Genomic DNA, 227,842 nt, shown 5'->3' with positions numbered 1-227,842 from the left:
TGGCGCACATAGCGATCGACGGTACCTTGCCGCGCGGACTGCCAATTGGTGGTCGCTTCTCCATAGAGCTTGAAATTGAATGCTTTGGCGAATTCCTTGTAGCGCGAATCGGCAAGTGTGTTCGCGAAGGCATCATTGGAATCGACGCCCTCCGTCAGCACTTTGCGCATGAAGGCTTTGGCGTAGCTCATGTCACCTAGGCCCCACGCCTGCATCGCGTAGGTGAAGAGCCGGTCATCGGCCAGGAAGTCGTCGATCGACTTCACGTTCCCGATGTTGGCGAGGTAGTACTCGGTCTCGCGCGCGACCTGCGGCTGAGCGGCGGTGCTCGTCAGCGAGCGCTCAATGTTGTTACTGACGAGGCGGTAGTTGGCTAGTGTGGTGAGCACGGTAGAGCATCCTGATCAGTTGCTGGCGAGCAGCTTGCATCAATTGGCTTTCCTGAAGCTGGTGCCGGGGCCTCAGGGCATCGCCCGGGGCAGCCAGCTTCACGCAAGGAAGCGATGGTCAACTCGTAAGAGGATAAAATCACCTCGGATTCCGTAACGTGACCATTGTCATTGGCCTCATCGTTACCCTGGGCTGCATGCTCGGCGGCTTCGTCGCGATGGGGGGGCACGTCGGCGTCATATGGCAGCCGTGGGAGTTCATGATCATCGGCGGCGCAGCGCTCGGCACGTTCATCGTCGCTAACCCCTTAAAAACGATAAAGGATACTGGCGCGGGCCTTAAGGAGGCCTTTACAAGCGACGCGCCCGGTAGGCAGCAATACCTGGAAGTTCTGGGGATCCTCTATTTCGTGATGCGCGAGCTTCGCAGCAAACCCCGCAACGAGGTCGAGGAGCACATCGACAGCCCCGAACAGTCTCCGCTGTTCCAGAGGTTTCCCAGCATCGCCGCCAATCGCGATCTCACGACGTTCATCTGTGACTATTGTCGTCTCATCATCATTGGGAATGCGCGGACCCATGAGATCGAAGCGCTGATGGATGAGGAGATCCATACCGCCCGCAACGACAAGATGAAGCCCTATCATGCGCTCGTCAGCGTCGGGGAGGGGCTCCCTGCCCTGGGAATCGTGGCGGCGGTTCTTGGTGTCGTGAAGGCGATGGGTGCGCTCGACGAGTCTCCCGAGGTCCTCGGCCACCTCATCGGCGCAGCGCTGGTCGGGACCTTCGCCGGGATCTTCCTTTCCTATGCCGTCGTCTCGCCGCTCGCCAACAAGATAAAGGTACTTCGCGAGAAGCAGCTGCGCTCGTATGTCATCGTCAAGCAGACGCTGCTGGCCTTCATGAACGGGGCGATGCCCCAAGTGGCACTAGAACACGGGCGCAAGACGATTTCAGTCTATGAGCGTCCTTCAATCGACGACGTGGAACAAATTGCCCTGAGCTCCAGCGTCCCCAGCGGGGAGCCGGCTGCGGCGGAGGCGGCCTGACGCATGGCACACACAGCCGGTGCGCGCAGAAGCCTGGAAGGTCCCTTTGCCGGCCCTCAGGACCTGGTCGATCGCCTCCCCATGTTGCGCACGGTCCTGCAGAAGACGGCGAGCAATTGGGTGGAGCAGGTCCGCAATATATCCGCTACCGCTCCCGACTTGGTGCTAGTGGAGGTCGAGAGCCGGGCGCCCGACAGCTTGATGGCGGTCACGGCAAACCAGGGCGTTGCATGCGTTCTGGAAGCACCAAAATGGAATGCCCGGCTGATTGTCGGCGCGGATTTCGAATTCGTTTTCACAGCCGTTGAAATGTTGCTTGGCGGGGATGGGTCGGAGCCGGCGCCGATGGAGGATCGGCCGCTCACCAGAACCGAGCTGGGACTCGCGCAACTCGTCTTTGAGCACTTCGCGACCGCGCTGGAGCACGCGTTTGCGCCCGTGGCACCCACGAATTTTCTCGTCGGAGCTGCGGCTCCACGAGTGGGCTTCGACGTCTTGGGGCGCATGACGGTGCCGGTTGTCGTCGCGAAGTTCCATCTGTTCGCTCTAGGGCTCGGGGGCGGCATCACGCTGATGATGTCGCAATCGGTGCTGAGCCCCATGCGCAACGAACTATCGCGCACTGCCGGTCCCGAGGCCGTCAGGCCCGATCCGGCTTGGAGCCAGAAGATTCAAAGCGAGGTTTCCCGCGCGAACGTCGAGCTTGTGGCAGTGCTCGACGAGCAAGAGCTTTCGCTTGCCGACGTGGCGCAATTTGCCGTTGGTCGAGTGCTACGGCTGAGCGCGACCCCGGACGGTGTGTTGCGCGTTGAATGCAACGGCGAGCGGCTCATCAATTGCGAGATCGGCAAGTCGAATGGAGTTTACGCGCTGCGCGTTCGTGATTTCATCGATCAAGAGCGAGAGTTCATGGAGGATATCCTTGCCAGCTAGCTGCGGCTAGGCGGGCTACGGGCACCTGATCGTCAAGGAAATGACATGTCGAATTTCGACCCATTGAATCTGCAGTCCGAGGGAGCCACGGGCGAGCTGCCGGCCGGGAGCCCGCAATTTGGGCGCGTACCCAACGCCACTGGGCCTTCCGGGACCGAAGGCCTCAGTCTCGATACAATCATGCGGATTCCCGTTACCGTGAAGATTGTCCTGGGCTCTGCATCGATGCCTGTCGCGGCTCTCTTGAAGCTCGGCCGCGGGGCACTCATTCCGCTCGACCGGAAGCTCGGTGAGCCAGTCGACGTGATCGTAAACGGTCGTGTTGTCGCGCGCGGCGAGGTGGTCGTGATGGACGACGACCCCTCACGACTTGGCATCTCACTGACCGAGGTGGTGGGTCCATCCGGGACCGAGAATCTCCCCTGACGACGAAGCACCATGGCCGCCCCCTCTCAATCCCGAGCCAGCTCCAAGCGCAATGTGCTCACCGGCCCGGAAAAGGTCGGGATCTTGCTGCTCGCGCTCGGCAAGACGAAGGCGGCGCAGCTGCTGAGGCGCCTTGATCCCGATGAGCTGCGTCTCCTCACTCGTTCCAGTTCCCGGCTGCGCCCGATTAGCGCCGACCAGGTCGAGGCGTTGATTGAGGAGTTCGCCGAGAGTTTTAGCGGCGGTATCAACTTCGCCGGAACGGCTGAAGAGGTGAAGGGCCTTCTGGCGGACGTGATGACCCCGGATGAGATCGCCCAATATATGCGGGATCAACCATCCGAAGGGCAGCCGGTATGGGACAAGCTGGTGCCGCTTAGAGACAATGTTCTGCAGCCTCTTGTCTTGAAGGAGCATCCGCAGACGATCGCAGTCATCCTGTCGCGGATCGACTCGAATGCCGGCGCCCGGCTGCTGCGTACCCTCGAGCCTGAGTTCCGCCATTCCCTTCTGCGCCGCATGCTTGGCCTCAAGGGGGTTGCGGACAGCGCAGTGGCAGCCATCGAAAAGGGGCTTCACGACGATCTGCTCGCCACGATGCTATCGGCGCCCAACCCCGAAACGCGCAAGACCATCGCCGGCATCCTGAACAAGCTCGACGGATCGCAAGCAAATGAGATCCTGAAGAACATCGCCGCGACCAGACCGGAGGATGCCAATGAACTCAAGAGCATGCTCTTCTCGTTTGCGGACATCGCCAATCTGAAGCCTCGGGCGCGAGCTCTCATCCTCGAGAAGGTGCCGACGGAGCAAGTGGTGCTGGCCCTAAACGGTGCCGAGCCCGGCCTGCAAGAAGCTGTTCTGTCCACGCTCACCGCCAGAGTTCGGCGCATGGTCGAGGCGGAGCTCGAGGCCGCGCCCCCGGGGCGTACGCGCGATATCGAGGAAGCCCGGCGGGGAATTGTCGCCACGGTTCTCAGTCTGATGGCTCGCGGCGAGATCACGCTCGAGGACCGCAACTCAGAAAACGATCAATTCGATTGATAGGCTGCAATGTCGAACGGCGGCGACAACGACAAAGAAGGCAAGACAGAGGAAGCGACCGAGAAGAAGATTCGGGACGCGATCGAGAAGGGCAGTGTGCCGTTCTCCAAGGAGTTGCCCACCTTTGCCTCCCTTGCAGGGCTGATCCTCATAACGGCGTTCTTCATCGTCGGAGGCGCTATAGGGCTAGCGTCGTCTCTCAAGGGCTTCATCGACGATCCGGGCCGATGGCCGTTGGAAGACACTGCCGATGCAGTGCAGCTCTTTGGGGCGGTCAATTTTGACGCGGCGCGACTTCTCGCGCCCGTTGTCATCGTGCTCGCCATCGCGGGTCTGGCGAGCTCGCTGCTTCAGAATTCTCCGCGGATCGTCTTCGATCGCATCAAGCCGCAGTTGTCGCGCCTGTCCCTCAGCGCGGGGTGGCGAAGAATCTTCGGCATCCAAGGATGGGTCGAGTTTCTAAAGGGCGCATTCAAGCTGTCGGCGCTCGCCGTCCTCGCATATCTGCTCGTGCGCGCGGCCCGGTTCGACGTATTCAACTCCATGTTCATGGCGCCGCATGCTCTGCCCGAGCTCATGCAGACGATGGCGATCCGGCTATTCCTCGCTGTCGTTGCTGCAATCGTTCTGCTGGTTGTGGCCGACCTCGTGTGGTCGCGGTTCTTCTGGCGGCGCGAGCTGAGGATGACGCGACAGGAGGTCAAGGACGAGCAAAAGCAGTCCGATGGCGACCCAATCATCAAAGCGCGCTTGCGCTCTCTGGCGCGCGACCGCGCCCGCAAACGCATGATGGCGCGTGTCCCGCAGGCCACGGTCGTCATTGCCAATCCGACCCACTATGCAATCGCGCTGCGATACGTCCGAACGGAGAATCGTGCGCCACTCGTGGTCGCCAAAGGGCTTGACCTCATTGCCCTGAAAATCCGCGCGGTGGCCGAGAAGCACGGCATTCCAGTGGTGGAAGACAAGCTTCTCGCAAGGTCGCTCTACGATAAGGTCGAGGTGGATCAGCTCATTCCGCCGGAATTCTACAGGGCTGTGGCAAACGTGATCCTGTACATCATGTCGCGCGGAAGGCCATCGCAGGGGAATACTCCGCACCGATGATGCAACAAGCGAGCAAGTTTACATACGAGCGCGAGAAAGCGCTTGCCCATGGGATTCGCGAGTTGGCGTCGGATCTGCGCCTGGTTGAGCCTGCCGACTATGTCGATTTCGTCCGCACGGAGCGTTTTGCCAACATCGCCAATCTCGTCGCCTCCTCCGCCGAACTATTCTTCAAGCCGGGCACGATCGTCTTCGGGCATTCCGGCGACGTCGATCTGAGATGGGATCAGCCGCCAACCATCGCGCTCGACATGGAGTTCCGGCATATGCGCGTGAACCTCTATTTCCGCCTCGTCCTCGAGGCGCAACGGGCAGGCGTCGAGATCACCTACATCGCGTTCGATGGGGCATCCGAGGAGCCGGACGAGAATACACGGCGCCTCGTCGAAGCCATCGCTGACGCGCGCCTAATGCCTATCCCGGAGGTCGAGGATTTGGACCGCTGCCTCGTTGGACAGCCAGCGACAAGCCTCGGACAAGCTTAAGGCTCTACTAAGCTACGCAGACATCAAGCGCAGCTATCGGCATGAGCCCCATCTCTCTTTTCAGTATCGCCTCTCAACGGAGCCACTGGCTGTCGCTCCGTCAGGAGACGATTACCGGCAATATCGCCCACGCCAATACGCCGGGCTATGCCGCGCGCGATGTGCAGCCGTTCGAGGCCGTCCTCCAATCGTCACAACTTTCGATGGCAACCAGTGCCCCTGCGCATGTTGCGCACTCGACCGGGCCGCTGGAAGGCGCGGCGGAGGCCGAGGAGGACAGCTGGCAGACGTATGGCTCGGGAAACTCGGTCAGCATCGAGAAAGAGCTGGTCAAGGCCGGAGAGGTCAACAGTGCCTTTGCGTTGAATAACAGCGTGGTCAAAGCGTTTCATCGCATGCTGCTAACCAGCACAAAGGGCTAATCGTGATCGATCCGCTCAAGGTCTCACAGAGCATCGCTGCGGCCGGTCTCGATGTCCAGTCGCACCGAATGCGCGTTATCGCCGAGAACATGGCGAACGCGCAGTCGACGGCCAGTACGCCCGGTGGCGATCCATACACCCGGAAGACGGTCGTCTTCTCCAACGATTTCGACGAGGCACTCGGCGCCAACCTCGTGGGTGTCGAGCAAATCGGCAACGACCCCAGTCCCTATCGCGTGGAGCGCAATCCCAGTCATCCGGCCGCCGACCAGAGCGGAAACGTGAAGTATCCCAACGTGAACATCCTCGTCGAGATGGCCGACATGCGTGAAGCCAATCGCTCGTACGAGGCCAACCTGCAGATGATGAAGCAGTCGCGGGCGATGGTCATGATGACGGTCGATATGCTGAGGAGCAGTTGATGTTGGAGCAACTCCTCCCTGCAGTGTCCGGCATAGGTCGGAGCACTCCGGTACAGGGCGATGCCACGATCAGGTCGCGCGCGGCGGTGACTGAGCCGAGCGACGACTTCAGCAACATGCTGGCGCGCATGGCAGCCGATACCGTCGATACGCTAAAGGCTGCCGAGGCGACGTCAGTCGCCGGGATCACGGATAAGGCGTCGGTCCAACAGGTCGTGGAATCGGTAATGGCCGCGGAGCAATCGCTGCAAACGGCGCTGGCCGTCCGCGACAAGGTTGTCTCGGCGTATCTGGAAATCAGCCGCATGGCAATCTGAGGAGCTGGGAATGAGAGCGCTCGCCATTGCAGCAACGGGCATGAACGCGCAGCAGTTGAATGTTGAGGTGATCGCCAACAACATCGCGAATATCAACACGACTGCGTTCAAGCGCGCGCGCGCAGAATTCACCGACCTGCTCTATCAAGCAGAGCGGCCTGCCGGTGTACCGAACCGCGGCAACCAAGAGCCCATCCCCGAGGGCGCACAGGTCGGCCTCGGGGTCCGCAACGCGGCAATTCGTAATCTGCACATCCAGGGCGCGCTGACCAGCACTGGGAACAAGCTCGATCTCGCGATCAATGGCCGTGGGTGGTTCCAAATCGAGGGAGCTAACGGGGAGACGTTCTACACGCGCGCCGGCAGCTTCAACAAGAATGCGAATGGCCAGGTCGTTACAATCGACGGCAATCTCTTGCAGCCGGCGATTACCATTCCGGCGGACACGACTGAAATCGTCATCAATGAGACCGGAGAGGTCTTTGCGCGCACGGGCACGCAGACCGATCTGCAGTCGCTCGGCCAGATCACGTTGGCCAATTTCGCCAACGATGCGGGTCTCCAGCCGATGGGCGGCAATCTCTACCAACAAACTCCAGCATCGGGCTCGCCGGTGACTGGCGTGCCCGGTGATCCGAGTTTCGGCACTGTGGAACAAGGCTACCTTGAGCTCTCGAACGTCGACCCTGTGAAGGAGATCACCGAGCTGATCACGGCTCAGCGGTCGTACGAGATGAACTCCAAGGTCATCCAGGCCGTGGATGAGATGTACAGCACGATATCGAGAGGCTAGCCATGAGCCATCTTCGGTCTAGATCTCGATCGATGCGCCAAATCGCCGCCGGTGTCCTTTGTCTCGCTGGCGTGCTTTCCGCCCATGCCGGCCAACTGCAGCTGCCTGTTCCGCGCGTCACGATCTACCCCGGACAGGTGATCGTGAAAGGGATGCTTGCCGAGCGCGCCTTCCGGTCGGGCAGTGTCGATGAGGCCTCGGCGACGTCCTCAAGCGATGCGCTGATCGGTAAGGTGGCTCGGCAAACGCTCCTGCCGGGGCGCCCTATCAACCAAGGCGCAATCAGAGAGCCGCACGCCGTCACCCAGGGGCAGGCAGCGCTCATCATTTTTCAGAGTGGCGCATTGACCATTACCGGCAGCGCTATTGCCCTCCAGTCAGGAGGGACGGGTGACGTCGTGTCCGTACGCAATGTCGACAGCGGCCGAATCATAAAGGGGACGATCGGAGCCGACGGGGCCGTGCACGTGGGTGGTCCATGAAGCGCACCCTGAGCCTCATTTGGATCCTTTGCGCCAGCATGATCCTGGCCCCTAGCGCGTCGCGTTGCGCTGACGTTGGCCGATTGGGTGGGGACATGGGCCCATCCAATTTTCCAGCGTTTGGCGCTCCGACCAGGATCAAGAACATCGTCTCTATCCAAGGTGTCCGCGCCAATCAGCTGGTCGGCTATGGCTTGGTGATAGGCCTCAACGGAACCGGCGACAGTCTACGCAACTCGCCCTTCACCGAGCAGTCGCTACAGGCGATGCTCGACCGTATGGGCGTGAACATTCGCAAACAAAACACACGCACGCGCAACTCTGCGGCCGTCATCGTCACCGCCGAACTCCCTCCCTTCGTCCAGACAGGCGCGACCATAGACGTGACTGTCTCCTCGCTGGGCGATGCGACGTCGCTTCTGGGAGGGACCTTGATCATGACCCCTCTCTACGGGGCGGACAACCTCATCTATGGAGTGGCACAGGGGCCGGTTACCGTTTCCGGCTATCAGATCACTGGAGCTGCCCAAACGGTGACGCAGAATGTGCCCACGTCAGGTCGCATTCCCAACGGCGCGCTCATCGAGCGCGAGGCTCCCGGCCAATTTGTGGACGTTGAGTTTGTTGGCCTCGAGCTGCGCAATCCCGATTTCTCGACGGCAGTGCGCGTCGCAGACGCAATCAACTCCTATGGTCTGGATCGATTTGGGGTGCAGTTAGCGCGCGCGGCCGATCTGCGCTCCGTGGCCGTGAAACGTCCCCCATCGATGTCGCCGGCGCGACTGATGGCCGAGATCGGCGAGCTCATCGTTGAACCCGACGTGCCCGCTCGCGTCGTCGTCGACGAGCGAACGGGAACGATTGTGATCGGGCGCGACGTACAGATTTCCACGGTTGCCGTCACGCACGGGAATCTGACGGTAACCGTTACGGAAACGCCGCAGGTCTCGCAACCGCTGCCCTTCTCGGAAGGTCAGACGGTAGTGACGCCGGAAACCGACATATCAACGTACGAGCAAGGTGGAGCCCTCCGAATTGTTCGAGGCACGAGTCTGCAGGTATTGGTTCGCGGGCTGAACATGATGGGGCTGAAGCCGCAGGGGATCATTGCTGTCCTGCAAACGATCAAGACATCGGGTGCGCTTCAGGCTGATCTCGTGGTGCAATAATGGACCACGCTGGTTTGAGATCAATCGTGCGCGCGGCGGGGATCTTTATCCTTGGCATGCTCCCGCCCGCCGCGTGCGTTGCGGCGGACCAAAGTTGGGCTCCGGTAGTGGCCAGAGCCAGCAAGGCGGAGAGCCTTCCATCCAGAACACCGCCGCCGCCGATTCCTCACCCAAAGTCGGCAGCTATAAAGAAGATGTTGAGCGATGTGGGGGTGCCCATTCCGCCTGCCCCAGCGTCCTCTGAACCAAGCACTGTAGCCAGTGCGGGAGCAGAGATCACAACTGGTTCCATCGATCCCATCAAATCGACACGGATGTTGTCGCCGGAAGACTCTGCACGCTTGTTTGCCGAAGAGGGGGATCCGCCGGCCGACGAGCTGACGACTGGTGCCGTCGACAATCAAGGTTCCGATTTGGCGCGTGGGTATTGCGTCAACATCGCCAGTGCCGCGGCGGACGCGCGCACAGCCATGCAAATGGCAAAGCTTGCCCAGGTGGAGAAGGAGATCGGCAAGCGCATTGCCTCGTTGGAGGCGAAGAGTGCCGAGTACAAGGCATGGGTCGAGCGGCGCGACGAGTTCCTGAAGCGCGCCACGAGCGCGCTGGTGAAGATCTACACGCAGATGGAGCCCGAAGCGGCGGGTCTGCAGTTGGTTGCCATGGACGAGGAAACTGCGGCCGCTCTGCTGATGAAGCTCGAGCCACAAAACGCCAGCGCAATCTTGAACGAGATGCCTCCGGACAAGGCGGCAAGGCTCACGGCCACCGTTGCCGGGGCCGCACGAGTACCGAAAACCAAGGGGGCTCCCGCGGGCGCCGCTGCTGCCGCGCGGCCTGGCGGGGACGCACCCGCGCGCGCCAACCCCGACGAGGGCAGATCATGATCGCAAGGATCGCAATTTGCCCTTTGCTTGCAGCTCTCGTAAGCGCATGCGCGGTCGATGTTCGCGATTTCAATCGTGAGCCGCACCTGACGCCGGTGGGCAGCGGTCTCGTGCCCAAGAGGGTCGCGATGGTCAGCGAGCCGGCACCGGAGCCGGTCTACCGCGGCAACAACTCGATTTGGCAGGATTCCCGCGCCGACCTCTTTTCCGACCTGCGGGCGCGAAAGATCGGCGATACCGTAACGGTCAAGATCTACATGAAGGACAAGGCCTCGATCGCCAACGATTCAGAGCGCAAGCGCGACGCATCGAACTCGCTGGACCTCGGATTCACCTATGGGGCCGTTTCAAGCGATATCACGATTGCCAACGGGGGCGAACTGGGCGCAACCGCAGACTCCAAGACCAAGACCAAGAGTGAGGGCGGCATCGAACGCTCCGAGGAGATTGAGCTCCTCGTTGCCGCCGTCGTGTCAGACGTCCTGCCGAACGGCAACCTCGTCATCAGCGGCTCGCAGGAGGTACGGGTCAATTTCGAGATGCGCGTATTGAACGTCGCCGGCATCGTGCGACCGGTCGATATCTCCGCCGATAACAGCATTGCCTACGAGAAGATCGCCGAGGCCCGTATCGCCTATGGTGGCCGCGGTCGCCTGATGGAAGTCCAGCAGCCACCGTGGGGGCAGCAGCTGGTCGACAACGTGCTCCCCTGGTGATCGGTCGAGCCGCATGACGACAGTCGCCGAAGACGGAAAGCTTGCTGACGGGGAACAGGAGCCGCGCCGGCAGCTTTCCACGCTCTATTTTGTCCTCATCGTAGCCGCGCTGACGCTGGCTGCGGGGGGCATGGGCTTTCTATCCGGCCTGCGAATTCTCTCCAGCGCCCAGGAGACCGTTCGTAGCGAGGGGGGTGAGCCCCTAGGGCTGCTCGGCGGTCTCCAGCGCATGGAGGGCGCGAATCTGAAAGCGCTGGCTCCTATCGTGACGAACCTCGCGGAGAGCCCGCCTGTCTGGATCCGTCTCGAGGCGTCTCTCGTCTTCCACGAGAGCCCGGACGATGCGGACGCACTCGCTGCCCGCATCTCGGAGGATATCGTCGGGTTCCTGCGCACGATCTCGGTCAAGCAGATAGAGGGAGCTACCGGCTTCCAGCACTTGTCCGAGGACTTGAACGAGCGCGTGCGCGTGCGCAGCAGCGGCCGTGTGCGGGAGCTGGTCATTCAAGGATTGATCATTGAATGAAAAGAGGTCTCCTCATCCTCTGCCTCCTGCTGTTCAGCTCCGTGCAGGTCGCCGCTCAACAGTTGCCAAGCCTAGATTCGCTTGTGCCGCCCGGCGATGCAACCGCGGCCGGCCGCATCGTGCAGCTCGTCCTCTTGATCACCGTGCTGTCGGTCGCGCCGGGAATTCTCATCATGGTGACGTGCTTCACACGTTTCGTGATCGCGCTGTCCTTCTTGAGGGCCGGAATTGGCCTGCAGACGACGCCGGCAAACTTGATCCTGATCAGCTTGGCGCTGTTCATGACCCTTTATGTCATGGCGCCGACGTTCGACCGCGCCTGGCAGGGCGGCGTAGCGCCTCTGATTGAGAATAAGATCACGGAGGCGGAGGCCTATGACCGCATCACGGCCCCCTTTCGCTCTTTCATGCTCGCCAACGTGCGCGACAAGGATCTGAAGCTCTTCAACGATCTCGCGCACGAATACCTGTGGCCGAAGCAGAACAAGACCGGGGCGCCCCCCGCGCCTGCTCCAAGTGCGGCTCCTCCGAGTGCAGGGGAGAGCGATCTCGAATTGCGCATCCTCATCCCTGCATTCATGATCTCCGAGCTCAGGCGCGGATTCGAGATCGGCTTTCTCATGGTTCTGCCGTTCCTGGTCATCGACTTGATCGTTGCGACTTTGACGATGTCGATGGGCATGATGATGCTGCCGCCGACGGTCATCTCATTGCCTTTCAAGATTCTGTTCTTCGTTCTGATAGACGGCTGGAACCTCCTAGTGGGCGGGCTCATCCGCTCGTTTGCGTAAGATATCGATTGCCGCGTTGGTGGCGTAGAGCATGACAGGTTGGGCCCCGGAGACTTCGGGGCTCAAGGGCATGATGCCGTGCTGTCATACGGGCTGCGATCCGGATGTCCCCGCAAAGACGTCAATCATAGGCACAGGCACACAATGGCCAGCATCAACACCAACATCGCCGCAATGACGGCATTGCGGTCGCTCACGTCTACCAACATGGCACTCGAGCAAACGCAGGACCGCATCTCGACGGGCCTGCGCGTCGCGACGGCCGCCGACAACGCCGCTTACTGGTCGATCGCGACCACGATGAAGTCCGACAACTCTGCCCTCTCCACAGTGCAGGACGCGCTCGGCCTCGGCGCCGCCACCGTCGACGTCGCCTACACCGCCCTCGACGAGGCCAAGAACATCGTCACCAAGCTCAAGGACAAGCTCGTCGCGGCGGCGCAGCCCGGCCTCGACCGCGCCAAGATCCAGACGGAAATCGACGAGCTGCAGGCGCAGCTCACCGGCATCGCCAGCGCGGCGAGCCTGCAGGGCCAGAACTGGCTCTCCGTCGACTCGAGCGCGGCCGGCTTCAACGCCACCAAGAGCATCATCTCCTCGATCAGCCGGGCCGGGGGCACCATCTCGGTACAGACGATCGCGATCGACACCAACTCGATGATCCTGTTCGATGCGAACGCTGCGGCCAGCGGCATCCTCGATTCTACGCGTAACGCCACGACGGGCGTGGTGGATGCGGCCGGTACCTTCACCATCGCGACCCTCGACATCTCGGCCTTGACCGACAGCACGGCCGATCTCGCCACCCTCGACGGCTACATCAAGGGCGCTGACCGAGCGATCAGCGAAATGGCCGCCGGCGCAACGGCGCTCGGCGCCGCCAAGGCGCGCATCGAGATCCAGCAGTCGTTCGTCTCCAGCCTGATGGACGCCATCGAGGGCGGCATCAGCCAGCTGATCGACGCGGACATGAACGAGGAATCGACCCGCCTGCAGGCACTGCAGGTGAAGCAGCAACTCGGCATCCAGGCGCTCAGCATCGCCAATGCCTCGAGCCAGAGCATCCTGCGCCTGTTCCAGCAATAATCAGCGAGATTTGAACCGACGAGCTTTGGAAGCCAAGCTCACTCCGAGCTTGGCTTTTCCTATGGCAATTTTTCGCGCGGATTCGAACGGCGACGGGCGGCGCGAGACGGTCATTAATCAGATCTTAAGCACAATTCTTTAAAAGGCGGCGCATGACAGGTTGGGCCCGGCTGCGTTGGGCTCAAGGGCATGATGCCGCGCTGTCATACCGGCTGCGACCCGGCATGTCCCCGCAAAATCGCTGAATCTCAGGGACAAACATACATGGCCAGTATCAACACCAACGTCGCCGCAATGACGGCATTGCGATCGCTCACGTCAACCAACATGGCCCTCACGCAAACCCAGGACCGCATCTCGACGGGCTTGCGCGTCGGGACGGCCGCCGACAACGCCGCCTACTGGTCGATCGCCACCACGATGCGGTCGGACAACTCCGCGCTCTCCACGGTGCAGGACGCGCTCGGCCTCGGCGCCGCCACCGTCGACGTCGCCTACACCGCCCTCGACGAGGCCAAGAACATCGTCACCAAGATCAAGGACAAGCTCGTCGCCGCGGCGCAGCCCGGCCTCGACCGCGCCAAGATCCAGACGGAAATCACCGAGCTGCAGGCGCAGCTCACCGGCATCGCCAGCGCTGCCACCCTGCAGGGCCAGAACTGGCTGTCCGTCGACTCGAGCGCGGCCGGCTTCAACGCCACCAAGAGCATCGTTTCGTCGATTGCGCGTGCCAGCGGTACCATCACCGTGCAGACGATCTCCGTCAACACCACCTCGATGATCCTGTTCGATGCGAACGCCGCGGCGGATGGCATCCTCGATTCTACTCGTAACGCCACGACGGGCGTGGTGGATGCGGCCGGTACCTTCACCATCTCGACCCTCAACATCTCGGCCTTGACCGACAGCACGGCCGACCTCGCCATCCTCGACGGCTACACCAAGGGTGCCGACCGGGCCATCACCGAGATGACCGCCGGTGCGACGGCGCTCGGTGCCGCCAAGGCGCGCATCGAGATCCAGCAATCGTTCGTCGGCGCCCTTCAGGACGCCATCGAGGGCGGCATCAGCCAGCTCGTCGACGCGGACATGAACGAGGAATCGACCCGCTTGCAGGCGCTGCAGGTGAAGCAGCAACTCGGCATCCAGGCGCTCAGCATCGCCAACGGCTCGAGCCAGAGCATCCTGCGGCTGTTCCAGTAAGGCGACAAAGGCCAAGCTCTCTTCCGAGGGCTTGGCCTTCCTCAAACCGGCGCATCGCTTTGGACGGGCGAGGTCCGCGGCCAGCTCTTTTTTTTAAGGTAGTTTTCCTCGCGCCTGCTCGTCGACCGCGATCGTTAGCAGTGTTGCAACCATTATTCTCTAAGCCTTAAGGCATGACAGGTTGAGCCCGCATCGCATTGGGCACAAAGGCATGATGCCGAGCTGTCATGCCGGCGACCCGGTATGTCCCCGACTTGTAAAACAGTAACCCAAGGGACAAACCTTCATGGCCAGTATCAATACCAACGTCGCCGCAATGACGGCATTGCGGTCGCTCACGGCAACCAACCAGGCTCTCACGCAAACCCAGGACCGCATCTCGACGGGCCTGCGCGTCGCCACGGCCGCCGACAACGCCGCCTACTGGTCGATCGCGACCACGATGCGCTCGGACTCATCGGCACTCTCCACGGTGCAGGATGCGCTCGGCCTCGGCGCCGCCACCGTCGACGTCGCCTACACCGCCCTCGACGAGGCCAAGAACATCGTCACCAAGATCAAGGACAAGCTCGTCGCCGCGGCGCAGCCGGGCCTCGACCGCGCCAAGATCCAGACGGAAATCACCGAGCTGCAGGCGCAGCTCACCGGCATGGCCAGCGCTGCCACGCTGCAGGGCCAGAACTGGCTCTCCGTCGATTCGAGCGCGGCCGGTTTCAATGCCACCAAGAGCATTGTCTCCTCGATTAGCCGTGCCGGCGGCACGATTTCGGTGCAGACGATCTCCGTCAATACCAACTCGATGATTCTGTTCGATGCGAACGCAGCGGCATCCGGTATCCTCGATGCCACGCGTAACGCAACGACGGGCGTGGTGGATGCGGCCGGTACATTCGCCATCTCGACGCTCAACATCTCGGCGTTGACCGACAGCACGGCCGATCTCGCCATCCTCGACGGCTACATCAAGGGCGCCGACCGGGCGATCACCGAGATGACCGCCGGCGCAACGGCGCTCGGCGCCGCCAAGGCGCGCATCGAGATCCAGCAGTCGTTCGTCTCCAGCCTGATGGATGCGATCGAAGGCGGCATCAGCCAGCTGGTCGACGCGGACATGAACGAGGAATCGACCCGCCTACAGGCGCTGCAGGTGAAGCAGCAACTCGGCATCCAGGCGCTCAGCATCGCCAACAGCTCGAGCCAGAGCATCCTGCGGCTGTTCCAGTAAGGCAACAAACGTCGAGAAATTGGAAAGGCCGAGCTCTCTCCGAGGGCTCGGCCTTTCGTATGGCAATTCTCACGCAAGGTTCCACCCGAAAGATCGCGCCGACAATCCATAAACCGGATTCGCATCCCCGAGGAGGCGCATGGTCTGGGGCGATCAGCTCAAGCAATTGTGGGGCAACTTGCTTGCCCTGGGTCCGCGGCGGCTCGCCGTGCTGGGCCTGGTTGGGCTCACGGTCTTCGTTGCCGTCGGCCTCGGCAGCTACTATGTGAGCCGGCCCGAGTACGAAACCTTGTACGCAGGCCTCGAGGCGCAGGATGTGGCCCGGGTCGGTGCGGCGCTGCAGGAAGCGGGCATTTCCTTCGACGTCAATCCGGAAGGAACAGCCGTCCTGGTCCATCCCGGACAGGCCTCGCGGGCCCGGATGATGCTGGCGGAAAAGGGCCTCCCGAGCAGCGCCGGCGCAGGATACGAGCTCTTCGACAAGATGGGCGCCATCGGTCTTACCTCCTTCATGCAGGAGATTACCCGGGTGCGGGCCCTAGAAGGAGAGATCGCCCGCACCATTCAAGGCATGAAGGGTGTTCGAGCCGCACGCGTCCATATCGTCATGGCGGACGCTGGCTCCTTCCGCCGCAGCACGCAGCAGCCGTCGGCGTCGGTGGTGATCCGAACCGACTCCTCGGCAGACTTCTCGTCTGCGCAGGCGATCCGGCATCTTGTTGCAGCCGCCATCCCGGGAATGACAATAGACAAGGTCCGCGTGCTCAGCACGGACGGTACCGTGCTTGCCGCCGGCGACGGGACCTTCAACGCGGCGCCGACCAAGATGCTGGAGCTCGAGAAAACCGTTGCGAGCGAGCTGAAGCAAAACGTGAGCGAGACACTGGCTCCCTATATCGGCATCGACAACTTCGAGCTCAGTGTTGCCGCCCGGCTCAACATCGATAAGCGTCAGATCAACGAGACCGCCTTCGATCCGGACTCGCGGTTCGAGCGTTCGCGGCGCACGGTCAAGGAGCGGACGAACTCGAAGGATGCAGGAAACGCTCAACCCGTCGGGGTGGACCAGAATCTTCCGGCTGAGCAGCCGCAAAGCGCGGGTGCAGCCAACGGATCGTCGCGGTCCAGCGAGCGCAAGGAGGAGCTGAAGAACTTCGAAGCAAACTCCAAGACGATCTCGACTGTGAGCGACGGCTACAGGGTCGAGGCGCTGACTGTCGCCGTTGTCATCAACCGCGGGCGTTTGCAGGCCTTGCTGGGCGATAAGGCATCCCCAGAGGCGATGGATGCAAAGCTGAAGGAGGTTGAGAGCCTGGTCGCGTCGGCGACGGGCGCCGATCAGAAGCGCGGAGACCGGATCACGGTGGCAGCGGTCGATTTTCTGCCCGCCAGCGATCTATTGCAGCCCGTGCCCTCGCCCGGGACCGGCGAATATCTGCTCGGCCAGCTGGGCGCTTTTGCGAAGGCGCTGGCCGTCATCGGCGCGGCTATCATACTCGCGTGGTTTGGTTTGCGGCCCGCCACTCGCATGTTGCTCGAGTTCCAGCCTTCACAGGTGGCCAGAGCCGCAGACGAGTTGCCTTTTGAGCCGCAAATTGCGCCGGCATTTGCCATGGACTCGCAGCTTGCGCCCGAGCCTGTTCCAGACCTCATCGGAGATCTGACCAGCAAGATCAATCGCACACCGCAGAAACGACTTGAGCAGATGGTGGACTACGACGAGGACCAGGCGGTCGCAATTCTGAGGCAATGGCTGCGTGGAGGGTCGTAGCCGTGAGCGTAGTTCCGGCTGCTCCCTACCTCGTTGATTTCAGCGCCAAGGATATCGCGTCGGAGGTTGGCGAGGAATCCCCGCGTCCGTCTTCTACAGTTGGCGGCGACAGCGACTGGGCGGAGCGGGTTGAGGAGGCGCACGCGCGAGGGATTGAAGAGGGCAGGAAAGCAGCCGAAGCCGAGACGATTGCTCGGCTCGAGGAACAGAAGGCCGCATTGGAGCAGAGTCTCGCCACAGCTCGAATGTCCTGGTGCGAGGAGCAAGGTCCGCGGATCGCGGAACAGATCGGGATGGCTGTCCGCGACCTGGAGGATCGCATCGCTGAATCTGTCGAACGTGTCCTCAGGCCCTTTTTGGCCGAAGCGGCTCGCGATGAGGCAATCCGCCAGCTGCGCGCGATAGTAGAGGAGCTCATCGCCACCAATCCCGGCATCACCTTGGAGATCTCGGCTCCTGAAGATCTGCTCAGTACTGTGCGCGCAAGTCTCTCAGCATCTGTCGTTACCGTGTCGTACGTCGTCAATGAGGCCTGCGACGTTCAGCTCAAAGCCGGTGCATCTATTATTGAGACTCGCATCGCGGCATGGCTGAAGTACAGCGAAGGGCAAGTCGCATGACGGGGCCCCAGAGCGAAGGCGAAGAGGATACACGGCAGCACGAGCTCGTCATCATCCGCCGGCGAAATGACGGAGAGGAGGCTCCGCACAAGGGTGGCGTGTGGAAGATCGCGCACGCCGACTTCATGACGGCGCTCATGGCCTTCTTTCTGGTCATGTGGTTGATAACTGCGACCGATGACAAGACGATCACGGGGGTCGCAAACTACTTCAATCCAATGCGATTGACCGATTCGACCGCGCGACCGAAGGGCCTCTTCACCATGGAGCCCGGGGGTGAGCACGAGGACAGCGAGCACGGATTGCCAGAAACCGACAAGCCGCGCGGATCGTCCGCCGGCAAGGTGTCGGAAAGGAAGGCCGAGGCAGCTTTGTTCAACGATCCCTACGAGGCGCTCGACAGGATTGCGGAGCAGGCCGGCAAAACAGCTCCAGAGCTGGCAGTGACGGAGAGAGGAAATACACCGGCGCATAAGACGGGGGAGGCGTTTCGCGATCCCTTCGATCCGGATACTCGCTACGAGCTCTCGCGCCAGGGCAGGGCCGGCGGACAGACCGGCGAGAAGGAGGACGCAAGCGCCCCGGGACGCAAGAGCGAGGGCGACAGCGGTCCTTCCTCCTCGCAACCGGCGACCGGCCATGACGACAGCATGGGCGCAATTACTGAATTACGGCGACAGATTGAAGAGACGGTTAGGCGATCCGGTTTCTCTGCCATACCGGGCATCGACGTTCGATCGACGGACGATGGCCCACTGATCAGCATCACCGACCAGCCAAATTTCGAGATGTTCGGCATCGCGTCCGCGCGCCCGGAGCCGGGCCTCGTGGTCCTGATGGAAAAGATTGGCAAGATCATTGCCGGCCGTCCCGAGCAAATCGTCATTCGCGGCCACACGGATGGTAGGCCGTTCAGGTCTGATGACTACGACAATTGGCGGCTTTCGACCGCCAGGGCGCACATGGCCTACTACATGCTCGTGCGCAGCGGCCTCTCCGAGGCGCGCGTCGATCGCATCGAGGGGCATGCGGATCACGACCTGAAGATTGTCGATCGTCCGCTCGCAGCGGAGAACCGGCGCATCGAAGTCCTGCTGCTAAAGGGCAAGCCCTGATGCGGATCGCGCTCTGCTTCGTTCTGGTGCTCTGGGCCATGGCTCCTGTTGGCGCGCCGGCTGCCGCTGGATCGGAGAAGAAGCCCTTCGAACTCGTGCGCGAGCTGCAAATATTCCAGGACCAAGCGGTTCTAAAAACCAAGAACGCTCGGGCTGAGCAAACGGAGCGGATTGCGAAGGTTGCCGCGCAACTCACCAAGTTCGACGCAAGCGTATGGGCAGATCCGCGGAATGCGCGCGCAGCCGTGATCTACGTCCTGAGTGGAGGCGACCCTCGCGTGTTGCGCAAACTGACCGGATCGGGCGTTGCGCTTGGTATTGATGACCGGCTGGTGAAAGGAGCGTTGGCATATGGTGAGCGCCGCGACGCTGAAGCGATAGAGCTCCTCGACGGAATAGACATTGACTCGCTCGACCGCAGCGTCGGCGGGCACGTCGCTCTAGTGCGTGCCCTGCTTGTAGCGAAGAACGATCCGCGCAAGGCATTTGCCCTACTCGACCGGGCACGCATCGTGGCGCCCGGCACAATCATCGAGGAAGCGGCGCTGCGGCGTCAGGCAATTTTGGCTGCAAGGATGGGCGAGTTCGATGCTTTCGAGGCACTCTCCTCTCAGTATTTCAGGCGGTTTTCAAACTCGATATTCGTAAGGAGCTTCGAGCGCCAATTCGCTCGCGAGGTAGCAGCAGGTGGCTATACCGCCGACCCAAAGCGCATTGCAGAGCTCGAGCGTCTGCTTCGCGGGCTGCCCGATGTCGAGCGCGGAGAGACTTGCCTTGCAGTCGCGGAGGAAGGCATCGCCGTCGCCAACGTGGAGGTCGTACGCCTCGCGGGTCGAGTAGCGGCCATTGATGCAAAATCACGGCGTCTTGACGCGATGCGGCTGATGCTGTTCGAGGCGGCGGCTTTGATTGTCACGTCCGACTACGAGCAGGGCCGCACGTCGCTTCGATTGATTGACAAATCGAAGCTCGGTGCGCGCGAGGAGGCACTCCTTTATGCGGCGCTTGCCGTCGCCGACGCGATCTCGCGGCCGCCGCTGCTCCCGCAGGGAACCAATGAGGCGAGCCCGAACGAGACGGTAGCCGGCGAGTCAGCCGATTCCGCGATTTCAAGCGTGGTCAGCGATGCAGAACGTGCGATCGCGCGCGTCGATGGGCTCTTAAGCGAGGCCGCGAGATGACGACACCCGGAACCATTGCAGCGCCTCCGACCGCCCCCTCGAAAGCCGGGGTCGGACCTCTGCACGACACAGGCGCAAAGAGCGACGCCGGTACCGTCACCGGTGAGGCGGAAGAGGGGTTCGGCGAGCTTCTGTCCAAGCTGCAGACGAACGGCTCTGGCGAATCCGCCTTGGCCAAGGGCAGCGCCAGGGCTGGCGAGCGGTCCAACATGCAGCGGCACGACATCGAGGTGCAGCTTGCTCCAGAGGAGGGCGCCGATCCGCAGGTTGGCTCGTTGGGCGATTTCCTTTCCGGCACCGATCTGCAGCCCGATAGCGATCCGCACCAGCAAGAGATGTCCGACGCGCCTCGAATTCAGGGACCGGGGGCTGACGCCACTACCGCTACAGCCAATGGCGTCGCCGCCCTCGTTGCGCTCAATCACGGACAACCGTCTGTAGGACGCGGGTCGGACGCCCCCATGCGGTCGCCGACTGCACGAGAGGCAGCAGATTCTGAGGCCGCGTCCGAGACAAAGGTTGCGCCGAAGCCCACCGGGACTGAGGCGCGGCCGGCGCTCCCGGTTGACGGCACGGCAAAGGGTCAAGTGGACAACACGGATGCAGCTCATCCTGCAACCGGCACTGACCCGGCCCTCGCGCGCCTCGGTGCCCAGGGAACTCCCATCGACAAGAACAAGTCGGAGCGGGTGGACAGGAACCAGAGACCTGCACCGGCGGCAGACCCCTCCGTGGTGCGCGTCGCCGATGGTGCGACCGCACTAGCGCGACGGCTTGAGATCCCGGCGGCAACGCAACGGCCGAAGGCAGACGTTCTGCGGCAGGAAACACATTTCGCGCCAGTCTCGCCGACATCGGAAGGTCGCCATGCCGGCATCCCCGCGCAAGACAGCAGCAAACCGGGCACGGGGCCGGAGGCGCTCGGCGGAGAGCCTGTTGGGGCGACTTCCCTGGATGCGGCGCTGCCTTCCGCTAACGGCTCGCCCCCTGTCGCTGCGCCGCCCGCACAACAGATTGCCGATCGCATCGCCACCGAGGCCGCTTCGGCTCCTGAGCTCGCAGATCGCATCGACACGACACGCGAGCAGCCGGGCATGAAGCCGGCACTCAAGATCCTGCACATTCAGCTGCAGCCCGCCGATCTCGGCACCGTCACGGTCCGCATGGAGCTGAAGGATGCGGAGTTGAAGCTGCACGTCGAAGCTGAGCGGACGGAAACGGCGGAGCTGATCCGCAGCGACCAGGACACACTCTCCAAGCTCCTGCGGTCCGCCGGATACAACGTCGATACCGCCTCCATTCGCGTGGCGGAGGGCGACCGGACAGCCGCGGCCCAGCAGCCTGGACAGTCCGGCACGCAGGCAAACCTGCAGTCTTCACCGCAATCGCAGTCCGGCGCGTCGGAACGTCAGGAGCATGCGCCGCGCGGGAGTACGGGCCCCGATGGCGATACCGGGCCACAAGCAAGCCGGAACGACACTCATGAGACGACTACGAATCGCGCTGGCCTCGGCCTTTATGTTTAGCGGGCAGACGGCGGTGCTCTCAGCGGAAAGCAACGTTTGCGAGCGCGAGCTCGTACGGGCATCCGCTATGCACAACGTCCCGCTGGGCATGCTGTACGCTGTCGGACTTTCCGAGTCGGGCCGCGGCGGGTCGCTGCAACCCTATGCACTCAATATCGACGGCCGCCCCGCATACGAGGCCGACAAACCGGCGGCGCTGCGTGCGTTCCGCCAGGCGAAACTCAGCGGGGCAAAGCGCATCGACGTCGGGTGCATGCAGATCAACCATCACTATCACGGCGAGAGTTTCGATTCGCTCGACGACATGTTCGATCCTGCCAAGAACGTGGCCTATGCGGCCCACTTTCTGAGCGAGCTCAAGGAGCGGGAGGGCACCTGGACCAAGGCTATCGCCCGATACCACGCCGGCCCGAATAACATCCCGGCGCAGCAGGCGTATGTATGTCGCGTCATCGGCAACATGGTCGGAGCAGGCTTTGGTGAATGGACGAGTGACTCCCGCGCCTATTGCGGTCGATAGAGTGCTTGTGGCGGTGTCCGACACGCGCGCACATCGAAACGGAAGATGGTTTTGAACGATGGCTGTGAAGACAGGATTGCTCGGCCCCTACCGCCTCACCTTCGACGGCATCAACAGTGCGGTCGCGCGACGCTCGGCAGGTGTCTTCGCGTTGGGCCGCAACGATCCGAACGGCAACTTTCAGGTGAAGCATGTCGGTCGCTCCGATACCGACATACGCAGCAGGTTGTGCGAATGCATCGGTTCGGACACCCTGTTCAAGTTCAGCTTCTATGCGTCCGCGCAGTCAGCCTTTGAAAAGGAGTGCGAGCTCTTCCACGATTTCAACCCGCCCGGCAACCGGATACATCCGGGCCGCACCAAGGGGACCAAGTGGGATTGCCCGCGCTGCCGCATCTTCCAAACTATAGGCTGAGCAGTTTGAGCATGTCGTCGAGTGCGGCCTGGTAACCGTGGTGCCAGTAAGCCTGCTCCGGCGTGCCCGAATCGAGGTGCTTCTGCTCGGAATCGGTGTGCTCGGCCTGTCGCGTAAGCCATTCGCGAATGCGATCTCTGCGCTCCACGAGGATTGCTAGGTTCTTCTCGGCCGACATCTGTTGATCCAACCCGACTGATCGCACTCTGCGTGCCCTTGCCCGTTGGATCGATCCTATTGCGAAGGTATTGGCGTCCTCTCAAAGCGATTGCTCGAATTTGTTCAATTCCCTGACGTCCTGACCTACGTCATCACGATGAAGATGGCCGTTGTGACAGCCGGCGCTTCATTTCCCGATCGATGAGCATGTTGGCGATCATCATGCGCTGGGTGGCATTCCTGCGCTCGTCCGAGCCGGCGCGGTCGGGGTGGTTGGCGAGAGCAAATTGACGGCGCAGACGGTTGAGATCATCCACGCTCATCTGCGCGGTGATGCAAAGCTCCTTGGCGACGGACTGCGGGTCGGCGAGCCTGTCGACCCCTGGCGTCCCGCGCTCGCCTTGGTGCTCCAGATAGGATGCGAGAGAAGCAAAGAGCGCTTCGGTCCGGCGCTCGAACTCGCGCTCGGCGAGTTGGTGCAAACGAGAGGCGGCAGTTCGCAAACCCCTTGGGCCCCCAGCTGGCGGAGCGTCGAAGTTAAAGCCGGCGGACCGGCAGGCAGTCTCCAGCACCTCAGAGAACTCTGCAGCTGGCTCAGTTCTACCACTCAGAAGAACTCGCATTCGTCACACCCAGAGGATGTCGGTCTTGGCATGGTAGGCCGCTTCAGTCGCTCGCAGAGGGACGCAATAAGGACGACGTCGCAGGCCGCGGTCGTATCGAGCGCCCATTCGTCAGGGATTGCCGTGGCGAGGGTCGAGAGAAATTCGGAAATCCCGACGAGGTTCTGCGTCACGTGGTCGATGCCTTGCACGACCCCAAAGCAGTGCGCATCCCGCAGCGAATCTCTGACGCCCGGCAGCTCTACGATCGCGTGCAGGCGCTCGACGGCCGCCGCCAAGTGGTGAAGCTCCTCGCCGACAGCATTGAGCAATCCCGGGAGCGGGGTATGGTCGGCTTCGGCCTTCGTGATCGCTTGTTTGGTCATATGCATCAACACCCCGTCGCGCTCGTCCGGACCTTTCAGAACAGCTCAAGGTCACCGTCATGCACTGGCATTGCCGGTGCGCGCGGAGCGGCGGCTATTCCGGTCTCGCCTACCGAAATCTGGCGTGCGCGTCCGCTCACTGGCCAATACTCGACGCGACGACCGGCTTTTCCGCCGAGGCTGGCACCGACGATGGCGATCCCTTCGTTCTTCAGGAAGTGGTCGGCAAAGTTGGCGTTCATCTTGCCAACGTCAGAGCTCTTGAAGATCGTTCTTGCCCCGCCGAACAGCTTGGCCTCGAGCCGCGCCCTTTGAGCGCCTCTGCTCATCAGGCCGTTGACGAGCAGCTCCATGAGATAGACGCCATACCGTTCAGCATCGCGTGACTGCGCCCTATCGCCATCGCCCGGCAGGAGGAAGTGATTCATTCCCCCGATGCGCGCGACGGGATCGCGCAAGCAGGCGGCAACGCAGGAGCCCAATACCGTCGTCAGGACGAGATTGGGATCGTCCGAGACGTGGAATTGGCCTTCCATTACGTGCTTCCGGGTCAGCGTACGGTTCGTCATTTTAGTCGGCCAACAACAGCCTCGAGGGCCGACTTCAGCGCTGGGACCGTAAACGGCTTCGTCAGGTAGTTATTGAGGCCGAATTGAATGGCTTTCTGCAGAAGCTCTTTGTCGCCCTTGCCCGTCAGCATGATGAAGGGCGTCTTCTGCGTCGGGGCGTGCTTGCGGATGGCCTGCAATAGGCCGAGACCATCGAGCTTCGGCATGTTGAAGTCCGAGATCACCAGGTGCGTCGGCGTCGACATCACGTGTTTGAGCCCCTGCTCGCCGTCGGACGCGAACGAGATGTTCTTGATCCCGATCTCCTGGAGACCATCGCGTACCAGCATGCGGCTGGTTGTCGTGTCGTCGACGATGAGGACCTTCAGCTGGTCTGCGAGTGACATTCGTTCTCCCTTCCTGGGCGGCCACGGAGATTGGTCATTACAAGAACCGCGTTTGCGATTCGATCGAGAGGGAGCTGCCGCTCCACCGCACCAATTTCGAAGGCGGCTCTCGGCATGCCGTATATGAGGCTCGTCGCCTCATCCTGGCCGATGGTGCGGGCGCCGGCTTGGCGCATGGCCAACAGGCCTTGGGCCCCATCGCGGCCCATGCCAGTGAGAATGACGCCGATCGCGTTCGCCTTGGCGACCTGTGCGACAGAGGTGAAAAGCGCGTCGACCGAGGGGGAATGCCCACTCACAGGGGGGCCCGCTCGCAGGCGGCAGCGCAGCCCATGGTTCTCCTCGACCTCCAGGTGCTTTGTGCCGCCGGGAGCGATGTAGACGCAGCCCGTCTCGAGTGGGGCCCCGTCGTAGGCCTCTTTGACCTTTGGCGCGTTGAGGCGGTCGAGCCGCGCGGCGAGACTTGCGGTGAAGTCAGGCGGCATGTGCTGGACGATAGCGGTGGGAGGGCAGTTCTCCGGGAGTTGCGATATTAGTGCAGAGAGGGCTTCGACGCCGCCTGTCGAAGAGCCAATCGCCAGCATCCGACCATCGGGCTCGTAAGTGGCGACGAAGGGTCGGCGCTGGTCACGAGACTTGGCATCAGCATTGAGCACGCTGCGCGGGCGCACACGGGCGCCGGCCGCCGCCTTGACTATTCTCGGCAGCTCGGCAAACGGCTGTAAGTCACCCGGTGCCGGCTTAGCGATGCAATCGACGGCGCCGATCTGCATGGCCTCGATCGCCGTTTCCGTACCCGCGCCGGTCAGATTCGACACCATGATGACGGGTGTCGGCCGCAGCCGCACGATCTTCTTCAGGAAGTCGAGGCCGTTCATGCCCGGCATCTCGACGTCGAGCGTGATCACGTCTGGATTGTGCGTCTTGATGGCGTCGCGGGCCGTGAGCGGATTGCTCGCCGTCCCGACCACCTCGATCTCCGGATCCCGGCGCAGCGCGAGCGAAATGAGGCCGCGCATGGTGGCGGAATCATCGACCACTAGGACACGAATGGGGATCATGCCGCGGGCTCCTCCCGCAAGCGGTAGGTCGTGATCGCCTCATTCACGTACAAAGGGGTGGCTGCGCCGAACAACCGCTCCGAATGGCCGATGTAGAGGCGCCCCGCCGGCACAAGCAACGGCGCGAATCGACGCCAGACTTCGACCTGAGTCTCCTCCTTGAAGTAGATGAGCGCGTTGCGACAGAAGATAGCATGGAAGGGTCCGCGCATGGGCCAGTGGCCGATGAGGTTGAGCTTACGGAAGACAACGAGCTTGCGCAGCTCCTCTCCGGCTCGCCAGGCCTTTCCACGCTCGCCGTCAACTTGCAGGCTGAACCACCGTTGGCGCATCTCCGGAGGTACGGGCGCCATGGCGGCTTCGCCGTAAACACCCGTCTGTCCCTTGTGCAGGACGTCGGGATCGATATCGGTTGCCAGCACCTTGACATTGAGCGATGCGGCGTCCGGCATGGCAGAAAGAATCGCGAGTGCTATCGAGTACGGCTCCTCGCCGCTCGAGCAGGCGGCTGACCAGATCCGCACTGCCCCGCCCGCGCGTGCCGTCGCAACGAGCGGCGCAACAACGTGCGTCTTCACGTGTTCGAAGTGGTGCGGCTCGCGAAAGAAGCGAGTGACGTTCGTTGTGAGGGCGGCCACCATCTGTTGGCGCTCGCCGTCTCCATCCTCCTTGGATAAGAGCGCACAATAGCTGTGGAAGCTCTCCAAGCGCAGTGCCCGAAGACGTTTGGTGAGGCGCGAGTAGACAAGACTGGCCTTCGCCTCACCGAGATCGATTCCGGCGTCGGAATAGGCGATCTCCGCGATCTTATCGAAGTCTTCCTTGGTAAGCGGGAACTCGCCGTCGATGAGATGCTGCGTCCGCTTGCCAGCGTTCGCTAGGGCTGGCTTCATTGAGGGTCTCCCCGGTCTTGCTCAGGGAGCACGTTGTCGACGGAAAGGAGGCTGATCATGCGTCCTTCCATCGCGAGCAGACCACACACAAAGCGCTTCGCCATGTCGGAAGCGACATCGGGGGGAGGCAGAATCTCCGCATCGCTGACGGTCAGAATATCGGAAACGGCATCGACCAGCAGGCCGACAACCTGGCTGCCGACCTGAACGACGATGATGACGTGGCGCCCCATCGCCTCGGCGGGCGGAAATCCAAGGCGTACTGCCAGATCCATGATCGGCAGCACGGCGCCGCGCAGATTTATCACGCCGCGTACGAATGACTGTGAGTGCGGGAGCACCGTTGCGGGTGTCCAGCCGCGTATCTCACGCACCGACATGACGTCGATGCAGAATTCTTGCTCGCCTACCGCGAATGCGATGAGCTCGCGGGGGGTGCTGGATTTCTGCTCAACGAGCGGAGCTAGTTGGGTCATCGGAATTATCCTGCCAGTGCAAGTGCTGATTCGAGGCTTGTGCTTCCGTTACGCGAACCCGCCACCACAGCGTCGACGTCCAAGATCAGGGCGACCCGGCCGTCGCCCAAGATGGTCGCGGCGGCAATGCCCGGGACCCGCCCGTAGTTGGCTTCCAGACTCTTGATGACGACTTGCCGCTGGCCTTGGATGGCATCGACAAGCAGCGCGCTCTGTGCGCCTCCGTCCGATTCGACGAGGAGAGCGACGCCGGCGCCGGGGTCGGCGGATTGGCTGCGATAGCCAAGCTCGCGTCCAACGTCGACTAGCGGGATGAAATTGTTGCGGAGTGCGATCAGCCGTGCCTCGCCGCCGAAGCCACGCACGTCGCTGGGTTTCGGCTTAAGCGTTTCGATAATCGACGTCAGAGGCACGACGAGCGTTTGGTCGGCCACGGTCACGACCATTCCGTAGAGAACGGCGAGCGTCAGGGGCAGGCTCAAGGTGAAGGTCGATCCCTCGCCGGGCCTCGAGGTGATTGCGACGCGGCCCCCGAGTGCTTGGATCGACCGCTTGACGACATCCATGCCGACCCCGCGACCGGAAATGTCGGAGACGGTGGAAGCGGTGGAGAAGCCCGGTAGGAAGATCAGGTTGTCGACCTCCTCGTCCGTGAGTTGAGCATTGGGTGGTACGAGGCCCTTTTCCTCGGCGATTGCGCGGACGCGCGGACGGTTGATGCCGGCGCCGTCGTCGGCAATGTCGATGACGATTCGGCCCGAGCGATGCGTGGCCGAAAGCCTGACCAGGCCCTCCTCGCGCTTGCCGGCAGCCAAACGAGCCTCGGGCTTTTCCAGCCCGTGATCGATCGCGTTGCGGATCATATGCGTCAGCGGATCAGCGAGCCGCTCAATCACCGTCTTGTCGACTTCGGTGCCTTCGCCCTCGGTGACGAGCCGCACCTTCTTCGAGGTTGCCGCAGCGACTTCGCGCACGAGGCGCGGCATACGCTGGAAGACCGATTTGACCGGCTGGGCGCGGATCGCCATGACGCCTTCCTGGATGTCGCGCGTCAGCTGCTCGAACTCGTCGAGTCCGGTAGCAACCTCCGACGAGCGCGCCAGGCCCGCCTCCATCAAGCGCTGCGACAGCATCGCCTGATTGATGACGAGTTCGCCGACGAGGTTCATCAGGCGATCGACCCGATCGAGGTCGACACGGATCGTCTGCTGCGCTGCTTCGGAGGCCGCAGGTTTCTCGCCTTTCGCCGGTTCAGCCTTTGGGGCGGCAGGTTGAGAGATGCTCGACGGGATGACCGCCTCCACCTCCTCATGACCAGAGGGGGTATCGGCGACGACAGTCTCCGATTGAGCAAGCTCCTCGACGGGCTCCTCCCGCACGCTCCGCAGTAACGCTGCGATTACGTCATCGCTCGGGCCGTCGACCGGGGCCGACTTGGCAACAATGGAGATGTCACAGGCGCCTTCGACGAACTCGAACACGCCGCGCACATCGTCCTCGCCGTGCGTCGTCTTGAGCTCGATGGTCCACGCGAGATACGCCCCTTCGGGGTCGAGCTCGGCCAACGGAGGAACCGATGCTATGTCGCATGCGACGGTGATCTCGCCGAGCCGCTCGAGCTCTCGCATCAGAACTGCGGGCTCGTTTGCGTTGGCGTAGAGGCTCGCGTGCGGCTTGAAGGTGATCGTGTATTCCGTGACGAGCTCTTCCGGGGCGGGCGGGGTGTCGTCGAAGATGGGCAGCGCCACCACGACCGGCTTGAAGTCGAGATCATCGACGCTGCCTTCAGGCTCGCCGACGTCAACCGCAGCCGGCGCGCCACTCAGTGCAGCGAGCTCGTCGCTGACGCTGCGAATGCGTGTCTCGTCTTTGTCTCCGCCGTCGCGCGCCACGCGCACAAGATCGGCGAGCACGTCGGCCGCTCGCAGAAGCGTCTCGACAATCGGTGCGGCAGTAGCAAGCCGCCCTTTGCGGACCTCGTCGAGCACTGTCTCGAAGATATGCGCGAAGTGCACGAGGTCATCGAGCGCGAACGCCCCCGCACCACCCTTTACCGAGTGCACCGCTCTGAACACGGCGTTGACGATCTCCGAGTCGGAGCCTCCGCTCTCGATCTCGAGCAGGCCAGATTCCAGCTCGGCGAGCTGCTCCTCGCACTCCTGGAAGAAGATCTGACGCAGCGCGTCCATATCGCTTGAGGCCATTGGGTCCCCTCGCAAGTCAGCCTGCGACCCTGCGGATTGCGTCGACCAGCTTCACAGGATGGAAGGGCTTGACGATCCATCCGGTGGCACCCGCGCTGCGCGCGCGGCTCTTTTTCTCTGTGTCGCTTTCCGTGGTCAGCACCAAGATCGGAACCGCCCTGTGAGTCGCATCACGGCGGACATGCTCGATGAACCCGAAGCCGTCGAGTCTGGGCATATTGATATCGGTTATGATGACGTCGGCCTGCTGGCCCTTTAGAACTTCGAGCCCTTTGAGACCATCTTCCGCCTGCAGCACGTGAAAGCCGGCGTCCTGGAGAGCCAGGAGCAGCATCTCACGCATGGTGCGGGAGTCGTCGACGGTGAGAATCGTCTTTCTCATCACATGGGCTCCGGTCAGGCTATTTCTCGATCCAGGTGAATTCCCAAGAGCCGACTGCCCTCCAGGAACTCCTCAGTTGGTTTCTCCAGGCGAAGGCATACGCCATCGGCCTTCCAAGTTGCCGCAGCCGCAACGAGGACTTGCAGACACTGCGCGCCGACGCGACGAACGCTGCTGGCATCCACGCTGAGCTCGGCGCCGCGGCGTGCGAGGAAGGTCTGAGCGAGGGGGGCTGCAGCTCTCAGATCGAGCACTTCCGGGAGCTGCAACTGGTTCCTCGCGGCCTTCTTCGCTCCGCCCTTAGAACTCTTCCCAGCCCTGCTCATTGGCGATTGCCTCCAGCTTCCGCACTGCTGCCGGTGTCCCGCGCGTCGAAACCGTTTTCAGGGCAGGACGTGTCTTGCCATTCGTGGGAGCTGGCCGCGAATCGCGGTGGGGTGGCTCGGCAGCCGGCTCCTGACCCGTCTCGAAGCGGCTAACCAGCTCGAGCAGCTTCTCGATCTCGCGGGCGAGGCCGTGACTTGCGGCGGTGGTCTCCTCCACGATCGCCGCGTTCTGCTGGGTGACCTGATCCATCTGGCTGACGCCGGTGTTGATCTCCTGCAAGCCGACCGACTGCTCCTTGGCACCCGCTGCAATTTCGGAGACGACCGTGTTGATCTCCGTCACCTCGGTCATGATGCGCTCGAGCGCCTTGCCCATCTGGCCCACGAGATCGACGCCCTGCTCGACCTGCTTGGTCGAGGCAGAGATCAGTCCCTTGATCTCCTTGGCCGCCTCGGCCGAGCGCTGTGCGAGCGCTCGTACCTCCGAGGCGACGACCGCAAATCCGCGCCCGGCCTCGCCCGCGCGTGCAGCCTCGACGCCGGCATTCAGGGCAAGGAGGTTGGTCTGGAAGGCGATCTCGTCGATGACGCCGATGATGTGGCTAATCTGTTGCGAGGAGCGTTCGATGTCGCCCATGGCGGCGATGGCATGGCGCACGACTTCATCGCTCTTTTCCGCATCGGACTTGGCGGAGGTGACGACTTCGCGGGCGTGGCCGGCACCGTCGGCAGTCTTCTTCACGGTAGCGGTGATCTCGTCGAGCGCTGCCGCGGTCTGCTCGAGACTCGCCGCTTGCTGCGCCGTGCGCCGCGACTGATCGTCCGCCGCCGTGGAGATCTCGCTGGTGGCATGGCGGATGGCCTGCGTGCTGGAGGCGATCGTCAATATCGCTTCCTGCAGGCTGGCCGCCGTCGTGTTGAAGTCGTGACGGATCTTCTCGTAATCCTCGGTGAAGGGCGTGTTCAGCCGGTATGTGAGGTCACCTTTCGACAGGCGCTCGAGCGCGGCCGAGAACTCCCGCATGAAGGTGTTGTGCGCCTCGACGTAGAACTGGCTCTCGGCCTCCTGCTTGCGGCGTTGCTCCTCCGCAGCTATGCGGGCGGCTTCCGCCTCCTGCTCCAGACGCTGCTTTTCGATCGCCGCCTGCTTGAAGGTCTCGACGGCCTGCGCCATTAGGCCGATCTCGTCGGTGCGCTTGATCGCCGGAACCTCAATGTCGTTGTTGCCGGCAGCGAGCTCGTTGACTGCGATGGTGATCTGGCCGAGGGGACGCGCGATGAGGCGCGACAGCCACCAGCCCGAGAGGAGCGCCATGCCGATGGCAAACAGGCTGCCGAGGAGCTGAGTTGCGTGCGAATAGTAGAGAGCGTCGTCGAGCTCGCTTCTGGTCTTTCCGAGCCACGCATCAGCCTTCTCCTGCGCGGCCTCAGACGCCGCACGGAAATCCTCGAATTCTTTCGCGGCATGCGTTGCCGTGCCCGTCTGAGCGTCGACACCGGCAGCCTGCCGACGCCAGGCGGCGGCAGTTGTCCCCATGGCGTCGAGGCTGGCGGTAATGCCCGCCTGCTGAGGGTTGGCTTCTATGACGCGGTGCGCGGCCGTCATCTCGTCGGTGAAGCGCTGCGCGGCAGCCTGCGCGGCGGTGGCGCCAGACGCCCCGTCGCTACGCGCCTGTTGTTCGTCATAGACCGCCGACGTCGCGCGCACGAGGTGCTTGGAAAGGCTCGTCGCGGAGGCCACGTCGAGGTTGGCCCGATCGATCGACAGCAGGGTGAAGAAGAACGCGGTTCCCGTGACAGCAAATACGACGAGAACACATGCAAGGCCCAACGCAAGCTTGCGCGAGACCTTCAAATTGGCGAGCGCCATGTTTCGGCATGCCCCTTGTTCGCGGTTTAGCGGACAGACATACCGGGCTCGCACCGGCATGGCAGAGCAGCATCATGCTCTTGGCTGCGCGCGTCGCGCGCCATCCAATCTGCCATGAGTGGGACTATACGGAGTGCAATACTAACAATGAATTAGTGCAATGAATTAGTGCGCTTTGTTTGCGAAGCAGTTCAACGTCCCGCAGGTGCCGCGATCGCGAGCTTCCACTTGCGGATGTGTCGTGGACTGGAATTGCGCGAAGACGCTGCTATCGCGCGAGTGAGCCGGTGCGCGCTGGCGAAGCGGCCGCTCACTGAATAGAGCGTACGACAAGTAAGGGGCGTCGTGTGCAGACTTCTCGTCGGAGAGCAGCCAGTTCCAACTCAGTAGTCGGCCGTGCAGCGCGATAGGCTAAACACGTCTTCTGTCACCGATTGTGCGCGCAGTCGTTGAACAGTTTCCACATCTGCGGGGTGCCATCGTCCATCGCCCTCTTGAGTAGATAGTCGCAGTCGTTGGGCAAGGAGGAGCCGGAGTTGTTAGGGGGCGTTTGGAGGAGGTCGTTGTAGTCCATGTTGATCCAGGGAAGAGCACCGCGAGCATATGGGTTCGTCCGGCCGGGCACGGGCCCATAGCCGCCACCGCCAGGGCCGTATCCTCCGCCAGGAGGGCCGTAGCCACCACCGCCAGGTCCGAAGCCACCCTCGTGACCGCCGCCGGGGCCGTAGCCGCCACCGCCAGGTCCGAAGCCTCCCCCGTGACCGCCACCGGGTCCGAAGCCACCACCACCGGGGGCGCCACCGAAGCCGCCGCCACCGCCGAAGCCCCGGGCGTCCGCCGCGGGCATCAATGCCGCCAAGCCGACCAGAACGCTCAAGCTCGCGGCCAGCGCCGGCTGCAACTTCCTCATGGCCCGTCCTCCACGGTCAGATGTCGGCCAACGCGCCGACCCTGCACTACCTTGGCCTAGAGCCATGAAAACTCGATAAACTGGGCCGTTCAGCCTCGAGCGGGAATCGCTACTATGCCTTAAGGCCAGGGGAGTTCTCCCGCGTGAGCACCTGCGGCGTCTTCGACGCAAACTGGCTGCGACGAGGCGAACTCCATAGATCGCCGACTTCGTTTGCCGCCGCGGTAGACGCAGCCCATTTCGTCGCGAGAAGTCTCCGCGAACGCTTAATGCATGGCCTCGAAACCGGGCGCTCACTTGCCCGTGCAGCGCCGCGACGGTAACCCGCCGCCCTTGGTCCTCGCTCGCGGGGGCACCCAAGCCGAAGCGTTACTCTCAATGCCTAACAAAACGTCACGTCAGGGGTCGGCGTGCAGATTGAGCCTCGCTGCGTAGTTGAGCGAAGTCAAACTTGTGCGCTTGTGAAAGGTGCATCGTGCGCTGGCCGTTTACCAGCCTGCAGCCCGTTCACGGTCATGCTCAACTCAATTATCCGCCAACCAATGCAGTGGAAAGTGCCGATGCAAGGCTGGCTGCCAGACGGCGCATCCGGAGCGCGGCCCACTATCAGAACCTTGTTTGCCCTCGCCGTCGTGGCGATGGTGCTCGCTGGCGGCTACGTCGCCTGGCGCCAGCTCTCGCCGCCCAGCCTGCCTGCAGGCTTTGCCAAGGCCAACGGCCGCATCGAAGCTGAACGCGTCGACGTGGCGACGAAGCTCGCCGGACGGCTCAAGCAGGTACTCGTCAAGGAGGGCGACAGCGTCACCGCCGGACAGACGCTGGCCCTCATGGACACGGCCGAGCTCGAGGCGCGGATGAATGACGCCAAAGCCGCTGCGCGCCAGGCAGAGCGTCAGCTCGACCAGGCCATCGCCTTGCTGGCGCAGCGCAACAGCGAGCTGACGCTCGCCACTCAGGATCTCGAGCGGGCCGAGAAGCTCGTCGTCAAGGGATATACATCGCGCGAGGTGGTGGAAAAGCGCACCTCGGCGAAGATCACCGCGGAAGCGGCGGTCAACAGCGCGCAAGCGCAAATCGATTTGGCCAAGGCGACCATCGAATCGGCCGCCGCCAAGGTTGCGCGCATTCAGACCTACCTCGACGACAGCGTGCTCACCGCGCCGCGTTCGGGCCGCGTGCAATACCGGCTGGCGCTGCCGGGCGAGGTGCTGCCCGCCGGCGGCAAGGTCCTCACCCTGCTCGATGTGACTGATGTCTACATGACCGTGTTCCTGCCGACGAGCGAGGCCGGCCGCCTGCCGATCGGCGCCGAGGCGCGCATCATTTTTGACGCCGCGCCGCAGTACGTCGTGCCGGCGACGGTGTCGTTCGTTGCCACGGAGGCGCAATTCACACCCAAGTACGTGGAAACGCAAAGCGAGCGAGAGAAGCTGATGTTCCGCGTCAAGGTGCAGCTGCCACCCGACGTGCTCGAGAAGTACGTGGCCTGGGTGAAGACGGGCGTGCCGGGCGTCGCCTATATCCGGCTTTCGCCGAAGGCGGAATGGCCCGACAATCTCGCTGTGACGCTGCCGTGAGCGCCGCGGGTCCTTTCTGATGCGAGCTGACTTGAACGCCGCCGCCGAGCTTCGCTCGGTCACCCATCGCTACGGACGTGCAATTGCGCTTGACGACGTCTCCGTGATCATTCCCGCCGGCCGCATGGTCGGTCTCATTGGTCCCGACGGCGTCGGCAAATCGACCATGCAGGCGCTGATCGCCGGCGTGCGCCAGATACAGTCGGGCCGGGTCATTGCGCTTGGCGGCGACATGGGAAACGCCCGTCATCGCAGCGACGTTTGCGCCCGCATCGCCTATATGCCGCAGGGTCTCGGCCGCAACCTCTATCCGACGCTGTCGGTCTACGAGAATGTCGACTTCTTCGGGCGCCTCTTCGCGCAGGAGGAGGAGGAGCGGCGCTGGCGCATCAACGAGCTGTTGCGCTCCACCGAGCTCGAGGCCTTCGCCGACCGCGCCGCCGGCAAGCTTTCGGGCGGCATGAAGCAGAAGCTGGCGCTGTGCTGCGCGCTGATCCACGATCCCGACCTCTTGGTGCTCGACGAGCCGACGACGGGTGTCGATCCCTTGTCGCGCAAGCGGTTCTGGGAGCTGATCGAGCGCATCCGCGAGCGTCGCGACGGCATGAGTGTCCTCACCGCCACGGCGTATATGGAGGAGGCGGAGCAGTTCCAGTCGCTCATCGCCATGGATGACGGGCGCGTCGTCGCCACCGGTTCGGCCGCCGAGCTCAAGAACATGACGGGCTGCGACACGCTGGAGGCAGCCTTTATCGAGCTGCTCCCGGAGCCGAAGCGCCTCGGCCACAAGAAGCTCACCTTCGTTCCGCGCGTGCGCCGCGACGGGGCGCCGGCCATCGAGGCCCAGGACCTCACCAAGCGCTTCGGCAGCTTCACCGCCGTCGACCGCGTCAGCATCCGCATCGAGCAGGGGGAGATCTTCGGCTTCCTCGGCTCCAACGGCTGCGGCAAGACGACGACCATGAAAATGCTCACCGGCCTGTTGCAGCCGAGCGCGGGCAGCGCGCGGCTGTTTGGGCGGCCGGTCGACGCGCGCGACCTCGAGACGCGCAAGCGCGTCGGCTACATGTCGCAATCGTTCTCGCTCTACAACGAATTGACGGTGCTGCAGAACCTGGACCTGCACGCCCGTCTCTTCCGGGTGCCGGCCGACAGAGTGGGCGCCCGCGTCGAGGAGATGCTGCAGCGCTTCGGGCTCGCGGCCGTTGCCGACAGCATGCCGCAGGCCCTCTCGCTCGGCATGCGTCAGCGGCTGCAGCTCGCCGTCGCCGTCATCCACAGCCCGGAGATGCTCATCCTCGACGAGCCCACCTCCGGCGTCGATCCGGTGGCGCGCGACAATTTCTGGGAGCTGCTCGTCGAGCTGTCGCGCAAGGACGGCGTGACGATCTTCATCTCCACGCATTTCGTGAACGAGGCCGAGCGCTGCGACCGCGTCTCGCTCATGCACGCGGGCCGCATCCTGGCCATCGGCGAGCCGGACGAGCTGCGGCGGGCCCGCGGCGCCGCGACGCTTTCCGACGCCTTCATCGACTATCTGGAGGCGGCCGATGGCAAGGAGAGCTCCATCGCGATCGCTGGTGCCGGCGACTTCGCCGCGCCAGACGCGCAGAAGGTCGGCAGCTATCGCCGCTGGTTGAGCCCGGCGCGAATTTGGGCGTTTGCACGCCGCGAGGCGTTGGAACTCGTGCGCGACCCGATACGCATCGCCTTCGCGCTGTTGGGGCCCGTCGTGCTGCTGCTCGCCATGGCCTACGGCATTTCCTTCGACCTGGAGAACGTGCGCTACGCGGTTCTCGACCGCGACCAATCGCAAGAAAGCGCCATCCTGGGCGAAAGCTTCTCCTCCTCGCGCTATTTCGAGGAGCGGGCGCCGCTGCGCAGCGAGGGGGACGTCGATGTGCGGTTGCGATCGGGCGACATCAAGGTTGCGATCGGGGTGCCGCCCGAGTTCGGACGCGACCTGCTGCGCGAGCGCACGCCGGAGGTCGGCGTGTGGCTCGACGGGTCGGATACGTTCAGGGCGGAGACGGCCCGCGGCTACGTGCAGGGCGTGATCAACACCTACCTGCAGGACCTGTCGCGCCGCGAGACGGGCGCCGTGCCCGAGCTCAGCCCGGCCGAGATCGAGACGCGCTTTCGCTACAATCAGGCCTTCCTCAGCATCTACGCCATCTCGCCCGGCGTGCTGATGATGCTCATCATCATGTTCTGCACCATGCTGACGGCGCTTGGCATCGTGCGCGAGAAAGAGCTCGGCTCAATCACCAACCTCTACGCGGCTCCGGTGAGCAAGCTCGAGTTCCTGCTCGGCAAGCAGATGCCCTATATCGGCATCGGGCTCGTCAGCTTCGTCATGCTGGTGCTCATCATCGTCTCGGCGTTCCGCGTGCCGATGACCGGTAGCTTCCTCGCCCTGGCGTCAGGGGCATTGCTGTTTGCCGGCGCGGCAACGGCATTCGGGCTCGTCATATCAACGTTCGTGCGCTCGCAGATCGCCGCCATCTTCGGCTCGGCGATCATCGTGTCGATCCCTACCGTCAACTTCTCCGGCATGATGTATCCCGTGTCGACGCTCGAGGGCGGCGCGCGCGTGATCGGAGAGCTCTTTCCGGCGCTCTATTTCCAGCGCATCAGCACCGGCGTGTTCAACAAGGGGCTAGGGCTTGCCGAGCTTTACAAGAACCACTTGGTCCTGGCGCTGTTCTTCATCGTCTTCCTTGCGGCGGCGACGCTGCTGTTGCGCAAGCAGGAGGCCTAAGCGTGCGCTCGCTCGAGCACATCTACCGCCTCGGCGTGAAGGAGCTCTACAGCCTCCGGCACGACCCCGTGCTGGTGTTTCTCATCCTCTATACCTTCACCTTCGCCATCTACACCGTGGCAACCGGGGTCAAGACCGAGGTGCGCAACGCTTCCATCGCCTTCGTCGACGAGGACGGCACGGAGCTGTCGCGCCGCCTGCGTGATGCGTTCTTGCCGCCCTACTTCAAACCGGCAGCGCTGCTGGGGTCCGTCAACGACGTCGACCGGGCCATGGATGCCGGGCACTACACGTTCGTCGTGGTGATCCCCGTGCGCTTCCAGGCGGATGTCGTCGCCGGCCGCCATCCGACGCTGCAGCTCGACGTCGATGCCACGGCGATGACGCTAGCCGGCAACGGCACGACCTACATCACCAGCATTCTGCAGAACGAGATCGCCAATTTCGCTTCCCGCAGCGAAGGTGGCGCGGCATTGCCGGTGCGCATCTCCGTGCGCTCCAAGTTCAACCCCAACCTGGAATCCTCCTGGTTCATGGCCGTGATGCAGATCGTCAGCAACATTACCATGCTGCCGCTCATCCTTTCCGGCGCGGCGGTCATTCGCGAGCGCGAGCATGGGACGATCGAGCATCTGCTCGTCATGCCGGTCACGCCCGCCGAGATCATGCTGGCCAAGATCTGGGCCAATGGCCTCGTCATCGTCGTAGCCGCCATTCTCTCGCTCGTCGCCGTGGTGCAGGGCCTGCTCGCCGTCACCATTCAAGGGTCGATCCCACTGTTCGTGCTCGGCGCGGCGCTGTTCCTGTTCGCCATGTGCTCGCTCGGCATTGCGTTGGCGACGCTGGCGCGGTCGATGCCGCAGTTCGGGCTGCTCGCAATTCCGTTCTTCCTAGTCATGAACATGCTCTCCGGCGGCGTCACCCCGCAGGAAGGCATGCCGACGTTTCTGCGCATGGTGATGCAGCTGGCGCCGTCGACGCACTTCACCAGCTTTTCGCAAGCCGTGCTCTACCGCGGCGCCGGCCTCGATGTCGTGTGGCCGCAGCTCGCCGCTATGGCGGGGATCGGCGTCGTGTTGTTTGTGCTGGCGGGCTGGCGCTTCCGCGGCACCATGGCCGCGGCGCAAGGCTGAACTCGCGTCAGGCGAGCGGCGTCACGTCGACGCCGACGTAGACCGAATGCTCGCTGCCGCCCAGGAGGATGCCGCTGATCGGGCTGACGTCGTCGTAGTCGCGGCCATAGGCGATGGTGATGTGCTCATCGCGCGTCGGTTGGTTACGCGGGCCGGTGCCGATCGATAGAATCGCGCCATCGAAATGTCCGGAGGGAATTCAACGACCTGTAGGTTGTTGCACACATATTCTCGGTTCTTGGATTGTGGCGACGTAGGCGAATCATGTTGCCTCTGCTCAGCGGGAGGCAAACAAATGCGAATGATATTTATTCCTTTAGTGATTTCCCTTCTCTGCGGATGCGCAGAACAAAAGTATGCGGTGCTTCGGCTTGACGGCCAATCGATCGCGGAAAGCCCGAGGCTGCAGCAGGCATACGAAACAGACGTAGCAATCTGCAACGGGGAGACGCAGAAAGCTAACCTCTCTAAAACGCGGACTTATGCGGGAGGCCTAGCAGCTATCGCCGAAGATATAGAACATAAGCGGGCCGCAGAGGATGTGATGACGGGGTGCATGGCCCAGAAGGGTTACGTGCGAGTACCAGAGGAACAGGCTGACGCGAAGAAGAAGCAGATACAGGCTGTCGCTCAGATGAAGGGTGACGTAGCCACAGCATCCATAACTAAAGCCGATTAGCCGAGAAATCGGCTCCGTTGAGACCACAAGGCCACAACTAAGCAACGCTTTTTGAAACACCCATTGCCCACGATGCCCCCTAAACATGTTCCGGAGCACATGAGGCGCTGCGAATCGCTTAGTATTGAGCGACAGCGCAATGGAGGCAGCCGTGAAGATCGCACCGAAGATCGTGATGGCCTCGTTCATCGCTTTTCTTGGGTATGGATCCGCGAAGGCGGCAAGTATTGGCGGCTGGGAAGTGAGGCCAGCTTACGACGATGGCAAACTCTCTTCCTGCGCAATGTGGGGGGAATTCAATGGCGGGATGACGCTAGGGGTTCTCGTCAAGTCCGACTATTCCTGGGCTTTTGCCTTTGGTCATAAGGCGTGGCAGCTGACGAAGGATCAAGCATTCGTCGCGACGGTTAGCGTTGATAACCTCAATATCGGGGACGGTCGGGCCCATGCCTATTCAGAGACCGGCGGTGTTCTCAAGCTTGTGCCAGGAGCCTATGAGATACTGCAGCGTGGGCACGCCATCCGAATTTCAGCGCTCGGAATGGCATCGACACTGAGCCTTAAGGGGTCGCAGCGAGCGCTCCAAGCCGTGCTCGATTGCGTCCGCAAAAATTCGTCGCAAGCAACGCGTCAGACCACTTCTTCCGACGATGGTTCTGGCATACCCGTGCCTGGAGTCGAAGCTGTCACCATGCTGAGCAATCTGCTTTCAACCCTTGGATATGCCGGGTACACGATCGATCAGCCGAAGGATGACATCATCCATTGGACTTTCTCAGATGGCTCGCGGGGTCACTTTTTCGCATTCCGCAACTTCGCAGGTAGTACCGACCAAGCTGTAGCCGCGTTCATTTCGCAAACGGCAGAAGGTTGCGCCGGAGATTTCGCTTCTGCGAAGCACGCCACCCCAACCACCGACGGAACCGAAATTCGATCTCTTATAACCTCTTGTCGCGACCAAAGAGGCACTCGCACGTTGCGAACGAGTATCGTCAAACGCGGTGATACAATACTGACATTCAGCTTTCCTGCAGACGCTGATACCCCTGGGGAAAGCACTTTCGATAAGGATCTTGCTCAGAAGGCAGTCATCACATTGCCGCGCTGATGACGAGCTAAGGGCGCTAGCGGCGGCAGGTCGGAAACTTCGGCTTTGATCGCGAAGAGCATGCTTGTCCTCATCGGGCTTAACTGACCTTTCAGTCCACAGGCGTCACGTCGACGCCGACGTAGACCGAATGCTCGTTGCCGCCGAGCAGGATGCCGCTGATCGGGCTGACGTCGTCGTAGTCGCGGCCATAGGCGATGGTGATGTGCTCGTCCTTCGGCATCAGCCCGTTGGTCGGATCGAAATCGACCCACCCAAACTCGGGCGACCACACCGAGATCCAGGCGTGCGAGGCGTCGGCGCCGGTGAGGCGCGCAACGCCGGGCGCCGGGCTCGTCATGATGTAGCCGCTGACGTAACGCGCCGGCAGGCGCATAGCGCGCGCGCAGGCAAGCGCTAGGTGTGAAAAATCCTGACAGACTCCGCGCCTCTGCTGCAGCACCTGCGTCACCGGCGTCGATACGTCCGTCGCCGTCGGGTCGAAGGTGAAATCGTTATGGATGCGCTCGACCAGATCCCAGGCCGCCGCGAGCACCGGCCGTCCGGGCGTGAACGATTGCCGCGCGTAGGCTGCGATGTCCGGCGTCGCGCGCGTGTTCTTGGAGGCGCAGGCGTAGCGCACGACCTCGAGCTCGAGGCCGCGGCGCGGATCGGAGATCGTCCTGGCAAGGGCTTCCCACGGGCGTGTGGCCGAGCGATCGATGTTGCCCGGCGCGGTAACGCCAATCGTCGAGCGCGCATGCACGACGAGCTCGTTGTGGTCCTGCTCGATGTCGAACATCACGACGCGATTGCCGTAATAGTCCTCGCGTTCGGCGCGGATGGTCGGTGCCGGCTCGATGAGCAGCGTGTGGCCCTTGATCTGCTGGCGCTCGACGGCGCGCGGGGACATGTGGACGATGTGCTGGCTTTGCGCCACCGGCGTTGAGTAGCGATAGATCGTGCGATGGCTGACATCGTAGATCATGGCTTCGGCTCTAGTGCCCCCATTCCGAAGTTCGCCGAAGTTCGCTGCTGGGGGAGGGAGCGAATTTCGGAATGATAAGGGGCACTACAACCATGGCCTTGCTAGTGTGATTCAGATCGATAAATTCGCTCGGTACCTTGCCGCTGTCGATGGCGAATTTCTCGATCATCACACTAGCTGCGGGTGTGGACGCGGTGCGGCTGCTCCTCGAGCAGATTGAAGTAGTGCCGCTCGATGGCGGTGGTGAGCTGCGGTAGCAGGCGCAGCTGGTTGCGCACCGCCTCCTGCAGCTCCGCGCGCGAAGGGTCCTTGGCGAAGGCCTCGACGTCGGCAAGCCGGATGGATGTCAGCATGGACAGGATCAGCCGCCGCTCGTCGGTGAGGCTGGCGCCCTGCTTGGACTGCGGCATGCCGGCAAGATGGTGCGAGATGCTGGCGAGCTGATAGGCGAGGCTGCGCGGGTTGGTCTCGTCGAGCAGCAGCAGGTCGAGTACCAGCGCCAGCATCGGATCAAGCCGGTAGCGCGAGCGATAGGTGATGAAGCTGTCGGCGACCTCGAGCAGGAAGAACAGGCGGCCGGTCTCCTCCTCGGGGTCGAGCGGTTGTCCGAACAGCCACAGGATCGCCTCGCTCATGTTGCCGGCGCGCTCGACGCGGCGCCCCATGTCGAGAAACGACCAGCCCTGGTTGCGGGTCATGTTCTCGTGCATCAGGCCGTTGAAGGCGGCAAGCCAGCCGAGCCCATCCTCGATGAGATCGAGCAGCACTTCGGGCGAGGCCGTGAGCAGGGCGCGGCGCCACTCGGCGCCGGGGCGGAATTGGCTCAACACCCGCCAGGCTTCCAGCGACAGGCGATCGCGCGTCAGGTTGGCGACCCGATAGAGCTTGTCGAGTGTGCCATCGAGCGTGCGGCGGCCGTCCTTGGCGGCGATCAGCAAGTGCACCATGCGCTCGACCGCAGCGGCATCGTCGCCATCGCGCGGTGGGAGGCTGTGCATCCCATCGCGGGCGGCCAGCGCCTCGAGGCAGGCGCGTGCGGCACCCTGCACCTGCGAGGGAGCATTGTCGCCGCGCAGGGGCTGCAAGGCGCTGCGCAAGACGCGCATGATCCAGTCGGCGCGCTCCCCGTAACGTCCGAGCCAGAACAGGTCATCAGCGACGCGGCTTTGAATGACGCGCTGTGAGCGCTGCACGCGCGCGGTATCGATCGTCGGCTGCCACAGGCTGCGATGCGGGGGTACCTCGCCATCGGCGATGATCCACACGTCGCGCGTGCGGGCCTCGGGCGCGCTGAGCGCCACGGCGAGGTTGGGAACGATGGCCATGGCGAGCCCGCCGGGCATCACCGTGAAGCCATCGGAGGTTGCGGCGGCGAAGAGGCGGACGGCAAACGGCTGTGGGACGAGGCCTTGCGGCGTGAAGGCCGGCGTCGTCCCAAAGCCGATGCGCTCCTCGGCGACCAGCACGTCGCCGTGCAGCTCGATCTCCTCCTTCAGCGCGCGCCGCTGCGCCTCGGTGAGGCTGGAACCGAGCTGCCCGTACTGCGCGCCGCCGGGACGACCGGTACCCTCCTGCGCCGGGTGGATGACCATGCGTTCGAGGTTGTCGATGACGTGCCGGCGGTTTTCCTCCTCGCCCAGCCAGCGGCGAGGCGCATCGGCGATCAGCAGCTCCTCCCCGAACAGCCGACGGCAGATGGCCGGCAGGTAGGCGCCGAGGCCGCGATTCTGCGCCACCGCAGAGCCGAGGGCGTTGCGCACCAGCTCCGGAGCTTTGCGGCAGGCCTGCACGAGACCGGGCGGGCCGCCGTAGCGGGCTGCATCGAGCTCCAGCGGATCGGATTGGCGGCCGTCGACGCAGCGGACGATGAGATCGATGCGCTTCAGGCCCTCGAGCGTCTTGAGAAACATGCGGTCGCCTGCCGTGCGCAGGTCGCCGCCCTCGACCAAGAGATAGCCGAGGTAGCGGGCGAGGTAAGCGTGGCTGAAGTAGTCGTCGTGGTGCGGCCCGGGGGTGAGCAGGGCGATGCGCGGATCGCGGCGCCCGGTGAGCATCGTCAGGCCGCCTTGCAGGCGTTGGAAGAACGGCGCCAGGCGCAGGCTGTTGCAGGCTTCGAACAGATCGCCGGCGATGTGCGTGTGCACGACGCGATTAGCGAGCGCATAGCCGACGCCAGCCGGCGTCTCGGTGTGGTTGTCGATGACCCGCCAGTTGCCATCGGCCTCGCGCGCTAGGTCGAGTGCATAGAACTGCAGGTAGCCCGCCGCGGGATTGATGCCGTGGCAGGGTGTTAGGAAGGCCAGGTCGGAGAAGATGAGCGCCGGAGGGATCAGACCCTCGCGCAGCAGCCGCTGCTCGCCGTAGGCGTCGGCGAGGATGGCGTTCAGGAGCCGCGCACGCTGGATGATGGCCTTCTCGAGTGCCTGCCATTCGGTGCTCGAGAAAATCAGCGGGACGAGGTCGACCTCCCAGCGTTTGCCGGGGGAAGCCGGGTCGGCAAAGATGTCGTGCGCGATACCCATCTCGCGCACACGCCGGTTGAGGCGCTCGGAGCGCTGGGCTTGCTCGGCGACGGGGAGTGCCGCGAGCGCGGCGAGAAAAGTCTGCCAATGCGGGCGCACTTCGCCGCTGGCATCGATGAGCTCGTCGTGGGCGCCGCCGCACGCGCGCGCATAATCGGCGAGGAGTGTCTGGTCGAGCGGTGTAGGAAGCCGCGCTTCGAGAGTCATGCTTCAAGGTTCATGCGGCTATGCCCCGCGGAATACACCCTGTGGTCCGCTCGGCTGCAGAGGTCGCGGCGAGGATAGTGCTTTGCCGTGCAGCGCACCAGCGCCCACAAGAGCCGGAAGCGCCAAATCAACTCGGCTGTGACTCCGTTGCGTGACTGGCCGAGGTCACGTGCGCAGGTCGAGGGTGAGCGGATACTCCGCATTGACCTCCGGGGTGGTGACGGAGGCGCGCCCGGGCGTGTGGCCGAGCCGCTCGAAACGGGCGAGGCGGCGACCCTCCGCCTCGTAGGAGTTTATGGGCGAAAGCTCGAAGCTGCGTCCGCCGGGGTGGGTCGAGTGATAGCGGCAGCCACCCACCGAGCGCCCCGTCCAGGTGTCCACGATGTCGAGCACCAGCGGCACGTGGGGCGCTATGGCCGGATGCAGGCACGAGGCCGGCAGCCAAGAGCGGAAGCGCACACCGGCGACCTTCTCGCCAAACGTGCCCGTCGGGGCCAGCGGCAGGCCGCGGCGATTGCAGGTCACGGCGAAACGGTCGTTGGCGCCATCGCGCACCTTGACCTGCACCCGGTCGAGCGAATTGTCGACGTAGCGCGCCGTGCCCCCGGAGGCACTTTCCTCGCCGAGCACGTGCCAAGGCTCGAGCGCCTGGCGCAGCTCGACCTCGACCCCGTAGGCATCGACCTCGCCGATGAGGGGGAAGCGGAACTCGAAGTGCGGCTTGAACCAGTCGAGCGCGACGGGAAGCCCGCAATCCTTGAGGTCGCCGATGACCTCGGTGAAGTCCATCCACAGGAAATGCGGCAACATGTACCGATCATGTAGCGCCGTACCCCAGCGGATAACCTTGCCCCGGTAGGGGCGGTCCCAGAACATGGCGATGAAGGCGCGCATCAAGAGCTGCTGCACGACGCTCATGCGCGCGTGCGGCGGCATCTCGAAGGAGCGGAACTCGATGAGCCCGAGCCGGCCCGTGGGACTGTCGGGCGAATAGAGCTTGTCAATGCAGATCTCGGCCCGATGCGTATTGCCGGTGACGTCGACGAGCAGGTGACGGAAGATGCGGTCGACCAGCCACGGCGGGATGCTGCCATAGGCCGGATCGGGGATCTGCTTCAGCGCGATGTCGAGCTCATAGAGTGACTCATGACGCGCTTCGTCGAGGCGCGGCGCCTGGCTCGTGGGGCCGATGAACAGTCCGGAGAACAGGTACGAGAGCGAGGGATGGTTCTGCCAGTAGGCGACGATCGAGGCGAGCAGGTCGGGACGGCGCAGGAACGGGCTGTCGGCCGGCGCGATGCCGCCCATGACGATGTGGTTGCCGCCGCCGGTGCCGGTGTGGCGGCCGTCGAGCTGGTACTTGTCGGTGCCGAGCCGCGCCTTGTGCGCCTCCTCGTAGACGGTGGTGGTGATGTGAACAACCTCCTTCCAGCTCGTGGCCGGATGGATGTTGACCTCGATGACGCCGGGGTCGGGCGTGACCTTGATCACGTTGATGCGCGGATCGTGCGGCGGCGCATAGCCCTCGATGTGTACGGGCTGCTTGACCGCGGCCGCCGCTTCCTCGACGGCAGCGACGAGCGCCGCAAAGTCGAGCGCATCCGACAACGGCGGCAGGAACACGCACAGGTGCCCGTCGCGGGGCTCGATGGCGAGCGCGGTGCGCACCGAGCCGTAGATCTCGCTGGCACCCGTCGGCGGCGGCACCGGTGCCGGCCGCAGAGTGATGGCGCGGCGCTGCTGGACGAGGATCTCGCGCTCGGGAAGCGGCGGCATGTCGCTCAAGGGATCGCGCGGAAGCACGTGCGGATAATCGAGTGACGGTAGCACCGGAAGAGATCCCATCGGCAGGCGGAAGCCGGCCGGCGAATCGCCCGGCACGAGATAGAGCTTGCTGCGCCGCGTGCCCCACCGCTCGGTCACCCAGCGGCGGCCGAGGTCAGGAGAATGCCACACCTGCACGGGGAGAATGTAGCTGACCGGCTTGTCGAGCCCCTGCTCGAACACGCGCACGATGCGCGCGCGCTCCGCCGGGTCCTGCAGCTTGTTCTCCTCGGGCGAAACGTTGAGCGGCAGCTTCTGCTCGACGAGCGCGTAGTAGCCGGGGTCCTCGTAGGCGGGGATGCCGCTGTTTGCCGGAAGCCCGAGCTGCGTGCACAGCGCGCCCATGAGCCTCTCGGCGTCGCCGATGGTGGCGTTGGCCGGCTTGTCTTCGCGGTCGATGAGGTTGGGGTCGCCCCACAGCGGTTGCTGATCGCGGCGCCAATAAAGTGAGAAGGCCCATCGCGGCAGCGGCTCGCCCGGGTACCATTTGCCTTGGCCAAAATGCAGAAGGCCGCCGGGCGCGAAACGCTGCTGCAGGCGACGCACGAGATCTTCGGCGTAGGAGCGCTTGGTGGGGCCGACGGCGGCCGTTTTCCATTCGTCGCCGTCCATGTCGTCGATCGACACGAATGTCGGCTCGCCGCCCATGCTGAGGCGCACGTCGGCGCTGTTGAGGCGCGTATCGACTTCCTCGCCCGCCGCCAGGATCTGCTTCCAGGTGTCGTCGGAGTAGGGGAGGGTGACGCGCGGGCTTTCCAGGATGCGCTCGACGCGCATGTCGAAGGTGAAAGTCACCTCGGCGCGCTCGTGCGCACCGCTGATGGGTGCGGCGCTCGACGGCTGCGGCGTTGCCGCGAGCGGGATATGACCTTCGCCCGCGAGCAGGCCCGACGTTGGATCGAGGCCGATCCAGCCGGCGCCCGGAACGTAGACCTCGGCCCAGGCGTGCAGGTCGGTGAAGTCGGCTTCGGCGCCGGCGGCGCCGCCGTCGACCGGCTTCACGTCGGGGCGGAGCTGGATGAGATACCCTGAGACGAAGCGCGCCGCGAAGCCGATGTGGCGTAGGAGCTGCACCAGCAGCCAGCCCGAGTCGCGGCACGAGCCGGAGGCCTTCGCCAACGTCTCCTCGGGGGGCTGGATGCCCGGCTCGAGACGCACGCAGTAGTCAACCTCGTTGCGCAGTTTGCGGTTGAGGTCGGTGAGGAAGTCGATCGTCCCGGTCTTCTTGGCTGGAAGCGAGGTGAGGAATTTTCTCACCAGCGGGTCAGCCGGCAGCGGCTCGAGATAGGGGCCGAGCTCCTTCTTGAGATCGGGCTCGTACGCGAACGGCCAGTCCTTGGCGCTCTCCTCGACGAAGAAGTCGAACGGGTTGATGACCGCCATGTCGGCGACGAGATCGACGGTGACGACGAAGCGGTCGGTCTTCTCGGGGAGCACAACGCGCGCGCAATAGTTGGCGAACGGGTCCTGCTGCCAATTGAGGAAATGCAGCTTGGGCTCGAGGTTGAGCGAGTAGCTGAGGATCGGGGTGCGGCAATGGGGTGCCGGGCGTAGCCGGATCACCTGCGGGGCCATTCCGATCACACGGTCATAGTGGTAGGCCGTCCGGTGCGTGAGAGCGACGTGGAGGGGCATCAGGACCTATTCAGAGTGGGCACGCTTTGCAGCGCAGCACTAGTGGATTGGGACCATAGAGCATCTTTCGCTGCGCACGAAGATCGGGCATTGCCTCGCAAACGGGCTCGCTGCAACAAGTTTGGGCAGTTAATGCGAACGGAGCGTGCCGAGGCGTTAGCGGTGGCGCGAGCGGAACCGGCAGGATCGAGGACTTGGGTGAAGACCTTCAAATGCGGCGCCTGCGGCAATACGGTGTACTTCGAGAACGTGCGATGCCTCAGGTGCGGGCACGCGCTCGGCTTTCGCTCCGACAAGCTTGAAATTCGAACCGTCGTTGCGGCCGGCAACGGGCTCTATCGCGAATACAAGAAGGGCCCGGGGGCCCGCTTGCGCTACTGCGCCAACGCCGAACAAGGCGTGTGCAATTGGCTGCTGTGCGAAGATGAGGCCTTCCCGTTCTGTGCGGCGTGCGCGCTGAACCGCACCATTCCCGATCTGTCCGACCCTGCGAATGTGCTCGCCTGGGGCGAGTTCGAACGCGCCAAGAAGCGACTGGTGTATTCGCTGCTGCGCCTCGGTCTGCCGCTCGACGGCGCGGCAATGGGCAAGGCCCCGCTCAATTTCGATTTCGTCAACGACGCGCTCACCGGACATGTCGACGGCGTTATAACCATCGCCGTCGGCGAGGCAGATTCGGTCGAGCGCGAGCGTCAGCGCAAGGCGATGGCCGAGACGTACAGGTCCATGCTCGGGCACCTTCGGCATGAGAGTGGCCATTACTATTGGATGCTGCTGATCGACGGCACCGACAACATCCACCGCTATCGCCAGCTATTTGGCGACGAGCGCGAGAACTATGGAGCGGCACTTGAGCGGCACCATTCGCAGGGCCCCCCGGACGACTGGTCACTGCGCCACGTATCGGCGTATGCGAGCTCGCACCCGTGGGAGGATTGGGCCGAGACCTGGGCGCACTACCTGCACATGCTCGATGCGCTCGACACCGCTGCGATCCATCGCATCGAGCCGCGCTCGATCAGGTTCGGCGGCAGCGGGGCGTGGCCGCTGCGGCCGCTCGATGTGTATCGCACCGAGAGCTTCGATGCGCTGATCAAGCGCTGGGTGCCGCTGACCCTGGCGCTCAACGACATAAATCGCAGCATGGGGCACGCGGACTTCTATCCCTTCGTGATTCCCGAGGTGGCGGCGACCAAGCTCGCGTTCGTGCATCGCGTGATCCGTGGGGCAATGCAATAAGCGGCGATCACACCGCTAGTGACCGTGACCGCCCTTGCCGCCGCCGCCGATCCCGATGCCAATACCGATGCTGATGCCGGGCGAGCTGGGCTGATAGCGCGGTGTTCGGCGCACCTGCCGCGTCCTGCGTACCTTGCGCTTGGCGCGACGTTCCGGCGCCTTCTGGGCCTTCTTCACTTTCGGCTTCGGTTCCTCCGCCTTGCGCACCTTCGGCTCGGGGCAGCGTCCGAGCTCGATGTCGGCACGCGTGAAGATGGGCGCCGCATCTACGCTCGGTGGATTGACCACGAATGGAAAGGCCCGCTCGAAGTTCACCTCGCGGGCAGCCGGCAGGCCGTTCCATGTTCCGGGGTCCTCCAGTTCGCCGCTGGCTCCGATGCGCAATAGGCGGCACGGGTCTTCCAGCGATCGGCACTGACCGCGTTCGTTGCAGGCGCGGATCGACCCTTCGTGCAGCAAGATCCAGACCGGGCCGTTCTCCTCGACGTAAACGTCGAAGATGGTGCCGCGCACGGTTATTGCCGCTACTGGCGTGCGTATCGAATAGAACGGTTTGGCGGCCACTCCGGTGATGAAGCGAAAGCCGCCCTTGATGAGATTGAGGACGATAGCGCCGCTCGCATTCTCGGGATTGTAGACGAAGCGATCAAGGGTCAGTCGCGCGCCGGGTCCGATAGCGAGCTTTGTTTGATCGCGCAGGATGAGCTCGGCGATGGAGTCCAAGCCGGCCGCAATGACCTCCTCCTGGACGACATCGTCGCCGGTGGTGAGCGTGCGCACGTCCTGGCGGAAGGCTCCGGTCACCTGATTGACGATGGCCACGGCCGAGCCGATGGCATCGCCGGGATCGGCGCGCGCGGTGCCGGCATGCACGCAAAGACAAACGCAGACGATCAACCGCTTTAGATACATGGCAATAAGCGTAGCAAAAAGATCAGATCAAAGAATTAGTCCTCAGAATGTCCTAATTCAATTGGCGCTTCTGAACATTGGCCAAAAATATTGTTGGCTGCCCCCGGTGACCCTCATTAGCCAATGGCCGGTGCTGTCCGCTAAGATAGCTAGCGATGCGAGCGGCGCATGCAGTGATGACAGCTATCTCGATTGTCCTGGCGGGATGGTCGACGGGTGCGGCCGCGCGCAGCCAGATCGGCGGGGAGGATAAAACCTGTGCCGACACGGCCAACGCCGAAGCGGCGATAGCAGCCTGCACGCGCCTTTACGACAACCGGGGGCTCGGCAAGCGCAACCGCGCCATCGCGTTAGGCAATCGCGGCGCAGCCTACAAGATGCTCGGCAAATATAGCGAAGCGATAGCCGACTTCGACCTCGCCAGCGAGCTCGATCCCGACAATCCTCAGTACTACTGCCAGCGCGGCGACATTCACATCCGCTTGGGTCAACTCGATACGGCGATCGAGGACTTCACCACCGCGTTACGGTATTCGCCGCGGCTGCTGTGGGGATTCCAGGGGCGCGGCAGAGCTTACTTTGCGAAGGGAAACGGCGAGCAGGCGCTGGCAGATTTCAACGAGGCTCTGCGCCTCAAGCCGGGCGATTTCATCCTGCTCACACAGCGTGGGCGTGCCAGCAACCTTGCCGAGAAGTACGACCTCGCCGTCGCCGACCTGTCGAAAGCGATGAAGCATCCCAAGTTCGACACCATACTTCCAAAGGAACGGGCGGACCTGATAGCGCAGCGAGGCTACGCGTACATCAAGCAGGGACGCGCGAGCGAGGCGCGGTCCGACGCAGACGAAGCCTTGCGGTTGATGCCGAAGTCGGCCCTAGCGCTGGGTGTAACTGGGCTGATCGAGGAAAAGGAAGGCGCCAGGGAAAAGGCCAAGGACGCCTTTACGCGCGCTCTGGCAATCGAACCGGGACTAAAGCTGGCCAAGGCTGGCCTCGACAGAGTTGGCGGCGGCGATGCGGCAGAGCCTCAAAAGGCCGCCGAAGGGCCTGAAAAGGCCTCCGAGCCCGTCGCTCAGTCCGATCCAATCGAGCGCACAACGCCTCGGTCAGATCCGCAGGAATCGCAGTCGGGAGTAGAGATGTGCGCCAAGTACATTCCGGAGATCGGCCGCACAGTGAGGGTCGAGTGCGCCGATTGACGGGTTGTCAGAAGTGGATGACGGCACCGCTCAGCAACAACTGCAGATCATCGATCGGCGCGCCGGCTATTGCCCCCGTCGCCACCCCGCCATTCAATTGGCGCAAGGTGAGATCCCCGCTCACGTGGCGGTAGGTCAGGTAGAGAATCATTGCCGCGCTGTCGATGCCTTGCGCGATGCCGCCGCCCCAGATTTCGACTTCGGACTGCCACACTGCCCATTGGCCGAGCCCAGTGGGATTGAGCGCATCGCCCGGCCCGACGAGCAGCGGCGTCGAGGCGCCCCCATCGTATGTGTAGTAGTCGCCGTAGATCGTCGTCTGGCCGAGTGGCAGGAAGGGTCGCTCGACGCCGGCCTGCCCGGAGAAAAAGATCTGGCGGTCGTCGACACCAGTGTCGCGATAGCGCGTCGTCTCCTGCACGAGGCCGTCGCCGGTGACGTTGGCGCCGAAGTTCACGAACAGTCCGCTGTCGAGATGCTTGGCGCTAACCGAGCCGCGCAGCTGGCTGCACGCGGTTTCCTCGCCCGTGAACATCAGGAAGGCGACGGGGCAGACGCTGCGCGTGCGCGAGCCGGGCGTCAGCTGCAGGTAGCCGATGCCCGCGCCGATATCGAAGCCGGCCACCTCCTTGCGATAGCGCAGCGCCACGTCCCAGAAGTCGGTGACCACCCAGTCGGCAGCGAGGGTGAAGCCGTTCCACGTGGGCGAGACATACTTCAGCAGCGAGAAGCCGCGCTGGCTTTCGCCGGGCTGATCCCCGCCGGCCCCGATGATGCGCCGCCAGTTGAGCAGGCTGCCGGTAAGGCGGCCGTCGCTCGCCGAGCGCAGGAACATACCGAGGCCGGCATTCTCTGGCGCCGCGTAGTGATCGAACGCGCCCGTCTGCGTGACGTTCGAATTGGCGATGCGGTCGGTAGCGGCGAACGTCGTGCCTGTAAAGACGGTTCCGTATCGCTTGTTGCGCAGGAACCAGACCGAGCTGCGCAAGTCGAAACGCGTCGGGAGCCGGCCGTCGAAGCCGCCGTCGGCAACCTGATTGACCAGCTTGGAGTTGGCCGTCCGGATGCCGACGTCGATGGCGTATCCGGCCTCCCACAACGCATCGATCGCCGCTTTGCCCACGAAGCTGAAGCGCGAGCGCTGGTTGTCGTTGGTGACGACATAGGCGTTTTGCTCGCCGCCGTCGTCCCAGGCCATGACGGCGTTGTTGACGACGCCGGAGATCTCAAGCGTCACTCGATGATTGCCCTTGCTGGCGACCATCGCCTCCAGCTCGGCAACACGCCGTTCGAGATCCGCGCAGCAGTGCGGCTCGACAGCGGCAGCGACGGTGGATGTCCCGGCGAGAATGAGTGCCGCCAGGGCATGGAGCGTGACTGGCCTGCTTCGCCCTCCGGTGGGCACGCTCCGACGCCTCGTATGCCGCCTGGCTCAATGCATGTGTTAGAGGCCATACCTGATTCGATAAGTCATCGGCCGGTTGCAGACCTGCGTGAGCCGAATGACGTGCCTCGGCATCACCGGGCATGTGCAACTTCATCCAACGCGGGCCCAGCCAGGGCGCCAGCGCCGCACTTTACATTTTCTTGAACCGCGCCCCTTAGATTGCCCGGTTGATCATCCGCCCAGAGAGGGGATTGTGCGTGGCGATCAGGAACTCCGTGCTACGGTCCATCGCCGCCCATCCGTGGACGAGTGCCCAGGATGCGATCCTGGGCACCAGCGTGCTGGCCGTTGCAGGGCTGCTCGCCATCGAGTTCGATCTCTTCTACTTCGCCCATGAGCTCACCACCGCCGAGCGCCGCGTCTCACTCGCGGAAGCCATTGCTCTGACGGTGCTGCTCGGCTTCTGCATCGGCTTCTTTATCTACCGGCGGGTACGCGAGCATAGAGATGATGCGCAACGGCGCGCGGAAATCGACCGCGAGATGCAGGAGCTGCGCGACCAGGCGTTGCGCGATCCTTTGACAGATCTGCCGAACCGTCGCGCCGTGCTTGCCCGGCTGAATGACCTGCAGCTGCGGTTAGACGGGCGCCAACACGCCTTCTTCTTGCTGGATCTCAATGAGTTCAAGCGTGTCAACGACCAGTACGGACACGCTGCGGGCGATTGCGTTCTGCAGGTTGTCGCGGAGCGCTTCAGGCGCGTGGCGCGGCCGGCCGATCTACTGGCGCGCCTCGGCGGCGACGAGTTCGCCATCCTCGCCTACGATGTCGATAGAAGCGGCGCGGCAGCGGTGGGAAATCGATTTCTCGGCACCCTCGAGAACAAGATCTGGGTCGACGGCGTTGGCCACGACATCGGAGTGTCGGTCGGCGCCGTTCTCATCCCGAACGATGGCGTGACGGTGCCGGAGATCCTCGCCAATGCCGACATCGCCATGTACCAGGCCAAAGACACCGACCGTTCGGCGCTGGTTTTCTTCAGCGATGTCAAAGTCAGCGCCGGACTTTATCCACGCGCAGCAGGTTAGGAGACCCCCGCGCCTTGCCGCCCCATTGACTTTGGCTGCCAGGCTCACATATTTTGCAGTTGCAAATCATTCGCAACTAGAATGAGGCGACCGCGGCCCTTCGCGGGGCTTGCGCGGGCAAATATGGCTGAACTCTCTCTTGGGGGCTCGCATTGGGCATGACGCGAAGAATCTTTGTGCAGGCGGCAGCATTGTTCTGCCTCGTGGCGTTACCTCAGCTTGCGGCTGCGGCCGACGGTGGCAAACCGTTTCGTGTAGTCACGACCTTCACCGTGATCCGCGATATCGCCCAGAACGTTGCCGGTGAGGCGGCCGTCGTCGAGTCGATCACCAAGCCGGGGGCGGAGATCCACGACTATCAGCCGACCCCACTCGACATCGTGAAAGCGCAGTCGGCGGACCTCGTCATCTGGAACGGTCTCAACCTCGAACGCTGGTTCGAGAAGTTCTTCCAGAACGTATCTGACGTGCCGAGCGTCGTCGCCAGCGAGGGCGTCGAGCCCATGGGCATCCGCGAGGGCGCCTACACCGGCAAGCCCAATCCGCATGCCTGGATGTCGTCGGCCAACGCGCTGATCTACGTGGAAAACATTCGCAAGGCCTTGGTGCAGCACGACCCGGCCAATGCCGAGATCTATAATCGAAATGCAGCCGCATACGCGGCGCGCATCAAGGCCATCGATGCGCCTCTGCGCCAGCGCCTCGCGTCGATTGCCGACGGGCAGCGCTGGCTGGTGACCAGCGAAGGCGCCTTCAGTTATCTCGCACGCGATTATGGTCTGCGCGAGCTCTACCTGTGGCCGATCAACGCCGACCAGCAAGGCACGCCGCAGCAGGTGCGCCGCGTCATCGATGAGGTTCGCAAGGCCAAGGTGCCCGTCGTGTTCAGCGAGAGTACCGTCTCCGACAAGCCTGCGCGCCAGGTCGCTAAGGAGACGGGCGCGCGCTATGGTGGGGTTCTCTACGTCGACTCGCTCAGCGAGAAGGACGGTCCGGTGCCGACTTATCTTGATCTTCTGGAGACGACTGTCGGCACGATTGCCGAAGGCTTTGGCGCATGAATCTTGTCCCTACGGACGTGACCACGGGCGCGGCGGCTGATGTCGAGGCCTCGCTGTCCGTGCGCAACGTCACGGTGACCTACCCGAGCGGCGTGACGGCACTGAAGGATGCATCCTTCGAACTCGGTGCAGGTACGATTTGCGGCCTCGTCGGCGTCAATGGCAGCGGCAAGTCGACGCTGTTCAAGGCGATAATGGGTTTCGTGCAGCCGAGCGTCGGCGAGGTGCGCATCGCCGGCCTGACGGTATCGGAGGCTCTGAAGCGCGGCTACGTCGCCTACGTGCCGCAGAGCGAGGATGTCGACTGGGACTTTCCCATTCTGGTCGAAGACGTCGTGATGATGGGCCGATACGGCCACATGAACTTTCTGCGCATTCCTTCGGCAATCGACAAGCGCAAGGTCGACGAGGCGCTGGAGCGGGTGGGCATGAGCCGCTACCGGCATCACCAGATCGGCGAATTGTCAGGCGGCCAGAAGAAGCGCGTCTTCCTTGCGCGCGCCCTGGCGCAGGAGGGGCGTGTCATTCTCCTCGATGAGCCGTTCACGGGCGTCGACGTGCATACCGAGACGGCGATCGTCGATCTGCTGCGCCAGTTGCGCGCCAGCGGCCACCTAATGCTCGTCTCGACCCACAATCTGGGCAGCGTGCCCGACTTTTGCGACCACGTCGTGCTGCTCAATCGGGTGGTGCTGGCGGCGGGACCGACGGCGCGCACCTTTACGCAAAAGAACCTCGAGCGTGCCTTCGGCGGTGTGCTGCGTCGCTTCCGGCTCGAGGGCGGCGCCCTGCACGATGACGACGATCGCCGCCGCGTGACCGTGCTCACCGACGATGAGCGCCCCGTCGTGTTCTACGGGGAACGCCGCGCGGACGATGAGCCGCTGCACCGTAAAGGCGACGGGGAGAAGTGATGAGCGAGCTCCTCGTGCCCTTTTCCTACGACTACATGCTGAAAGCGATGTTCGTCAGCGCGCTGGTAGGTGGGGTGTGCGCCTTCCTCTCCTGTTATCTGATGCTCAAAGGCTGGTCGCTGATGGGCGACGCGCTGGGCCATTCGGTGGTGCCAGGCGTAGCCGGCGCGTACCTGCTTCACCTTCCCTATGCCGCCGGGGCCTTCATTGCCGGCCTTCTCGCCTCCCTCGGCATGGCGCTCGTCAAGCAGCGGACGCGGCTACGCGAGGACGCGATCATCGGGTTGGTGTTCACGGCCTTCTTCGCGGCGGGCCTGCTGATCGCCTCCATTTATCCGACCGCGGTAGACATCCAGACGATTGTGCTCGGCAACATCCTCGGCATTTCGGACGAGGACGTGGTGCAGGTCGTGATCATCTCGGCTGTGTCGCTGGCGCTGCTGCTCGTCAAGTGGCGCGACCTTATGGTCGTCTTCTTCGACGAGCGCCACGCGCGCACGGTAGGTATCAATGCCGCCGGGCTGAAGATCCTGTTCTTCACGCTGCTCGCCGCATGCACGGTTGCAGCCCTGCAGACGGTGGGCGCCTGCCTCGTCATCGCCATGGTGGTGACGCCGGGCGCCACCGCCTATCTGCTCACCGACCGCTTCGGCCGCCTGCTGGCATTGAGCGTCGGCATAGGCGCCGGGACGAGCCTCGTTGGCGCCTACATCAGCTATTTCCTCGACGGCGCGACGGGCGGCGTGATCGTGACACTGCAAACGCTGCTATTCCTGGCCGCCTTCTATCTGGCGCCCAAGCACGGTGTCATCGCCGCCGGCCGGCGCCGGTCGGCGGCATCCGAGGGGGCAATTCCGTGACCGAGCTATGGGACTTCTTCGCGGTGCCCTTGAGCTACGGCTTCATGCAACGCGCCTTGCTGGCCGCGGTTCTCATCGGTGCCGTGTGCTCGGTTTTGTCCTGCTATCTGGTGCTCAAGGGCTGGTCGCTGATGGGCGACGCGATCTCGCACGCCGTGCTGCCGGGCGTCGTGCTCGCCTTCGTGCTCGGTCTGCCGCTGGCCGTTGGCGCCTTCGCCGCCGGGCTCACCTGCGCCTTGCTGACCGGCTATTTGACGGAAAACAGCCGCGTGAAGGAGGACACGGTGATGGGCATCGTGTTCTCGGGCATGTTCGCATTCGGCCTCGTCCTGTTCACCAAGGTGGAGACGGACCAGCACCTCAACCACATCCTGTTCGGCAATATGCTCGGCATCACACCGCGCGACCTCGTCGAGGTCGCCATCATCGCCGGCGGCACGCTGCTCATCGTCTTGGCCCGGCGCCGCGACCTGCTTCTCTATTGCTTCGATCCGCAGCATGCGCGCGCCATCGGCCTGCCACTCGAGGTCATCCACTATGGGCTTTTGATACTGCTCGCACTGACGATCATTGCCTCCCTCAAGGCGGTAGGGATCATCCTCGTCGTCGCCATGCTCGTGGCACCGGGCGCCATCGCCTACCTGTTGAGCGACCGCTTCGAGCGCATGCTCGTCATTGCCGCGTCGGTGGCCATCGGTTCGAGCGTCCTCGGCACCCTCGTCAGCTTTCACATCGACGGTGCGACGGGTCCCTGCATCGTGCTGATCCAGGCGTTCGCCTTCGTGCTCGCCTTCCTGTTCGCGCCGCGCCGCGGCGTCTTGGCGCTGCGCCGCGGTAATCACTCGGCCGGCTGATTGAGCCCGCGCGCGGACGATGGCTCGGCGGCGGCATCGCGGCGATGCTCGCGGGCAATGTAGGTGTAGACGGCCGGTGTCACGAACAGCGTGAAGATCGTCCCGACCGTCATGCCGGAGGCGATGACGACGCCGATGGCGAAGCGGCTCGCGGCGCCGGCCCCGCTGGCGAAGATCAGCGGCACCATGGCAATGACCATCGCCGCCGTGGTCATGAGGATCGGCCGCAGGCGGATGGCGGCGGCCTCCTCGATCGCCTGGCGGCGTCCCATGCCCTTATTCGCCTGCAGGTGGTTGGCGTAGTCGACCATCAAGATGCCGTGCTTGGAGATGAGGCCGATCAGCGTCACGAGCCCGATCTGCGTGTAGATGTTGACCGTCGCCAGGCCGAAGGTGAGCGGCAGCAGCGCGCCGAAGATCGAAGTCGGCAGCGCGATCAGGATGATGAGCGGATCGCGGAAGCTCTCGTACTGCGCGGCAAGCACGAGATAGATGACGATGAGCGCGAAGATGAAGGTGACAACCAGGCGGCTGCCTTCCTGCACGTACTGCCGGCTCTCACCCTGAAAGTCGTAGCTGAAGGTCTCCGGGAACACCTCGGTCGACTTGGCTTTGAGGAAGTCGATGACCTCGCCCACCGTGCGGCCGGGGAAGGGCACGCCCTGCAGGGTCGCCGAGTTGAGCTGCTGGAAGCTGGTCAGCGCGTTGGGCTGCACGCTCTCGCGCACGTCGACCACGGTCGACAGCGGCACCATGCTGCCCGACGTCGTTTTGATCTCGTAGCGCTTGATCCAGTCGGGCTGCAGCCGGAAGTCGCGCGGCACCTGCGGGATCACTTGGTAGCTGCGCCCATAGAGGTTGAAGCGGTTGACGTAGTTGCCGCCGAGCAGTGTCGCCAGCGAGGCACCGATGTCCTGCATGGTGATGCCGAGGCTGTTGGCCTTGGCGTGATCGATCTTCACCTCGACCTGCGGCGTGTCGAACTTCAAGTCGCTGTCGGCGAAGATGAACAGACCGCTGCTAAAGGCCTCCTGCTGCACTTTCTGCAACACCTGTGCGAGCTGCTCGTAGTCGGCCGTCGTGGTGATGACGAACTGGATCGGCGGGCCGCCGGTCGAGCCGGGCAGAGACGGAGGTCCGAAGCTGATTATCTGGCCGCCGGCGACGCTGTTCACCTTCGGCTGAATGTCCTGCAGGATCTGCGCCTGCGTGCGGTGCCGCTCCTCCCATGGCGTGAAGAGGATGCCGGAGAACGCCTGATGCACGTCGCCGCCCATGCCGTTGATGGCGAACACATGCTCCTTCTCGGGAACCGTCTTGAACACCTGGTAAAGGTGGTCGGTGACCTGCTCCAGGTAGTCGATGTTCGCCGCCGGCGGCGTCTTGACCATATTGAACAGGATGCCCTGGTCCTCTTCGGGCGCCAGCTCCTGTTGGGCCGTGACATACATGAGGACGGTAGCCCCGATGACGCCGACGAGCACCAGAAGCGTGACGGGGCGATAGTTCAGCGTGCGATTGAGGCGGTGCTGGTAGCGGTGCTTCAGGCGCTCGAAGGCGCGGTCGAGGAACTTGACGAAGCGGCCGGACGAGAGCTGCGAGCTCAACAGCTTCGAGCACATCATAGGTGACAGCGTCAGGGCGATGATGCCGGAGACGATCACGGCGCCGGCGAGCGTGAAGGCAAACTCGCGGAACAGCGCGCCAGTAAGGCCGGAAACGAAGCCGATGGGCGCGTAAACGGCGGCGAGGGTGATGGTCATCGAGATGACCGGCACGGCGATCTCGCGCGCCCCCGCCAGCGCCGCGTCGAAGGAGGACATGCCTTCCTCGATGTGACGGTGGATGTTTTCGACGACGACAATCGCGTCGTCGACGACGAGGCCGATGGCCAGCACCAGGGCAAGCAGCGTCAGGAGGTTGATCGAGTAGCCGAGCGCCAGCAGCGCGAACATCACGCCGATCAGCGACAGCGGAATGGTGACGATCGGAATGAGCGTCGAGCGCAGGCTGCCGAGAAACAGGAAGATGACGACGACGACGATGAGCGCCGCCTCGATCAGCGTCTTCTCCACCTCGGCAATCGAGGCGTCGATGAACTTGGTGGAATCGTAGGCAATGTCGGCGGTCATGCCCGGTGGCAGCTCAGCGACGATGGAGGGAAACGTCTTGCGTACGTCGGCGATGACGGTCAGCGGATTGGCCGTTGGGGTCGAGTAGATGCCGATGAATACGGCCTTCAGGCCGTTGAAGGACGACGTGGAATCGACGCTCTCGGCGCCGAGCGCGATGTCGGCGATGTCGCGCAGCCGCACGAGGGCGTCGCCGCGCGCGGCAACGACGAGGTGACCGAAGGCGTCGGCGCTCGCCAGCGAGGTTTCGGCGTTGATCGTCGTCTCGACGAAGTCGCCCTTTATCTGGCCCGCAGCCGTCGTGAAGTTGTTGGCGGCGAGCGCGGTGCGCACCTGCAGCGGCGTGATGCCGAGCGAGGCCATCTTCTCGGGGTTGAGCCATATGCGCATGGCGAACGTCTGGCCGCCGAGGATCTGTGCATTGGCGACGCCGTCGACTGTCTGCAGCTTCGGCTGCACCACGCGCGTCAGATAGTCGGTGATTTGCGATGACGTGAGGACGTCGCTGTTGAACGACAGGTACATGAGCGCCGTCGACTCGCCGGTCTGCTTGACGACCACGGGGTCCATTGCCTCCGGCGGCAGGACGCTGCGCACCTGGTTGACTTTGGAGAGCACGTCGGTGACCGCCCGGTCGGGGTCGGCATTGAGGCGCAGGTTGAGCGTCACGGTGCTGACGTTCTGGCGCGAGCTCGAGGTTAGCGTGTCGATGCCCTCGGCGCTGGCGACGGCCTGCTGGATGGGAACGGTAATGAAGCCCTTGATCACGTCGGCGTTGGCACCGGGGTAGGTGGTGGTGATGGTGATCGTGGTGTTGGACAGCTCGGGGTACTGGCGTACCTGCAGGTTGAACGCCGCGCTCAAGCCGACGAGCAGAATGAGCAGGCTGACGACGGAGCTCAGCACCGGTCGGCGGATGAAGATGTCGGTGAACGACATGGTCAGAGCCTTTTACTGGTATGGCCGCGCGGCGGGAGCCACCAACGCCTGCGAGTTGTCGACTTTGACTTGGCTGCCGTTGGTCAGCTTGACCTGACCGGTGGTGACGACCTGCTCGCCCTCCTTGAGGCCGGAGGTAATTGCCACCCGATCCTGCCGCACCTGCCCGCTCTTGACGAAGCGGCGCTCGACGACGAACACCGCATCCTCCGGCTTGGCGGGGGCAGGCTTGCCTTCCTGGGGCTTCAAGACATAGACGCTGTCGCCGTAGAGGCTATAGGTGACTGCGGTGCGCGGTACGCTGACGACCTTTGCCGGGGAGCCGGCCAGCACCGACACGTTGGCGAACATTCCCGGCAGCAGTGTGCGCTCCGGATTGGGCAGCGTGCCGCGCACGAGCAGCGTGCGCGTCTCCTGGGCGACGCGGGCATCGAGCGAAGCGACGGCACCGGTGAAGACCTTGCCGGGGAATGCGTCCACGCTCAGCTCGATCTTCTGCCCGACGCGCAGCTTGCCGACATTCTGCTCGGGCATGGGAAAGTCGACCCAGATTGGGTCCAACGCTTGCAGTGACACCATGGCCAGGCCCGGCGATATGTATTGACCCAGCTCGACGTGACGGATGCCGAGGCGGCCGGCAAACGGCGCCAGGATGGCCTTCTGGGCGATTAGGGCCTTGATGCGGTTCAAAGCGGCCTCGGCCGTCTCTCGCTTGGCGCGTGCAGTATCGACGTTGGCTTCCGACGCGACGGACTTGCTCAACAGGTCGGCCTGGCGCTTGAAGGCGACCTCGGCCTCGCGCAGGATGGCCACGGCGCTGGCCAGGTCGGCCTCCTCGACGGCGATGTCGAGCTGCACCAGCTTGCTTCCGGCGGGGACGTCCTGGCCGCTTTCGAAGCCGAGGCCGGTGACGATGCCGGCCACCTGGGAGGCGATCTCGACGCCTTGCGAGGCGATGAGGGTGCCGATGGCCGGCAGCTGCTCGATCCATTCCTCGGATTTTGCCGCTTCGGCGGTGATGGTCGCCGGCGGCGGCACCTGCGCGCTCAGAAACTCCTTGATCATCTTCGGCTTGAAGACGAGCTGGAAGTAGGCCAGTCCACCGACGAGGACAGCAAGGATGATGAAAGCGATGAGGAAGCGCTTGATCATGGTTCCGTCCTACGTAGGGGGCTCGGTGGGGGTGAGCGGGCGCGCAAGCTACGCGGCCCATATGCCGCAAGCCAGGCTTTTTATTGGATCGTGGATGCCCCGTCAGCCAACGCCGTGCCGCCCGCGGTGATTTGCCCAGGCGCAATGTGTGCTGGCGGGTCGGAAGCGTCAACGTCTGGTGTGAGAAGGGGTAGATTCAGTCCGACGTCTTGCGCCGGTTCGTGAAGCGCGCATTGCCGAGGCCGGTGCCGATCGTCAGCGCACCCCAATGGTCGTAGTCCCGCATCTCCGGCAATTCGCTCAAGCCCTGCACGACGGCATCATTGTGAATGACGACCTGCGTCTCGTGCCCCTCGATGAGCGGGATCTTCTCGCGAATGCAGTCGGAAAGATTGAAGCGGCTGCTTTCCCAGTTGCCGGGAAGGTTCTGCGCGCCGGTCTCGATGGAGCCGTCCTCCCGGATGCGGCCGGGACAGCCGATGCCGATGACGGGAGCGAGCTTCAGTCCTTCCTTGTCGGCAAGGGCGATGTGCTCTTCCAGCATCTCGATGAGCCGCTCCACCGCTTCGCTGCGCCTAGTCTTCTCGTCCCCGTGACGCCACAGGTCGGAGGTGAAGACCGCCGCCTTGGACAGGTCCTTGGCCTTCTTGAGCTTGGTTTCGACGATGCCGACGCGGATGTTGGTTCCGCCAATGTCGACAGCGAGTATGCCGTCGAAGCCCTCGAGCATCCATGACGGCGCCAGATGCGCAGTGCCGATGAGGCCGGCCTCGTCCGGATGATGGCGGATGAGCTCCAGCTCAAGCTTGTGGTCGGCGGCTTTGAGGAGCACTTCGGTACGACCTACTGCCAATTCGCCGACGCGACTGCCACGAAAGCCGCCGCCGATGACGATGGCCTCGGTGTCGCGCCAACTCGCTGCCTTGAGGAAGCGTTTGACGACGGAGGCGAGCGTTTGCGCGAACTCCTCGACGGCGCTGTGGATGATGCCGCCCGCTTCCGGATGGCCCTCGGTGAGGAGCTTGTCGAGCTGCTTCTTGGACAGTTGCTCGGATGATTTCTCGCCGAGCGGGTCGGCCCCGAGCTTGCGCAGGGGTTCGCGCCACTTCTCCAGCATGGCGTGGAAGGCGCCGCGACTCGCCTTGTCGCCGACGAAGCCATCGCTGTCCTTGATCTCGAGATTGTAGCTGTCGACCTCGACGCTCGGCAGCCGTGTGGCGCCGTGCGCGTTAAGGACAGGACGCTCATCTGCTGTCATCACGCCCATCGTCTCCGTCGCGACTAGCGCGGTGCCCTGGTTGGACGCGAAGTTTGATCTGGCCTACGCGCCGGCAACTAAACTCGCCGTTGGAGCAAAGGGTTCCGCTTATGCCGGAAGCCGGAACTTCACCCGTTGACGGCGCGTTGAGCGGTGCCATGTCGGGGTTGAGCAATAAGAACGCCTCGTTGTTCACGCGCTTTGCGCGCGGAAGCTCACGGGCGACCGGCAGTCCGCTCGCATTCGTGGCGGCGGTCGCCGTCGTCTTGATCTGGGGCGTGACAGGGCCGTTGTTCGCCTTCTCTGACACCTGGCAACTCGTCATCAACACCGGCACGACGATCGTGACGTTTCTGATGGTGTTCGCCATTCAGGCTTCGCAAAACCGCGATTCGGAGGCCATCCAGGTCAAGCTCGATGAGCTGATCCGCTCGATCGATGGCGCACAGAACCGGCTTCTCGACCTCGAAGAATTAGAGGAGGACGAGATCGAGCGCATCCGCAGCCAGTATCGCCATCTGGCGCGAGAGGCGCGCGACGGCAACGGCTCGAGGAGCGGCCGCCCGCCCGCGCCGAGCTGATCGCGACAGTTGCGCTCGCGATCAACCGTCGAGACGTTCGGCCAGATACCCGAGCCAGGCGATGACGCGCGCCGGGCTCTGCAGCTCGACGTCCTGGTGACCGAATTGCTCGCCGGCGACGCGCAGCCCGGTGCCCCCCAGCCGGCGGGCAGCCAGGAAGGCGGGAACATCGCCTATGTCGTCACCGATCATGATCGGGCGCCGGCCGGAAAAACCGGGCAGCGCCCAAATGGTCTCCAGAGCGGTGCCCTTGGAATGCCCGGCAGGAACGATTTCGAACAGCTTGCGCCCATGACACAGCACGAGAGCGTCTGCGTATTGTGTCAGCAGGCCACGCAGCTCGGTTTCGAGCGCATTCTTGAGGTGCGGCGCCAACCGGTAGTGCACGGCAAGGCCGGGGCCTTTCGGCTCGGCGATAATTCCCGGAAGCTTTTGCGTCCGACGCATCACCTCCTCGACCAGCGAGTTGGGCAGGGTGCTGGCGACGCGGGCAATGGCGCCGCCGCTGACGGTGCGCAGCTCGGCGCCGTGCACACCGGCACCAACGAGCTTGGCGGGGGTAAGCAGCGTGTCGATCTCCGCGAGCTGTCGGCCGGTGAGAACTGCCAATGCCCCGCCCAGCCCCTTGGAGATACGCACCAGCAACTCGACGAGACCCGGGGGTACGCGCACCTCGTTGGGCGTGGGGGCGATGTCGAGCAGCGTGCCATCGCAATCGAGGAATAGCGCGTAGCTTCGCACATCGCCGGCGAGGAGCTCGGAGGGCGACTGCTGCTTGGCATCGACCCCCCTGGCCTCGCCCAGGCTCGCTTGTTCCACCGTCTTCACGCCACTCCCTCGAAGGTATTGTGCGCCGCGGAGTGCCTTCACACTGTCCACCGGCGTAGCCGAATATCGGATCGGGCGGCAAGACGTCCTTGCAGCGCTTCATGCCGCAACAATCCGGATTGCGTGTCTATATGGGAAACGACGCTGGCCGCGTTGAGGGCCGCCGCCTTGAGGGCAACGTCGCTTGGGCGCCCGAGGGCGATGAAGGTGGCGAACGTGGCGGCCATGGCGTCGCCGGCGCCCGCCGTGCTGGCGACCGCGGCCTCGACGGCCGGGCAATAGATGACGCCACCGTCGGCGCACACGAATGCGCCCCCGCGGCCGTCCGTGAGCATGACGTAGCGCGTGCCGAGACCGCGCAGGGCGTAGAGGAAGGCCGGCAGGCTCATTTCATACCCGCCGCCGACGAGACCGCGCGCCAAGAGAGGCGGAGGTTGCTCCCCGGCCTCGAGAGCGAGTGCTGCTCCACCCTCGCCAAACTTGGCGACGAGACCCGGCACCAAGGCGTCAGCTTCGGAGCGATTGATGGCGAGGATGTCGATCTTGGCGAGGCTATCGAGGAAGGGCCCGCCGTGCGCCGAAAGCTGCCGCACGCCGGCATTGACGGCAACGAGGGCGCCGGCCGCCTTGGCCCGGTCGATGATGAGGGGGTAGCAATCCGCTGAGCGGTTCGACAGGCTGGAGACATAGACGAGATCACCGGCGAACGCGTCTTTGACGAGATCGCTTGGCTCAAGCAGCGTGTTGGCGCCACGAAAGGTGAACACGGCGGCGTTGCGATCGTGCGAGGAGATGATGACCGAGGCGCCCGTCGGAGCCGCGGCGTCGCGAATGACCCAGCGGGTGGATACACCCTCGGCGCTCAAGCGAGCGAGAATGAATTCGGCACGCGCATCGCGACCGAGTTTGACCAGCGTCGCGACGTCAAAGCCGAGGCGCGACATTGCCACGGCTGTGTTCACCGCCCCGCCGCCGCAGTGAGTCGAGATGTCGAGCGCCTCGGTCTTGCGGCCCTCCTCGAGCAGCAGGAACGAAGTCTCCGCATTGAGCATCGACATGCGCTCGATGCGATCGCTCTCGATGATGGCGATCGTGTCGACCATGGCGCCGCCGATGGAAATAGCCTTCATCACATCCTCTCAAGGCGGTGAATTCGGCACCGCGTCGGCAGGGGATCCCGTCAATTCGGTTGCATGCGGGGAGAGACACGCGCGAGCTCGATCTCCTGCAACGCCTTGCGCGCCGCGTCGGATGGTGAGGAGGGAATGGCCAGCGGGTTGCGACGGCCCACGCTATCGAGAGCGTGCAAGAACGACCGGCACCATACGTAGGTGTTGTTCCGCCGGACACCCGCAAGCAGCGCCTGGTAGCGCTCTTGACGCTCGGTGAGCCCCATCTCGAGAGCGACTTTGATCGAATTTGCCATTTCCTCCACGTCGTACGGATTGACGATGAGCGCCTCTTTCATTTGCTCGGCAGCACCGGCGAAACGCGACAGGATGAGCACGCCCGGATCGTTGGGATCTTGCGCAGCAACGTACTCCTTGGCAACGAGGTTCATGCCGTCGCGGAGCGGCGTGACAAAGCCGATGCGAGAATTGCGATAGATGTCGACGAGCATCTTACGCGGCGCCGTGCGGTGAATGTACTGGATGGGCACCCAGTCGAGCTCTCCGTAACGGCCGTTGATGCGACCCGAGAGTGTCTCGAGCTCGTGCCGAATGTCGGCGTATGCGGCCATCGTCTCGCGCGTTGGCGGCGCGATCTGCGACAGCGTCACCTTGCGCCGGTAATCGGGATATTTCTCGAGAAACCGATTGAAGGCCCGAAACTTCTGCGGCAGTCCCTTGGTGTAGTCGAGACGATCGACCCCGAGCAGGCGGATGGTCGTCGGCGGCTGCTCGCGGACGCGCTTGGGCCGCGAGCCGATGAAGGAATCGACATCGATGCCGACCGGGAAGCTGGCGATCGCAAGCTCGCGGTCGAAGGCACGAATGCGGCCATCCTGCAGGATGCGGCCGAATACGCCATCCTGCAGATAGTCGATGAGGTTCCCCACATCCACCTTGGTCTGCAGGCCGATGAGGTCGTAGGAGGCAAGGCCGCGGGCAAGCTCGCGATGCTCCGGGATGGCAAGAAACATCTGCGCCGGCGGCACCGGGATGTGGAGGAAAAATCCGATCGGGTTGCTCACTCCGAGCGCACGCAACTCCATGCCCAGCGGAATTAGGTGATAGTCGTGCACCCAGATCGTATCGTCTGCATTCAGCAGCGGACGCAGCGCCTGGGCGAAGCGCTTGTTCACGTCGAGATAGCGCTGGTAGTAGCCGGCCTCGAACTGGGCGATGTCGAGGCGCGCGTGGAACACGGGCCAGAGCACGTTGTTGGAATAGCCGGTGTAGTAGTCGTCGTGCTCGCGGGCGCTGAGCGACAACGTGGCGATGGTCGTGCCATCAGACTCCGTGAGGTCGGGTCTCGTGCGCAGCTCCTCGCTGCGGTCACCGATGCGGCCGTTCCACCCGAGCCAAAGTCCCTTGCGGGCATGCAAGGTGTCTGCAATGGCCACTGCTACCCCGCCGGCCTGCGAGGCCTTGGCGAGATCGGCGACGCGGTTGGAGACCAGGACGATACGGCTCATGCTTCTCCCGTTGGCGGCGAGAGTTGGGGATTCCCTAGCTGACAACCATTTAGCTTCGGTTATGGTTCCAATTGAGCAATTCTGCGGTGCTCAGCCGGCAGCCCACGCATCTTCCCAGCTGCGCGACAGTTTCATGCCCGTATTAATGATACCGGCCATGCAGTACGTCTGCGGGATGTTTCCCCACAGCTCGCCCGATGCCGGGTGAATGTCTTCGCTGAGAATGCCGAAGGAGTTGGCGCGCGAAAGCACGTCGGTGAAGATATCGCGCGCCTTGGCCCGCTCGCCGACGGATGCCAGCGCGTCCGCATACCAGAACCGGCAGACGAGAAACGCCGTTTCCGGGGCGCCGAAGTCGTCGTCCGCCGTGTAGCGCATGATGAAGCCGTTGCGGTTGAGCTCCTTGCCGATGACGTCGACCGTGCGCCGGTAACGTTCATCGCCGGCGCTCAGTAGGCCCAGCTCGGCGACGAGCAGCGCGCTGGCGTCGAGATCATCGTGATCGAGTGCGCCGGCGAGGGCGCCCCATTTGGAGCTCCATGCGCGCTCGAGAATCTCGCTGCGGATCTTGTCGGCCTGTCCCCGCCAGTAGCCGGCACGGTCATCGAGGGCCAACAGGCCCGCGAGGCGCGCCAGCCGGTCGCAAGCGACCCAGCACATGGTGGCTGAATGGGTATGAATGCGCTTGCGGCCGCGGTACTCCCAGGGCCCGGAGTCGGGCTCGAGATAGAGGCGCCGCGCCTGGTGGCCGAGCGGCTCGAGGCGGCGGAACAACGCTACGTCGCCCATGCCCGGCAGACGCTCGTCAATGAACATATGCGAAGCGCCGAGAATTACGCTGCCATAGGCATCGTGCTGCGCCTGCTCGGCAGCTTGGTTGCCGATTCGCACCGGACCCATGCCGCGAAATCCGGCAAGGTCAGATGCGATGCGCTCGTCCAGCGGTTGATTGTGAATGATGCCGTAGACTGGCTGCAGCGGTGGCTCGATATCGACGGCGATGGTAGTGATGTAGTTGAGGTAGCCCTCCATCGTCTGCGTCGCGCCCAGACGATTGAGGGCGCTGATGACGAAATAGGCGTCACGCAGCCAACAGAAGCGGTAGTCCCAATTGCGTTGGGTTCCGGGTGCCTCGGGGATCGACGTCGTATGCGCGGCGATGATGGCGCCCGTTTCCTCGAAGTGGCACAGCTTCAAGGTGATGGCGGCGCGGATGATCGCCGCCTGCCATTCGAGCGGGATGCCGAGGCCGCGCACCCATGCCAGCCAATAGCTGCGCGTGCGCTCGAGAAACTCGCGGGCGACACTGTCGACGGAGGCCTCCAGCGGCTCGTCGGCACCGAGTATCAGCGTCATCGGGTGGGTAAGCGCGAACGGCGTCTCATGCGCGATATAGGAGAGTGGTGCGTCGGTGGTGACGCGCAGCACGTCGGCGCCGCCGCTATAGCGGATATGATTGGATCCGACCGCCATGCCCTCGGCTGGCTGCCCGTAGTTGAAGGTGGGGCGCAAGCGGATGGTAACGCGCGGCAGCCCCCTCAGCGGCTCGATGCGGCGGATGATCTGCGCCGGGTGGAAAGCGCGCTCGTAGCGCAAGAAACGCGGCGCGAAATCGGTGATGCGGACGGCGTTCCCGCTGGCATCCTCGAGCACCGTTTCGACGATGGCCGTGTTACGCACGTACTGCGCGCTGGACGTAGCGTGCCCGTGCAGAACGACGTCGCAAAAGCCTTTCTCCTCGTCGCCGGCGAGGAGACGGGAGAACACCGGATCGGAATCGAGGCGCGGAAAGCACCACCAGACGATGCGCCCGCGCGTGTTGACGAGCGCGGCGATGCGCCCATTGCCGATGGGTGCAAGATCGAGATTGGCGACATCGGCACTGGTTTCGTACTTGCCGGCCATGCGGTCCTCACATGCAATCGCGCACGTTCGGCGTTTAGGGCGTCGGCGCACCGCTGTCCAGGGATCGCAGGATAATGGTGAAAATGCTCAAATCGCGCTGCCAAGGAGCACAACGCATCTACCGCGACGGTGCATATGTGAGGGAGGCGGGGTCGACGCGGCGGCGCGCGCGAAGCGAGTTTGACGCTACTCGCTGGCGCGCCACCGCGCCGACTGCGCCATGATACGCAATACCTGACTCGCGGCGCCTTCCGACACTAAATCGGAAAAGTATTTCGACAAAGCAAATGCTTCTGCCGGCGGACGCCAAGTCTTCACGCTTCCTTATCGAGCGTGTCAGACCACGGTCGCTCCTCGCGTCGACGCAGTAGCCAGCCGATGATCGGCAGAAGCAGCGCATGCGGAATGATCCAAAGCGCGATCTGCAGCAATTTACCGGTAACACCTGGGACGAGCAGATGGCAGCCGAGCACGTAGCCGCGATAAGCGGCGCGCGCCGTCTGCTCGGCGCTCAGCGCCAGCATCAACTGGCGGTAGAAGGAAAGCTCGGCGCCCATGGCGCGATGAAAGCCGGTGTTGACGGGTCCGGGAGCCAGCGCCATCAGACGGACCCCACGACCGGCGTTCTCCGTGGCGATGGCACGCGTGAGCGAGACGACGTATGCCTTGCTGGCATAGTAGGCGGCCTGATTGGGGCCAGGCACGAGACCGCCCAGCGAGGCGACATTGATGATGCCTCCCTTGCCGCGCGCCAGCAGCCCGGGCAGGAAGTGCCGCGTCAGGCGCGTGAGAGCCACGGAGTTGACCTCGAGGAGGTAGCTGATGGCTTCCTCCGTATGCTCGACGAACGGGCCCGAGAGGCCCACACCGGCGCAATTGACGAGCGTCTCGGGATAGAACCCGTTGGCGGCGAGATGGGCGTCGATCCGCTGCGGGGCGTCGGCATCGGTGACGTCCATGGCGATGGCCAGCGCTTTGACGTGGCGCTCGCGCGCTACGGCGGCGGCGGCGGCCTCCAGAGCGTCCGCGTGGCGGGCGATGAGAGCAACGTCATTCCCGGCCTTGGCGAAGCGCCGGGCGAGCGCGAAGCCGATGCCGCGCGAGCCGCCGGTGATGACAGTCATCGGCTTCAAGTGCGCGACAGCCTCGAGAGCGGCTGCAGACGGCTGGGCGTTACGCGCAAGCCAGAGGTCGATGAGTCGGCGGAGCAAGGGGCGGTCTTTCGTCTTTCGGAGGCTGTGGTGGTAGCAGACCCGGGCGGCGAGAGCGAGCGGCAGAAGGGACGATCCCTTGCGGTCCGGCGGTCCGGAGCTAGGACCTTCCGCCCGCTGAGCCCTGCCCGCCACCGGCGCGCGCCGCCTTTTCCAGCTCCGGCATGAACGCCCAAAGATCGCGGTTGAGCTTGATCAGCTTGCGGACCGTGCCGTCGATCTGCTTGAGCCGCGCAGCATCGACGGGACGGCGCGCGGCGAATTTCACGCCCGTCTTCGTCTCCACGAAGCGCAATTCGTTCGTGTGTGTGATGCGGCCATTCTCATCGAGCTCGTAGATCGAATGATTGAGCTCGTTGCGAAGCTTCGTGCACTCGTTGAAGCGTTCGATCAAGCGTTCGAGCTTGGCGATGGTCTCGGCGTCGCGGACGCGCTTCTTTGCCAAGCGGCGTATCAGATCCACCCGGGCGCGGGTGGTGTTGAGGGTGACAAAGGTAATTGCTGCCGACTCGAAGTCGGTATCGAGCAGTACCTGCAGAAGGTAGATGAAGAGGCTCTCGTTATTCGACCACGTAAAGATGAGGTTTCCGATGTGCGCGACAATATCACGACGCTGCACAGCGCTTCCCACCGCAGCCGCCTCGATGGCTGCAAAGTTCGGTGAAGGGGGAACCCGCGTACGCATGCTTGCTTTGGTCCTCAAACTGGCCCCGCACCTTGCTCCATCTGCCACCCAGCTATAGCATTGATTGAAGTGCGCCCAGCAGTGAGTAAGACGATGGGTGTCGCCAGCTTATGGATGATTTCGCGTGCGCGCCGTGCGGCCATCTCGACGATCGCGCCGATGGTCGACTTGAGCCGCGGCCGGATCGGCTCCATCCCCCCGACGCGCTGGCAGGAGCCCTACATGATCGGCTTCCTCACCATGCTGATATCGATCGTGGCCAAGCTGGAAACCCGGGGCCGCCTCGACGGTGACGATCTCGGCCTCGCCCAGGCGCAGGCCTGGCAGGCCATAACCGGCCTTTCCGATGATCGCATCGGCGAGGACATCTGCCTCCTGAGCGCCAATGCCGACCCCGATTTCTGGCGCGGCTGCAGCAACGCAGCCCGCTTCTTTGATGCTCTCTACGGCCGCCAGGATCCCGTTGATCCGGACATCCGCGAGCTTTGCGAGGATGCGGTCCTGGCCCCCGCTCCAGCGCTGACGCCCAATGAGGCCCGCGCCTTCGGCCGCGCCGGTGCCATTGCCGCTGCCTTGTGGGCCCGCTATTTTGACGATCGCATCTGCTGAAAAGTAAGAATAATACGAATTTGATGTGGTGTTCAATCCAGCAGCTGCTCGGACTTCCTTGGGCGGGGAAAATAAAACCGCTTTCAGCAATATTTTAATTGTTGTAGCGCCATATTGGGCATGGTATGTAAATCATAGGTTATGCGTATGTTTGCGTTCAAGGCCGTGGCCAGCGGCGGCTCGGGTTTCGCAAGAGAGTTACGCCCGCCTGACCACGAAATGGAAGTGCTGTAAACGAGCATTTCCTAAAGCCCCGCACAAACATCGCAGGTAGCGGTCACCCCACGGGTGCCCGAGGTTTGGTAGCGAGAAGAGGCTCTGCCTCGCTCCAATACGAGAGTGCGCACTACTTCGCCAGTTACGGCGGTCAAGAGTAGAAGCGTACCGTGATCCCTTGGCAAAGAAGCGAAATGAAGTCGGCCGCGCATTTTTGCGGCGCGAATGAGAGTTTCGTTGCAACAACGCAAGGGAGGTGCCGCATCAGAATTCCAATCATTTCTGCCGCGCTATTGCATGAATTGCGCCTGGCGATTGCGGACGCATTCTGCAAGAATCGCTGAACTAGCCTGAAAATCAAAAGCATCGCTTATGTGACGGCATTGGCCAGCGAAGAAGATTGGCCTTTCGCCAGGTCATGAATGCGGTGCTCCAAAATGAAACTCCGTGACAGACGTCACGTTTGAGAATGGAGTATCGTTATGTCTGGCAATCCATATGACAATCATCATGACAACGACGACAAAGGCAAAGATCTCGACGTCGATATCAAACAAGATCTCGATATTGACCTCGATCTGGATGTCGATACCAAGACCGAGTCGGAATACAAGGTAGACGTGCACAGCCCACCCTACGTCAGAGTCAAAATTGACATCGACGAGCACAAGAAGGTCGAGGAGGAGTACAAGGTTAAGTTCGAGGAGCGGGTCGACAAGGACATCGACGTCAGCACTTGGGACGTCAAGGTCGACGTGGACTCGAACAACATCATCCAGGACTCCAACCTCTACACGGAGCACGATGAGGATGTGAACGACATCGACAGCCAGGAGCTGATTGACGTCAGCTATGGCGGCAAGGTGTCGATGGACGACTTTACGGCGCGCCAGCTGGCGGTCGGCAAGTCGTTCAACGGGAGCGGCAACGACTCCCAGTTCAGCGTGCGCCAGTCCAACAACCTCGTCGACAATGACAAGCTGATCGCGCCGCAGGTGCTGTTCGAGGCTGCACGCAGCCAAGACGGCGGCCACCACAAGCCGTGGGAGAAGGACTACGGCCACGACAAGGGCGGCGATGATCCGTTCCAGGATGTCAAGGTCGAAGGCGGCAGAGCGTATGCCGACGACGGCATCGATGGTGACATCGATGACAGCGCCAACGGCAATGCCGGCGACGGCAGCGTCCTAGGCAGTGCCTTGGCCTCGGCCGATGGCGTTGCCGCGGTTTCCGCGTTCACGCAAGACATCGTCATGGGTGCCAACACCCAGGGCAATTTCGCAACCGTGAACGTGGTCGGCGGTGACTCGGTGCAGGCCAATGACATCGACGACCATGGCGGCCACGGCGGCGGCGGTTACGGCGGCTATGGCGCCGAGGACGGCGGAGACGGCTATGGCGGCCATGGCGGACATGGCGGAGATGACGATGGCCTCGCCATCAAGAACTCCGACATTACCGAGATCTTCGATAACGACATCAACGATCTCGACGCCCAGGAGCTGATCAGCGTGAAGGGCAGCCATCTGTACATGGATGACTTCACGCTGGACACGACCGCCGTCGGTAGCTCGTTCAACGGGTCAGGCAACGACATGCAGTTCGATGTCGGGCAGGTGAACGACTTGGTGGACAACGATTTCCTGTATCGTCCGCTCGTCAAGTACGACGGCCCGAGCGGAACGACGTTCCAGGAGGTCGACGTCTACGGCGGCCACGCCAGCTCTGGCGACGGCATCCATGGCAAGATCGACGATACGGCGAACCACAACGGTGCCAACGGCTCGATCACGGGCTCGACCACCGCCTCGGCCGACGCTATCGCCGACGTGAGTGCCTTCACCCAGAACATCGTGATGGGTGCCAACCTGCAGATCAACAACTTCGACGCAACCGTCGTTGGAGGCGACGGCACCATTGCTGACGACATCGGCTAGCGCCTGGCTCGCTTGAGCCTTAGCGCCACTGGGGCCCGCACGAGCTGCCAAGGGATCGTGCGGGTCCCACCGGTTCGCATAGGCGCTTTGAAGCGTAACGAGCATTCCCCACGCCCGGTAACGAAGGGGAGGAGAACCGATGACTCAGCTCGTCACCGAGAGTATCTGGCACTTCGCCGGATATCTGCACCTATGCGAACTGCTGAACGACACGCCGGTCCACTACACCGGCGCACCCACCTATAAGTTCGCCAGCTACACTCCGGATCAAATCCCCTCCGGCGAGATCGACCTCTGGCGCACGCCCAGCCAGGGCAGCAAGTCCGTCCAATTCAACGTGGATGCGCGCTCGCCAGCGACCGCACACCATGAGCTCGAGCGTCCGATCCCACAGGTATTGCCGATCCCGAAGCGGGTCGATCTGCTCGTGGAGCCGGCAGAGCCAGAAGACAGGCTTGTGCCGAAAGATGGGGCTGGACACTTCAGCTTCGCTCCCGGGGGCGGCGAGTTCGAGGTCAAGATTTCCCTTACCTACGACGTAGGCCCCACCCGGTTCACCGAGTTCTCGATCGAGCAGTTGAACGTCATGTTCGATCTCGACGCTTTGCTCGGCTTTTCGGACCACCAAGGCGCCGGAGCGCCGTTCACCAAGGACCCGACGCTCATCGTCAACCGCATGATCCACTCGGCGGAGAAGCTCATCCCCGAAAGCGTCTTTCCCAGCCTGCGGCCCGACGGCAGTGATATCTCGCTTGATGTTCAAGCGGATGGAGTCAATCCGTTTCCCATCGACCTGTCCGGCGCCAGGCACGCCGACGCCCTGAGCGTCGACGAAACGAGCCATTATGTGAACGGGGTGCGGCTCGACGACCCCGACGAGCCCATCGATGCGAGCGACGCAATCATCTCACAGGGCACCGCCATCCAGACAGTCGTTCAGGGGTTCAACGCCAAGTTCGAGGACAAGGATGCGGCAGGCGAGGATGCGGAGGTGTCGCTTTCTTCGCCGACAGACGCAGAGGATGGCACCGGCGAGGTCGCAGAGGGCGAGCACGTCCATGTCGTGACCGACACCACACCCACCGGCGGATACGCACAGGAGAGCACCACCGGCGCAAACAGCGCTCTTAACGTCGCTGTCATCGACGATCGCGCCGACGGGATCGCCTCGCTCGTCATCGAAGGCGATTTGCACGAGACGAACGCGATCATCCAGGTCAACGTGCTGGCCGACAAGGATTTCGCGCGCGCCTCCGGCCAGGACGTGGCGCGCAGCATCGTCGAGCACAACAACAGCCTCAAGAACGAGGCCACGTTCGTCGCTGATCCCGGCGTGGTGTTCGGCGACGGCGTCACGGGCTTCTCGGGCGCGCTCAACTGGCACATCACCTATGTGACCGGCGACTACTGGAATATTGCGACGCTCAGCCAGACCAATGTGCTCGTCGATGGCGACCTCAGTCAGCAGACGACGGCCAGCGCCCACTACACGGCCGTGCTCGGCGCCAACGGCCAGCTCAACTTCGTCGAGCTGTCCGAGGGCAGCCTCGACTACGACCTCATCATCGTCGGCGGCAACTACTACGACTACAATACCATCCTGCAGCTCAACCTCGTCTACGACGCGGATGTCATAAAGCAGCTGCTGAGCGGCGAAGGCTCACAGACCGTCGAAGCGGGCGGCAACGCGCTTACCAACGACGCCTCCATCGTCGGCATCGGCAGCGAGGACTTCAAGCCGATGACGGCCGACGTGCAGTTCCTGGTCGATGCAGTCGCCGAGCAGCAGCCGTTCCTGTTCCCGGCGCAGGCGCTTGGGCTGCCGGGCAACGGCACCGACAGACTGGACGTTCTCTATGTCAGCGGTGACTATTTCGATCTCGACCTCATCTATCAGACGAATGTCATCGCCGACGGCGATAAGATCGAGCAGAGCGCACTGACGGGCGAGGGTGCCGACGAGCTGGCGCAGGCCGTCACCGCTGGCGCCAACGACGCGACCAACGTCGCGCTGATCATCGATGTCGATAGTCTCTCGGGCTACCAGTATCTCGGCGGCGAAGTCTACGAAGACACGATGCTCGTGCAAGCCAACATCGTCGTCGGTGAGGACGAGGAGGATGCGCTCGACGCGAGCAGCCTGCATCCCGATGTTGTCGCTGCCGTTGCCGCTATGAGCGATGACGCTACTGAACACTCCAATACACCGTCGGCAGAGGGTGACCACGTCACTGACGGCATGGGAACAGATCTACTCGGAGGTGTGATGGCATAGGTTTTGAATCATAGGTCTTGAATCGTTGAATCAAGCCGCGCAGCCGTGACCTCGCCGGACCGCATGGTGGCGAGATCCCGAACGGGAGGCACGGAGGTCGCACAGTCGTGCAGCAGGATCCGGGAGTGCTGGCGTGAGTCGCAAACGAAGCCGAAAGAGCGTACGACAGCAAAAATATGCCAAGCGGCGCGTCACCGAGCGACGCGCTGATACGATCGCGTCCGGTAAGGACGCGGTGCGTGTGAACGGAGTGCAGTCGTACGGCGCCGTTGGCGAGCCGGGAGCCCCCAAGGATTCGCGCAGTTCCGACGGCGCGCCGGTGACCCGTCCCTCGCAACCGGCCCAGTCAGCTTCAGTATCTGAACCACGTACGCCGCAATCGGCGCCATGTCCGACGGCCACCGCCGAGCCGGTACCGGCGCGGCGCAAGGGCGCGGGAGCGGTCGGCGAGCACGCGCCGAGGACGAACGGCGCAACACCTCGCCCGCCGAAGCCGGCGCAAGCATCCAAGGGCGCCACCAACGGCCAGGCCGAGCCACCGGCGCCGGCCGCGCCCGCAAGTGCGCGCAAGGCCGCCTCGCGCCCGGCAGAGCGCACCGCCGAGGTGCGATCCGAGATGCCCAACGGCCGCGCCGAAGCACTGGCGAATGGTGCGCTGCCAGGCCGGACGAAGGCCAGTGACGCTCCGCGTGGCGAATCTGCCGACGAGCGCCTCGCTGACGGCAAGCGCTCGGTGCCCAGCAAGGAAACATCGCCCGCGGCTGGCCAAGTGGTTCCTCTACCGCCGATGCAGCAGCGCGCCGGAGACTACGACTTCCGCGAGGCCGTGCGTCGCGGCCTGCAGACGTGCCGAGCGAACTTCGTAACCGTGGGCATCTTCTCGCTGGTGCAGAACCTGCTCATCCTCGTCATGCCGATCTATCTGTTCCAGATTTCGGATCGGGTGCTGACGAGCCACAGCGTCGATACGCTCGTCATGCTGACGGCGGTGGTCGTAGGCGCCGTCGCCGTGCACTCGCTGCTCGACATGATGCGACGCCGGGTGCTGGCCCGCGTCGCCGTGCAGGTGGAGACGACCCTCGGCGCCCCCATTTTGAGCGCCGCCACCAAGGCCGCCCAGCATGGCTCGGCGCGCGATTTTCAGGCCATCCTCGACCTTCAGCAGATCCGAAATTTCATCACCGGTCCGGTTCTGCTGACCATGTTCGACGCTCCGATCGCCCCCGTTTACTTCCTCGCCGTCTATCTCATCCATCCCCAGCTCGGCCTCGTGCTCACCGTCGCCAGCCTCATTCTCATCGCCATAGCATTCATCAACCAGCGAATTACCGCCGTGCCTTATGCGCGCGCCAATGCCTATACGACGCGGGCCACGCAGCAGGTCGAGGCGATGGCGCGCAACGCGCTCGTCGTCAATGCGCTCGGCATGATCCGCGAGGGTGTCCTGCTGTGGGGCCGCGAGACGGCAGAAGCCCTGAAGGCGCAGGTGCGCGCCCACGACCTCAATACAGCGATGACGGCGGTCAGCAAGTTCGCGCGCCTGTGCACCCAGATTGCCATGCTGGGCTGGGGCGCTTATCTGGCGATTGCCGGCGAGCTTACCGGCGGCACGTTGATCGCGGCCTCCATCATCGCCAGTCGTGCGCTGGCGCCGATTGAAGGGCTGATCGAAGGCTGGCGCGGCTTCGTGCAGGCGCGGGGCGGCTACGCGCGCATCCAAGCCTTGCTCGCCAGCTCGCCGCTGAACCAGGAGCACTTGCTGCTCCCGCGCCCGCAAGGCCGGCTGTCGGTGGAGCGCGTACTCTACGTTCCGCCGCCGACCAAGAAGGTCATCCTCAACGGTGTCAACTTCACGCTCGAGCCAGGCACATCGCTGGCCGTCGTCGGGCCCTCCGGCACCGGCAAGTCGACGCTCGCACGCATGCTGGTCGGCTCGATTGCCCCAACGTCGGGCAGCGTGCGCCTCGACCTCATGGACATCCGCAACTGGGACCCGCGCCAATTCGGCGAGACCGTAGGATATCTACCGCAGGACGTGCAGCTCTTCCCGGGATCGATCAAGGCCAACATCGCGCGCATGCGCGAGGACGTATCGGACGAGAGCATCTTCGATGCGGCGAGCTTGGCCGGGGTTCACGAGATGATCTCCCAGCTGTCGGCGGGCTACGAGACGACGATCAACATCGACGGAAGCCCCTTGTCGGGAGGGCAGCGTCAGCGGGTGGCGCTGGCACGAGCCTTTTTCGGCTACCCGCGGCTGGTGGTTCTCGACGAGCCCAATTCGAACCTCGATACCGCCGGTGAGCAGGCCCTCGGTCAAGCCCTGCGTAGAGCGAAGAGCCGCGAGATCACCGTGGTGGCCATCACCCAGCGGCCTGCGCTTCTGCGTAGTGTCGATAGGATCATGTTGCTCAACGAGGGGCGTGTGCACGCGCTCGGTACGCGCGACGAGATCATGCCCAAGCTCCTGGCGCAGAGAGGGGAGGCGGCCGAGTTCGCCGCCTGAACTTGTATGAAAAATGCCATCGTTCCTTATCACCAGCAGTGGTTCGCGCAGGTGCCGCGCAGCACCCGCGGCGCGACGCTCGGCGGCTATGCCATTCTGCTGTTCGGGGTTGGTGGCTTCTTTACGTGGTCAGCGCTGGCGCCGCTCGATGGCGCGGTCATCTCTCCCGGCAACTTTGTCGCCACCAGCCAGAACAAGATCGTGCAGCACTTGGAGGGCGGCATCATCCGCGAGATTCTCGTCAAAGAGGGAGAGCTGGTTCAGAAGGATCAGCCGCTCATGCGGCTCGACGACACCGCGGCCAAGGCCGAGCTTTCCCGCCTATTGCTGCGCGAGGCGCAACTGAAAGCGACCTTCGTGCGGCTCAGGGCAGAGATGGGCGAGAAGATGGAGCTGAAGTATCCGGAGAGCTTGATCAACAACCGCGAGGTGGCCGGGATCGGCTCCATCCTGCAAAGCCAGCGCGAGATCTTTCGCTCGCGCCGGGCGAGGCTCATTAGCGAGATCACAATTCAAAAGCGCACGGCAGCGGCCTTGCGCGAGAGGATCAAGGGTGACGAGGACCGGCTCGAGGCCATTGGCAGGCAATTCCCGCTCATAGACGAGGAGCTGAAGGGTAAGGGCAAGCTCTACGAGCTCGGCCTTGTGCGCAAGCCCGAGTACTTCGCGCTCCAGCGGGCCCGCATAAATCTCGAGGGCGAGCAGGCCCGTATCAGGTCAGAGGTCCAGGATGGGCGCGAGCGGGCCGCCGCTGCCGAGCAGTCGATCCTGCATGCACGCCAGCAGGCCATTCAGCAGGCGGCGGAGGAATTCCAATCCGTGACCGGGGAACTGAAGGACGTGAAAGAACGGATCATGGCGGGACGCGCCGTCCTCTCGCGTCTCAAGGTCGTGGCCCCCGTTAGCGGCGTCGTCGTCAAGATGAACTATCACACCTCCGGTGGCATCATCCGACCCGGCAACGACATCCTCGAGCTATTGCCGTCGGCGGACGAGCTCATCATAGAGGTCAACGTGCGCCCGCAGGACATCGCGCACGTCAAAGTTGGCCAGGAGGCCATTGTCCGCCTGACGGCGCTCAATCAGCGCATGACGCCCATGATCCCTGGCACGGTGGCCTACGTCTCGCCCGACGCGCTTCCCAACGAGCGCAAGCTGCAGTCGGACAACATCTACGTCGCGCGCGTGCAGCTCGATGCACGCAAAACGGTGGAACTGCACGACTTCCTGCCCACGCCGGGCATGCCGGCCGAGGTCTATATCAAGACCGGGCAACGGACGTTCTTCGAGTACCTGGTGCGACCCGTGCACGACACCATGGCGAGAGCCTTCCGCGAAAGCTGAGCCGGCGCGAGCTAACCCTACTTCGTTTCCTCCGCCGCACGATGATGGACGTCGTCTGTGCGGATGATGTCGTCCTCGCCCAGGTACGTCCCGATCTGCACCTCGACGATTTCGAGCGGCACCATGCCGGGGTTCTCCAGGCGGTGCCATTGCGTCGCGAAGATGTAGGCGCTCTCGTTTTCGCGCACGAGCTTCTCTTCCCGGCCAATTGATGCCATCCCCGACCGCTCCGAATGCGCGAACGTCGGCGACGGCTCCCTTGGTGGGTGCGCCCGCGAGCGGGCAGTCGGAGCCGGAGGAATCCGGGCCGTTCCGCCCCGTCGCAACCCAAGCCAGGAGTAAGCAAGAGCAAGCAATCAGCAACCGCAAGCCAGCCGCTCCGCATTGTCGGTGACGCAGGGGAGCGATGCTCTATTGGGCGGTCGTACGCGACAAGACGCCCTTTCGGATACTCCGTGCTGAAGCCGGCGGGTGGGTCAATCATCAACTAAGTCAGAGTACTGAGGCGCCCCCCGCCTTCCGCATGCATCTGCCGAACCGCCAGCACATCGCACGGCATCCATGCGAGAAAGCTCTCGGCAACGCTGCCCACCGTCGCGTGCCTCCATCCGGTGTGGCCATGCGTGCCGACCACGACGAGGTCTGGCCGGATGCGGGCGATCTGACGCTTGGCGGCCTCGGCAGGATGGCCATGGTCGACGACGGGCGTCAGCGTAAAGTCCGCGCCTGAAAGTTCCTGCCGCATGTGGTGGGCGACGGCCTGGACTATAACCTCGAGCTGGGCTTCGTGCTTGCGCGCGACGGTCTCGGGCGAAACAAACCACTCGCTCGCGGTGTCGCCGAGCACATTGGGGCAGGCGTTGAGCACATGAAAGCGCCCCCGCGGAAAGAGGCGGATGGCGAATTCAAGTGCATCGCGTGCGGGTACAGAGAAGTCGACCGCCACGAGGATGTCGCTATAGGACCCCGTGGGGCTCGTCTTGACGACAAGGATCGACCGATCGCCGAAGCGCAGGACGCGCTCCATAGTCGCGCCGAGGACGGCGTCGCGCAGCGGCCGCTCGCGGTGGCTGCCAAGCACGATCAGATGTGCACGATCCTGTCTGCTTTCGGCAATGATGGCGGCATCATAGTGAGCTGCGAGGACGACTTTCATATCGGCATCGGTTGCCCCGCGTGCCCTGGCGTCGGCTACTTGGTTCTGCAGGGCTTCGTGGGCGGCGCCATACACGATTTCCCCGACGTCCTTTATGAGATCGTCTCGGATGGCATGCAGGATCGTCAGATGAGCTTGCTGTGAAATCGCCAGCTGCACGGCGCGGTCGAACGCGAGCACGGCGCGATCCGTCAGGTCAGAAGCCAGAAGAATACGCAGCTGTGTGCCTAAGTAATCGGACATGGCGCAAATCTCGAGGTCCAAAGTGTGTCGGCGGAATCGGTCGGCGGGCGTGACACCAGTCGCGCCGTAGAGCATCCAGTGCGATCAGGTCTCGGCCTTCTCGATGCTGATCTCGGCGCCCTGCAACTCGTCGAGCACTTCATCATTGAGAACTTCCATGAGCTCGCCAACGCTGGTCGTTGCATCCAGCCGCCGCTGGCGAACCGCCTGCCAGACGCCGGCGAAGGCCGCTGCAAAGCTGTCTTCGTCGATGACGTCATGCGCGCCCTCGTACAGAGCGGCACCCTTCTTCCTGATGCGGAGTTTCACCTTCATGATTTCCACCGACCCGCCTATGGCGAACTCGTCGAATTGGCCGCGACGCGCTGCTCCGAAACAGCCTCGCTACCCTGACTTTCGAGGATGCTCGTGACCTCAGCGTCGCTCACTTGCGAGAAGTCGAGGTAGAAAAAGCCAATGGCGCCGAAATACTCCGGCGTCTCGAGGCAGATCACATCATCGGCCTCTTGCCGCAGAGACTCGACCGTACTCGGCGGGGCAACGGGCGTTGCAACGACGGTGCGGCTCGCTCCCCGTTTCTTCAGCGCGTGCAGCGACGCCCGTATTGTCGCGCCCGTCGCGATCCCATCGTCGACAAGGATGACCGTTCTGTCCTTGATTGGTACCCGCGTGCGCCCCGCAAGCCACAATGCGCGGCGCGCCTCGATGATCTTGAGCTGCTCATCCGCCGCCTTCTGGAATTCGGCATCAGTAACGCCAAACTCGCGTATGACGTCCTCGTTGCGCGCGATCTCGGGCGCGTCGCCATCGACGACAGCACCCATAGCGAGCTCGCGCTGGAACGGCGCCCCTATCTTGCGTACGAGGACCACGTCGAGAGGCGCCTTGAGTGCGGCAGCCACCTCGGCGGCGACCGGCACCCCCCCACGCGGCAGGCCGAGTACGACGGGATCGGCATAACCACGCTGCACGACCGCTTGCGCCAAGAGCTTGCCGGCTTGCGTCCGGTTGGTGAAGAACTTTCCCCTCATGTTTCGGAGCCCTTTCCTAGAAACCGGACGAACCAGGCGGTCGCCAGCTCTATGACCGCATCGAGCGTGCCATGCTCCTCGAACAGGTGCGTTGCGCCGGGCACAATTTCGAGCCGCTTTTCACAATGCAGTTCAGCCAGTGCCGCTTCGTTGAGTCTGATCACCTCGTCGTCGTACCCGCCGACGATGAGCAGCGTCGGCGCTTTAACGCGGACTAGTGCGGTGGCGGCAAGGTCGGGGCGCCCGCCTCGAGAGACGACGGCTCTTACTTCATCGGCGTGCCGCGCTGCCGCGACCAGCGCCGCCGCGGCGCCCGTGCTGGCCCCGAAGAGGCCGACGGACATACGCGCGGCTTTGCTCCCGCTAAGCCAATTCAGCGCTTCTTCGAGCCGGGTTGCAAGCAGGGGAATATTGAAGACGTTACGCCGGTCGTCGGCCTCCTGGGGGAGCAAGAGATCGAACAGCAACGTGGCGAGCCCCGCCTTGTTGAGGCCTTGCGCGACATGCTGGTTGCGTGGGCTGAGGCGACTGGAGCCACTGCCGTGGGCAAAGACAACGATCCCCGTCGCCGCCTCAGGCAGGGTGAGAAACCCCGGAAGTCCTCGGGGCATGACCGAGATATCGTGGGTGAGCGTGGAGCTTACCATGACGTTCCGCTCCGGGACTTGCACAATCGCCGTTTAGTGCGGGCGGCAGTCTAAATGCCGTTGGCGGCGTGTCACTGATCTGGGTCAAACAACGCCGTCATTGCCAAGCGAGCCGCAGTACGTCATCGGTGCCAAGCTTGACGTGTGTCTTAACTGGCCTGCTCTCGCGCTCGAGCGTGTCTGCCAGCCAATCCGCGTCCGTGCGCGAAGCGCGGTGAAGCCGCATATTGCGGATCTGCAGCGGCACCATCTCGAGGCCGACGAGCGTGCCATCGTCGATCCGCAGCGTCGGAAAATACATCAGTACGAGATCGTCGCGGAACTCCTCATAGCCGGTTATGCCTTCGTAATCGTCAATGAAGTCGCCGCACCCATAAAGAATGAGCTTGCCATGGTGAACCTCGATGCGCTTGACGTGATGCGAGGAATGCCCGTGCACGATGTCCACGCCGCACGACTCCACGAGGTGATGGGAAAATTCAGCCTCCTCCTGCGCAATCTCGTAGCCCCAGTTGCTACCCCAGTGGATCGAAGCCACCACAATGTCCCCACTTCTGGCGACGGCGCGGACCTGCTCGCCGATACGGTCGGCGACCTCGCGCGAAAGCCGCGAAGCGACGTTGACGCCTGGGGTCTTGGTAGCGGCCGCCCAGCCAAGGGGTACGCCGGCGCTCGGTAAGGCGAAAGCGAACACGAGCACGCGGCCCTTCGCATGGGGCAGAATCGCAGGCGCCGCGGCAGCAACGTCGTCCCGGCCGGCCCCCGCATAGCGGACACCCGCCTGCTCGAGCGCGGTTAGCCCCTCGAGCAAACCGCGCTGCCCCCAGTCGAGAACGTGGTTGTTTGCCAGAATGCAGCAGTCGATGCCGGCGGCAGTGATGGCGCCGATGTTGGCCGGGCTCATCCTGTAGTTGATGCCCTTCGGTGCGGGGCTGGTGCTTGTCGTGATTGCCGTCTCGAGGTTGATGATGCGCAGGTCGGGCTTTCTGCGGGTGAGCTCGATGAGCGCATCTCCCCAAATATAGTCGAATGATACCGGCTTTGCGATTGGGCCGTTGGCGCGCTCGGCAAGCTTCACATAGCTCTGCGCCGACTTTGCATAGGATTCATAGATCTGCGGATCACCGGGATGAGGGAGCACTTGATCTATGCCGCGCCCCGTCATGACGTCACCGGCGAGAAACAGTGTCACCGTTTCACCGCCCTGAGCAAGCGGGCCGGTCGATTGTCTCTCCAACGGGACGGAAATAGACATCTCGTTCAGCAATCCGCGCTGCGGTGGCGGGTAGCCAATTGGCCGGCTCACACCGCAAGCCTAGTCTTCTGTGTCATTGCCTCGGCGTGACTCTGATGGCCGATACGGGCGCGCTTGCATAGTATGGGCAGCCCCTTCGAGCATTTTGACTGGTATCAACGCTCATACATGCAAAGGCTTTCATATCTCTCGTTGCGAAGGCAGGAAGGACTTCACGCATACTTTCGTGAATGTGAACGTTCCCCAGGAAAGGCAAAGTGATGGCGAGCGTTCGGCTATGGACTCCGCACGAAGCCGGGCCGCGCTTGGCGACTGCTGACCGGTTGCGGGTATTTGCTCTCAACGCCACGGAGGAACTGGGCAGCGCCATCGCTCACCAACTGGGAAAGCCGCTCTCCAGGCACGAGGAGCGCGAATTTGAGGATGGCGAGCACAAGGCGCGCCCCCTCGATCCAGTGGGCAATGCCGATGTCTTTGTCATCCAGAGCCTTCACGGGGGGCCGGCGGCAAGCGCCAATGACAAGCTATGCCGGCTTCTATTCTTCATCGGCGCACTGAAGGATGCGGGCGCTGCACGCGTGACGGCAGTCGTGCCTTACCTCTGCTATGCGCGCAAGGACCGCCGCACCAAACCAAACGATCCCGTGACGACGCGATACGTGGCCGCCATGTTCGAAAGCGTAGGAGCGGACGCCATCGTAACGCTCGATGTGCACAATCCAGTGGCCTTCGAGAACGCCTTCCGCTTCCGGACCGTTACTCTGACTGCGGCGCCGCTCTTCGTCGATTATGCGAAAAAGTTGAAAGACGAAGGACTATGCGTCGTTTCACCCGATACCGGAGGTGCGAAGCGGGCGGAGCTGTTTCGTGAGGCGCTGGAAGCGGCATGCGAACGTCCGATCGGCAAGGCATTCGCTGACAAGCATCGCAGCGCCGGCGTCGTCACCGGCGACCTGTTCGTGGGCGACGTCCATGGCGCCACTGCGCTCATCATCGACGATTTGATCTCAACGGGCGGCACGCTTGTGCGGGCCGCCAAGGCGGCGCGCAATGCCGGAGCGTGCCGGATCATCGCGCTCGCTGCGCACGGCCTCTTCATGGAGGGAGCCGCCGAGGCTCTTGCCGACCCTGTGATCGAGCGTATCGTCATCACCGATGCCGTTCCGGCGTTCCGGCTTCCGCTCGGCGCAACGCGCGACAAGCTGGACATCCTGCCCAGCGCATCCCTGTTTGCCGAGGCTATCGCGCGCCTTCACGAGGGGCGCACACTTACCGACCTCCTGGTCTATTGAGCACACGGTCCAGACGCACCGCATCGCGTCCCGCGATTTCCAAGTAAGCGCGTGCTCGCCGCGGCCACTTCTCGGGTGTGCGCGGGTTGGGCTCCAACAGATGCGCAACGGCAAGGCGCGCGCGCAGCGCGGCGCGGTGGCAACGATAGAATAGGAATAACTCGGGCTCAGGATCGTCGTGCAGCACGCGCGATATACCGCGCTTAACGTAGTCTCCGATCCAAGGGGCGCCAAGCCGCTCGCATTCGAGGCTCAAGTAGGCGATCTCATCGAAGGGATCGACTGTCCTGAGCCGGATGTTGAACTCCAGGCAGTCGATGATCTTGATTCCGTCGGTGAGCCAGATGTGCTCTGGACGCAGATCGCCGTGGCCATCGACAATACGGCGCTCGCGCTCGCGCCGTGTCAGAATGCCAGCCCGCCGCTCGAGGAAGCATCTCTGAGTTCGCTCGATCTTTCTGACGAGCCCGGCCGGCAGACTAAAGCGCCGGTCGAGCAGAATGCAGCAATCATCGGAGATGTTCCGATGCCACTCAGCGATCTGTGCGGCTGGTGTCACGAATGGGCGCTGGGCGTGACGGTAGAATCGTCCGAGTGTCGTGATCAGCCGGTCGAGCTGGGAGGTGCTGACCCGATGCTCTTCGATGGCGTGGTCGAGCGCCCAGCGTTCTGCTAACCGGCGCATCACGACAAGCCAGTCGATGGTCGCGCCGCGACCGCCGATCGACAGGCCCTCCTCGGTAGCCACTAGCGGCACGACGCCGAGATAGACATCCGGCGCCAGCCGGCGGTTGAGGCGAAGCTCCTCGCTACATGCCGCTTCCCTGCGTTCGAGCGTTGAGAAGTCCAGGTACGGGAAACGGACCGGCTTCTTGAGCTTGTAGACCTTGTCGCCCGCGAGGAACACGAACGACATGTGCGTCTCGCGACGAACGACCTCGCCGACCGGCTCAGGGTAGGCGGCGGGCGTGGCAAGGAACGCGACCTTGGCGGCGAGCGTGGGCAAGCCGGTTTCGGGCACGCTGACATGATGATGCACGATCGCTGCCTCGCTCACCTGATTTCGGCATTATCCGTCGGCAAAGCCATACGCCGAAGCCTCCGCCAATCCCCGGCCAATGACGACACGTTTCGTGAACCATCAGTGGTATGCTCCGCCGTGGATGGCAAGGGAGACTTGCGGTCATCGGAAATGAAAGACTGGAACGTGGTAGTCACTGTCAGCGACCGCTTCGCGCGCCGCCATGCGCAGCGCGGGTTGGAGAAATTCGGAAAAGTCGAGACGACCGGGTTTCACAATGTTCTAGTGATGGAAGTGGACGATATCGTCGCGCTGATGCGGTCGCTTTCTGAGTTGATGGGCCGCGACATGACCCTGATCAACGACATCTCACGGCTCATGCCAGCGCAGGAGACGTTCGAATTCAGATCGCGGGAGGAGTTCGATCAGAAGGCGAGCGCCGCCATTCTTGGCTGGGCCGACCGCATAGCAGGCAAGACGTTCCACATTCGACTCCACAGGCGCGGAATGGGGGATCAGTTGAGCTCACTCTCCGAGGAGAAACAGCTCGATACCGCGTTGCTCGACAAGCTCGTTGAGATGGGTCAACCTGGCCGCATCGACTTTTCGGATCCCGACTGCGTGATCGACATCGAGACGGTGAACAACCGTGCTGGGCTCTCTCTTTGGACGCGCGAGGATCTTCGCCGCTTCCCGTTTCTCATGGTCGACTAGCGCACTGATTAGCCGCGGGCGGCCGGCATCTCCAACTCTACCCTCTCGTATGCGAGGTCCGGTTCGCCGCAGCGTTGCAGCATCTGGGTGCGAGCCACGTCGCGTAAGCGCACAGCCGCGTTGAAATCTTCGCCATCCGGGGCCAGCGCACGGCCCATATGCACCTGAATTGGTCCGCGGCGCGGGAACCATTGGCCGCCGCGTAGAATCGAACGCGTCCCGCGGATCGTGATCGGTATGACGGGCACGCCGGCCTCTGCTGCAACGAGGAATGCACCGAGCTGGAAAGCGAGAAGGCCCGGCATACGTGTGAGCGTTCCCTCGGGAAATGATACGATGCGTTCGCCTGAACGGACCGCCGCGAGCTGTCGCTGAGTATCCTCGACGCCGCCGGCGGCGTCGGTACGGCGCGCAAACAGTGTGCCGATGCGGCGCAGAAAAGGCCCTGCGACTCGCTGGCCGGCAAGCTCCTCCTTGGCAACGAAGCTCAGGTTTCCTGGGACGACGGCGGCAATTACGAGTGAGTCGAGGTAGCTTGAATGGTTGGAGATCAAGATGACGCCTTTGTCCGGCGGCCATGCCTCGGCCTCGACCTGGGGCGCACTGCCGGTGAGCCAAAGGAAAGCGCGCGCTGCCCAGTGGATCGAAGCCTGGCGCCAGTTCCGCCGCGGCAACAGTAGTGCCAGGAGCCAGAGGAGGACCGCGATCACGACAAGTAGGCTCCACCAGTACGCAGCAAAGAAGTATTCCCCCAGCTGATGCCACGCCCGGCGCGTGCGCACGCCGAAGCTCGAGATGGTGAGCCGCATCAATTGCCACCACAGCGCGCGTCCCTTCGCCGAGAGTTGGCCGCTCTCGTAGAGCGCGCGCGCGGCCGAGCGGCGGATCTTTCCGCTCGATGTCTTGGGCACGGTGCGCGGCGGCGCCGCAATGACCTCGTCCGGTGACATGTCGAGCAGCGTGGTTGCAGCCTCGACGATCCTCCGCTTCATGGCCGCGATGGCATCTGGATCGGTTAGTCGCGTCTCTGCAAGCACGACCAACCGCTCCGTTCCGCTTCTCTCGTCGACCGTGGGAAACGCGGCGACGCATCCCTTGCGCACGCCTTCAATGCCGCCGACCAGCTCCTCAAGCTCGTGCGGGTAGATGTTGCGTCCGGCCTTGATGATGATGTCCTTGATGCGTCCCGTGATGAAGACATCGCCGTTGGCGATGTAGGCACGGTCGTCGCTTTCCAGCCACTCGCCGTCGAACAGAGTGCGCGTCTTCTGCGGGTTGCGGAAGTAGCCCTTGGTGGCGGACGGCCCCTTGAACTGGAGGCGACCCTCCGTGCGGTCCGGAACCTCGATGTCGGCGTCATCGACAATGCGAATCTCGTGGCGCGGGATGGGACGTCCGCAGGCGACAAATTCCAGCGCCGTTGGGTCTTCTGGCCCGGCGGGGAGAGCCTTGCCATCGCGTGAAAGCGCAGTGCGCTGCACGCGGTCGATGATGGGGGGCCGCCCGACGGGCGGAAAGGCGAGGCCTACTGCGTTTTCTGCCAGGCCATAGACTGGGGCCATTGCCTGAGGGCGAAAGCCGAACTTCGCAAATCGTTGGCTGAAGCGGGCGATGGTCGCTGGGCTCACCGGCTCGGCGCCGTTAACCACCATGCGCAGCGAGCCCAGATCGAAGCCTTCGATATCTTCGTCGCGGACATTTTTGCAGCAGAGCTCGAATGCGAAATTGGGAGCCGCCGAAAGGGTGGCATGGTGACGGCCGATCGCTCGCAGCCATCGTCCAGGATCGGCCAGGAAGGCGAGAGGCGGCATGATGACGGTCGGGGCGCCATAATAAAGCGTGCCAAGCCACGCGCCGATCAGCCCCATGTCGTGGTAGAGTGGCAGCCAACTGACGAAAGTGTCTGCCGAGCTGGCGTCAAGCGCTTCACCCATGGCGCGGACATTAGCGAGCAGGTTGGCATGGGTAAGCACGACGCCCTTTGGATCGCCAGTGCTGCCCGACGTGTACTGTATGAGCGCCACAGTATCGGACGCGGCCGGCAGCGCTTGCTCGAGCGATCCGACGCTGCTCAGCTCCGCGACCGTTTCGATATGGCGAAGATCGCTCGTCAGTCCGAAAAGCAGCGCGCCGAGACTGCGTATCTCCGAGCCAACGATGAGCACGCTTGCGCCGGCGTTACGTAGGATGCCGGCCTGCCGCCGCAGATGGTCCTCGACTTGGGCGCGGCGAAACGGCGGATAGATCGGGACCGGGATCCCGCCGGCGTAGATGACCCCGTAGAACGCTTCGAAGAATGCCGCCTCGGTCGGGAGCATGATCGCAACGCGGTCGCCCGGCGCAAGGCCTCGCTCCAGGAGTCCGAGTGCAATCGCCCGGCTCGCGCGGTCAAGCGTGGTGTAGGTAATGCACTGCTCGTCATCCTCTCCGCGCCACAAGTAGATATGCGGGCGGGTGCCGTGCCTCACCACGTGAAAACTGAGCGTATCAATGAGCGTCTGCGCCGCGTGTGGAGCGCTCACCTCGGGCAGTAAAACCGCCTCGCCGGCGGGGGGAAGCGTGAGCGGAGCGCCGTGCTCAGGAAAGGCTTCGCGCAAAGCCCGGAGCAAGTCATTCGGGGTGTCTACCTCGCCGATGACGCGGTCTGGTAGGCGAACCTTGAAGGTGCGATCGATCCTCAGGACCAATTCGGCACGCCCGAGGCTATCGAGGCCGAGGTCGCGGTCGAGATCACTGTCGAGCTTGATCGCAACCGTGCGCCGCATGTGGGGGTGGAGCTCCCACACGAGCTCTTGCACGAGTCGCAGTAGCTCGGTCGTGAGTGCCGATTCGGCCCTCCCGGAACCACCATTTTGGGCGCCGATCACCATTCGCGCGCTCCAACCAACCCATGTGCCAGGCAGAAGAACCCGACAGCACAATTCAACTTGGGGAGCTTGCGCGACCTTGGCAACAGTTCGTTGACGCCGATCAATACGAGAAGCCCATACGCGTGCATTCGTCGTTATCAGGGGGTGACCTGGTGAACCGAGTCATCGATGTGACCGAACCCTATTGCCGCAGCTGCATCGGCGCCACGCTTGCCGGTACCCTGCCCGGTCTGTTCAACGAGCGCGCCACGCGCAGCCCGGATGCCGTAGCCTACCGGCAGTTCGATGGCATCGCGCAATGCTGGCGCGAGCATACTTGGGAGAGTATGCGCAGGCGAGCCGCGCGGTTGCAGCTTGCTATGCAGCAAGGGGGGCTTGCGCCTGGCGATCGCATCGCCATTCTCCTCCCCAATGGAATCGACTGGGTCGGCTTCGACATGGCCGCACTCGGGCTGGGCCTCGTCGTGGTTCCGCTTTATATGCACGACAGCGCGGCGAACGTCAGCTACATCCTCGGGCACTCCGGTGCCAAGTTGCTGCTCGTCGACACCGAAGCCCGCTGGGGCCCGCTCGAGCAGCGCACACACGCGTTCCCTGAACTCTCGGCTGTCTGGATCTGCGCGCCGGGCGCTTCGTCGACGGCCTTTGACAGGAGCCCCCCCGTCAGACGCCTCGATGATGTTCTTGCCGAAGTCGGCAGCGCGCCGTTCCGGCAATCATGCGAGCCATCCTCATTGGCGACCATCATCTATACGTCCGGCACCACCGGCCGCCCGAAAGGCACGATGCTGTCCCACTTCGCCCTGCTGTGGAACGCGGAGCGCACCGCTGAGGTCATCCCACCGCGCGAAGATGACCTCTTTCTCTCGCATCTTCCGCTTGCTCATGCCTTCGAGCGTACGGTTGGCTACTATCTGCCGATGATGGCTGGGGCGGCGGTCGCCTATGCGCGATCGATCGACGATCTCGCGGTCGATATGAGGACGATCCGGCCAACGGTACTGCTTTCGGTGCCGCGTATTTACGAGCGCGCCTTTGGCGCAATCCGCAGCAAGGCCGAAGGCGCCCTTTTAGGGTCGCGTCTCATGAGCCTAATGGCAGACCTCGGCTGGCACCGCTATCAGGCGACACAGGCACGAGAGCCTGCACCCGGCCGTGGTGCGCGGCTGGCATATAGCCTGCTCGATCCGCTGGTCGCGAAGCCGATCCGCAATGCGTTCGGCGGACGCCTCCGCGTGGCAGTCAGCGGAGGCGCACCATTGTCTGCTGCGATCGCCCGCTTCTTGGTGGCAATGGGGCTGCCGTTGGTCGAGGGCTACGGACTGACCGAAGCGGGTCCCGTGGTCACGGCGACCGCACTTGACGACATCTGGCCGGGCTCGGCTGGCCGTCCACTTCCCGGGATCGAGCTGGACATCTCCGCTAGCCAAGAGCTCCTCGTGCGCACGCCGGCCGCAATGACAGGCTATTGGCGGGATGAGGCACAAACCGCCCAAACGATCGATCGCGACGGCTGGCTGCGCACGGGGGATCTTGCGGAGATCAAGGACGGCCGTTTGTTCCTTCGTGGCCGGCTACGGGACATCCTGGCATTGGCGACCGGCGAGAAGGTCAACGCGGGACTGATCGAGGAGGAGATCACCAGAGACAGGCTGTTCGACCGAGCCGTCGTGATCGGCGAGGGCAAGCCGTTCCTCGTCGCCGTGTGCACACTCAACCCCAAGCGATGGGGGACGCTGGCACAGGCCCTTGGAATCGATGCAGAAAATCCCAACGTGACCGTGGTTCGCGAGGCAGTACTGGCGCGGCTTCGCCGCCGTCTCGCGGACTACCCGAAGCACGCCCAGGTGAAGGCCGCCCATCTGGTGCTCGAGCCGTGGACCATCGAATCCGGCCTCCTGACGCCATCCCTCAAAGTGAAGCGGGACCGCGTCGAGCAGCGCTACCATGATGAGGTCGAGACCCTCTTTTCGGGGCATCAAGTCTTCCGCTGAGACAGCACCACATTCGCCGATCGGCGCCATCGCATCATGGTGCGTGTACGGCCTGTGCGCGGCGCTCTCCGGCCACCGATCGAATGAGCTCAACGAGGGCATTGCCGATGGCAGCGGCCCGTTCAATGTGCTCGTCGATCGCCTCCACCGACACCTCGAAAGAACCCGCCCGGAGGTCAAAGGGGTCGGTCCGGGGCTTCTGCCAAGTGTGCCTGTCCTCGAGATAAGCTCCCCAGGACCCGTGCAAGACGCTATTGCGAAACTTGAGGAGGGCCCTCAGCTCCTTCACTAGACCATGCAATTGGGTTCGCTGTTGTTCACCGGCCGTGAGCTGGCGAAACAGGGCTTCCACCAACGCAACGCGGGAGCAGATATTGCGGATCTGAGAGGCAACCGACGGCTCACCCTGCGTGCTGTCGGTGTCTAGCAGCGTGCTGATGCACCAGTCGATCTGCGTCTCCAGATAGCCATATGCGAACACGATGCGGCCAAGCGGTTGCCAAAACGCCTCCTGCGCAGACATTGGCGGCGCTGGGGGTCCGATGTGCGCAATGCGTGCCATATGCAGAGCTCCCCGAGAGGAAACTCGCAGGCGGAGACCAATCTCCTACCGCTCCTCGTTGATGGCGAACAGCTCGTCCTTGGCCAGAATGTCACAGATCTGAGCCACTCTGCCACTCAGTGGATGGCCGAGGCGGTCCACGTAGTCACCTTCTCCACGGGCGTAGATCAATGCAATCTCAAGATCGGAGAGCGATGCTCCCGTTTCCAGGATGGCGACAATGGTGTGATCGGCCACGGGACCGGCAAGCTCGCGGATCTCATGGCCGGATACAAGCGGCTGCTCCCCGGAGTCGCCCTTTCGTGATGCGGGCATGTGCCACCTCATTCGGTTGCTGGCACGGTTATTAGCGCAAGAGCGGCGTCGGGAGATTGATCTCCATCATCTCCTGTAGCGCGATAGTTTAACGCTTCGCTGCAAAGTTTCGAAGGCTTGTGAAGAGTTTCGCATCATTGATGATGCGCGGCACCTTGTGCTGGCCGCCCAGCCGGCCGCGGCTCCTCATCCACGCGGCGAACGTTCCGGGTGGAACAGCGTCCACCTGTGGTGGTCGCAAACCGAAATCGCCCGCGCGATGTTCCCGATAGTCGGCATTCGATGCGGCGAGAGCCTGGTCCAGCGTGCGGGAAAATAGATCCATTCTGTCCGGGCACGGAATGCCCTCTGCGAACTCGATGATGTAGAGATGCATGCCGACTTTGCCGGAGTGGGGGAAGATAGCCCCCGCGCAATAGTCGGCGACTTGCGCATCGATAGCGTTGGCCGCCAAGCAGATGGCCTGCTCGATTTGCTCGCCGATCACGTGCTCGCCGAACATCGACAGCCTGTAGCTCGTCCTGCCGGTGATCAATAGTCGCGGCGGATCGCGGTCGATGAAGCGAACCGTATCGCCCAAGACATAGGCCCATGCGCCAGCGCAGGTGCTCACGACCACCGCGTAATCCACGCCCGTCTCGATGCTCGCGAGCCAATGGCGGGTGGGCTCGGGGTGGTTGAGCTCGGCGACGGGAACGAACTCAAAAAAGGTGTCGGTGTCACAGATGAGGCGCAGACCCTCGCCGTCACCGCGATCAGCCACTGCGATCGACGACTCACTGGCAAAGTATACCTCTCGGGTCTCCGCTTGCGTCCCTTTGAGAAGATCGCGGAAGCGCTCGCGGTAGGGCGCAAAATCGATGCCACCGTGAATTATCAGCTCCAGTTTCGGGAAGATCGCCGCCAGGCTGCTGCTTCCGGGGCTCAATTGCACCAGCTTGTCGAAGAATAGGAGAAGCCAGTTCGGCGTGCCGCTGATCGCGCGGATGTCTTCCGCCAGGCAAGCGCGCCCAATCTTATCGATCTTCTCTTCCCAATCGGGAATGAGCGCCAGCTCGAGCGGCGGGAAGAACCATGGACGCTTCCACGACGGGATCTCGTAGACCTCGATGCCACTCAAATCGCCCGAGCATACCCCTGTCGCTTCCTCGGTGAGATCAGTGCTGCCACCTAGTAACAGGCACTTGCCCTCCAATACCCGGCTTTGTGGACGATTGCGGATATGATGCACAAAGACGTCCTCGCCGACCCGCAGGTTGGCGCTGATCATGTCGTCCGAGCAGGGGATGTACTTGGAGATTCCGGCCGTCGTGCCGGAGGTGCGCGCGAAGTAGCGGATGCGGCCCGGCCACGTGCAGTCGACAAGCCGAGGGAAGGTTGGTTGCCAGTAGTCGTGCCAGAAGTCCTCGTAGTGGCGCAGGCGCACGTGCTTTTGGAAGTCGGCAACGCCGACGATTTGCGAGAATGCGTGGTCGCGCCCAAAGCGCGTTGCGCTAGCCCGGCGTAGGAGACTTTGCAGGACCGAGCGCTGGGTCTCGATCGGGTCTCGTATCTGCAGCAGAAATGAGCGCAGATCCGCGTAGGCCTTGAGCAAGGGCGTGGCGTCAAACATGTGCTCGGCGTGGTCGGTTGCTAAGTCTGATGGCGCCCTTGCCGTCTCGACATCCTCCCATCCGATGGTGCACCCCAGGCGATACAGTGGCGTTCATGCGCCTCAGGCGGACGACATCGGGCTTCTCTTCCCGACGCTGGTCAACGTCGCGCCGTCTTCGGTGTGGGGGCGTTGGAACAACGTCAGATCCCACTCGGCGTGGCTCTCATCGAGGCGCAGGATATAGAGACTATCGTCGTCGCCTTTGAGCTTGAAGTAGCGGTAATCCGGCCCGTGCCATTGGTCGAGATTCTCAGCCACTTCGATGCAGCGCTCATCGAAGAAGATTCGGCTGGGCATCTCTACGCCGCCGTAGCCTGCGTAGGTCTCGACGCGCACACGCATGCGCTGGGCTCCTCGCGGTTGGCTTAATTTGGACTAATCGCCGCGACAGGGGCGGGCGGCAAATAACGGACGAGCTCGGTGAACTTCTCCCACTCGGTAGCCCCCCAGACTTCGGTGGTCGCATGTCCAAAGGTGCGGATAATGGTAGCGACCTTCGTTGCCATTTCGATGTCCGGTGCCGTGAAGATGTCGAGGTAGTCGGCGGGCCCGAGCACCACGTAGCTCGCTTTCCAGGCGACACCCTTGCAGTCAGCGCGGATGCGCTCCATGACCTCGTGGCTGAGGCTTTCGAGTGAGCTTGGGGATCGCAGCGCCTGGTGGCTCAGACGGGTGAGCATGATGAAGGTGGCCATGGTTAACACCTTGTTGCTGAGCGTATTGTCTGGCGGACAGTTCACGCCGCGCATCAATTCGTGCATTGACCATCGTCAACGCTCTGGGAATTTCGATCGTTCGGCAAAACGGTGACGTGCCCATGAGCCTCTCCTCCTAGCCGCCACGGAAGGCGGTCTCGGCCTCGCGCGCGAGACGCTCCCCATGACCTTGATAGCGGGGGGAGTAATGCAGCGTCACTAGACGCTTGACGTTCGCGAGGCGCGCCAGCGTGCCGGCCTGGTGTGCGGTAAGGTGCTGACGCTCGGCCGCGCGGGCACAGTCCTCCTGCAAGAACGCTGCTTCGATGAAGAGGACGTCGGCGTCCTTCGCGAGCGCGACAACGCGGGCTGCGTTAGCCTCTGTGAACCCGCAGTCGACTACGTATGCGATCTTCCGTCCCGAAGTAACGCGCATGATATCCCGCTTCAGCGCGCCGAGGGGCAGGCTTTCGGGGCGCTCACCACGCGCGCCGGTCCAGGCGACCTCGATGGGAGTATCCTCCGGACTGCCGTGCAGGATCGCCTCCTTGAAGGCGCCGAGCCAACGGCCGACGGCGAGCCCCATCGCTTCCAGCTTGTTACGCCAGATGTTGATGTGAGCGCGTTCCTCCAGCGCGAATGCCAGAGCTGGGACGCCATGCTCGATTATCGTCGTGCGCACCAGAAAGCCAGGCTCCTGCAGCAAGACGAAGTCATCGCCCATTGCGCTCTCGTCATCGACGCGCGCGAACGCAACCCTTCCCGGGAATTGCGCGGAAGTGAGGCGTCCATCCGCGTCAATCTCGGTGACGCGTAGGACTGGGTTGCTTTCATAGCGTGCAATGAGATTCCACGTATAGGCTTTCAGCTTGTGCTCAATGGACTCGATGAGGCCAGTGGAGCCGTAGAACCTGACAGTCGTTTCTCGGCCAAGTATGCACCTCAATAGCTGGTCGAAGCCGACGAAATGATCCATGTGCCGGTGGCTGACGAACACGTCGCTGACGCGTAGCAGGCTCCGCGGCGACAGTGGCGCAAGGTCGCCGAGGTCGAACAGCAACGCACGCCGCTCGAATACGAGATCGACGTAGAGGGCCGGATCGCCGAAGGGACCGTTGACGAGATGCGGGTCGAAGTGTCTGGACATGGCGATCTTGCTGACGCAAAGGTTGGCCGCGAAGATATCACTCAATCGTTTTCGCCGCGTTTGCTGCCGGTAGGCAAGATAGCCGGCGCGCCGCGCCTTGGAATCGCGCTTTGCCGTCAAGTTGGATCTCATCCGCTTGGAGCTTGACGGCGTAGCGCGCGGGGCCCCGGGATCTGAACCGAAATGCGGCGCGCTTCGGCGATGCCGATATCCCCGGCGGTCGCTGCGGAGTCTTCGCGCGTGATGACATTGAGGCTCTCGCTGCGGCCTGCGAGTGGCGCTGAGAGCTTTCCGGACAGCAGTTCGGTTGGCTTCCACCGATCCGCGTCGTAGCGATGAGCTCCTTTGGGGCATCACCATCGCACGCTAGAGGGTGATGAGCTCTTTCGGGTGTCTCGCAAACGCAGGGAGCGCCGCAAGCGCCTCAATGTCTAGGTCGAGGACATGCGTGGATAGAAGGAGAACTGGGCAACGACGGTCATGTCGAAAATCCGTTTAGCCCACGCATTGTTGCCAATCGCGAGGCATGTTTGATCTTCCGCAATGCCGGCGGCTTGCAGGCAATTACCCTCCTATTAACGTTCAGACCGCTAATCGGTACGAAATTGCGGAGGTGCGGCCCGTGCCTTATGCAACGAACGCCGATCTTCCTGTCTCGGTTCGCCGGCATCTCCCCGAGCATGCCCAGGACATTTTCCGAGCGACCTTCAATCACGCGTTCGCGGCGCGTGCAGGCGACCCACGCCAAGAGGAGGCGGCTCATCGCATTGCCTGGGCGGCCGTCAAGCGCTCTTACGTCAAGGCCGGTGATCGCTGGGTCGAACGGCTCTAGCTGAGCCGCGGGCATGGCTCGCAGGAGCGCAGGGCGATAGGAACTACGTGCATGATCGGCTCCGCAACCGCCGCAACGACATCGGGATGGGAGCACTTCCCGCATGGTGCCGACGTCGGCGTGCGTGGCTGGGGAGCGACCCCCGAGGAGGCGTTCGAACAGGCGGCGCTAGCGTTGACTGCCATCGCGACGGATGCGGAGGTGAAGTCGAATATCTCCGTTGAGGTGAGATGCGATGCGCCCGACATTGAACTCTTGTTTGTCGAATGGCTCAACGCGATCATCTACGAGATGGCCACTCGTAGCATGCTCTTTGGGCGCTTTGCGGTGCGCATCGACGGATCGCGGCTGGACGGCACTCTGCGGGGCGAACCTGTCGACATTGCCGGCCACGAGCCCGTCTGCGAGCCGAAGGGCGCCACGTACACATCATTGCGCGTCGCCAAGGAACCGGATGGCACATGGTCAGCCGCCTGTGTCGTCGATGTTTGAAAGGACTTGGCGATGGATCCCGCACGCCTCACCGAAGTAGATCCGACGACGTGGCGCATAGAGCCGCATGGCGGCATGCGAGTCCCGGCCATCATCTATGCGGACGAGGGCCTCATTCGGGACATTGACGACAAGGTCTACGAGCAGGCGGCGAACGTGGCCACGCTGCCGGGCATCGTGCGCGCGTCCTACGCCATGCCGGATGCGCATTGGGGATATGGCTTCCCAATTGGCGGTGTTGCGGCATTCGATCCCGAGGAGGGTGGCGTCGTCTCCGCGGGGGGCGTCGGATTCGACATCTCTTGCGGCGTGCGAACGATGCTCACCGGTCTTTCGGTTGCCGACATTCTGCCTGTGCAGAGGTCACTCGCTGAATCGCTCTACGAGCAGATTCCCGCTGGCCTCGGGAGTAAAGGGTCGATTTCGCTCGACGCCATGGAAATGGAGGAAATGCTGGCGGGCGGCGCACATTGGGCTGTCGAACAGGGTTGGGGCGAGGCGCGCGACCTTGCGCGGATCGAAGAGGGCGGCACGATGGCGGGCGCCCGGCCGGAGTACGTCTCAAGCCGCGCCAAGGAGCGCCAGCGCCGGGAAATGGGAACGCTCGGTTCGGGCAACCACTACTTGGAGGTGCAGGCGGTTGACGAGATCTACGATGCTGTCGTGGCCACGGCATTCGGTCTGGCGCAGGACAATGTGGTGGTGACCGTCCATTGCGGCTCGCGCGGCCTTGGCCATCAGATCGGTACGGAATTCCTCAAGGAGATGGTCGTCACCGCGGCGGAAGCCGGGATCGAGCTGCCTGATCGCGAACTCGCATGCGCACCCATCAATTCCGAGGTCGGGCAGCGCTATCTCGGAGCGATGCGGGCGGCGATCAACTGCGCGCTCGCCAACCGGGAAATCCTTGGCCACTACGCGCGCCGCGTCTTTCATCACTTCTTCCCGACCCGGGAGCTCGAACTCCTCTTTGACGTCTCGCACAACACCTGCAAGGTGGAGCCGCACGCCATTGACGGGAAGGTGCGAGACCTCTTCGTGCATCGCAAGGGCGCCACGCGCGCCTTCGGGCCTGGGCATCCGAGTCTCCCCGAGGCGCTGCGCTCGGTGGGCCAACCCGTGCTTATCGGCGGTAGCATGGGAACCGGTTCCCACATTCTCGCCGGAACGGCAACGAGCGAGGAGAAGGCTTTCTCCTCAGCGTGCCACGGCGCCGGCCGGGCGCTTTCCCGCCATGCCGCACTGAGACGCTGGAGCGGCCGACTCATTGTCGATGAGCTTGCCTCGCGGGGCATCATCATCCGTAGCCCATCCTCTCGTGGCGTCGCCGAGGAGGCCCCTGGGGCCTACAAGGATGTCGGGGCGGTCGTCGCAGCGGCCGAGCGTGCGGGGCTGGCGCGCCGTGTGGCGCGCCTGCGCCCGCTCATCTGCATCAAGGGCTGAGGGCGATCGGCGGTCAAGCAGCAATGACAATGGGCGGAACGGCCAACCTTGCCGGTTCATGCGACTTTGATCTCGTTGACCACATTGTCGACTCCGAAAATGCACCACGCATCGTCTTCAGCGCGCTCGCGCTCCGTCTCCGTCGGCACCAGACCAGTAAGTTGCACGACGCAGCCCGTGACGGTTGCGCGCACCTGTCCCGCATTAACGAAGGGATCCTTCTCGAGTGCGAGGCGGACCGCCTCGGCGATGTGATCAGGGCCGTCGTCTTCAGGTGGGTCCACCACAATCCCGTTGACCACGTCGCGCGTTCCCGGAATCCACCAAGCGATGAGGCCCGCCAGTCGCTTACTTTCGAGACCGGGCACGCGCCCGTTCAATGTGACCACGCCATCCGCAACCTCGATGTCCAGGCAGCCGTAGGATTCGTCCGGGGCGCCTTGCACCTGCTGAAACGAGCCGTGCCTGAACTCTCTGATCGCGAACCTCTTGAAGGCCGGCTCGTCGATGTAGGCACCGCGTAAATGTGCTCGGATCTCGCCATCGCCCATACTGGCCGCACGTGCAACGTGCAGACGATCGACAATGCCGACGATACCCGGAACGGCCGCGAGGCGCTCCAATGCGATCTTCTTCACAGCCACGCTCGGCGCCTCGGCCTCGATCGTCACCGTGCCATCCGCATTGAGAACGATGTGAACGCTCTTCAGCTTGTGGTCCAGCCTGACCTCACCTTTGAGGGCTGCCCGCGCCTGATCCAAAAGCTGGCTTTCCGCGCTCATTCCGAACTCCTCCGCGACGGGTGGTAGCCCGCTCGCTTGTGATTTCGCGACGCGGACCGATGTTATGGGGAGGATAACCTGGCCCCATTGACTTGCCGCAAGGACACGGACAGGCGCCGGCGCCTATTTGTTGGAGCACGCTGGCAACAGTTCGACGCACAGCGTTACCGAGAGACTAACGTGGAGCGTAAAATGGATCCGGCTGAGCCCACTGAGCTCGCGATCTCACCCGAGAAGGTCTGCTTCGTCATCATCAAGGCGCGCGAGTTCGACGTAAAGGATCTCGTCACGGAGCCTGATCCAGGCTCCAATCCCACGGACGATAGGATGGTCGCCGTGCTCGAGGACCACAAGGACGATCCTGTCATCCAAGAGCTGACGTCCTGCATCGCCGCGATGAGCGAGGACGAGCAAATCGATCTCGTGGCGCTGGCTTGGCTGGGCCGCGGTGACTACACGGCGGACGATTGGGAGAGTGTGCGCGAGGAAGCGGCGCGGGCCCACAACGAGAGGACGGCGCGCTACTTGCTCGGCATGCCACTGCTCAGCGATTACCTCGAGGAGGGATTGGGAATGCTCGGCTACTCCTGTGAGCCATTCGAGATCAACCGACTCTAGGCGCCTCTAACCTACCGACGGCTTTAGAGCTTCCGTTTCCGCGAAAGGCGGTGGATCATGAAAGAACGCGACATTCATCGCGAACGGCAGCGCCACGACACGATCAAATCGCATCTCATCGAGCCACACCGGCACGATCCGTACAAGGCGCGGCACAAGCTATCGTCGCCGAGCGTGTGCCCGCAGTGCGGCGCGGTCTTTTGCGATGGCCGCTGGCAGTGGGTGGAGCAGACGCCGGAGGGGGCGCCCAAGGAAGTCTGCCCAGCCTGCCACCGCGCCAATGACAGGTTCCCGGCGGGCGAGATCGTCTTGGGTGGAATCTTCTTGAAGGCACACCGCGACGAAATCCTCCAACTCGTACGCAATATACAAGAGGATCAGAACGTCGAGCATCCCATGTCGCGCATCATCGATATTGTCGATCGTGACGACGCGATGGTGGTAATGACGACGGATATTCATCTGCCGCGGCGTATCGGCCACGCGCTCGAGCATGCTTACAAAGGCAAGCTCGACGTGCACTACAACGAGGAAGAATACTTCGTGCGAGTCCGGTGGCACCGCGATTGACGCGCGGCGCAGTCCTCGTCGGTTCGAGCCCGCTCGATCTCAGCTCTCGCAGCCGATGGGTTCGCGCGTTGCGCTCGTAAAGATTCTCAAGCATGCGCCCACCAGCCTCAGACATTGCGATCTAGGTCCGGACGGCAACAATGTCGGGTGCTCTCGTCAAAAGTCGAAGTCATGAGCTTCGAGGGTATCCGGCCGCCGGGCACAGAGTCGATCAGCATCAGCAGGCGTTAGCGGCTCGCTGAGAAATAGGCGTAGCGCCCGCGAGGCTCAGATATCGTCGACGATCACGACGCGAAACGTGCGCATGACGCCATCATGCTCCTTGAACGAAACGTACTCGCCAAGACTGAACTGGTGCTTGTCGAGGCGAAACCCTGGCTCGTCATCCTCTACTGTCGCTGGATTGTAGTCGATGGCCCAAGTTCCACCCCGCCTATGAACGAGACGGCCGACCTCCTCCGTGCCGGCCCAAAAGCGCCGCACCTTGCAGCGGTCGCGCAGCTTATGCCACTCCGCGGCATCTAGGCGCCCATTGATATCCAGCGGCGCAACAAGCTCATATCCGCGCTCGGTGCTTCCATCAGGAAAATCGTGATCGCGCGCCAGTTCGATGCGGATGAACTTCAATGGCATCTTCTTCCTTCCAGCTAGGGCCGTCTTAACCACATCCTCAGGCGGCAGCCTGGAGCTGCCGCCTGCCTCGAGCCGCGGCGAGACGGTGTGTATCGCCGCCCCGCCGCTTTCTTTTCAGGCGTGATGCGCCGCTACGGCCTGCAAGACTTCCCGCGCCTTGCCGGGCACGGCTTTTGATATGTCGCCGAGGCTGACCATACCGACCACGTGGTCGTTCTCGTCAGTGACCGGAACGCGGCGAATCTGCTTGCCTTCCATTATATCGAGGACATCGCGTACCTTGTCCGTGTCGTGGCAGCAAACAACGCCCTTCGTCATCACGTCTTGGGCCGTCAGCTGCGAAAGGTCTTTTCCGCTGGCAACAGCGCGCACGGTGATGTCGCGGTCCGTCACCATCCCAACGAGTTGGCCATTGCTGCCGACCGGAATAGCCCCGATATCCGCCTCGCGCATCTTCTTGGCGAGCTTGGTAACCGGCGTGTCGGGCGCCATGATCTCGACGCCCTTGTGCATCAAGTCGCGAACTTTCATTTTTCAACTCCTCTGACGCGAACGGGTTCATTGCGACGGAAGATCAAAAGGCCCCACCTCATTGCAGAGCTTGCCGCAACCGGACGTATGCGTGCTTCAGTTCGGACCCGAGCTCTCTCATAGTGCTGCTCAGCTCGCCCGCAGTCTTCTCCAACTCAGCCTTCGCCTTGAAAGAGTGCCAGCGCTTTTCGAGCTCGGCCCATTGATCCTGCACGTCCTTTGACCCGAGATGGATCTTTAGCTTTGCCTCGTCGCGGGCTGTCTTAAGGTCATCGATAAACTTTTGCATATCGGGCATCGTACACCTCCGCCACTTCAGCATCGCGTCTTGCGGCGGGCCTGCACTGACCTAAATCAAAGTCGGAAGATTCATGCCTCAAAAGCCGGCTTAGAGGTGGTCTTCAGGCGGGCTCGAGGATGGAGCGGAAGTCCCGCGGCCTCAGCGCGATGCTGGCCAGCGTGTGGCTGTCGAGCACACTGAGGAACTGCTGCAGCGCGTCGCGAAGCACGCCCTGCAGCTTGCAGCACTTGGTGATGACGCACTGGTTCCCGGTGGCAAGGCACTCGACGAGGGCGAAATCCGGCTCGGTCGCCCTGACCACGTCCCCGAGCACGATCTCTTCCGCCGGTTTGGCGAGCCGCAGGCCGCCCGATCGCCCCCGCACGGCGACGAGATAGCCGGCACGCGTCAGCGTCGCCGCAACCTTCATGAGGTGTGCCCGCGAAATTCCGTAGGCGTCGGCCATCTCCTCGATGGTGACGAGGCGGTCGCCAGCCGCGTGCGTATACATCAGCATGCGCAGGGAGTAGTCCGAGAACAGCGTGAGGCGCATGGCGCACCTTCAATTTAGATCGGCTGCCGGCTTGGGCCACACCTCATTGTCGTGGCCTGGTGAGCATTGGCCAGTAGATGAGCGCGAAGCCGCCGAAGGCTATCACCCATGCGGCGGCGGAAACGTGCAGCATCGGCATGCGCGCGACATCGAACGCCGCCACGATGCGCGCGGCGGCAGCCGTCAGCGCCGCCACGTAGAGCCCTGTGATGGGCCAGCTCGCCGTCAGCTCACGCCCCGAGTGCCCGAGGCTCGCGCGCGTCATCACGGCGAGCGTCATGAGGCCGACAGCCCCGACGGTCCAGCCGTGCAGCGCGCCGCTCGCAACGATGACGTCCGGCGCAAGGATGGAAAGTGCAACGAGGAAGAAGCCCAACGGAACGAATGCATAGCCGACGTGCAGAACCAGAACCAAGGCTTCGCCTATCGTGCGGTCGCCGGCCCAGCGTGCCAGTCGCGCCGTGTGAGCGGTACCGGCGATGAGCAGCAGAACGGCCGTGACGCCATTGTCGGGCGCCACGATCCATCCGAGCAGCGCGACCGCCGTGGCAATGACCACCAGCGCGTCGAAGCGTTCGAAGGGGACCGGCAAGCGTCCGGGGAAATGCTGGACCAGCCAATTCCTGGTAAAGCTCGGAATGATGCGCCCGCCGATGAGCGAGATCAGCAGCACGACGGCGGCGATGCCGATGCGCTTGCCGTAGCCATCTGTGCCCCCCAGAAGGGCCTCGCCGTGAAACACCGCATTGCCGGCGAGCAGCAGGCTGACCAGCACGAGAACGCGCAGGTTCCTGTAATTGCGCCCCGCAACGATCTCGCGCGCGATGACGGCGATCAAGGTTGCGAGGAAGGCGAGATCGATGGTGGCCGCCAGCCATGGTCCGATCAGAGCAGAGCTCGCGATCGCGACGCGCCCGGCAATCCAGAGGAGAAACAACGCCAGCAGCGGCGTCCCCAGGATCGGCAGCCGTCCCGTCCAATTCGGCACGGCGGTCAGCAGGAAGCCGGAGACGATCGCCGGCAGGAAGCCGTAAAGCAGCTCGTGGGCATGCCAATCAACAGGATTGAACGCGGTCGGCAGCGTCAACAAGCCTTCCAGCATCGGGAGCCAAAGCGCGAGGGCGAGGGCGGCCCAGATGCTGCCGCCGAGAAAGAAAGGGCGAAAGCCAAAGCTTAAGAACGCCGGCCCGCGGTAGGCGCGGATCTGTTGCGCGGAAGATGCCGTGGGGAAGGTTCTGGCTGACGGGCTCGCCATGGGGATTCTCAGTATCGGCGTCGCCCAGCAAGGGCCGATCTGCGTCGATGTTTCGCTGGCGACGCCTATGCGTTAAAAGAGGTATATGTGATATTTCTTTTAGCTTGAGAGAGCACGATCGTCAAACGTTGTGGTGGGAGCGATGGTCGCAGCAGAAAGCAGAGAATAGATCAAATCGAGGCGGTCATGACGTATGTCGTCACCGAGAACTGTATCAAGTGCAAGTATACGGACTGCGTGGAAGTCTGCCCCGTGGACTGCTTCTATGAGGGCGAGAACATGCTCGTGATCAATCCTGACGAGTGTATTGATTGCGGCGTCTGCGTTCCCGAGTGTCCGGCACAGGCGATCATCGCCGATACCGAGCGAGCGGCGACGGCGCAGTGGCTCGACCTCAATCGCAAATATTCCGAGCTGTGGCCCAATATCACGGGCCGCAAGGCCCCGCTGCCCGATGCCGATGCGCAGAATGGCCGGCCCGGCAAGGCCGCCGAGCTTTCCCCGCTGCCTGGGGACGCCGAACTCGCTGAGGTTGCCGGCAAATAGAGCGCGCGGCCTGAGCCGCGCATGGGCGCCTACTTGCGCGCGACGATCGAGATCGCGTTGAGATGCGCGCGGTGCTTGTGAAAAGTCCGCCTCATCTTGAGCACGCGGCGGCGGGCGTCGCGGTCCATGGCGACGTTTCTCAGGAACCGCAGGGCTCCAAGGAGACCCTCATCGGCGACGAGACGTGCCGGCCGCAGCAGGTTCATCGGCGCAAGCCGTATGCACTCCACATGAAATCCGACTGACTCAAGAAGGCTGCGCCATTCTCCGGGCGTAAGCGGCCGCGCACCGACGTGAATGGCCGAGGAGAGTGCAGCTTCGATGTCTCCCTTTACGTGGGCGGAGACGTCGTCAGGAACGATTGCCAGCTCGTGAATGCCATAGCGTCCACCCTGATGTAGCACGCGGTACGCCTCCTGCATGATCTGTTGCTTGTGTTCAGACGGGTTCATCGACAGCATCGCCTCGCCAACGACGACGGTGGCGACCCCATCTGCAAGGCCGGTCGCCTCGGCCGGCCCAATGCTGACGGAGACGTTGGGTTGGACAGGGAGCTGTTGCGCTGTCCACGCTGCAGCGGCGGAATCACGTTCCACGCCGGTGTAGGAATGCGGCGTTCTCTGCAGAATGAGGCGTGCGGTCACGCCGAGGCCAGGGGCAAACTCCACCACATCATCGTCGCGGCCGACCGAAATATCCGCCAAGAGTCCGCGCGTCATCGCGATGCCGCCAGGTCGCAGCACCCTTTTGCCGAGCCGGGCGAGCAGCCAATGGCCGGGCATCTTGTCGGCTCGAAGATCATGGCCGGGGAGCCGCTCGGCCTGGTCATTTTTCGCGATCATCACGCCCATCGTCCGTTTCCACTCATGTCAGAATCGGTTCGTCGTGCCGACGATGAACGCGCGCCCGTCGCCCGGTAGGAAGGCCGCCTGATCTGCCACAGCCTTGTCGGAGATCAGCGTGGAGGCGGCGTACTTCACATCAAAGACATTGAGCACGTTGAGATAGACGTCGGTGCCCGCTGTCACAGCGTATGCGCCGCGCAGGTCGACGACGGCATAGCTGTCCTGAAAGAGGGAGTTGGCGTTGTCGACCGGCGTTTCCCCGGGGCGCCAATGCAGGACGCCTGCCAATGTGAAGCCGCTCGGATCATCATATTGAAGCTGGAAGTCGATGTTGTGGCGCGCTGCGCCCGCCAGACGGTTATCCCCGAATACGGGGTCGTCATCGAAGCGGAAGTCTTGGTACGTGTAGGCCACCCGAGTCCAGATCGTTTCCGTCCAATGGTGCGCGACGCCGAGTTCGATGCCGGCGTGCGTCGTCTTATCGGCATTGACAGTGCCGAGCGAGGCGCCCGACTGATCGCGGAGTGAGAGCAGCTCGTCCTCGATCCAGGAATAGTAGGCAACCGCATCCCAGCGGAAAGAGTTGAAGCTGCCGCGCCAGCCGATCTCTGCAGTGGTCGCCGTTTGCGCATCAAGGTCGTTGGTCGTGAAGCCAAGGGGGCCGGAGTTTGGCGTGCCTCCCGTCGTCGCCAGCAAGTCCTCGAAGGTTGGCGGCTCGAAGCTGCGGCTCACGGCGGCAAACAGCATGCTGTGGTTGTCGGGGCGCACCTGAAGGCTGAGGCTGGGCGTCCAGCCTTCGTAGGTGCGGCTGAAGCTGGTATCCACAGCCGGAACAGCCGCCGGATAGGTGGCTGGGTTGGGCGGAGGGCCGCCGTTGCGCAGCGTCGGACGAGACGCCAAACCGTAGGTGTCCTCATTGTCCCTGTCGGCCCAGGAGTAGGCAAGGGAAGCGGCCAACGTCATGTTGCGCGCGATGGGGATATTGGCACCGGCATAGAGGGATAGGGTCTGGGCCTCCAGCTCGTTCGAGCCGAACAGTGCCCCCTTCTGCCCGTTCTTATTGTGGAAGTACGTGCGGTCGGCAGTTCCCGTCTGATACAGCGCATTCATCTCGAACAGCGGCAGGGGCGCCGATGGTGCCGGCCGATAGACGTAGCGCGCCAGGGTCGCAACATCATAGCCATCCGTGACGCGCACGCCGTTGGCGATGGGGAAGGTGAACGTGTCGTCGGTGTTGATGTACGACGCGCCGACATCGAAGCCGTGGGCGCCGAAGCTGGCTGCCGTGCGTGATCCGACGCGGAACTGCTCGGCCTCGCGATACGGCCGGTCACGCACGACATTGGGGCCCGGATTGAGCAGCGTTGACGGAGGAACGAACGTCGGGCCCGCATGTATCTGCGTCGGGTCGGCCTCCAATTCCTGCTTGGTCAGAGGTCCGGGGATGTCGAAGCTCAACTGTGTGTAGTCGACGAATAGCCGCGTCCTGACGTTATCGTTGATGCGGACGCCGCCATTGAGGCTGAGAGCCGTTCGATCTGAATCGTTGTGCTCGCGAAATCCGTCTCGGGTCGTGCGGCTTGCCTGCGCCGTGGCATCGAGATCGCCCTGGCGCGCGCTGGAGCTGACGGCGCCGTTGAAGTAACCGAAGCTGCCGCCCTCGGCGGTGACCACCGTGCCCGGCGCATCAACGCCATTCGGCGAGACGAAGTTGATGGCGCCGCCGAGGACCGTGGCGCCAAGCCGGTTCGCGGTATAGCCGCGGAACACCTCGATGAAGTCGGTCAGCCTCGGGTCCGGCAGGGCGACGATGTACGATCCGTCGGCGCGATTGACGGGCAGGCCGTCCTTGAGGAACAGAAGGCCGCGCTCAACCGGATTGGTCTGCAGGCCCGATCCACGGATGTGAATTTTCGGCTGGTCGTTGCCGCCGAAAAACGACTGCACGATCACGCCCGGAACCGAGTCCAGGGCGTCGACAATCGAGCGGCTCGCTTTTCCTTCGAGCTCCTTCTCGGTGACGATCGCCGTGCCGCCCGCTGTGGCCTGCAGCCTCTCGCGTGACTGCTGCTCGGCTGCGGCCGACGCGGGCTCGGCAGGCGCCGGCGCGGGAGCGGCAGCTGCACCGGCGGGTTTCTTGCTCTTGCGAGATCCTTTGGTGGTCGGAGCCGGCTTGCTGGCATCCGTGTCGACGACTAGCGGCTCGAGCGCGATACCGCCACCTGGCGCGGCTGATTGCGCATGCGCGGCCGATGCCAGGGCGCTTGCCGCGAAAGCGGCCAGGGTGGCGGCTAACGAGGCTTTGCGATCCGATGCGCGGGTGGGTGAGGGGACGCTGCCGCCGTTTCGATCATGCTTGCGAGCTGCGGCCCCAGCTAACGTACCAACTCGTACTCTACGCATCCCGGTACTCCCGATACGCAAACGCCAACTACACGGCGGGAACCGCGACAAGGTTGGCCGACGCCATCACAGGCTCGGGCACCAACGTCCCCCCGGAGCTGATTAGAGTGGGAGAGCACCGGCAGGCGCCCCCAGGTGGCAGCGCGCGCACTCCATTCGGGAGGATTTTGCGGCTGACCTATTGTCCGCGGCGGCCGGCAGAATGCCGGTACTGGGCGGGGTTCAAGTCGAACCGGCGCCGAAAGGCCCGGGCGAATTGACTTGGATTGGTGAACCCGACCTCGAGTGCGATCTCGGCAACGCTCAGCCCGCTGTGCAGCAGTAGGTCCTGCGCTGTCGCGAGGCGTTTGCCGCGCGAGAAGCTTGCGATGCTGTCGCCGTAGCGGCACTTGAAGCAGCGCTTGAGATCGCATTCATTCATGCCAACGAGCGCGCTGAGCTCCGCTATGGTCGGCGGATCGTCGAGACGCTGGCTGAGGATTTCCGCTGCAAGGCGCAGCTTGGTCACGGTCCTCTGCGGCAGGGTCTGCCCCTCGGACCCAGCTGAGGGAGCCATGTTGTGCTTGCTGTAGGCCCAGGCAAGCAGGGCTAGGATGGACTGCTCTGCGGTCAGGATATCGGCATCGTCGTGAAAGCCTAGGTCGAGCAATCCCCTCGCGTACGGCAAGCTTCGCTCGTCAATGTCGATCTGCTCGTCGAGGCTCGTACCATCGTTGCTGCGGCCGTGCATGAGAAAGCGCCCCACCTGGCATCCGAGACCACGGGGACATCCCGCGCACCAGGAGTCGGGAAAGGAAACAACGACCGCCAACGTGGTGACAGGATCGAACACGATCCGTCGCGCGCTGCGCCCGATCGGTTGGCGCAGGATGTGCAGCGCGTGCAAGCACAAGTGCCGTGAGCCGCCACGACCATCGTCCGCGTAAACTGCGGCTCGTCCCGAGACGGTGACGCAGAAGCAGCTGCCTCCCGTGGGGAGGAGCACCGACTGCCCCTGGCGTCGCACGAGGTTCAACTGAATGCCACCGCGCAGGAAGATCGACCTATTGCCGGGCTCAGAATCTAGGTGAGCGTTGTGAGAGCCGACGGCGCCATCTCGCAGATCTTCTATCGTTGAACGCATGTAACGCCTTCCGACGGCTGAACCAGGCACGCTCCCCATACCAGTACTAATATTGTTGACAAGCAACGTAAAGAATGTGCGCGCGCCGCAAACTGTCACGCATTGCCCGGATACTCTCAGAGCCAGTGAGGGGCGCCGCTGCCGAACGGGACGACGTAGGCGCGGGCGTTGGTGCCGAGCAGCCTCGGCGCGCATTCGGCTGGGGCAACGTACAAAGCCGTCGAGAGCCCGTCGGCGCGCGTGGCCGTATCGGCGACGACCGTCACGCTGGACCACTGCCGGGGCGTCTGTCCCGTGCCCGGGTCGAGAATGTGCGGGAAGCGGCGCCCCCGGTCAAACGAGAAGCCATACCCTCCCGAGGTCGCCATGGCGCCACTCGTCAAGGGAAGCTCGGCCAACATGGTGCCCGGTGCGGAGGGATCGGCGATCCCGACGCGCCAAGCATCGCCGGTCCACTTGGGGCCGAGCGCCAGGTGCTCGCCCATGTTGACTAGGACGTGCCGGAAACCGCGCTGGCGCAACAGTGCAGCGACGCGATCGGTGACGTAGCCCTGAGCAATGCCGTTGAGCGTGATGGCCATGCGCTGCCTACGCAGGCGGACTTCGGCGCCATTGATCTCGACGGCGCGCCAGTCGACCAGCCGCTTTGCTGCGGCCACGGCATTCACGGACGGGCCGTCGGCGGAGGCAGTGGCTTCAGCGAAGTGGCGGGCATAGAGGCTCCACAGCGGCTGAACCGTCGGGTCGAACGCACCATCGCTGAGCGCGGCGATGCCCAACGCCGCAGACAGCAGCTCGCGCATGTCGGCAGGAGTATCGGCGAGGTGACCCGCGGTGTTCAGCCGGACAAGTGCACTGTCCGGTCGATGCAAGCTGAAGATGGCTTCAAGGCGCGCAACTTCGCCGAGACACGCCGCGATGGCCTCGTTGGCCGCGCAGGCATCATGGTGCTGAAGGCTGAGCCGCGCCTGTGCGCCGAGCGCGATCCCCTCCCATTCAAATGTCGTCGGCGTTGACGCAAGCGAGCCGCGTGACACTAGAGGCGCGACGCAGCCGGCGGCAAGTACAGTGATGAAACGACGACGATCGACTGACCGGTTGAGGCTCATCGCAGAGCTCCGTCGTTTTCCGCGCCGGTCTGGGCTGCGACGACTTCCTCGCGCACCGCGGCATAGTCGATGATGCGGCCTCCGAACTCATGGATGAAGGCTTCGGCCTTTGCGCGCTCCTTGAATGGCACGATCTCGAGACCGCCCATCGTCGCCGTCTTGTTGCTACCGATGACATACAAGGCCCCGTCGGCGGCGATCCAGCTGCCCGCCGCCGGTCGCTCCCAGGTGCCCATCCCCATGTCGTTGACCCAGAAGCCGTCGATCTCACCCTCGCTGACGAGGTCCTGTCCAACGTAGGTCAGCGCATCGCGCACCGACGTGAACCAGAACCGAGCTACCGCCCCCTTGAGAAGCAGTTGCCCCTTGGGACCCGCGTGCTCGGCAAGGGACATGCCGCAATAGTAGCCGGCCGAGTGCGAGTCCGGCTCAGTTGGGGCTGCTGCCACACCGCCGGTGCCGTTGTCGCAGCCGGCGACTGCCAACGCGAGTGAGAGCGCAACTGCTGCAATACGTTTCATGCTTCCCTCCGCTCGAACAGGCGTGCCGCTAGACTCAAGGGAATGGCGACCCAGGCCAGCAGAACGGCGAGAAGCACCAATGGCGCGAAGTGCACGGACGCCGACAATCCAGCCATGCCGGAGAACTGACGGATGCCTTCGAAGGCCGTCAGGTTGAACAGCCGGTACGTGTCGGCGGGATTGAGCAGCAGCAGGTTGGGAAAGACGCTCGCGCCAATCCGGCCCTGGCTGGCGACGAGGCCGCCCATAAGCGCCAGATCGTAGACGATGACGAAGAAGAGCCAGACACCGACGGCCATGCCGGCCGCGGTACCGCGTTCTCGGACCAAGACGCTGATGAGGTAAGCGAGGGCGAGGAACGAAAGACCGAGCAGAATGGTGCTGATGGTGAGGCCAACGAACGCCAGCATGCTCTCGGCGTCGGCTCCATTCATTGCGGCAGCTGCGGCGCCGGCCGTGCCGTAGCCCAATAGAGTCGCGAGGGCGAGGATTGTCGCCTGGCCCAGGAACTTGCCGACGACGATCTCGAGGCGCGAGACCGGGTAGGTGAGCATGAGCAGGAGGCAGCCGCGCTCGTGCTCACCGACAATGGCATCGTAGCCGAGCAGCAAAGCGATCAGCGGGATTAGGAAGATCGTCAGGCTGGAGATGCTCACCACGGTAACGGCAAGCGGCTTTGCCTCGAGGAGCCCTGTCGGTGACGAACCAATGAACGTGAGGGCGAAGGCCAGTGCCGCGAGGAGTAGGGTGATAGCGGCGACCCACTTATTGCGCAGACCGTCGCGGAATTCCTTGCGAGCGATGACGAGAGCGCTATTCATGGCTTCCTCCCGCTTGCTGCTCCGACGTAATTGGCTGGCCGCTATAGTGAAGATAGAGGTCGTCGAGGCTGGGCAGCCGTACCTCGATGTCCGAGCATGCTCCGTTGAGACCAGCAAGTTTGCGCACCAGTGCCATTTTGTCGGCTGCGGCGCAGTCGATATCGATCCCGTCCTGCCCGGAACGCAGCGTTTTCGCGAGCGCGCCGTTGAGGCGCTGCGCAATGGCGGCGGCATCGCCCTGGACGCGTATCTTCACGGGAAGGCCGGCTTCCCGCCGCAGATGCTCGAGATCGCCGAAGGCGACCAGCCGTCCTTGGCGCATGACGGCGGCGAGATCGGTGCGCGCCTCGAGCTCGGTGAGAACGTGGGAGGACAGGATCACCGTCGTTCCATTCGCAGCCAGCTGCCGGATAATGTGAAAGAACTCGTGCCGCAGGATCGGGTCGAGCCCAGTCGTCGGCTCGTCGAGCAGCAGCAGGCGCGGCGTTCCAAGCAGTGCCTGGGCCAAGCCGAGCCTTTGGCGCATGCCCTTCGAGTAGGTCTTGACCCGGCGTGCTGCCGCGAAGGCGAGGCCAACGCGCTCCAGCAGCGCGGGTACCTCGGCAGGAGAGCGCCTCTTCAAACGGGCGTAGAAGGCAAGCGTATCAGTGCCGGTCAGCTCGTCGTGAAAGGCTACGTTTTCGGGGAGGAAACCCAAGTTTTCGCGGAACGATTTCCCGGCGGTCGCCGGATCGACGCCGAGAACCTCGATGCGCCCGCTCGTCGGCTTGGTGAGGCCGAGGATCAGCTTCATCAGCGTCGTCTTGCCGGCACCGTTGTGGCCGATGAGGGCGACGCACTTTCCTTGCGGCACGGCAAAGCTGACGGCGTCGAGCACGGGCTGACCATCGTAGGCCTTGCGGACATTGTCGGCTGTGATGATTGACATCGTCGGTCCTCACATGCTCGGCCGAGCATCGGCGGCCATCTGCGCGGGATCGCGCGGCGCGGGGGTCAGATCGACACCTTGGGGCAGTGCCGCCCGCGGCTCCTTCGGCTGCATAAGCGGGAAGCTGTCGATCGCTCCGCCCGGATAGAGCGTCGGAAACTGCTGCTGGACATAGCGCAGGGTTGCGATCGCCGGGCTCGAGACGAGCAGCTTCGATAGGGGATATCGCCACAGCATCCAGTCGACGAGGGAGTTCGGCCGGTAGGCGGTATCGGCGATGCCGTCTCCGTCGAGATCGAAGGCCGGGTTGTCGCTCCAGTAGTTGCCGCGCCCGTCCTTCGACCACTCGTAGTGCTTGAGCCCGGTGTATTTGACCTGCGTCTCATTGGCGAGAAAGCTGTTGCCGTAGAACTTGTTGTTCTCCGAGCCGCCGGTGAAGTGCACGCCGATGCCGCACTGCTCGAGCCGGTTGTCGTGGATGTCGTTGCTCGTCGACGTGTAGACGAAGAGGCACTTTTCGCCGGTCCCGTAGACGTAGTTCTCCGCTGCCTCGGCATGGTGCGTGGTGTGCAGCATCAGGCCGTGCTGCAGATCGCCGACCGAAACATTGCGGAACACCTTGAGACGATCCGAGTACATGAGGGCGAAGCCAACGTGATTGCGGATCGAAACGTTGCCGGTCACCTCGTTGCGGTTGGCGTACATGTAATGGACGGCGAAGCGCAGTCTCTCGAGGCGATTGCCATGGATGACGTTGCCGTGGCTGATCTCGATGTAGACGCCGTCGCGCCCGCCAACGACTTCATTCGCCTCGATCCGTGAGCCCGTCGTGTTCCAGATGTGGATGCCGTTGCCGCGGTCGTTGAGCCACAGATCGTTCCGGTTGGCGATCCGGTTTCCGCGCACGAGCGCGTCCTTGCATCCGTGCAGCACGATGCCGAACAGGTTGTTCTCGAGGATGTTTCTCTCGATCAGAGGGCGATCGGCGCCTTGCTCGATATAGATACCGCTGTCGAAGTCCTCGCCCCGCTTGCCGGAGTTGCGCAGTGTCAGTCCGCGCACCGCGACATCGGGCGCGAGGATCTTGACGACGGTTCCGGTTCCGCCGGCGTCGACGACAGCGCCTGCCGCTCCCTCGAGCGTCAGGCGCTTGTCGATGACGAGTGGTCCCGCATGCGTACCGGCTGCAAGCAGTAGCCGATCGCCGGGGGCCGCCTTGGCCACCGCCTCGATGAGCGACGTGGCGCCCGGCGCCACGTGCACATCGGCGGCCTGCGCAGGGGTGCCCAATACGAGGGCAAACCCTGCGACTGCCGCCGTCAGCGCTGGCCGGAAGGCAATCATGACCTACGCCCCAGCCTCCTCGACCAGCATCTGGCCCAGCATCTCCATGTGGAGCGCGTGGCAGAACCACTGGCAGTAGTAGTAGTGGACACCCACGCGATTGGCCTTGAACGTCACCGAGGCGGTCGCTTGCGGGGCCACCTCCATGGCGATGCCGTAGTCGACGATCGTGAAGCCGTGCGTGAGGTCGACCACATCGTCGACATTGGTGACGAATACAGTCACCTCATCGCCCTTCCTCACCTTGAACTGGGGGACGCCGTAGGAGGGTGCCGACGAGGTCATGTAGACGCGCACCTTGTCGCCATCGCGAATGACCTTGTTGTCGGCCTCCAGCGTGATCCCGTCCTTCTTCGCCCACGACCGCGCAAACTCGAATAACGGGTCGTCGCGCTTCCAGATCTCGACCGGCTTGAGCTTGGAGGCGTGGAGGATGGTGGCGTCATGCGGCTCGGCGAAGGTCGGTCCGTCGTGAACCAGCACCATCTTGTCGCCGGAGATATCGATGAGCTGATCATTCTCCGGCTTCAGGGGGCCGACGTTGAGGAAGCGGTCCTTGGAAAACTTGCAGAGCGCAACAGCCCACTTGCCGTCTGCCTCCTTCGTCTCCGCCTGCGAGGCGTTGACGTGGCCGATCTGGTAGTGGACGTCGATCTTCTGCCTGATGGGATTGACCTTCTCTCCCTTGTAGGCGCGCACGGCGTCCTCGAGGTTCCACTTGACGACCTGCGAGTCGAGGAACAGCGAGGTATAGCAATTGCCCCTGCCGTCGAAGGTCGTGTGCAACGGCCCGAGCCCGACTTCGAGGTTGCCGACGATGGTCTCCTCGCCCTTGATCTTGCCGGCGAAGAGATCGTCGAACTTGTCCCAGGCGAAGATGGTCACCGTGGGCGACAGCTTGCCGTTGATGACGAGGTGCTTGCCGTCGGGGGCGGCGTTGCAGCCGTGCGGGCTGTTGGCGACCGGAATGTAGCGCGTGACGTTGAGATCTGACGTCTTGCGCCCGTCGACCACCTTGACGCCGTTGATTTCCTGGTACTTTCCGGCTTTGACCGCGTCCTCGATGGCCTTGATGTTGAAGACGACGATGTGGTCCTTGTCGCTCGACATCATCTCAGCGACAGTGATGCCCTCCTCGGCGTTGTAGCAAGTCGAGGCGACATACTTGCCCTGGTAGTCGCCGTCATTGTTGTCGAGGTTGCCGCTGACGATGACCTGCCAGGCGACCTGCATCGTATCGCCGTCGATGGCCGAGAAGACCGAGTTCCACTTCTTCGGCTCGTCGAGATACCTGCCGACGTTCGGTACGGGAACGCGGTTCTCGCCGTTGCAGAACACATAGCCAGTGCGCGGATAGCGCTGCAGGCGCAGGCCGTGGATGGAGTGTGCGTTGGGAATTTGAAGGATCTTGTCGCACTTCATCACGTCGAGGCGGATGCGGGCGATGCGGCTGTTGGCCTTGTCGTTGACGAACACGTACCGGCCGTCATAAGCGCCATCCGTATAGGAAGGTCGCGGATGGTGGAGATCGCCGTTGTGGAAGGTCTTCTGGCCCAGCGAGGCGAGATACTCGCGCGACTCCGGCGTCAGTCCCTCCGACAGAATTTCGAGGCTCTCGTTGGTGATGCCCCAACCCGTGGCACTGCAGCGGTTGAACACCGGTATGCGTATCAGCTCGCGCATCGACGGCAGGCCGAGGATGCGCAACTCTCCCGAGTGGCCGCCCGACCAGAAGCCGTAATACTCGTCGAGCTTGCCGGGAGGCACGTGCGTCTTCTGTTCGGCCTCCTCCTGCTCGCTGGCTTTTGCCGGTGTGCCGGAGAGGGCGAGACTACCCGCACCTCCCGCCAATAGGCCACCGCTTCCGGCGACGGTCGCTACCGTAAGGCCGCTTCCGAGTAGGTCGCGCCTGCTCAATCCTTGTTCGTTAGGCTTCGACATCTGCTCTCTCCTTTGATTTGACTGTGAACTTGATCGGCGTGGGCGGGCGCCGCTGCTCGGGCGCCTCGGTGAGGGGCGCCGGCAGTGCCGGCTTGCCACCCTTCTTGCCTCTACCCTCGCGCTTCATGACCAGCGGCGGGCAGGTATGGTCGTCCCAGTAGATGACCTGGCACTGCAGGCAGTGGATGCATTCGTGTGGATTGATCTGGCCGAGGGGATGGATCGCTTGGACGCGGCATCTCTTGGCACAGAGCTGGCATTCGTAGCCGCACTGCTTGCGCCGCTTGAGCCAATCGAACATGCGCCCGCGGCCCGGGATGGCAAGCGCGGCGCCAAGTACGCACAGGTAGCGGCAATAGAAGCGCTCGATGAAGAGTCCGCCCGCGAGCAGCGCGAGCGCGAACAGCACAAACGTCCATTCGCGCATGAAGCGCAACAGCACGACGGTCTTGAAGGGCTCGATCTCGGCTAGCTGCTCGGCGAAGGCCATGTTGCCGAGAGAGACGCCGAAGAGCCCGAGAAAGAGGATGTATTTGATAGCCGTCAGGCGTTCGTGCCACGCGTAGGGAACGGTGATTTGGCGAATGCCGAGCCATCGCGCCGCGGAATTGAGGAGCTCTTGCAGAGAGCCGAACGGGCACAGCCAACCGCAATAGGCGCCGCGTCCCCAGAATAGGAGCGATACCGCCGTCACGCACCAGAGCAGGAAGATCAGCGGGTCGAGAAGAAAGAATTCCCAGCGGAAACCGGTGACGAGCGAGTGCGTAAAGGTCAGTACGTTGATGACCGAGAGCTGTGCCTTGGCGTAGACCCCGAGCCAAAGCACGCTGAAGATGAGAAACGCGGTGCGCAGCCGGCCGAACAGTACTGGCTTCTTCACCAGCCAGTCCTGGAAGAAGAAGATGGACATCAGGATGGTGAGCGAGAGCGACAGGATCGCGATGTCGAGAGCGCGGGCCTGCCAGATCTGGACCCATGGCTCTGCGACGGCCGGATCTTCGGCCCCGTCGGCGGGAGCCACGTTCGCTGCCCCGCTTTCTCCCTGTGCGGTGGCTTCAGCGAGCGAAGGCCGCGCCGCCGTTTGCACGTAGCGCGCGGGCAACTCGTAGCTCAGTGAGAAGCTCGTAAATGCCTTCTTGATCGGTCCGATCGGCCGCTGCGCCAATAGCTCTAGGCGGAAAGGCTTTGCGGGGTCGAACTTGGCGCTTTCCGGGAGGCGGAAGAGACCAATCTCCTCGAACTCGGGACTCCCCGGCGCCGCGAATTTGTCGAGGCGGCGATAATCCTTGTCGCGGAACAGGATCGTGGCGTCGTCCTGCACGAGCTGCAGTCGATCGAAAATGCCGCCACGCACGAAACCTGAGCCGCGAAAGCTGTAATCGCCGTTGGCAGCGACGACGACGCCGGCCTGCTTGTCCCCCGTCCAGGCCTTGGCCGCCTGATAGTCCTCCTTGGAGAGAAGTGAGCGGCCAATGCTCTCGACGCTGAAGAGGCCGACGTAGAGATCGATGAACACTTCGTCGGGCTCGCCGGCCCTGGCGTAAGGCTCAGGGCTCCCGACTCCAATTGCCTTGAACGCGGTGTCCACCTCTGCGTTCGACAGGTGCAAGCGGCGCAGCCGCCCATCACCGAGCAGCGCGGGCCAATCGGCGGCCTCGAATGGCACTGAGGCCAAGGTTGTGACTGTGCCTGCCGATGATTGCGCCTGGGTTGCGGCGGCAGCGAAGCCGGCGATGCCGCGCGACTTGGCGAGACCGAGCGCCGACCGCAGCAGCCCGTCATTGATGACGACCGCGGTCACGGTGGCGCCACTGATGGCATCGACGCCGTGGTCCGACCGCGCTTGCGACGCGGCGACGATGTTGCGCCCGACGTAGCGATCGACGAACTCGAAGAGTCGCTCCTGCGGGATGCCGATGAGCAGGATCGGCTCGTGATGCTCGACGACCTTGGCGCCGACGATCACACCCGCGGTGTTGAGCCCGGCGAGAATCTTGATGGGTTTGCCCGAGTAGCCGATCACGCTCGCCTCGAAGACGTAGCCGATCAGCTTGCCGCCCTTATAGGCAGCGGCTGCGGGCGGAGAGCCTTCCGTCGGGCCGAAGCTCTCGGCCCCGGGGAAGACGTTGGCCGGTGCGATCTCGGCTCGATAGGCACCAAATTCCGTGGCATGCGCCGCGGAGACCAGTAGGACGCCCAACAAGAGAGCGCAGGCGCGCAGCAGCGGATGCCTGCCGTTCGCCAGCCGGCCGGGTCGTATGCCAGAGTTTGCCGCTGCCGACATTTTTTGGACCTCGCATCCATTCTGCAAAGGGGCGCAGAACAGCCGTGGTCCAAGGAGCTTCCGTTGTTGGGAGTGGCGCGGCCTTAACTTAGATCAAACCTGGCCAGACGAGCTGCTGCGACACAGTCGACAGCGATGTCTGGCGTCGCCGGCTCTCATCCCAATGGCACCCGAATTGACGTAGGTTAAGGGGCCTCGCGAGGCTCGGCGACTAGGCTCAGCCGGTGCAATGGGGGGTTCAGCTTCGGGATCGGACGGGGAAGGTTTTGTGGGGATGGATGCAGGTCCATCGAACGAATATGTTCCGAATTCCTATCCTGGGCACGGTGCTCGTCACCTCGCTACTAGCTGCCCGACCACTTGGCGCGGCGGACGTGACAGTCCGCGAGATCACCCAAATGCTTGTGAATGAGCAGCCAGGTAGGATCGTTACGCTTGCCGGTCGCGATTTGAGCTTTCTCGATCTGAGCGGGCTCGACTTTAAGGGCGCCCGGCTGACAGGCGCCAATCTCTATGCAGCCGACCTCTCGCAGGCCAACCTGCGCAATGTCGATCTCTCCGGGGCCCTCTTGGATCGGGCGAGGATCATCGGTGCGGATTTCTCGCATGCGAACCTCAGCGGCGCCGTGATGCGCCTGCCGCACGCAGCGTCGAGCGCCACGTTCAGTCGGGTAGATGCGCCGCGATTCGCCGGCGCCGATCTTTCCCATGCTCGCCTTGTTGCTCGGCTCGATGGGGCCGACTTCCGCGGTGCGGATATGCAAGGCGCGCAACTCCATCCCTATGGCGATGGCACGCAGAATGCCGCGGCCCGAAGGACGTCCTTGATCGCCTGCGACTTCTCCGCCGCTGTGCTTGTCGGCGCCAATCTTTCCAACTCCTTGTTAACCTTTGCGAAATTTACGAATGCCGACCTGACGGGGGCCAACCTGCGCGGCGCTGATCTGTCGAAGACGAACTTCTTTGGCGCCACGCTTGCCGCGGCCGACCTTACCGGAGCGGATCTTGACGGCGCCAATTTCCATGGCGCCAACGGGCTCGAAACGGTCGTAGGCTTGGACCTCGCTCGAAACGTTGAAAGAGCGCTGCGATGAGTGCTTGGGCCGCCTACCGGCTGCTCGCGAGGGTCGCCGCATGATCAAGATCAAACGCGTCTATGAGTCCGCATCCAAGAGCGATGGGCACCGCGCCTTAGTCGATAGAGTTTGGCCACGCGGCATGTCGAGGGAGTCCGCTCGCATTCATGAATGGCTGTCCGACGTCGCGCCGTCACGATCTGCGCCGCTGGTACGGGCACGACTCAACGCGATGGAGAGAGTTCTGCCGCCGTTACTTTGGTGAGCTGGAAGGCAAGCCGGAGGTGGTGGACATCTCCGCGAGATTGCGACCCGAACGACTGTGACACTTCTGTCTTCCGCTCGCGAGCTGAAGCATAACAATGCCGCCGCGCTGAAGATCTACCTTGATCGTTGCGACTGAGCCCTATGCTGCACTTCCGAGAATGGTGAGCGCCATTATCTACTGGCGCGGAAGCGTCGTCTCGAGAATGTAGGCGAGGGCAGCCAAGCCTGGATCCTCCCGACCCTGGCAGCGTCCCATGAGTGCGAGCCAAGCCTCGTCGCCGGCCGTATTGGCGAACGCGTGGACACAGCGGGCCGCAAAGGCGCCGGTCGACATCCCGGCGGCATGTCCGGCGGATGTGGTGCGTGACAGCAGCGAAGGATTTCCCAGCGCCGCGATCGCTTCTTCCGCCACGCCGTCCTCTGTCAAGCGGCCGATCAAATCGCCAAGCGTCATTGGTGCACCTGTGTGCTCGCGCGCCCCGGTCCAGCCTCAAGTTGCAGCCCTTCGATCTGAGCTTTCTCGGCGAGCATGCGCACGTAAAGGGTATGCGCCCGGGTGGTGGCCGCCGTGCGCAGATACTCGGAGATCTTTTGCTTCACCAACTCGAAGGGCAGCTCCTTGCCCTCGATGCGGCGGTCGAGCCGTATGATGTGAACCCCGTAGCGGGTGGCGACAGGCTCGTCCGTGATTTCACCTTCATCGAGCGTGCACAGCGCCGCCTCGAATTCGGGTGTCGTTTGGCCCGGTGTTATCTGGCCGAGGGCGCCGCCTTGGGCGCCCGACGGACAACCTGAATGCTGGCGTGCGAGACCGGCAAATGCATCGGGTGACTGCTTCAGGGCCGCAATCAGCTCTTCTGCCTTTGCAGTTGCTTTCTTGAACAAGCCGGCATCGCGGCGTGGCGCGGCGATGAGGATGTGCGCGGCTTCGTAGATCGTCGGGGCGGAAAAGCGGCTGCGGTTGCGCTCGTAGTACCGCCGGCACGTGTCGGGGTCGGCATCAGGGATCTTGATCGCTGTTTCTAGCAACTGGCGAATGAGCGCGTCCTCGTCGGTTTCCCGCCGACCCTGGGCGTCAGCGGTAGGTTCGGGCGTCAGCTCAAGCCGCCCGGCCTCCTGCAGCAGCAGCTCGCGCACCACGAGCGCCTGTGCCGCGGCCATCCATGCGGATGCGGGCGTCGGGGCGGGATGGTTCTGCGCCTCGCGCGAAATCGCATCGTGACGAATGGCGACGCCATTGACCTTGACGGTCGGGCGCGGCGCCTTGGCAAGGTCGGAATGAAGCGAGCAACCCATGCTACTCACTCCGCCGCTTCCAGCTGGGGCATTGCCGCCCGCGTCCGGGGTGCACCGCGCGTGCGCACGACTTGGTAGCCACGCCGGCCGAGATACCAGACCGGCGCACTCCAGATGTGCACGAGCCGTGTGAAGGGGAAGACGAGGAAGATCGTCATGCCGAGGAACAGATGCAGCTTGAAGATTGGGTTCACGTCGGCGACGTAGGCGGAGATGCCCGGCTGCAGCGTGAGGACCCCCTGCGCCCAGCTCATGAAGCGAACCATCTCGCCGCCATCGAGATGGTTCAGCGAGACGGGAATCGTAGCCAACCCAAGCAACAATTGCGCGTAGAGCAGCAGCAGAACGGCGATATCCCCGAACGACGATGTCTTGCGGATGCGCGCGTCGAAAAGCCGGCGATGCACGAGCAGCGTAATACCGATGAGGCAGGCAACGGCGGCAACGCCGCCGACGACGATCGCCATCCACTGTTTGAAGCCGTGCGAGATGCCGATGGCGTCGAACACCCAGATAGGCGTCAGCAGGCCGACGAAATGCCCGAGGAAGATGACGAGGATGCCGAAGTGAAAGAGGTTCGACCCCCACATCAGCTGACGGCGGCGCAGGAGCTGACTGGAGCCGGAGCGCCACGTGTACTGCTCGTAGTCGAAGCGTAGCAAGCTTCCGAGCAGGAAGACCGTCAGGCAGAGATAGGGGTACCAACCAAAGACGATGTGATCGAGAGTTTCGGTCATGGCGGTTTCCTCACGGCCGCGAAATTTCGGGGCGCTTTGCCGGCGCGTTGGCGATGCCCGGTGCGGGGCGTCGGCCGGCGCGAATGCGGGCGATCAACTCGTCCTTGCAGCCAGAACCCGAGCCCGGACCGAACGTCACCGGCTCGTCCTCCCAAGCGGCGTCGAGCGCCGCGAGGTCCATGGCATCGGGGTCGGCTTCCTTGAGCAATTCGGAGACGGCCTCGCGGCTCGGTGGAGCGGCGGCCAGCGCAACCAGAACGCGGAATACGGGTTCGTACGGCGATTGGCGCTTGTGGAGGCGCTCGGCGAGGGCGCAAAAGATGTGGGCCGGCTGCGCGAGCAACTCGAAGGCTTCCGCGCGCGGCCGCAGCGACAGGAACTCGAGAAACACGGGCAGGAAGTCGGGCAGGTCTCTGGTGCCGATGCACAGTCCTTCCTTCTCGTAGAGGCTCTTCAGGTCGACCATGGCTTGGCCCCGGTCGCGGCCTTCCCCGTGCACATGCTCGAAGAGGTGCAGCGACAGCGAGCGGGTGCGATCGAACAGCAGCACGTAGCGCTCCTCGAGATCGTAGAGATCGCTGCCGGCGAGCTCCTCGATCAGCAGGGCGAGATCATCTCGCTGCGCGATGGGAACGAGCCCCTCCTCGTCGAGCACCGTTTGCAGCTCGCCTGCCGCGCCCTGCAACTCTGCCGTCGGATAGCTCAGTAGAGCCGAGAGCACCTTGAAGGTTCTGGTCGTCATGCGACCTCCATCGGGGTCCTGGCACGTTTCGGAGTGCCGAACAGGTTTGTCTCCGTAGTTCCGCCCGAGCAGCCGTTGCCGAACGAGAAGCCACACGAGCCGCGCAGGTCGTAGGCGTCCTCGCCGAGCTCGCGGTGCGCGGTCGGGATCACGAAGCGGTCCTCGTAATTGGCGATCGCCATCACCTGATACATCTCATCGATCTGTCCGCTCGTCAGCCCGACACGGCGGGCGATGCCCTCGTCGGTCATGCCGTCGATGGTCTTGGCGCGCATATAGGCGCGCATGGCGAGCATGCGCTCGAGCGCCTGGGCTACGGGGGCCTCCTGGCCGGCGGTCAGCAGGTTCGCCAGATATTTAAGCGGGATGCGCAGGGAGCGCACGTCGGGCATTTCGCCGTCGTGGCCGATCTTGCCGGCGGCTGCCGCGGATTGAATCGGCGACAGCGGCGGCACGTACCACACCATCGGCAGCGTGCGGTACTCAGGATGCAGTGGGAAGGCGACCTTCCACTCCATAGCCATCTTCCAGATCGGGGAGCGCTTCGCCGCCTCGAGCCAGTCCTCCGGTACGCCCTCGGCGCGCGCCTGGGCGATGACGCGAGGATCGTGCGGATCGAGAAAAACACCGAGCTGCGCTTCATAGAGATCCTGCTCGTCGGCGACGCTCGCCGCCTCCTCGATGCGGTCTGCGTCGTAGAGCACGACGCCGAGATAGCGGATGCGCCCGACACACGTTTCCGAGCACACCGTCGGCTGGCCGGCCTCGATGCGCGGATAGCAGAGGATGCACTTCTCCGACTTTCCGCTCGACCAATTGTAATAGATCTTCTTGTAGGGGCAGCCCGACACGCACATGCGCCAGCCGCGGCATTTGTCCTGATCGATGAGGACGATGCCGTCCTCCTCGCGCTTATAGATGGCGCCAGAGGGACAGGCCGCGACGCAAGCCGGATTGAGGCAGTGCTCGCACAGCCGCGGCAAGTACATCATAAAGGTGTTTTCGAACTCGCCGTAGATTTCCTTCTGTACCTCGTCGAAGTTGTAGTCGGCCGAGCGCTTCACGAATTCACCGCCGAGAATCTCTTCCCAGTTCGGGCCCCAGTTGATCTTCTCCATGCGATTGCCGGTGATCAGCGAGCGCGGGCGCGCGGTCGGGAAGGCCGACAGTTCCGGCGCCTTCTGCAGGTGCTCGTAGTCGAAGGTGAACGGTTCGTAGTAGTCGTCGATCTCTGGCAGATCGGGATTGGCGAAGATATTGGCGAGCACGCGCCACTTGGCGCCGATCTTCGGCTCGATGTTGCCGTTCTTCTTCCTCACCCAGCCGCCGTTCCAGCGCTCCTGGTTCTCCCAATCCTTGGGGTAGCCGACGCCGGGCTTGGTCTCGACGTTGTTGAACCAGGCGTATTCCATGCCTTCGCGGCTGGTCCACACGTTCTTGCAGGTGACAGAGCAGGTGTGACACCCGATGCACTTGTCGAGGTTCAGCACCATCGCGATTTGCGCGCGGATCTTCATTCGGCGGCCTCCATCTTCGGCGCGGGCGCGACAGGGAGCGGTTCTGGCTGGTCGGCGGTCGGTTCATCGAGCCAATCGACGGCGCTCATCTTGCGCACGATGACGAACTCGTCGCGGTTCGATCCCACGGTGCCGTAGTAGTTGAAGCCGTAGGACTGTTGTGCGTACCCGCCGATCATGTGGGTAGGCTTCAAGACCGCGCGCGTAACCGAGTTGTGAATGCCGCCGCGCTGGCCCGTCTGCTCGGACCCGGGCACGTTCACGATCTTCTCCTGCGCGTGGTACATCATGCACATGCCTTCCTTGACGCGCTGGGAGACAACCGCACGAGCCACGAGCGCGCCGTTGGTGTTGAAGGCCTCGATCCAGTCGTTGTCGACAATCCCCGCCTTCCTGGCATCCACCTCGCTGATCCACACGATGGGGCCGCCGCGAGACAGCGTAAGCATCAGGAGATTGTCGGTATAGGTGGAGTGAATGCCCCACTTCTGGTGCGGCGTGATGAAGTTGAGCACGACCGACTTGTTGCCGTTCGGCTTGCGATCGAGCACGGGCTTAATGGTCTTGGTGTCGATCGGCGGCCGGTAGGCACAGAAGCCCTCGCCGAAGGCGCGCATCCACAAGTGATCCTGATAGAGCTGCTGGCGCCCGGTGAGCGTGCGCCAGGGGATCAGCTCATGCACGTTCGTGTAGCCGGCGTTGTAGCAGACCTTCTCCGACTCGAGCCCCGACCATATCGGCGAGGAGATGATCTTGCGCGGCTGGGCTACGACGTCGCGGAAGCGTATCTTGTCGTCCTCCTTCCCGATCGCGAGGTGCGTGTGGTCACGGCCGGTGAAGGTGCCGAGCGAGGCCCAGGCTTTGACCGCCACCTCGCCGTTAGTCTCCGGGGCGAGCATGAGCAGCACTTCGGCGGCATCGATGTCGGTGTCGATGCGCGCCGCGCCCTTGGTGGGCCCTTCCTCGGTGATGATGCCGTTGAGTTTCTTTAAGAGCTCGACCTCGTGCTCCGTGTTCCAGCTCATGCCCTTGCCGCCGTTGCCGAGCTTGGCCATCAACGGGCCGAGGGAGGTGAAGCGCTTGTAGAGGTTGGGATAGTCGCGCTCGACCACGGTCACTTGCGGCATGGTCTTGCCGGGGATCGGCGCCACTTCGCCCTTCTTCCAATCCTTGACGTCGAGCGCCTGCGCGATCTCGCCGGCCGTGTCGTGCATGATCGGTGTCAGCACGACATCCTTCTCGACGCCCAGAACCTCAGGAGCAACCTCGGAGAACTTCCGAGCGATCGATTTGTAGATCTCCCAGTCGCTGCGGCACTCCCACACCGGATCGACCGCGCCGGTCAGCGGGTGAATGAACGGGTGCATGTCGGACGTGTTGAGATCGTTCTTCTCGTACCAGGTGGCGGTTGGCAGAACGATGTCGGAGTAAACGCAGGTGGTCGACATGCGGAAGTCGAGCGTCACCAGCAAGTCGAGCTTCCCTTCCGGCGCCTCCTCGTGCCAGGTGACATCGAGCGGCTTCTGCTTGCCCGTGGCGCCGAGGTCCTTGCCCATGACGCCATGCGTCGTGCCGAGAAGGTGCTTCAGGAAGTACTCGTGCCCCTTGCCCGACGAGCCGAGCAGATTGGAGCGCCAGACGAAAAGGTTGCGTGGCCAGTTGACCGGCTTGTCGGGGTCCTCGCAGGAAAGCTTGAGCGCGCCGGACTTCAAAGCGTCCGCCACGTAGTCCTTTGGCTCGAGACCTTTCTCGGCTGCCTTTGCCGCAACCGCCAGGGGGTTCTGCTCGAGCTGTGGCGCGGACGGCAGCCAGCCCATGCGCTCGGCGCGGACGTTGTAGTCGATGATGGCGCCGTCCCACGGTCCCGGCGGCGCGGTGGGCGAGAGAATCTCCTTCACGTCCAGCGTCTCGTAGCGCCATTGATCGGTGTGCGCGTAGAAGAACGAGGTCGCGTTCTGCTGGCGCGGCGGACGCCCCCAGTCGAGCCCGAACGCCAGAGGCAGCCAGCCCGATTGCGGCCGCAGCTTTTCCTGGCCAACATAGTGCGACCAGCCACCGCCCGACTGGCCGACGCAACCGCACATCACCAGCATGTTGATGACGCCGCGGTAGTTCATGTCCATGTGGTACCAGTGGTTCATCGCCGCACCGATGATGATCATCGAGCGACCGCGGGTCTTTTCGGCGTTGAGCGCGAACTCGCGGGCGACGGTGATGATCTGGTCGCGCGGCACGCCGGTTATCTTTTCCGCCCAGGCTGGCGTGTAGGGCTCGTTGTCGTCGTAGGACTTAGCAACGTTGCCGCCGCCGAAACCGCGGTCGACGCCGTAGTTGGCGACGAAGAGATCGAACACACTGGCGACGAGGGCCTCGCCGTCGGCAAGCGCAATCCTTTTCACCGGTACGCGACGCGGCAATACGCTGGCGTGATCGGTGCCCGTGAAATGATCGTGCTCGGCATTGCCGAAGTAAGGGAAGGCGACCTCGGCGTACTCGTCCCTGACATCATCGAGCGTCAACCGCAGTTTGGTGGTGCGTCCGGACGCCTCCTTCTCCTCCAGGTTCCATTTGCCCTTCTCGCCCCAGCGGAAGCCGACCGAGCCGTGCGGCACCACGATCGCGCCCGAAGCCTCGTCATAGGCCACGGTCTTCCACTCCGGATTGTTGGTTTCGCCGAGCGCGCCTGCGAAATCGGAGGCGCGCAACAGCCGGTCAGGGACGAGGTTGGAACCCTGCTTCACCAACCGCACCAGCATCGGCATGTCGGTGTATTGACGGACGTAGTCCTCGAAGTAGGCGACCTTTCTATCGACGTAGCATTCGCGCACGATGACGTGGCCCATGGCCATCGCCAGCGCGGAGTCGGTTCCCTGCTTCACCGAGATCCAGAGATCGGCAAACTTTGATGCCTCGGAATAGTCGGGGCATATGACGACGCTCTTGGCACCGCGATAGCGGGCCTCGGTATAGAAGTGGGCGTCGGGCGTGCGCGTCTGCGGGACGTTCGACCCCCACAGGATGAGAAAGCCCGAATTGTACCAATCGGCCGATTCCGGCACGTCGGTCTGCTCGCCCCAGGTTTGCGGGGAGGCAGGCGGGAGGTCGCAGTACCAGTCGTAGAACGACAGGCACACGCCCCCGAGCAGCGAGAGATAGCGCGCGCCGGCGGCGTAGCTCACCATCGACATCGCCGGGATCGGCGAGAAGCCGCAAATGCGGTCGGGGCCGTACGTCTTCGCCGTATAGGCATTGGCGGCGGCGATGATCTCCGTCACCTCGTCCCAGGTGGCGCGCACAAAGCCACCGAGGCCGCGCTTCTTCGTATAGGCAGCCCGCTTCTCGGGGCTCTCGACGATGGACGCCCAGGCGGCAACCGGCGTGCGCACGGCCCTCGCCTCGCGCCACAGCTTCAACAGGCGCGAGCGCACCAGTGGGTACTTCGCTCGGTTGCCCGAGTAGAGATACCAGGAGTAGCTGGCGCCGCGAGCGCAGCCCCGCGGCTCGTGGTTTGGCAGCTCCGGGCGTGTGCGCGGGTAATCGGTCTGCTGCGTCTCCCAGGTGACGATGCCGCCCTTGACGTAGATCTTCCACGAGCACGAGCCGGTGCAGTTGGCGCCGTGCGTGGAACGCACAATCTTGTCGTGCTGCCAGCGCTTGCGGTAGCCGTCCTCCCAACGCCGATCCTCGCGGGTTACGACGCCGTGGCCGTCGGCAAACTCGTCGACGACGCGGTTGAAGAACGTGAGGCGATCGAGGAAGTGGCTCATGGTCTGCTCCGATGGGGGCCGGTGAGCATCAGCAAGGCTTCTCCGCGCCCTTGCGCGCGTAGTACCACCAGTTGATTGCCGCACAGACGAGATAGAAGAGGGCGGCCCAGTAGAAGAATGGGTTGAACGAGCCGAACCAATCAAGCGCGTAGCCGAGCATAAGCCCGCAGGCGAATGGGCCGAACGCGGCCATGGCGCTTGTCCAGCCGATCACCCCGGCGGCTTGGCGCGGCGGAAAGATCATCGGCATCTGCTTGAATGTCGACGCGTTGCCGACGCCAGCGAAGAAGAACAGCATGAGCATGACGGCGACGAAGTAGGGGAACTCGGCCATCGAGGTCGGGGCGGTAAAGAACGTAATGGCGATGGCCGACACAAGGAGGCCGATGAAGGACCATTGCGTGACGCGCGCGCCGCCAAGTCTGTCGGCAAGGGGACCGGCGAAGATGCGGGCCGCCGAGCCGACGAGCGGGCCGAGGAAAGCATAGGCCAGCGGGTCGGGCGCGCCAGGCATGCCGCCGTAGAGCTTCTGGATGAGCAGCGGGAACGTCGCAGCCAGGCCCGAGAAGGTGCCGAAGGTGCCTACATAGAGAAACGTCATGAACAGGCCGTGCTTCATCCCGAAGATGTCGAGCTGCTCGCCGAAGTTGGCGCGCACGGGCACACTGCGCAGCATCACCCAGGAGGCAATGCCGAACACTACGATGAAGGGCACGTAGATGGCGGTGGCGTTCTGCAGCCAGATCGGACTGGCGGCTTCAGGTGCGGGGCCGGCAATCTGCGGCTCGCCGAGCAGCGATCCGGCAAGCGCAAAGCCGATGATCCAAGGCGTGACGAACTGCACGATGGAGACGCCGAAATTACCGACCCCGGCCTGGATCGCGAGAGCCGTGCCTTGTAGGTGCTTGGGGAAGAACAGGCTGGTCGAGGGCATGAAGGACGAGAAATTCCCCCCGCCGAGGCCGGCGAGGAAGGCGAGCAGGAGCAGCACCCAATAGGGCGTCGTCGGGTCCTGGACGGCGAAGTACCATCCGACCGCGGGGACGAGCAGCGAAAGCGTGGCGAAGGCTACGACGTGGCGCGTTCCAAAGAGCGGGACGAGGAACGTATGCGCCATGCGCATCAGGCCCCCCGCAAGGCCAGGCAAGGCCGCGAGCCAGAATAGCTGCGTGGTCGTCAGGGCAAATCCGGCCGCCGGTAGCCGCACGACGAGTGCCGAGACGACGAACCAGACGATGAAGGCCAGGGTGAGATCGACCGTCGTGATGCCGAGGGTTCGCCAGGCAAGGCGCTTGCCGCGCGCCTCCCAGAAGGCGCTATCGTCCGTTGACCATTGCTGCAGCCAGGTAGCGTCCGCCTTGCGCTGATCCACCGAATTGGCGCTCACGGTCATTTGCCTCCTCCTGCCGCCCGCGGGACAGCTGTGAGATTTCCGCCTTCGCTCTCACGAGCCCGCGCGTAGTTTGCCTGCTCCAACATTAAAAATGTTGACCTACGTCAATGGACGGCGAAATCGGCGTGGACGCTGCACGGGGCCGCATAGAGCCGCGACCCCGCCGTTCGGGGAGGCGGCGGTCGCGTCGATCACGATCCCCCTGGTGGGCACGTGTGATGCTTGACCCGGGTTAACCGTGGCGCTCATGCCGCTGCGACATGTTGATGGCGTCCGCTGTCGGCTGTCAGTGCGCAGCGGGCCCCACGCCACTACTCCATACCGCGACAACGGCGCAATGAGCGAATATCCGCGGAACCAGGCGTATCGCCGCGCCGCGCACGGCATCGCTGCCTATCCGCTCAAGGCGCCGCGAGCACCAATGAGACGTTCTGGCCGCCGAACCCGAACGAGTTGGAGAGCACCGTGTGCACGCTCGCCGGACGCGAGACGTTGGCAACAACGTCAAGCGGGATTTCCGGATCGGGCAGAGCATAGTTGATCGTCGGCGGCAGCGTGCCGTTCCTGATCGTCAGCAGGGAAAACACGGCCTCGATGGCTCCGGCGGCCGATAGCGTGTGGCCGATCATCGACTTGTTGGAGCTGATTGGCGTTGCCGCCAGATGCTCGCCGAGCACCGCCTTGAGCGAGATGTACTCCATCTTGTCGTTCTCCGGCGTGCTCGTGCCATGGGCATTGATGTAGTCGATCTCGTCGGGGTCGACGCCGGCATCGTCCAATGCATTGCGGATGGCGCCAATGATCGCTGTCCCGTCCGGCTTCGACCGCGTGCGGTGATAGGTGTCCGCCTTCTCGCCGCAGCCGCGCACGAATCCCAAGATAGAGGCGCCCCGCGCCTTGGCCGACTGGTAGGACTCCAGAACCAAAGCGGCCGCTCCCTCGGCCATGACAAATCCATCGCGATCCTTCGAGAACGGTCGCGAGGCTCGGTCGGCGGGCTCGTTCCTGGTCGACAACGCGGAAAGCAGTGAAAATCGGATCAGGGCCTCGATCTGAACCGAGGTGTCCGTTCCAATGCAGAGAGCCACCTCCGTTTCGCCACGACGTATCGCCTCGACACCGAGCTGTATCGCCGTCGCGCCCGATGCGCACGCGGTGGACACCGAGATGGGCAGCCCGCGGGTTCCGAGGCTTGCGGCGATGTGGTCGGCAACGCTGGCGAACTGGAAGAGGGAACCGAAGTCGCGCCAATCGCCATCTCGCGCCGCGGCGACGAGCCGCTTGTACCCGGATAGATCCGCGACTGAAGGGGTATCATAGAGCGCCTTGCGCTGCGGCCACTCGAGTTCCGCCGGGGGCGTGGCGAGAAAGAGCGGACCAGGAAAGCTCCCCGAGGATCCTATAGCAGCCTCGCCGAGCGCCTCCTGCGCTGCGCACAGTGCCATCTCGACCGAAAGTGCCGGCGCCGACCGAGGCTGGGGAGCGAGAAAGTCGACGGTGCCGGCAATCGTCGTGCGCAATCCGTCGGTCGCAAAGCGCGAGATCTTCTTGATCCCAGAGCTGCCCGCGGTCAGGGCCGCCCAGTTGTCCGTCTTGCCGATGCCAAGCGATGTCACCACTCCAGTGCCGGTGACGGCGACCAGCGGGCGTCCCCTATCGTCGCGGTAGTTGCTCATTGTTTCCTCAAGCGATCGCCTCGACGAGCGCGAGCCCTTCCCCGCGCCAATGCCCTGTGCCGGTCACGAGAACGCGCTCGACCGTGCCGGCAAATGGCCGCTCTATTCCCGATCCATCGAGGGGCGCCGGCAGCGACCCGTGCCTTGCCGCGAGCGCGGCCATCGCCAACCCGGTGGGGAAATGTGCCTCCACACCGTGGCCGAGCAGACTGCCATAGGCACGAACGATCGGTTCGATGTTGTGCCCCTGCAGGTAATCGAAGAACTCGATCTCCTCGCTGGTCGCCGGCTCTACACCGCTCGCCCCGCTGAGCACCGGAAGGGTGCCCTTGGGCAGCAGTGCGCGAACCGTCTCGAACATCGTCATCAGCGTGCGTGCCACATCGCCGTCGATGCGCCTGCAGCAGTCGGTCACGACGTCGACGATGCGCGCATATGGCGCTGCACCGCGCACCCTGGCATGGGCGCCCGACTCCAGCATGAGGAAGGCACCCACGCTACCCGGTATGAATCCGCCTCCGCCCGAGCGGCGATCCCAGACTCCGGCGTGCGGGCCCCGCCACAGGTTGTGCCCGAGCTCATAGCCCAGCAGGAGATCCTCACGCTCTGCATTCAACGCGCCGCCGACGAGGACCAGCTCCGCCTGGCCTGCCTTGATGCGCCTCACGGCATTCTCGACGGCGGTGAGACCCGCGATCTCCTCGCCCATGAAGGTGCGCGATGAGGCCGTGACGCCGTGCACGATCGAGATATTGCCGGCGAGCATGTTGGAGAGCTGCGCCAGGAACAGTGTTGGCCGCAGCGTGCTGGGCAACACCTCCTTGGCGAGAACGGTGCTGTCGTTGCCGTCCGCGAGCTTGTCGAGCACCTCGCAATCGACCTTGGTGTCGCGCTCTCCGCTGCCGGCCGCAACGACGAGGTGGGTGCAGTCGAGGAGATCGGGTTTGCCAGCGATGCCTGCGTCAGCCAAGGCGAGGCCGGCGGCGTAGACGCCGATCCGCTGCCACGCCTCCATCTGCCTCTGGTCGCTGTTTTTCGGAATCTGCTTCGCGTAGTCAAGCGGCGCCAGGGGATGGACACAGTACGGCGCGTAGCGGACGTCGTCGACGATCGGGCGGTGACCTCCGGGCGGTGATGGGTCGACGACATGGGCAGCACCATCCTCGCCCAGCGAGCTCACCAGCCCGATCCCTGTGACCCAGACCTCGTTAGTGCTTCGCGGCATTGCCCCGATGCTCCGGTTAGAGGTTTATGATGATCTTGCCGAATACGTCGCGGTCTTCGAGCCGCTTGAGACCAGTTGCGATCTCGTCGAGACGAAGCGTCGTATCGATGACCGGGCGCACGAGGCCTTGGGCCATTTTGTCCATGACGCTGCGCATGCTGCCCATGCGGCAGCCGAAGCTGCCGATCAGACGCAGCTGCTGCTGGAAGAGCGTGTAGAGATTGGTCTTAGCGGCGACACCCGTCGTCGAGCCGCAGGTGACGAGGCGTCCACCGCGCTTGAGCGACAACAGGCTGCCGGCCCATGTGTCGGGACCGGTATGCTCGAACACGACATCGACGCCGCGGCGCTCCGTAATTCTGCGGACCCGGCCCTCGAACCGCTCTTGCTTGTAGTTGATGACGTGGTCCGCGCCGAGTGCGCGCGCCCTTTGGGCCTTCTCGTCGCTTCCTACGGTGGTGATGACCGTGGCTCCCGCCGCCTTGGCGAGCTGAATGGCGGCGGTGCCAATTCCACTGCCGCCGGCGTGGACGAGTACGGTCTCGCCGCGTTGAAGCCCCGCGTTCTCGAACAGCATGTGCTCGACCGTTCCGAACGTGATCGGCGCGCACGCGGCCGCTTCGGCAGGGAGACCATCCGGCGCCTTCACCGCGAGCCTTGCCGGAATGTTCACGCGCTCGCGCAGGAAGCCGTCGGTATGAAAGCCATACATGGGAGCGGGCCCGTCGCAGAAGTTGTCGCGTCCTTCGCGACAAGGACCACACGTGCCGCAGGTCTTTGCACCGTAGACAGCGACGAGGTCACCCGTCGCCAAGCCCGTGACGGCGGAACCCGTCGCAACAACCTCGCCGGCCGCCTCGGCACCGAGCACGATCGGAAGCGCGCGTTTGGCGAACGCCATGCCGCGCCAGCTCCAGACGTCGATGTGGTTGAGGGCGACGGCGCGCAAGCGCACTTGGACTTCGTCAGGTGCCGGCGCGGACGGCGCGTCGATCTCGCCGATCTGGATCTGGCGTTCGCCGATGAGCTCAGCTGCGCGCATGCGTCGCGCGTCGCTGCGGTCCGCAGGCGCTCTCTCCGCGGTAGCTTGGCCCATCACGATGGTTCTCCAGAAAAGATGACGCAGACGTTCTGCCCTCCGAAGCCGAACGAGTTCGACAGCACGGTGCGGACGTTGGCTGCGCGGCTCGTGTTCGGCACGACATCCAGGGGCAGTTCCGGGTCGGGATCGTCGTAGTTGATTGTCGGCGGCAGCACGCCGTTTCCAATGGTCAGAAGCGTGATGACCGCTTCGACGGAGCCGGCGGCGATCAGCGTATGACCGACCATGGACTTGTTGGAGCTGACCGGCGTGCGCGTGAGATGCTCGCCGAGAACCGCCTTCAGCGACAGGTACTCCATCTTGTCATTCTCGGGGGTGCTTGTGCCGTGCGCATTGACGTAGTCGATCTCGTCGGGAGTGACATCGGCATCGCTCAAGGTCTTGCGCAGAGCGGCGATGATGGCGCGCCCATCGGGCCGCGAGCGGGTACGGTGGTAATCATCGGCCTTCTCTCCGCAGCCGCGCACGATGCCGAGGATCCTGGCGCCGCGCGCCTTCGCCGCGGCGTAGGCCTCGAGGACGAGCGCACCGGCCCCTTCCCCCAGCACGAAGCCATCGCGCTTCTTGGAGAATGGCTTGGAGGCCTTGTGCGGAGGATCGTTGGCCGTTGAAAGGGCCGACAGCAGAGAAAATCGGATCAATCCCTCGGGGTGGACGGTGGCGTCGGTGCCGATACACAGGGCGGCGTCGGTCGCTCCGCGCCGTATGGCTTCAACGGCGAGCTGGATGGTCGTCGCGCCGGAGGCGCAAGCGGTGCATATCGACAGCGGCTCTCCGCGCGTCCCGAACCGCTCCTGCAGTCGGTCGGCAATGGCTGCGAAGCGAACATGCCTTGCCATGTCGCCGCGCAAGCCATTGCGTGCGCTCGCCAAGAGGCGTCCGTAACCTGCTAGATCCGGGTGGGCACCGCCGCCGTTGTAGAGTGCGCGAAGGTGCGGCCATTCGAGCTCCGAAGGCGGCGTGGCGATGATGAGTGGACCGGGAAAGTCGCCAGCGGCGCCGAGACCCGCTTGGGCAATGGCCTCGGCTCCGGCGGTCTCGGCCATGGTCGCCGACAGTTCGTAGGCCGAATATGGCTCGACTTGAAGTTGGTCGACGGTGGCCGCGATCGTAGTCTTGAGGCCATCTGTAGGGAAACGAGTGATGGGCTTGATCGCGGACTGTCCCGCCACAAGCCGCCGCCAATTATCCGTTGTACCGACGCCGAGCGACGTCACGAGCCCCAACCCGGTGACGGCCACCACGGGCCGTCCTCTGCGGTCCTGGAAGGTGCTGCCCATGTCTTTAGGCCTCACTGCACCGGAACGACGAGGCCCAGTCCCTCGCCGCGCCAATGGCCGAACGCGGTGACAAGGACCCCATCTGGTCGAGCTTGGCCGGCAAGCTCGCGACCTGACTGATCGAAGGGCGGGTAGAACGTGCCCTCGCAGACAGACATGGCGGCGAGCGCCATGCCTGCGATGAAATGCGCTTCGAGCGAATGACCGAGGACGCTGCCCCAGGCGCGGAGAAGCGGGTAAAATCCCGCCTTCTTCATTCCGTCGAGGAACTCGATCTCGGCGGCCGTGATCGGCTCGGCTCCGCTGGCACCGCTCAGCACCCCTAACTTGCCGCCTGTCGGCGCGATCCCGAGGCTCGCCAATAGACGCGCCGCCGTGCTCGCGGCTTGCCCATCGTCGCGCCGCGAGCGGTCCGAGCGGATGCCGGCAACGCGCGCGTAGGGCTCGACCTCGCGCGCACGGGCATGACTTGCCGCTTCGATGACGAGGAAGGCGCCGAGGCTGCCAAGAACCAGCCCGCCGTCTTGTGCCGACCGCTCCCAGACTGAGCGAAACGGCCCTGCATAAAGTCTGGTAGCGAGCTCGCAGTTGAGGAGAAGGTCTTCGCGCTCGGCATTGAGAGCGCCGCCAACCAGGAACAGATCGCCCTGGCCTGCCTCGATGCGGTCGACGGCATCGGCAATGGCGGCGACGCCGGCCATCTCTTCTCCCTTGAAGGTTCGAGACGATCCCGTGGCCCCGTGGATGATCGAGATATTGCCAGCCAGAAGGTTGGACAGTTGGCCGAGATAGAGCGTCGGCCTGAGCCCCGTCATCAGTTCGCGGTTGAGGGTCGCTCCTGGGGAAGGAGCGCTATCGATGACCTCGAGAACGCGCGCATCCAGCACAAGATCGCGCTCGCCGTTGCCGGCGGCGATGCACAGGTTCGTCTTATCGAGCAGCTCGGCGTTGCCCGCGAGGTTCGCGTCCTCGAGGGCAAGGCCGGCGGCATAGACGCCGATCCGTTGCCAGCGCTCCATCTGGCGCTGGTCGCTCGTGCGCGGAATCTGCTTGGCGAAATCGAGCGGTGCGAGGGGATGCACGCAGTAGGGTGGGAACCGCAGCTCGTCCGTGACCGGCCGGCATTGCGCTTTGTTGCCAAGCTTACGCCAATGTTCGGCGGCGCCTTGGCCCAGTGAGCTCACAAGCCCGATTCCGGTGATCCAAGCCTGCTCTGCCATATCAAGCGACCGCCTCGTCCAATAGGCCAAGGCGCCTGCCTTCGCTGCGCACGTACTGCTCGAGCGCTGGCGAGGGAAACGCGACCGTACGCAGGGTCAGCCTGGCGTCGCACACGCGCTTGCCTTCGCGGGCGACCTGCGCCTCGGTGACCGTGAAGCCCGATCCATCGTGAATGCGCGTTGCTCTTACTTCGAGGCATGATCCCGGCTGCACGAAGGATCGGAAATTGGCTTCCTTGGCGTTGGCGAAGAAGGGCATGCGCGAAAATCGATTGATCGCCAGGACCAGATAGCCGGACGCTTGTGCCATGGTCTCGAGGAGCAGGACGCCCGGCATCAGCGCATGGCCGGGGAAGTGCCCGTCGAACACCGGGCTCGAAGTGGGGACACGAGCCGAGGCAACAAGCGTTCCGCTCTCGACGTCGACCTCGTCGATTGCATCGAGCATCTGGAAATACTCGAGGCGCATGCGGTCGTGCGCTCCTTAGGCGGTTGCCGCGACTGCCGCACGCAAATTGTCGATCTGGGTGCAGAGATTGCGGATGATGAAATAGTCGTCGCCGCTCCGCTTGCCTTCGTTCACCTCGCTCATCCAGTCTTCGACGGGAAGCTGGATGGCGAACGTCCTGTCGATCTCGAACGTGATGTCGAGGAACGCCAGACTGTCGATCTCGAGGTCCTTCATGACGTGGCTGCCCGGCTCGATCCGCTCGATCGGCACGTCGCTCGCCGACGAGATGATGCTGGCCACGGTTTCGAAGGTGGAAGCCATCGGGCAATCTCCCTGCTTAGGCCGATCGCGGGTGGGACGCAGACAGGCACACCGACGCGCCGCTAGCAGCTAGGCGATCAGTTCGACATGCCCACCATGAGCGCTTCTAACAACGCGCAACCCCTTGCTTCTTAACCGAAGTCAAATAGCCGACGGTCCCCCTTGGCTAACGCTTGGCTGAACTGCTCACTTGCCCTGGGGCTCAATGACACAGCCGCTGGACCGCCTGCTTGCGCTGCGCGTCGGTCAGACCGAGAGCCTGTCGCGCACCATCACAGCCGAGGACGTCGCGGCCTTCGCACGGCTGTCTGGCGACTTCAACGCACTGCATCTCGACGGCGAGTTCGCGGCCCGCACGGAGTTCGCCCGGCCGGTAGTGCACGGCTTTCTGCACGCCAGCCTGCTGTCGACGCTCATCGGCATGAAGCTGCCCGGCCGCGGTGCGCTTTACGTTTCCCAGAGCATCGAGTTCACCAGGCCCGTGTTCGTCGGCGACAGCGTGGAGGCGCGCGCTACGATCGAGAAGATCGATGCCGAGACGCGCCTCGTCACGTTGCACACCGAGATCGTCAACGCGCGCGATGAGTGCGTATTGCGCGGCACTGCGCAGGCCAAGGTCCTGCGCCTTGCCGAGGAGCGGGAGGAGCGTCCCTCCGAACGGATCGCGACGCGGGGGCTACTCGCTGGGCGCACCGCGCTGGTCACCGGCGCCTCGCGCGGCATCGGCCGGGCGGTGGCGCGGCTGTTTGCGCAAGAGGGCGCGACGGTATGGATCAACTACAACAAGAGTGAGACCGCGGCGGAAGGTCTCGCTCAAGAGATCGCCTCCGTGGGTGGGTCCTGCCGCACCATTCAGGCCGACGTCACCAGTGAGCAGGATGTCGCTCGGCTGCTGCAATCGGTCACCGACGCTGGCGATCTGCATATCCTCGTCAACAATGCAGGCCCCAAAATTCTATCTGCGCCATTTGAGAGCCTCGCCTGGAACGATGTCGCCGGGGCGTTCGAGCAGATTGTCGGCAGCGCCTTTCGCGTGACGCGAGCCGCGCTCCCCGCCTTGAAGGCAACGCGCGGCAGCATCGTGACGATCCTCTCCTCGGCTGCGCTGGGCCGGACGGCGCATAGGTGGCTTCCTTACGTTATGGGCAAGAGCGCGCTCTTGGCGATGAGCAAGAACCTCGCTCAGGAGGTCGGGCCGCTAGGGGTCACCGTCAACGTGATCTCGCCGTCGATGGTCGACACCGATCTCGTCGCCCACGTGCCTGACCGCGTGCGTCGCGAGATCGTGTCCCGCACGCCCTTGCGCCGGCTCGCCACGCCCGAGGACGTCGCCGGCGCGGCGCTGCTCCTCGCCTCTCCCTATGCCTCATTCATCACCGGCGAGAACCTGCTCGTCACCGGTGGCGAAGTCATGATCTGAGGAGGCCCAGCGTGTCGTCGACGTCCTCCGCAGCAATGCAGAAGGGCATCAACCTGAGCGATCGGTCATCTTCGGTGGCTGCACCTCGCGGGCGGGTGGCCGATATCGTCGATGCCGCCATCGCAGCAGCGTCAGAATGCCTGCGCGAACGCGTCATCCTGCAAGCGATCGATTGGAGGCCGGTAGAGCCGGACAAGGTTGCGTCGTTGTTGTCATCCCTCGAGCATGGCGGCGCCTCCTGTCCGCGCTGGCTTGCCCAATCGCTGCTCGCTGCAGGGCATGTGCTAACGGATGACCTCGATTGCCGTCTTCCTGCGGATTTGAAGGCTCTGCACCGCGTCAACCGCGCGCAGGAACTGCCCCCGAACGAAGCCGGCACTGTCGCGATGCTCGAGGCGCTGAGGAGCGATGGCAGCGTCGATCGCGATGTCATCGCCGCCTTGGTTCGGCGGCTGGTCGAGCTCGGCTGGTCGACGGAGGCCGTGCAATTGGCGCTCGCGCATTATCATCGGGCGCCCGAAGTCATGCGGCACACAGGGCAGCACTTTGCCGCTCAGCTCGAGCGCCTGCCGAATGTGCGGCTGCGAGTGGCCGGATGCTCCACGACGCAAATACTGGCGGATGAGCTCGCCCCCGCGTGTGCGGTAGAAGGCTGGCGGGCGGAAATATCGCAGGCGGACTTTGGAGAGGTCATCACCGAGCTTCTGGCGCCTCGGTCCGACGGCGATGCGCTCGTCGTTCTTCTCGATCTCGATGGTTTCGCGGCGAGAGATTGGCGCAACGCCCCGGCCGATGGTTTCAAGCTGCTTTCCGATAAGGCCGAGCTTTTGGGAAATGCTTTGGCAGCGTTCGCAGAGCGTTCGGCCGTCCCTTTGTTGATCAATACGATTCCCTCGGCGCCGGCACCGACAGCCGGTCTTCTCGATCGCCACCACGACATGGGCCTGCGCCGCGGGATTGATCTCGTCAACGCGCGTATCCTCGATGCAGCGGAACGCTCGGGCCACATCATCGTCATCGATACCGACCAGGCGCTGGCCGAGTTGCCCATCTTGCGGCATATCGATCCGAAGCTCTGGTTCTATGGTCGAATTGCCTACTCGGCCGATGCGACGCGAGCACTGGCACGGGCTTTTGCGCAAGCCTGGAGTCTGGTGCGGCGCGGGCCGGTGAAAGTTGTCGCGGTCGATCTCGACAATACGCTTTGGGGCGGCGTCTATGGTGACGACGGCGTCGAGCGGCTCGCATGCGGGCACGATTTTCCCGGCAATGCGTTTCTCGCCATGCAGCAGGAATGCCTTCGCTTGAAGGGGCAGGGACTGCTCCTCGTTGCGCTCAGCAAAAACAATGCTGATGCGATCACTGCCTTCGAATGCCACCCGGGCATGGCGCTGCGGCCCGATGATTTCGCCGCCGCGGCCATCAACTGGGAGCCGAAGCCCCAGAACATTCGCGCTGTTGCTGATTCGCTCAACCTAGGGCTGGACAGCTTCCTGTTTCTCGACGACAGCCCGCAAGAGCGGGAAGCGATGCGCCGCGCTTGTCCGGAGGTCAGGGTGCCGGAGATACCGCCGGACCCCGCCGACCGTCCCCTGTGGTTGCGCCGGCTCGCCTGCACCTGGCCGGTGCGCCTGACTGCCGAGGACGCGGCGAGAGCGTCGTCCTATGCGGCCGGCCGCGAAGCCGCAGCCCTGAAGGCAAGCGCAGCCAGCCTAGATGATTTTCTGCTCGGCCTCGAGCAGCGTCTGACGTTGAGCCACGTGTGCGCGGGCACGCTGGCGCGCGTCGCGCAGATGCACCAGCGAACCAACCAGTTCAACCTGACAACGCTGCGCAGCACGGAAGCCGATATCGCAACGCTGACCGCCGGCGGGACGCGCGGAGTGGCGATCCTTGGGCGTGTCGCCGACAAGTTCGGCGACCATGGCATTGTCATCGCAGCGACGGTGGCCATCGATGGCGATGCGGCGGAGATCCGATCGCTGCTGATGAGTTGCCGCGTCATCGGGCGGCAGGTCGAGCATGCATTCGTTGGCGAGCTATTGGCTGAGCTTGCCCGGCGTGGGGTCGTCCAAGTGCGCGGCGACTACATTCCCACGGCCAAGAACGGCATGGTGCGCGACTTCTACGCGGCCTGCGGATTTGAGCTGACGCACAGCGACGAGACGAAGTCCACGTGGACATTTTGCTTCGGGCAGGCAGAGCTGCCGAGCTCGCAGTTCGTAAGCACAGCATGGGAGAACTGAATGGACGCCCGTTCGCCAACCGCGCTTCACTATCCCGAACTCGTGGGCATCTTCGAGGAGGTGTTCCAGCATACGGACACCCTCAGCGCAGCCACGTCATCCTACGATATCGAGCGCTGGGACTCGCTGCAGCATATCGCGCTGATCCGCTCGCTGGAGGTCACGTTCGGGGTGCGGCTGTCGATGGACGAGATGATGGAGATCCGCAGCGTCGGCGATATCGAGAATGTGCTGCGCCGCCACGGGGTATGATAGTGGGCGGCTAGGCGGTCTTCTTCTGGAGCAGGAAGAGGGGATAGAACGAGACGACGATCTCTCCATCCTGATTGACGCCTTCGGCGCCCGCGACCAGCAGCCCCCAGTCGCTCGACGTGCCGATCTCGATCTTGTGCTCGGCCCAGCTGCTGAATGCGATCGTCTCGCCCGCGCGCACGGGCTTGCACCACGATAGGGACCGCGCTCCCGCCGCCGGCCCCAGCAGTGGGACGGGGCGTGAATGCTTGGCCAGCCAGTCGGCCTCCGCTTGGTAGTAATCGATCACCTTCCGCATCCAGGCCGAGACGACGTGCCAGCCGCTGACGACGTGCCCGCGCAACGTCGCTGGCGAGGGCGAAGGCGAGTTGCTGTCGCCGCAGACGGACTGGATCATGCGTGAATACGAGGCCATGGCCGTCGGCGTGAAGTCGAAGGAGCCGAGCTCGATCTCGTCGCCCAACTCGACCTCTTCGAAGTATCTGACAAGATGCCCGCCGCGGCGCCGAGGGACACGCGGCCTTCGCCTCACATGCTCGGCGCAGCGAATGGCGCTCTGCCATACCCCGGCGGGTGACGCCTCGCGCGGCGGCAGCAGTACGTTGCCGTTCATGCGCAGGATCGGATCGCCGGTTCGATCGACGACTTCGGCTACGATCGCCCGTCCGCCGGCATCACCGCACGCGCGACAGGAGCACCTCGACCGCCAGCCGAAACGTGCATCCAGCGCATCTCCGGGGCGCACCGGCTTCAACCATCGTATCTCGTCGATACTGGGAACTCCGATCTGCGGGAACATCGATTCCAATTGGCGTTCGACCTGCCGCATTAGTACGGCGCACATCTGCCACCCCGAAGCGACAAGGCCGCCTAGCAGGGTTTGCGCGGCGGCGCGTTCGTCAATGTGCTGCGGTTGCGGATCGTAGGCGGCGGCGAATTCCTTGACCGCCTCGGCCGTGACTTGGATGCGGCCCAAGTCGATGAATTCGCCCGTCGGATGATCCATGCGCCCGTGCCCCGCCAACATGATCATGCCGAGCGCCATAGCGCCGTGCATGGTATGCCCATGCGCGCATTCGGTTGGCGCGCGGCATGGAAGCGACGCACGATCTCGGCTGCGATTAGGGGCGCGGAATCGAGGGGTCTGTAGGACCAGGTTTCTGCCGGATCCGTCAGCGGCGTGAGCGCCCGTGTCGCGCCGTACGCGCGCATGCCGGCATGGAACCGCTTCAGCTCCTCCGAGTCGCCCTCCGGCTCGAATACATACACGGGGGCGCCCGTCGCACATGCCTCGCTCGTCATGCTGGCGGAGTCGGCAGTCACGACGATGAGGTCGGCCTTTGCGAGACCGGTCCAATAGGAGCCTGATCCTCGTTGCGTCCAAAGGATTCGCCGTGCCCCGCGTGTCGCGTCGTTCACGGCCCTGAAGAGGGATCCGGTCGTGCGCTGCGATGGGATGATGAGAAAGCTCACGCCGGAGTCGGCCAGATTGCGGAGGCACCGCCCAAGACGCCGTAGATCGATCGGGTCGAATCGGTAGGCACGGGTTGGCCCGCCCAGCAGGAGGATGGCCAACGGTCGGCTGAGGGAGTCGATCTCCGGCACGGGCGCTTTCTTCAGTGCCCTGAGTGCGCGCGGGCGCATCGCGTGCGGGGTTGTCAACGTCGATATTACGTTCGGGGCAGGTGGACGAGACTGAGCCGGAGACCAGATCAGATCGACGTCGTATCGGAGGCGCGGAGGCTGGAGGAGCACGGTGAACGTGGCGCCTTCGGACACACGTCGCAACGCTTGCAGGTAAGGCGCCGTCCGCCCACCAACGGCAATGGCGATGTCAGGCCATGGCGGGGATAGTGTGCCGTTCGCTGACTGGGATGGAGGTTTAAGCCCGCTCCAGGAGGGCAGCATGCTCCATGGTGCGCGCGGCGCGATGCGCTTGTGCTCTACGTTAAGGCCGAGGGCCGCGGCGATCGAGGCGGAAGCGGCAAGCGAGGCGTCCCGGCCGTCAGTGACGATCCAGCCGATGTATCCCTTCATCGGATCGATGGTGGACGGAACCGCAACCATGTCCATAATCGGTACCATGCGGGTTTGGCTCGTGGCCGGGCCTCTCACGCGGATATGACGGTGCGCCGCGCCCTCGCTCCTTGACTTGGGTTAAACACGCGTCGAGGATGCGTGCCGCGCACCAAATCGGATCGACCTCCATTGACTGGAACAAAATCGCGACTCCCCGGATCGCGCCAGATCGAGGATCGCAGGCGCGAGAGTGATGCGGCGGGCTTCGACGCAGCCGACAGCGAAGCCGTCGCGGCAACGCCGCTCTTTCGCGGCTTGTCGCCAGAGATGTCACGGGCGCTGATCGGCAGATCCGTTCCGCGCTCCTATGACAAGGACACGATGCTCTTCCATCAGGGGGAGCCGGCGTTGGCGTTCTTCATCATTCTCGACGGCTGGGTGAAGATCTACCGCACCACGCCGGATGGCCTCGAAGTGGTGCTACATGTCTTCAGGAGGGGTGAGTCCTTTGCCGAAGCGGCCATGTTCCTCGGCGGCAGGTACCCTGCAAGTGCGGAGACCGTCGCTCCATCGCGCCTGCTCAAGATCGACGGGGAGGCATTCCGTACGCGCATTCGCGAGCGCCCGGAGCTTGCGATGTCGATGCTGGCGTCGGCCTCCTATCAGCTGAAGATGCTCGTGGAGCAGATCGAGCAGATCAAGGTGCGCTCGGCCCCCCAGCGAATCGCCGATTTCCTCATACGGCTGGCGCCGGCGCGCGAGGGTTCCGCCGTCGTCGAGCTGCCTTTCGAGAAGAGCCTGCTGGCCAATCGTTTGGGTATGAAACCTGAGAGCTTCTCCAGGGCTCTCAGGCGGTTGCGGTCCTACGGCGTCACCGTCGAGCGGGAGACGGTCAAGATCGCCGACGTTGCCCGTCTGCTGGGCTATGTCGAGTACAGCGAGGACGACGAGGCGTAGGGCGCTACCTTTCTCAAATGACCGTGAGAAGCGGTGATGAGGTGGCCCCAGCGTAGCGGCTTCGATGCGGGCGCGGCCCGCAATTGCAGCATCAAATTGCGCGGGCACTACCGCCGGACCTCATCACGCAGGGTCGCGGCACGCGCGCCGCCACTTAACGAAAGTCAAATGCTCCTTGGGAGGCCGCCTCGATAGTGCGCGCGGGCCATACAGCCCCGCACATCATGCGTCAGAAAAAGGAGGAAAAGCCATGAAGTACCTCGAGCCCGCCTGCTTCGGCGGACCGGCGATTATGCAGTGGGTTAAGCCCGCTTATTGCGACGTTCGCCTTGGTTTCGAAGTGACGGCGTACGTCTACGTCCGTTGACCGATGTGAGGCCGACAGGCCTCACCTTCGTGCTGCGGGGAGGAGCACATGGACGCCGAGAGTAGGCTGCGACCCGAGGACGTGGTCGAGCTAAATCCGAACTTCCACTTCCGCTGGGAAGAGCCGCAGCAGGCCCACGTGCTCCTCTACCCGGAAGGGATCGTAAAGTTGAATGAGACGGCCGCTTCGATCTTGGAGCGCTGCACGGACGGTCGCTCGATCGCAGCCGTCGCCGCCGATTTGGCGCAACGCTATGGCGGTGCGAACATCCGTGCGGACGTCCTGAAATTCTTGGAGGTCGCTCATGCCAAAGGCTGGATCCGGGTTAAGTCTTGACGGCTTGGGCATGCCGCTATGGTTGGTCATCGAGCTGACTTACAAGTGTCCCTTGAAGTGCCCCTGGTGCAGCAACCCCGTCGACTTCGATCGCTACCGCAATGAGCTGAGCACCGAGGAATGGATGGAGGTCCTTCGCGAAGGGCGTCGTCTCGGATCAGTTCAGCTCGGCTTCACCGGTGGCGAGCCCATGCTGCGGCGCGATCTTGAGGAGCTCGTCGAGGAGGCCGACCGGCTTGGCTATTACACCAACCTGATCACGTCCGGTGTTGGACTAAGTCACGACCGACTGCGCGCCCTGAAAAAGGCCGGCCTCAAGCAGGTCCAACTCAGCCTTCAGGCCTGCGATCAAGAGCTTAACGAGAAGCTCGTGGGGCTCGACGTCTTCGAGCACAAGATCGCCATCGCCCGCGCAATCAAGGACGAAGGCTTTCCCATGGTCCTCAATGTGCCGGTGAGCCGCTACAACATCGACCAAACAGAGAAGCTGATCGATCTCGCCGCGGATCTCGGCGTCGAGTACCTCGAGTTCGCCAACCTGCAATACTATAATTGGGCGCTGCTCAATCGCGCCGAACTCTTGCCGACGCGCGAGCAGCTCGCCAAATCCGAGGCCGCGGTTGGCAGGGCGCGTGAGCGCCTCGGCAAGCAGCTCACCATCTACTACGTCGTGCCCGACTACTACGACAACCGCCCCAAGGCGTGCATGAACGGGTGGGGCTCGATCCATTTGACGATCGCACCCGATGGAACGGCGCTGCCCTGCCAGGAGGCAAGGCTCATCAAGGGTATCGACTTTCCCAACGTGCGCGAGCACGGGCTCGCCTGGATCTGGCGCGAATCGCCCGGCTTCAACCGGTTTCGGGGCGAGTCCTGGATGAAGGAGCCCTGCCGCAGCTGCAATGAACGCGAGAAGGACTTTGGCGGCTGCCGTTGCCAGGCATTCTTGCTCACCGGGGATGCAGCGAACACCGATCCCGTCTGCACAAAGTCACCGCATCGGCATCTCATCGATGCGCTGGTCGGTAGCGCGCAACAGCGTGGCAGTTGCAGCACGGGAAATCTCGTCATGCGTCAGAGAGATATCAAGCAACCCACCGATGCCAGCACCGCTGAGTGATCAGCGTGCCGAGCCGCTTGTGTCGGCCCTTAGGAGACGAAATGGATCTGGCAGCGTTGGATTTTCTCGCACGCATACTGCACGTTGCCGGCGTGATCATCTGGGTGGGGCACAATTGGGTCAACGTGGTGCAGACGCCCGTCTTCCGCCGTATTCTTCCGACCGCTCCGCCAGAGGATACCCGTGCAGTCTTCCTCGCCGCGTCCAAGCGTGAGCACGCGATTTTCCGGCACGCGTCCCTCGTCGTTTGGGTGAGCGGTGCCTTCCTGTTATGGCGGCGGGGCGACATTGCCGAGGCGCTCACGCTTGCCGGGCCTTCAGCGGTGATCGGGCTCGGTGCCTGGATCGGCACGCTCATGGTTCTCAATCTCTGGCTCATCATGTGGCCGCACCAAAAGAAGGTCCTGGGCTTCGTCGCAGCCCCCGTCGATGAGCGACTGCGCTGTGCCCGCATCACGTTCCTTTCATCCCGTGTCAACACTGTGCTGTCGGTGGTGACACTTGCGCTGATGCTAGCCGGAGCGCACGGAGCTCGGATCTTTAGCTGACTGGAGGCGCTATGGGTCCATTCAGCTTTGCAGCGAGTGCATCCGTTCTGCCCCGAGAGGTGCGGGCGCAGCTCGCCCAAGACGTCGCCGATTGGCAGGGTAGCGGGTCGTCCGCGCTGGAGCTGCCCTTCAACGATCCCGCCTTTGGCGACATCATGGCGGCGGCAGAGTACGACCTTCGCGTGCTCCTTGATCTTCCTTCCTTCTACCAAGTCCTCTTCCTACAGGGCGGCGCCTCGGCCCAATTCGGACTGTTGCCACTGAATTTGGTCCGCCGCGGTGAGCACTGCGATTACGTGGACAGCGGATATTGGTCGCGTCGCGCCATCGAGGCTGCGTCGAGCAACTGCAGCGTGGAAGTGATCGCTACCGGAGACGGAGCACGCTTGCCGCCGCCGTCCTCATGGCGGAGGTCGTCCAACGCCGCCTATTGCCATTTCACGAGCAACGAGACCGCGGAAGGATTGCAGTTTCACGAGTTCCCCGAGCTCGGCGGCGTCCCTTTGGTGGCCGACATGACGGCAGATTTTCTCACGCGGCCGCTGCCCGTCGAGAGATTTGGGCTGATCTATGCAAGCGCGCAGAAGAATCTCGGCGCGGCCGGGTTGACCATTGTCGTCTTACGGCGAGAGCTTCTCGGCCGCGCGCGACCTGGCATACCTGCGCCATTCGACTATGCGCGTCAGGCGCGGGCGCTGTCGAAGGTCAATACGCCACCGACCTTTGCCATCCTCGTCGCTGCCCGCATGCTGCGCTGGCTCCGCGACAACGGCGGTCTTGCAGCTTGCATGATCAGAAACAAGCGCAAGAGCGAGCGGCTCTACGCGGCGATCGATGGCAGCGGCTTCTTCTATTGCCCGGTGGCGCTAGCCAACCGCTCCTCTGTCAATGTCTGCTTTCGCGCGCCCACTGAAGAGCTGGAGGAATCGTTCTTGAAGGCAGCGGAGGCCGAGGGGTTGCTGCATTTGCGCGGTCACCCGAGGATCGGCGGGCTGCGCGCGTCGCTCTACAACGCCATGCCAGAGGAGGGCGTCGACGCGCTGACGAGCTTCATGGTGGATTTCACCTCCGCCTATCGCCGGCGGAGAGCTTGATGGCCGGGTCGCCGAACACCGCATCGAGGGTCGCGGGCATCGACCGCCAGGAAATGGGACGCCCGTTACCGAGCAATCCGGTCAAGGCGATGGGTATCGAATTCCCAAATGCTCTGGGGCTGTCGGCAGGCTTCGACCGCACCGGTGCTCTCGTCCCCGTCCTGGCGGGCGTAGGCTTCGGTCACGTCGAAGTCGGTACCGTGACGGTGCCGACCGCAGCGGCTGCAATCGTCGAGCCGGCCCGGTCTGGCCCGCGCATCGGCGTCAACATCGGTAGCGCCCGCCTGGGGCTCGATGCGCACGTCATCGCCGACTACTGTGCCCGCTATCGTGATGTGGCGTCGTCGGCAGACTACGTGGTTGCCAACCTGAGCTCGCCATACGCGGACCGCGACGGCAACAGCCGGCAGGTGGACCTTCTAATTCGCCGCCTTACCGAGGTGCGGGACGCACTCTTTCGGAACTGCGGCTTCTACGTACCGTTGCTCGTCAAGGTCGAGGGTGGTGTCCGCGGCTCGCCGTTACCGACGGCGATCAGCCTCGCCAAATCCTGCGGCCTCGACGGCGTGGTGTTGGTCTCTTCTTGCACGCGACGGATCGCGGCGGTTTGCGAGTATCTCGATGGGCTTGCGCTGATTTCTGTCAGCGGGATCGCGACACTTGAGGATGCCGAGGCACGCATCGCAGCCGGCGCGGCGCTGGTACAGATCTACACGGCGTTCGTGCGCGGGGGACCGCAGAGCGTGCGCGCCATTCTCGGGTCGGACTGCGGCGCCGGCTGCAGCGGGCAATGACACGGGGGGCAGATCGATGTGGGCTACCTTGCGGGGCGTCATCACTCTGGTCGTCGTCTATGCTCTGGCCGGGTGTGGCATGGCGCAAATCGAAGCCTGGCACGGCGAGCAGCGCACCCTGATTGTGCTCTCCGGCAATGAGCTGGCGCATTTGAGGTCAGGCATGCGGGTCTATCTCGAAAGCGTGCAGGGCATCATCGAGGGGCTGGCCGAAAACAAGATGGCACGGGTGAAGGACGAAGCGCGAAAGGCGGGCGTGGAGATACTCGGCGCAGTGCCGGCGTCGACCGCAGTCACCTTGCCGGTAGATTTCCTCATGCTGAGCATGGACACGCATCAGAAGTTCGATGCGTTGTCCGCGGCCGCTGCTGCGGGTGCCTCCAAGAGCGAAGTCCTCGGGAGCCTGCGCGACATACTTTCAAATTGCACCTCCTGTCATGCGCGCTATCGCGGCTCGCCGAACAGGCCATAGGGCTTAGCGCCCTCCTCCAGGTAATTGGCGACCAGCTCGGCGAGTATCGGAGCCAAGAGAAAGCCATGTCGGTAGAGGCCGTTTACATGGATGTGGCGATCTCTCACGACAATCTTTGGGATGTTGTCCGCAAATGCCGGCCGGATGCCGGCATCGAAGCTTACGAGCCGGGCTTCGCCGAACGCAGGGTGAAGCGCATAGGCGAGCCCCAGGAGGTCGAGAGCGGACCTGAGCGTGACCGGGCCTGCTTCCTCGCTTTCAATCATGGTGGCGCCAAGCATGTACGTGCCGGTGCCCCAGGGCACGATGTAAAGCGGGAAACGGGGATGTAGGAGGCGGACTGTCCTGCGGAGCTCGATCTCCGGCGTCTGCACGATGGCACGCTCGCCGCGCACTCCGCGCAGCGAGACGAGTTCCTTACGGGCGGCATACCCGCGGCAATCGATGGTGTAATCGCCATCCGAGCCGTGGAATGTCTGGCCGAAAGTCACTTCGGCCCCGAGGCGCCGGACCCGCTCCAGAAGCAATGCCATGGCCGCCCCCGGCTCGATATGCGCTTCGCTCGGGTAGAGAAGTCCCTCTGTGAAGCGATGGCCAAGATCGGGCTCGAGCTCGACGAGCTCAGCAGCGTCGATGCGGCGATGTCCGCTTGTGCGCAGCGCAAAGCGCAGCAGCTCGCCGCGATCGCGGGGTTGGGCGAGCACGAGGGTGCCGTTGGCGGCGACCTTCGGGCACATGCGCTTCCAGATTTCGAGCCCGCGCAGGCCGAGTTCCTGAATGATTGGATCGCCGCCCTCGCGCTCGCAGTAGGGCGCCAGCATGGCGCCGGCGAGTTGGCTTGCGGTGCTGGTGAAGGGCGTGGGCGTCTGCTCGACGAGGTGTACCGCATGTCCGCGGTAGGCCAGCTCGAAGGCCTGCCAAAGCCCGGTGATGCCCGCTCCGACGATAGTGATCTTGAGTTTCTTGCTCTTCACGGCTTTACACGAAACTGGCTCCGGCGGCTCCTCGGACGAACCCGTTGGAGAATTCGGCGTCGGGACAAATAGCACGCAGTGCCGACTGGGCGCCCTCAGGGTCGCGGCGCCCGTCGAGAACCTCGCGGAAGAGTGCGGCCACTCTGACCATGTCGCACGTGTGTGGCGACAGGCGCAGTGCTGCAACGCCAAGCTGGACAAGTTGGGGTATTTCCTTGAGGAGGCTGCAGTAAGCGTAGGAGAGCGTCTGCACGCCGTTGACGGCCAGAAACTGCTGGTCGTCGAGCGTCCTGACATCGAGGCCGTTGAGGTCCTTCTCGCAGGCGAACTGGCAAGAGTCCTTGCTGCGACCGTTGAGGCGCGCGTGATAGCAGCGCGCCGAGATGGCGAGAGGGGCCCGACCGAAGGCCCAGACCTCGATCGCTAAGTTCGGTACCGCCTCGGCAATTGCCGCGATGGACGTCATCGGTAGCTCCGGCGGCAGCGCAATGCGCGTCGCACCTCGTCGCGCGAGAAACGCCGCCGTCGCCTCGTTGTAGACATTCACAAGTGGCCCGACGATGTACGGGCGCCCCATCAGGTGGGGGAGCGCGGATGTATCGTTGGCCTCGACGATATGAGCGCCGCCTGCCAGGGCCGCTGCCTGCTGCACCTCGCGCTCCAGCGTCGGCAGGGCCAGCGAGCTCAGGATCACCGTCTTCCCGCCGCGCTCGAGGCGCTCGACGACATCGGCAAGGGCATCGGCGAAGAAGGGTTCGCGTTTCGAGCAGACGACTTCACCGACGCACACGTGCTCGACGGGTGCCTCATCGGCGAGCCGGAAATAGAAATCGCGCCATAAAGTGACCGGCCAATTGAAGAGGACCGGCCCCATCGTCAGGGTTATACGCGCCATCGATGCCGGCCTCGTTTCAGCTTATCGCCATGTCTTCAGGTAGGCGCCGCAGGTCGCGCTCTGTCCTTCGGTGATCGCCGTGAGCGTGGTTTGGGGCGCCGTCTCGCCGCGGGCAAGGGCGTCGAGCGAGGCGCGAAATGCGCTGACGACCGATCTGACATACGCCCGGCTCCGCTGTCGGCCCTCGATCTTGAGGGCACTGACGCCTGCGTCGCGAAGCGCAGGTAGAAGGGTGCGAACGTCGAGGCTCACGGGATCCTCGAAGATGTGGCCGATGCCAAATGAGGTCTTGAAGCGGCCCTTGCACAGTGTGGGATAGCCGACGGGCTCTCCCGCCGCGGCGCGATCGATCGTGAAGTCTCCGAGGCGGGAAACGAGGTAGCCGTTCTCCTCGCCGTAGCTTACGTGGCTCGCCGGCGAGCACACGCCGTTCATGTTCGGTGACTTGCCGGTCGCGTATGAGGAGAGCGAGCAGCGACCCTCTGTCATGACGCACAGGCCGCCGAATGCGAAGACCTCCGTCTCGCATGCGACCGCACCGGTCATGGCCGCGATCTCCGGGACGCTGAGCACGCGCGGAAGCACCACGCGCTTGACGCCAAATTCCTTGACATAGAAGGCCACGGCATCCGCGTTGGCGGCGGCCGCCTGTACGGACAAGTGCAGCCGCAAGCGCGGGTGGCGCTCGGCGGCATAGGCCAAGAGACCGATGTCGGCGAGAATGATCGCATCGGCACCGAGCGCAGCGGCGTTGTCCACGGCGCGCTGCCACGGCCCGAGGTCACCGGCGCGCGGGAAGGTGTTGATGGCGATCAGAAGCTTGGCGTCATGGCGGTGCGCGAAAGCGATGCCCTCGCGCATTTCCTCGCAGCTGAAGTTTAACCCGGGAAAATTGCGCGCGTTCGTTTCGTCGCGAAAGCCGCAGTAGACCGCGTCGGCGCCCGCCTCGACGGCCGTGCGCAAGGCGGCAGGCGTGCCTGCCGGACATATCAGCTCCAGCGGTCCTGCATTTCTTGTCATCACTCAACCAACCTTCAGGGCTGTCGCCAGACTCTAAGCAGCGAGGCGCAGGCCGCCGCGCCAGCTCGCGTGGCATAGTGGAGCGGCGCCGCGAGCGGACCCGCCCATGCCGTCGTCTCGAGTGCGAGATCGATCTGTGCGTCGTCGATCGCGTTGCGCAGCGCGAGCACGCATTCGACGTCGCCCTCGATGGCTATTTCGCGCGAAAAGAACAGGGCATCGCCATCGTGCGCGCTATCGACGAGACCAATCAGCGCAAGCAGCGGACCATGGATGCGGGCATCCGCCGCGCGGGCAGGCAGCGCACGCACAACCCGCAGGGTGATGGTTTCGCGCTGCGGCTCGAGCAGGATGGCGAACGGCAAGTCGGTTGGCTCGATGGCAATGCGCTTGGCCCGGTAGGGGCCCAGACGTTCCAGAACGTGCGGATGACGCGCAATGATCCCGGCCGTCAGGCGCCGCAGCGCCAATTGAAGAGGGAGCAAAGGCAGGGGGCGCAGGGCCGAGCCCACGAAGTCGGGCAAGCGGACGACGGCGCTTGGCGCGGCTTTGAGCATGGGACCTCCGCTGCGCCTTCTAGGTCCGACGAGCCCACCACGACCTAACCGAAATCAAGACCCGTCGAGCACGAGCGGCGATAGTCGCCGACTCAAGACCATAGGGGATAAGAGGATTCGCGATCTTCCACACTTCCCGGACCTGCGCACGTTCATGGGCTTTCTCGACCGGAGGAAACAGCTCATCAGCGTGGCCGAGCCAGTCTCGACCGTGCATGAGATGACCGAAGTTCATAGGCGTGTGCTGAAGCGCGCCGGCCCGGCGCTCGTGTTCGAGCAGGCAATCGGCCCTGACGGCGCAGCGGGGCAGATGCCCGTGCTCGTCAATCTGTTCGGCACCGTCGAGCGCGTCGCCTGGGGCCTTGGCGTCGAACGTCAGCGGCTAAGGGCCCTGGGTGAGCTGCTTGCTTCTCTGAGAGAGCCGGCGCCGGTCAACGGTCTGCGCGACGCGCTCGAGCGCTGGCCTTTCGTCAAGGCAGCGTTCGCCACCATTCCAACAACCGTTGCCAATGCGCCGGTGCAGCAGGAGGTTAGCGTCGGCGCCGATGTCGATCTGCTGCGCCTTCCCATCCAGACGTGCTGGCCTGGAGACGCCGGTCCACTCATCACATGGCCGCTTGTGATCACTCGTCCCCCGCACCGCGACGACACGCTCGACTACAACATGGGCGTCTATCGCATGCAGGTGCTCGGGCGCGACCGGGCGATCGTGCGCTGGCTGGCGCATCGCGGCGGGGCGGCGCACCACCGGCATTGGGCTGCGCTGGGCAAGGATATGCCCGTCGCCGTCGTCATCGGCGCCGATCCGGCGACCATGCTTGCGGCCGTCCTGCCACTGCCGGAACACCTGTCGGAGCTGCGCTTTGCGGGCGTTCTACGCGGCGAGAGACCGAGGCTTGCCCGCTGCGCGACAATCCCCTTGTCGGTACCCGCCGATGCCGAGATCGTCATCGAGGGGTATGTCGGGCCGGAGGAGAGAGCGCTCGAAGGCCCGTTCGCCGACCATACGGGCTATTACAACTCGGTCGAGCCATTCCCGATCTTGCGCGTCACGGCCATCACGAGCCGCGCGACACCCATCTATCTTTCGACGTTCACGGGCCGTCCGCCGGACGAGCCGTCGATCATCGGCGAGGCGCTGAATGAGCTCTTCGTGCCGATTCTACGCCGACAGCTGCCGGAGGTCGTGGATTGCTGGTTTCCACCCGACGCCTGTTCGTATCGAATGGCAGTCGTATCGATTCGCAAGCGCTACGCGGGGCAGGCGCGGCGAATCATGATGGGGCTATGGGGGATGCTGGTGCAGTTCTCCTACACGAAGTTCATCATCGTGGTCGACGATGACATAGATGTACGCGACTGGCGGGATGTTTCCTGGGCTCTCGCCACGCGCATGGACCCCGCACGCGACCTTCTGGTCAGCGATCGCACACCCATCGACTACCTGGACTTCGCCTCCCCAGTGGCAGGGCTCGGCGGCAAGCTCGGCATCGATGCGACGAACAAGGTCGACTCGGAGACGTGCCGCGAGTGGGGACGCGTTGTCACGATGGACCAAGATGTCGGGCGCCGCATCGACGCCTTGTGGGAGCGGCTTGCCGCCACGATGGGCAGCTCACCGAACCTCGGAGACACGCCATGAGCGGTGAGCGGGTCGTGCTCGGCATCAGCGGCGCTTCGGGTGCCGCCATCGGCGTGCGCATCGCCGAGCTTCTCGCCGCGGGGGCATTCGAAGTCCATCTCGTCGTTTCGAAGGCCGCCGAGCAGACGCTGGCTCACGAGGTCGGGGCCGATGCGCTTGATCGCCTGGAGGGCATCGTGGCACGCCGCCACGGCATCGACGCCATCGGTGCCGCGATCGCCAGCGGCAGCTTCGCCACGGCCGGCATGATCGTCGCCCCTTGCTCGATGCGTACCGTATCCGCCATCGCTGCCGGGATCACCGATAACCTGCTGACGCGCGCTGCTGATGTGCACCTGAAGGAGCGAAGGCGCCTCGTGCTTGTCGCGCGCGAAAGCCCACTGCATCTCGGGCATCTGCGTGCCATGGCGGCGGCGACCGAGTGCGGAGCTGTTGTCGCGCCGGCAGTCCCCGCCTTCTACCTCAAGCCGTCATCGGTTGCCGACATCGTCGATCAGATCGCTCGGCGTGCCATCGATCTTTTGGCAATGGGCGGGCCGGCCTTGTCGCGTGCTTGGACGGGGACGAAGTGCGCTAACGGGAGGGGATTCGCTTGACGGCTTTGGGAAACAGGTTTGCGGTGCCGCGCGCTTGCGCCCTGTGCCTGCCGATGGTGTCAGCGGCATTCCTATGTGCGGCGACGCTGTCTGCCCCTGCGGCTGATCTTATTGATGCGTGCTGCGCCGATTTGGAAGCACGCGTTGCCGAGCTCGAGGCCGCGGTCGCCAGAAAGGGCAATCGCAGGGTCAGCCTCACGCTCACGGGCTATGCCTCGAAGCAGATCATGTTCTGGGACGACGGCGTGGAGCGCGACGCCTATGTTACCGACATGGGGCCGACGCAGGCGACGAACTTCCGCTTCATGGGCAGCGCGACGATCGCGCCGGGGTGGACAGCGGGATACTTGATCCGCATCCAGGATCTTTCGAGCAATCCCATGTCGTTGGACCAGTCCACCGCGGTGGCGGGCACCGGTCTCAACACCCAGATGTCGTACTGGTACTTGGCGAGCGAGCAGCTCGGCAAAGTCGCGGTTGGAAAAAACGCACTGGCGTCGAAGAGCGCCGCGATGTTCACCGATCTCTCCGGCACGCAAATCATTGCCAACTATGTCCTGTTCGACGGCAATGCCTTCTTTCTGCGGCAGGGGGGCAAGCTGCTCGGTCTGCGCTGGGGCGACTTCGGCTACTGCTATTCACAGCAGCGGCCATGGGGCGGCGATTGCGACGGCATCGTCATGGACGGCGTGCGCTACGACACTCCGACCTTCGCTGGCTTTTCAATGTCGACGAGCTACGGCGGGGCCGACGATTGGGAGGTTGCCGCGCGCTATCAGGGCGAGGTCGGCGGCTTCAAGGCCGCGTTCGGCATCGGCTACTCGATCAATTTGGACGAGGCCACGCAGCCGCCGCGCGTATCGCTCGACAAGGATTCCGCTTTCTTCCAGGCCGGCGGCTACCTCCAGCATCTGGCGACGGGATTGTTCCTGCACGCGATCTACGGGGCGGAGAACAATCACGACGCCATAACACTCCGCGGCGGCTTCACGGAGCCTGATACGCACCAGTGGTATTTAAAGGGCGGCCTGCGCAGGCAATGGTTCTCCCTCGGCCATACCGTCCTTTATGGCGAGTATGCGGAGTATTTCGACCAGCTCTCGCCCGCGGCGCTCAATGCCGGTGCCACGGAGAGCGAGCTGTCGCGCTGGGGCTTCGGCGCCGTGCAGGAAATCGATGCCGCAGCGATGTCGCTATGGCTCAAGTATCGCGAGCAGGGGGTCGAGATCACCGGCGGCGGGCTCGGCGGCATCGATGACTTCCGCTACGTGAGCCTCGGCTCGCTCATCAACTTCTGAGGCGGGCAGCAGGGCGCACGCGCTGGTCAGTTTCGCTCGGATTCCGTTACCAGGCCACGTGCCGCGGACCACTCTTGACCGAAGGCAAGACGCGCGCCGCACGAACGAGGTTCTAATCCGCCCTGGCGGTCGATCTGCGCCTAGGTAAGGAGGTGCTGCATGCCGGTTCTCTCACACGCGACGGAGGGCAAGGACCTTTTGCATCGATTGCGACGTGTTCTTTCCTCGCTGCATCTTGATTGCGAATGTCGAGCGACGCTCGATGGCGCGCTCGATCGCTTCTCGGATCTCGAATACCTCCGACGGCTCAAGAGCGCCCTGGGGGAGGCACGACGGCAGAAGGAGTGGATCGCCGCTCAGCTGTGCTTCCTCACCGACCTTGATGAGATCACCGAGCACGAAACGGACGAAAGCGTCTATGAGGAGATGGCCGCGCTGTTCGACGAGATCAGCGTCGCTGCGGCGAGCGCAGCGCACGTCATCCGGGCGGTCTGGGATCCAGCAAGCAAAGTATCATCTACGTAGTCGGAGAGGTGACCTTTTGTGGCAGCTGTGCGCTGCAATGCTCAGGTCCGATCATCTCGAGAAAATCGGCGGTGCGGGGACCCCACAATGGCACCGCCTCAATCTTCGCTCGTTCCGACTTCGGCAGTGGCATCCGCTGCTCCAGTCAGTGTGCTTGCGCCATAGCGCCTCATGCGCGCTCGTAGTGTTTCACAATGTGGGCAGGATGCATGCCGCCGAAATACAGCGCGAGGCACCGCAGGTTTCTGAGCACGCGCCGCGCATAACCACGCGCGTAGCGCTCGGCTGATGTCACTGCCGCAACATCGAGACAGCGCAGCCGACCTCGGCCAATCCGGCGGATGATGTCCACATCCTCCATAATCGGGAAGTCGCTCCGGTATCCTCCGATGCGATCATAGAACGCCTTCCGGATTAGAAGACCCTGGTCTCCATAGGGCAGCGCAAGCAGTGCGCAGCGCAAGGCGACAAACGTCTCTATGCACCGCGATTGGAAGGACGGGCTGTCGTGGCGAAACCTGAAATAGCCGGCAACGTCCTTGTCCGCGTGGGTTTCCATAAACGTCCGGATGACCATTCGCCAGCCATCGCTCAGGACCGTATCGGCGTGGAGGACGAGGACCCACTCCCCTCTAGCCTCGCGCACGCCGGCAGACAGGCATGCGCCTCGGCCGAGCGGAGCCCCGATCACGCGAAATCCGGCACTCAATCGCAACTTCGAAACCTCCTCGACAGTGGGCGTCGCGACGATGATCTCGACGTCGTCGCCGCATTCTCCATGGACCAAGGCTGCGAGACACCGATCCAGGAGCGGGTGATTGCCCCTTAGCGGAATGACAACGGAGAGGAATTTAGGCGCGGGCATGCATGCTGTTCGTGTTCGGGAGCTTCATTATCTATTCGGCCTTGCAAGGCGGATGGTTGCACACCTGCATGTCGCGCTCATGCGAATCTTACGCCCCCTATCCCCATTCGATCGGCCTGGCTCGAGCCTCCCTTGCTGCGCGCAGCACTGCCACCTATCGAGCCCGCGGGACGAGAAGGGGAATCGCGATGACGATCTAGATACTCTGGATATTGCTGCTGTTCTTTCTCCAGTGGCTGCTTGCGCCTCTGGCGCAATGGCTCTTCAGCAAGAGAGGACCACAGATCACAGCCGCGCTCGGACCCCGTGACGAGGCGCCGCCAATGCCGGTCTGGGGTGGCCGTCTGGAGCGCGCTTTCCGCAACATGATGGAGGCAAGGTTCCTCTTCATCCCCTTGGCCTTGCTCGCCGAAATGCAGCCGGCGGCGCATGAGCTGGCCGCCCGCGGCGCTGCTCTCTTCCTGGTGGCGATTTATGTCCCGGCCTATGTATCAGGTGTGCCAGGCCTGCGTTCCATTGCTCGGGGCATCGGTCACGCGGGGCTCCTGATGATGGTCTGCGCGCTGCTTTGACCAAGCCCGTCACCGACGCAGGTTGGTCCGCGGCTCCCGTAACCTTTGCCGAGTCACCCGCGAAACTCTCCTCGTAAGCCAATTGCGGAGGATGGATGTCAATCGAAGCGGCGAGAAGCACGGCGGTCCGCGCTGAAGTTGCAGGCAATTCCGATATTGGGGAGAGTTGCGAGCGCACGCCCCCAGCCAAGTTCGGCAATCCACACGTTACAGCCCGCGGCGAAAGGCGGGCTCATGTCTCCTTCCGCGGCTACGCAACGCTTTGGTTCAATACCGGTACCCTGTGCAATCTCACTTGTCATAACTGCTACATCGAGTCCTCGCCCAGAAACGACCGCCTTTCCTATCTCACGCGCGGTGAAGTGCTTAGGTTTCTGGATGAGGCCGCAAACCTGCCCGACCGCCCCGCCGAAATCGGATTCACAGGCGGCGAGCCGTTCATGAATCCGGAGTTTCCCGGAATGCTCGAGGACGCTCTTGCGCATGGCTTTTCCGTCCTCGTCCTGACCAATGCCATGCGACCGATGCAGCGGCGGAAAGAGCCACTCCTGGCGCTTGCGCAGCGCTTTCCCTGCCGTCTGGCGATCCGTGTGTCGCTCGATCATTTCGAGCAGTATGGCCATGAAGAGCTGAGAGGCCCGCGAAGCTGGCAGCCGACCATTGACGGCCTGCAGTGGCTCGCCGGGAATGGCTTTAATCTATCGATCGCCGGACGCACCGTGTGGGGCATGATCGAACCCGACATGCGTCGTGGGTACGCCGCGCTGTTTTCAGCACTCGGGCTGCCGATCGATGCGGATGATCCTGCGAAACTCGTACTTTTCCCAGAGATGCTTGAGCAGTGCGACGTGCCCGAGATCAGCGAAGCGTGCTGGGAAAAGCTCGGCAAGTCGCCGTCAGACGTCATGTGCTCCAATTCCCGCATGGTGATTCGGCGAAAAGGTTCTGACCGCGCCTCCGTCGTCGCCTGCACACTTCTGCCCTACACGGAGGCTTTCGAGATCGCGGACTCCCTCGACGGGGCCCGCGGCTCCGTCAGCCTCAACCACAGGCACTGCGCCCGCTTCTGCGTTCTCGGCGGAGCATCCTGTGCGGGTCCGAGGTGAGGCGCAGATGTTGGAAACAATAGAGGCCGACATTTGCATCATCGGCGCCGGCTCGGCAGGATTGTCGGTCGCGGCGGGCGCGGCTCAGATGGGCGCCAGGACGGTGCTCATCGAAGCCCACCGCATGGGCGGCGACTGCCTCAATACCGGCTGCGTTCCCTCCAAGTCCTTGCTTGCGGCGGCCAAGGCTGCGCAGACCGTACGCGGCAGCACGCGCTTCGGCATCAACGGTGTCGAAGCACATGTCGACTTCGGAGCCGCCAATCGCCATGTTCATGACGTCATCGGCGCGATCGCGCCACACGACTCGGTCGAACGGTTCATGGGGTTGGGTTGCAAGGTCATCGAGGCGCGGGGGCATTTCATCGATCGCCACACCGTTCTCGCCGGAAGCTACAAGATCCGCGCGCGCCGGTTCGTGATTGCAACGGGCAGCCGGCCATTCGTGCCCCCGATCCAGGGTCTTGAGGCGGTGCCGTACTTCACCAACGAAACGATCTTCGAAAACGCGGTTCTCCCTGAGCACCTCATCATCATCGGCGCCGGGCCGGTCGGTTGCGAGATGGCGCAGGCGCACCGGCGCCTCGGGGCCAAGGTGACGGTGCTCGATCTCGCCCGCATGCTGCCGAAGGACGATACCGAAGCCGTCGACGTGGTGCGTCAGCAGTTCATCACCGAAGGCATCGAGACAGCCGAGGCCGTCAGAATCGAACGAGTGGAGAAGACCGAATCGGGTGTTGCGGTCCTGCTCAACGGTGCTGACGCCCGCCGAATCGAGGGCTCGCACCTGCTGGTCGCAACCGGTAGGCAGGCCAATGTGCGGCACCTTGGGCTAGAGCAAGCAGGTGTGCGCCACACACCCAAAGGCATCGAGGTCGATGCGCGTCTGCGCACGTCCAACAAGCGCATCTTTGCGGCTGGCGATGTGATCGGCAGCTATCAGTTCACGCATGTGGCGAGCTATCACGCCGGCATCGTGCTGCGAAACGCCTTGTTCCGCCTGCCCGTCAGGAACGCGCCGAAAGCCTTGCCCTGGGTCACCTATACCGATCCGGAGCTCGCGCAGGTCGGACTGAACGAGGCCGACGCCCGCAAGCTGCACGGGGACGGCGTTCGAGTTGTCCGCGCCGAGTTTGCCGGCAATGACCGTGCGCAGGCGGAAGCCACCACGCACGGCTTTCTCAAGGCCGTTGTCGGGAGAGGCGGACGCATTCTCGGCGCAACGATCGTCGGGCCGCACGCCGGTGAGCTCATTTTGCCCTGGGTGCTGGCGATCTCGAAGGGCCACAAGATCGGCGACATGGCAGGCGTGATCGCTCCCTATCCGACACTGAGCGAGATTTCAAAGCGCGCCGCCGGCAGCTACTTCACGCCCATACTGTTCTCGGCACGGACACGGTGGCTGGTGCGCTTTCTGGGAGCATTCGGATGACGCTTGGACGCGTTCTGCCTCTCATGATTCTGATCGGTTTGATCATTGCCGCCTTCTCCTTAGGACTCGGCCGATATCTCACGCTCGACGCCCTGCGCGAGAACCGAGAGGCTCTTCTCGATGCCGTGATGCGATATGGGATTTGGGCCGGCATCGGCTTCGTGCTCGCGTACGCCGGGGTCGTCGCCCTGTCCTTGCCGGGCGCCACGATCATGACGCTCGCCGGCGGATTCCTATTTGGCGTTCCCCTGGGGGCGTCGTTGACCGTCGTTGGCGCCACGCTGGGGGCGACAGCTCTTTTTGTAATAGCGCGCTCTGCCGTCGGCGACGCTTTGCGGCAGCGTGCCGGCCCTTTCCTCGGGCGCATGGCCGACGGATTCAGCCGGAATGCTTTCAACTATCTGTTGTTCCTGCGCCTCGTCCCTGCGTTTCCGTTCTGGGCCGTCAATCTCGCGCCCGCTCTGCTCGGCATGCGGCTGGTGCCCTTCGTGATCGCCACGGCCATCGGCATCATCCCAGGCACCGTCGTGTACTCCGCCTTCGGCGCGAGCCTGGGGAATGTCTTCGACGCCGGCGGCGACGTGCACCCCAAGGATGTGCTCAGTCCGACCCTGATCGCCGCTCTCGTCGGACTCGGCGTGCTCGCGCTCTTGCCGGTCTTCTTCAAGAGGGGAGCGCGAAAGGAGCCGCCCATTGAGGATCATGCGCCCTAGCCGTCACCTCGTGGTCTTTACACGCTATCCGAGCTTCGGCACGGGCAAGCGCCGGCTCGCAGCAGGCGTCGGCGCAGCCGCGGCGCTGCGTTTCCAGCGCGTCAGTCTCGCCCATACCTTGCAGCGTCTGCGCTCGGACCGGCGGTGGCAAACCTGGCTCGCTGTCACGCCCGATCGCTCCGGCCCTTGGCCGAGGCAATTCGGTCTCGTCGCGCAGGGGCAGGGGGATCTTGGAAAAAGATTGGCACGTGTCGCCAGGGCGCTGCCGCGGGGATCCATTCTTGTTCTCGGCAGCGACGTTCCGGGGCTCACCCGCGATCTCATCTCGCGCGCCTTTCATGCGCTCGAAGGGCACGATGCGGTCATTGGGCCCTCGGGGGACGGTGGCTACTGGGCCATCGGACTGCGCCGCCGGCCCAGCATCATCAATCCCTTTCATGCCGTGCGATGGTCAACGGAGCACGCCCTTGCGGACAGTCTGGCCAATTTGCGTGGGTGCAGCGTGGCAAAGCTCGCGCAGCTCGACGATATCGACGACGCCCAGGCACTCGCGCGTCATCCACAATGGGAGCGACTGCATGCCCGTCATCACCGCTAAAGCCCTTTCCGCGTATCCCTGGTGGGTTCGCGTGTTTTTCTGGAAACAGAGACGCACCTACGGCCAGGTGCTCGACCCCGCACTACTGTGGGCCAGGTCGCCATGCGTTTTTGCCGCGGTTGCGCTCCTCTACGGCGCCCTCGACCGGGCGTCCTCGCCGTTGCCTCCCGCGCTCAGATCGCTCGTCACGGTGCGCGTATCGCAGATCAATCACTGCGCCTTTTGCGTCGACATCAATTCGGCGGCGCTCGAGAAGCGCGGAGTTCCTGCAGAAAAGGTCGAGCAGCTCGCCGGCTGGCGAGAGAGTGCGCTCTTCAGCTCCGAGGAGCGCCTTGCTCTCGAGTATGCCGAGGCGATGACCGTCACACGGCCAGGTGTCAGCGACGGGCTACGCCGGCGCTTGAAGCAGACGTGGAATGACGACACCATCGTCGAGCTCACGGGCCTGATCGCGTTCCAAAATCTCTCGTCGAAATTCAATGCGGCTCTCAACGTCCCACCCCAGGGCTTTTGCACGCTGCCAGGAGTGCGAAGCGGCGGATTCGAGCAATCCGGCCATGACCTGCATTCGTGACTCTGTTGTCTACCACTCAGGCCTAGCTCGGATGCCAGATGTCTTGCGCGCGAGCAGGCACCGGCGCCGCGGCGGCAAGCAAGGCAACCATGCATGAGCGCAAGCAACGAACCGGATTGCGATCTCTGTCTTGCGCATGTGTGAACTCCCTGCAGCGTCTCGACTACGTCCTGCTTCGGCGCGCGCCTGAAAATGGTTTCATCAAAGATGGAGCTGCCCAGAGGGACTGAGGAGCGGTGTAACCCCGCGCCAGCCCGGCGCGAATAGCTAAGGCGCGAAATCCATTGCCGCCATCGCGGGAGATCTCATGCCAAGCGCAGCCCAGCTCAAAGCGGGAGATCCGGCCGATCTTGAAAGCCTCCCCACATCGAATCTCAAATGCATGTCGTGCGCCGGCGATGAGGTACTCGAGGCTCTGCGGGTGCTCGGAAAGGCGGGAACAAATCCCGTAGCCCAAGTCCTGAGGCATCAGGGCGAGTTCATCGAACTCGACCATTATCCCAAGGGCGACATCTACGACGACGAGACGGGGGCCCAATACTACTATCATGCTCATCGCGCCGAGACCGGCGAGCATGGCCACTTTCACACCTTCCTTCGTGCGAAGGGGATGCCATCGGGCATCGAGCCGGCGCCCTATGCGGGCGATGCCGCTCGCCCGCTCGGCGAGGACGCCATCTCCCATCTGGTCGCGATCGCCATGGACAGGAGCGGATTGCCGATCGGCCTCTTCACGACGAACAGATGGGTGACGGGGGAGACGTTCTATGCCGCGGACGACGTCCTCGCGATGCTCGACCGGTTCGCCGTCGATCACGCCCATCCATGCCTCGCCACCAATCGCTGGGTCACAGCGCTGCTGCGGCTGTTCAGGCCGCAGATCGAGGTGCTTCTGTGGAAGCGCGATGTGGCTATCCACGACTGGCAGCGTGGCAATGCCGGTGTCGATGTCTTCGAGGATCGCCGCCTCGAGATAACGTCGGAACTGCCGATCGACATCGACCAGCAGATCGCACGCGTCGATGCTGCGCTCAAGATGCGCGTGGGCGTCGGCGATCGCAGGGATGGCGCCTTCCCAGAGTAACCCGCGCGCCCTCCGGTACGAACAAGTGGGCCGTAAGTACACGAGCCCAGTATTGGAGACCGACCATGCGCAAGTTGACCAAAGCCCTCTTGGGCGCCGTTGCCCTTCCTGTTGCCATCGCAGCCCCGAGTTCCCCAGCTGTGCGCGCTGCCTGCGGGCCCTGCCGTCCTCGTGCGTCAAAGCCGTGCAGCCCGTGCGCGGCGACGCGCGCCAAGTCTCCGTGCAACCCCTGCGCCGCCAAGAACCCCTGCGCAGCCAATAGGCCGGACAATCCATGCAATCCATGCGCGGCAGGTGATCTCCCGGTACCCAAGGCCTCCGAGGTCACGCGCCCGGCCGGCACCAGGCCGTTTGCAGGCGATCGCACCCGGCTGCTTCAGACTGGCGAGAAGCTCTACCGCGATACATCTCTCAGCACGAATGGGACGGCGTGCAGCAGCTGCCACAGCGATCTGATGGGCTTCAGCGACAGCTTCAAGGAACCCTATCCGCACATGGTGCAGATGCCGAACGAGGTCTCCGGCATCACCTCGATAAGCGCCGAGGGCATGGTCCAGTTCTGTCTGATACGGCCGATGATGAGCAAGCCGCTGCCTTGGGACTCCGAGCAACTCGCCGCCCTCACGGCCTATGTCGAGGAGCTGCAGAAAGAGTATGCGAAGCGCTGATCCGCGGACGGCTGTCGTGCAGCGCGTGTGTAACCTTGCCGCCGGCTGGCGAGAATAGATGAGCCGTCCAACCCAATAACACTCAATGGAAGAAGAGAACGATGCGCAGGCTCACAAGATCGCTGCTCGCGGCTTCGGTCGCCCTGCCGCTCGCAGCGGCCGCGGCGGAAGTTTCACCGGCCCGGGCCGCTTGCGGTCCGTGCAGGCCTAAGGCCGCTCATCCCTGTGGCGCCAAGAAGCCCGTCTGTAATCCATGCGTAGCAAAGAAGCCCGCGGGCCCCTGCAATCCGTGTGCTGCTAAGAATGCAAAATCCCCCTGCAATCCCTGCGCCGCGAAGAAATAGGAGAGAGATGAGAGACGCATCTGCATGACCATCAAGGCGCTCGTTCCCGCTGGCGCCTTGTCGGCGACGCGCATCCCGCGCCCATCCGGGCGTGGGTGAGGCAGGAAGCCCGCGACCGAAGCCAGAGGCAGCGCGGTTCGGGCTTCCTGCGAGATGCTGCTCAACATCTGAAAATTGTGCTTCCGCCTCAGGCAAGGGGGCTCACGAGAGAAAGACGATGATGTTGACTCCGATTGCTCACTTGTTCGTATCCAAGAGGTTCGCCCCAATTATCGCTCTTGTCCTGGCGGTTGGGCTCTTTATGGCGCCAGCAGCGCGTGCGGCTGAACCTGCCGAGCTTCTCCGCAAGGCTGCGATCGGCTCGCCCGCGACCGTCGACCATTCCGTCTGGGATCGGCTCCTCAAGCAATACGTCCAGACGGGGGCCGACGGCATCACCCGCGTCGACTATGCGCCCTTCAAGGCGAGGGGGCATTCACCGCTCAAGCAATATATTCGTGACCTGGAAGCGACCGATCTCGCAGGCCTTGACCGCCCCGAGCAGTTCGCGCTGCTCGCCAACCTCTACAATGCCAAGACCGTCGATATCGTGCTCGATCACTACCCGGTCGCCTCGATCAAAGACATCTCGCTCGGTGGTACCCTCTTTGCATCACTGACCGGCGGCCCCTGGAAAGCCAAGGTCCTGCGTCTCGAGGGCGTAGAGTTCAGCCTTGACGATATCGAGCATGGCATCCTGCGTGCGGTCTTCAAAGATCCCCGCGTGCATTATGCCGTCAACTGCGCGTCCATCGGTTGTCCAAATCTTCAGCCTGAGGCGTTCACTGGCGCCAGACTCAGCCAGCAGCTCGACGCGGCCGCCAAAGCCTATGTTAATCACCCGCGCGGCGCGGCCGTTGCGGAAGGGCACCTTGTAATCTCGTCCATCTACAATTGGTTCAAAGCTGATTTCGGGGGCTCGGATGAGGGTGTCATGCGTCACCTCAAGGCGTATGCCGCACCGCCCCTCCTGGACCAACTGAAATCCGTAAGGTCGGTCTCCGGTTACGCGTACGACTGGCACCTCAACGATATCAAACAGTGACCGCTTGATACGTCCCTCATGAGACACCTTGTTTGCATGTCCATCCTAGCGTTGGGCGCGGGAGACTTCGCCGGGTCCGCAAGCGCCGATGATCCAATACTTGCCGACCCGGCGCAGATGCTCTCCGCAGCCCGGCTAGCCGCTTTTCGCGGCGTCAACAGCTATACGGTTGAGCGCGGCCCTGACGGCCTCTTCCTTCGCAGCACGCCGCACGACACCGCGTCTGGTCTCTACCAGGAGCTCGACATTGAAGGCCGTGATCTCCGAGCTGTTCGATGGAGCTGGCGCGTCGATATCCTCCACGCCAGCGCCGACGTAAGGGACATCGCGCGTGAGGATTTCGGTGCGATGCTGATGTTCGTTTTCGGAGAGCCATCGTTCCTCAATCGCGATGTTCCCACGCTGGCGTATGTTTGGACATCGACGCCGATTGCCAACGGCACGATACTGCCTTCGCTGCGCTTTCAGTCTCTGCGCTATGTACAGCTGCGCGGTGCTGCAGATGTCGGCCGCTTGTGCACGGAAACCCGCGATATCGCCGCGGACTTCCGCGCGATCTTCGGCCGTGAACCGCCGGAGCTGCGCCACGTCGCTGTCTTCAATGACAATGATCAGACCGGCGAAGCGGCATCTGCTCTCTTCGGCCCGGTGCATCTGGTCCGCCTTGACGCGATCGGGCCTACAAAGGAGCACCCGCCGCCGCGGCTTTCATCTCGCCGCCCGCCCACTTGAGCCCGCGATGATTGAATCCAGCCTCGATCGTCGGTTTCACGACGCGGAAATACGGGGAGAGGTCGAAGTCACGAGGAACAAACAGGCTGTGGTGCCGGATGTGATGGATCTCGCGCCTGCTGTAAGCGCTCTCAGCCCGCTCTTCCCCAGGTAGCCTCTCGACGCGAGGAAGGATGGGGTAGCGGATGGACTGAAATGCTTGCGCGATGAGAGTGGAGCAGATCACGCGAGTCGGCTCCCCTGAGCCAAGCGCAAGCATGCGCCTGCGCCAGCGCACCGGCACCGGCGGTGTCGGGAGAAGATAACGCGCGAGGTCAACGATGTTGCGCGTATCATACTTGTCCCCCAAGTGAGTGGTCGCAAAGGCGACGACCCGACGCATATCTTCGTCGGTCAATCCAACGGCCCGACAGATCCGCGTGTTGAAGGAGGCGTACTTCGACAGCGGAACAGCGACAACGCCATAACCGAGATTGGCCTCGATGAGCATGCACGGTTCGCCGGCGTCGCTTCCCAAAGCGTCGCCGATATAGAGAGCAGCGTGAGACCATGTTGACTGCGTGAGATACTTGATTGCGGATGAGACCTTCTGGTTGCCCTCGATCAAGACGACGTCGGCGGGCTTGAGAACTCGTCTCAGCGTATCGGGGTCTGACGGTGTATAGGGCTCGTAGCCGCTCAGTGGTCGCTCAAGCCTCTCTGCAATGAGCTGGCCGATGCGATCGAGAACCCTATCGAACAGCGTCATGATCTTCTCCGGTCCTATGCACGGCCAATCCTGCCGCTGCATTTCGTCGCCGGATCAATCAAGGTTACGCGCAAAGAATTTCGACTGTAGCCACCACATCACGCAGAACTCTCCTTCGTGACGCAAACCGGACCAACGCACGCTCTTTGCTGCTGTACAATCGACACGATACACCCTGCGCTGGGTGGTGTGCGCTGACTGTCAAGTGCCCCTGTCACCCATCTCATGCAGCGCGCTCTCCAGCACTTCGATCCGCCTTCGGAGCGGTTCAGTCGCGGCCTCAACCTCCGCCAAGGTGAATCTCTGCGTGATGTGTTGCGAACAGTTCCACTTGAATATCCCGAGAGCCGGCTCATAGCCCCAAAGGTTCGCACCTTTGTAGATTTTGCGACGCCACGGTTGCGCTCGGCTCTCGCTGACTTATCTCCAAAATCGCGCCGGAAATCGCGCGAGGAACGCAGTTGAAACGATCGGGACCCTTCTAGACGCGACGTGCCAAGTCGGCCCGGTCGCGCAAACAAGCGGCACTCTCTGTGACCCGACAGGTCGCGCACATTCCGCTCTGCTGTGCATTTCGTTGGCGCATCGATGAAGGTTACGGGGTGAGTGCTTTCTTTCGGCAGCAAGAACGTATGCTCTTAGGCTACTGCGCGTGAAACGACTCTCAGTCGGACTCGTATATGCCTATAAGGCGTGAGGCAGGCCAAAAGCCTAAGAAGCGGAGTGTGACACTCAGTTCACGAGCCACTACGCTCAGCAAAGAATAAGAGCCGGTCACATGTCCGATCGAACAACCAATTATGCCCGTGGCCGGGCGGGTAGCGATACCCGCGAGGAGCGCTGGCGCAATCTGATGCGAGCCGCCCAGGATGGCGATCAGTCTGCCTATTCCATTTTGCTGTCCGAGATGCTGCCGATCCTTCGGGCCGTGGTTGGCAAGCGATGGCGGAACCGGCAAGACATCGAGGACATCGTCCAGGACGTTCTCCTGTCGGTCCATTCCGTCCGGCAGACATACGATCCCGCAAGGCCGTTTCTTCCCTGGCTCATGACCATCTCGGCGCGTCGGATCGCCGATGCAGCCCGCCGCGTTCACGCCCGTTCCACCAAGGAAACCACGGTCGAGATCATGCCTGAAACCTTCGCGGGCGATGAAACGAAGTCCTTTGAGCAAGTGAGTGATGATCAGGAGCTTGTGCGGGCAGCGCTCATGGCGTTGCCGGCTGGGCAGCGTCAGGCGATCGAACTCATGAAGCTGCAGGGTCTGTCGCTGCAGGAAGCATCGAAACAAACGGGCAAGAGCGTTGCCTCGCTGAAAGTGACAGTGCACAGGGCCATGAAGGCCATGCGGCAGGCGCTGAAGGGCGAGATGTGAGCAAGATGGAAACGGAACAACTCATCCGAAGCCTGGCGCGAGATGCCGAACCCGTCGAACGGCTTCCGCACCCCGCTTGGCGGGCCATTACCTGGGCCCTGCTCTCTGCGACCTACATTGCTCTGGTGGTCGCGGCTGTGGGGGTAAGGCCCGATATCACCGAAAGGCTGCAGGATCCCCGCTTTGTCATCGAAGTCGGCGCCGCTTTGCTTACGAGCGTCATGGCCGCCGCCGCGGCGTTCTGTGCCGGCTGCCCAGGCCGCCCTCTTTGGGAGCGCTTTGCGCCGTTCCCGTTCCTCATCATTTGGCTCGCGAGCCTCGGCGAGGGCTGCTGGCGCCAATGGGTACAGATCGGCCCGGACGGTCGACTGCAGTTCGACCTGATGTGCTTTGGCACCATCTTCGCCTTGAGCCTGCTGCCCGCGGTCCTCATCTTCGTCATGATCCGGCGCGGAGCGCCCATCGCGCCCATGTCCACGACCGGTCTTGCCACCCTCGCGGCAACCGCGCTCGCAGCCGCAGCCCTGCGCCTGTTCCATCCGCAAGATGTCAGCCTGATGCTGCTGGTCTGGCAGTTCGGCTCCGTGATCCTCCTCGCAGGCGCGGGCTTCTTGCTGGGCCACCGCATGTTGCAATGGACGCTGACCGAGCCGCGCTCCGGCGACGGATAGCCAGCCACCGCGCAGTCTTTCAACCCTGAGCATTATGTCGCGCGGCGCCACCCTGCCCACGCCTGAGGGAGAGTTCGGCTCATCGCATTTCCTCGAGACGTCAAACCAGAGGACGAACCGATGCATATCGAAATCGTGAAAGACTATTACGGCAAGGTCCTGCGCACCTCCGACGACCTGAAGACCAAGGCCTGCTGCACGCCAGACAATATGCCCGAGCGCATCAAGGTTCTCCTGGCCAACATCCATGATGAGGTCCTCGCCAAGTATTACGGCTGCGGCCTCGTGGCGCCGGAGCTGCTCGAGGGGCGCCGCGTGCTCGATCTTGGCTGCGGCTCGGGGCGCGATGTCTATGCGCTCGCCCAACTCGTAGGGCCGACGGGAGAGGTCGTCGGTGTCGACATGACGCCCGAGCAGCTCGAGACGGCACGCTCCCATGTGGATTGGCACATGGAGCACTTTCGCCACGCCAAAGCCAATGTGCGCTTCCTCCAGGGCTATATCGAGGAGCTTGCAGCGCTCGGTCTCGAGCCGGCTAGTTTCGACGTCGTCGTCTCGAACTGCGTCGTCAATCTCTCAATCGACAAGCGAGCCGTGCTCAAGGGCGTGTTCGATCTTCTGAGGCCAGGCGGCGAGTTCTACTTTGCCGACGTCTATGCCGACCGGCGGCTGCCAGAATCGCTGCGCGATGATCCGGTGGTCTATGGTGAGTGTTTGGGGGGCGCTCTCTATTGGGGCGATTTCCTGGCGCTGGCGCGGGCGTCAGGATTTGGCGATCCGCGCCTTGTCACGAGCCGTCCACTGGAGATCACGGATCCTCATGTCGAGGAGAAAATCGGGTTGGCGCGGTTCTATTCGGCGACCTACCGCCTGTTCAAGATCGATGCGCTTGAGCCGGCGTGTGAGGATTACGGCCAGGCGGTGATCTATCGCGGCGGCGTCCCTGAAGCGCCGCACATATTTCATCTCGATAGCCACCACGCCATCGAGCTCGGGCGCGTCTTCCCCGTGTGCGGCAACACCTGGCACATGCTCAAGCAGAGCCGGCTCGCCCCTCACTTCGAGTTCATCGGCGATTTTTCCACGCACTACGGCGTCTTCCCCGGCTGCGGCACGAACATCCCGTTCGCAGTCGACAAGGGTTCGCTGCCTCCCGCCTCGACCTGTTGCTAGCCGGCTCGAAACCTCGCGCAATCCCACACTGAGGAGATCAAATGCGTATCGGGACGTTCATGTTGGCGGGCCTTCTATTCGCCGCCACCATGCAGCCGGCCTCGTCTGCCGGGGGCAAGCTCGTCATCACCGGCTCAAGCACGGTGGCCCCGCTTGCAGCCGAAATCGCCAAGCGGTTCGAGGAAAAGAACCCTGGGAAACGCATCGATGTGCAATCGGGTGGATCGTCGCGCGGGATCAGCGATGCCCGGTCCGGCCTTGCCGATATCGGCATGGTCTCGCGCGCGCTTAGATCCGACGAAGCGGACCTCAAGGCCTTTGCCATTGCCCGCGACGGTGTCAGCCTCATTCTTCATCGCGATAATGTTGTTTCCGCTCTCTCGGACCAGCAGATCGTCGACATCTATACCGGCAAGATCACCGACTGGGCTCAGGTCGGGGGCAAGGTGGGACGTATCACGGTCGTCAACAAGGCCGAAGGGCGCTCGACGCTCGAGCTCTTCCTGCACCACTTCAAGTTCAAGGCGAGCGATATCAAGGCGCAGGTGGTCATTGGGGATAACCAGCAGGGCATCAAGACAGTAGCGGGAAACCCGGGGGCGATCGGCTACGTCTCGATCGGAACCGCCGAGTTCGAGGTGGGCGCAGGGACGCCCATCAAGCTCCTGGGCATGGCGGGCGTCGCGGCTTCCGTCGAGAACGTGCGCAACGGCAGCTTTCCGCTCGCCCGCCCCCTCAATCTGGTCACGAGCGCGGAGCCGCAAGGCCTCGCCAAAGCCTTCATCGATTTTGTGCAGTCCGCTGATGTCCAGGATCTCGTGGAGGAGCAGTACTTTGTCCCCCTCGGTCCGTGATGCGCGGCTGCTGCGATGGCTCGCATTCGCAGCCGGGCTCGCCTCCGCTGTGCTGGTTCTTATCGTACTTTTTTTGGTGCGGGAATCGTGGCCGGTCATCGTCCGGTACGGCCTGATGCGCTTCCTTTCCGATCGCAGCTGGCACCCAACCGAGGGCGCGTTCAGCCTCGTTCCGATGCTAGCCGCTTCAGCGGCAACCTCGGCGCTGGCGATCGCGGTGGCGACACCGCTCGGCGTAGCCGCGGCTATCTTTTGTCGATTCTATGCCACCGGCGCCATCGGTCGAATCCTGCATTGGATGATTGTGCTGTTGGCAGGCGTTCCTTCGGTCGTACTTGGGCTGTGGGGACTGACGGTAATCGTGCCGCTCATCCTCAAGATTGCCCCGCCAGGCACCAGCCTGCTTGCTGGCAGCCTGGTCCTCAGCCTGATGACTCTGCCCACCATTGCTCTGACGACAGAGGCCGCGCTGGCGAGCTTGCCCTCATCTTACTGGGTCGGCGCCGCTGCGCTTGGTCTGTCGCGGGAAGCCACAATCATGAACGTTGCGATCCCCGCCACGAAAGCCAGCATTTTTGCCGGTGTCATACTCGCGTCAGCTCGCGCGCTCGGTGAGACCATGGCTGTGCTTATGGTAAGCGGCAATGTCGTACAGCTGCCAAAGTCGCTCTTCGATCCGGTCCGCACGCTAACTGCAAATATCGCGCTGGAGATGGCCTACGCAACAGGAGATCATCGAGCGTCACTCTTCGTTTCGGGCCTCGCGTTGACTGCAGTGGTGCTGCTGCTTGCGGCTGCGGCGAGGCGCAGTGGTGGACAGGTGGTGCATGCATAGCCTCGCCGCCTACAAGAGCGCTCGCCGGATCGCTCTACGCGACCGCACACTCCATCTGCTCGTGCTTGCCGCCGCGGCGGCGACCGCCGCGACGTTCGGCTGGCTCCTCCTCGACATCGTCTGGCACGGTGCCGACCGCATAGGTTGGGAATTTCTGACCGCAGCACCGCGCAATGCCGGGCGCAGCGGCGGTATCGCGCCAATTCTGCTGGCCACAGTGCTCATTATCACCGTCGCGCTCGCCGTGTCGGCGCCTTTGGGCCTCGCGACGGCTATCCTCCTGTCTGAGTTCACACGCCCGGGCGGGCGCATTGGACATTGGATAGGCCTCAGCCTCGATATCCTTGCCGGCGTACCGTCGATTGTATTCGGCCTGTTTGGCAATGCCTTCTTCTGCGTGTGGCTGGGCCTGGGATTCTCGATACTTTCCGGCGGGCTGACTCTGGCTTGCATGGTCCTGCCGATCCTCATTCGTACAGCCGAATCCGGACTGCGAACCGTTCCCAACGACTGGCGCTTAGGAGCGGCTGCGCTCGGCATTTCCAAGGCCAGCGCACTGGTGAACGTGCTGATTCCCGCGGCCGCACCGGCCCTGGTAGCGGGCCTGATGATTGGAATCGGTCGTGCCATGGCGGAGACAGCCGCGCTCATATTTACGAGCGGCTACGTAGACCGCATGCCCACCTCACTGCTCGACTCGGGCCGCGCCATCTCGGTGCACATCTACGACCTGACTATGAACGTCGCCGGCGGAGACCGCAGCGCATATGCCTCCGCGCTGGCGCTCATCGCGCTTCTCATTCTTATCAATGGCGCTGCGTTGTGGCTTGCCGAGAGCACCCTCAAGCGAAGGATCACAGCATCATGAGCATCACCGGCGAGATCGAAGGCCTTGTCGAAGCTGTCGATGGGAAGGCGTACACTGTCGGTCCGCTGCTTTCCGGCCCTCCGTGCTGCAGGCCTGAGACGCAGATCAGGGTCGATGGCCTGTCTCTTGGCTACGACGGGAAGCCTGCACTCAAGGATGTCAGCCTCGATATCTATCGCGGCTGCATCACTGCGCTCATTGGTCCGTCGGGATGCGGCAAGACGAGCCTCCTTTCGAGCCTCAATCGCCTGACCGATCTAATTCCGGGATGCCGGGTAGAAGGCCGCATCATGCTTGATGGCGCGGAGATCCATCTGCCCAACGTGGACGTCCAGGCCCTGCGGCGGCGCGTCGGCATGATCTTTCAGAGGCCCAATCCGTTTCCCCTTTCCATCCGGCGCAATTTGGAGATGCCACTCAGAGAACACGGTGTGACAGGCCGCGCCGAGCTCTCGGAGCGCGTCGAGCAGTGCCTGAGGGACGTGGGCCTTTGGGATGAGGTCAAGGATCGGCTGGACGGCGCCGCGCTGTCTCTCTCGGGAGGCCAGCAGCAGCGCCTTTGCATCGCGCGGGCCCTGGTGCTTGAGCCGGAGATATTGCTGATGGACGAGCCCTGCAGTGCCCTCGACCCGCTGTCATCGGCGGTCGTCGAGGATCTCATAGAAACACTGCGCGGGCGCTATACCATTGTCATTGTCACACACAATCTCGGCCAGGCCCGGCGCATTGCCAACTATGCGGCATTTTTCTGGGTCAGTGACCGCGCAGGTACTCTCATCGAGTTTGACCAGTGTCGTCGCTTGTTCGAGGCGCCGCGCCACCAGCTCACGGCAGCCTATGTGCGCGGGCTCAGGGGTTGAGCACGACCGTGCATTTTATGATGCACCTGCTCGGTCAAGGACATGCCTGCGCTTGCGCTGATCCGGCGATGCATCATAAGCAGCTCTCAGGGCCGCCTCTAGGCGTCGCCGCCGTTGTCGGCGACGATGATCTCATCGACCGGATCGTTTCGCGCGGCGGATAGCGTGCTTCGAGCTCCAAGAGCATCTTTCGACGCGCATCGCTGCTGCGCGCGCGCGCGAGCGGCGAGAGCCAAGAACCACGGATTAGGTGCGGCCCGCGCGAGCGCCATATATCGGCTAGTCGCCGGAGTGGCCGCCGTGCGGTTTGACAGCTTTGTATTGGGCGTCGCCAGGCCCCGCGGCGTCGCCGGATGCGGCCGGCGCATCGGGCATCTCGCCCTTCCATTCAAAGGCGACCGTGCCTTTTGGGTGTTTGAACCAGCCCGGATCCTTGTAGTCCCCCGGCGCCAAGCCGTCGCGCACCTTGACGACAGTGAACATGCCGCCCATCTCGACCGCACCGAACTGAGCAAAGCCGGACATCATCGGCAGGGTGTTGTCGGGCAGCGGCATGCTCATCTCGCCCATCTCGGCCATGCCATCCTTGCCCATGGCCATGTAGCCGCCGCCGACAAGGCTGCGGATCTGCTTCTGGATCCCCCTCTGGTCCACCCCGATGTACGTCTTCACGTTGTGACCCATGGCGTTCATGGTGTGGTGCGACTTGTGGCAGTGCAGCGCCCAGTCGCCCTCGTACGCGGCGTCGAACTCGAAGGCGCGCATGGCACCGACCGGCACATTGATCGTGGTCTCGGGCCAACGGGCGCTTTCCGGCACCCATCCGCCGTCGGTGCAGGTGACGCTAAAGTGGTAGCCGTGCATGTGAATGGGGTGGCTGGTCATGCTGAGGTTGCCCATGCGCACCCGCACCCGGTCGCCCTTGCGCACGGCAAGATGATCAATGCCCGGGAACACGCGGCTGTTAAAGGTCCACAGGTTGAAGTCGAGCATCTCCGCGACCTTCGGTACGTAGCCGCCCGGTTCGATCATATAGGCGGCAAGCAGGAACACGAAATCGCGGTTCACGCGGTGAAGCTTCGGGTCGCGCGGGTGCACGATGAATGAGCCCATCATGCCCATCGCCATCTGCACCATCTCGTCGGCGTGCGGGTGGTACATGAAGGTGCCACTGTCGTGGAGCTGGAACTCGTAGACGAACGTCTGGCCGGGCTTGATGTGCGGCTGCGTGAGGCCGCCGACGCCGTCCATGCCCGAGGGCAGGATCTGTCCGTGCCAGTGCACGGTCGTGTGCTCGGGCAGTCTGTTGGTGACGAAGATACGTACTTTGTCTCCCTCGACGGCTTCGATTGTCGGCCCGGGGGACTGGCCGTTGTAACCCCACAGATGCGCCTTCATGCCCGGCGCCAGTTCGCGCACCACCGGCTCGGCGACGAGATGGAACTCCTTCCAGTCGCCGTTCTGCCGCCAGGGCAGTGTCCAGCCGTTGAGCGTGACGACCGGTTGATAGTCGGGCCCCGACGAGGGCGCGAGCGGGGGTTGCATCACGGGCGAGGTCTGCACCGGCGCCTCGGGAATTCCGGCCGCTGCCGCGCGCCCCGACACCAGACCGGTATTCAACAGCGCAAGGCCGCCGCTCGCGGCGATGAAATTCCTCCGGGAGAGGGTCATGACGCGCTCCTCGCGATCGTGCATATTCGAGGTCCCATGTAAGAGCTTACGCTTAGCTCCCCAATGGCGTTACCGGTCATTTCCGGTCCCGCTTGAATGCGAAAGACCTATTCAATCTGCGCTCGCGCTCGGCGCCAGAGCGGCAGTTTCCGATGGCCCCGAGGGAGCATCTGCCGCACCGCCGCCGACGATTGCCACGTGCAGGTCGACCTTGGCGAGCCAGAAGTCGCGCCTCGCCTCGATCGCCTGCACGTTGGCTAGGATGCGGGCGCGGGCGTCCACCAGCAGCTCGAAGAGATCGGTCAGCATGCCGCTGTAGTTGAGCAGCTCCTGCTCGGAAATGATCTCGCGCAGCGGAAGAATCTCCTTTTCGAAGTGACGGGCGATATCGTATGTGCCGCGATAGGTCTGGTATGCCTCGTTTGCCTGCGAGCGCACATTCACCGCGCTCTCGATGAGCAGGTTGACGGCGCGCATGTACTCCTGCTCGGCCAGCCGCGTGCGCGCTCGGCCAAAATCATAGATCGGAATCTGGAAGCCAATTTCGTAGCCGTTGAATTTCTCCTTATCCCGCAGCTCCTCTCCATTGGTCTGCGGTATGAGCGTGTTATCCGACGTATTGATGCCGGCCACCTCCAGCATGTTGATGAAGCGGGTTGCACTCGTCAGGTCGTATTGCTTGGCGAGAATGGCGAGTTCCATGCGCGCGATTTGCAGATCGGCGCGCGACAACACCGCCTGGGTCTCCACGTCGGCGATAGCCGGCGGGGGCGGTGGCAGCTTGGCGAGCACGCCGGGTAGCTCGTAGCTCGTCTGCGCGCCCCAAAGACCGAGCGCGCGGTTGAGCTTCTGGCGCTCGGACCGCTGGCGCAGGCGTGCTATTGCGAGCTGCGCAGACACCTCGGCATAGAAGGCGTGCTCGCGCGCCTGATCGAGCTTGGGCAGGGCGCCAGTCTCGCCGAGCTTCTTTGACAGCTCCGAGACCGACTCCGCCGATAGCCGCGCCCGCTCCAGGAAGCTGACGGTCTGATTGGCGGCAACGGTCCTATAATAGGCGCGGCTAGCGATTGCAGCGGTGCGCAACGTTTCTTCGACGGCGCGCACCTGAGCCTGCTGGAACTTGGCCTCGGCAATCTCCCGCCGCCGGGGCAGCGTCAGCAAACCGAGCACGTTCTGCACGATCTGCCGCTCGATTTCGAACTGTCCCGTGGTGAAGAGCTTGGAGAGCGCGAAGGCTGGGCTCGGCGGCAGGCTGGCCTCGACCATTTGCGCTTCGGAAACGCCGAGCTCGTTGTAGGCAGCTTGTAGCCCGCGGTTGTTGAGAAGCGCGATCTGGACTGCCGATTCGGGGCCTATTGGCTCGGCGAGTAACGATTGGACGCGTGCCTCGATGGCCGCCGCATCGGCCTGGTTGCTGATCTTCACCACGTCCTTATCGAGTTGTGCACCGGCCTGCTCCTCGACCGGCAGCATCCCACCGTCGGGCGAGAAGTGGGCGCAAGCCGTCATCGCCAGGGACGCGGCGAGCGCCGCGATGGTCCCCGCGATTCCTCGCCGGCTAATCGCTACTTCTCGGCCTCGGTTCAGCATCTCGCACCTGGGCAACGCTCACTCGTTTAGTGGTGGTGATGGCCCGACATTCCGTCGTCCGGTTTCGGTGATGACGGCGGCGCGCCACCGTCTTTCGGCATCACGCGGCGATTGACGCCGCCCCAGGGCAACGGCTCGACGGGTCGAAAACTGCGTGTGCCGCTCATGACTGAGCCGTAGTGCTGCGGCGGAACGGCCAGCGGCTCGTCAGGCACAGGTCCGGCATAGGGCCAATCGAGATTGCGCTCGCCCCAGCCGGTTAGCAGCAGCAGTAACAGCGCCAAAGCCGGTTTTGGTACACGCATTGATCAGCTCCAATTCGTGCGCCCATGGCGCACTGCCCGCGAATTCAGTGTCGCGGGGACCACGCTCGTACGGGCTTCAATCAACTACGATGCGCAGCCGGGTGATGCTGCTACGTGTCGGCAAGCATCACTGAGCTCGAGCCGGGGGTTGGCCCGTCAAGCCTTTGGTGGCCGATCGAGCCCATAGAGAGGCTCCCTGTAGTACACCGCTCGCAGTGGCCAGAGGCGGGTGTGAACGACGCCCGCTATGACGATCGGCTCCCAGCCACTGTTCACGTGGCCCGCCGTATGTGCGGAGGTGCACGGCGCTGTACCGCCTTGGCAGCAACACACGCCCGGGCATGTGGTTGAGCAACCGTCCTTGGGAAGACCGGGAGTGGACTCCACAATGGACGTTGTTTCGTAGAGCGAAGAATCTCGTGCGCGGGAGGTTGTGAGTGAGCGGAGCGCGCTGGCGGCAACTCGTGGCGACTCACTTTGAGTGCCAGCAGCGTGATCGCAGGCCGCGGCAGCCGTACTCAGCCCCAACACGAGGCACGCCAGTACGATCATGGTGATCCGGCAGAGCGGCATGCGGATCCTGTGCAAAATCCGTTTACATCTTTTGCTAAGCGCTTGGCGGGGGCCCTTCAAGTTGACTTACAGGCGGAGACGTCCGTCAGGATGCGAGTGTGGTCACACGACAACAGGCCTGTTACGACCTGTTACGAAAACTCCGGTGCATGGAGCCGATATTTGAGAGCAATGAGACCGGAGAGTCGTCAATGCTCGTGTTCGTTACCAGCTGCGCGGCCCTCGTCCGCGAAGCGCTGGTACTGATCAGCCGTCATGTTTGGCAGCTGCCTCACAAACGCGACGATGTTCCAAAGCGTCTGGTCATCGTGCGTGGGGCCGAACGCCGGCATGCCGGTCATCTTGATGCCGTTCTTGATGATCCAAAAGAGATTTGCATTGGTCCAATTGTTTGCGACCACCGCCAGATCGGGAGCCCGTGGCCGCAGCCCCTTGCCCGCGGCACTTCGCATCCGCCCGGGCGCACCATGACAGCCTGCACACATCGCGCGAAACTCGTTCGAGCCCGCCTGCACCTGCGCCTCGGTGAAGCTCTCCGGAGCGACAATCGCCGATGAACGCACAGCGACGGATCGCTGCATCGTCGTGTGGAGAATCCACGTCGTCATCGAGCTGTCGGGGTTCGTAGCAGCGACATTAAACGCACCGCTTAGAATGGCAGCAACCCCGCCAGCGACGACGACGAAAACAGCCAGGGCAAGACCAGCGAGAAGCTTCATCGGTGCGCACTCCGGATTCGATGTGGAGGCTACGGTGCGGTGCAAACCCGATCCTCGGATTCACCAATCTGGTTGCAACCGATCCCGCTGTCGAGCCGGAAGGAGTAACGGAATCACACACCTGGGACTGTTACGCGCTGTTACAAAGTGGCCCCTGCCAGCCATGTGCCCAGCCTTAAGCTCACACGCGATGGATAAAGATAAGGGGCGTGGCGATGCCCGTCGAGCCGCACATTCTCATCGTCGATGACGACCAGGAGCTGCGCAATCTCCTCTCTCGCTTCCTACGAAAGCAGGGGCTGCGCGTCGACGTTGCCGCCGACGGCCAAGAGATGAGGCGAATCCTTGCCGTCACCAAAGTCGACCTCATCGTCCTCGATCGCGTAATGCCGCATGATGACGGCTTGGTGCTCTGCCGCGAACTGAGAGAGGCGAGCCGCATTCCCATTATCCTGCTGACCCTGCTCGGATCCGACAGCGATCGCATTCTGGGGCTCGAAATGGGCGCCGACGACTATGTGCAGAAGCCATTCAACCCGCAGGAGCTGCTGGCACGCATCAGAGCCGTTCTGCGACGTGCCAACGAGCTGCCTTTGCAGAACGTGCTGGAGAAAGCCAGGGTCTTGCGTTTCGAGGGTTGGAGGCTCGATCGGGCGCGCAGGCGACTGGAGTCCCCGGCGGGAGTAAATGTCGTACTGACCGACGGCGAATTCGATCTTCTCCTAGCGTTTGCGGAACACCCCCAGGTTACCCTGTCGCGAGAGCAGCTGCTGGATCTCGCGCGCGGTCGTTCAGCCATCGCCTTTGATCGAGGCATTGACATGCAAGTCACGCGGCTTCGCCGCAAGATCGAGAGCGACCCGCAACAGCCGCAGCTCATCAAGACAATCCGCAACAAGGGATATGCGTTCACGCCCGAGGTGATTGGGAGCGCGGAATGAGCCAAGCATTCGACACCGTCAAAGGCCGAGTCATCATCATCCTTCTCGTATTCTTATCGCTGTCACACCTGATGGGCCTATGGCTTTATGCGCAGCGAAGCGATGTGACGACCGGTCTGCTGCACGATGCGCTTCTAGCCGATTGCATCGCATCGATCTCGAAGCTCGCTGAGAGCACTCCCATTGAAAAGCGCGCATCCGTACTGGCCCTCGTCAGTGGCCCGCTCCTGCGTTTCTCCGTTTCCTCGACTGCTTCTTCCTCGAATGCTTCGCTGGGTCAAAGTCAGCAGGAGGGCACGCGGCTACATTTCTTCGAGCATATGCTGAGTGCCTTCCTGGGACGCGAGTTGCTCGAAGGCATTCGCGTTGCCTATTTCGAGGAGAGTGTGGCGAGCAGCAAGGGTCTGCTCGCGACGATGAACAGCTCGGCTCATACCCAGATTGACCACATCCCTGAGGTGCCGTTGGCCGAGATCAACCCTCAAGGCACGGTTGTAACTGAGGTGCGTCTCGCGGATGGAACGTGGATGACAGCGACCGCCCCTTTGCTGAGCGTCACTCCCTTCTCATTTTGGAAGACCGGCGCGGCGCTCGGGGCAATGTTGACGTCGGTGCTAGTTGTGGCTGCCTGGGTGCTGCAACGCTGGACGCAGCCGCTAACGTACTTCGCGGCCGCTGCGGAACGTCTGGGAACCGACATTCACTCGCCGCCTTTGAGCGAGAACGGGCCTTTGGAGGTGCGCACGGCAGCCAAGGCATTCAATCGCATGCAGGACCGGGTCCGGCGCTTGGTCGAAGACCGTATTGCCCTTGCTGCGGCCATAGCGCACGACCTGGGAACGCCGATAACTCGATTGCGTCTCAGGGCGGAGGAGATCGGCGACGCTGAAATTCGCGAGCCGATCCTGCAAGACCTGCAGCAAATGCGCCGGATGGTCTCGGCTACGCTCGGCTTTGCTCGCCTCGATTTCACGGCCGAGCCGACTGAGATGCTTGATGTGATGTCGCTCGTGCAGCGTGTGGCGGATGATCTGAGCGATGCTGGCGCTGAGGTTGCGGTCAATGGGCCAAAGCGCCTTCCTGTCCGCTCCAAGCCGGTCGCCGTGCAGCGTGCGTTGACGAATATCGTCGAGAACGCCGTGAAGTACGGCAACCGGGCTAGGATCAATGTTACCGAGCGAGCCGGTGGGGTTGAGATCACGGTGGACGACGAGGGTCCCGGAATTCCTGAAGCTCTCCAAGCGGAGATCTTCGAGCCGTTCCGTCGCTTACCCCACTCGACCGGCGAGGCGACCGAGGGCACAGGACTGGGTCTAACGGTTGCCCGGAGTTTGATACGCGGTCTTGGTGGCGATATCACCGTCGCCAATCGTGCGGCGGGTGGTCTTCGCGTCACGATCTCCTTACCGTCCTTCGGTGAGACGCACCTACGAGAGTGGGCCGCACAGATCTCTTAGATCTGTGAGAGCGTCGCAGCGCGCAGCCGCAATTCAGCCGGGCCAAACCCGGCATATCGTTACACGCGGTTACCAGAATTTCCGGTCCCGTTCCGCAAATCTCCGTCGTTTGACGCCATATCAACTATCGCTGACGGTCGATGAACTCGAGAAGGCCTGCTTCTCCGGAGGTTCCCACGATCCGTGTCGCGGAACCGGCCGGCCAAGCACGGAATTGATTCGGAGATGCGCTCCGAAATTGGAGAGATCCAAGGAGTGATGACGATGACAAGCTTCAAGGAAATGTGTGCTGCTGCACTGCTGCTCGGCTTGACCAGCGCGATTCCGAGTTCGGTGCTCGGTGCGCCCATCCCCTCAACCGCTGCAAAGATACATGAGGGAGACCGCGCCGCTCAGCAGGTCCATTACCGACCATATCGCCACTGCCATTGGCGCCACGGTCATAGGCGGTGTCATGGTCATGTCAGTTACTATGACGGCTATGGGTACGGCTACGGCTACGGACCTGGCATTGTCCTCGGATTCGGACGCGGCCATCACGGCCATCACGGCCATCATGGCCATCACGGCGGCCATGGCGGGCATCACGGTGGCGGCCACGGTGGGCATGGCGGTCACCACTGAGCTTGCGACCCCGTGTTGAGCAGAGCACCCCCTATCGGCTCGGACTCGTCGCGGCGATATCACCATTGCCGACCATGCGTGGGGCGGTCTTCGCGTTATGATCCGTTTCCCGGCAGCCGAAGCGGCCGAGCCGTCGGTCAGGCGGCCTTTCGCCATTTGATATGCGTCAGGCGCGTTACATCCGGTTACCCGAATTTCCCTATCCTGCCCCTGCAAATCGCCGAATATTGATGCCACGTCGAAATGCCGAGACTGCTGTGTACGGCATCGACCAGGCAGGGTGTGACGAGAGGGATCGAGACTATGCGCAAGCTCGTGTTGGCGGCCGCCGTCATCATTGCATGGAGTGCGGGCTCGCAGCTGGCATTCAGCCACGATGGGTATGACCACCCAGTAGTTGCCGGTAAGGTGACGAAAGTCGATGTATCCGCTGGCAAAGTCACTATCGCTCACGACGCCATACCCAACTTGCAGATGGAGGCCATGACGATGGTGTTCAAAGCCGGTGACCCCTCCATGCTCAATGAGCTGAAGCCTGGCGACGCCATCAAGTTCATGGCCGACAGAGTGAACGGCGAGTTGACCGTCACTGAGATCGACATGGCTAGGTAACGCGCATGCGTGCTTTGCGGCTCGCTATTGTTGTCCTGCTCTCGGTGGGCATCACGCTGTTGCCCGCGGCCGCAGCCGTGCAGCACACACATGCCGCCATGTGCATGCAGTTGGTCGACGCGCAACATGGCGACTGTGGTTGCTGCGGCGAAGCGGCTCCCTGCGTCCAAGCCCCGTGCGGAGCCCAATGCTTGAGCACGCAAGCCGCACTGCCCGTTGATAATAGACTAAGTTCGCCATCACGCGCGAACTTGCGCGTTGCGCATTCAGCGATCCCCCGGTCGCTGATGCTCACGCCTGATCCACCTCCTCCGCGAGCCTGATTGGGATGTGCGGTCAAGACCTGGGTCTGGACTGACGTCCGCTTGGTCGCTGATCGCCGTGCTTTACGTGCGCTGCAGCAGCGGCGCGCAACTCAATCAGGACATAACGGAGAACTTCCATGAAGACGCTTATTGTTCTTGCCATGCTAGGCGGTATCACGATGACGGCGCTTGCCGGCCAGGCTCTCGCCCATCACAAGCCGGGCTATCACGATAGCCTGCCCAAGCCGCAGACGGTGCAGTTGCCATCGCCTTCCAAGGCACGCAACTAAGTCGAAAGGCAGGTCCGCGGCGTGCCGCGGACCTGCTTCGCCTGCGAGGCAACGCTTGTGAGAGGAAACGGAAAATGGTGCGCGCGATTCTGATGGCGGCTGCATTCTTAGCGATGCTGCTCCCTGCCGCGGCTACGGAGTTGGTTCCAGCGACGCTCTATAAGAACCCGAGCTGCAAGTGCTGCGACGGCTATGCGAATTACTTGCGATCCAATGGCTTCAGAGTGACGGTCATCGAGCACCCCAACATGACGCTGATCAAGCAGAAGCACGGCGTCCGCGATGACCTCGAGAGCTGCCACACCGTGCTTGTTGACGGCTACGTCGTGGAAGGGCACGTGCCTGTGGGTGCTATAAGGCGGCTGCTCACTGAGAGGCCGGCCATCAAGGGCATCGCACTTCCTGGAATGCCTGGGGGCTCGCCCGGCATGTCCGGCACCAAAGACGGTCCGTTCGAGATCTTGTCGATTGGGGACAAAGGCGGCACGCCGGCCGTCTTCGCAGCCGAATAGCCGAGCAGCAAAGCGTCTAGGGCGGGATCTGGTATGCGGTGCGGGCAGGCCTCAGTCGCAGTCGTCGCCTAAATCTTCAGCCCTGTCCTATTTTGCCCAATATATAGGCAGAGCGCACGTTGCCCAGGCAATGTCCTTAGCAACGGAGATTTCCTCTGTTCAATGATAAATTGATTTTCCATCATTTCTTCAGAATAGGAGCGTTGGCACGTGGTCTGCAAATCGTGCTGCGATCGCTCCCGATAGCGACGCGCGACAGCCGGTTCCATCCCAAAGATTGTCTGCGGGCCGGGCACTCATTGCGCGGCTGGGCAGGAGCATTTTCGCCCAATCGTGACGGCAGGGATGCTGGACATTGCACGAAAGCAGCTAGGCGCCATATGGCAACTTGCGGCCCCCTACTTCCGGGCGCGTGAGGAGACCACCACCCACTTCGGCCCGCTGGGCACTTGGACCGTCAGGGAAGCGTGGGTCGGACGCGCGCTTCTGCTTGCCATCGTCGCGACCGAATTTGCGCAAGTCTCTCTGACCGTCTGGTTCAATTACTGGAACGCACTGTTCTTCGATGCACTCCAGAACAAGGATCTGCCTGCGTTCTGGCAGCAGCTCATAGTCTTTTCCATCATTGCTGCAGCCTTCATTCTGGTCTCGGTCTACCAGCTATATCTCAATCAGTGGCTGCAGATCCGCTGGCGCCGGTGGATGACCCATAGCTACCTCGACCACTGGCTAGGGGGCGGTGCGCATTACCGCATGCGCCTCAAAGGAGAGCCTGCCGACAATCCCGACCAGCGCATCGCCGATGATATTGCGATGTTCGTCGAGCAGACGCTGTCACTCGGCATCGGACTGTTGTCGGCGGTAACAACGCTCGCCTCGTTCGGCGTCATACTTTGGGGAATCTCCAGCCAGGTTCCATTGGTGATTGCCGGCTATGAGCTTGCCGTACCCGGTTATCTGGTATGGATCGCAGCCGTATTCTCGCTGGTGGCAACGATTGGCGCGCATCTGATCGGTCGCCGGCTCATCGGTCTCAAGTTCCATCAGCAGCGCCTCGGAGCCGACTTCCGTTTTGGTCTTGCGCGCCTGCGTGAGCATGCGGAACAGGTTGCGCTCATGGGCGGAGAGTCTGCTGAGCGCTCCCTGCACTCCCGCCGCTTCGCAAGTCTTGTCGGCAACTGGCACGACATCATGCGTCGGCAGAAGATGCTGACGTTCTTCACGGCAGGATACAATCAGGCCGCCGTCATCTTGCCTTACGCCATCCTCGCGCGGCCATTCTTCACCGGCCAGATTCCGCTCGGCACCTTGATGCAGACGGCCGGCGCCTTCGGGCAGGTTCAGACGTCGTTTTCGTTTTTCGTCAGCGCCTATGCGCGTCTGGCGGAATGGAAGGCCGTTGTCGATCGCCTCTCGGGATTCGAACGAGAGACCGTGCTTGCGCGCGAGCACACTGCCGGCGGTGGCGCAATGGTCGAGGGCGGGGCAAGTGGCTCGTCACTGTCCGTTGCCGACCTGCATGTGACGACTCCGGACGGCACGCTGCTGCTGGAGAACATGAATTTCGCCGTCGAGTCTGGTCAGGCACTGCTCCTCAGGGGTCCTTCCGGATGCGGTAAGACGACGTTGTTGCGCGCCATCTGCGGTTTTTGGCCCTACTCCGGAGGACGTGTCGCGCTGCCTAACGGTGGGCGCGTGCTCGTTCTGCCGCAAGCGCCTTATCTGCCGCTTGGATCTCTGCGGGCGGCACTCGCCTACCCAGCCGAGGAGCACACTGTTGCGGAGCCGGATCTACACCACGCACTCGCCAAGGCAGGCCTTGCCGGCCTCGTCGCGTCTCTCGATCACGTCGCCCCATGGAGCAGCGTCCTTTCGCCCGGAGAGCAGCAGCGGCTCGGCTTTGCCCGCGCGCTCATTGCCCAGCCCGATGTTCTATTCCTCGACGAGGCAACGTCAGCGCTCGACGAGGCGTCTGAGGCGTACCTCATGCGGACCATACGCGCCGAGCTGCCCAATGCGGCGATCGTCTCCATTGGGCATCGCTCTTCGCTCGTGTCTCAGCATCATCGCGTGATCGATCTCGGTCAGCAGCTTGCGCTCGTCCAGTCTGCGTAATCACGCGAATACGAGCATGCAGTTCGGCCCGACCTCTCGTTGCCGAGAAGTCGGACCGCCGCTGAGTATGCCGTGACGTTCTCACAGAGACCGACCGTCGGCATATTGGATCTCACTTGTAGCTATGGGAGCTGTGGACCCTGCGGGGCCTGTGGCTTCATCGGGCATCCTGCGGTGAAGATACCCGGCACGCAGTGTCCGGTCTTATGGTGCGCCTGCGCCGCCGCAATGAAGCCGACGGAGGCGATCGAAGCAGCGAGAAGCGCTGCAAGTAGAGTTTTCAGCATCTTCTTCTCTCCCGAGTTTTGATGACCGCTCGCGGGATCACAGTCAGGGGTCGGCCCATGACAGGGCCGATCCCAGGTTGCCGTCCCTATTTCTTTGGCGGTACCTGCGGTGTGGTCGGTGTGAGATAGCATCCGTGAACAGAGGTACCCGGTGGGGGGCACCTTTGCTGCGCCTGCGCGACGCCGGCGAACCCGATGATCGCCAGCGCGCCCGCGGTCAAAGCCGCAGTGAGTGATTTCAGCATTTTCGTATCTCCCGAGGTTGATTGCCATTCGCCGCCGCGCACCAGTGCGCCAGCGTACGTCGGGCAAGCGACGCGGCTCACCCAGCCAGATTGGCAGGTTCAAGCGCGGGGGGGCGGGGTGGGAGGTCTCTGTGCCAGCCCATGCAGTGCCAGTGGCACCACGCCGCTCATCGCGGCATGTCCCAGTGTTGGTACGGGGTAGGAGGCGTCTGACGCTGGCCCCATCTGTACGCAGCTCATGCCGCAAACGGCAGCAGCGCACCCGTCAGCCATATCGCAGCAGGGGCAATTCCCATCCATGGGAGAATGAGACGCAGCTTGCGCGTGATCAACGAGTGCCGCAGAGGAGCCCATCATCGCATTCGCTGTCGCGATGGGCGCGAGTACGAGCGCGATGCTCACGAGCGCTGCAGCGAAGGGCCGGATGATCGACATGCGCCTCACCTTGAGCCGAAACCTGACATGGTGCTGCGTTTGTGGTCGGTCAAGGCACACTCAGGTGCGTTGAATTCAAAAATTATAGCTGCCGATCGAGTCGATCACTTGATATCCGTTAATGGCCCACATCGGTCTCTCGCAATCCCGCAACTGCGAGATGCGCGGCAAGCGTCGTCCCCAGACGTTGGGAATGGTCACTGTTACCAGCCGTTACAATTCGCGCCCAGGCGATCCAACCGGCAATGACTTACATCAATTCCCGGGTGCTCGGTGCCTGGCCTTATAGCCCACTGTTGCGCCCATTCGGCGAACTCTGCGCGGTGGCGATGTGAGCTATCGCCAACCCGATCTTGCGACGTTCCCAATTGGATGCGGCAAGCTGTGAATTAGTCAGGAGGGCGGATGCAAACCATCAACTTGCACGTGGGTGAGCTGCTGTCACCGCTCGGAGCGCGTGGCGTCGAGAAACAGCTGGCGAAGCTCGACGGCGTCACGGCCGTCGCGGTCAACCCGGTCTCCGGTTGCGCGACAGTCATCTACGACGAGCAGCGGATCACAGTCGCGGCCATCGAGCAGGCGATCGAAGCCTGCGGCCATCACTGTGCGGGGAGGCTGGAACCCAAGCATCTCTGCAACAGCGCCAAACCCGTTCACGAAGAGACCACTTCACGCTCGAACGACCGAGCAGGCGAGCACGCGCATGGCGCTCATGCCGCGCGTCCGCCAGAAGCTCAACGCGTCGCGCCGACGGATCGCGAACCAAAGCCGGCGCATGTCCATGCCGCCGCCAAGGCGCCGATGGACGCGATGACCCATGAAATGGGCCATGCAGCGGGTATGGATATGCAGGACATGGTTCGCGACATGCGCAACCGGTTCTGGATCAGCTTGGTCTTCAGTATCCCGATCTTCCTCTATTCGCCGATGGGCATGGGCTTCGTAGAATTGCCGCCCCCCTTCGGCATGGACCTCAATCTGTTCCTGTTCTTCCTGGCCAGCGCCGCCATCCTCTATCCGATATGGCCGTTCGTCGTCGCAGCCGTGCGCGCGCTGCGCAATGGCGTCCTCAACATGGCCGTGCTCGTCGTCCTCAGCGTCGGCACCGGCTACCTGTTCAGCGTCGGGGCCACGTTCTTCTTTGAAGGCGAACAGTTCTACGAGGCCTCCGCCGTCCTGCTCGTCTTCATTCTGCTGGGTCACTGGCTCGAGATGCGCGCTCGGGCAGGGGCCTCGGAAGCGATCCGCGCCCTGCTCGATCTGGCGCCCCCTATGGCAACGGTGCTGCGCAAGGGGCGCGAGATCGAGATTCCAACGGCAGAGGTGCTGGTCGGCGACACGGTCGTCATCCGGCCAGGAAACAAAATCCCCGTCGATGGCAAAGTCACCGAGGGTCGTTCCACTGTCGATGAATCGATGTTGACCGGCGAGTCGATGCCGATCGAGAAGCAGCCCGGCGACACGGTTATCGGCGCGACGATCAACAAGAGCGGAACCTTCCGCTACACGGCCACCAAGGTAGGGGCGGACACAGCCCTGGCGCAGATCGTGAAGCTGGTGCAGGAGGCGCAGAACTCCAAAGCGCCGGCGCAGCTCCTGGCCGATCGCGCATCGCAATGGCTTGTGCTGGCCGCCATCGTGATCGGGCTTCTGACCTTTGCGGTTTGGTTCTGGTGGATTGGCGAGACCCTATTGTTCGCCATGACTCTCACCATCACCGTCTTTGTCATCGCCTGCCCGGATGCGCTCGGGCTGGCAACGCCCATGGCCATCATGGTCGGCACCGGCCTCGGGGCCATGAACGGAATCCTCTTCAAGAACGCCGCCGCCCTCGAGGACGCAACGAAGCTCGACGTCATCATCTTCGACAAGACCGGGACGCTCACCGTCGGGCAGCCGGAGGTCGTCGATGTGGTGGTGGCGAAGGGCGCGACTGTCGACGACGTGCTGACAACCGCGGCCTCGGTCGAGCAGGGGTCGGATCATCCCCTGGCGCAAGCCATCGTCCGGCGCGCGCAAGGGCTCGCCGTGCCTGCGCAATCGGGCTTCGAGAACCTCGAGGGCATGGGCGCGCGCGCCGAGATCGGAGGCGAGACGGTGTTCTTGGGCAATCGCCGGCTCATGGATGCGCAGAAGCTCGCGCTCGGCGGGCTCAAAGCTGAAGCGCAGCGGCTGCAGGGCGCCGGCCGGACCGTGGTGCATGTGGCGCGGGCTGGCAAGGTAATCGGATTAATCGCCATTGCCGACGCGTCGCGGCCGACGGCGGCCGCCACCGTCGCCCAATTGCGCGAGCGGGGCGTGCAGGTCGCCATGTTGACCGGCGACAACGCCGGCACTGCCGAGCGCATTGCCCGCGACCTTGGCGTCGATATCGTGCTCGCCGATGTGCTGCCGGGGCAGAAGGCCGATAAAGTAAAGGAGCTGCAGGCGCGGGGGAAAAAGGTCGGCATGGTCGGCGATGGCGTCAACGATGCCCCGGCCCTGACGCAGGCCGACGTCGGGTTTGCCATTGGCGCGGGCACAGACGTGGCCATCGAAAGCGCCGATGTGGTGCTGATGAAGAGCGATCCCTACGATGTTGTCGGCGCCGTAGAGCTGTCACGCGCCACGCTGCGCAAGATGCATCAGAACCTGTGGTGGGCGGTTGGCTACAATGTCATCGCCTTTCCCTTGGCCGCCGGAGTCTTCTATCCCTTCCTGCTCAGCCCCGAGATCGCCGCTCTTTCCATGTCCGGCAGCTCGGTGATCGTCGCCGTCAACGCGCTCATGCTGAAGCGCGTCAAGCTCGCCGGTATCTCGCGATACAGCAGCAAACAGGAGCTTGCCTTACGCCCAGCGGAGGCCACTGCGTGATCGAGGGGTTGAGAGTGCCGCCGCTATCGTGGGATGCCATCCTTGCGTTGCTGCTGGCCGTGTTCGCGATCAGCGTCGGGTATGGCATCGTGCTGCCGATCCTGCCGTTCCTCGTTGATCGGCTCTCCCCCACGACGGACGCCAGGGCGCTGTCATGGCATACAGGTCTGATCACCGGGACCTATATTCTTGCTATTTTTCTGCTGGCGCCGTTGTGGGGGAAGTTTTCTGATCGGTGGGGTCGGCGCCCCGTGCTGCTCACGGGCCTTACCGGATTTGCCGTCAGCGTCGCCTTGTTCACGCGTTTCGAAAGCGTCCCTCTCCTCTACCTTGGCCGGTTCTTCGACGGTCTATTCGCGGCGGCGATTGTGCCTGCTGCGTATGCGCTCATCGGCGATCATGCCCCCTCGAAGGAATGGCGCGCGCATCGTTTCGCGCTGATCAACGTTGCGGGAATGCTCGGCTTCTTTGTTGGGCCCATAGTGGGTGGCCTTGCGCTGGGAGCCTTTCGAGAGCCGCCGACCGAAGCCGCGGCGCAAGCCTTTTCGGCACTGCTCCTGGCCACATCGGGTCTTGCGCTCGTCGCCGCGTTGGCGATCGGGCGCCTCGTGCCGCGCCCGTCTCCTGGGCGGCTGCCCCGGCTCGCAGAGAGGGGCAATCCCGTCAACCGGCCTGTGATGCGGCGCTTATGGGCCATCGCCTTTGTCACCGCCGTGGCCGTCGGCGCCTTCGAGGTTGGGCTTACGCTGCGCGGCAAGTACGAGCTTGGCATGGATGCCACTCAGATCGGCACGATGTTCGCTGCGTGCAGCCTGGTCATGTTTGCGGCACAAGCTCTGGTCTTCTCCCCGCTAATCAAGCCGGACGCGACGCGCTGGCTGTTCACTCCTGGCGTCATGACACTAGCGCTCGGTCTCGTCGCAGTCCCGCTTGCCGCGACTGATCTTGCAACTGCAGCCGCAGTCGCATTGGTCGCGGGAAGCGCGGGCCTCCTGTCCCCGGTCGTCACATATTGGGTGTCGTTCACCGCGGGTGAAACGCAGGGAGCCGATCTCGGCTGGGCCACGGCTGCCGCGAGCCTTGGGCAAGCGCTGGGCTCAGCAGCCGGCGGTTTGCTGTTCGGTATCACGATGCTGCCTGGGGCTGCTTTCACCGTGACGGCCGCAATTGTGCTTTCAGCGCTGGTCGCGAGTTTCGGGTTGGCCCAACGTCTTCACGGTACGCGGCCGCGCGGCGCCATTGCGTCAGTGCCGGAGGCCCGTGCGTCGCAACGCTGCCCGCCACATTAGCCCCTGGTTGACAGGAGAAACCGATGGCCAAATCCCATGTCGTTCTCTGCGCTCCCGTACGCACCGCGATCGGAACCTATGGCGGGGCATTGAAGGGCATCGCCGCCACCGACCTCGGCGCGGCGGTTGTCAGGGCCGCGCTCCAGCGCGCCAAGCTCGATGGGTCGGACGTGGACTCCGTCGTCATGGGGCAGGTCGTGCAGGCGGGCGCGAGGATGAATCCCGCGCGGCAGGCCATGCGCGCCGCCGGCATACCTGTCGGAGTACCCGCCATGACGGTGAATCGCGTCTGCGGCTCCGGCGCCCAAGCCATCGCTTCCGCCGCACAAGAGGTGATGCTTGGCCATGCCTCGTGCTGCGTGGCGGGCGGCATGGAGAACATGGACCAGGCGCCGTATCTCATGAGCGGCGGGCGCTGGGGCTACCGCATGGGTGATGCGCAGATTTACGACAGCATGCTGCGCGACGGCCTCAACGACGCGTTCTCGGGCCAGCATTCCGGTTGGCACACCGAGGATCTGGTCACCAAATATCAGATCACGCGTGAGGCGCAGGATGCTTGGGCGCTGAGAACGCAGCAGCGGTTCGCCAAGGCACAGGCTGCGGGCAAGTTTGCCGAAGAGATTACGCCGGTTGAGGTTCCAGGTGGTAAGAAGCCCACCGTGTTCGACAAGGATGAGCACAATCGGCCCGACGCGACGGCCGAGTCACTCGCCAAGCTGAAGGCTACCTTCCGCAAGGACGGCACGATCACGGCCGGCAATGCGCCCGGCCTCAACAGCGGTGCGGCGGCCATGATCGTCGCCGATGCCAAGTGGGCCGAGAAGCGCGGGCTGGAGCCGTTCGCACGCCTCGTGTCCTACGGTGTTGGCGCGGTCGAGCCCGGCATGTTCGGTCTCGGACCAATCCCGGCGGTCAAACAAGCTCTGGAGCGCGCCGGATGGCGCATCGGCGATGTCGAACGCGCCGAGGTCAACGAGGCCTTCGCCGCCATCGTCATCGCGCTGATCAAGGAAATCGGCCTGTCTGAGGACATCGTCAACGTCGAGGGCGGTGCCATCGCCCATGGGCATCCCATCGGTGCGACCGGCGCAATCCTCACGACGCGCCTTCTCTATGCAATGCGCCGCGACGGTATCAAGCGCGGTCTCGTGACGCTGTGCATTGGTGGCGGCCAGGGCATCGCACTCGCACTCGAGCGCGCATGACTTGCCGACGCCATCGGAGGAACCCATGAGCCAAGTATTCAAAGGATGCTGCGCGGCTTTTCTCTATGGGGTTTTGCTCGCGACCTCCCTTGGCGGTCTCCCCGCAAGTGCGGGCGAGGGCGGCCTCTACCGGAAGGCCGGGGGGATCGAAGCCTACATCGGCTTCGTGCCCGCGGAGATCACCCAAGGCCACGCCGCGACGCAAGCCGATAAGCCCATGCACGATGGGGTGCCACGTGGACACCATCAATACCACCTCGTGGCGGCCGTCTTCGAATCCGATAGCGGAGCGAGGATTTCGGATGCCATGGTGACCGCACAGGTATCCGGATTGGCGCTTTCCGGACCCAGAAAGGCGATGGATCCCATGACCATCGCCGGGACGACCACCTATGGCGCCTACTTTGAACTGCCCGGAGCCGACCTTTACACGATCGTGCTAACAATCAAGCGCGCTGGCGCGACGAAGCCGGTCACACTCAAGTTCACGTACGACCACCGCAATCCGTGATCTATCGCTACCGGGGTTCAAGCGGATGAGGCATGTGGCGAAAGATGATGACGTAGCTTACGAGCACGCTTTCCATCAGGCTCAGGTCGAGCTCGTCAAGTTCCAGAAGCACGTCATCAAGCACGGACAGAAGGTGCTTGTGATCTTCGAAGGCCGCGATGCTTCCGGCAAGGACGGGACGATCAAGCGTATTGTCGAACACTTAAGTCCGCGCGAGACGCGCGTGGTCGCCCTCGGCGCGCCGTCGGACCGTGACCGGCGTGCCTGGTATTTTCAACGCTATGTCGAGCAGCTTCCGATAGGCGGCGAGATCGTTCTCTTCAATCGCAGTTGGTACAATCGCGCCGGCGTCGAGCGCGTGATGGGCTTTTGTACCGACGCCGAGTACGAGGAATTCATGAAGACAGTGCCGATGTTCGAGCAGCTGCTCGTGCATTGCGGCTTCACCATCCTCAAGTACTACCTCGACATCAGTCGCGAGGAGCAGGAACAGCGCCTAAAGCAGCGGCACAAGGATCCACTCCGGCAGTGGAAGCTGAGCCCGATCGACGCCAAGGCGGCGAAGCATTGGAAGGACTATTCAGAAGCGAGAAACGTGATGCTGGCGCGCACACATAGCGTGTTTGCGCCGTGGATCATCGTCCGCGCCGACGACAAGCGATCGGCACGACTGAACGTTATCCGGGATCTGCTGTCGCGGTGCGACTTCCACGGCAAGGACCGCCACGGTCCAACCCCTGATCCAAATGCCGTATTTCTCTTTGATGCCAGCCAACTCGAGAACGGCATGATCGCGGAGTGAAGGCCCGTATGTCGGTGGCGCGTCCATTCGAGGAGGAAGGGATGCAGGTCCGGATCGAGGTTCATCGCGGGCCCTGGGCCGGGATGCGGCCGGTCGAGATCGTTGAGCGCAAAGGTCTCGGCCATCCCGACACCATCTGCGACATGCTCAGCGAGCAGCTAAGCGTCGCGTTGTCGAGGAAATATCTCGACGAGTTCGGGCTCGTTCTGCATCACAACGTCGACAAGGCTTTGCTGGCCGCAGGTCGCGCCGAGCCCGCCTTTGGCGGCGGTCGTATCCTCGAGCCGATGGATATCTATCTTGCCGGCCGCGCGACGTCGGAAGTGCGCGGAAAGCCGGTACCTGTCCGTGCGCTCGCGGAGGAAACCGCGACGGCTTGGTTGCGCGCGAACATACATGCGCTCGCTCCGGAGAGGGACGTCCGCATCCATTGCCTGCTGCGACCAGGCTCTGGCGATCTAGTCGATCTGTTTATGCGCCAACGCGACGAAGGTGCGTATCTGGCGAACGATACGTCATGCGGAGCAGGATTCGCACCGTTGACCGACCTCGAGCGTGCCGTCCTTGCGGTCGAACGAAGCCTCAATGCGCCCCAGTTCAAGGCTGAGTTCCCTGAAACCGGGGAGGACATCAAGGTGATGGGCGTGCGTGAGCACGATCGCATCGGGCTCACCATCTCATGCGCCTTTATCGGCCGCTTTCTCAGAGACATGACCGCCTACAATGAGGCGAAGGATCGCCTTCTGGCGGCCACACTCGAGTCGGCCAGCAATGCGACGGCCCTCGACGTCTCGGTGCTCGTCAATGCGGCGGACGATATCGCCAACGGCTCCGTCTATCTTACGGTCGTTGGTACCTCGGCTGAGGGGGGCGACGACGGTCAGACGGGCCGCGGCAATCGTGTAAACGGGCTCATCACACCGGGTCGCCCCATGACGCTCGAGGCGCTCGCGGGCAAGAACCCGGTCACGCACGTCGGCAAGCTCTATAATGCAGCGGCTTCGCGTTTGGCGGCTGCGATCGTCGCCGAGGTACCGGGCGTCATGGAAGCGGAATGCTATCTCGTCAGCGAGATCGGGTCGCGTGTCGACCGGCCGCGCATGACGTACCTGCGCGTCGGCTGCCACGAAGGCGTTCTGAGCGCCGACAGCGAAGATGCGATACGTGCCATTGCGGAGCGTGAGATTGCGAGCGTTCCTTTGCTTTGGAAGGCATTTCTGCTGCAGGCCATGTCGGTCTCTTGAGTGGGCTGCGGTGGACGGTGCCCGGTGAATGAGATGAGCAACGGGAGAGAGAAGGTTTTCACCGCACGTGGCCTGACAAAGATCTATTCGTCAGGCGACGTCGAGGTGCGCGCGCTGCGGTCTTTAGATCTCGACATTTGGGCCGGCGAGGTAGTGGTTCTGCTGGGGCCATCGGGCAGCGGCAAGTCGACCCTGCTGAATATCATGGGCGGCATCGATCGCGCGACGAGCGGTCATCTGTTCTTCAAGGATCTAGAGCTGACCTCCCTCGCCGACGGGGAGCTCACGAGCTATCGCCGGCGGCACGTCGGCTTCGTGTTCCAATTCTACAATTTGGTTCCGAGCCTCACCGCCTACGAGAACGTGGCGCTGGTGACCGAGATAGCCGAGGACCCAATGCGACCGGAGGAGGCGCTCGCGCTCGTCGGGCTCGAAGCGCGCATGGACCATTTCCCGTCGCAACTCTCAGGGGGTGAGCAACAGCGCGTAGCGATCGCGCGCGCCATCGCCAAGCGCCCCGACGTATTGTTGTGTGACGAGCCCACGGGAGCGCTGGATTCACATACTGGAATTCGCGTCATCGAAGCCTTGCTGAGCGTCAACTCGCAGCTCGGGACTACGACGCTCATCATCACTCACAACGCCAGCATTAGAGATGTCGCGGATCGAGTGCTGTTCTTTGCCGATGGTCAGATTTCCAAAGAGCACAAGAACGAGCAGCGCCGCGCGGCAGCCGAGCTCGTCTGGTGATCATCATGCGCGCACTCGACATCAAGTTGTTTCGCGATTTGACACGGCTTTGGGCACAGGCCTTTGCCATCGCCCTTGTCATCGGCGGCGGGGTGGCGACGCTGGTGATGGCGGTCGGCTCCTACCGATCCCTCGACGAGACTCGCACCGCCTACTACGAACGCTACCGGTTTGCCGATGTCTTTGCCGTGGTGAAGCGCGCGCCCAAAGCGCTGATCAACCGCATCGCGGAAATCCCCGGCGTAGCTGCGGTTGACGCGCGTATCGCCAAGCTCGCACTGCTCGACATACCCAATTTTCGCGAGCCGGCGACCGGGCAATTCATCTCGTTGCCCGACATCGGCGAGCCGGTGCTCAATCGGCTCTATCTCCGGCTGGGCCGCATGCCTGAGCCCGGCAACGCCGACGAGGTCGTGGTCAGCGAGAGTTTCGCAAACTCACACAACTTCGCCCCCGGTTCGCGCTTCTCAGCAATACTGAACGGCCGCAAACGCGAGCTGACGGTTGTCGGGTTGGCCCTTTCTCCGGAGTTCATCTTTGCCGTTGGCCCCGGCGACATCATGCCGGATGACCGTCGCTTCGGCATTATCTGGATGTCTGAAAAGGCGCTCGCCAACGCATATGACCTCGATGGTGCATTCTCTGCCGTGAGCGTCAAGCTGCTGCGGGGGACTTCTGAGCGCGAGGTCTTCCAGCGCCTCGATGCCTTGCTTGACCGGTATGGGGGCCACGCGGCGTACGGTCGAAAGGACCAGACGTCGCACGCGTGGCTCGACCACGATCTCGAGATGCTCAAGAACATGAGCCGCACCCTGCCGCCGATTTTTCTTCTGGTGGCAGCATTCCTTGTCAACATCACGCTGACGCGGCTCGTCGCCTTGGAGCGTGAGCAGATTGGGCTGCTCAAGGCGTTGGGTTACGGTGGAATGGCCATCACCTTCCATTACATCAAGTTTGTCATTGTCATAGTCATGATCGGCATCGCCATCGGAATCGGGGCGGGCGCGTGGCTTGGCGTCTACATCACGAAGATAAACGGCGACCTGTTCCGCTTCCCCTTTCTCGTTTTCGTGCAAAGTCCCGACCTTTATCTGACAGCGGGCGCGCTAAGTCTCGTTGCAGCCGTCGTCGGGGCCATGCATGCGCTTCGCGATGTCATGAGGATGTCGCCAGCCGTTGCCATGCAACCACCGGCTCCCGCACGCTTCCGACACGTGCTGCCATCGGCGCTCGCTATCGACAGGATCCTTTCGCAGCCCACCATGATGATGGTGCGCAACCTTGCCCACCACCCTATTCGCGCGACCTTCACCATGCTCGGCATGGCGCTCGCAACAGCGATCCTCGTGGTGTCGTTGTTTACGCGTGGCACCATGGAAAACCTGATTGACGTGACGTTCTTCATGGCCGATCGGCAGGATGCTTCATTGAGCTTTTTTGAGAAGCGCTCGCAAGACGTGCTCCAGCAGGTGAGGAGGCTTCCCGGCGTTCTTGCGGTTGAGCCGCAGCGAGAGGTTCCCGTTCGCATCCGCAACGGACCCGTCGAGCGACGTATCACCATCAGTGGCAGATCGAGCGATGCGGACCTCAAGCGCATCATCGACGTAAACCTGCAACCGGTCGCGCTGCCGGAAAGTGGTTTGGCGATCTCCGAGTGGCTCGCCAATATTCTCGGAGTCGAAGTGGGCGATTTTGTCGAGGTCGACCTGCTCGAGGGACAGCGCAGAACCGTGTCGCTACCAGTAGCCGCGATTATCGAGGACTATTTCGGCATCAAGGGCATGATGAACGCCGATGCCCTTTCCCGCCTTTTGCGTGAGGCGCCGGCTGTCAACAGCGTCAATCTGAGCTTCGATGAGAACAGCGCCCCGCTACTCTACGATGCCGTGAAGCGCTTGCCGACGGTCGGCGCAATGGGTCTCCAGCGCTTTTCGTTGGCGAACTTTCGCGAGATCACGGCCTTGATCATCAACACGATCGCGGGCATCTACACGGGCCTTGCCGCAGTCATCGCCTTCGGCGTCGTTTATAACAGCGCGCGCATCTCGCTTTCGGAGCGCGCCCGGGAGTTGGCCAGCCTGCGCGTCCTCGGCTTCACGCGCACAGAGGTTCTCTGGATTCTCCTTCTTGAACTCGCGCTCTTGACGTTGATTGCTCAGCCGCCGGGATGGGCGATCGGCTACGGTCTTGCCTGGATCATGAAGACACAATTGGCTGGCGAGCTGATGCGGGTCCGTCTCATCGTCGAGCATTCGACCTATGTGCTGGCCAGCGGGATTGTCATTGTCGCTGCGCTCTTTTCAGCGCTTGTCGTGCGCCGACGCGTTGCCCAGCTCGATCTCGTGTCCGTCCTTAAAACCCGGGATTAGACCATGCCTACAAGTTGGTTGAAACGAGCAGCGGGCGCCGTCGGGCTGGGAGCGGCGATAGTTGGGCTCGCCTGGTTTGCGTGGCCGCGGCCCATTCCCGTCGATATCGCGATTGTAACTCGGGGGCCCATGGAGGTCACCGTTGATGATGAAGCCAAGACGCGCGTGCGGCATATCTACACTGTATCCGCACCGATCTTCGGCAAGGTTCTGAGGATATCGCATCCTGACGGCGCGAAAGGGTCCTCCCGCCACATTGGCGATCAAGTAACGGCCAACGAGACGGTCGTGGCGGTCATGCAACCGACCGTGCCAAGCTTCCTCGACGTACGGTCTCGCGAGGAGCTCAAGGCCGCCGCAACCGCTGCCGAGGCTGCGGTGAAGCTGGCAGAGGCGGAAGTGCGCCGGGTCGAGGCGGCGCTGGGCTTCGCCCGCGACGATCTCAGGCGGGCTGAATCGCTTGCACGCACGGAGACGATTTCTGCCAAGGCGCTCGAGAAAGCCAAGCTGGAGGTCGACACGAATGAAGCAGCATTGGCGAGTGCGAAAGCACAGCTCGAGGTCCGGCGCAGCGAGCAAGGGGTTGCCACCGCGCGCCTGATTGATCCCGCCAGCGTCTCCACACCGACAAATCCTGGTTGCTGCATCGAGATTCGCTCGCCGGTCACCGGGCGTGTGCTGAAGATCATCCAGGACAGCGAAGCGCCGGTTCTGGCCGGTACACCGTTGATCGAGATCGGCGACCCGCTCGATCTGGAAGTAGTGGCAGAGCTGCTTTCGACCGACGCGGTGCGCATCAAGCCGGGTGCCTCGGTACGAATTGACGGTTGGGGTGGTCCTCCGATCAAGGGACGTGTGACACGTGTCGACCCGGCTGGCTTCCTCAAGATATCGGCGCTTGGCATCGAGGAGCAACGGGTGCGGACGATCATCGATCTTGTCGACCCACCCGAAGTCTGGTCTCGGCTGGGACATGACTTCCGGGTGATTGTTCACGTGACCATCTGGAACGCAGACGACGTGTTGACCGTGCCGGTGAGCGCGCTGTTCCGCAAGGGTGAGGAGTGGGCGGTTTTTGCCGTCAAGGATGGGCGCGCACGTACGACCGTCGTCAAGATAGGGCAGCGAAACAATCGCGTCGCCGAGGTGCTTTCCGGTCTTTCAGCCGGCGATGCGGTGGTGCTGCACCCCAGTGATAGGATAAGTGACGGTGTGGCGGTGACGGAACGCGAGAAGAGCTAACTGCCTCGCCAGAGCCGGAACAGAAACCGAAGCGGGATCGTTGTCCTCTAGAAGTAACTTGAGGGATGAACCGGCTCCTTAGCGAGGTACCCTATGCACAAGATCCTCATTGCACTCCTGACACTCGCGACTCTATCGGCAGCTTCTGTTACAGCCTTTGCGCAATCCTGCCCCGAGGGGCAGCACTACGATCAGCAAAAGAAGAAGTGCGTCCCACACGGGCAGTGACAAGTCGCGTGGCTAGCGAAATCATCACAGTCTGCCTGAGCGGGCAATGCCGCGGACCAGCCGAAAGGTGAACCAGAGCGCCAATCCGTAGGCGACGGCGGCAAGTGCCGGTACCTCGCCGTAAAGGCGCGGGCCGATGCTGTGCTGCATGAGCAGCGACCCAGCAATGTAGAGGCCCAGCGTGACAAGAGCGAGCGCCACGCGGTTACTGCTGCGATCGATATGCGCCTCCAGTCCCTCGAGACCTTGAAGCCGCACGCTCAAGCCCAAACCTTCACCCTCTTGGTTCAGCCGCCGGGTCCATGAGGCCAGAATCGCAGGGAGGTCGTGCGCGGCGATCAAACTATCCTGCTTCAGGCGGTCGAGGGCGCTCTGCCAGTCTGTCTTCGCCATCGCCGCCTGGAGCACTTGGGGGCCTTTCTCTTGCAGGCTGCCGAGGAGTGCGAATTCCGGGTCGAGCGTGCGCACCGCATGCTCGGCGTTGAACATGGCGCGCATCAGGACCACAAGTTCGTAAGGCACGAAGACATTCTGCGCCTGGCCGAGCCGCATCACGCGCAGGAACGCGTCCGCCAAGGACCAATCCTTGAGGGGGACCGCAGCGTAGTCGGCAAGGATCTCGGAAAGCCCACGGCGCATCTCGCTACGGTTCATCTCCCCGCCGAGCACGCCGAGATCGATCGCGGCGTCCAATAGCCAGTCGGCATCCTCGTGAATGAAGGCATTGGTGAAGGCCGCAAGCTTGCGGCGCGCGGCCAGATCGAGGAATCCAGCGAGGCCGAAATCATGCAGGCAGATCTGTCCCTCGGCGGTGATGAAGATGTTCCCGGGGTGTGGATCCCCATGGAAGACGCCGAGGACGAAGATCTGGTGCAGGTACGCATCGACAAAGTTCTGAGCGAGGCGCGGACCGTCGGACTTGAGGGTGGGATCATCGATACGCCGGCCGCTGCTTCGCTCCTGGACGATGACGGTCTCGCAGACGAGATCGCCGGCAACGTTGGGAATGTGAATCGTTGGTGAGCCGGCAAAGGCCGCGACGAAGCGCTTGATGTTGCGCGCCTCCTGTCGGAAGTCGATCTCCTTCTTCAGGTTGCTCCAGATCTCGTCGACGATGCGCGTCGGCTGGTAGTGCTTGAGGCGCGGATTGAACCTTTCCGCCATCCGCGCCAGCAGCAATAGGGCTCGCATATCGCGATCGACCTGCTTTTTGATGCCGATGCGACGCACCTTGACGATCACGCGGCGCCCGTCATGCAGTTCAGCCGCGTGGACTTGGGCGACCGAAGCGGCGGCCAGAGGCGTGTCGTCGAAGTTGGCAAACAGCTCTTGGATCGTACGCCCGAGGCCATGCTCGATTTCGCGAACGGCGTCCTGTGCCGGGAAGGGGGCGATGTTCTCCTGCAGCGACTGCAACGCCACCACGTACTCATCGGGCAACAGGTCGCGGCGCATGCTGAGCGCTTGCCCGAATTTGATGAAGGCCGGCCCGAGCCGCGCGAGTGTGAGACAGAGGCGCTGGGGGCTCCGCTGCGGCGAGCGAGACAGCCGGTCTAGCATTGCGCCAACTTTGAATCGCACGCCTTCGAATGCAATACGGGTGAGACGCAGGAACGATCTCATCGCAGGTCACCTGCCACAGATGAAACTCGACGACTGTTGGCGCCAATAGTCAATTGAAGTGGGCGGTGCTCATGTTGCCCACCCGGTTCAAATTGCGACCAGTCCAAAGTGACGACATACTGGCCGCTGAGGCTTATGTCTTCGGCAGTGTCAAAGTTGTCCAAGTGAAGTGCTCATACACGCTCGACCAGTATGCGCCGAAGGCAGCAGCAAACAGAAGCTCTTCGATCGGCATGCCACCGACGCTCACGCCAGATAGAGCACCCAGGTTCCACACCCTGGCGATATAGCCGGGCGCGATCACTTCGAGGCCGATGAGAAACACAGTGTAGTAGGCTAGGAAGAGGGCGGCCCCGATAACGGTTTTCCGCGCCAAGTCGGGCCGACACCAAATCGCTGCGATAGCACCCAGGAGCATGGCGACGGTCGCTGCGTAGATCGGATTCCAGGGAAACGTGTGGAGGATCGGAAACGATAAGAATGGGACCGCCAGCGCCCAACCATGCAGGTTGTGCCGCCGAGCGAGCCGTTCCCCCTCGGTCACGGGCGCAGGCTCTCGGCCAATCGATATATTGTACAGCACGGCGCAAACGCCGCCGATACCAAAGGAGAAGATGAAGCTTTCGATATCGAAGCCTGTGGTGCGGGCGAGATCGAAGAGGCTCGGCGGACTCCAGTAGGCGGGGACGAAGAGCGGCTCCGTCAGCCCGAATGGCATCGTGAACAGACTGGTCCACAGCATGACCCTGCGCTGGCGCGGAAACGCCACGTACACGGCGAGCCACGGGATGAGGAGCGCGACTGACCACGCCAGCCAGACGTATTGGTCAGGGATCATCATGATTTCGAGTTCCTCAACACGCGTTTGCAGCATCGAAGGCAAGTCGCGGGAGCCTAAGGTCCCAGCGACGAGATCGCGGTCGCCACGATATCGCTGACGTCTATCGCACTGGACCTGTGAGGCACGGTGTTGGTGCAGGCGATGCTGGAAGCCCCCGCTGCCTCCAGTCGCTTGAATGCATCGTCGGCGAACAGGCCGTGTACGCCAAGGCACATTACAGCGGGGTACCCAAGCTCGCTCAGGTGTCTGATGGCGACCTCCATAGTTCGCCCGGACGAGATAATGTCATCGACGAGGACCGGCATCCTGCTCCGCCAGCCTCCCAGGTCGGGAAACTTGATCTCAACCTCGCGATCGCCACGCCGGGTCTTCTCGAGCGTGACGAAGGGCACACCTGCATACGCAGCGACGGCACTGACCCATTGTTCGCTCTCCACGTCGGGACCAATGACGAGCGCGTTTGGCGCGTGCTCGCGTATCCACGCTGATAGTTTCGGTGCTGCATGACAGACCGCGACGGGAATAGCGTAGACTTCCGCCATGGACGTGCGGCGATGCAGATGCGGGTCGACAGTCACGATCCAGTCGAAGCTCGAAGAAAGAAGCCTGCCGAAAGCGCTTGATGTGATCGCCTCGCCGGGGCGAAAGCGCTTGTCCTGCCGCATGTAGCCCAAATAGGGCGCGACCAAGCCCACGCGGGATGCACCGAGATCGCGCGCTGCATGCGCCGCGAAGAGCAAGGGCAGGGTCTTGTCGTTGGGCCGATCGAGCGTGCACACGAACGCGGTCGACCGGCCCTCAACGTCGCTGGCAAGCCGCACATATGTCTCGCCGTCAGGAAACCGGCGGGTCTCAAGCGACCCTGGCTCGGCGCCGAGAGCGGCTATCAAGCGGCCGGTGAAGTCCTCATTACCGGACATCGCGAACAGCAGCGGTTTCATGACTACTCCACGATACCGATAATCATGCGCTGGGCGGCGACGTAGTTGAGCGCATACGCAAGCTCTCCACGGGACTGGGCATGCACGGTGAAGAGCGGTTGCCCAGCTTCCACTCTGTCTTCGAGACGAACGTGCAAGTCGATCCCTGCCGCGGGCGATTTCGGCGCGCCCGCCAGCTTGGCGACCTTGGCGAGGCGCCGATTGTCCATGGTGGCGACACGCCCCCCAGACGACGCCACGACGGGATGCAGTTGCTCGGCCCGTGGCGGGGCTCGCATGCCACCCTGCGCTTCGCAAATGGCCTGGAATTTCTCCCAGGCGATGCCTGTCTCGAGTGCCTCAGCCGCGAGCCGCGCCCCCTCGCCTTGGCGCGCGCGGCCGCCAAGTTCCAGCAAGTGCCCAGCAAGATGCAGGGCGCGGTCACGCAAGTCGGTGGGCCCGCTCGCGTCTTGCTGAATAACCGCAAGGACATCGCGCGCCTCCAGCGCGGGTCCGATTCCGCGACCGACGGGTTGGCTGCCGTCGGTCTCCAAGATGCGCGCATTGAGCCCAAGGATCGCGCCGACTTTGCTCAGCCGTTCGCCAAGTCGCTTGGCGGCCTCGCGACTGCGGACTTTGGCGGTGGGGCCAACGGGCAAGTCGAATACGGCGTGCGTCGCACCGGCAGCGAGCTTCTTGGAAAGAACCGAGGCCACGAGTTGACCCTCGCTGTCAAAGTCCAAGGGGCGCTCGACGCGGATAAGGATATCGTCCGCGGGACTGAGGCGCGCATTTCCTCCCCAAACGATGCAGCCACCTTCACGCTCGACGACGCGGCGCATGGTCGCCAAATCGAGATTGACCGGTGCCAGGGTCTCCATCGTGTCGGCGGTGCCGGCCGGCGACGTGATGGATCGCGAGGACGTCTTGGGTATTGGCAGACCGAGTGCGGCGACGATCGGGACGACCAACATCGTCGTCCTGTTTCCCGGCAGGCCACCGACGCAGTGCTTGTCCGCCACGATCGGATATGGCCAGGAGATGCGATCGCCGACGGCAATCATCGCCCGCGTAAGGCCGATCGTTTCATCGAGATCGAGGCGGTTGCCAGCACACGCCGTTACAAAGGCAGCCAGATGCAGATCCGAGTAAAGACCATTGGCAATGTCGTTGACTATCGCGCTAAGGGCTCGATCTGGCAGGCGCTCGCCGTAGGCTTTGGCGCGCACGAAACGCTCCGACTCGACCGGCTCGGCATGGGTCACCTCGATGACATCGCCGTCGCGTGCAGCAAGCAGCACCCACGCCGCCTCCGACAGGCTCGCCTCATCCAGGCCCAGAAGCTCGGACTTGATCACATTCAGCGTCGCCAGCAGGCTCTTGCCCCCCGTAGACACCCGCACACGCGAGCGCGCCTCAAACCCTTCTGAGCGGCAGACGTGGCAGTCTGCGCGCATGTAGACGATGTGTTCCTGATAGGTATCGACGCCGAGTCGGCGCAGAACGAGTCGCGATGGTGGCGATCGCTCGGCTTTGTGATCGATGGCATCCGATGCATGTGGTTGATTGTCGACGCTGCTCATTTCACGGTCATCTTTTCAAGGTAGTCGGGAACGCGGCTCTGCCATCCAAGGCTTTCTTGAATGTGAAGTCGCATGGCGTCAGCTGCCGCCGGCTCTCCATGCGTGATGCAGATCTTGTTGGGGGCTCGGCGAAACGCCCGAAGCCAATCGAGGATCTCGACGTAGTCGGCATGGCCGGAAAGCCCCTCGAGGTTCGCGACCTCGGCGCGCACCGGAACATATTGCCCGTGAATCTTGACGCTGTCCGCTCCGCCGACGAGGGCAGCTCCCCGCGTTCCCCCCGCCTGAAACCCGGAAAAAAGGATCATGTTCTTGGGGTCGGGCGCGAAGGCCTTCAGATGATGTAGGACGCGACCCCCCGTTGCCATTCCGCTCGCCGAGATGATGATCATCGGGCCTCGCTTCGCATTTAGCTCTTTGGAGGCTTCGGGGCTGTTTACGAACTCGGCGATCTGGCAGGCAGCAGTGCACTCTTCGACGGTCAGCCGATGCTCGGAGCGGTAGGCGTGATAAATGCGTGTCGCGTCCACTGCCATGGGACTGTTCAGGTAGATGGGCACGTTGGTGAGCATGCCGCGCGCTTTGAGACGCGCCATCAAGTGTAGCAGCGTCTGCGCGCGGCCAACGGCGAACGCGGGAATGACGACAACACCGCCACGATCAAGTGTACGCTTGAGGTGCGACCCAAGCTCGTCCTCGGGACTGCCGGCGCGATGCCTTCGGTTCCCGTAAGTCGACTCGAGCACGAGCACATCGGCACTCTTCACGGTGACCGGAGGACGCATGATGGGGTCGTTGGGCCTGCCGAGATCGCCGGAGAAGAGGATCTGCTTTCCCCGGCTCTCGATCATGACCATCGATGCGCCGAGGATATGTCCAGCGGGCAGCAAGCGGGCAGAAGTGGCCGGGCTGAGCCGTAACGGCTCGTCGAAATCTACTGCATGGAAATTCTTGAGCGCGCGATCGGCGTCCTCGATGGTGTAAAGGGGCAAGGCCGGCTTGTGCTTGGAGAAACCCCGCTTGTTTGCGTACCGAGCCTCCTCCTCCTGCAGATGAGCGGAGTCGGGCAGCAGTATCTGGCAAAGCTCGCGGGTCGCCTTGCTGCAATAGATGCGCCCACTGAACCCGTTCTTCACGAGCAGCGGAAGATATCCGCTGTGATCGATGTGAGCGTGCGTCAACACAACGGAGCCGATGCGGCGCGGGTCGATCGGCAGCGGCTGCCAGTTGCGCAGCCGCAGCTGTTTGAAGCCCTGGAAAAGGCCGCAGTCGACGAGGTTGATGGCGTCGCCGTCGTCAAAGAGATACTTCGAGCCGGTGACTGTGCCGGTCGCCCCCAGAAAGGTAATCTCCACGAAACTACTCCTCAAAAATAACGTCCCGGCTGCCGCCGCTGCGTTCACAAGTGCTCAGCGCGCGCGAGTGCGGCGGTCGCTGAGTTCATCCAGTATGGGACAGTCGGGACGATCGTCGCCCTTGCAGGCGTCGATCAGGCGATCCAGCACGTCGATAATCGCCCGGTGTGCTTCCATTCTGGCCGCGACCGTATCACGGTGACGGACCGCCAACACACGCACCTTGCGGCTGGGTCGCCGCTTGTCGCGCCAAAGCCCGAGCAACTCGTCGATTTGCTTGATCGGAAAGCCAAGCGATCGCGCACGCTTGATGAAGCGCAGCTCCTGCACGTTGCGCTCGTTGAAGACCCGGTACCCACTGGCATCCCTGCCGGCTGAGCTCAGCAGTCGTCTGCTCTCGTAATATCTGATCAACGTCGCGGAGACTCCGGACCGGTGAGCCGCATCGCCAATACGCATCTTCGATCCGAGCCTCCGAAATGCGAGTTTGACCTTCCAACAGTTAGAAGGTTTAGCATCTCACTCGACTTGCACCTGCGGGAGCCGGTGATGAAAGGCGTCGCGTCGATCAATTTGAATCTAACTGGGACGGCAAATTAGCCCAAGGGCCGGCCAACGGCGCCCCTGTTACCGCCTGTTACAAAAATGGCGGCTCAGCCGGCCAGCGGCAGTGACTTAGATCAATTCGACACGGCCAGGCTGCCGGCAGAGTTCGAGCTCGAAGAAAATCCGGTGGCGAGCGAAGCCAGGCAAGGCTGGTCGCGAGCGTCCCGATCGAGTGAGGCAAGGCATGATCTTCGGCAGCTCGTCGCAAATTCCGATCACTGCTCTGGCCTTCAGCTTAAGCGCGTTTTTGGCCGTCTCATTCCTGCTCTGTATCGGGACGGGTGCCATTGTCCCCGACTTCGGCGCGCACGTGTTTCTCCAATTCTTCCCGCGCTTTAGCTGGACGGAAACAGGGATCCATCACGGCCTCATCGAGAGCCTGGCTTATGGCTTTTACAGCGCGATCGTTTTCGGCGCGCTGTTCAACTTCTTTCTACGCCGAGGCCGATTGGGCGGAGCGAATGCTCGAAGCAGGGGGGAAGCGATGTCGAATGCTTGAGTGCCCATCTTCAACAGGCAGATCGAGGAAAGTGTCATGGCAGCCGGATACGAGACAACGAGCCGAGAAGCGCAAATCCCGATCATTGCGTTCGGGCTGAGCCTGAGCGCCTTCTTCGCCATTTCTTATCTCATCTGCATCGCCCTCGGCCTCGTTGTGCCGGATGTGCGCATGCACCTGCCGTGGCTGCAGTTCTTCCCAGGCTTCGATTGGAACGCGTCTGGGATGCTTCTCGGTCTCGGCGAGAGCCTGGTCTACGGCTGGTATGTCGCCGTCGTCTTCGGCGCCCTATTCAACTTCTTTGCTGCTCGCCGCGGATAGGGAAATCAGCACCATGGCGGAAGATAATCTGAAGAAGACAACGAAGCCGCTGGTGACGTCGCGCGATCCTGTCCTATCGGCACCGACCAGGAGTCGCTCGGTCACCACTCCGCCCGCTCGGCCCGGTCGCGACCGACCGCACGGCAAGGCGAGTGGAAAAGAGGAGCTCCCCGCAAAACTGCGCAACGCCCTGGAAGTTGGACCCCTCGATTACCTCGCTTACCAGCGAGATGTGCTGGAGCGCACGATCCTCTTTTTCGACACCTTGCGCCGGCGCGCCAACAACATGCTCGACCACGAGCGTGCCGGCCTGCCGCCGCTGCTCAATTTCAAATACGAGACACTTCTCGACGCACGGCAGTTCGAGCGCCCGGTGAACTACGCGCTCCTACGCATCACCGAAGTTGGCGAGGACTGCTGGGACGATTGCGTCGATCCGGCCAAGCCGCCGGTGATCGTCATCGATCCGCGCGCCGGGCATGGCCCCGGCATGGGCGGCTTCAAGCGCGAGTCGGAGGTCGGCGTGGCGCTGCACACCGGCCACCCCGTGTATTTTGTGGTCTTTTTCCCCGAGCCCTGCCCGCATCAAACGCTCGCCGACGTGCTCAGCGCGCTGCGCCGCTTCGTCGAGGAGGTCGCGGCTCGCCATGTTGGCAAGGCACCCGTGCTCTACGGCAATTGTCAGGGCGGTTGGGCGGCAACGCTCTTGTCGGCGCATTGCCCTGGATCGGTCGGCCCGACGGTGCTCAATGGCTCACCCTTGTCCTATTGGGAGGGTGAGCCGGGTGTAAACCCGATGCGCGTGTTGGGCGGATTCTCCGGTGGTGTATGGCTGGCGCACTTTCTGGCCGACCTCAACCAGGATCGCTTCGACGGTGCCTGGCTGGTGCAGAACTTCGAGAGCCTCAAACCTGGAAACGCCATCTGGGACAAGTACGCGAACCTTTTCACCAAGATCGACGGCGAGAGTGATCGCTTCCTCGACTTCGAGCGCTGGTGGAACGGCTTTTACCGATTGAGCGGCGAGGAGATCGTCACCATCGTCGAGGACCTGTTCGTCGGCAACAAGCTCGAGCAGGGGCAGTTGCGGATCGACGAACACTGCACGGTCGATCTCACCAAGATCAAGAGCCCGCTCGTCGTCTTCGCGTCTTATGGCGACAACATCACTCCGCCGCACCAGGCGCTGGGATGGGTTCCTGCCGTCTACGAGAGCACCGACGCCCTCAAGCAGGCAGGGCAGCGCATCGTCTACCTGACTAATCCGCACGTTGGGCATCTCGGCATCTTTGTCTCGGCTAGCGTCGCCCGCTTCGAGCACCGCGCAATTCTTGAGAATCTCGCCGATATCGAGGCTCTCGCTCCCGGTCTCTTTGAGATGAAGATCGACAATCCGACCGGTGACCCGGATTGCCGGCGCGACCAGTACTCGGTGCGCTTCGATCCGCGCAAGATCGAGGACCTGCAGTTCGACTATCCGCGTAAGTCGTTCGAGAACGTGCGCAACGTCTCGGAGTTCAATGAGACGCTCTACCGCACGTTCATGAGCCCATGGGTGAAGGCCGTCGCCAACCCTTGGCTCGCACTGTCCATGCAGTGGCTGCACCCGATGCGCACGAAGACCTATCTCTGGTCGGAGACGTTCGTGCCGTGGATGGGCGCGTTTGCGGTGCTGGCCGACGCAGTCGCCAAGGGTCGCCATCCGATGGCTGATGATCATCCGCTCATGGCACAGGAGCGGCAACTTATCGAGCACATATCAGCCTTCTGGGAGAGTGCGCGCAGGCTGCGTGACGCAGCCCAGGAGCGCACGTTCGCGACAATCTACGGAGAGTGAGATGAGCTTGCTACTTCGCGCCTTTCTCAAGCAGGTCGTGCAACACGGAGCCCTCGAGGTCGAGGACGCGTCAGGGTCTCGGTTCACGGTCGGCGACGGTACCGGCAACATGCTCGCCATTCGTTTCGCAGATAGCGGCGCTGTCCGGCAGCTCGTTCTTAATCCCGCGCTCGCATTCGGCGAGCTCTTCATGAATGGCCGCCTCGTCGTCACACAGGGCTCGATCTATGATGTGATTTCCCTTGCCGCCTCGAACCTCAAGTTGATGGAGCCGCACGGGATCGCCAAAGCCCGCACCCGCCTGCGCACCGCGCTCCGACGTCTCGAGCAATGCAACGGTGCGCGTCGTGCCAAGCAAAACGTCGCGCACCACTATGACCTCGACGGACGCCTATATGATCTCTTCCTCGATCCAGATCGGCAGTACTCCTGCGCCTACTTCGAACGGCCGGATCAGGGCCTAGCTGAGGCGCAGCTCGCCAAGAAGCGGCATATCGCTGCCAAGCTCCTCGTCGAGCCGGGTCAGCGTGTTCTCGACATCGGTTGCGGATGGGGCGGCCTCGCGCTGTATCTCGCCGACCTCTGCGGCGCCGAGGTGACGGGCGTCACCCTTTCCGAGGAGCAGCTGGGAATCGCCAATGCGCGTGCCCGGGAACGCAACCTTGCATCCCGTATCAGCTTCCGCCTGCAGGATTACCGCGCGGTTCGAGGCACCTTCGACCGCATCGTGTCGGTCGGCATGTTCGAGCATGTGGGGGTCGGCTACTACGGTGCCTTTTTCAATAAGGCGTCGGAGCTCCTGGCCGACGACGGGGTGATGCTGCTCCACTCGATCGGCCGCATGGACGGTCCCGGTGCCTGCAATCCCTGGATCGCGAAGTACATCTTCCCCGGCGGCTATGTCCCGGCGCTTTCCGAGGTCTTGCCTGCTGTCGAACGCGCTGGTCTCATCGTCACCGACATCGAGATCCTGCGTCTCCACTATGCGGAGACACTAAGGGCCTGGCGCGAGCGCTTTCTTGCGCGGCGGGAGGAAGCCAAGGCCCTCTATGACGAGCGTTTCTGCCGCATGTGGGAGTTCTATCTCGCCGCCTGCGAATGCGCGTTCCGACACTGCGGGTTGATGGTGTTCCAAATTCAGCTCGCCAAACAACAGGACGCGGTCCCCCTCACGCGCGACTACATCGCCGCCCGCGAAGCAGCGCTTGCGGCCAGAGATACACAGCGACCCAGCGTGCCAATCGCGGCCGAGTGACGAGCCCGAGCCCCGGAGGTCCGATCGCATTGGGTGGACCGACGTAGCGAGAGAAAGGAACAAGACGATGGAATGGATTGCAAACAACTGGACCTGGATCGCCTTCGCCCTCGTGTTTCTCGCGTTGCACACGTTCGGCCACGGCGGACATGGGCATGGCCGGGGGCGCCGTGGTCATGAGCACGGACGCGGCCGGCGCGACGCGGAGCTCTCTCGCGACGGGCAGCCACTGCCGGCAACGGCGGGTGCGACGCCGCACGCCGCACATAGCGACACAACCCCTACGGAAGAAGGTCGACGGCACCGCCATGGCTGCTGATGTCAACCTGATTGGAATCATATCTCGAAATAAGGAGACGGACATGTCGAAGAGCGCGCACCCTCACGAACACCCCTCACACGAGCCGAAGAAGCAGGGCTGTTGCGGTGGCGGTCTCCTGAAAGACGAGAAGGCGCAATCGGCCACGCAGGAGAAAGTCAATCCGACCGCCGGTTCCAAGGCGGAGCACTCCCACCACTCGGCCGGCGATCCGTGCTGTTGCGGGAGCGGTAAGTCGAGCAAGTAGCTGGCGCTCCGCCCATCACAGGAGAATGGATATGACCAAGGCTGCAAACCGTGTCTCGACAGCAACGGCGATTGCGGGCCTGCTGGTCGCCGCGATCTCCGGAGCACTCGCACAAGAACCTTTGGCCCCTCATCATCGGCCGCCGACCACGTCTGCCCAGCAGGCGCTCGACGATCCGTGGCACATGATGCGAGGTGTCGGCCCGATGTTGGGAATAATGAACGGCAATTGCCCCATGATGGGCGGTATGATGCGCAGTGAGGACATGCCGTCATTCACTGAAGGCCGCATGGCCTTTCTCGAGGCAGAGCTGGCCATCACTGACGCCCAGAGGCAGCTGTGGAATGCATATGCCGACGCATTGAGGGCCAATCTTCAAAGCATGCACGACACGCGGCAGACAATGAAGGGCCGCGTGTCAGACATGACCCCGGTCGAGCGGCTCGATATGCATCTAACGGCAATGGAAGCGCGGGTCAAAGCGCTCCAGGTAATCAAGCCGCCGCTGGCCGCACTCTATGCCGCACTGGCGCCTGATCAGAAGAAGAGGGCGGATGAGGTTCTCACTTCGATGGGCTGCATGATGTAACGCCGCGACGCAGCGGAGTTGTTCAAAGCAGACAGGAGGCTGCGATGACAGAGCACGTGTACCAGACGCTGATAGAGCGGCTGCAGGCAGCGGAGAGCAAGCGCTCATTCAGGAGAATTGGCTTCGTCGCGGCGGCAATTCTCGCGCTCATCTTCGCGATCGCGGCCGTCTATTTGGGGGCCGTGCATCTTCCTAGGGGCTGAGCATTGGTTGTCACGAGGGCCCGCAGGCGTACGCGTCGAGCATGTTGTTGAGGTTCGACGACTGCATCTATCTGGGAGATTGAACTATGCAGGCGATGAAGCGGTTATCGGTAGCGATGGCAGTCACGGGTCTAGTTTTGGCCGCGACGACAGGGGCTTTCGCCCAATCCGGGCACGAAGGTCACCACCCTGAAGGTGGGGCAGCACCTGCCGCTCCGGCGCAGCAGGCGCAACCCGAGGCTTCCGCTCCCATGCAGAAGGATGGCATGGGCGGGAAGATGGGCGGCATGGGCTGCATGATGGGCGGCAAGGACATGCCCATGATGAAGATGATGCAGGAGATGCATGGCAAGATGATGGGCGGTGGCATGGCCATGCAGCCCCAGGGCGATACAGGTCCCGCGAGCCAAGCCTTCAACGGGATCATCAACAAGATGAACCAGGATATGGTGCTCCCATTTTCAGGCAATGCCGATATCGACTTCACCAAACGCCTGATCGCGCACCATCAAGCCGGGGTCGACATGGCCAAGGTCGTGCTGGCGTTCGGCAAGGACGCGGAGGTCAAGAAGGCCGCCGAAGACGTCGTCAAGGCGAATGAGGCAGAGATCGCCGGCTTGCAGGAGTGGCTCAAGAAGCAGGGGCAATAGCCGCGTATAAAGAATGCTCGACGAGCTCGCCATGCCCCTTCAAAGGAACCAGGATCGCACGGAATGGAAGTCATCGATCTCAAGGGACGAAAGGCGCTGGTCGTTGGCGTGGCGAATGCGGACAGTCTCGCATGGTGGGCAGCAAAGCACTTGCGCGGCGCGGGAGCCGACCTAGCCATGACCTACTTGAACGACAAGGCCAAACCTTACGTCGCGCCGCTCGCCGCCGAGCTCGGCGCAGAGATACTGATGCCGTGCAACGTCGCCGTCCCCGGACAACTTGAGGCCGTGTTTGATGCCGTCAGGCAGAAGTGGGGACGCATCGACGTCGTGTTTCATGCCATTGCCTGGGCACGCAAAGAAGATCTGCATGGCCGGCTCGTCGATTGCTCGGCGGATGGCTTCGCGGAATCGATGTTGATCTCCTGCCACTCCTTCATCCGCATGGCGCGACTCGCCGAGCCCCTGATGACGAATGGCGGCAGCCTTCTCACGCTCAGCTATTACGGGGCCGAGAAAGTCGTCGACCACTACAATGTCATGGGCCCCGTCAAGGCCGCACTGGAAGCCTCGGTTCGCTACCTTGCCCACGAGCTCGGGCCCAAGGACATTCGCGTCAACGCCATCTCGGCCGGCCCCATCAAGACGCGCGCCGCCTCCGGTATCGAGCATTTTGACGAGCTGCTCAGCGAGGCCGCTGCCAAGGCCCCGCTGCGGCGTGCGATCGACGCGTGCGAAGTCGGACGCGTCTCGGCACTGCTCGCCAGTGACTATGCTGCCTCGATCACTGGCGAGATCGTGCACGCGGATGCGGGCTTCCACGTCGCAGGCATGGTCTTTCACTGACGGAGATGAAGGTGATCCCAGTCGGAGCCCCTGCTTGCGGAAAGGAGATCTGCGAGGCCCCACCCGGCCGCGAATTCGCGTGATAAAGGGAGACCGGTTATGGAAACGCTCAGTCCGTCTTCAGTTGGCATAGCAGCCGCCATCACGCTCGCCGTTCTCAACACGCTCTGTGCGGTGGCGGTCGCGATCTGGCCGGATGGGGTGGTGGCATTCTTCAACTCGTTTGCGCACGGGCTCGATTTGAACCCAATCAAATCGACGCAGCCCTTCAACCTCATCCGCTTTCTGTGCGGCCTGATAGGCCTCGCATTGGTTGGGTTCATAGCTGGTGCGATCTTCGCCTGGATATACAATCTAGTTGCTCGTGAGTGACCGCAATGCTTAAGGCCACAACAGAGGTCATGGACCCTGTCTGCGGCATGACAGTCGTTCCGGACAAAGCGGCTGGAACCGCAACGTACAAGGGCAAGACGTATTATTTCTGCTCGACCCATTGTGTGGCCAGGTTCAAGGCTAACCCGCAAGCCTATGCCGGCGCGCAGTCTGCGAAGCAGCCAAAGGCCGACGATGACTCGCGACCTGCCGCGCGAGAGCATATCGGGCCGCGCAAAGAGCTCGCCAAGGATCCAATATGCGGAATGATGGTCGAGAAGACGGCCGCAATTGCAGCTGGCCTAACCGCGGAGTCCAGCGGGCGGACGTATTACTTCTGCAGCCCGACCTGTAAGCACACCTTCGAGGACCCCGAGCGTGAACTCAAATCGATGCGCTGGCGCGTCACGATCGCGCTCACGGGAGTGCTCGCACTCGCCATCCTGCGCGCGGCCGCGTTCATCGCACTGGCGGCCGGCGCTACGCTGATCACTTGGGCGCCGATCCCGGCGCTTCCATGGTTCACGTGGGGTGTGTGGCTGTTCATTCTGGTGACCCCGGTGCAGTTCATCGGGGGGTGGAGCTTCTATAAGGGCTCCATCGCAGCGATCCGTACGCGCTCGATCAATATGGACTTCCTGATCGCGCTGGGAACCACCGTTGCCTACCTCTACAGCGTCGCCGTCGTCTTCTTTCCCGAAGTGCTGCCGGTGAAGGTCGAGGAACGTGACGTCTATTTCGAGGTCTCTGCCGTCATCATCGCGTTCGTCTTGCTCGGCAAATACATGGAGGAGATCATCAAGAAGCGCTCATCTGCGGCGGTGCGCAAGTTGATGGATCTGAGGCCCGCTGTGGCGCACGTCTTCCGCGATGGTCAAGAAATTGAGATCCCCGCTGAATCGATCATGGTGGACGAAACAATTGTCGTCCGTCCCGGCGAGCGCATTCCAACCGATGGAGATGTCGTTGAAGGGTCGTCATCGGTCGACGAGTCCATGCTCACAGGCGAATCGATGCCCGTCGAGAAGGTGCGCGGTGCGAAAGTTATAGGCGGCACGCTCAATCGTAGCGGCCTGCTGCATTTTCGCGCGACGCGCGTTGGTCGGGATACGGCACTGTCGCAGATTATCAAGCTCGTTGAAGAGGCGCAGTCGAGCACGGCGCAGGTGCAGCGGATCGCGGACCAGGTAACGGCGTATTTCGTCCCGGCGGTCGTTATCGTCGCTTTCGTTGCTTTCTTTGGCTGGTGGGCGGTCGGCAACTTCCCGCAAGCGCTGCTCGCATTCATTGCCGTCCTGATCATCTCCTGTCCCTGCGCGCTTGGTGTCGCGACGCCGGCGGCGCTCATGGTGGGCGTCGGAAAAGGTGCAGAGGCGGGTATCCTGATCCGCGGGGCAGAGGTGTTGGAGCGCGCCAGGAAGATCACCACGGTAGTGTTCGACAAGACTGGGACGCTCACGCGGGGTGAGCCCAACGTGACCGACATTGTGCCCATCGGGACCAACGATCCCGTCGAGCTTTTGCGCTGTTGCGCGGCCGTTGAAGTGGGATCCGAACATCCTCTTGGGGAAGCCATAGTGCGCGCGGCGCAGCACCGTCAGCTTGCGCTACCCAGCGTCAAGGATTTCGAGGCCGTGGCGGGACATGGCATATGCGGAATGATCGATGGTCGAAAGGTGCTGTTCGGCAACCGGCGCTTGCTCCGGCAGGAGGGTGTCGACGCCGGCCAAGCCGAACCCGAAATGAGGCGCCTCGAGCAGGAAGGGAAGACGGCGATGCTACTCGCCATCGATGGGCAGCTCGCTGGCATCATCGCTGTCGCGGACACATTGAAGCCTGACGCAGTAGAGGCCGTGGCAGCTTTGCGCGACGATGGGGTCGGGGTGGCTCTGTTGACCGGTGATAACGAGCGCACAGCCAATGCCATCGGACGCGAACTTGGGATAGACCGCGTGTTCGCGGAAGTCCTGCCTGGCGATAAGGTCCGTATCATCAAAGAATTGCAGAGCCAGGATGAGACCGTCGCCATGGTGGGTGACGGAGTGAATGACGCGCCTGCGCTCGCCGCCGCGGACATTGGCATTGCCATCGGCTCGGGCTCGGACGTGGCGAAGGAAACGGGTTCCATCATCCTGGTACGAGACAAGGTCTCCGACGTCGTTACGGCAATCCGCATCGCCCGCGCGACGCTCAGGAAGATCAAGCAGAATCTGTTTTGGGCCTTCTTCTACAACACCGTGGCGATTCCTGTAGCGGCTTTCGGTTTTCTCAACCCGATCATCGCTGCCGCGGCAATGGCTCTGAGCTCGCTATCGGTCATTGTCAACTCTGCGCTGCTCAAGCGCATGAAGCTTGCCCAAGGAGCAACGCCGCTAGGAGCAATGCCATGAGGAGCAATGTTATCCGACGCCGCAATACGATGGTGCTGTGTGCCATGGCCATGGCCGCCTTGGCGACGCTTGCCTTCATCGCCTCCGGTCCCTCGCTCCTTACCGTCCTTCTTGGGTTCCTATTGCTGGGCTGCCTGATCTCGATGGCGTGGGCGCTCTGGGTTGGGCATCAGTCGCGGCGTGCCATCGACGAGGCGGCGGTGCACACCGAGGGCGTCACCATTGGCTGGGCCGCTCCGTTCTACGATGCGTTGTGTTCGAACCTCGGCATCGGGCAAGACTTCAGGCTCGAAACGTTGCGTCTCGCCAACATCGCAACCGGCGACCGCGTGCTCGACGTGGGCTGCGGCACGGGTCTGCTCACGCGTCTCGCTGCCGCTGCGGTCGGGCCTTCCGGGCATGCGACGGGCATCGATCCAAGTGCGGCTATGATCGCGGCAGCACGGCAGAACGCGGCGTCGGAAGGGAGCTTGGCAACGTTTCGGCTCGCCGCCATCGAGGCGCTGCCCTATGCGGATGCATCGTTCGACGTCGTCCTCTCGAGCTTCATGCTGCATCACTTGCCACCTGAGGCGAAGCGCACTGGTGTGCGCGAGGTTTACCGCGTTCTGAGGGACGGCGGGCGACTGCTTGCGGTCGATATAGATCGGCCGGCGAATGCGCTGTGGTGGCTACTGGTCTGGCCGCTGCTGTTCATATCTTCTGCTACGTCCAACCTGCGCGGCCATGTACCGGTTTACCTGCACGAGGCTGGCTTTGCTCCCGTCCAGGCGCTCGCACGCAAATGGGGGCTTGTGACCTCGTGGTCAGCGGTCAAGCCAGCCATAGCAGGTGCGGCCGGAGGATGAGCCGCAATAAGGAGCTCCAACATGACAGATCACGAACACACCCATCACGAAGGGCAGCCGTCATCGGAAGAAAGCTTCTGGGGGTCGCGAACATTCATCGTGTGGCTCGCGCTCCTGCTTATCGGCGGATTCCTCTTGGTGAGTGAGCATCGCGCGCACATCCTCGGCATCGGGCTGTGGCTGCTGGTCCTGGCCTGTCCTTTGCTGCACATCTTCGGCCACGGCGGACACGGAGGCCATGGTGGCCACGGGCGCCGCCCAAGTGGCCAGGCCGGTTCGGATCAATGAGGCTCGACTGAAAGCTGGGATAGATCGGAAGGAGAGAAGTCATGACTGAGCAAGCACCGGCTTATGGACTGTGGAGCCTCGTGATTATCAACTCCGTGATCTTCATCTTCTTCGCCTTCACCTTCTTCAAGCCGAATACGCCGCGCGACTGGCGCTCCTTCAGCGCCTTTAGCGCGTTCATTGTCGCGCTGTTCACCGAGATGTACGGCTTTCCGCTCACCATCTACTTTCTGTCGGGATGGCTGCAGACCTGGTTCCCGGACATTGATTGGTTCTCGCATGATGCCGGCCATCTCTTGGAGATGCTGTTCGGCTGGAAAGCGAACCCGCACTTAGGGCCATTCCACCTTCTAAGTTTTGCTTTCATCGGCGGCGGCTTCTTTCTCATTTCGAGTGCGTGGTCCGTGCTTTACCGGGCGCAGAAGAGGCACGCCCTGGCGACCACGGGTCCATACGCTTACGTGCGCCATCCGCAATACGTCGGCTTCATCATGGTGATGTTCGGCTTCCTGCTGCAGTGGCCGACGATCCTCACCCTGCTCATGTTCCCGGTGCTGGTGTGGATGTATGTCCGTCTCGCGCACCAAGAGGAGCGCGAAGCGATCACAGAGTTCGGCGACGCCTACCGGCAGTACGCCCTCGAGGTGCCGGGTTTTATTCCCCGCCTGTCGGGCCCCGCTGGCGCACGGACGTGAGGGCATGATCATGACCGTTCCTCCGAATAAGCCAGAAGACGTCTCCGCGCGGCGATCGCACGGCACATTAGCCTTCCTGCTCAATCACGGTGCGCCGATCATCTTCGCCGGACTGCTGTGGTACGTGCTCTGGTGGGGCCATTCGCCAGAGCTGCAAACGGTGGATGCGGCCATGTGGCACGTTTCATGGGTCGGCGTCATCGCTCTGCTTTATGTCGCGCTGCAGGCGCGTGCCATCCTGGCTCAGCCGCGCAGCGGCGTCACGCACGCAATGATCGAGATCCTGATCTCCCTCTTGCCTCTCTTTGTAGTGGTTTACGCCTTTGTCGATTGGATGCGCGGCGCAAATCTGCTCTCGGTCTTTCAGGTCATCGTCATGGTCCAGGCGACGATGGCATCGTTGATCGACGTTGTTATCTTTACCTGGTTCTCGATGAGCTTGAGCAGGCTATCGGTGCACACCCTCGACGTACGCTAGAGCCGAGTTCGGAGGTTCCCCCATGCATGACATGGCCGACGGGTGGATGATGTGGGGGATGGGAATTGGGAGCTGGATCGGACTACTTATCCTGGTGCTCGCAATTGCTGCGCTCATCAAATACGTCTTGTTTAGATGAGGGGGTGATATAGTTGTTTGTGTTGGCTTTTGCGGTTGTCGCTCATGGCACTTGTGAAAGCAGGCTTTGCTGTCGGAGCTCTGGTCTTCGTTGCATTGGACTGGACGACCTCAGTCTGCGCCCATGGTGTCGAGGGTGTTCGCCGCGAGCTGACTGGGCAAGGTTTCGAGCAGCTCGAGTTCCAAAGGACCAAGCCCCCGTTCAAGCTCGATGCCTGCCGCGACGGCCAGCGTTACCACCTGCACGTGGACTATTACGGTAAGATTACGGAAAAGACCGCGATCGGGCCGTGCAGTGAAAGTGGGTCATCGACGCGAGATGCGACCGCGCCGCAGGAAGCCGCGCCTACGCGCGGCGCCTCCATAGACACCAGCCAGTGTGCAGATACGGCCAACCCAGAAGTGGCCATTCCGGCTTGCACCCGCCTATCCGAGAATCGCGAATTGGATTCCCAAACCAAGGCGACAGCGCTCGGCAATCGCGGAGCGGCGCGGAAGCTGTTGGGGCAATACGAGCAAGCCATCGAGGATCTTGCCCTGGCTATTGCCCTTGAACCGGATAATCCGCAGTACTACTGCCAGCGAGGCGAGGTCCTATGGCGGTACCGAAAGTATCCGGATGCAATCGCCGACTTCACAAGTGCGCTGCAACAGCGGTCAAACTCCGTCTGCGCTTTGCGGGGCCGCGCCCTGGCCCACCTGGGCGATGGCAATGCGCAACAGGCGCTCGCTGATTCCAACCAGGCCTTGCGCTACGAGCCCAATAACACCGACTTGCTCCTCCTACGTGCTCGCGCCAGCCACGCAGCCAAGTCATATGACGCTGCCATCGACGGTTTTTCGCAGGTTCTCGACTCGCCGGCGCAGCGAACTCTTCTCCCCAGCGAGCGCGCCGTCATCCTCAGCGAGCGCGCTCGGGCCTTTTTGCAGAAGGGGCGCCCGGCTGAGGCCAAGACTGACGCAGATGCAGCCCTGAAGCTTGCTGCAAACAATCCGTTCGTAATCGCAGTCACAGGCCTGGTCGCGGAAAGTGAGGGCCGCAACGAGGAGGCCGTGACGCACTTCAAACGCGCCCTGTCGATCCAGCCCGATATCGAGATTGCCCAACGCGGTCTTGAGAGGCTGAACCGATCTGAGAGCGCTCCCCCCGGAGAGCCGATAGGCAAATCGACGGCCGAGAAGGAGACACCTAAACCGCCTGCGAAGGAGCTTTGTTCCCGGTATTTCGCGAACATTGGAAAAACGGTCCAAGTGCCATGTGAGTAGCGGAGGTACAGAAACCGGTACTGGGGCAAGGAGGATGCGCCACCCGGTTACATCTGCCGGGCGCCGCTACTACATAGTGTCAAAAGGCTGCCACTCATGGCTAATGTACGAGCAAGTTCGGCCGCCGCAGCTTTGGTCCTCGTTGCGTTGGGTTGGGCCACCCCTGCCTATGCCCACGGCGTCGAGCGTGTGCGTCGCGAGCTGACCGAGCAGGGTTACGAGCAGCTCGAGTTCCAGAGGACCAAGCCCCCGTTCAAGCTCGATGCTTGCCGCGACGGTCAGCGCTATCACCTGCACGTCGACTTTTACGGCAAGCTCACGGAGCAGACTCTCCTCGGCCCGTGCAATGGCGGAGAGGCTCAAGCGCCGGCGGATGAGGCGACGGCCAAGCCCGCGGACCTGCCGAAGCCGGTGTCGCCAGCGACCGCGCCGGCGAGCCGCGGAACCAAGACTCCACCCAAGCCAGCGGCGCGCGAGCTTTGCTCGAGGTACTTTGCGGAGATCGGAAAGACGCTCCAAGTCCCTTGCGAATAGCGCGGTGACGATCACTCTCGAACCCGGCGGCCAGTAAGGCCCGCAACCCTCGTACAGCTTCAGCCATACGGCTGCGCGATGGATGCGGAAACGCGGTGTCGCGCCCTGGGGGAGGTGTCAGCTCAACTGGGTCACAGCGCAGGCAAGCGGTGCGCGCGGTGACGGAGCGCTACGCAGCTTACAGCCCAGAGTACCTGGCAAGCGCTGTGAAGGCTCTTTTCGGAACTGGTTGAAATCGTCCGCTGCAGGCCAGCGTAGAACCGACGCAGCCGTGAAAAGCTTGAAAAGAATGGTGCCGCAAGAGGGATTCGAACCCCCGACCCCGTCATTACGAATACTAATTCACCGCCTTCTCGCCCCTTCTCCCTCCTGCTCACCAGCACACATAACAAATTGATATATTTACATTTTCACGTCGTCTCGCTACTCATCTTTCCACCCCTCTACTCACAATTTCTGGTGCCTCGGAGATGCCTCGCCTCACCGACGTATCTATCAGAGCTTTACCGCTTCCACCGACCGGGCAGGTCACGTACGACGACGAGAATTCGCCCCTCAAACTCCGAATCTCACACGGCGGCGCGAAGACGTTCATCGTCATGCTCGGCTCAGGCAAACGTCATACAATCGGACGCTTCGGGGAAGTCTCGCTAGCAGACGCCAGAGAGGCCGCACGGCGTCTCCGAGCGCAGAAAACGCTGCGCGCAATCCTTCCCTCATCCCGCACCACCGACGACGCTGTGAAGGCGTATTTGGCCGACATCCATGTACGCCCCTCCACCAGGGCATACTACGAGCGCCATCTGTCACGGCTGTCGGGCCGGCTCTCCGATCAGACCGCACAGCGATTGAGCGACCTAATCTCTAAGCTCACTCCCGCTGCTCGTAACCAAGCGCTCGCTTCTTTCCGCGCCTTCTTCGCATGGTGCATCTCGCGTCACGACCTTGAAACCAACCCCTGCCAGCGGCTCTCACAGGCGAAGCAGAAAAGCCGTGAGCGCACCCTCACCGACGCAGAGCTAAAAGCCATCTGGCAGGCCTGCGAAAACGACAGCTTCGGCAAGATCGTGCGGATGCTCATGCTCACTGGGCAGCGGCGCAGCGAAATTGCGGCGCTTGAAAGCGCTTGGATTACGCTACATACCGATCAGCCATTGCCGCATTCTATCACCTTCCCCCCGCACATCACCAAGAACGGCGAGGAGCACACTATTCCTCTATCTCCTCTCGCCAATTCAATTCTTCTGGTATCTCTTTCTTCGACACAAACGGCCGAAAAAATCCAGCCCTCAACCCGCTCCGCTGAAGTGCCTGCAAAAGGTTCATCCCCAAATTCTGCCCTCCTCTTCCCCTCCAGCAAGACTGGCGGTTTGATAAGAGGCTGGAACAAGCTCAAGGCGTCTCTGGATAAGAAGAGTGGAGTGACCGGCTGGACCTTGCACGACCTGCGCCGCACCTTTTCCACCATTCACGCATCCCTCGGGACGCCTCCGCATGTGACGGAGGCGCTCCTCAACCATAAGACCGGTACGCTGACCCCGATCGCCAAAATCTACAATCGGTACCGGTGGCAAAAAGAGATGCGCGAGGCGATGGAGAAGTACGACGCATACATTGCGAAGGTATGTTCAGCAGTGTGAATATTGTCGACACACTGCTTTTCCGCTAGCCTCATACCTGCTCGACCGGGCGCAAACCTGGGAAAGCGATTGCAATCGCTCCCTCAAAAGGAGTGACTGCAATGAAGATCCTCTCGAAGAAGCAGCTCAAGGACTACGTCGTCTACTCGATGCAGCACATCGCCCGTCTGGAACAAGCAGGCCAATTCCCCAAGCGGGTACGGCTCGGCGCGAACCGGGTAGGGTGGATCGAGCAGGAAGTAATGGCGTGGCTCGAGGAGCGCATCTCTCGACGAGACGCTGCCGCCTCCTCGTAAGAGGAAGCCAGGCCCCGGCTCCACACCGGGGCCTTTGCGCATCAAGGGCCCTGGCACCTCTTATGATACAGCTATAATCTCTGTATCATGCCCGCGAAAACGCGAAAAAGCATTACATTTCAACACCTTACCGCCACAGTCCGCGCGCTTAAAAAGCGCGACCTCTTTTCCCCTCCTGCCTCACCTTCTCCCTACCAGTCGAAGGCCGCGCTACCGCGCTTGAGGCAGTCGGTCCACTCCGTCATGTCGCTATCGCTTCAGACTTCGGGATGCGGAAAAGAGGTCGCGCTTAGCGACGACGGACTGGGCGGCACCATCCACGGCACGATGCCGGCCGCACCTTTCTTCCTGCTACAATGAAGCGGGCACGCTCTTTTTTGCGGCGGAGATCAATCTTCGGGCATCCTCACGACAGAAGGCTCTACCCGTCGCATCCTCCGCCATGAACAAGCTGCGCATCGGTCTCAACAAGCACATACCGCTTCCGGCACGTCGGCGCTTTCTATATTTCAACGATACGATCCCCAGCATCCCCGGCGCGCGGGTTTTCGATATCACGAAGCACAGCTTCAACCCACTGCACAACATCGACTACAAGCGCGCCCGTGACCTGGCCGACGCGCTCTACGCCATCTCCCCCCAAGGCGAGAACACGCTCACCGTTCGCAACGGCCGACGCGCCCTTTTGCACGCCTTTACCACTACACGGCGCTTCGACAAGATCCAGAGCACCGAAGAAGTGCGGGGCATGATCGACGATATCCTCGCGTCGCCTGTTCTCAAACGTGTCCTTTGCAATCCGACGAACTTTTCATTCAGCCACAACTCCGTCATCCTCGCGAAAATCGACCGCGCCGAGCTTGGCGACTTCGACGCCCTCGTCCTCGGCATCCTGCTCATCAACCAGTTTAAGGGACAGCTCGTCATCCCCGACTTCGGCTTCTACGGACGCGACGCTCACATCACCCTTATCCGCGAGAACCGCCTCATCGCCGGTATCAATTTCCTCGGTGAGCTACCACTACGCCTCCGCCAGGCCGCATTGCTCATCAAGGACAAGCAAGCATCCCACGCACTCATAGATGACGCTGAAATACTCGCAAAATACGCCGGTTATGCACCCCACACCAATCAGTACATTGCCGAGGTAGAGCGAGCGATCTCCTGACGCTCCGGCCCCTGAACGTCTCTTGACATCAATCCATCGCAGACGTCACCCTCAACTATCACCGGAGTGCACTCAAATGTTCCGCCATATTTGCCTGGCTCTTCTACTGTCAGTCGCTCCCTTCGCGTCCACCCTCGCGGACACGGTCACCGTCATGGGGTTCACAGACGACGCAGCATTTCTCGCCCTCGCCACGAACTCCAATCTCACGGACGCACGCACCAAAGCACTCGCCGCTTGTCAAGAGAAAGCGCGAAGCTGCCGCGTCCTGGAGGTCGTCACTTCCGGCTGTTATGCAGTTGCCCTTTCGCCTGGTGCCTTCTGGACCGGGAAGGGACCTACTCTCAACACAGCCACCGCCGCCGCCCGAACCAAATGCTTCAACCAAAGCCCCGACTGCACGATAAAGATCACAATGTGCGATGCTAAAGCATACGCTCCTCACGAAACGGCCCTCGTCTGCGACAATAGCACCTGCGACATCCCCCGTAGCGGTCGCAAAAATTTCGACGGGATCACGATCCTCAGCGACCCCATAAGGAAGGAAGAACCGAAGCCACTCGCCGCTGCGCCAACGCCTCAAGCTCCACCGCCGCCGACACCTCTCGCCCAGCACAAACCGACGTCATATGAGCTTTTTGTACAACTGCTCAGCCGCCTCAAAAAAGACATCGGACCGGCTGCAGACGCGGTCTTCGCGTCGCCGATATATAAGGCAGGCGCAACAGCCTTTCTCGGCTTGCTCGCTCTAGGTGTAAGCTACGAGCTTGCGAAGAAGTATCACCTACGCGAGCGCTGGCAGCGCTTCGTCTACCTTGACGGTCCTCCACCGATCCCTCACGAGCCAGAACTCCAGACTGCGAGTTTCTTCACGCGAGTGAAGGCGCGGATTACTTCTCTCAATCCACTTCCCGCACGAGCACCGCCAACCCCAGAACAAGGACGCGCCGCTCAATCAGCACTCAAGCTCGCGCACTCCCTCATCTTCGACCACGACCAGCCCTATCGCGCCCTCGAAGACACCAGCTATGCAATAGACCTTCTAGAGAGTTCCACACTCGCCGCTAAGCAGATCGCGATCGCCCAAAGCAACGATCCAACTGCCACATTTACAGACGAAGAAGGTAAGCTCTTCGAACCCGGTGCACTCAAGGCTGCCACGCTGCATATGGAGGCAATCGCACGCTTCAATCACAACCCGAAGAAATCACTGAAGATACTGAAGCAAGCCATTGCAATAGCTCCGCACGCGGCCCCGTTCCACTACGCCTATGGCAATCTCGCGCTCGACAGCGACTACAAAGGCGCCATCCGAGCACTGCAGCAGGCAGTCGCCCTGGAACCCGAGAACATCGACTACGAAAAGACGCTCCTGCGCGCGAAAAACATCTCGAAGGGCGAGCGCGTCATAGCCGGCAGCTTCAAGATCGCACGCAAGACCTACAGCACAGTACGCATCATCCAGCGCCTCTTCGCCTGGGGCCTCATCATCGCAACGGGCGTCAACATCTACATCCAGAACTGGATCGGTGTCGCTGGATGCCTCACCTTCCTCATCCTCATGGGACTCATTCTCAAGGGGAAAGATAAGGCTGCGGAATGGCTCGACGCGCACCGTTAAGCTACGCGTTGCTCATCGAGAGCCTGCTGCGCGAGACTGCCGACAATATCGCGCTCTATCCATCACGACCGCATCGCTTGTTCCGCCAACCCCATGAGACTGTGCAAGAGCAGTACCGTCGGCTGCAAGCCCTCTATAAGCGGTCACGTTACCATGACGACAACTATCTCGAAGAGCTATGCGTGCATTACGCATGCTCGATACATGATGACACCCACAAGAGCGGCAACGTGTGCGCCACGTACGCCGCCACCATCCATTCGCTTCTCGCGCAAAACAAACTGTACTTCCAGTTCCCAAGCACTCTAGAGCGCGACCCGGCCGCTCAGGCGCAGCAGCGCCAATCTCTCCAGTCGATCGAGCCGTACCTCACCTATGAGAGTACGATCCGTGATCACTTCGGCAAGACCGTCTGCCTCATCCTCCTCTTCATACTCCACCAGCTGCCGAAGCTGCCCGACGAAGCCGATCTTACCGTCCCACTTCACGCGCTCGTCGACGTGCGCCAGACCGTCGAAGGTATCGTAGGCACCATCGTTAATGAGGCAGCATACGAAGACCATGCGGTATCGCTGGCCTTCCTTCACACTCGCAATGCGATCGCTTACAACATCCTGCGAGCATCGAACCTGACCCCCGAGCAACTCAAGCGCTCGCCGCACAAGATCATCCCACCGGGCCAATCGACCCTGCCGCCAGATGCTCTCATCCAGGCATATCTCGGCGGCACGCCGTTTGCCGATTTCCTCTCGACGCCAGTTCCATTCTCTATCCCGCGCCAACTCTATGCCGAGCACGCAGCCGTCTTCGCCCCCTCAGGCCACGGCAAGACGCAGACGCTTCAGGCCCTCATAGCTGGCTTTCTCAAAGAACCCGACCCTCCCGGCATGTTCATCCTCGACAGTCAAGGCGACATGCTACGGCGGATCGAAAGGCTTGCGGTGTTCGATGGCGCGCTCAAAGACCGTCTCGTCATCCTGGACCCAGAGGATGCGATGCCCCCGGCGCTTAACTTCTTCCAACTCGGCACCGGCGCCGACTACGACGCCCAGCAGCACGAACTTTTCAACTACCTCTTCACCGCGATCGACAGCGAGCTCACCGCCAAACAAGGCACTGCGGTCACGTACCTTTTGAAGCTCATGCGCGTCATTCCTGGCGCCACCATTGAGACCCTCAAGGATCTCATGGAAGCGGGAAAGGACAGTGACCTTCTCCAGCACGTCTCAAAGCTCGACCGCATCACCCAAGACTTCTTTGCTCACCAGTTCCTCGACAAGTCGATGGTACCTACACGCACGCAGATCGCGCGGCGCCTCTACACTATCCTCGGCAATCCCACCTTCACACGCATGTTCGCCGCCAGAGAGAACCGCTTCAATGCACTCACGGCATTGCGCGAAAAGAAGATTGTGCTCGTCAACACTTCACAGCGCTTCCTCGGTCAGGAAGCTTCCGGCGTCTTCGGCCGTTTTATGATCGCGCAGTGCCTCGCCGCCGCGTACGAGCGTGGACCTTCCAACCACCTCTCACTCCTTATCGTCGACGAGGCGTCCGAATACTTCGATGCGAAGACCGAGCGCATCCTCTCACAGGCCCGCAAGTACGGTCTCGGCCTCCTCTTCGCCACGCAGTACCTGGAGCAGATGCCGCCCCAGGTAAAAGCCGCCGTCAACGGCAACACAGCGATCAAGGTCGCTGGTCCCGTCGGCTACAACGATGCCATGATGCTTTCACGCGAGATGTACACCACGGCCGACTTCATCCGCTCGATGCGCAAAACGCAGTCGGAGACGCAGTTCGCTTGCTATGTGCGCAGCATGACGCCGCGCGCGGTTGCGCTTTCAATACCCTTCGGCACGCTCGAAAAACAGCCGACTATGCCAGAAGAGAACCGTCGCGAAATGCGCCGGCGCAATGCCGAGCGGTTCGGCGCTCCGGCTCCGGCTCCGCACACTCCGCCGCCGCCTGCCGCGCCGCTACCGCCGGCCTCTGATATCCCCATCAAGCGCAAGCCTTGGGAGTAGGGTGTGATACAGTCAGAGGGTGATCTCGCACGAAAATGTGAACGTCTCCGCATCGCAGCTCATCCACAAACACGCAGCAACGTGACTGCGTACCGCGCACGTCGACACCATCGTACCGACTGCGTAACCCAAATGTATGGAGATCCAAGTCACCGAACGCAGGTCGCGAACTCGGCGCAAGAAGACCGGCGTCAATATCGCCCTCTCACCTGATTTCGACGTCCGCCGCATCCTCCTGCCGCTCTATCGGCACGGCAAACTCCCTACCGCGTATCTTCTCGCCTTCCGAGGCGGCAGCTACACCGCGGGGCGCAACCGCCTCACCAAGCTCTATCACGAGACTGCTGGCGAGAACGCCCACCTCATCCACCGCATCAGCCCGAACTGGCGGTACATCAATCCGCTCTATCGCGACGAGCTCTACGATCTTGGCGAGAAGGGAGAGGATATCCTGCGCCAAGCAGGTCTCATCGGCGAGTATCAAAACCCGCTCCAACAAAAGGCGCGCATGCGCGAGATGGTGAACTTGCCGCACGCTGTAATGATCTCAACCACTACAGCTTCCATTGAGCTTGCTGCTCAGAAATTCGGCACCCACCGATTTTTCTCCTGGGACGAGGTCCTCGAACACATGCAGCCAGAACATCTGGATACCAGCGAAGTGCCATTTGCCATGCAAGCCGACATCGGATACCGCTTCGACGATCGCCTCGAACGCAAAAGCTACAAGCTCATTCCCGACGGCGTTTTCGTCCTCAAAGACCAGGCCAGCAGCGAGGCGGTCGGCTTTGCCGTCGAGGCCGAGAACCGCAAGCAATCCGGCGCCTCGAACCTGATGCACACCTCGTTCCTCAAAACCTTCCTCGGCTATCGCTCCATCACGCGAGCCAACGCGCACCGTCCCATCTTCGGCGAGAAGACATCGCTCATGGTCCTCGTGGTCACGCGCTCACAACGTAAAATCGAAGAGATGAAGAAGATCATCATGCAAGCCACCGATAACAAAGGCTCGGCGCTTTTCTGCTTCCGCCATATCCCGGTCCTCGGCTCGCCCGAAGCTGCACCGAAACCTGACCAGACGCTCTTCACCGGTGCATGGGAGCGGGCGGGGCACCCCCCCTTCTATCTCCACACACTCTCCGATAAGCCGCATCGCTGACCGATGCTACCGCCGCCTCGTCGCGGTACAACCCACGCCGCTTATTATCATGCGCGGCTCTTCGGGGTATGACCGCTTCCTCGCGCGGCGCACCGCTGAACAATTCCGCGATGGTAGCTGGCGCGAAAAAACCCCGACAACGAATTGCCGGGGTTGACGCGTTACGCCGCGTCGGAGCGCTTGCGGTACGTGCGAAGAAGCAGTCCCTCCTCGCCGACCTCGAACTTGATGTGGGCTTTGACGCCGATGTACTCGACCATCTCGCCTGTCTTCTCGTCGATCTTCTCGCTGCGCCAGGCCACGCCCACCGGGGTCATGTTCTTGCTCCGGTAGAGCTTGCCGTCCACGCCGCGTTCAGGCTGCTGACGAAGAAGTACGGTGAAGTCAGGATCGCGACCCTGCCGCTCCTCGGTACCCTGGTCTTCGACGACGGGTTGCTTGCTAACAGTCCTCGTAGCCATCTCAGGCTCTCCTTTGAAACCCGCGCAACGAACTATTCGAAGGCGGGTGGGGAAAGCCGAGATACGTCTCAGCGAAGCGACCCAGGTCATTTTTAATCCGGTCTCGGCTCTAGAAGCCTCACGTCCGTCCCTCCCTACTTCTCCCCCATCCACCTTCGAACTCATGAGTGGGCGGCAGAAGGCTCAAGCCGAAGCTGCGCTCCGCGCTATAGACGCTACACAGTCATCGTACCCTTCTGCTGTCCACCCACGATCAAAAGACCCTGCTTTGCCTATGATACAGTCAGTATACGGACATTCGCAAAGGAGGTATCCACATGTCCCAGTTCATTGACTTCGCTGAGCTCAAGCGCGAGCTCAGTATTGAAGCCGTCGCTGAATGGCTCGGCCTGGATCTCAAACGGATGACCAACGGGCAACTGCGCGGTGCATGCCCGATTGAAGGCGGCGATCGCCTCTTCACGATCACGCCAGACTTCATCAACAAGGATGGCACGTGCGGCAGGTTCTTCTGCTTCGCGAACGAGTGCCGGCGCAGGTGGCCCAGAGGCGGCGACGTCATCGAACTCGTTGCCAAGGTGCATCAGTTGAAGCCGCAAGACGCCGCGGCAGAGCTACAAAAAGCCTTCCAGACGCCCCAAACAGCCCCTCAGGCCACCAAACTGCCGGAAGGCGGCCTCGACTACCTCTTGGCCGATCATGAAGCCGTACAGGCTCTTGGCCTCTCGAAAGAGCAGGCGGTGCGTCTCGGCATAGGGTTCGCACCGAAGGGCATCATGCGGGGGCGTATATGTTTCCCGCTACGAGATCCCGAAGGCAAGCTCCTCGGTTACTGCGGATACGCAGAAGGCATGGAGCCAGCGCTGAAGTTCCCGATCAAGTTCCTCTGATCTTGCGGCCTCGCATCAGCGAGGCCGTTCTCTTGCAAATTTAATCTTTCCCGCCCTGCAGCTCATCAGCTGACACTCCGCATCGCTGCTGCGTTCCTGGCACGGTTACAGCGCGCGACCCCTGGCATAGATGGGAAGCCTCTGTAGCAACACAGGAGGTACCCATGAACATCCTCGAACTACTCCGCAAGGCGCTCGCCTGGGAAGGCGACGACTACCGGAACATGCCCGACTACTCGACGATCCTCGACCATCTCGGGCTCACCGAAGACGACGATCCCGAGCTCATCCGCGAGTGCATCCAGGATGAGATCGAGAGCCTCGAAGTAGAGGCTGACGATGATGACGCCGGCGAGGAGAGCACCGATGTGGGGGAATAAGAAGCAGAACGCTGAAGCCCCCATCGAGCTCATGACCTACGACGAACTGCTTTTCCTCAAGCAGCGCGTCGACCAGGAGCTTGCGGGCCGCGGCGATGCAGAGCTTCAAGCTTTGAAGGAGAAGCTTATTCTCATTGCGAACGCTCAGGGTCTCTCACTCATCGACCTCTTCGGCGGACGTCAGCCTCGCAAGCCGAAAGAGAAGCGAAAGCACCGCCCGAAGTACCGCGATCCTGAGACCGGCGAGGAGTGGAGCGGCCGCGGAAAGCTTCCTAGCTGGCTACAGACCAAAGTCGACGCCGGCGTTCCCGTGGAGACTTTTCTCATCCAGTGATCGCCGTACTCAAACAAAAAACCGGTAGCGCCCCGCATGGGCGCTACCTCTCACCTGGTCCATGGCGACTGAGCTGCTGCCGGTCTCGTGGACACGCACCTAAGCTAATCGCATCTGCTCCTCGAACGCCACTGGGCTGACATAGCCCAGCGTCGAATGCCGCCGTCGGGGGTTATAGAACCGCTCGATGTAGT

General features: G+C 62.9%; 219 protein-coding genes and 2 pseudogenes (1 of these 221 cut by a window edge). 127 read left to right on the top strand and 94 right to left on the bottom strand.

Going from position 1 to position 227,842, the window contains the following annotated elements:
• Window positions 1–389: the 5' end (the start) of a DUF1217 domain-containing protein gene (locus F9K20_RS04460; RefSeq protein ID WP_290997747.1), read on the bottom strand. 394 nt of this gene lie to the left of the window's left edge; 389 of the gene's 783 nt are visible here — the first part of the coding sequence; it begins with the start codon at window positions 387–389; the stop codon falls past the left edge of the window.
• Window positions 390–547: 158 nt separating this feature from the next.
• Between F9K20_RS04460 and motA the strand changes: the two genes are divergently transcribed.
• The 26 genes from motA to F9K20_RS04330 all read left to right on the top strand — a co-directional run bounded on the left by motA (window position 548) and on the right by F9K20_RS04330 (window position 22,617).
• Window positions 548–1,438: a flagellar motor stator protein MotA gene (motA, locus tag F9K20_RS04455; protein ID WP_290997745.1), complete on the top strand. Its 891-nt coding sequence runs from the start codon at window positions 548–550 to the stop codon at window positions 1,436–1,438.
• Window positions 1,439–1,441: 3 nt separating this feature from the next.
• Entirely contained in the window at window positions 1,442–2,371 is a 930-nt protein-coding gene (locus F9K20_RS04450) for a flagellar motor switch protein FliM (protein WP_367238094.1), read from the top strand.
• Window positions 2,372–2,416: 45 nt separating this feature from the next.
• Window positions 2,417–2,797 carry a flagellar motor switch protein FliN gene (gene fliN / locus F9K20_RS04445; RefSeq protein WP_290997741.1) on the top strand — a complete coding sequence of 127 codons (381 nt, stop codon included), beginning with the start codon at window positions 2,417–2,419 and terminating at the stop codon, window positions 2,795–2,797.
• Window positions 2,798–2,809: 12 nt separating this feature from the next.
• Complete coding sequence (locus tag F9K20_RS04440) at window positions 2,810–3,841, top strand: FliG C-terminal domain-containing protein (RefSeq protein ID WP_290997738.1); 1,032 nt, start codon at window positions 2,810–2,812, stop codon at window positions 3,839–3,841.
• Window positions 3,842–3,850: 9 nt separating this feature from the next.
• The gene (gene flhB / locus F9K20_RS04435; protein WP_290997735.1) at window positions 3,851–4,948 is read left to right on the top strand and encodes a flagellar biosynthesis protein FlhB; all 1,098 of its coding nucleotides are present in this window, start codon (window positions 3,851–3,853) and stop codon (window positions 4,946–4,948) included.
• Entirely contained in the window at window positions 4,945–5,433 is a 489-nt protein-coding gene (locus tag F9K20_RS04430) for a hypothetical protein (protein WP_290997732.1), read from the top strand. The genes flhB and F9K20_RS04430 overlap by 4 nt, the downstream gene beginning before the upstream one ends.
• 41 nt (window positions 5,434–5,474) lie before the next feature.
• Window positions 5,475–5,855 (top strand): flagellar basal body rod protein FlgB, encoded by a 381-nt coding sequence (gene flgB / locus F9K20_RS04425; RefSeq protein ID WP_290997729.1) that lies wholly within the window; start codon window positions 5,475–5,477, stop codon window positions 5,853–5,855.
• A 2-nt stretch (window positions 5,856–5,857) separates the two neighbouring features.
• A complete protein-coding gene (gene flgC / locus F9K20_RS04420; protein ID WP_290997727.1) occupies window positions 5,858–6,277 on the top strand; it encodes a flagellar basal body rod protein FlgC in 420 nt (139 codons plus the stop codon).
• Window positions 6,277–6,594 carry a flagellar hook-basal body complex protein FliE gene (locus tag F9K20_RS04415; protein WP_290997724.1) on the top strand — a complete coding sequence of 106 codons (318 nt, stop codon included), beginning with the start codon at window positions 6,277–6,279 and terminating at the stop codon, window positions 6,592–6,594. Before flgC ends, F9K20_RS04415 begins: the two co-directional genes overlap by 1 nt.
• Window positions 6,595–6,604: 10 nt before the next feature.
• Window positions 6,605–7,387, top strand: coding sequence for a flagellar basal-body rod protein FlgG (gene flgG, locus F9K20_RS04410; RefSeq protein WP_290997721.1), 783 nt, complete (start codon window positions 6,605–6,607; stop codon window positions 7,385–7,387).
• Between the two features lie 32 nt (window positions 7,388–7,419).
• Window positions 7,420–7,869, top strand: coding sequence for a flagellar basal body P-ring formation chaperone FlgA (gene flgA, locus F9K20_RS04405; protein ID WP_290997718.1), 450 nt, complete (start codon window positions 7,420–7,422; stop codon window positions 7,867–7,869).
• Between the two features lie 95 nt (window positions 7,870–7,964).
• Window positions 7,965–9,038 (top strand): flagellar basal body P-ring protein FlgI, encoded by a 1,074-nt coding sequence (gene flgI, locus F9K20_RS04400; protein ID WP_290997715.1) that lies wholly within the window; start codon window positions 7,965–7,967, stop codon window positions 9,036–9,038.
• A 341-nt stretch (window positions 9,039–9,379) separates the two neighbouring features.
• Window positions 9,380–9,922 carry a MotE family protein gene (locus F9K20_RS04395; RefSeq protein ID WP_290997712.1) on the top strand — a complete coding sequence of 181 codons (543 nt, stop codon included), beginning with the start codon at window positions 9,380–9,382 and terminating at the stop codon, window positions 9,920–9,922.
• Window positions 9,919–10,638, top strand: a complete 720-nt coding sequence (flgH, locus tag F9K20_RS04390; protein WP_290997709.1) for a flagellar basal body L-ring protein FlgH — start codon at window positions 9,919–9,921, stop codon at window positions 10,636–10,638. The genes F9K20_RS04395 and flgH overlap by 4 nt, the downstream gene beginning before the upstream one ends.
• A 13-nt stretch (window positions 10,639–10,651) precedes the next feature.
• Window positions 10,652–11,164, top strand: coding sequence for a flagellar basal body-associated FliL family protein (locus F9K20_RS04385; protein ID WP_290997706.1), 513 nt, complete (start codon window positions 10,652–10,654; stop codon window positions 11,162–11,164).
• On the top strand, window positions 11,161–11,955 hold the full coding sequence (locus F9K20_RS04380; protein ID WP_290997704.1) for a flagellar type III secretion system pore protein FliP: 795 nt from the start codon (window positions 11,161–11,163) through the stop codon (window positions 11,953–11,955). The genes F9K20_RS04385 and F9K20_RS04380 overlap by 4 nt, the downstream gene beginning before the upstream one ends.
• Window positions 11,956–12,099: 144 nt before the next feature.
• Entirely contained in the window at window positions 12,100–13,041 is a 942-nt protein-coding gene (locus F9K20_RS04375) for a flagellin (protein ID WP_290997702.1), read from the top strand.
• A 264-nt stretch (window positions 13,042–13,305) separates the two neighbouring features.
• Entirely contained in the window at window positions 13,306–14,244 is a 939-nt protein-coding gene (locus F9K20_RS04370) for a flagellin (protein WP_290997700.1), read from the top strand.
• A gap of 286 nt (window positions 14,245–14,530) precedes the next feature.
• Entirely contained in the window at window positions 14,531–15,469 is a 939-nt protein-coding gene (locus tag F9K20_RS04365) for a flagellin (RefSeq protein ID WP_290997698.1), read from the top strand.
• Between the two features lie 139 nt (window positions 15,470–15,608).
• Window positions 15,609–17,240, top strand: coding sequence for a flagellar basal-body MS-ring/collar protein FliF (gene fliF, locus F9K20_RS04360; protein ID WP_290997696.1), 1,632 nt, complete (start codon window positions 15,609–15,611; stop codon window positions 17,238–17,240).
• Between the two features lie 2 nt (window positions 17,241–17,242).
• Window positions 17,243–17,860 (top strand): hypothetical protein, encoded by a 618-nt coding sequence (locus F9K20_RS04355; protein WP_290997694.1) that lies wholly within the window; start codon window positions 17,243–17,245, stop codon window positions 17,858–17,860.
• Window positions 17,857–18,975 carry a flagellar motor protein MotB gene (locus tag F9K20_RS04350; protein ID WP_290997692.1) on the top strand — a complete coding sequence of 373 codons (1,119 nt, stop codon included), beginning with the start codon at window positions 17,857–17,859 and terminating at the stop codon, window positions 18,973–18,975. The genes F9K20_RS04355 and F9K20_RS04350 overlap by 4 nt, the downstream gene beginning before the upstream one ends.
• The gene (locus F9K20_RS04345) at window positions 18,975–20,156 is read left to right on the top strand and encodes a hypothetical protein (protein ID WP_290997690.1); all 1,182 of its coding nucleotides are present in this window, start codon (window positions 18,975–18,977) and stop codon (window positions 20,154–20,156) included. Before F9K20_RS04350 ends, F9K20_RS04345 begins: the two co-directional genes overlap by 1 nt.
• Window positions 20,153–21,682: a flagellar hook-length control protein FliK gene (locus F9K20_RS04340; protein WP_290997688.1), complete on the top strand. Its 1,530-nt coding sequence runs from the start codon at window positions 20,153–20,155 to the stop codon at window positions 21,680–21,682. Before F9K20_RS04345 ends, F9K20_RS04340 begins: the two co-directional genes overlap by 4 nt.
• Before the next feature lie 67 nt (window positions 21,683–21,749).
• Window positions 21,750–22,202: a transglycosylase SLT domain-containing protein gene (locus F9K20_RS04335; protein WP_367115837.1), complete on the top strand. Its 453-nt coding sequence runs from the start codon at window positions 21,750–21,752 to the stop codon at window positions 22,200–22,202.
• A gap of 76 nt (window positions 22,203–22,278) precedes the next feature.
• Entirely contained in the window at window positions 22,279–22,617 is a 339-nt protein-coding gene (locus F9K20_RS04330; protein ID WP_290997686.1) for a hypothetical protein, read from the top strand.
• Here the strand turns inward: F9K20_RS04330 and F9K20_RS04325 are convergent.
• The 13 genes from F9K20_RS04325 to F9K20_RS04265 all read right to left on the bottom strand — a co-directional run bounded on the left by F9K20_RS04325 (window position 22,607) and on the right by F9K20_RS04265 (window position 32,841).
• On the bottom strand, window positions 22,607–22,795 hold the full coding sequence (locus F9K20_RS04325; RefSeq protein WP_290997684.1) for a hypothetical protein: 189 nt from the start codon (window positions 22,793–22,795) through the stop codon (window positions 22,607–22,609). The genes F9K20_RS04330 and F9K20_RS04325 overlap by 11 nt on opposite strands.
• 133 nt (window positions 22,796–22,928) lie before the next feature.
• Complete coding sequence (locus F9K20_RS04320; protein WP_290997682.1) at window positions 22,929–23,258, bottom strand: hypothetical protein; 330 nt, start codon at window positions 23,256–23,258, stop codon at window positions 22,929–22,931.
• Between the two features lie 125 nt (window positions 23,259–23,383).
• Entirely contained in the window at window positions 23,384–23,764 is a 381-nt protein-coding gene (locus F9K20_RS04315) for a hypothetical protein (RefSeq protein ID WP_290997680.1), read from the bottom strand.
• A 35-nt stretch (window positions 23,765–23,799) separates the two neighbouring features.
• A complete protein-coding gene (locus F9K20_RS04310) occupies window positions 23,800–24,333 on the bottom strand; it encodes a chemotaxis protein CheD (RefSeq protein ID WP_290997678.1) in 534 nt (177 codons plus the stop codon).
• Entirely contained in the window at window positions 24,330–24,719 is a 390-nt protein-coding gene (locus F9K20_RS04305) for a response regulator (protein WP_290997676.1), read from the bottom strand. Before F9K20_RS04305 ends, F9K20_RS04310 begins: the two co-directional genes overlap by 4 nt.
• Window positions 24,698–25,780, bottom strand: coding sequence for a chemotaxis response regulator protein-glutamate methylesterase (locus F9K20_RS04300; protein ID WP_290997674.1), 1,083 nt, complete (start codon window positions 25,778–25,780; stop codon window positions 24,698–24,700). The genes F9K20_RS04305 and F9K20_RS04300 overlap by 22 nt, the downstream gene beginning before the upstream one ends.
• The gene (locus tag F9K20_RS04295; protein ID WP_290997672.1) at window positions 25,777–26,673 is read right to left on the bottom strand and encodes a protein-glutamate O-methyltransferase CheR; all 897 of its coding nucleotides are present in this window, start codon (window positions 26,671–26,673) and stop codon (window positions 25,777–25,779) included. Before F9K20_RS04295 ends, F9K20_RS04300 begins: the two co-directional genes overlap by 4 nt.
• Window positions 26,670–27,149 (bottom strand): chemotaxis protein CheW, encoded by a 480-nt coding sequence (locus F9K20_RS04290; protein WP_290997670.1) that lies wholly within the window; start codon window positions 27,147–27,149, stop codon window positions 26,670–26,672. Before F9K20_RS04290 ends, F9K20_RS04295 begins: the two co-directional genes overlap by 4 nt.
• A 5-nt stretch (window positions 27,150–27,154) precedes the next feature.
• Window positions 27,155–29,353: a chemotaxis protein CheA gene (locus tag F9K20_RS04285; protein ID WP_290997668.1), complete on the bottom strand. Its 2,199-nt coding sequence runs from the start codon at window positions 29,351–29,353 to the stop codon at window positions 27,155–27,157.
• A gap of 16 nt (window positions 29,354–29,369) precedes the next feature.
• Window positions 29,370–29,735 (bottom strand): response regulator, encoded by a 366-nt coding sequence (locus F9K20_RS04280; protein ID WP_290997667.1) that lies wholly within the window; start codon window positions 29,733–29,735, stop codon window positions 29,370–29,372.
• Window positions 29,736–29,749: 14 nt separating this feature from the next.
• Window positions 29,750–30,061 (bottom strand): STAS domain-containing protein, encoded by a 312-nt coding sequence (locus F9K20_RS04275; protein ID WP_290997666.1) that lies wholly within the window; start codon window positions 30,059–30,061, stop codon window positions 29,750–29,752.
• Window positions 30,036–31,931 (bottom strand): methyl-accepting chemotaxis protein, encoded by a 1,896-nt coding sequence (locus F9K20_RS04270; RefSeq protein WP_290997665.1) that lies wholly within the window; start codon window positions 31,929–31,931, stop codon window positions 30,036–30,038. Before F9K20_RS04270 ends, F9K20_RS04275 begins: the two co-directional genes overlap by 26 nt.
• Before the next feature lie 427 nt (window positions 31,932–32,358).
• Window positions 32,359–32,841: a hypothetical protein gene (locus F9K20_RS04265; RefSeq protein ID WP_290997663.1), complete on the bottom strand. Its 483-nt coding sequence runs from the start codon at window positions 32,839–32,841 to the stop codon at window positions 32,359–32,361.
• A gap of 560 nt (window positions 32,842–33,401) precedes the next feature.
• On the opposite strand from F9K20_RS04265, the gene F9K20_RS04260 reads away from it, so the two are divergent.
• The 4 genes from F9K20_RS04260 (at window position 33,402) to F9K20_RS04245 (ending at window position 40,099) form a co-directional block, all read left to right on the top strand.
• Entirely contained in the window at window positions 33,402–34,418 is a 1,017-nt protein-coding gene (locus F9K20_RS04260; protein ID WP_290997661.1) for an HlyD family efflux transporter periplasmic adaptor subunit, read from the top strand.
• A gap of 19 nt (window positions 34,419–34,437) precedes the next feature.
• Window positions 34,438–37,179 (top strand): ribosome-associated ATPase/putative transporter RbbA, encoded by a 2,742-nt coding sequence (gene rbbA, locus F9K20_RS04255; protein ID WP_290997659.1) that lies wholly within the window; start codon window positions 34,438–34,440, stop codon window positions 37,177–37,179.
• 2 nt (window positions 37,180–37,181) lie between these two features.
• Window positions 37,182–38,312: an ABC transporter permease gene (locus tag F9K20_RS04250; protein ID WP_290997657.1), complete on the top strand. Its 1,131-nt coding sequence runs from the start codon at window positions 37,182–37,184 to the stop codon at window positions 38,310–38,312.
• 830 nt (window positions 38,313–39,142) lie between these two features.
• Complete coding sequence (locus F9K20_RS04245) at window positions 39,143–40,099, top strand: hypothetical protein (protein ID WP_290997655.1); 957 nt, start codon at window positions 39,143–39,145, stop codon at window positions 40,097–40,099.
• Window positions 40,100–40,190: 91 nt separating this feature from the next.
• On the opposite strand, the gene F9K20_RS04240 is transcribed toward F9K20_RS04245, so the two are convergent.
• The 3 genes from F9K20_RS04240 to F9K20_RS04230 form a co-directional block, all read right to left on the bottom strand.
• Window positions 40,191–41,066 (bottom strand): transglutaminase family protein, encoded by an 876-nt coding sequence (locus F9K20_RS04240; RefSeq protein ID WP_290997653.1) that lies wholly within the window; start codon window positions 41,064–41,066, stop codon window positions 40,191–40,193.
• 173 nt (window positions 41,067–41,239) lie between these two features.
• Entirely contained in the window at window positions 41,240–43,795 is a 2,556-nt protein-coding gene (locus tag F9K20_RS04235; protein ID WP_290997652.1) for a circularly permuted type 2 ATP-grasp protein, read from the bottom strand.
• Between the two features lie 165 nt (window positions 43,796–43,960).
• Window positions 43,961–47,254, bottom strand: a complete 3,294-nt coding sequence (locus F9K20_RS04230) for a DUF2126 domain-containing protein (protein WP_290997650.1) — start codon at window positions 47,252–47,254, stop codon at window positions 43,961–43,963.
• A 198-nt stretch (window positions 47,255–47,452) separates the two neighbouring features.
• Here F9K20_RS04230 and F9K20_RS04225 point away from each other — a divergent pair, with 198 nt between their 5' ends.
• A complete protein-coding gene (locus F9K20_RS04225; protein ID WP_290997648.1) occupies window positions 47,453–48,493 on the top strand; it encodes a putative zinc-binding peptidase in 1,041 nt (346 codons plus the stop codon).
• Between the two features lie 15 nt (window positions 48,494–48,508).
• On the opposite strand, the gene F9K20_RS04220 is transcribed toward F9K20_RS04225, so the two are convergent.
• On the bottom strand, window positions 48,509–49,405 hold the full coding sequence (locus F9K20_RS04220) for a FecR domain-containing protein (protein WP_290997646.1): 897 nt from the start codon (window positions 49,403–49,405) through the stop codon (window positions 48,509–48,511).
• Between the two features lie 176 nt (window positions 49,406–49,581).
• Between F9K20_RS04220 and F9K20_RS04215 the strand changes: the two genes are divergently transcribed.
• Window positions 49,582–50,604 carry a tetratricopeptide repeat protein gene (locus F9K20_RS04215; protein WP_290997644.1) on the top strand — a complete coding sequence of 341 codons (1,023 nt, stop codon included), beginning with the start codon at window positions 49,582–49,584 and terminating at the stop codon, window positions 50,602–50,604.
• A gap of 7 nt (window positions 50,605–50,611) precedes the next feature.
• Here the strand turns inward: F9K20_RS04215 and F9K20_RS04210 are convergent, their stop codons facing one another.
• Complete coding sequence (locus F9K20_RS04210; protein ID WP_290997642.1) at window positions 50,612–52,009, bottom strand: hypothetical protein; 1,398 nt, start codon at window positions 52,007–52,009, stop codon at window positions 50,612–50,614.
• Between the two features lie 239 nt (window positions 52,010–52,248).
• On the opposite strand from F9K20_RS04210, the gene F9K20_RS04205 reads away from it, so the two are divergent.
• The 5 genes from F9K20_RS04205 to F9K20_RS04185 all read left to right on the top strand — a co-directional run bounded on the left by F9K20_RS04205 (window position 52,249) and on the right by F9K20_RS04185 (window position 56,768).
• Window positions 52,249–53,079 (top strand): GGDEF domain-containing protein, encoded by an 831-nt coding sequence (locus tag F9K20_RS04205; RefSeq protein ID WP_290997640.1) that lies wholly within the window; start codon window positions 52,249–52,251, stop codon window positions 53,077–53,079.
• Window positions 53,080–53,237: 158 nt separating this feature from the next.
• Window positions 53,238–54,140 carry a metal ABC transporter substrate-binding protein gene (locus F9K20_RS04200; protein ID WP_290997638.1) on the top strand — a complete coding sequence of 301 codons (903 nt, stop codon included), beginning with the start codon at window positions 53,238–53,240 and terminating at the stop codon, window positions 54,138–54,140.
• Window positions 54,137–55,054 carry a manganese/iron ABC transporter ATP-binding protein gene (locus F9K20_RS04195; protein ID WP_290997636.1) on the top strand — a complete coding sequence of 306 codons (918 nt, stop codon included), beginning with the start codon at window positions 54,137–54,139 and terminating at the stop codon, window positions 55,052–55,054. Before F9K20_RS04200 ends, F9K20_RS04195 begins: the two co-directional genes overlap by 4 nt.
• A complete protein-coding gene (locus tag F9K20_RS04190) occupies window positions 55,051–55,914 on the top strand; it encodes a metal ABC transporter permease (RefSeq protein WP_290997635.1) in 864 nt (287 codons plus the stop codon). Before F9K20_RS04195 ends, F9K20_RS04190 begins: the two co-directional genes overlap by 4 nt.
• The gene (locus F9K20_RS04185) at window positions 55,911–56,768 is read left to right on the top strand and encodes a metal ABC transporter permease (protein ID WP_290997634.1); all 858 of its coding nucleotides are present in this window, start codon (window positions 55,911–55,913) and stop codon (window positions 56,766–56,768) included. Before F9K20_RS04190 ends, F9K20_RS04185 begins: the two co-directional genes overlap by 4 nt.
• Here F9K20_RS04185 and F9K20_RS04180 read toward each other — a convergent pair.
• The 3 genes from F9K20_RS04180 to F9K20_RS04170 all read right to left on the bottom strand — a co-directional run bounded on the left by F9K20_RS04180 (window position 56,753) and on the right by F9K20_RS04170 (window position 62,249).
• Window positions 56,753–59,839 carry a multidrug efflux RND transporter permease subunit gene (locus F9K20_RS04180; RefSeq protein ID WP_290997632.1) on the bottom strand — a complete coding sequence of 1,029 codons (3,087 nt, stop codon included), beginning with the start codon at window positions 59,837–59,839 and terminating at the stop codon, window positions 56,753–56,755. The genes F9K20_RS04185 and F9K20_RS04180 overlap by 16 nt on opposite strands.
• Window positions 59,840–59,851: 12 nt before the next feature.
• Window positions 59,852–60,991: an efflux RND transporter periplasmic adaptor subunit gene (locus tag F9K20_RS04175; RefSeq protein ID WP_290997631.1), complete on the bottom strand. Its 1,140-nt coding sequence runs from the start codon at window positions 60,989–60,991 to the stop codon at window positions 59,852–59,854.
• 196 nt (window positions 60,992–61,187) lie between these two features.
• Window positions 61,188–62,249, bottom strand: coding sequence for an ROK family protein (locus F9K20_RS04170; protein ID WP_290997838.1), 1,062 nt, complete (start codon window positions 62,247–62,249; stop codon window positions 61,188–61,190).
• Window positions 62,250–62,407: 158 nt separating this feature from the next.
• Here F9K20_RS04170 and F9K20_RS04165 point away from each other — a divergent pair, with 158 nt between their 5' ends.
• The gene (locus tag F9K20_RS04165) at window positions 62,408–62,830 is read left to right on the top strand and encodes a low affinity iron permease family protein (RefSeq protein ID WP_290997630.1); all 423 of its coding nucleotides are present in this window, start codon (window positions 62,408–62,410) and stop codon (window positions 62,828–62,830) included.
• 21 nt (window positions 62,831–62,851) lie between these two features.
• On the opposite strand, the gene otsB is transcribed toward F9K20_RS04165, so the two are convergent.
• The 6 genes from otsB to F9K20_RS04135 all read right to left on the bottom strand — a co-directional run bounded on the left by otsB (window position 62,852) and on the right by F9K20_RS04135 (window position 70,097).
• A complete protein-coding gene (gene otsB / locus F9K20_RS04160; RefSeq protein WP_290997628.1) occupies window positions 62,852–63,658 on the bottom strand; it encodes a trehalose-phosphatase in 807 nt (268 codons plus the stop codon).
• A 38-nt stretch (window positions 63,659–63,696) separates the two neighbouring features.
• Window positions 63,697–64,788 (bottom strand): carbohydrate kinase family protein, encoded by a 1,092-nt coding sequence (locus F9K20_RS04155; RefSeq protein WP_290997627.1) that lies wholly within the window; start codon window positions 64,786–64,788, stop codon window positions 63,697–63,699.
• A gap of 50 nt (window positions 64,789–64,838) precedes the next feature.
• The gene (locus F9K20_RS04150; RefSeq protein WP_290997626.1) at window positions 64,839–66,296 is read right to left on the bottom strand and encodes a trehalose-6-phosphate synthase; all 1,458 of its coding nucleotides are present in this window, start codon (window positions 66,294–66,296) and stop codon (window positions 64,839–64,841) included.
• A gap of 90 nt (window positions 66,297–66,386) precedes the next feature.
• Window positions 66,387–68,201 carry a glycoside hydrolase family 15 protein gene (locus F9K20_RS04145; protein WP_290997624.1) on the bottom strand — a complete coding sequence of 605 codons (1,815 nt, stop codon included), beginning with the start codon at window positions 68,199–68,201 and terminating at the stop codon, window positions 66,387–66,389.
• Window positions 68,202–68,515: 314 nt separating this feature from the next.
• The gene (locus tag F9K20_RS04140) at window positions 68,516–69,325 is read right to left on the bottom strand and encodes an SDR family oxidoreductase (protein WP_290997835.1); all 810 of its coding nucleotides are present in this window, start codon (window positions 69,323–69,325) and stop codon (window positions 68,516–68,518) included.
• Between the two features lie 187 nt (window positions 69,326–69,512).
• Window positions 69,513–70,097, bottom strand: a complete 585-nt coding sequence (locus F9K20_RS04135) for a hypothetical protein (protein ID WP_290997623.1) — start codon at window positions 70,095–70,097, stop codon at window positions 69,513–69,515.
• Between the two features lie 93 nt (window positions 70,098–70,190).
• On the opposite strand from F9K20_RS04135, the gene F9K20_RS04130 reads away from it, so the two are divergent.
• From F9K20_RS04130 to F9K20_RS04110, 5 genes are all read left to right on the top strand, one after another.
• Window positions 70,191–70,706: a hypothetical protein gene (locus F9K20_RS04130; protein WP_290997622.1), complete on the top strand. Its 516-nt coding sequence runs from the start codon at window positions 70,191–70,193 to the stop codon at window positions 70,704–70,706.
• A 698-nt stretch (window positions 70,707–71,404) separates the two neighbouring features.
• Window positions 71,405–72,859, top strand: a complete 1,455-nt coding sequence (locus F9K20_RS04125) for a hypothetical protein (RefSeq protein WP_290997621.1) — start codon at window positions 71,405–71,407, stop codon at window positions 72,857–72,859.
• A gap of 139 nt (window positions 72,860–72,998) precedes the next feature.
• Window positions 72,999–75,134: a hypothetical protein gene (locus F9K20_RS04120; RefSeq protein ID WP_290997619.1), complete on the top strand. Its 2,136-nt coding sequence runs from the start codon at window positions 72,999–73,001 to the stop codon at window positions 75,132–75,134.
• A gap of 133 nt (window positions 75,135–75,267) precedes the next feature.
• Window positions 75,268–77,640, top strand: a complete 2,373-nt coding sequence (locus F9K20_RS04115; RefSeq protein ID WP_290997618.1) for a type I secretion system permease/ATPase — start codon at window positions 75,268–75,270, stop codon at window positions 77,638–77,640.
• Between the two features lie 6 nt (window positions 77,641–77,646).
• Window positions 77,647–78,984: an HlyD family type I secretion periplasmic adaptor subunit gene (locus tag F9K20_RS04110; protein ID WP_290997617.1), complete on the top strand. Its 1,338-nt coding sequence runs from the start codon at window positions 77,647–77,649 to the stop codon at window positions 78,982–78,984.
• A gap of 17 nt (window positions 78,985–79,001) precedes the next feature.
• On the opposite strand, the pseudogene cpsB reads toward F9K20_RS04110, so the two are convergent.
• The 6 genes and pseudogenes from cpsB to F9K20_RS04080 all read right to left on the bottom strand — a co-directional run.
• Window positions 79,002–79,196 (bottom strand): annotated as a pseudogene (gene cpsB, locus F9K20_RS04105) (mannose-1-phosphate guanylyltransferase/mannose-6-phosphate isomerase); the annotation flags it as partial.
• A 275-nt stretch (window positions 79,197–79,471) separates the two neighbouring features.
• Window positions 79,472–80,458: a universal stress protein gene (locus F9K20_RS04100; protein WP_290997615.1), complete on the bottom strand. Its 987-nt coding sequence runs from the start codon at window positions 80,456–80,458 to the stop codon at window positions 79,472–79,474.
• A 9-nt stretch (window positions 80,459–80,467) separates the two neighbouring features.
• Window positions 80,468–80,698, bottom strand: coding sequence for a hypothetical protein (locus F9K20_RS04095; protein ID WP_290997614.1), 231 nt, complete (start codon window positions 80,696–80,698; stop codon window positions 80,468–80,470).
• A gap of 17 nt (window positions 80,699–80,715) precedes the next feature.
• The gene (locus F9K20_RS04090; protein ID WP_290997613.1) at window positions 80,716–81,414 is read right to left on the bottom strand and encodes a phosphoribosyltransferase; all 699 of its coding nucleotides are present in this window, start codon (window positions 81,412–81,414) and stop codon (window positions 80,716–80,718) included.
• On the bottom strand, window positions 81,411–82,085 hold the full coding sequence (locus F9K20_RS04085; protein WP_367115806.1) for a dienelactone hydrolase family protein: 675 nt from the start codon (window positions 82,083–82,085) through the stop codon (window positions 81,411–81,413). Before F9K20_RS04085 ends, F9K20_RS04090 begins: the two co-directional genes overlap by 4 nt.
• 73 nt (window positions 82,086–82,158) lie before the next feature.
• Window positions 82,159–83,316: a CapA family protein gene (locus F9K20_RS04080; RefSeq protein WP_290997612.1), complete on the bottom strand. Its 1,158-nt coding sequence runs from the start codon at window positions 83,314–83,316 to the stop codon at window positions 82,159–82,161.
• A gap of 305 nt (window positions 83,317–83,621) precedes the next feature.
• Here F9K20_RS04080 and F9K20_RS04075 point away from each other — a divergent pair, with 305 nt between their 5' ends.
• Entirely contained in the window at window positions 83,622–84,608 is a 987-nt protein-coding gene (locus F9K20_RS04075) for a ribose-phosphate diphosphokinase (protein WP_290997610.1), read from the top strand.
• Here F9K20_RS04075 and F9K20_RS04070 read toward each other — a convergent pair.
• A complete protein-coding gene (locus tag F9K20_RS04070; RefSeq protein WP_290997609.1) occupies window positions 84,586–85,665 on the bottom strand; it encodes a hypothetical protein in 1,080 nt (359 codons plus the stop codon). The two genes, F9K20_RS04075 and F9K20_RS04070, sit on opposite strands and share 23 nt — an antisense overlap.
• Here F9K20_RS04070 and F9K20_RS04065 point away from each other — a divergent pair.
• Window positions 85,636–86,343, top strand: coding sequence for a THUMP domain-containing protein (locus tag F9K20_RS04065; RefSeq protein WP_290997608.1), 708 nt, complete (start codon window positions 85,636–85,638; stop codon window positions 86,341–86,343). The genes F9K20_RS04070 and F9K20_RS04065 overlap by 30 nt on opposite strands.
• A gap of 8 nt (window positions 86,344–86,351) precedes the next feature.
• Here the strand turns inward: F9K20_RS04065 and F9K20_RS04060 are convergent, their stop codons facing one another.
• A complete protein-coding gene (locus F9K20_RS04060; RefSeq protein ID WP_290997606.1) occupies window positions 86,352–89,108 on the bottom strand; it encodes an AMP-binding protein in 2,757 nt (918 codons plus the stop codon).
• Between the two features lie 257 nt (window positions 89,109–89,365).
• On the opposite strand from F9K20_RS04060, the gene F9K20_RS04055 reads away from it, so the two are divergent.
• The gene (locus F9K20_RS04055; protein ID WP_290997605.1) at window positions 89,366–91,207 is read left to right on the top strand and encodes a long-chain fatty acid--CoA ligase; all 1,842 of its coding nucleotides are present in this window, start codon (window positions 89,366–89,368) and stop codon (window positions 91,205–91,207) included.
• 34 nt (window positions 91,208–91,241) lie between these two features.
• Here the strand turns inward: F9K20_RS04055 and F9K20_RS04050 are convergent, their stop codons facing one another.
• From F9K20_RS04050 to F9K20_RS04025, 6 genes are all read right to left on the bottom strand, one after another.
• Entirely contained in the window at window positions 91,242–91,769 is a 528-nt protein-coding gene (locus F9K20_RS04050) for a hypothetical protein (protein WP_290997604.1), read from the bottom strand.
• A 45-nt stretch (window positions 91,770–91,814) separates the two neighbouring features.
• Entirely contained in the window at window positions 91,815–92,084 is a 270-nt protein-coding gene (locus tag F9K20_RS04045) for a hypothetical protein (RefSeq protein ID WP_290997603.1), read from the bottom strand.
• An 88-nt stretch (window positions 92,085–92,172) separates the two neighbouring features.
• Window positions 92,173–93,696: a GH3 auxin-responsive promoter family protein gene (locus F9K20_RS04040; protein ID WP_290997601.1), complete on the bottom strand. Its 1,524-nt coding sequence runs from the start codon at window positions 93,694–93,696 to the stop codon at window positions 92,173–92,175.
• Between the two features lie 102 nt (window positions 93,697–93,798).
• The gene (locus F9K20_RS04035) at window positions 93,799–94,080 is read right to left on the bottom strand and encodes a hypothetical protein (protein ID WP_290997599.1); all 282 of its coding nucleotides are present in this window, start codon (window positions 94,078–94,080) and stop codon (window positions 93,799–93,801) included.
• 23 nt (window positions 94,081–94,103) lie between these two features.
• A complete protein-coding gene (locus F9K20_RS04030; protein WP_290997597.1) occupies window positions 94,104–94,499 on the bottom strand; it encodes a GYD domain-containing protein in 396 nt (131 codons plus the stop codon).
• Between the two features lie 70 nt (window positions 94,500–94,569).
• A complete protein-coding gene (locus tag F9K20_RS04025) occupies window positions 94,570–95,700 on the bottom strand; it encodes an MBL fold metallo-hydrolase (protein WP_290997595.1) in 1,131 nt (376 codons plus the stop codon).
• A gap of 502 nt (window positions 95,701–96,202) precedes the next feature.
• On the opposite strand from F9K20_RS04025, the gene F9K20_RS04020 reads away from it, so the two are divergent.
• The 3 genes from F9K20_RS04020 to F9K20_RS04010 are packed head-to-tail and all read left to right on the top strand — an operon-like array spanning window position 96,203 to window position 98,347.
• Window positions 96,203–96,412 carry a ChaB family protein gene (locus tag F9K20_RS04020; protein WP_290997593.1) on the top strand — a complete coding sequence of 70 codons (210 nt, stop codon included), beginning with the start codon at window positions 96,203–96,205 and terminating at the stop codon, window positions 96,410–96,412.
• Between the two features lie 51 nt (window positions 96,413–96,463).
• Entirely contained in the window at window positions 96,464–96,904 is a 441-nt protein-coding gene (locus tag F9K20_RS04015) for an archease (protein WP_290997591.1), read from the top strand.
• Window positions 96,905–96,916: 12 nt separating this feature from the next.
• Window positions 96,917–98,347 (top strand): RtcB family protein, encoded by a 1,431-nt coding sequence (locus F9K20_RS04010; RefSeq protein ID WP_290997589.1) that lies wholly within the window; start codon window positions 96,917–96,919, stop codon window positions 98,345–98,347.
• A gap of 56 nt (window positions 98,348–98,403) precedes the next feature.
• Here the strand turns inward: F9K20_RS04010 and F9K20_RS04005 are convergent, their stop codons facing one another.
• Window positions 98,404–99,129 (bottom strand): BON domain-containing protein, encoded by a 726-nt coding sequence (locus F9K20_RS04005; RefSeq protein ID WP_290997587.1) that lies wholly within the window; start codon window positions 99,127–99,129, stop codon window positions 98,404–98,406.
• Window positions 99,130–99,321: 192 nt separating this feature from the next.
• Between F9K20_RS04005 and F9K20_RS04000 the strand changes: the two genes are divergently transcribed.
• Window positions 99,322–99,747 carry a DUF3775 domain-containing protein gene (locus F9K20_RS04000; RefSeq protein WP_290997585.1) on the top strand — a complete coding sequence of 142 codons (426 nt, stop codon included), beginning with the start codon at window positions 99,322–99,324 and terminating at the stop codon, window positions 99,745–99,747.
• 57 nt (window positions 99,748–99,804) lie between these two features.
• Entirely contained in the window at window positions 99,805–100,317 is a 513-nt protein-coding gene (locus tag F9K20_RS03995; RefSeq protein ID WP_290997583.1) for a BCAM0308 family protein, read from the top strand.
• Window positions 100,318–100,584: 267 nt separating this feature from the next.
• Here F9K20_RS03995 and F9K20_RS03990 read toward each other — a convergent pair whose 3' ends face one another.
• From F9K20_RS03990 to F9K20_RS03970, 5 genes are all read right to left on the bottom strand, one after another.
• Window positions 100,585–100,950 carry a hypothetical protein gene (locus F9K20_RS03990; RefSeq protein WP_290997581.1) on the bottom strand — a complete coding sequence of 122 codons (366 nt, stop codon included), beginning with the start codon at window positions 100,948–100,950 and terminating at the stop codon, window positions 100,585–100,587.
• Window positions 100,951–101,064: 114 nt separating this feature from the next.
• Window positions 101,065–101,481, bottom strand: a complete 417-nt coding sequence (locus tag F9K20_RS03985; protein ID WP_290997579.1) for a CBS domain-containing protein — start codon at window positions 101,479–101,481, stop codon at window positions 101,065–101,067.
• A 58-nt stretch (window positions 101,482–101,539) separates the two neighbouring features.
• Complete coding sequence (locus F9K20_RS03980) at window positions 101,540–101,779, bottom strand: hypothetical protein (RefSeq protein WP_290997577.1); 240 nt, start codon at window positions 101,777–101,779, stop codon at window positions 101,540–101,542.
• A gap of 103 nt (window positions 101,780–101,882) precedes the next feature.
• Window positions 101,883–102,314: an Rrf2 family transcriptional regulator gene (locus F9K20_RS03975; protein ID WP_290997574.1), complete on the bottom strand. Its 432-nt coding sequence runs from the start codon at window positions 102,312–102,314 to the stop codon at window positions 101,883–101,885.
• Between the two features lie 43 nt (window positions 102,315–102,357).
• On the bottom strand, window positions 102,358–103,569 hold the full coding sequence (locus F9K20_RS03970; protein WP_290997572.1) for an NnrS family protein: 1,212 nt from the start codon (window positions 103,567–103,569) through the stop codon (window positions 102,358–102,360).
• 186 nt (window positions 103,570–103,755) lie between these two features.
• Between F9K20_RS03970 and fdxA the strand changes: the two genes are divergently transcribed.
• Entirely contained in the window at window positions 103,756–104,115 is a 360-nt protein-coding gene (fdxA, locus tag F9K20_RS03965; RefSeq protein ID WP_290997571.1) for a ferredoxin FdxA, read from the top strand.
• A gap of 29 nt (window positions 104,116–104,144) precedes the next feature.
• Here fdxA and F9K20_RS03960 read toward each other — a convergent pair whose 3' ends face one another.
• The 10 genes from F9K20_RS03960 to F9K20_RS03915 form a co-directional block, all read right to left on the bottom strand.
• On the bottom strand, window positions 104,145–104,957 hold the full coding sequence (locus F9K20_RS03960; RefSeq protein ID WP_290997569.1) for a class I SAM-dependent methyltransferase: 813 nt from the start codon (window positions 104,955–104,957) through the stop codon (window positions 104,145–104,147).
• A 27-nt stretch (window positions 104,958–104,984) separates the two neighbouring features.
• Window positions 104,985–107,363: a TonB-dependent receptor gene (locus F9K20_RS03955; protein ID WP_290997567.1), complete on the bottom strand. Its 2,379-nt coding sequence runs from the start codon at window positions 107,361–107,363 to the stop codon at window positions 104,985–104,987.
• 178 nt (window positions 107,364–107,541) lie between these two features.
• The gene (locus F9K20_RS03950) at window positions 107,542–108,093 is read right to left on the bottom strand and encodes an AraC family transcriptional regulator (RefSeq protein ID WP_290997565.1); all 552 of its coding nucleotides are present in this window, start codon (window positions 108,091–108,093) and stop codon (window positions 107,542–107,544) included.
• Between the two features lie 509 nt (window positions 108,094–108,602).
• Entirely contained in the window at window positions 108,603–109,595 is a 993-nt protein-coding gene (locus tag F9K20_RS03945; RefSeq protein WP_290997563.1) for an FAD:protein FMN transferase, read from the bottom strand.
• Window positions 109,592–110,116 carry a nitrous oxide reductase accessory protein NosL gene (locus F9K20_RS03940; protein ID WP_290997561.1) on the bottom strand — a complete coding sequence of 175 codons (525 nt, stop codon included), beginning with the start codon at window positions 110,114–110,116 and terminating at the stop codon, window positions 109,592–109,594. Before F9K20_RS03940 ends, F9K20_RS03945 begins: the two co-directional genes overlap by 4 nt.
• Window positions 110,113–110,937: an ABC transporter permease subunit gene (locus F9K20_RS03935; protein ID WP_290997559.1), complete on the bottom strand. Its 825-nt coding sequence runs from the start codon at window positions 110,935–110,937 to the stop codon at window positions 110,113–110,115. The genes F9K20_RS03940 and F9K20_RS03935 overlap by 4 nt, the downstream gene beginning before the upstream one ends.
• Window positions 110,930–111,865, bottom strand: a complete 936-nt coding sequence (locus F9K20_RS03930) for an ABC transporter ATP-binding protein (RefSeq protein WP_290997557.1) — start codon at window positions 111,863–111,865, stop codon at window positions 110,930–110,932. The genes F9K20_RS03935 and F9K20_RS03930 overlap by 8 nt, the downstream gene beginning before the upstream one ends.
• Window positions 111,866–111,874: 9 nt before the next feature.
• Entirely contained in the window at window positions 111,875–113,209 is a 1,335-nt protein-coding gene (locus tag F9K20_RS03925) for a nitrous oxide reductase family maturation protein NosD (protein WP_290997555.1), read from the bottom strand.
• Window positions 113,210–113,212: 3 nt separating this feature from the next.
• Window positions 113,213–115,150: a TAT-dependent nitrous-oxide reductase gene (gene nosZ / locus F9K20_RS03920; protein WP_290997553.1), complete on the bottom strand. Its 1,938-nt coding sequence runs from the start codon at window positions 115,148–115,150 to the stop codon at window positions 113,213–113,215.
• Complete coding sequence (locus F9K20_RS03915) at window positions 115,137–117,434, bottom strand: NosR/NirI family protein (protein WP_290997552.1); 2,298 nt, start codon at window positions 117,432–117,434, stop codon at window positions 115,137–115,139. Before F9K20_RS03915 ends, nosZ begins: the two co-directional genes overlap by 14 nt.
• Before the next feature lie 278 nt (window positions 117,435–117,712).
• Here F9K20_RS03915 and F9K20_RS03910 point away from each other — a divergent pair, with 278 nt between their 5' ends.
• Window positions 117,713–118,528 (top strand): pentapeptide repeat-containing protein, encoded by an 816-nt coding sequence (locus F9K20_RS03910; protein WP_290997550.1) that lies wholly within the window; start codon window positions 117,713–117,715, stop codon window positions 118,526–118,528.
• A gap of 40 nt (window positions 118,529–118,568) precedes the next feature.
• Window positions 118,569–118,836 (top strand): annotated as a pseudogene (locus F9K20_RS21245) (DUF488 domain-containing protein).
• A 116-nt stretch (window positions 118,837–118,952) separates the two neighbouring features.
• Here the strand turns inward: F9K20_RS21245 and F9K20_RS03895 are convergent.
• From F9K20_RS03895 to F9K20_RS03830, 14 genes are all read right to left on the bottom strand, one after another.
• Window positions 118,953–119,231 (bottom strand): hypothetical protein, encoded by a 279-nt coding sequence (locus F9K20_RS03895; protein ID WP_290997546.1) that lies wholly within the window; start codon window positions 119,229–119,231, stop codon window positions 118,953–118,955.
• Window positions 119,228–120,073, bottom strand: a complete 846-nt coding sequence (locus tag F9K20_RS03890) for a peptidylprolyl isomerase (protein WP_290997544.1) — start codon at window positions 120,071–120,073, stop codon at window positions 119,228–119,230. The genes F9K20_RS03895 and F9K20_RS03890 overlap by 4 nt, the downstream gene beginning before the upstream one ends.
• Before the next feature lie 5 nt (window positions 120,074–120,078).
• Entirely contained in the window at window positions 120,079–120,810 is a 732-nt protein-coding gene (narI, locus tag F9K20_RS03885) for a respiratory nitrate reductase subunit gamma (RefSeq protein ID WP_290997542.1), read from the bottom strand.
• 10 nt (window positions 120,811–120,820) lie between these two features.
• Complete coding sequence (narJ, locus tag F9K20_RS03880) at window positions 120,821–121,552, bottom strand: nitrate reductase molybdenum cofactor assembly chaperone (protein WP_290997540.1); 732 nt, start codon at window positions 121,550–121,552, stop codon at window positions 120,821–120,823.
• Complete coding sequence (narH, locus tag F9K20_RS03875) at window positions 121,549–123,069, bottom strand: nitrate reductase subunit beta (protein WP_290997538.1); 1,521 nt, start codon at window positions 123,067–123,069, stop codon at window positions 121,549–121,551. Before narH ends, narJ begins: the two co-directional genes overlap by 4 nt.
• Complete coding sequence (locus tag F9K20_RS03870) at window positions 123,066–126,836, bottom strand: nitrate reductase subunit alpha (protein WP_290997536.1); 3,771 nt, start codon at window positions 126,834–126,836, stop codon at window positions 123,066–123,068. Before F9K20_RS03870 ends, narH begins: the two co-directional genes overlap by 4 nt.
• Window positions 126,837–126,864: 28 nt before the next feature.
• Window positions 126,865–128,229 carry an MFS transporter gene (locus F9K20_RS03865; RefSeq protein ID WP_290997534.1) on the bottom strand — a complete coding sequence of 455 codons (1,365 nt, stop codon included), beginning with the start codon at window positions 128,227–128,229 and terminating at the stop codon, window positions 126,865–126,867.
• A 401-nt stretch (window positions 128,230–128,630) separates the two neighbouring features.
• Window positions 128,631–129,905, bottom strand: a complete 1,275-nt coding sequence (locus F9K20_RS03860; protein WP_290997532.1) for a beta-ketoacyl-ACP synthase — start codon at window positions 129,903–129,905, stop codon at window positions 128,631–128,633.
• 7 nt (window positions 129,906–129,912) lie between these two features.
• A complete protein-coding gene (locus F9K20_RS03855; protein WP_290997530.1) occupies window positions 129,913–131,130 on the bottom strand; it encodes a beta-ketoacyl-ACP synthase in 1,218 nt (405 codons plus the stop codon).
• 16 nt (window positions 131,131–131,146) lie between these two features.
• Window positions 131,147–132,172: a zinc-binding dehydrogenase gene (locus tag F9K20_RS03850; RefSeq protein WP_290997529.1), complete on the bottom strand. Its 1,026-nt coding sequence runs from the start codon at window positions 132,170–132,172 to the stop codon at window positions 131,147–131,149.
• A gap of 53 nt (window positions 132,173–132,225) precedes the next feature.
• Window positions 132,226–133,512 carry a beta-ketoacyl-ACP synthase gene (locus tag F9K20_RS03845; RefSeq protein ID WP_290997527.1) on the bottom strand — a complete coding sequence of 429 codons (1,287 nt, stop codon included), beginning with the start codon at window positions 133,510–133,512 and terminating at the stop codon, window positions 132,226–132,228.
• 11 nt (window positions 133,513–133,523) lie between these two features.
• On the bottom strand, window positions 133,524–134,732 hold the full coding sequence (locus tag F9K20_RS03840) for a beta-ketoacyl-ACP synthase (protein ID WP_290997525.1): 1,209 nt from the start codon (window positions 134,730–134,732) through the stop codon (window positions 133,524–133,526).
• 1 nt (window position 134,733) lies between these two features.
• Complete coding sequence (locus F9K20_RS03835) at window positions 134,734–135,201, bottom strand: 3-hydroxyacyl-ACP dehydratase FabZ family protein (RefSeq protein WP_290997523.1); 468 nt, start codon at window positions 135,199–135,201, stop codon at window positions 134,734–134,736.
• Window positions 135,202–135,216: 15 nt separating this feature from the next.
• Window positions 135,217–135,504 (bottom strand): acyl carrier protein, encoded by a 288-nt coding sequence (locus tag F9K20_RS03830; protein WP_290997521.1) that lies wholly within the window; start codon window positions 135,502–135,504, stop codon window positions 135,217–135,219.
• Between the two features lie 205 nt (window positions 135,505–135,709).
• Between F9K20_RS03830 and F9K20_RS03825 the strand changes: the two genes are divergently transcribed.
• The 3 genes from F9K20_RS03825 to F9K20_RS03815 are packed head-to-tail and all read left to right on the top strand — an operon-like array spanning window position 135,710 to window position 139,422.
• Complete coding sequence (locus tag F9K20_RS03825) at window positions 135,710–136,924, top strand: SDR family oxidoreductase (RefSeq protein WP_290997519.1); 1,215 nt, start codon at window positions 135,710–135,712, stop codon at window positions 136,922–136,924.
• Window positions 136,925–136,935: 11 nt separating this feature from the next.
• Entirely contained in the window at window positions 136,936–139,170 is a 2,235-nt protein-coding gene (locus F9K20_RS03820) for an HAD-IIIC family phosphatase (RefSeq protein ID WP_290997517.1), read from the top strand.
• Window positions 139,171–139,422 (top strand): acyl carrier protein, encoded by a 252-nt coding sequence (locus F9K20_RS03815; protein ID WP_290997515.1) that lies wholly within the window; start codon window positions 139,171–139,173, stop codon window positions 139,420–139,422.
• A gap of 10 nt (window positions 139,423–139,432) precedes the next feature.
• On the opposite strand, the gene F9K20_RS03810 is transcribed toward F9K20_RS03815, so the two are convergent.
• On the bottom strand, window positions 139,433–140,479 hold the full coding sequence (locus tag F9K20_RS03810; protein WP_290997513.1) for a MaoC/PaaZ C-terminal domain-containing protein: 1,047 nt from the start codon (window positions 140,477–140,479) through the stop codon (window positions 139,433–139,435).
• Window positions 140,452–141,489 (bottom strand): mitochondrial fission ELM1 family protein, encoded by a 1,038-nt coding sequence (locus F9K20_RS03805; RefSeq protein ID WP_290997511.1) that lies wholly within the window; start codon window positions 141,487–141,489, stop codon window positions 140,452–140,454. Before F9K20_RS03805 ends, F9K20_RS03810 begins: the two co-directional genes overlap by 28 nt.
• Before the next feature lie 141 nt (window positions 141,490–141,630).
• Between F9K20_RS03805 and F9K20_RS03800 the strand changes: the two genes are divergently transcribed.
• From F9K20_RS03800 to F9K20_RS03765, 8 genes are all read left to right on the top strand, one after another.
• Window positions 141,631–142,398 carry a Crp/Fnr family transcriptional regulator gene (locus F9K20_RS03800; RefSeq protein ID WP_290997509.1) on the top strand — a complete coding sequence of 256 codons (768 nt, stop codon included), beginning with the start codon at window positions 141,631–141,633 and terminating at the stop codon, window positions 142,396–142,398.
• A 250-nt stretch (window positions 142,399–142,648) separates the two neighbouring features.
• Complete coding sequence (gene pqqA / locus F9K20_RS03795; RefSeq protein WP_290997506.1) at window positions 142,649–142,765, top strand: pyrroloquinoline quinone precursor peptide PqqA; 117 nt, start codon at window positions 142,649–142,651, stop codon at window positions 142,763–142,765.
• A gap of 48 nt (window positions 142,766–142,813) precedes the next feature.
• The gene (gene pqqD / locus F9K20_RS03790; protein WP_290997504.1) at window positions 142,814–143,101 is read left to right on the top strand and encodes a pyrroloquinoline quinone biosynthesis peptide chaperone PqqD; all 288 of its coding nucleotides are present in this window, start codon (window positions 142,814–142,816) and stop codon (window positions 143,099–143,101) included.
• A 10-nt stretch (window positions 143,102–143,111) separates the two neighbouring features.
• The gene (gene pqqE, locus F9K20_RS03785; RefSeq protein ID WP_290997502.1) at window positions 143,112–144,221 is read left to right on the top strand and encodes a pyrroloquinoline quinone biosynthesis protein PqqE; all 1,110 of its coding nucleotides are present in this window, start codon (window positions 143,112–143,114) and stop codon (window positions 144,219–144,221) included.
• Window positions 144,222–144,262: 41 nt separating this feature from the next.
• Window positions 144,263–144,769 (top strand): hypothetical protein, encoded by a 507-nt coding sequence (locus tag F9K20_RS03780; RefSeq protein ID WP_290997500.1) that lies wholly within the window; start codon window positions 144,263–144,265, stop codon window positions 144,767–144,769.
• Window positions 144,770–144,780: 11 nt separating this feature from the next.
• The gene (serC, locus tag F9K20_RS03775; protein WP_290997498.1) at window positions 144,781–145,863 is read left to right on the top strand and encodes a 3-phosphoserine/phosphohydroxythreonine transaminase; all 1,083 of its coding nucleotides are present in this window, start codon (window positions 144,781–144,783) and stop codon (window positions 145,861–145,863) included.
• Window positions 145,863–146,657 carry a dihydroorotate oxidase gene (locus tag F9K20_RS03770; RefSeq protein ID WP_290997497.1) on the top strand — a complete coding sequence of 265 codons (795 nt, stop codon included), beginning with the start codon at window positions 145,863–145,865 and terminating at the stop codon, window positions 146,655–146,657. The genes serC and F9K20_RS03770 overlap by 1 nt, the downstream gene beginning before the upstream one ends.
• A 16-nt stretch (window positions 146,658–146,673) precedes the next feature.
• Window positions 146,674–147,129, top strand: a complete 456-nt coding sequence (locus F9K20_RS03765; protein ID WP_290997495.1) for a hypothetical protein — start codon at window positions 146,674–146,676, stop codon at window positions 147,127–147,129.
• Here the strand turns inward: F9K20_RS03765 and F9K20_RS03760 are convergent.
• Genes F9K20_RS03760 through F9K20_RS03745 form a run of 4 tightly spaced genes read right to left on the bottom strand, consistent with a single transcriptional unit; the run spans window position 147,102 to window position 150,575 of the window.
• Entirely contained in the window at window positions 147,102–148,103 is a 1,002-nt protein-coding gene (locus F9K20_RS03760) for an FAD-dependent oxidoreductase (RefSeq protein ID WP_290997493.1), read from the bottom strand. The two genes, F9K20_RS03765 and F9K20_RS03760, sit on opposite strands and share 28 nt — an antisense overlap.
• 4 nt (window positions 148,104–148,107) lie before the next feature.
• On the bottom strand, window positions 148,108–148,998 hold the full coding sequence (locus tag F9K20_RS03755; protein ID WP_290997491.1) for a U32 family peptidase: 891 nt from the start codon (window positions 148,996–148,998) through the stop codon (window positions 148,108–148,110).
• A gap of 21 nt (window positions 148,999–149,019) precedes the next feature.
• Complete coding sequence (locus tag F9K20_RS03750; protein ID WP_290997829.1) at window positions 149,020–149,997, bottom strand: peptidase U32 family protein; 978 nt, start codon at window positions 149,995–149,997, stop codon at window positions 149,020–149,022.
• A gap of 35 nt (window positions 149,998–150,032) precedes the next feature.
• Entirely contained in the window at window positions 150,033–150,575 is a 543-nt protein-coding gene (locus F9K20_RS03745; protein WP_290997489.1) for an SCP2 sterol-binding domain-containing protein, read from the bottom strand.
• 154 nt (window positions 150,576–150,729) lie between these two features.
• Between F9K20_RS03745 and F9K20_RS03740 the strand changes: the two genes are divergently transcribed.
• The 4 genes from F9K20_RS03740 to F9K20_RS03725 all read left to right on the top strand — a co-directional run bounded on the left by F9K20_RS03740 (window position 150,730) and on the right by F9K20_RS03725 (window position 154,636).
• On the top strand, window positions 150,730–152,217 hold the full coding sequence (locus tag F9K20_RS03740; protein ID WP_290997487.1) for a UbiD family decarboxylase: 1,488 nt from the start codon (window positions 150,730–150,732) through the stop codon (window positions 152,215–152,217).
• Window positions 152,214–152,813, top strand: a complete 600-nt coding sequence (locus F9K20_RS03735; protein ID WP_290997486.1) for a UbiX family flavin prenyltransferase — start codon at window positions 152,214–152,216, stop codon at window positions 152,811–152,813. Before F9K20_RS03740 ends, F9K20_RS03735 begins: the two co-directional genes overlap by 4 nt.
• A gap of 53 nt (window positions 152,814–152,866) precedes the next feature.
• On the top strand, window positions 152,867–154,111 hold the full coding sequence (locus F9K20_RS03730; protein ID WP_290997826.1) for a porin: 1,245 nt from the start codon (window positions 152,867–152,869) through the stop codon (window positions 154,109–154,111).
• A gap of 159 nt (window positions 154,112–154,270) precedes the next feature.
• A complete protein-coding gene (locus F9K20_RS03725; RefSeq protein ID WP_290997485.1) occupies window positions 154,271–154,636 on the top strand; it encodes a hypothetical protein in 366 nt (121 codons plus the stop codon).
• A 169-nt stretch (window positions 154,637–154,805) separates the two neighbouring features.
• Here the strand turns inward: F9K20_RS03725 and F9K20_RS03720 are convergent, their stop codons facing one another.
• The gene (locus F9K20_RS03720; protein ID WP_290997484.1) at window positions 154,806–155,501 is read right to left on the bottom strand and encodes a glycosyltransferase; all 696 of its coding nucleotides are present in this window, start codon (window positions 155,499–155,501) and stop codon (window positions 154,806–154,808) included.
• Between the two features lie 212 nt (window positions 155,502–155,713).
• Here F9K20_RS03720 and F9K20_RS03715 point away from each other — a divergent pair, with 212 nt between their 5' ends.
• From F9K20_RS03715 to F9K20_RS03670, 10 genes are all read left to right on the top strand, one after another.
• Window positions 155,714–156,073, top strand: a complete 360-nt coding sequence (locus tag F9K20_RS03715) for an MAPEG family protein (RefSeq protein ID WP_290997483.1) — start codon at window positions 155,714–155,716, stop codon at window positions 156,071–156,073.
• A gap of 95 nt (window positions 156,074–156,168) precedes the next feature.
• Entirely contained in the window at window positions 156,169–157,179 is a 1,011-nt protein-coding gene (locus F9K20_RS03710) for a radical SAM protein (RefSeq protein WP_290997482.1), read from the top strand.
• A 7-nt stretch (window positions 157,180–157,186) separates the two neighbouring features.
• Complete coding sequence (locus tag F9K20_RS03705; protein WP_290997481.1) at window positions 157,187–158,611, top strand: FAD-dependent oxidoreductase; 1,425 nt, start codon at window positions 157,187–157,189, stop codon at window positions 158,609–158,611.
• Window positions 158,608–159,324 (top strand): TVP38/TMEM64 family protein, encoded by a 717-nt coding sequence (locus F9K20_RS03700; RefSeq protein WP_290997480.1) that lies wholly within the window; start codon window positions 158,608–158,610, stop codon window positions 159,322–159,324. Before F9K20_RS03705 ends, F9K20_RS03700 begins: the two co-directional genes overlap by 4 nt.
• Window positions 159,314–159,922: a TIGR04282 family arsenosugar biosynthesis glycosyltransferase gene (locus F9K20_RS03695; RefSeq protein ID WP_290997823.1), complete on the top strand. Its 609-nt coding sequence runs from the start codon at window positions 159,314–159,316 to the stop codon at window positions 159,920–159,922. Before F9K20_RS03700 ends, F9K20_RS03695 begins: the two co-directional genes overlap by 11 nt.
• Complete coding sequence (locus tag F9K20_RS03690; protein ID WP_290997479.1) at window positions 159,903–160,496, top strand: carboxymuconolactone decarboxylase family protein; 594 nt, start codon at window positions 159,903–159,905, stop codon at window positions 160,494–160,496. Before F9K20_RS03695 ends, F9K20_RS03690 begins: the two co-directional genes overlap by 20 nt.
• Window positions 160,497–160,803: 307 nt before the next feature.
• A complete protein-coding gene (locus F9K20_RS03685; protein WP_290997478.1) occupies window positions 160,804–161,580 on the top strand; it encodes a hypothetical protein in 777 nt (258 codons plus the stop codon).
• 455 nt (window positions 161,581–162,035) lie between these two features.
• Window positions 162,036–162,248 carry a hypothetical protein gene (locus tag F9K20_RS03680; protein WP_290997477.1) on the top strand — a complete coding sequence of 71 codons (213 nt, stop codon included), beginning with the start codon at window positions 162,036–162,038 and terminating at the stop codon, window positions 162,246–162,248.
• 561 nt (window positions 162,249–162,809) lie between these two features.
• On the top strand, window positions 162,810–163,676 hold the full coding sequence (locus tag F9K20_RS03675) for a DUF547 domain-containing protein (protein WP_290997476.1): 867 nt from the start codon (window positions 162,810–162,812) through the stop codon (window positions 163,674–163,676).
• A gap of 117 nt (window positions 163,677–163,793) precedes the next feature.
• Window positions 163,794–164,408, top strand: a complete 615-nt coding sequence (locus F9K20_RS03670; protein WP_290997475.1) for a DUF3047 domain-containing protein — start codon at window positions 163,794–163,796, stop codon at window positions 164,406–164,408.
• Here F9K20_RS03670 and F9K20_RS03665 read toward each other — a convergent pair.
• Window positions 164,356–165,156, bottom strand: coding sequence for a YiiX/YebB-like N1pC/P60 family cysteine hydrolase (locus tag F9K20_RS03665; RefSeq protein ID WP_290997474.1), 801 nt, complete (start codon window positions 165,154–165,156; stop codon window positions 164,356–164,358). The two genes, F9K20_RS03670 and F9K20_RS03665, sit on opposite strands and share 53 nt — an antisense overlap.
• Window positions 165,157–165,934: 778 nt before the next feature.
• Here F9K20_RS03665 and F9K20_RS03660 point away from each other — a divergent pair.
• The 7 genes from F9K20_RS03660 (at window position 165,935) to F9K20_RS03630 (ending at window position 171,792) form a co-directional block, all read left to right on the top strand.
• Window positions 165,935–166,531, top strand: coding sequence for a sigma-70 family RNA polymerase sigma factor (locus F9K20_RS03660; RefSeq protein WP_290997473.1), 597 nt, complete (start codon window positions 165,935–165,937; stop codon window positions 166,529–166,531).
• A 5-nt stretch (window positions 166,532–166,536) separates the two neighbouring features.
• The gene (locus F9K20_RS03655; RefSeq protein WP_290997821.1) at window positions 166,537–167,202 is read left to right on the top strand and encodes a DUF1109 domain-containing protein; all 666 of its coding nucleotides are present in this window, start codon (window positions 166,537–166,539) and stop codon (window positions 167,200–167,202) included.
• Window positions 167,203–167,322: 120 nt separating this feature from the next.
• Entirely contained in the window at window positions 167,323–168,375 is a 1,053-nt protein-coding gene (locus F9K20_RS03650; RefSeq protein WP_290997472.1) for a methyltransferase domain-containing protein, read from the top strand.
• Between the two features lie 41 nt (window positions 168,376–168,416).
• Window positions 168,417–169,229 carry a phosphate ABC transporter substrate-binding protein gene (locus tag F9K20_RS03645; protein WP_290997471.1) on the top strand — a complete coding sequence of 271 codons (813 nt, stop codon included), beginning with the start codon at window positions 168,417–168,419 and terminating at the stop codon, window positions 169,227–169,229.
• Entirely contained in the window at window positions 169,210–170,064 is an 855-nt protein-coding gene (gene pstC / locus F9K20_RS03640) for a phosphate ABC transporter permease subunit PstC (protein WP_290997470.1), read from the top strand. The genes F9K20_RS03645 and pstC overlap by 20 nt, the downstream gene beginning before the upstream one ends.
• Window positions 170,057–170,932 (top strand): phosphate ABC transporter permease PstA, encoded by an 876-nt coding sequence (pstA, locus tag F9K20_RS03635; protein ID WP_290997469.1) that lies wholly within the window; start codon window positions 170,057–170,059, stop codon window positions 170,930–170,932. Before pstC ends, pstA begins: the two co-directional genes overlap by 8 nt.
• Window positions 170,929–171,792: a phosphate ABC transporter ATP-binding protein gene (locus F9K20_RS03630; protein ID WP_290997468.1), complete on the top strand. Its 864-nt coding sequence runs from the start codon at window positions 170,929–170,931 to the stop codon at window positions 171,790–171,792. The genes pstA and F9K20_RS03630 overlap by 4 nt, the downstream gene beginning before the upstream one ends.
• Window positions 171,793–172,071: 279 nt before the next feature.
• On the opposite strand, the gene F9K20_RS03625 is transcribed toward F9K20_RS03630, so the two are convergent.
• The 4 genes from F9K20_RS03625 to F9K20_RS03610 form a co-directional block, all read right to left on the bottom strand.
• Entirely contained in the window at window positions 172,072–173,463 is a 1,392-nt protein-coding gene (locus F9K20_RS03625; protein WP_290997467.1) for a copper oxidase, read from the bottom strand.
• 111 nt (window positions 173,464–173,574) lie between these two features.
• Complete coding sequence (locus F9K20_RS03620) at window positions 173,575–174,972, bottom strand: TolC family protein (protein WP_290997466.1); 1,398 nt, start codon at window positions 174,970–174,972, stop codon at window positions 173,575–173,577.
• A 107-nt stretch (window positions 174,973–175,079) separates the two neighbouring features.
• A complete protein-coding gene (locus tag F9K20_RS03615) occupies window positions 175,080–175,358 on the bottom strand; it encodes a hypothetical protein (RefSeq protein ID WP_290997465.1) in 279 nt (92 codons plus the stop codon).
• A 761-nt stretch (window positions 175,359–176,119) separates the two neighbouring features.
• Complete coding sequence (locus tag F9K20_RS03610) at window positions 176,120–176,650, bottom strand: cytochrome c (protein WP_290997464.1); 531 nt, start codon at window positions 176,648–176,650, stop codon at window positions 176,120–176,122.
• Window positions 176,651–176,865: 215 nt separating this feature from the next.
• On the opposite strand from F9K20_RS03610, the gene F9K20_RS03605 reads away from it, so the two are divergent.
• Together F9K20_RS03605 and F9K20_RS03600 are read left to right on the top strand one after the other, a co-directional pair.
• On the top strand, window positions 176,866–177,591 hold the full coding sequence (locus F9K20_RS03605; RefSeq protein WP_290997463.1) for a response regulator: 726 nt from the start codon (window positions 176,866–176,868) through the stop codon (window positions 177,589–177,591).
• On the top strand, window positions 177,588–179,048 hold the full coding sequence (locus F9K20_RS03600; protein WP_290997462.1) for an ATP-binding protein: 1,461 nt from the start codon (window positions 177,588–177,590) through the stop codon (window positions 179,046–179,048). The genes F9K20_RS03605 and F9K20_RS03600 overlap by 4 nt, the downstream gene beginning before the upstream one ends.
• A gap of 354 nt (window positions 179,049–179,402) precedes the next feature.
• On the opposite strand, the gene F9K20_RS03595 is transcribed toward F9K20_RS03600, so the two are convergent.
• Complete coding sequence (locus F9K20_RS03595) at window positions 179,403–179,657, bottom strand: hypothetical protein (protein ID WP_290997461.1); 255 nt, start codon at window positions 179,655–179,657, stop codon at window positions 179,403–179,405.
• Window positions 179,658–179,975: 318 nt separating this feature from the next.
• Here F9K20_RS03595 and F9K20_RS03590 point away from each other — a divergent pair, with 318 nt between their 5' ends.
• The 4 genes from F9K20_RS03590 to F9K20_RS03575 all read left to right on the top strand — a co-directional run bounded on the left by F9K20_RS03590 (window position 179,976) and on the right by F9K20_RS03575 (window position 183,506).
• Window positions 179,976–180,284: a copper-binding protein gene (locus F9K20_RS03590; protein WP_290997460.1), complete on the top strand. Its 309-nt coding sequence runs from the start codon at window positions 179,976–179,978 to the stop codon at window positions 180,282–180,284.
• Between the two features lie 442 nt (window positions 180,285–180,726).
• A complete protein-coding gene (locus F9K20_RS03585; protein ID WP_290997459.1) occupies window positions 180,727–180,879 on the top strand; it encodes a hypothetical protein in 153 nt (50 codons plus the stop codon).
• Window positions 180,880–180,953: 74 nt separating this feature from the next.
• Window positions 180,954–181,391: a DUF411 domain-containing protein gene (locus F9K20_RS03580; RefSeq protein ID WP_290997458.1), complete on the top strand. Its 438-nt coding sequence runs from the start codon at window positions 180,954–180,956 to the stop codon at window positions 181,389–181,391.
• A gap of 345 nt (window positions 181,392–181,736) precedes the next feature.
• Entirely contained in the window at window positions 181,737–183,506 is a 1,770-nt protein-coding gene (locus F9K20_RS03575; RefSeq protein ID WP_290997457.1) for an ABC transporter ATP-binding protein/permease, read from the top strand.
• 122 nt (window positions 183,507–183,628) lie between these two features.
• Here the strand turns inward: F9K20_RS03575 and F9K20_RS03570 are convergent, their stop codons facing one another.
• Window positions 183,629–183,793: a hypothetical protein gene (locus F9K20_RS03570; protein ID WP_290997456.1), complete on the bottom strand. Its 165-nt coding sequence runs from the start codon at window positions 183,791–183,793 to the stop codon at window positions 183,629–183,631.
• Between the two features lie 1,085 nt (window positions 183,794–184,878).
• On the opposite strand from F9K20_RS03570, the gene F9K20_RS03565 reads away from it, so the two are divergent.
• The 9 genes from F9K20_RS03565 to F9K20_RS03525 all read left to right on the top strand — a co-directional run bounded on the left by F9K20_RS03565 (window position 184,879) and on the right by F9K20_RS03525 (window position 196,741).
• A complete protein-coding gene (locus F9K20_RS03565; protein WP_290997455.1) occupies window positions 184,879–187,326 on the top strand; it encodes a heavy metal translocating P-type ATPase in 2,448 nt (815 codons plus the stop codon).
• Between the two features lie 47 nt (window positions 187,327–187,373).
• Window positions 187,374–188,615, top strand: a complete 1,242-nt coding sequence (locus F9K20_RS03560; RefSeq protein WP_290997454.1) for an MFS transporter — start codon at window positions 187,374–187,376, stop codon at window positions 188,613–188,615.
• A gap of 23 nt (window positions 188,616–188,638) precedes the next feature.
• Window positions 188,639–189,823, top strand: a complete 1,185-nt coding sequence (locus F9K20_RS03555) for an acetyl-CoA C-acetyltransferase (RefSeq protein WP_290997453.1) — start codon at window positions 188,639–188,641, stop codon at window positions 189,821–189,823.
• Window positions 189,824–189,848: 25 nt separating this feature from the next.
• The gene (locus tag F9K20_RS03550) at window positions 189,849–190,334 is read left to right on the top strand and encodes a hypothetical protein (protein ID WP_290997452.1); all 486 of its coding nucleotides are present in this window, start codon (window positions 189,849–189,851) and stop codon (window positions 190,332–190,334) included.
• Window positions 190,335–190,368: 34 nt separating this feature from the next.
• Window positions 190,369–191,136 (top strand): polyphosphate kinase 2, encoded by a 768-nt coding sequence (ppk2, locus tag F9K20_RS03545; protein WP_290997451.1) that lies wholly within the window; start codon window positions 190,369–190,371, stop codon window positions 191,134–191,136.
• Between the two features lie 41 nt (window positions 191,137–191,177).
• Complete coding sequence (locus F9K20_RS03540) at window positions 191,178–192,380, top strand: methionine adenosyltransferase (protein ID WP_290997450.1); 1,203 nt, start codon at window positions 191,178–191,180, stop codon at window positions 192,378–192,380.
• A 33-nt stretch (window positions 192,381–192,413) separates the two neighbouring features.
• Window positions 192,414–193,130, top strand: coding sequence for an ABC transporter ATP-binding protein (locus tag F9K20_RS03535; protein WP_290997449.1), 717 nt, complete (start codon window positions 192,414–192,416; stop codon window positions 193,128–193,130).
• 5 nt (window positions 193,131–193,135) lie between these two features.
• Window positions 193,136–195,499, top strand: a complete 2,364-nt coding sequence (locus F9K20_RS03530; protein WP_290997818.1) for an ABC transporter permease — start codon at window positions 193,136–193,138, stop codon at window positions 195,497–195,499.
• A gap of 129 nt (window positions 195,500–195,628) precedes the next feature.
• Complete coding sequence (locus F9K20_RS03525; protein ID WP_367115795.1) at window positions 195,629–196,741, top strand: efflux RND transporter periplasmic adaptor subunit; 1,113 nt, start codon at window positions 195,629–195,631, stop codon at window positions 196,739–196,741.
• Between the two features lie 252 nt (window positions 196,742–196,993).
• Here F9K20_RS03525 and F9K20_RS03520 read toward each other — a convergent pair whose 3' ends face one another.
• The 6 genes from F9K20_RS03520 to F9K20_RS03495 all read right to left on the bottom strand — a co-directional run bounded on the left by F9K20_RS03520 (window position 196,994) and on the right by F9K20_RS03495 (window position 203,750).
• A complete protein-coding gene (locus F9K20_RS03520) occupies window positions 196,994–198,424 on the bottom strand; it encodes an AarF/UbiB family protein (protein ID WP_290997447.1) in 1,431 nt (476 codons plus the stop codon).
• Between the two features lie 301 nt (window positions 198,425–198,725).
• On the bottom strand, window positions 198,726–199,466 hold the full coding sequence (locus F9K20_RS03515; protein ID WP_290997446.1) for a lycopene cyclase domain-containing protein: 741 nt from the start codon (window positions 199,464–199,466) through the stop codon (window positions 198,726–198,728).
• A gap of 20 nt (window positions 199,467–199,486) precedes the next feature.
• A complete protein-coding gene (locus F9K20_RS03510; RefSeq protein ID WP_290997445.1) occupies window positions 199,487–200,374 on the bottom strand; it encodes a ribose-phosphate pyrophosphokinase in 888 nt (295 codons plus the stop codon).
• A gap of 2 nt (window positions 200,375–200,376) precedes the next feature.
• Window positions 200,377–201,936 carry a thymidine phosphorylase family protein gene (locus tag F9K20_RS03505; protein ID WP_290997444.1) on the bottom strand — a complete coding sequence of 520 codons (1,560 nt, stop codon included), beginning with the start codon at window positions 201,934–201,936 and terminating at the stop codon, window positions 200,377–200,379.
• A complete protein-coding gene (locus F9K20_RS03500) occupies window positions 201,933–203,291 on the bottom strand; it encodes an MBL fold metallo-hydrolase RNA specificity domain-containing protein (protein ID WP_290997443.1) in 1,359 nt (452 codons plus the stop codon). The genes F9K20_RS03505 and F9K20_RS03500 overlap by 4 nt, the downstream gene beginning before the upstream one ends.
• A 54-nt stretch (window positions 203,292–203,345) precedes the next feature.
• Entirely contained in the window at window positions 203,346–203,750 is a 405-nt protein-coding gene (locus F9K20_RS03495; protein ID WP_290997442.1) for a MerR family transcriptional regulator, read from the bottom strand.
• 331 nt (window positions 203,751–204,081) lie between these two features.
• Between F9K20_RS03495 and F9K20_RS03490 the strand changes: the two genes are divergently transcribed.
• From F9K20_RS03490 to F9K20_RS03380, 23 genes are all read left to right on the top strand, one after another.
• The gene (locus tag F9K20_RS03490; RefSeq protein ID WP_290997441.1) at window positions 204,082–204,396 is read left to right on the top strand and encodes a hypothetical protein; all 315 of its coding nucleotides are present in this window, start codon (window positions 204,082–204,084) and stop codon (window positions 204,394–204,396) included.
• A gap of 36 nt (window positions 204,397–204,432) precedes the next feature.
• Entirely contained in the window at window positions 204,433–204,717 is a 285-nt protein-coding gene (locus F9K20_RS03485; protein ID WP_290997440.1) for a DUF5676 family membrane protein, read from the top strand.
• A gap of 13 nt (window positions 204,718–204,730) precedes the next feature.
• Complete coding sequence (locus F9K20_RS03480; RefSeq protein ID WP_290997439.1) at window positions 204,731–206,554, top strand: DUF3141 domain-containing protein; 1,824 nt, start codon at window positions 204,731–204,733, stop codon at window positions 206,552–206,554.
• Window position 206,555: 1 nt separating this feature from the next.
• Complete coding sequence (locus tag F9K20_RS03475) at window positions 206,556–207,809, top strand: cyclopropane-fatty-acyl-phospholipid synthase family protein (RefSeq protein WP_290997438.1); 1,254 nt, start codon at window positions 206,556–206,558, stop codon at window positions 207,807–207,809.
• A 362-nt stretch (window positions 207,810–208,171) separates the two neighbouring features.
• Window positions 208,172–208,375 carry a hypothetical protein gene (locus F9K20_RS03470; protein WP_290997437.1) on the top strand — a complete coding sequence of 68 codons (204 nt, stop codon included), beginning with the start codon at window positions 208,172–208,174 and terminating at the stop codon, window positions 208,373–208,375.
• 31 nt (window positions 208,376–208,406) lie between these two features.
• Window positions 208,407–208,964: a Spy/CpxP family protein refolding chaperone gene (locus tag F9K20_RS03465; protein ID WP_290997436.1), complete on the top strand. Its 558-nt coding sequence runs from the start codon at window positions 208,407–208,409 to the stop codon at window positions 208,962–208,964.
• 44 nt (window positions 208,965–209,008) lie between these two features.
• Complete coding sequence (locus F9K20_RS03460) at window positions 209,009–209,167, top strand: hypothetical protein (RefSeq protein ID WP_290997435.1); 159 nt, start codon at window positions 209,009–209,011, stop codon at window positions 209,165–209,167.
• A gap of 86 nt (window positions 209,168–209,253) precedes the next feature.
• Window positions 209,254–209,817, top strand: a complete 564-nt coding sequence (locus F9K20_RS03455; protein WP_290997434.1) for a DUF305 domain-containing protein — start codon at window positions 209,254–209,256, stop codon at window positions 209,815–209,817.
• 63 nt (window positions 209,818–209,880) lie between these two features.
• Window positions 209,881–210,663, top strand: coding sequence for an enoyl-ACP reductase FabI (fabI, locus tag F9K20_RS03450; RefSeq protein ID WP_290997433.1), 783 nt, complete (start codon window positions 209,881–209,883; stop codon window positions 210,661–210,663).
• 99 nt (window positions 210,664–210,762) lie between these two features.
• Window positions 210,763–211,035: a DUF5676 family membrane protein gene (locus F9K20_RS03445; protein WP_290997432.1), complete on the top strand. Its 273-nt coding sequence runs from the start codon at window positions 210,763–210,765 to the stop codon at window positions 211,033–211,035.
• A 5-nt stretch (window positions 211,036–211,040) separates the two neighbouring features.
• A complete protein-coding gene (locus F9K20_RS03440) occupies window positions 211,041–213,425 on the top strand; it encodes a heavy metal translocating P-type ATPase (protein WP_367115794.1) in 2,385 nt (794 codons plus the stop codon).
• Window positions 213,422–214,273, top strand: coding sequence for a class I SAM-dependent methyltransferase (locus F9K20_RS03435; RefSeq protein ID WP_290997430.1), 852 nt, complete (start codon window positions 213,422–213,424; stop codon window positions 214,271–214,273). Before F9K20_RS03440 ends, F9K20_RS03435 begins: the two co-directional genes overlap by 4 nt.
• 21 nt (window positions 214,274–214,294) lie before the next feature.
• A complete protein-coding gene (locus tag F9K20_RS03430; RefSeq protein ID WP_290997429.1) occupies window positions 214,295–214,561 on the top strand; it encodes a DUF2933 domain-containing protein in 267 nt (88 codons plus the stop codon).
• A gap of 41 nt (window positions 214,562–214,602) precedes the next feature.
• Window positions 214,603–215,256, top strand: a complete 654-nt coding sequence (locus F9K20_RS03425; protein ID WP_290997428.1) for an isoprenylcysteine carboxylmethyltransferase family protein — start codon at window positions 214,603–214,605, stop codon at window positions 215,254–215,256.
• A gap of 4 nt (window positions 215,257–215,260) precedes the next feature.
• A complete protein-coding gene (locus F9K20_RS03420; protein ID WP_290997427.1) occupies window positions 215,261–215,734 on the top strand; it encodes a hypothetical protein in 474 nt (157 codons plus the stop codon).
• A gap of 183 nt (window positions 215,735–215,917) precedes the next feature.
• Window positions 215,918–217,138, top strand: coding sequence for a tetratricopeptide repeat protein (locus tag F9K20_RS03415; protein WP_290997426.1), 1,221 nt, complete (start codon window positions 215,918–215,920; stop codon window positions 217,136–217,138).
• 96 nt (window positions 217,139–217,234) lie between these two features.
• Complete coding sequence (locus tag F9K20_RS03410) at window positions 217,235–217,672, top strand: hypothetical protein (protein ID WP_290997425.1); 438 nt, start codon at window positions 217,235–217,237, stop codon at window positions 217,670–217,672.
• Window positions 217,673–218,142: 470 nt separating this feature from the next.
• Window positions 218,143–219,312, top strand: coding sequence for a tyrosine-type recombinase/integrase (locus F9K20_RS03405; protein ID WP_290997424.1), 1,170 nt, complete (start codon window positions 218,143–218,145; stop codon window positions 219,310–219,312).
• Between the two features lie 101 nt (window positions 219,313–219,413).
• Complete coding sequence (locus F9K20_RS03400) at window positions 219,414–219,608, top strand: AlpA family transcriptional regulator (RefSeq protein ID WP_290997423.1); 195 nt, start codon at window positions 219,414–219,416, stop codon at window positions 219,606–219,608.
• Between the two features lie 442 nt (window positions 219,609–220,050).
• Window positions 220,051–220,776: a hypothetical protein gene (locus F9K20_RS03395; RefSeq protein ID WP_290997422.1), complete on the top strand. Its 726-nt coding sequence runs from the start codon at window positions 220,051–220,053 to the stop codon at window positions 220,774–220,776.
• Window positions 220,777–220,852: 76 nt separating this feature from the next.
• Complete coding sequence (locus F9K20_RS03390; RefSeq protein WP_290997421.1) at window positions 220,853–222,397, top strand: DUF4189 domain-containing protein; 1,545 nt, start codon at window positions 220,853–220,855, stop codon at window positions 222,395–222,397.
• Window positions 222,376–224,424, top strand: a complete 2,049-nt coding sequence (locus F9K20_RS03385) for a DUF87 domain-containing protein (protein WP_290997420.1) — start codon at window positions 222,376–222,378, stop codon at window positions 224,422–224,424. The genes F9K20_RS03390 and F9K20_RS03385 overlap by 22 nt, the downstream gene beginning before the upstream one ends.
• Before the next feature lie 136 nt (window positions 224,425–224,560).
• Window positions 224,561–225,583 carry a replication-relaxation family protein gene (locus tag F9K20_RS03380; RefSeq protein ID WP_290997419.1) on the top strand — a complete coding sequence of 341 codons (1,023 nt, stop codon included), beginning with the start codon at window positions 224,561–224,563 and terminating at the stop codon, window positions 225,581–225,583.
• Between the two features lie 161 nt (window positions 225,584–225,744).
• Here F9K20_RS03380 and F9K20_RS03375 read toward each other — a convergent pair whose 3' ends face one another.
• Entirely contained in the window at window positions 225,745–226,044 is a 300-nt protein-coding gene (locus F9K20_RS03375) for a hypothetical protein (protein WP_290997418.1), read from the bottom strand.
• A 317-nt stretch (window positions 226,045–226,361) separates the two neighbouring features.
• Between F9K20_RS03375 and F9K20_RS03370 the strand changes: the two genes are divergently transcribed.
• From F9K20_RS03370 to F9K20_RS03360, 3 genes are all read left to right on the top strand, one after another.
• Window positions 226,362–226,934: a hypothetical protein gene (locus F9K20_RS03370; RefSeq protein WP_290997417.1), complete on the top strand. Its 573-nt coding sequence runs from the start codon at window positions 226,362–226,364 to the stop codon at window positions 226,932–226,934.
• A 164-nt stretch (window positions 226,935–227,098) separates the two neighbouring features.
• Window positions 227,099–227,314 carry a hypothetical protein gene (locus tag F9K20_RS03365; RefSeq protein ID WP_290997416.1) on the top strand — a complete coding sequence of 72 codons (216 nt, stop codon included), beginning with the start codon at window positions 227,099–227,101 and terminating at the stop codon, window positions 227,312–227,314.
• The gene (locus F9K20_RS03360; protein ID WP_290997415.1) at window positions 227,274–227,648 is read left to right on the top strand and encodes an H-NS histone family protein; all 375 of its coding nucleotides are present in this window, start codon (window positions 227,274–227,276) and stop codon (window positions 227,646–227,648) included. The genes F9K20_RS03365 and F9K20_RS03360 overlap by 41 nt, the downstream gene beginning before the upstream one ends.
• Window positions 227,649–227,747: 99 nt before the next feature.
• Here the strand turns inward: F9K20_RS03360 and F9K20_RS21240 are convergent.
• Window positions 227,748–227,842, bottom strand: a 95-nt coding sequence (locus F9K20_RS21240) for an IS3 family transposase (protein WP_367238097.1), incomplete at its 5' end; no start/stop codon positions are given.

This window comes from Hyphomicrobium sp. (genome assembly GCF_009026145.1).
In the GTDB taxonomy this organism is placed as follows: Bacteria; Pseudomonadota; Alphaproteobacteria; order Rhizobiales; family Hyphomicrobiaceae; genus Hyphomicrobium_A.
Note: the sequence above shows the minus strand (reverse complement) of the source record. Positions and strands in the feature narration are given on the sequence as shown.

Coding starts and splice junctions, on each gene's coding strand:
- F9K20_RS03375 (WP_290997418.1), bottom strand. CDS start 226,044: ATGGCTACGAGGACTGTTAGCAAGCAACCCGTCGTCGAAGACCAGGGT.
- narI (WP_290997542.1), bottom strand. CDS start 120,810: ATGACCGAAACTCTCGATCACATCGTCTTTGGTTGGTACCCCTATCTC.
- F9K20_RS03580 (WP_290997458.1), top strand. CDS start 180,954: ATGGTGCGCGCGATTCTGATGGCGGCTGCATTCTTAGCGATGCTGCTC.
- F9K20_RS03680 (WP_290997477.1), top strand. CDS start 162,036: ATGGGCTTCAGCGACAGCTTCAAGGAACCCTATCCGCACATGGTGCAG.
- F9K20_RS03810 (WP_290997513.1), bottom strand. CDS start 140,479: ATGCACGGCGCTATGGCGCTCGGCATGATCATGTTGGCGGGGCACGGG.
- F9K20_RS04440 (WP_290997738.1), top strand. CDS start 2,810: ATGGCCGCCCCCTCTCAATCCCGAGCCAGCTCCAAGCGCAATGTGCTC.
- F9K20_RS04060 (WP_290997606.1), bottom strand. CDS start 89,108: ATGCGGCGCACGGTTGCGATCAAGCTCGACAGTGATCTCGACCGCGAC.
- F9K20_RS04170 (WP_290997838.1), bottom strand. CDS start 62,249: ATGACAGCAGATGAGCGTCCTGTCCTTAACGCGCACGGCGCCACACGG.
- flgA (WP_290997718.1), top strand. CDS start 7,420: ATGCGCCAAATCGCCGCCGGTGTCCTTTGTCTCGCTGGCGTGCTTTCC.
- F9K20_RS04430 (WP_290997732.1), top strand. CDS start 4,945: ATGATGCAACAAGCGAGCAAGTTTACATACGAGCGCGAGAAAGCGCTT.
- F9K20_RS03840 (WP_290997525.1), bottom strand. CDS start 134,732: ATGGCAGAGCAGGCTTGGATCACCGGAATCGGGCTTGTGAGCTCACTG.
- F9K20_RS03380 (WP_290997419.1), top strand. CDS start 224,561: ATGGAGATCCAAGTCACCGAACGCAGGTCGCGAACTCGGCGCAAGAAG.
- F9K20_RS04235 (WP_290997652.1), bottom strand. CDS start 43,795: ATGACTCTCGAAGCGCGGCTTCCTACACCGCTCGACCAGACACTCCTC.
- F9K20_RS03865 (WP_290997534.1), bottom strand. CDS start 128,229: ATGACCGTGAGCGCCAATTCGGTGGATCAGCGCAAGGCGGACGCTACC.
- F9K20_RS03995 (WP_290997583.1), top strand. CDS start 99,805: ATGAAAGAACGCGACATTCATCGCGAACGGCAGCGCCACGACACGATC.
- rbbA (WP_290997659.1), top strand. CDS start 34,438: ATGCGAGCTGACTTGAACGCCGCCGCCGAGCTTCGCTCGGTCACCCAT.
- serC (WP_290997498.1), top strand. CDS start 144,781: ATGGGTCCATTCAGCTTTGCAGCGAGTGCATCCGTTCTGCCCCGAGAG.
- F9K20_RS04110 (WP_290997617.1), top strand. CDS start 77,647: ATGAAAAATGCCATCGTTCCTTATCACCAGCAGTGGTTCGCGCAGGTG.
- F9K20_RS03735 (WP_290997486.1), top strand. CDS start 152,214: ATGAGCGGTGAGCGGGTCGTGCTCGGCATCAGCGGCGCTTCGGGTGCC.
- F9K20_RS03495 (WP_290997442.1), bottom strand. CDS start 203,750: ATGCGTATTGGCGATGCGGCTCACCGGTCCGGAGTCTCCGCGACGTTG.
- F9K20_RS04240 (WP_290997653.1), bottom strand. CDS start 41,066: ATGATCTACGATGTCAGCCATCGCACGATCTATCGCTACTCAACGCCG.
- F9K20_RS03690 (WP_290997479.1), top strand. CDS start 159,903: ATGCCCGTCATCACCGCTAAAGCCCTTTCCGCGTATCCCTGGTGGGTT.
- F9K20_RS03445 (WP_290997432.1), top strand. CDS start 210,763: ATGGAAACGCTCAGTCCGTCTTCAGTTGGCATAGCAGCCGCCATCACG.
- F9K20_RS04005 (WP_290997587.1), bottom strand. CDS start 99,129: ATGAGCGCGGAAAGCCAGCTTTTGGATCAGGCGCGGGCAGCCCTCAAA.
- F9K20_RS03625 (WP_290997467.1), bottom strand. CDS start 173,463: ATGACCCTCTCCCGGAGGAATTTCATCGCCGCGAGCGGCGGCCTTGCG.
- F9K20_RS04065 (WP_290997608.1), top strand. CDS start 85,636: ATGATGATGCACGATCGCTGCCTCGCTCACCTGATTTCGGCATTATCC.
- F9K20_RS03550 (WP_290997452.1), top strand. CDS start 189,849: ATGAGCCAAGTATTCAAAGGATGCTGCGCGGCTTTTCTCTATGGGGTT.
- F9K20_RS03675 (WP_290997476.1), top strand. CDS start 162,810: ATGATGTTGACTCCGATTGCTCACTTGTTCGTATCCAAGAGGTTCGCC.
- F9K20_RS04285 (WP_290997668.1), bottom strand. CDS start 29,353: ATGGCCTCAAGCGATATGGACGCGCTGCGTCAGATCTTCTTCCAGGAG.
- narJ (WP_290997540.1), bottom strand. CDS start 121,552: ATGACGACCAGAACCTTCAAGGTGCTCTCGGCTCTACTGAGCTATCCG.
- F9K20_RS03515 (WP_290997446.1), bottom strand. CDS start 199,466: ATGCTGCAAACGCGTGTTGAGGAACTCGAAATCATGATGATCCCTGAC.
- F9K20_RS03780 (WP_290997500.1), top strand. CDS start 144,263: ATGGATCTGGCAGCGTTGGATTTTCTCGCACGCATACTGCACGTTGCC.
- F9K20_RS03835 (WP_290997523.1), bottom strand. CDS start 135,201: ATGCGCCTCGAGTATTTCCAGATGCTCGATGCAATCGACGAGGTCGAC.
- pqqD (WP_290997504.1), top strand. CDS start 142,814: ATGGACGCCGAGAGTAGGCTGCGACCCGAGGACGTGGTCGAGCTAAAT.
- F9K20_RS04015 (WP_290997591.1), top strand. CDS start 96,464: ATGATCGGCTCCGCAACCGCCGCAACGACATCGGGATGGGAGCACTTC.
- F9K20_RS04155 (WP_290997627.1), bottom strand. CDS start 64,788: ATGAAGGCTATTTCCATCGGCGGCGCCATGGTCGACACGATCGCCATC.
- F9K20_RS03960 (WP_290997569.1), bottom strand. CDS start 104,957: ATGATCGCGAAAAATGACCAGGCCGAGCGGCTCCCCGGCCATGATCTT.
- F9K20_RS03455 (WP_290997434.1), top strand. CDS start 209,254: ATGCAGGCGATGAAGCGGTTATCGGTAGCGATGGCAGTCACGGGTCTA.
- F9K20_RS03435 (WP_290997430.1), top strand. CDS start 213,422: ATGAGGAGCAATGTTATCCGACGCCGCAATACGATGGTGCTGTGTGCC.
- F9K20_RS03425 (WP_290997428.1), top strand. CDS start 214,603: ATGACTGAGCAAGCACCGGCTTATGGACTGTGGAGCCTCGTGATTATC.
- F9K20_RS04290 (WP_290997670.1), bottom strand. CDS start 27,149: ATGACCCAACTAGCTCCGCTCGTTGAGCAGAAATCCAGCACCCCCCGC.
- F9K20_RS04380 (WP_290997704.1), top strand. CDS start 11,161: ATGAAAAGAGGTCTCCTCATCCTCTGCCTCCTGCTGTTCAGCTCCGTG.
- F9K20_RS04260 (WP_290997661.1), top strand. CDS start 33,402: ATGCAAGGCTGGCTGCCAGACGGCGCATCCGGAGCGCGGCCCACTATC.
- pqqA (WP_290997506.1), top strand. CDS start 142,649: ATGAAGTACCTCGAGCCCGCCTGCTTCGGCGGACCGGCGATTATGCAG.
- F9K20_RS03605 (WP_290997463.1), top strand. CDS start 176,866: ATGCCCGTCGAGCCGCACATTCTCATCGTCGATGACGACCAGGAGCTG.
- F9K20_RS03980 (WP_290997577.1), bottom strand. CDS start 101,779: ATGCCCGATATGCAAAAGTTTATCGATGACCTTAAGACAGCCCGCGAC.
- F9K20_RS04215 (WP_290997644.1), top strand. CDS start 49,582: ATGACAGCTATCTCGATTGTCCTGGCGGGATGGTCGACGGGTGCGGCC.
- F9K20_RS03915 (WP_290997552.1), bottom strand. CDS start 117,434: ATGTCGGCAGCGGCAAACTCTGGCATACGACCCGGCCGGCTGGCGAAC.
- F9K20_RS03725 (WP_290997485.1), top strand. CDS start 154,271: ATGCCGGTTCTCTCACACGCGACGGAGGGCAAGGACCTTTTGCATCGA.
- F9K20_RS03705 (WP_290997481.1), top strand. CDS start 157,187: ATGTTGGAAACAATAGAGGCCGACATTTGCATCATCGGCGCCGGCTCG.
- F9K20_RS03395 (WP_290997422.1), top strand. CDS start 220,051: ATGAACAAGCTGCGCATCGGTCTCAACAAGCACATACCGCTTCCGGCA.
- F9K20_RS03970 (WP_290997572.1), bottom strand. CDS start 103,569: ATGGCGAGCCCGTCAGCCAGAACCTTCCCCACGGCATCTTCCGCGCAA.
- flhB (WP_290997735.1), top strand. CDS start 3,851: ATGTCGAACGGCGGCGACAACGACAAAGAAGGCAAGACAGAGGAAGCG.
- F9K20_RS03570 (WP_290997456.1), bottom strand. CDS start 183,793: ATGCTGAAAACTCTACTTGCAGCGCTTCTCGCTGCTTCGATCGCCTCC.
- F9K20_RS03555 (WP_290997453.1), top strand. CDS start 188,639: ATGGCCAAATCCCATGTCGTTCTCTGCGCTCCCGTACGCACCGCGATC.
- F9K20_RS04415 (WP_290997724.1), top strand. CDS start 6,277: ATGTTGGAGCAACTCCTCCCTGCAGTGTCCGGCATAGGTCGGAGCACT.
- F9K20_RS04325 (WP_290997684.1), bottom strand. CDS start 22,795: ATGTCGGCCGAGAAGAACCTAGCAATCCTCGTGGAGCGCAGAGATCGC.
- flgB (WP_290997729.1), top strand. CDS start 5,475: ATGAGCCCCATCTCTCTTTTCAGTATCGCCTCTCAACGGAGCCACTGG.
- F9K20_RS04095 (WP_290997614.1), bottom strand. CDS start 80,698: ATGAAGGTGAAACTCCGCATCAGGAAGAAGGGTGCCGCTCTGTACGAG.
- F9K20_RS04310 (WP_290997678.1), bottom strand. CDS start 24,333: ATGACGAACCGTACGCTGACCCGGAAGCACGTAATGGAAGGCCAATTC.
- F9K20_RS04315 (WP_290997680.1), bottom strand. CDS start 23,764: ATGACCAAACAAGCGATCACGAAGGCCGAAGCCGACCATACCCCGCTC.
- F9K20_RS03665 (WP_290997474.1), bottom strand. CDS start 165,156: ATGACGCTGTTCGATAGGGTTCTCGATCGCATCGGCCAGCTCATTGCA.
- pqqE (WP_290997502.1), top strand. CDS start 143,112: ATGCCGCTATGGTTGGTCATCGAGCTGACTTACAAGTGTCCCTTGAAG.
- F9K20_RS03685 (WP_290997478.1), top strand. CDS start 160,804: ATGCCAAGCGCAGCCCAGCTCAAAGCGGGAGATCCGGCCGATCTTGAA.
- F9K20_RS04305 (WP_290997676.1), bottom strand. CDS start 24,719: ATGTCACTCGCAGACCAGCTGAAGGTCCTCATCGTCGACGACACGACA.
- F9K20_RS03360 (WP_290997415.1), top strand. CDS start 227,274: ATGATGACGCCGGCGAGGAGAGCACCGATGTGGGGGAATAAGAAGCAG.
- F9K20_RS04130 (WP_290997622.1), top strand. CDS start 70,191: ATGGGTGTCGCCAGCTTATGGATGATTTCGCGTGCGCGCCGTGCGGCC.
- F9K20_RS03595 (WP_290997461.1), bottom strand. CDS start 179,657: ATGCCCACCGTGGCCGCCACCGTGATGCCCGCCATGGCCGCCGTGATG.
- F9K20_RS04350 (WP_290997692.1), top strand. CDS start 17,857: ATGACGGGGCCCCAGAGCGAAGGCGAAGAGGATACACGGCAGCACGAG.
- F9K20_RS03710 (WP_290997482.1), top strand. CDS start 156,169: ATGTCAATCGAAGCGGCGAGAAGCACGGCGGTCCGCGCTGAAGTTGCA.
- F9K20_RS04450 (WP_367238094.1), top strand. CDS start 1,442: ATGGCACACACAGCCGGTGCGCGCAGAAGCCTGGAAGGTCCCTTTGCC.
- F9K20_RS04050 (WP_290997604.1), bottom strand. CDS start 91,769: ATGGCACGCATTGCGCACATCGGACCCCCAGCGCCGCCAATGTCTGCG.
- F9K20_RS03720 (WP_290997484.1), bottom strand. CDS start 155,501: ATGCCCGCGCCTAAATTCCTCTCCGTTGTCATTCCGCTAAGGGGCAAT.
- F9K20_RS03465 (WP_290997436.1), top strand. CDS start 208,407: ATGACCAAGGCTGCAAACCGTGTCTCGACAGCAACGGCGATTGCGGGC.
- F9K20_RS04200 (WP_290997638.1), top strand. CDS start 53,238: ATGACGCGAAGAATCTTTGTGCAGGCGGCAGCATTGTTCTGCCTCGTG.
- F9K20_RS03475 (WP_290997438.1), top strand. CDS start 206,556: ATGAGCTTGCTACTTCGCGCCTTTCTCAAGCAGGTCGTGCAACACGGA.
- F9K20_RS04345 (WP_290997690.1), top strand. CDS start 18,975: ATGCGGATCGCGCTCTGCTTCGTTCTGGTGCTCTGGGCCATGGCTCCT.
- F9K20_RS04230 (WP_290997650.1), bottom strand. CDS start 47,254: ATGCCCCTCCACGTCGCTCTCACGCACCGGACGGCCTACCACTATGAC.
- F9K20_RS03390 (WP_290997421.1), top strand. CDS start 220,853: ATGTTCCGCCATATTTGCCTGGCTCTTCTACTGTCAGTCGCTCCCTTC.
- F9K20_RS04000 (WP_290997585.1), top strand. CDS start 99,322: ATGGATCCGGCTGAGCCCACTGAGCTCGCGATCTCACCCGAGAAGGTC.
- F9K20_RS04375 (WP_290997702.1), top strand. CDS start 12,100: ATGGCCAGCATCAACACCAACATCGCCGCAATGACGGCATTGCGGTCG.
- F9K20_RS04010 (WP_290997589.1), top strand. CDS start 96,917: ATGGATCCCGCACGCCTCACCGAAGTAGATCCGACGACGTGGCGCATA.
- F9K20_RS03765 (WP_290997495.1), top strand. CDS start 146,674: ATGTGGGCTACCTTGCGGGGCGTCATCACTCTGGTCGTCGTCTATGCT.
- F9K20_RS03440 (WP_367115794.1), top strand. CDS start 211,041: ATGCTTAAGGCCACAACAGAGGTCATGGACCCTGTCTGCGGCATGACA.
- F9K20_RS03530 (WP_290997818.1), top strand. CDS start 193,136: ATGCGCGCACTCGACATCAAGTTGTTTCGCGATTTGACACGGCTTTGG.
- F9K20_RS04220 (WP_290997646.1), bottom strand. CDS start 49,405: ATGTATCTAAAGCGGTTGATCGTCTGCGTTTGTCTTTGCGTGCATGCC.
- F9K20_RS03510 (WP_290997445.1), bottom strand. CDS start 200,374: ATGAAACCGCTGCTGTTCGCGATGTCCGGTAATGAGGACTTCACCGGC.
- F9K20_RS04045 (WP_290997603.1), bottom strand. CDS start 92,084: ATGCCCGCATCACGAAAGGGCGACTCCGGGGAGCAGCCGCTTGTATCC.
- F9K20_RS03460 (WP_290997435.1), top strand. CDS start 209,009: ATGACAGAGCACGTGTACCAGACGCTGATAGAGCGGCTGCAGGCAGCG.
- F9K20_RS03370 (WP_290997417.1), top strand. CDS start 226,362: ATGTCCCAGTTCATTGACTTCGCTGAGCTCAAGCGCGAGCTCAGTATT.
- F9K20_RS03955 (WP_290997567.1), bottom strand. CDS start 107,363: ATGCGTAGAGTACGAGTTGGTACGTTAGCTGGGGCCGCAGCTCGCAAG.
- F9K20_RS03730 (WP_290997826.1), top strand. CDS start 152,867: ATGGTGTCAGCGGCATTCCTATGTGCGGCGACGCTGTCTGCCCCTGCG.
- F9K20_RS03650 (WP_290997472.1), top strand. CDS start 167,323: ATGCATATCGAAATCGTGAAAGACTATTACGGCAAGGTCCTGCGCACC.
- F9K20_RS04335 (WP_367115837.1), top strand. CDS start 21,750: ATGCACAACGTCCCGCTGGGCATGCTGTACGCTGTCGGACTTTCCGAG.
- F9K20_RS04385 (WP_290997706.1), top strand. CDS start 10,652: ATGACGACAGTCGCCGAAGACGGAAAGCTTGCTGACGGGGAACAGGAG.
- F9K20_RS03745 (WP_290997489.1), bottom strand. CDS start 150,575: ATGCTCAAAGCCGCGCCAAGCGCCGTCGTCCGCTTGCCCGACTTCGTG.
- F9K20_RS03860 (WP_290997532.1), bottom strand. CDS start 129,905: ATGAGCAACTACCGCGACGATAGGGGACGCCCGCTGGTCGCCGTCACC.
- F9K20_RS04140 (WP_290997835.1), bottom strand. CDS start 69,325: ATGACTGTCATCACCGGCGGCTCGCGCGGCATCGGCTTCGCGCTCGCC.
- F9K20_RS04080 (WP_290997612.1), bottom strand. CDS start 83,316: ATGTCTATTTCCGTCCCGTTGGAGAGACAATCGACCGGCCCGCTTGCT.
- F9K20_RS03825 (WP_290997519.1), top strand. CDS start 135,710: ATGACACAGCCGCTGGACCGCCTGCTTGCGCTGCGCGTCGGTCAGACC.
- fliF (WP_290997696.1), top strand. CDS start 15,609: ATGGTCTGGGGCGATCAGCTCAAGCAATTGTGGGGCAACTTGCTTGCC.
- F9K20_RS03645 (WP_290997471.1), top strand. CDS start 168,417: ATGCGTATCGGGACGTTCATGTTGGCGGGCCTTCTATTCGCCGCCACC.
- F9K20_RS03655 (WP_290997821.1), top strand. CDS start 166,537: ATGGAAACGGAACAACTCATCCGAAGCCTGGCGCGAGATGCCGAACCC.
- F9K20_RS03620 (WP_290997466.1), bottom strand. CDS start 174,972: ATGACGGCTTGCGCCCACTTCTCGCCCGACGGTGGGATGCTGCCGGTC.
- flgH (WP_290997709.1), top strand. CDS start 9,919: ATGATCGCAAGGATCGCAATTTGCCCTTTGCTTGCAGCTCTCGTAAGC.
- F9K20_RS03565 (WP_290997455.1), top strand. CDS start 184,879: ATGCAAACCATCAACTTGCACGTGGGTGAGCTGCTGTCACCGCTCGGA.
- F9K20_RS03925 (WP_290997555.1), bottom strand. CDS start 113,209: ATGATTGCCTTCCGGCCAGCGCTGACGGCGGCAGTCGCAGGGTTTGCC.
- F9K20_RS03405 (WP_290997424.1), top strand. CDS start 218,143: ATGCCTCGCCTCACCGACGTATCTATCAGAGCTTTACCGCTTCCACCG.
- F9K20_RS03815 (WP_290997515.1), top strand. CDS start 139,171: ATGGACGCCCGTTCGCCAACCGCGCTTCACTATCCCGAACTCGTGGGC.
- F9K20_RS04125 (WP_290997621.1), top strand. CDS start 71,405: ATGTCTGGCAATCCATATGACAATCATCATGACAACGACGACAAAGGC.
- F9K20_RS03940 (WP_290997561.1), bottom strand. CDS start 110,116: ATGAAACGTATTGCAGCAGTTGCGCTCTCACTCGCGTTGGCAGTCGCC.
- F9K20_RS04135 (WP_290997623.1), bottom strand. CDS start 70,097: ATGCGTACGCGGGTTCCCCCTTCACCGAACTTTGCAGCCATCGAGGCG.
- F9K20_RS04175 (WP_290997631.1), bottom strand. CDS start 60,991: ATGATCAAGCGCTTCCTCATCGCTTTCATCATCCTTGCTGTCCTCGTC.
- F9K20_RS04165 (WP_290997630.1), top strand. CDS start 62,408: ATGTCGGGGTTGAGCAATAAGAACGCCTCGTTGTTCACGCGCTTTGCG.
- F9K20_RS04300 (WP_290997674.1), bottom strand. CDS start 25,780: ATGATCCCCATTCGTGTCCTAGTGGTCGATGATTCCGCCACCATGCGC.
- fabI (WP_290997433.1), top strand. CDS start 209,881: ATGGAAGTCATCGATCTCAAGGGACGAAAGGCGCTGGTCGTTGGCGTG.
- F9K20_RS03480 (WP_290997439.1), top strand. CDS start 204,731: ATGGCGGAAGATAATCTGAAGAAGACAACGAAGCCGCTGGTGACGTCG.
- F9K20_RS03385 (WP_290997420.1), top strand. CDS start 222,376: ATGGCTCGACGCGCACCGTTAAGCTACGCGTTGCTCATCGAGAGCCTG.
- F9K20_RS03490 (WP_290997441.1), top strand. CDS start 204,082: ATGATCTTCGGCAGCTCGTCGCAAATTCCGATCACTGCTCTGGCCTTC.
- F9K20_RS04340 (WP_290997688.1), top strand. CDS start 20,153: ATGACGACACCCGGAACCATTGCAGCGCCTCCGACCGCCCCCTCGAAA.
- F9K20_RS03415 (WP_290997426.1), top strand. CDS start 215,918: ATGGCACTTGTGAAAGCAGGCTTTGCTGTCGGAGCTCTGGTCTTCGTT.
- fdxA (WP_290997571.1), top strand. CDS start 103,756: ATGACGTATGTCGTCACCGAGAACTGTATCAAGTGCAAGTATACGGAC.
- F9K20_RS04145 (WP_290997624.1), bottom strand. CDS start 68,201: ATGGCCGGCAAGTACGAAACCAGTGCCGATGTCGCCAATCTCGATCTT.
- F9K20_RS04270 (WP_290997665.1), bottom strand. CDS start 31,931: ATGGCGCTCGCCAATTTGAAGGTCTCGCGCAAGCTTGCGTTGGGCCTT.
- F9K20_RS04265 (WP_290997663.1), bottom strand. CDS start 32,841: ATGAGGAAGTTGCAGCCGGCGCTGGCCGCGAGCTTGAGCGTTCTGGTC.
- F9K20_RS03755 (WP_290997491.1), bottom strand. CDS start 148,998: ATGGCGCGTATAACCCTGACGATGGGGCCGGTCCTCTTCAATTGGCCG.
- F9K20_RS03950 (WP_290997565.1), bottom strand. CDS start 108,093: ATGCACGGCCGCAGCAACGATGGTACGAGCCTCGACGAGCAGATCGAC.
- F9K20_RS03975 (WP_290997574.1), bottom strand. CDS start 102,314: ATGCGCCTCACGCTGTTCTCGGACTACTCCCTGCGCATGCTGATGTAT.
- F9K20_RS04280 (WP_290997667.1), bottom strand. CDS start 29,735: ATGAGAAAGACGATTCTCACCGTCGACGACTCCCGCACCATGCGTGAG.
- F9K20_RS03805 (WP_290997511.1), bottom strand. CDS start 141,489: ATGGTTGCGGTTCCGTCCACCATCGATCCGATGAAGGGATACATCGGC.
- flgI (WP_290997715.1), top strand. CDS start 7,965: ATGGGCCCATCCAATTTTCCAGCGTTTGGCGCTCCGACCAGGATCAAG.
- F9K20_RS03485 (WP_290997440.1), top strand. CDS start 204,433: ATGGCAGCCGGATACGAGACAACGAGCCGAGAAGCGCAAATCCCGATC.
- F9K20_RS04100 (WP_290997615.1), bottom strand. CDS start 80,458: ATGCTCTACGGCGCGACTGGTGTCACGCCCGCCGACCGATTCCGCCGA.
- nosZ (WP_290997553.1), bottom strand. CDS start 115,150: ATGTCGAAGCCTAACGAACAAGGATTGAGCAGGCGCGACCTACTCGGA.
- F9K20_RS03910 (WP_290997550.1), top strand. CDS start 117,713: ATGCAGGTCCATCGAACGAATATGTTCCGAATTCCTATCCTGGGCACG.
- F9K20_RS03830 (WP_290997521.1), bottom strand. CDS start 135,504: ATGGCTTCCACCTTCGAAACCGTGGCCAGCATCATCTCGTCGGCGAGC.
- F9K20_RS03420 (WP_290997427.1), top strand. CDS start 215,261: ATGATCATGACCGTTCCTCCGAATAAGCCAGAAGACGTCTCCGCGCGG.
- F9K20_RS04040 (WP_290997601.1), bottom strand. CDS start 93,696: ATGTTTGACGCCACGCCCTTGCTCAAGGCCTACGCGGATCTGCGCTCA.
- F9K20_RS04370 (WP_290997700.1), top strand. CDS start 13,306: ATGGCCAGTATCAACACCAACGTCGCCGCAATGACGGCATTGCGATCG.
- F9K20_RS03670 (WP_290997475.1), top strand. CDS start 163,794: ATGCTCTCCGCAGCCCGGCTAGCCGCTTTTCGCGGCGTCAACAGCTAT.
- F9K20_RS03410 (WP_290997425.1), top strand. CDS start 217,235: ATGGCTAATGTACGAGCAAGTTCGGCCGCCGCAGCTTTGGTCCTCGTT.
- F9K20_RS03845 (WP_290997527.1), bottom strand. CDS start 133,512: ATGGGCAGCACCTTCCAGGACCGCAGAGGACGGCCCGTGGTGGCCGTC.
- F9K20_RS03985 (WP_290997579.1), bottom strand. CDS start 101,481: ATGAAAGTTCGCGACTTGATGCACAAGGGCGTCGAGATCATGGCGCCC.
- narH (WP_290997538.1), bottom strand. CDS start 123,069: ATGAAGATCCGCGCGCAAATCGCGATGGTGCTGAACCTCGACAAGTGC.
- F9K20_RS04090 (WP_290997613.1), bottom strand. CDS start 81,414: ATGAGGGGAAAGTTCTTCACCAACCGGACGCAAGCCGGCAAGCTCTTG.
- F9K20_RS03365 (WP_290997416.1), top strand. CDS start 227,099: ATGAACATCCTCGAACTACTCCGCAAGGCGCTCGCCTGGGAAGGCGAC.
- F9K20_RS04365 (WP_290997698.1), top strand. CDS start 14,531: ATGGCCAGTATCAATACCAACGTCGCCGCAATGACGGCATTGCGGTCG.
- F9K20_RS03610 (WP_290997464.1), bottom strand. CDS start 176,650: ATGAAGCTTCTCGCTGGTCTTGCCCTGGCTGTTTTCGTCGTCGTCGCT.
- F9K20_RS04275 (WP_290997666.1), bottom strand. CDS start 30,061: ATGAGCAGGGCTGGGAAGAGTTCTAAGGGCGGAGCGAAGAAGGCCGCG.
- F9K20_RS03575 (WP_290997457.1), top strand. CDS start 181,737: ATGCTGGACATTGCACGAAAGCAGCTAGGCGCCATATGGCAACTTGCG.
- F9K20_RS03770 (WP_290997497.1), top strand. CDS start 145,863: ATGGCCGGGTCGCCGAACACCGCATCGAGGGTCGCGGGCATCGACCGC.
- F9K20_RS03855 (WP_290997530.1), bottom strand. CDS start 131,130: ATGCCGCGAAGCACTAACGAGGTCTGGGTCACAGGGATCGGGCTGGTG.
- F9K20_RS03630 (WP_290997468.1), top strand. CDS start 170,929: ATGAGCATCACCGGCGAGATCGAAGGCCTTGTCGAAGCTGTCGATGGG.
- F9K20_RS03585 (WP_290997459.1), top strand. CDS start 180,727: ATGAAGACGCTTATTGTTCTTGCCATGCTAGGCGGTATCACGATGACG.
- F9K20_RS03890 (WP_290997544.1), bottom strand. CDS start 120,073: ATGGGTTGCTCGCTTCATTCCGACCTTGCCAAGGCGCCGCGCCCGACC.
- F9K20_RS04180 (WP_290997632.1), bottom strand. CDS start 59,839: ATGTCGTTCACCGACATCTTCATCCGCCGACCGGTGCTGAGCTCCGTC.
- F9K20_RS03540 (WP_290997450.1), top strand. CDS start 191,178: ATGCAGGTCCGGATCGAGGTTCATCGCGGGCCCTGGGCCGGGATGCGG.
- F9K20_RS03945 (WP_290997563.1), bottom strand. CDS start 109,595: ATGAGCCTCAACCGGTCAGTCGATCGTCGTCGTTTCATCACTGTACTT.
- F9K20_RS03600 (WP_290997462.1), top strand. CDS start 177,588: ATGAGCCAAGCATTCGACACCGTCAAAGGCCGAGTCATCATCATCCTT.
- F9K20_RS04150 (WP_290997626.1), bottom strand. CDS start 66,296: ATGAGCCGTATCGTCCTGGTCTCCAACCGCGTCGCCGATCTCGCCAAG.
- F9K20_RS03895 (WP_290997546.1), bottom strand. CDS start 119,231: ATGACGCTTGGCGATTTGATCGGCCGCTTGACAGAGGACGGCGTGGCG.
- F9K20_RS03700 (WP_290997480.1), top strand. CDS start 158,608: ATGACGCTTGGACGCGTTCTGCCTCTCATGATTCTGATCGGTTTGATC.
- F9K20_RS03695 (WP_290997823.1), top strand. CDS start 159,314: ATGCGCCCTAGCCGTCACCTCGTGGTCTTTACACGCTATCCGAGCTTC.
- F9K20_RS03590 (WP_290997460.1), top strand. CDS start 179,976: ATGCGCAAGCTCGTGTTGGCGGCCGCCGTCATCATTGCATGGAGTGCG.
- F9K20_RS04030 (WP_290997597.1), bottom strand. CDS start 94,499: ATGCACGAATTGATGCGCGGCGTGAACTGTCCGCCAGACAATACGCTC.
- F9K20_RS03930 (WP_290997557.1), bottom strand. CDS start 111,865: ATGTCAATCATCACAGCCGACAATGTCCGCAAGGCCTACGATGGTCAG.
- F9K20_RS03430 (WP_290997429.1), top strand. CDS start 214,295: ATGACAGATCACGAACACACCCATCACGAAGGGCAGCCGTCATCGGAA.
- F9K20_RS04295 (WP_290997672.1), bottom strand. CDS start 26,673: ATGAAGCCAGCCCTAGCGAACGCTGGCAAGCGGACGCAGCATCTCATC.
- F9K20_RS03615 (WP_290997465.1), bottom strand. CDS start 175,358: ATGCGTGTACCAAAACCGGCTTTGGCGCTGTTACTGCTGCTGCTAACC.
- F9K20_RS03525 (WP_367115795.1), top strand. CDS start 195,629: ATGGAGGTCACCGTTGATGATGAAGCCAAGACGCGCGTGCGGCATATC.
- F9K20_RS03935 (WP_290997559.1), bottom strand. CDS start 110,937: ATGAATAGCGCTCTCGTCATCGCTCGCAAGGAATTCCGCGACGGTCTG.
- F9K20_RS03990 (WP_290997581.1), bottom strand. CDS start 100,950: ATGCCATTGAAGTTCATCCGCATCGAACTGGCGCGCGATCACGATTTT.
- pstA (WP_290997469.1), top strand. CDS start 170,057: ATGCATAGCCTCGCCGCCTACAAGAGCGCTCGCCGGATCGCTCTACGC.
- F9K20_RS03535 (WP_290997449.1), top strand. CDS start 192,414: ATGAGCAACGGGAGAGAGAAGGTTTTCACCGCACGTGGCCTGACAAAG.
- fliN (WP_290997741.1), top strand. CDS start 2,417: ATGTCGAATTTCGACCCATTGAATCTGCAGTCCGAGGGAGCCACGGGC.
- F9K20_RS03505 (WP_290997444.1), bottom strand. CDS start 201,936: ATGAGCAGCGTCGACAATCAACCACATGCATCGGATGCCATCGATCAC.
- F9K20_RS03850 (WP_290997529.1), bottom strand. CDS start 132,172: ATGCGCGCAGCTGAGCTCATCGGCGAACGCCAGATCCAGATCGGCGAG.
- F9K20_RS03660 (WP_290997473.1), top strand. CDS start 165,935: ATGTCCGATCGAACAACCAATTATGCCCGTGGCCGGGCGGGTAGCGAT.
- F9K20_RS03520 (WP_290997447.1), bottom strand. CDS start 198,424: ATGCGCCGCGACCTGTTGCCCGATGAGTACGTGGTGGCGTTGCAGTCG.
- F9K20_RS03400 (WP_290997423.1), top strand. CDS start 219,414: ATGAAGATCCTCTCGAAGAAGCAGCTCAAGGACTACGTCGTCTACTCG.
- F9K20_RS03470 (WP_290997437.1), top strand. CDS start 208,172: ATGTCGAAGAGCGCGCACCCTCACGAACACCCCTCACACGAGCCGAAG.
- F9K20_RS04120 (WP_290997619.1), top strand. CDS start 72,999: ATGACTCAGCTCGTCACCGAGAGTATCTGGCACTTCGCCGGATATCTG.
- F9K20_RS03740 (WP_290997487.1), top strand. CDS start 150,730: ATGGGCTTTCTCGACCGGAGGAAACAGCTCATCAGCGTGGCCGAGCCA.
- flgG (WP_290997721.1), top strand. CDS start 6,605: ATGAGAGCGCTCGCCATTGCAGCAACGGGCATGAACGCGCAGCAGTTG.
- F9K20_RS04195 (WP_290997636.1), top strand. CDS start 54,137: ATGAATCTTGTCCCTACGGACGTGACCACGGGCGCGGCGGCTGATGTC.
- F9K20_RS03870 (WP_290997536.1), bottom strand. CDS start 126,836: ATGAGCCACTTCCTCGATCGCCTCACGTTCTTCAACCGCGTCGTCGAC.
- F9K20_RS04035 (WP_290997599.1), bottom strand. CDS start 94,080: ATGCGTGTGCGCGTCGAGACCTACGCAGGCTACGGCGGCGTAGAGATG.